At 37.9% G+C, this 230,686-nt stretch carries 209 protein-coding genes and 4 pseudogenes (2 of these 213 only partly in view); 120 read left to right on the top strand and 93 right to left on the bottom strand.

Features of this window, described 5'->3' with window-relative positions:
* The 8 genes from ACT53H_RS01645 to ACT53H_RS01610 all read right to left on the bottom strand — a co-directional run.
* Positions 1-330, bottom strand: the 5' end (the start) of a protein-coding gene (locus tag ACT53H_RS01645) for a methionine ABC transporter ATP-binding protein (RefSeq protein WP_151963149.1). It extends 696 nt beyond the left edge of the window; 330 of the gene's 1,026 nt are visible here — the first part of the coding sequence; its start codon is at positions 328-330; the stop codon falls past the left edge of the window.
* A 75-nt stretch (positions 331-405) separates the two neighbouring features.
* Positions 406-1,278 (bottom strand): MetQ/NlpA family ABC transporter substrate-binding protein, encoded by an 873-nt coding sequence (locus tag ACT53H_RS01640; protein WP_476008451.1) that lies wholly within the window; start codon positions 1,276-1,278, stop codon positions 406-408.
* 487 nt (positions 1,279-1,765) lie between these two features.
* The gene (purD, locus tag ACT53H_RS01635; protein WP_004791429.1) at positions 1,766-3,049 is read right to left on the bottom strand and encodes a phosphoribosylamine--glycine ligase; all 1,284 of its coding nucleotides are present in this window, start codon (positions 3,047-3,049) and stop codon (positions 1,766-1,768) included.
* Between the two features lie 124 nt (positions 3,050-3,173).
* On the bottom strand, positions 3,174-4,748 hold the full coding sequence (gene purH / locus ACT53H_RS01630; RefSeq protein WP_013197325.1) for a bifunctional phosphoribosylaminoimidazolecarboxamide formyltransferase/IMP cyclohydrolase: 1,575 nt from the start codon (positions 4,746-4,748) through the stop codon (positions 3,174-3,176).
* A gap of 85 nt (positions 4,749-4,833) precedes the next feature.
* Positions 4,834-5,103, bottom strand: coding sequence for a DNA-binding transcriptional regulator Fis (gene fis, locus ACT53H_RS01625; RefSeq protein ID WP_001086304.1), 270 nt, complete (start codon positions 5,101-5,103; stop codon positions 4,834-4,836).
* Between the two features lie 376 nt (positions 5,104-5,479).
* Positions 5,480-6,325 (bottom strand): DUF3426 domain-containing protein, encoded by an 846-nt coding sequence (locus ACT53H_RS01620; protein ID WP_476008450.1) that lies wholly within the window; start codon positions 6,323-6,325, stop codon positions 5,480-5,482.
* A gap of 12 nt (positions 6,326-6,337) precedes the next feature.
* Entirely contained in the window at positions 6,338-7,243 is a 906-nt protein-coding gene (gene prmA, locus ACT53H_RS01615; protein ID WP_005306779.1) for a 50S ribosomal protein L11 methyltransferase, read from the bottom strand.
* 153 nt (positions 7,244-7,396) lie between these two features.
* Positions 7,397-7,690 carry a hypothetical protein gene (locus ACT53H_RS01610; RefSeq protein WP_151963145.1) on the bottom strand — a complete coding sequence of 98 codons (294 nt, stop codon included), beginning with the start codon at positions 7,688-7,690 and terminating at the stop codon, positions 7,397-7,399.
* Positions 7,691-7,921: 231 nt separating this feature from the next.
* Between ACT53H_RS01610 and mnmG the strand changes: the two genes are divergently transcribed.
* Positions 7,922-9,802, top strand: a complete 1,881-nt coding sequence (gene mnmG / locus ACT53H_RS01605; RefSeq protein WP_004791439.1) for a tRNA uridine-5-carboxymethylaminomethyl(34) synthesis enzyme MnmG — start codon at positions 7,922-7,924, stop codon at positions 9,800-9,802.
* Positions 9,803-10,179: 377 nt separating this feature from the next.
* Here the strand turns inward: mnmG and ACT53H_RS01600 are convergent, their stop codons facing one another.
* A complete protein-coding gene (locus ACT53H_RS01600) occupies positions 10,180-11,187 on the bottom strand; it encodes a helix-turn-helix transcriptional regulator (protein WP_004791440.1) in 1,008 nt (335 codons plus the stop codon).
* Positions 11,188-11,414: 227 nt separating this feature from the next.
* Between ACT53H_RS01600 and ACT53H_RS01595 the strand changes: the two genes are divergently transcribed.
* The 4 genes from ACT53H_RS01595 to ACT53H_RS01580 are packed head-to-tail and all read left to right on the top strand — an operon-like array spanning position 11,415 to position 15,117.
* Positions 11,415-12,965, top strand: coding sequence for a circularly permuted type 2 ATP-grasp protein (locus ACT53H_RS01595; RefSeq protein WP_476008449.1), 1,551 nt, complete (start codon positions 11,415-11,417; stop codon positions 12,963-12,965).
* A 22-nt stretch (positions 12,966-12,987) separates the two neighbouring features.
* A complete protein-coding gene (locus ACT53H_RS01590; protein WP_476008448.1) occupies positions 12,988-13,584 on the top strand; it encodes an alpha-E domain-containing protein in 597 nt (198 codons plus the stop codon).
* A gap of 2 nt (positions 13,585-13,586) precedes the next feature.
* The gene (locus tag ACT53H_RS01585; RefSeq protein WP_476008447.1) at positions 13,587-14,366 is read left to right on the top strand and encodes a transglutaminase family protein; all 780 of its coding nucleotides are present in this window, start codon (positions 13,587-13,589) and stop codon (positions 14,364-14,366) included.
* 16 nt (positions 14,367-14,382) lie between these two features.
* On the top strand, positions 14,383-15,117 hold the full coding sequence (locus tag ACT53H_RS01580) for a proteasome-type protease (protein WP_004791447.1): 735 nt from the start codon (positions 14,383-14,385) through the stop codon (positions 15,115-15,117).
* A gap of 60 nt (positions 15,118-15,177) precedes the next feature.
* Here the strand turns inward: ACT53H_RS01580 and alr are convergent, their stop codons facing one another.
* The 12 genes from alr to ppsA all read right to left on the bottom strand — a co-directional run bounded on the left by alr (position 15,178) and on the right by ppsA (position 27,583).
* The gene (alr, locus tag ACT53H_RS01575) at positions 15,178-16,248 is read right to left on the bottom strand and encodes an alanine racemase (RefSeq protein WP_476008446.1); all 1,071 of its coding nucleotides are present in this window, start codon (positions 16,246-16,248) and stop codon (positions 15,178-15,180) included.
* A gap of 32 nt (positions 16,249-16,280) precedes the next feature.
* The gene (gene dnaB / locus ACT53H_RS01570) at positions 16,281-17,726 is read right to left on the bottom strand and encodes a replicative DNA helicase (protein ID WP_004791451.1); all 1,446 of its coding nucleotides are present in this window, start codon (positions 17,724-17,726) and stop codon (positions 16,281-16,283) included.
* Positions 17,727-17,924: 198 nt separating this feature from the next.
* Positions 17,925-18,371 carry a 50S ribosomal protein L9 gene (gene rplI / locus ACT53H_RS01565; RefSeq protein WP_004700828.1) on the bottom strand — a complete coding sequence of 149 codons (447 nt, stop codon included), beginning with the start codon at positions 18,369-18,371 and terminating at the stop codon, positions 17,925-17,927.
* 8 nt (positions 18,372-18,379) lie between these two features.
* The gene (rpsR, locus tag ACT53H_RS01560; protein ID WP_004791454.1) at positions 18,380-18,607 is read right to left on the bottom strand and encodes a 30S ribosomal protein S18; all 228 of its coding nucleotides are present in this window, start codon (positions 18,605-18,607) and stop codon (positions 18,380-18,382) included.
* A gap of 11 nt (positions 18,608-18,618) precedes the next feature.
* Positions 18,619-19,002, bottom strand: a complete 384-nt coding sequence (rpsF, locus tag ACT53H_RS01555) for a 30S ribosomal protein S6 (protein ID WP_004791455.1) — start codon at positions 19,000-19,002, stop codon at positions 18,619-18,621.
* Between the two features lie 184 nt (positions 19,003-19,186).
* Positions 19,187-20,065 carry a heme o synthase gene (gene cyoE, locus ACT53H_RS01550; RefSeq protein WP_107880963.1) on the bottom strand — a complete coding sequence of 293 codons (879 nt, stop codon included), beginning with the start codon at positions 20,063-20,065 and terminating at the stop codon, positions 19,187-19,189.
* Positions 20,066-20,075: 10 nt separating this feature from the next.
* The gene (locus tag ACT53H_RS01545; RefSeq protein WP_004643325.1) at positions 20,076-20,405 is read right to left on the bottom strand and encodes a cytochrome o ubiquinol oxidase subunit IV; all 330 of its coding nucleotides are present in this window, start codon (positions 20,403-20,405) and stop codon (positions 20,076-20,078) included.
* The gene (gene cyoC / locus ACT53H_RS01540) at positions 20,405-21,025 is read right to left on the bottom strand and encodes a cytochrome o ubiquinol oxidase subunit III (protein ID WP_005306751.1); all 621 of its coding nucleotides are present in this window, start codon (positions 21,023-21,025) and stop codon (positions 20,405-20,407) included. Before cyoC ends, ACT53H_RS01545 begins: the two co-directional genes overlap by 1 nt.
* Positions 21,026-21,029: 4 nt before the next feature.
* Entirely contained in the window at positions 21,030-23,021 is a 1,992-nt protein-coding gene (cyoB, locus tag ACT53H_RS01535; protein WP_004791462.1) for a cytochrome o ubiquinol oxidase subunit I, read from the bottom strand.
* Between the two features lie 3 nt (positions 23,022-23,024).
* Positions 23,025-24,059: a ubiquinol oxidase subunit II gene (cyoA, locus tag ACT53H_RS01530; RefSeq protein ID WP_004791463.1), complete on the bottom strand. Its 1,035-nt coding sequence runs from the start codon at positions 24,057-24,059 to the stop codon at positions 23,025-23,027.
* A 316-nt stretch (positions 24,060-24,375) separates the two neighbouring features.
* On the bottom strand, positions 24,376-25,131 hold the full coding sequence (locus ACT53H_RS01525; protein WP_004791466.1) for an RDD family protein: 756 nt from the start codon (positions 25,129-25,131) through the stop codon (positions 24,376-24,378).
* 64 nt (positions 25,132-25,195) lie between these two features.
* Positions 25,196-27,583 (bottom strand): phosphoenolpyruvate synthase, encoded by a 2,388-nt coding sequence (ppsA, locus tag ACT53H_RS01520; RefSeq protein ID WP_171065147.1) that lies wholly within the window; start codon positions 27,581-27,583, stop codon positions 25,196-25,198.
* A 147-nt stretch (positions 27,584-27,730) separates the two neighbouring features.
* Here ppsA and ppsR point away from each other — a divergent pair, with 147 nt between their 5' ends.
* The 5 genes from ppsR (at position 27,731) to pgaD (ending at position 34,919) form a co-directional block, all read left to right on the top strand.
* Entirely contained in the window at positions 27,731-28,567 is an 837-nt protein-coding gene (gene ppsR, locus ACT53H_RS01515) for a posphoenolpyruvate synthetase regulatory kinase/phosphorylase PpsR (RefSeq protein WP_004791471.1), read from the top strand.
* Between the two features lie 385 nt (positions 28,568-28,952).
* Positions 28,953-31,391 carry a poly-beta-1,6 N-acetyl-D-glucosamine export porin PgaA gene (gene pgaA, locus ACT53H_RS01510; RefSeq protein ID WP_476008445.1) on the top strand — a complete coding sequence of 813 codons (2,439 nt, stop codon included), beginning with the start codon at positions 28,953-28,955 and terminating at the stop codon, positions 31,389-31,391.
* On the top strand, positions 31,391-33,217 hold the full coding sequence (pgaB, locus tag ACT53H_RS01505) for a poly-beta-1,6-N-acetyl-D-glucosamine N-deacetylase PgaB (protein ID WP_476008444.1): 1,827 nt from the start codon (positions 31,391-31,393) through the stop codon (positions 33,215-33,217). Before pgaA ends, pgaB begins: the two co-directional genes overlap by 1 nt.
* Positions 33,217-34,464 (top strand): poly-beta-1,6-N-acetyl-D-glucosamine synthase, encoded by a 1,248-nt coding sequence (pgaC, locus tag ACT53H_RS01500; RefSeq protein ID WP_474770688.1) that lies wholly within the window; start codon positions 33,217-33,219, stop codon positions 34,462-34,464. Before pgaB ends, pgaC begins: the two co-directional genes overlap by 1 nt.
* Entirely contained in the window at positions 34,461-34,919 is a 459-nt protein-coding gene (gene pgaD, locus ACT53H_RS01495; protein ID WP_474770690.1) for a poly-beta-1,6-N-acetyl-D-glucosamine biosynthesis protein PgaD, read from the top strand. The genes pgaC and pgaD overlap by 4 nt, the downstream gene beginning before the upstream one ends.
* A 39-nt stretch (positions 34,920-34,958) precedes the next feature.
* On the opposite strand, the gene ACT53H_RS01490 is transcribed toward pgaD, so the two are convergent.
* The 5 genes from ACT53H_RS01490 to ACT53H_RS01470 all read right to left on the bottom strand — a co-directional run bounded on the left by ACT53H_RS01490 (position 34,959) and on the right by ACT53H_RS01470 (position 39,073).
* On the bottom strand, positions 34,959-35,522 hold the full coding sequence (locus ACT53H_RS01490; RefSeq protein ID WP_174739281.1) for an NAD(P)/FAD-dependent oxidoreductase: 564 nt from the start codon (positions 35,520-35,522) through the stop codon (positions 34,959-34,961).
* A 148-nt stretch (positions 35,523-35,670) separates the two neighbouring features.
* A complete protein-coding gene (locus ACT53H_RS01485; RefSeq protein ID WP_476008443.1) occupies positions 35,671-36,675 on the bottom strand; it encodes an LLM class flavin-dependent oxidoreductase in 1,005 nt (334 codons plus the stop codon).
* Positions 36,676-36,808: 133 nt separating this feature from the next.
* Positions 36,809-37,318: a glycine zipper domain-containing protein gene (locus tag ACT53H_RS01480; RefSeq protein ID WP_004791484.1), complete on the bottom strand. Its 510-nt coding sequence runs from the start codon at positions 37,316-37,318 to the stop codon at positions 36,809-36,811.
* Between the two features lie 236 nt (positions 37,319-37,554).
* Positions 37,555-37,974 (bottom strand): glycine zipper domain-containing protein, encoded by a 420-nt coding sequence (locus ACT53H_RS01475; protein WP_004791486.1) that lies wholly within the window; start codon positions 37,972-37,974, stop codon positions 37,555-37,557.
* A gap of 196 nt (positions 37,975-38,170) precedes the next feature.
* Entirely contained in the window at positions 38,171-39,073 is a 903-nt protein-coding gene (locus tag ACT53H_RS01470; RefSeq protein WP_476008442.1) for a LysR family transcriptional regulator, read from the bottom strand.
* 119 nt (positions 39,074-39,192) lie between these two features.
* On the opposite strand from ACT53H_RS01470, the gene ACT53H_RS01465 reads away from it, so the two are divergent.
* The 3 genes from ACT53H_RS01465 (at position 39,193) to prmC (ending at position 42,233) form a co-directional block, all read left to right on the top strand.
* Entirely contained in the window at positions 39,193-40,032 is an 840-nt protein-coding gene (locus tag ACT53H_RS01465; protein ID WP_476008441.1) for a type 1 glutamine amidotransferase domain-containing protein, read from the top strand.
* Positions 40,033-40,323: 291 nt separating this feature from the next.
* Positions 40,324-41,412 (top strand): peptide chain release factor 1, encoded by a 1,089-nt coding sequence (gene prfA / locus ACT53H_RS01460; RefSeq protein WP_005306718.1) that lies wholly within the window; start codon positions 40,324-40,326, stop codon positions 41,410-41,412.
* Entirely contained in the window at positions 41,412-42,233 is an 822-nt protein-coding gene (gene prmC, locus ACT53H_RS01455) for a peptide chain release factor N(5)-glutamine methyltransferase (RefSeq protein WP_004791491.1), read from the top strand. Before prfA ends, prmC begins: the two co-directional genes overlap by 1 nt.
* Positions 42,234-42,240: 7 nt before the next feature.
* Here the strand turns inward: prmC and ACT53H_RS01450 are convergent, their stop codons facing one another.
* Positions 42,241-43,269: an AraC family transcriptional regulator gene (locus ACT53H_RS01450; RefSeq protein WP_476008440.1), complete on the bottom strand. Its 1,029-nt coding sequence runs from the start codon at positions 43,267-43,269 to the stop codon at positions 42,241-42,243.
* A 169-nt stretch (positions 43,270-43,438) separates the two neighbouring features.
* Here ACT53H_RS01450 and ACT53H_RS01445 point away from each other — a divergent pair, with 169 nt between their 5' ends.
* Both ACT53H_RS01445 and ACT53H_RS01440 read left to right on the top strand, forming a co-directional pair.
* Positions 43,439-44,209, top strand: a complete 771-nt coding sequence (locus ACT53H_RS01445; protein WP_262445399.1) for a 3-hydroxyacyl-CoA dehydrogenase — start codon at positions 43,439-43,441, stop codon at positions 44,207-44,209.
* Between the two features lie 19 nt (positions 44,210-44,228).
* Complete coding sequence (locus ACT53H_RS01440; RefSeq protein WP_476008439.1) at positions 44,229-45,365, top strand: acyl-CoA dehydrogenase family protein; 1,137 nt, start codon at positions 44,229-44,231, stop codon at positions 45,363-45,365.
* 139 nt (positions 45,366-45,504) lie between these two features.
* Here the strand turns inward: ACT53H_RS01440 and ACT53H_RS01435 are convergent, their stop codons facing one another.
* Entirely contained in the window at positions 45,505-46,083 is a 579-nt protein-coding gene (locus ACT53H_RS01435; protein ID WP_191900061.1) for a flavin reductase family protein, read from the bottom strand.
* 173 nt (positions 46,084-46,256) lie between these two features.
* Between ACT53H_RS01435 and ACT53H_RS01430 the strand changes: the two genes are divergently transcribed.
* From ACT53H_RS01430 to ACT53H_RS01390, 9 genes are all read left to right on the top strand, one after another.
* Positions 46,257-47,033, top strand: a complete 777-nt coding sequence (locus ACT53H_RS01430; RefSeq protein ID WP_004791496.1) for a HesA/MoeB/ThiF family protein — start codon at positions 46,257-46,259, stop codon at positions 47,031-47,033.
* A 58-nt stretch (positions 47,034-47,091) separates the two neighbouring features.
* The gene (locus tag ACT53H_RS01425) at positions 47,092-48,390 is read left to right on the top strand and encodes an ABC1 kinase family protein (protein ID WP_005306693.1); all 1,299 of its coding nucleotides are present in this window, start codon (positions 47,092-47,094) and stop codon (positions 48,388-48,390) included.
* Positions 48,391-48,405: 15 nt separating this feature from the next.
* Positions 48,406-48,786 (top strand): dihydroneopterin aldolase, encoded by a 381-nt coding sequence (folB, locus tag ACT53H_RS01420; RefSeq protein WP_104078937.1) that lies wholly within the window; start codon positions 48,406-48,408, stop codon positions 48,784-48,786.
* Positions 48,743-49,180: a 2-amino-4-hydroxy-6-hydroxymethyldihydropteridine diphosphokinase gene (locus ACT53H_RS01415; RefSeq protein WP_476008438.1), complete on the top strand. Its 438-nt coding sequence runs from the start codon at positions 48,743-48,745 to the stop codon at positions 49,178-49,180. The genes folB and ACT53H_RS01415 overlap by 44 nt, the downstream gene beginning before the upstream one ends.
* Positions 49,181-49,438: 258 nt before the next feature.
* On the top strand, positions 49,439-51,148 hold the full coding sequence (gene kdpA / locus ACT53H_RS01410; RefSeq protein WP_476008437.1) for a potassium-transporting ATPase subunit KdpA: 1,710 nt from the start codon (positions 49,439-49,441) through the stop codon (positions 51,146-51,148).
* A gap of 8 nt (positions 51,149-51,156) precedes the next feature.
* The gene (gene kdpB / locus ACT53H_RS01405; RefSeq protein WP_476008436.1) at positions 51,157-53,196 is read left to right on the top strand and encodes a potassium-transporting ATPase subunit KdpB; all 2,040 of its coding nucleotides are present in this window, start codon (positions 51,157-51,159) and stop codon (positions 53,194-53,196) included.
* 13 nt (positions 53,197-53,209) lie between these two features.
* A complete protein-coding gene (kdpC, locus tag ACT53H_RS01400; RefSeq protein ID WP_174728394.1) occupies positions 53,210-53,815 on the top strand; it encodes a potassium-transporting ATPase subunit KdpC in 606 nt (201 codons plus the stop codon).
* A 38-nt stretch (positions 53,816-53,853) separates the two neighbouring features.
* Entirely contained in the window at positions 53,854-56,508 is a 2,655-nt protein-coding gene (locus ACT53H_RS01395; protein WP_476008435.1) for an ATP-binding protein, read from the top strand.
* Positions 56,509-56,519: 11 nt separating this feature from the next.
* A complete protein-coding gene (locus ACT53H_RS01390; protein ID WP_476008434.1) occupies positions 56,520-57,236 on the top strand; it encodes a response regulator in 717 nt (238 codons plus the stop codon).
* A gap of 72 nt (positions 57,237-57,308) precedes the next feature.
* Here the strand turns inward: ACT53H_RS01390 and ACT53H_RS01385 are convergent, their stop codons facing one another.
* The gene (locus ACT53H_RS01385) at positions 57,309-58,733 is read right to left on the bottom strand and encodes a glutamine synthetase family protein (protein WP_476008433.1); all 1,425 of its coding nucleotides are present in this window, start codon (positions 58,731-58,733) and stop codon (positions 57,309-57,311) included.
* Between the two features lie 406 nt (positions 58,734-59,139).
* Between ACT53H_RS01385 and ACT53H_RS01380 the strand changes: the two genes are divergently transcribed.
* Positions 59,140-59,688 carry a DUF2799 domain-containing protein gene (locus ACT53H_RS01380; RefSeq protein WP_004791516.1) on the top strand — a complete coding sequence of 183 codons (549 nt, stop codon included), beginning with the start codon at positions 59,140-59,142 and terminating at the stop codon, positions 59,686-59,688.
* Positions 59,689-59,733: 45 nt separating this feature from the next.
* On the opposite strand, the gene coq7 is transcribed toward ACT53H_RS01380, so the two are convergent.
* The gene (gene coq7, locus ACT53H_RS01375) at positions 59,734-60,369 is read right to left on the bottom strand and encodes a 2-polyprenyl-3-methyl-6-methoxy-1,4-benzoquinone monooxygenase (RefSeq protein WP_004791519.1); all 636 of its coding nucleotides are present in this window, start codon (positions 60,367-60,369) and stop codon (positions 59,734-59,736) included.
* Between the two features lie 3 nt (positions 60,370-60,372).
* On the bottom strand, positions 60,373-61,695 hold the full coding sequence (locus ACT53H_RS01370; RefSeq protein WP_476008432.1) for an MFS transporter: 1,323 nt from the start codon (positions 61,693-61,695) through the stop codon (positions 60,373-60,375).
* A gap of 165 nt (positions 61,696-61,860) precedes the next feature.
* Here ACT53H_RS01370 and ACT53H_RS01365 point away from each other — a divergent pair, with 165 nt between their 5' ends.
* From ACT53H_RS01365 to ACT53H_RS01340, 6 genes are all read left to right on the top strand, one after another.
* Positions 61,861-64,593 (top strand): autotransporter assembly complex protein TamA, encoded by a 2,733-nt coding sequence (locus tag ACT53H_RS01365; protein ID WP_476008431.1) that lies wholly within the window; start codon positions 61,861-61,863, stop codon positions 64,591-64,593.
* Between the two features lie 26 nt (positions 64,594-64,619).
* Positions 64,620-69,125 (top strand): translocation/assembly module TamB domain-containing protein, encoded by a 4,506-nt coding sequence (locus tag ACT53H_RS01360; RefSeq protein WP_476008430.1) that lies wholly within the window; start codon positions 64,620-64,622, stop codon positions 69,123-69,125.
* Between the two features lie 319 nt (positions 69,126-69,444).
* On the top strand, positions 69,445-70,680 hold the full coding sequence (locus ACT53H_RS01355) for a lactonase family protein (RefSeq protein WP_476008429.1): 1,236 nt from the start codon (positions 69,445-69,447) through the stop codon (positions 70,678-70,680).
* Positions 70,681-70,808: 128 nt separating this feature from the next.
* The gene (locus tag ACT53H_RS01350) at positions 70,809-71,171 is read left to right on the top strand and encodes a hypothetical protein (RefSeq protein ID WP_174739194.1); all 363 of its coding nucleotides are present in this window, start codon (positions 70,809-70,811) and stop codon (positions 71,169-71,171) included.
* A gap of 251 nt (positions 71,172-71,422) precedes the next feature.
* On the top strand, positions 71,423-74,062 hold the full coding sequence (locus tag ACT53H_RS01345; RefSeq protein ID WP_004791533.1) for a bifunctional aconitate hydratase 2/2-methylisocitrate dehydratase: 2,640 nt from the start codon (positions 71,423-71,425) through the stop codon (positions 74,060-74,062).
* A gap of 294 nt (positions 74,063-74,356) precedes the next feature.
* The gene (locus ACT53H_RS01340; protein ID WP_144731437.1) at positions 74,357-74,578 is read left to right on the top strand and encodes a hypothetical protein; all 222 of its coding nucleotides are present in this window, start codon (positions 74,357-74,359) and stop codon (positions 74,576-74,578) included.
* Between the two features lie 82 nt (positions 74,579-74,660).
* Here the strand turns inward: ACT53H_RS01340 and ACT53H_RS01335 are convergent.
* Positions 74,661-76,116: pseudogene (locus tag ACT53H_RS01335) on the bottom strand (DASS family sodium-coupled anion symporter).
* 660 nt (positions 76,117-76,776) lie between these two features.
* On the opposite strand from ACT53H_RS01335, the gene ACT53H_RS01330 reads away from it, so the two are divergent.
* Complete coding sequence (locus ACT53H_RS01330; protein WP_353156193.1) at positions 76,777-77,211, top strand: hypothetical protein; 435 nt, start codon at positions 76,777-76,779, stop codon at positions 77,209-77,211.
* 119 nt (positions 77,212-77,330) lie between these two features.
* Positions 77,331-78,314, top strand: coding sequence for an ion transporter (locus ACT53H_RS01325; protein WP_476008428.1), 984 nt, complete (start codon positions 77,331-77,333; stop codon positions 78,312-78,314).
* A gap of 26 nt (positions 78,315-78,340) precedes the next feature.
* On the opposite strand, the gene ACT53H_RS01320 is transcribed toward ACT53H_RS01325, so the two are convergent.
* Positions 78,341-79,540: an MFS transporter gene (locus ACT53H_RS01320; protein ID WP_476008427.1), complete on the bottom strand. Its 1,200-nt coding sequence runs from the start codon at positions 79,538-79,540 to the stop codon at positions 78,341-78,343.
* 226 nt (positions 79,541-79,766) lie between these two features.
* On the opposite strand from ACT53H_RS01320, the gene ACT53H_RS01315 reads away from it, so the two are divergent.
* From ACT53H_RS01315 to ACT53H_RS01305, 3 genes are all read left to right on the top strand, one after another.
* Entirely contained in the window at positions 79,767-80,195 is a 429-nt protein-coding gene (locus ACT53H_RS01315; RefSeq protein WP_476008426.1) for a hypothetical protein, read from the top strand.
* A 153-nt stretch (positions 80,196-80,348) separates the two neighbouring features.
* Positions 80,349-81,146 (top strand): DUF4198 domain-containing protein, encoded by a 798-nt coding sequence (locus ACT53H_RS01310; RefSeq protein ID WP_476008425.1) that lies wholly within the window; start codon positions 80,349-80,351, stop codon positions 81,144-81,146.
* Between the two features lie 289 nt (positions 81,147-81,435).
* Positions 81,436-82,356 (top strand): LysR family transcriptional regulator, encoded by a 921-nt coding sequence (locus ACT53H_RS01305; RefSeq protein ID WP_068929932.1) that lies wholly within the window; start codon positions 81,436-81,438, stop codon positions 82,354-82,356.
* A 65-nt stretch (positions 82,357-82,421) separates the two neighbouring features.
* On the opposite strand, the gene ACT53H_RS01300 is transcribed toward ACT53H_RS01305, so the two are convergent.
* Positions 82,422-82,874 (bottom strand): DUF441 domain-containing protein, encoded by a 453-nt coding sequence (locus ACT53H_RS01300; protein ID WP_004791554.1) that lies wholly within the window; start codon positions 82,872-82,874, stop codon positions 82,422-82,424.
* Between the two features lie 251 nt (positions 82,875-83,125).
* On the opposite strand from ACT53H_RS01300, the gene ACT53H_RS01295 reads away from it, so the two are divergent.
* Both ACT53H_RS01295 and ACT53H_RS01290 read left to right on the top strand, forming a co-directional pair.
* Positions 83,126-83,344, top strand: a complete 219-nt coding sequence (locus ACT53H_RS01295; RefSeq protein ID WP_004791556.1) for a hypothetical protein — start codon at positions 83,126-83,128, stop codon at positions 83,342-83,344.
* 102 nt (positions 83,345-83,446) lie between these two features.
* Positions 83,447-84,151, top strand: a complete 705-nt coding sequence (locus ACT53H_RS01290; RefSeq protein WP_104074332.1) for a pseudouridine synthase — start codon at positions 83,447-83,449, stop codon at positions 84,149-84,151.
* On the opposite strand, the gene ACT53H_RS01285 is transcribed toward ACT53H_RS01290, so the two are convergent.
* The 3 genes from ACT53H_RS01285 to ACT53H_RS01275 form a co-directional block, all read right to left on the bottom strand.
* On the bottom strand, positions 84,144-84,587 hold the full coding sequence (locus ACT53H_RS01285) for a GNAT family N-acetyltransferase (protein WP_002122286.1): 444 nt from the start codon (positions 84,585-84,587) through the stop codon (positions 84,144-84,146). The two genes, ACT53H_RS01290 and ACT53H_RS01285, sit on opposite strands and share 8 nt — an antisense overlap.
* 98 nt (positions 84,588-84,685) lie before the next feature.
* A complete protein-coding gene (locus tag ACT53H_RS01280) occupies positions 84,686-84,994 on the bottom strand; it encodes a type II toxin-antitoxin system RelB/DinJ family antitoxin (RefSeq protein WP_174745849.1) in 309 nt (102 codons plus the stop codon).
* Positions 84,995-85,105: 111 nt separating this feature from the next.
* A complete protein-coding gene (locus tag ACT53H_RS01275; RefSeq protein ID WP_476008424.1) occupies positions 85,106-86,014 on the bottom strand; it encodes a pseudouridine synthase in 909 nt (302 codons plus the stop codon).
* A gap of 120 nt (positions 86,015-86,134) precedes the next feature.
* On the opposite strand from ACT53H_RS01275, the gene tsaE reads away from it, so the two are divergent.
* From tsaE to ACT53H_RS01250, 5 genes are all read left to right on the top strand, one after another.
* Positions 86,135-86,608: a tRNA (adenosine(37)-N6)-threonylcarbamoyltransferase complex ATPase subunit type 1 TsaE gene (gene tsaE / locus ACT53H_RS01270; RefSeq protein WP_476008423.1), complete on the top strand. Its 474-nt coding sequence runs from the start codon at positions 86,135-86,137 to the stop codon at positions 86,606-86,608.
* Positions 86,601-88,556: a DNA mismatch repair endonuclease MutL gene (gene mutL / locus ACT53H_RS01265; protein ID WP_476008422.1), complete on the top strand. Its 1,956-nt coding sequence runs from the start codon at positions 86,601-86,603 to the stop codon at positions 88,554-88,556. The genes tsaE and mutL overlap by 8 nt, the downstream gene beginning before the upstream one ends.
* Positions 88,557-88,562: 6 nt before the next feature.
* On the top strand, positions 88,563-89,507 hold the full coding sequence (gene miaA, locus ACT53H_RS01260; RefSeq protein ID WP_049836982.1) for a tRNA (adenosine(37)-N6)-dimethylallyltransferase MiaA: 945 nt from the start codon (positions 88,563-88,565) through the stop codon (positions 89,505-89,507).
* Positions 89,508-89,601: 94 nt separating this feature from the next.
* Positions 89,602-90,123 (top strand): RNA chaperone Hfq, encoded by a 522-nt coding sequence (gene hfq, locus ACT53H_RS01255; RefSeq protein WP_004791573.1) that lies wholly within the window; start codon positions 89,602-89,604, stop codon positions 90,121-90,123.
* 141 nt (positions 90,124-90,264) lie between these two features.
* Entirely contained in the window at positions 90,265-91,125 is an 861-nt protein-coding gene (locus tag ACT53H_RS01250; RefSeq protein ID WP_476008421.1) for an EamA family transporter, read from the top strand.
* Between the two features lie 35 nt (positions 91,126-91,160).
* Here the strand turns inward: ACT53H_RS01250 and nfsB are convergent, their stop codons facing one another.
* Positions 91,161-91,814 (bottom strand): oxygen-insensitive NAD(P)H nitroreductase, encoded by a 654-nt coding sequence (nfsB, locus tag ACT53H_RS01245; RefSeq protein WP_476008420.1) that lies wholly within the window; start codon positions 91,812-91,814, stop codon positions 91,161-91,163.
* Positions 91,815-91,953: 139 nt separating this feature from the next.
* Here nfsB and ACT53H_RS01240 point away from each other — a divergent pair, with 139 nt between their 5' ends.
* Entirely contained in the window at positions 91,954-92,184 is a 231-nt protein-coding gene (locus tag ACT53H_RS01240; protein ID WP_476008419.1) for a hypothetical protein, read from the top strand.
* A gap of 7 nt (positions 92,185-92,191) precedes the next feature.
* Here the strand turns inward: ACT53H_RS01240 and ACT53H_RS01235 are convergent, their stop codons facing one another.
* Positions 92,192-92,911, bottom strand: a complete 720-nt coding sequence (locus ACT53H_RS01235; protein WP_476008418.1) for a UDP-2,3-diacylglucosamine diphosphatase — start codon at positions 92,909-92,911, stop codon at positions 92,192-92,194.
* Positions 92,912-92,926: 15 nt separating this feature from the next.
* Complete coding sequence (locus tag ACT53H_RS01230) at positions 92,927-93,436, bottom strand: peptidylprolyl isomerase (RefSeq protein WP_004791583.1); 510 nt, start codon at positions 93,434-93,436, stop codon at positions 92,927-92,929.
* A gap of 168 nt (positions 93,437-93,604) precedes the next feature.
* On the opposite strand from ACT53H_RS01230, the gene ACT53H_RS01225 reads away from it, so the two are divergent.
* Positions 93,605-95,332: a glutamine--tRNA ligase/YqeY domain fusion protein gene (locus ACT53H_RS01225; protein ID WP_476008417.1), complete on the top strand. Its 1,728-nt coding sequence runs from the start codon at positions 93,605-93,607 to the stop codon at positions 95,330-95,332.
* A gap of 114 nt (positions 95,333-95,446) precedes the next feature.
* On the opposite strand, the gene ACT53H_RS01220 is transcribed toward ACT53H_RS01225, so the two are convergent.
* From ACT53H_RS01220 to exaC, 6 genes are all read right to left on the bottom strand, one after another.
* A complete protein-coding gene (locus ACT53H_RS01220) occupies positions 95,447-95,560 on the bottom strand; it encodes a hypothetical protein (RefSeq protein WP_476008416.1) in 114 nt (37 codons plus the stop codon).
* A 159-nt stretch (positions 95,561-95,719) separates the two neighbouring features.
* On the bottom strand, positions 95,720-96,442 hold the full coding sequence (locus tag ACT53H_RS01215) for a glutamine amidotransferase (RefSeq protein WP_476008415.1): 723 nt from the start codon (positions 96,440-96,442) through the stop codon (positions 95,720-95,722).
* Positions 96,443-96,608: 166 nt separating this feature from the next.
* A complete protein-coding gene (eutC, locus tag ACT53H_RS01210; protein ID WP_476008414.1) occupies positions 96,609-97,424 on the bottom strand; it encodes an ethanolamine ammonia-lyase subunit EutC in 816 nt (271 codons plus the stop codon).
* Between the two features lie 10 nt (positions 97,425-97,434).
* Entirely contained in the window at positions 97,435-98,820 is a 1,386-nt protein-coding gene (locus tag ACT53H_RS01205; protein WP_476008413.1) for an ethanolamine ammonia-lyase subunit EutB, read from the bottom strand.
* Between the two features lie 14 nt (positions 98,821-98,834).
* The gene (gene eat / locus ACT53H_RS01200) at positions 98,835-100,271 is read right to left on the bottom strand and encodes an ethanolamine permease (protein ID WP_476008412.1); all 1,437 of its coding nucleotides are present in this window, start codon (positions 100,269-100,271) and stop codon (positions 98,835-98,837) included.
* 220 nt (positions 100,272-100,491) lie between these two features.
* Entirely contained in the window at positions 100,492-102,003 is a 1,512-nt protein-coding gene (gene exaC, locus ACT53H_RS01195; RefSeq protein ID WP_004791594.1) for an acetaldehyde dehydrogenase ExaC, read from the bottom strand.
* A gap of 142 nt (positions 102,004-102,145) precedes the next feature.
* Here exaC and ACT53H_RS01190 point away from each other — a divergent pair, with 142 nt between their 5' ends.
* The gene (locus tag ACT53H_RS01190) at positions 102,146-103,336 is read left to right on the top strand and encodes a transcriptional regulator (protein ID WP_476008411.1); all 1,191 of its coding nucleotides are present in this window, start codon (positions 102,146-102,148) and stop codon (positions 103,334-103,336) included.
* Here the strand turns inward: ACT53H_RS01190 and ACT53H_RS01185 are convergent.
* Together ACT53H_RS01185 and mdh are read right to left on the bottom strand one after the other, a co-directional pair.
* Positions 103,333-104,301 carry an alpha/beta hydrolase gene (locus tag ACT53H_RS01185; RefSeq protein ID WP_476008410.1) on the bottom strand — a complete coding sequence of 323 codons (969 nt, stop codon included), beginning with the start codon at positions 104,299-104,301 and terminating at the stop codon, positions 103,333-103,335. The genes ACT53H_RS01190 and ACT53H_RS01185 overlap by 4 nt on opposite strands.
* Positions 104,302-104,496: 195 nt before the next feature.
* A complete protein-coding gene (gene mdh / locus ACT53H_RS01180; RefSeq protein ID WP_004791599.1) occupies positions 104,497-105,669 on the bottom strand; it encodes an iron-dependent methanol dehydrogenase in 1,173 nt (390 codons plus the stop codon).
* Positions 105,670-105,899: 230 nt separating this feature from the next.
* Here mdh and ACT53H_RS01175 point away from each other — a divergent pair, with 230 nt between their 5' ends.
* From ACT53H_RS01175 to ACT53H_RS01165, 3 genes are all read left to right on the top strand, one after another.
* Positions 105,900-107,612 carry an AAA family ATPase gene (locus ACT53H_RS01175; protein ID WP_440202371.1) on the top strand — a complete coding sequence of 571 codons (1,713 nt, stop codon included), beginning with the start codon at positions 105,900-105,902 and terminating at the stop codon, positions 107,610-107,612.
* A gap of 43 nt (positions 107,613-107,655) precedes the next feature.
* Positions 107,656-108,015, top strand: coding sequence for a 5-carboxymethyl-2-hydroxymuconate Delta-isomerase (locus ACT53H_RS01170; protein ID WP_476008409.1), 360 nt, complete (start codon positions 107,656-107,658; stop codon positions 108,013-108,015).
* A gap of 81 nt (positions 108,016-108,096) precedes the next feature.
* Positions 108,097-108,948: an AraC family transcriptional regulator gene (locus tag ACT53H_RS01165; RefSeq protein ID WP_151963328.1), complete on the top strand. Its 852-nt coding sequence runs from the start codon at positions 108,097-108,099 to the stop codon at positions 108,946-108,948.
* Between the two features lie 29 nt (positions 108,949-108,977).
* Here ACT53H_RS01165 and thiM read toward each other — a convergent pair whose 3' ends face one another.
* The 3 genes from thiM to ACT53H_RS01150 all read right to left on the bottom strand — a co-directional run bounded on the left by thiM (position 108,978) and on the right by ACT53H_RS01150 (position 111,411).
* Positions 108,978-109,805 (bottom strand): hydroxyethylthiazole kinase, encoded by an 828-nt coding sequence (thiM, locus tag ACT53H_RS01160; protein ID WP_476008408.1) that lies wholly within the window; start codon positions 109,803-109,805, stop codon positions 108,978-108,980.
* Between the two features lie 39 nt (positions 109,806-109,844).
* Positions 109,845-111,002, bottom strand: coding sequence for a hypothetical protein (locus tag ACT53H_RS01155; RefSeq protein ID WP_476008407.1), 1,158 nt, complete (start codon positions 111,000-111,002; stop codon positions 109,845-109,847).
* Between the two features lie 151 nt (positions 111,003-111,153).
* Positions 111,154-111,411 carry a hypothetical protein gene (locus ACT53H_RS01150; protein ID WP_013197392.1) on the bottom strand — a complete coding sequence of 86 codons (258 nt, stop codon included), beginning with the start codon at positions 111,409-111,411 and terminating at the stop codon, positions 111,154-111,156.
* 318 nt (positions 111,412-111,729) lie between these two features.
* Here ACT53H_RS01150 and pepN point away from each other — a divergent pair, with 318 nt between their 5' ends.
* From pepN to ACT53H_RS01110, 8 genes and pseudogenes are all read left to right on the top strand, one after another.
* Positions 111,730-114,336 carry an aminopeptidase N gene (gene pepN / locus ACT53H_RS01145; protein ID WP_476008406.1) on the top strand — a complete coding sequence of 869 codons (2,607 nt, stop codon included), beginning with the start codon at positions 111,730-111,732 and terminating at the stop codon, positions 114,334-114,336.
* Between the two features lie 583 nt (positions 114,337-114,919).
* On the top strand, positions 114,920-115,450 hold the full coding sequence (locus ACT53H_RS01140) for a Csu type fimbrial protein (RefSeq protein ID WP_476008405.1): 531 nt from the start codon (positions 114,920-114,922) through the stop codon (positions 115,448-115,450).
* 72 nt (positions 115,451-115,522) lie between these two features.
* Positions 115,523-116,227 (top strand): fimbrial biogenesis chaperone, encoded by a 705-nt coding sequence (locus tag ACT53H_RS01135; RefSeq protein WP_476008404.1) that lies wholly within the window; start codon positions 115,523-115,525, stop codon positions 116,225-116,227.
* 9 nt (positions 116,228-116,236) lie between these two features.
* On the top strand, positions 116,237-118,696 hold the full coding sequence (locus ACT53H_RS01130; RefSeq protein WP_476008403.1) for a fimbria/pilus outer membrane usher protein: 2,460 nt from the start codon (positions 116,237-116,239) through the stop codon (positions 118,694-118,696).
* On the top strand, positions 118,687-119,706 hold the full coding sequence (locus tag ACT53H_RS01125; RefSeq protein ID WP_476008402.1) for a Csu type fimbrial protein: 1,020 nt from the start codon (positions 118,687-118,689) through the stop codon (positions 119,704-119,706). Before ACT53H_RS01130 ends, ACT53H_RS01125 begins: the two co-directional genes overlap by 10 nt.
* A gap of 256 nt (positions 119,707-119,962) precedes the next feature.
* A complete protein-coding gene (locus tag ACT53H_RS01120; protein ID WP_440202433.1) occupies positions 119,963-120,724 on the top strand; it encodes an SDR family NAD(P)-dependent oxidoreductase in 762 nt (253 codons plus the stop codon).
* 11 nt (positions 120,725-120,735) lie between these two features.
* Positions 120,736-121,419 (top strand): annotated as a pseudogene (locus tag ACT53H_RS01115) (SDR family NAD(P)-dependent oxidoreductase).
* A 77-nt stretch (positions 121,420-121,496) separates the two neighbouring features.
* Positions 121,497-122,054, top strand: coding sequence for a chorismate mutase (locus ACT53H_RS01110; protein WP_476008401.1), 558 nt, complete (start codon positions 121,497-121,499; stop codon positions 122,052-122,054).
* Between the two features lie 151 nt (positions 122,055-122,205).
* Here ACT53H_RS01110 and ACT53H_RS01105 read toward each other — a convergent pair whose 3' ends face one another.
* From ACT53H_RS01105 to ACT53H_RS01080, 6 genes are all read right to left on the bottom strand, one after another.
* Positions 122,206-122,823 carry a LysE family translocator gene (locus ACT53H_RS01105; RefSeq protein WP_474770790.1) on the bottom strand — a complete coding sequence of 206 codons (618 nt, stop codon included), beginning with the start codon at positions 122,821-122,823 and terminating at the stop codon, positions 122,206-122,208.
* 73 nt (positions 122,824-122,896) lie between these two features.
* Positions 122,897-123,727: a sugar phosphate isomerase/epimerase family protein gene (locus ACT53H_RS01100; RefSeq protein ID WP_476008400.1), complete on the bottom strand. Its 831-nt coding sequence runs from the start codon at positions 123,725-123,727 to the stop codon at positions 122,897-122,899.
* A 513-nt stretch (positions 123,728-124,240) separates the two neighbouring features.
* Positions 124,241-125,122, bottom strand: a complete 882-nt coding sequence (locus ACT53H_RS01095) for a copper resistance D family protein (protein ID WP_476008399.1) — start codon at positions 125,120-125,122, stop codon at positions 124,241-124,243.
* A gap of 72 nt (positions 125,123-125,194) precedes the next feature.
* Positions 125,195-125,566: a copper resistance CopC family protein gene (locus ACT53H_RS01090; RefSeq protein WP_476008398.1), complete on the bottom strand. Its 372-nt coding sequence runs from the start codon at positions 125,564-125,566 to the stop codon at positions 125,195-125,197.
* A gap of 266 nt (positions 125,567-125,832) precedes the next feature.
* Positions 125,833-127,209 (bottom strand): heavy metal sensor histidine kinase, encoded by a 1,377-nt coding sequence (locus ACT53H_RS01085; protein ID WP_476008397.1) that lies wholly within the window; start codon positions 127,207-127,209, stop codon positions 125,833-125,835.
* Positions 127,199-127,882 (bottom strand): heavy metal response regulator transcription factor, encoded by a 684-nt coding sequence (locus tag ACT53H_RS01080; RefSeq protein ID WP_199964340.1) that lies wholly within the window; start codon positions 127,880-127,882, stop codon positions 127,199-127,201. The genes ACT53H_RS01085 and ACT53H_RS01080 overlap by 11 nt, the downstream gene beginning before the upstream one ends.
* Positions 127,883-128,032: 150 nt before the next feature.
* Here ACT53H_RS01080 and ACT53H_RS01075 point away from each other — a divergent pair, with 150 nt between their 5' ends.
* The gene (locus tag ACT53H_RS01075; protein WP_476008396.1) at positions 128,033-128,353 is read left to right on the top strand and encodes a hypothetical protein; all 321 of its coding nucleotides are present in this window, start codon (positions 128,033-128,035) and stop codon (positions 128,351-128,353) included.
* A gap of 81 nt (positions 128,354-128,434) precedes the next feature.
* On the opposite strand, the gene ACT53H_RS01070 is transcribed toward ACT53H_RS01075, so the two are convergent.
* Positions 128,435-128,770, bottom strand: a complete 336-nt coding sequence (locus ACT53H_RS01070) for a hypothetical protein (RefSeq protein WP_312823915.1) — start codon at positions 128,768-128,770, stop codon at positions 128,435-128,437.
* Between the two features lie 688 nt (positions 128,771-129,458).
* On the opposite strand from ACT53H_RS01070, the gene ACT53H_RS01065 reads away from it, so the two are divergent.
* Positions 129,459-130,010 (top strand): TetR/AcrR family transcriptional regulator, encoded by a 552-nt coding sequence (locus tag ACT53H_RS01065; protein ID WP_476008395.1) that lies wholly within the window; start codon positions 129,459-129,461, stop codon positions 130,008-130,010.
* Positions 130,011-130,078: 68 nt separating this feature from the next.
* On the opposite strand, the gene ACT53H_RS01060 is transcribed toward ACT53H_RS01065, so the two are convergent.
* Both ACT53H_RS01060 and pdxR read right to left on the bottom strand, forming a co-directional pair.
* Positions 130,079-132,271 (bottom strand): TonB-dependent receptor family protein, encoded by a 2,193-nt coding sequence (locus ACT53H_RS01060; RefSeq protein WP_476008394.1) that lies wholly within the window; start codon positions 132,269-132,271, stop codon positions 130,079-130,081.
* A gap of 149 nt (positions 132,272-132,420) precedes the next feature.
* Positions 132,421-133,836 carry a MocR-like pyridoxine biosynthesis transcription factor PdxR gene (gene pdxR / locus ACT53H_RS01055; RefSeq protein ID WP_476008393.1) on the bottom strand — a complete coding sequence of 472 codons (1,416 nt, stop codon included), beginning with the start codon at positions 133,834-133,836 and terminating at the stop codon, positions 132,421-132,423.
* Positions 133,837-133,934: 98 nt separating this feature from the next.
* On the opposite strand from pdxR, the gene ACT53H_RS01050 reads away from it, so the two are divergent.
* Both ACT53H_RS01050 and ACT53H_RS01045 read left to right on the top strand, forming a co-directional pair.
* Entirely contained in the window at positions 133,935-134,351 is a 417-nt protein-coding gene (locus ACT53H_RS01050; protein ID WP_443273206.1) for a cupin domain-containing protein, read from the top strand.
* Positions 134,352-134,374: 23 nt separating this feature from the next.
* Complete coding sequence (locus ACT53H_RS01045) at positions 134,375-134,824, top strand: carboxymuconolactone decarboxylase family protein (RefSeq protein WP_476008392.1); 450 nt, start codon at positions 134,375-134,377, stop codon at positions 134,822-134,824.
* A gap of 32 nt (positions 134,825-134,856) precedes the next feature.
* On the opposite strand, the gene ACT53H_RS01040 is transcribed toward ACT53H_RS01045, so the two are convergent.
* Both ACT53H_RS01040 and ACT53H_RS01035 read right to left on the bottom strand, forming a co-directional pair.
* The gene (locus ACT53H_RS01040; protein WP_476008391.1) at positions 134,857-135,378 is read right to left on the bottom strand and encodes a hypothetical protein; all 522 of its coding nucleotides are present in this window, start codon (positions 135,376-135,378) and stop codon (positions 134,857-134,859) included.
* A 114-nt stretch (positions 135,379-135,492) separates the two neighbouring features.
* Positions 135,493-136,215, bottom strand: a pseudogene (locus ACT53H_RS01035) (type 1 glutamine amidotransferase).
* A gap of 267 nt (positions 136,216-136,482) precedes the next feature.
* On the opposite strand from ACT53H_RS01035, the gene ACT53H_RS01030 reads away from it, so the two are divergent.
* From ACT53H_RS01030 to ACT53H_RS01005, 6 genes are all read left to right on the top strand, one after another.
* A complete protein-coding gene (locus ACT53H_RS01030) occupies positions 136,483-136,707 on the top strand; it encodes a hypothetical protein (protein ID WP_238612969.1) in 225 nt (74 codons plus the stop codon).
* A 149-nt stretch (positions 136,708-136,856) separates the two neighbouring features.
* Positions 136,857-137,231, top strand: coding sequence for a TonB C-terminal domain-containing protein (locus ACT53H_RS01025; RefSeq protein WP_238612967.1), 375 nt, complete (start codon positions 136,857-136,859; stop codon positions 137,229-137,231).
* A gap of 290 nt (positions 137,232-137,521) precedes the next feature.
* On the top strand, positions 137,522-137,791 hold the full coding sequence (locus tag ACT53H_RS01020; protein ID WP_151963079.1) for a hypothetical protein: 270 nt from the start codon (positions 137,522-137,524) through the stop codon (positions 137,789-137,791).
* 107 nt (positions 137,792-137,898) lie between these two features.
* Complete coding sequence (locus ACT53H_RS01015) at positions 137,899-138,099, top strand: hypothetical protein (RefSeq protein ID WP_004791647.1); 201 nt, start codon at positions 137,899-137,901, stop codon at positions 138,097-138,099.
* Positions 138,100-138,283: 184 nt separating this feature from the next.
* A complete protein-coding gene (locus tag ACT53H_RS01010) occupies positions 138,284-138,793 on the top strand; it encodes a hotdog fold domain-containing protein (protein ID WP_476008390.1) in 510 nt (169 codons plus the stop codon).
* 15 nt (positions 138,794-138,808) lie between these two features.
* Positions 138,809-139,381 carry a lysozyme gene (locus tag ACT53H_RS01005; protein WP_476008389.1) on the top strand — a complete coding sequence of 191 codons (573 nt, stop codon included), beginning with the start codon at positions 138,809-138,811 and terminating at the stop codon, positions 139,379-139,381.
* Between the two features lie 83 nt (positions 139,382-139,464).
* On the opposite strand, the gene ACT53H_RS01000 is transcribed toward ACT53H_RS01005, so the two are convergent.
* Positions 139,465-139,881, bottom strand: coding sequence for a carboxymuconolactone decarboxylase family protein (locus ACT53H_RS01000; RefSeq protein WP_353156293.1), 417 nt, complete (start codon positions 139,879-139,881; stop codon positions 139,465-139,467).
* 110 nt (positions 139,882-139,991) lie between these two features.
* Here ACT53H_RS01000 and ACT53H_RS00995 point away from each other — a divergent pair, with 110 nt between their 5' ends.
* The 4 genes from ACT53H_RS00995 (at position 139,992) to ACT53H_RS00980 (ending at position 142,851) form a co-directional block, all read left to right on the top strand.
* Positions 139,992-140,306, top strand: coding sequence for a winged helix-turn-helix transcriptional regulator (locus tag ACT53H_RS00995; protein ID WP_004791654.1), 315 nt, complete (start codon positions 139,992-139,994; stop codon positions 140,304-140,306).
* Positions 140,307-140,917: 611 nt separating this feature from the next.
* A complete protein-coding gene (locus ACT53H_RS00990) occupies positions 140,918-141,160 on the top strand; it encodes a hypothetical protein (protein ID WP_476008388.1) in 243 nt (80 codons plus the stop codon).
* Positions 141,161-141,319: 159 nt separating this feature from the next.
* A complete protein-coding gene (locus ACT53H_RS00985; protein WP_476008387.1) occupies positions 141,320-142,426 on the top strand; it encodes a minor capsid protein in 1,107 nt (368 codons plus the stop codon).
* Positions 142,427-142,587: 161 nt separating this feature from the next.
* Entirely contained in the window at positions 142,588-142,851 is a 264-nt protein-coding gene (locus ACT53H_RS00980) for a hypothetical protein (RefSeq protein WP_004791659.1), read from the top strand.
* 53 nt (positions 142,852-142,904) lie between these two features.
* Here ACT53H_RS00980 and ACT53H_RS00975 read toward each other — a convergent pair whose 3' ends face one another.
* On the bottom strand, positions 142,905-143,759 hold the full coding sequence (locus tag ACT53H_RS00975; protein ID WP_476008386.1) for a DMT family transporter: 855 nt from the start codon (positions 143,757-143,759) through the stop codon (positions 142,905-142,907).
* Positions 143,760-143,984: 225 nt separating this feature from the next.
* Here ACT53H_RS00975 and ACT53H_RS00970 point away from each other — a divergent pair, with 225 nt between their 5' ends.
* The 5 genes from ACT53H_RS00970 to ACT53H_RS00950 all read left to right on the top strand — a co-directional run bounded on the left by ACT53H_RS00970 (position 143,985) and on the right by ACT53H_RS00950 (position 146,690).
* Complete coding sequence (locus ACT53H_RS00970) at positions 143,985-144,854, top strand: LysR family transcriptional regulator (RefSeq protein WP_004791662.1); 870 nt, start codon at positions 143,985-143,987, stop codon at positions 144,852-144,854.
* Between the two features lie 151 nt (positions 144,855-145,005).
* A complete protein-coding gene (locus ACT53H_RS00965) occupies positions 145,006-145,137 on the top strand; it encodes a hypothetical protein (RefSeq protein ID WP_004791664.1) in 132 nt (43 codons plus the stop codon).
* 273 nt (positions 145,138-145,410) lie between these two features.
* Positions 145,411-145,698 carry a hypothetical protein gene (locus tag ACT53H_RS00960; RefSeq protein ID WP_004791666.1) on the top strand — a complete coding sequence of 96 codons (288 nt, stop codon included), beginning with the start codon at positions 145,411-145,413 and terminating at the stop codon, positions 145,696-145,698.
* Between the two features lie 88 nt (positions 145,699-145,786).
* Complete coding sequence (alaE, locus tag ACT53H_RS00955; protein WP_004791668.1) at positions 145,787-146,227, top strand: L-alanine exporter AlaE; 441 nt, start codon at positions 145,787-145,789, stop codon at positions 146,225-146,227.
* Between the two features lie 100 nt (positions 146,228-146,327).
* Positions 146,328-146,690: a NirD/YgiW/YdeI family stress tolerance protein gene (locus ACT53H_RS00950; RefSeq protein WP_174742278.1), complete on the top strand. Its 363-nt coding sequence runs from the start codon at positions 146,328-146,330 to the stop codon at positions 146,688-146,690.
* Positions 146,691-146,774: 84 nt separating this feature from the next.
* Here ACT53H_RS00950 and ACT53H_RS00945 read toward each other — a convergent pair whose 3' ends face one another.
* Complete coding sequence (locus ACT53H_RS00945; RefSeq protein ID WP_476008385.1) at positions 146,775-147,281, bottom strand: GNAT family N-acetyltransferase; 507 nt, start codon at positions 147,279-147,281, stop codon at positions 146,775-146,777.
* A 382-nt stretch (positions 147,282-147,663) separates the two neighbouring features.
* Between ACT53H_RS00945 and ACT53H_RS00940 the strand changes: the two genes are divergently transcribed.
* From ACT53H_RS00940 to ACT53H_RS00930, 3 genes and pseudogenes are all read left to right on the top strand, one after another.
* A complete protein-coding gene (locus ACT53H_RS00940; protein ID WP_476008384.1) occupies positions 147,664-148,776 on the top strand; it encodes an OmpW/AlkL family protein in 1,113 nt (370 codons plus the stop codon).
* A gap of 56 nt (positions 148,777-148,832) precedes the next feature.
* A pseudogene (locus ACT53H_RS00935) lies at positions 148,833-148,922 on the top strand (hypothetical protein); the annotation flags it as partial.
* 22 nt (positions 148,923-148,944) lie between these two features.
* Positions 148,945-149,373, top strand: a complete 429-nt coding sequence (locus ACT53H_RS00930; protein WP_476008383.1) for a DNA breaking-rejoining protein — start codon at positions 148,945-148,947, stop codon at positions 149,371-149,373.
* A gap of 65 nt (positions 149,374-149,438) precedes the next feature.
* On the opposite strand, the gene ACT53H_RS00925 is transcribed toward ACT53H_RS00930, so the two are convergent.
* Together ACT53H_RS00925 and ACT53H_RS00920 are read right to left on the bottom strand one after the other, a co-directional pair.
* On the bottom strand, positions 149,439-151,025 hold the full coding sequence (locus ACT53H_RS00925) for an ATP-binding cassette domain-containing protein (RefSeq protein ID WP_476008382.1): 1,587 nt from the start codon (positions 151,023-151,025) through the stop codon (positions 149,439-149,441).
* A gap of 260 nt (positions 151,026-151,285) precedes the next feature.
* Positions 151,286-151,729 (bottom strand): universal stress protein, encoded by a 444-nt coding sequence (locus ACT53H_RS00920; RefSeq protein WP_005306472.1) that lies wholly within the window; start codon positions 151,727-151,729, stop codon positions 151,286-151,288.
* A 289-nt stretch (positions 151,730-152,018) separates the two neighbouring features.
* Between ACT53H_RS00920 and ACT53H_RS00915 the strand changes: the two genes are divergently transcribed.
* The 3 genes from ACT53H_RS00915 (at position 152,019) to ACT53H_RS00905 (ending at position 153,300) form a co-directional block, all read left to right on the top strand.
* Positions 152,019-152,246, top strand: a complete 228-nt coding sequence (locus ACT53H_RS00915) for a hypothetical protein (RefSeq protein ID WP_004791683.1) — start codon at positions 152,019-152,021, stop codon at positions 152,244-152,246.
* A gap of 175 nt (positions 152,247-152,421) precedes the next feature.
* Positions 152,422-152,595 carry a hypothetical protein gene (locus ACT53H_RS00910; protein ID WP_004791685.1) on the top strand — a complete coding sequence of 58 codons (174 nt, stop codon included), beginning with the start codon at positions 152,422-152,424 and terminating at the stop codon, positions 152,593-152,595.
* Positions 152,596-152,856: 261 nt separating this feature from the next.
* Complete coding sequence (locus ACT53H_RS00905) at positions 152,857-153,300, top strand: RDD family protein (protein ID WP_004791686.1); 444 nt, start codon at positions 152,857-152,859, stop codon at positions 153,298-153,300.
* A 56-nt stretch (positions 153,301-153,356) separates the two neighbouring features.
* On the opposite strand, the gene ACT53H_RS00900 is transcribed toward ACT53H_RS00905, so the two are convergent.
* Complete coding sequence (locus ACT53H_RS00900) at positions 153,357-154,532, bottom strand: benzoate/H(+) symporter BenE family transporter (RefSeq protein ID WP_174728206.1); 1,176 nt, start codon at positions 154,530-154,532, stop codon at positions 153,357-153,359.
* Positions 154,533-154,718: 186 nt separating this feature from the next.
* Here ACT53H_RS00900 and ACT53H_RS00895 point away from each other — a divergent pair, with 186 nt between their 5' ends.
* Positions 154,719-155,192, top strand: coding sequence for an Lrp/AsnC family transcriptional regulator (locus tag ACT53H_RS00895; RefSeq protein ID WP_004791690.1), 474 nt, complete (start codon positions 154,719-154,721; stop codon positions 155,190-155,192).
* A 51-nt stretch (positions 155,193-155,243) separates the two neighbouring features.
* On the opposite strand, the gene leuE is transcribed toward ACT53H_RS00895, so the two are convergent.
* From leuE to aceR, 3 genes are all read right to left on the bottom strand, one after another.
* Positions 155,244-155,894, bottom strand: a complete 651-nt coding sequence (gene leuE, locus ACT53H_RS00890) for a leucine efflux protein LeuE (RefSeq protein ID WP_034596589.1) — start codon at positions 155,892-155,894, stop codon at positions 155,244-155,246.
* Positions 155,895-155,967: 73 nt separating this feature from the next.
* Positions 155,968-156,957, bottom strand: coding sequence for a transaldolase (tal, locus tag ACT53H_RS00885; protein WP_004791694.1), 990 nt, complete (start codon positions 156,955-156,957; stop codon positions 155,968-155,970).
* Positions 156,958-157,088: 131 nt separating this feature from the next.
* Positions 157,089-157,982, bottom strand: a complete 894-nt coding sequence (gene aceR / locus ACT53H_RS00880) for an HTH-type transcriptional regulator AceR (RefSeq protein WP_004791696.1) — start codon at positions 157,980-157,982, stop codon at positions 157,089-157,091.
* 90 nt (positions 157,983-158,072) lie between these two features.
* Between aceR and aceI the strand changes: the two genes are divergently transcribed.
* Positions 158,073-158,507, top strand: a complete 435-nt coding sequence (gene aceI / locus ACT53H_RS00875; protein WP_005073799.1) for a chlorhexidine efflux PACE transporter AceI — start codon at positions 158,073-158,075, stop codon at positions 158,505-158,507.
* Between the two features lie 61 nt (positions 158,508-158,568).
* Here aceI and ACT53H_RS00870 read toward each other — a convergent pair whose 3' ends face one another.
* Entirely contained in the window at positions 158,569-160,140 is a 1,572-nt protein-coding gene (locus tag ACT53H_RS00870) for an acetyl-CoA C-acetyltransferase (protein ID WP_476008381.1), read from the bottom strand.
* A gap of 235 nt (positions 160,141-160,375) precedes the next feature.
* Here ACT53H_RS00870 and ACT53H_RS00865 point away from each other — a divergent pair, with 235 nt between their 5' ends.
* From ACT53H_RS00865 to ACT53H_RS00855, 3 genes are all read left to right on the top strand, one after another.
* Positions 160,376-161,767, top strand: coding sequence for a 3-oxoacyl-ACP reductase (locus ACT53H_RS00865; RefSeq protein WP_476008380.1), 1,392 nt, complete (start codon positions 160,376-160,378; stop codon positions 161,765-161,767).
* 74 nt (positions 161,768-161,841) lie between these two features.
* Complete coding sequence (locus tag ACT53H_RS00860; protein ID WP_440202394.1) at positions 161,842-162,696, top strand: MaoC family dehydratase; 855 nt, start codon at positions 161,842-161,844, stop codon at positions 162,694-162,696.
* Positions 162,697-162,767: 71 nt separating this feature from the next.
* Positions 162,768-164,027, top strand: coding sequence for a serine hydrolase domain-containing protein (locus ACT53H_RS00855; protein WP_440202395.1), 1,260 nt, complete (start codon positions 162,768-162,770; stop codon positions 164,025-164,027).
* A gap of 47 nt (positions 164,028-164,074) precedes the next feature.
* Here the strand turns inward: ACT53H_RS00855 and ACT53H_RS00850 are convergent, their stop codons facing one another.
* The gene (locus tag ACT53H_RS00850) at positions 164,075-164,653 is read right to left on the bottom strand and encodes a TetR family transcriptional regulator (protein ID WP_440202396.1); all 579 of its coding nucleotides are present in this window, start codon (positions 164,651-164,653) and stop codon (positions 164,075-164,077) included.
* Positions 164,654-164,778: 125 nt separating this feature from the next.
* On the opposite strand from ACT53H_RS00850, the gene amvA reads away from it, so the two are divergent.
* The 5 genes from amvA to ACT53H_RS00825 all read left to right on the top strand — a co-directional run bounded on the left by amvA (position 164,779) and on the right by ACT53H_RS00825 (position 173,721).
* Positions 164,779-166,257 (top strand): multidrug efflux MFS transporter AmvA, encoded by a 1,479-nt coding sequence (amvA, locus tag ACT53H_RS00845; RefSeq protein WP_312823970.1) that lies wholly within the window; start codon positions 164,779-164,781, stop codon positions 166,255-166,257.
* 267 nt (positions 166,258-166,524) lie between these two features.
* Positions 166,525-168,306 (top strand): metalloendopeptidase CpaA, encoded by a 1,782-nt coding sequence (gene cpaA, locus ACT53H_RS00840; protein WP_476008379.1) that lies wholly within the window; start codon positions 166,525-166,527, stop codon positions 168,304-168,306.
* A gap of 21 nt (positions 168,307-168,327) precedes the next feature.
* A complete protein-coding gene (gene cpaB, locus ACT53H_RS00835) occupies positions 168,328-168,960 on the top strand; it encodes a metalloprotease secretion chaperone CpaB (protein ID WP_476008378.1) in 633 nt (210 codons plus the stop codon).
* A 123-nt stretch (positions 168,961-169,083) separates the two neighbouring features.
* Entirely contained in the window at positions 169,084-171,168 is a 2,085-nt protein-coding gene (locus ACT53H_RS00830; protein ID WP_476008377.1) for a DNA polymerase III subunit gamma/tau, read from the top strand.
* Positions 171,169-171,492: 324 nt separating this feature from the next.
* Positions 171,493-173,721 (top strand): phosphocholine-specific phospholipase C, encoded by a 2,229-nt coding sequence (locus ACT53H_RS00825; RefSeq protein WP_476008376.1) that lies wholly within the window; start codon positions 171,493-171,495, stop codon positions 173,719-173,721.
* 48 nt (positions 173,722-173,769) lie between these two features.
* Here ACT53H_RS00825 and ACT53H_RS00820 read toward each other — a convergent pair whose 3' ends face one another.
* On the bottom strand, positions 173,770-174,204 hold the full coding sequence (locus ACT53H_RS00820; protein ID WP_476008375.1) for an acyl-CoA thioesterase: 435 nt from the start codon (positions 174,202-174,204) through the stop codon (positions 173,770-173,772).
* A complete protein-coding gene (locus ACT53H_RS00815) occupies positions 174,204-175,361 on the bottom strand; it encodes an iron-containing alcohol dehydrogenase (RefSeq protein ID WP_443273149.1) in 1,158 nt (385 codons plus the stop codon). Before ACT53H_RS00815 ends, ACT53H_RS00820 begins: the two co-directional genes overlap by 1 nt.
* Before the next feature lie 349 nt (positions 175,362-175,710).
* On the opposite strand from ACT53H_RS00815, the gene ACT53H_RS00810 reads away from it, so the two are divergent.
* Together ACT53H_RS00810 and ACT53H_RS00805 are read left to right on the top strand one after the other, a co-directional pair.
* Positions 175,711-176,022 (top strand): YcgJ family protein, encoded by a 312-nt coding sequence (locus ACT53H_RS00810; protein ID WP_034596169.1) that lies wholly within the window; start codon positions 175,711-175,713, stop codon positions 176,020-176,022.
* 420 nt (positions 176,023-176,442) lie between these two features.
* Positions 176,443-177,216 (top strand): DUF4882 family protein, encoded by a 774-nt coding sequence (locus ACT53H_RS00805; protein ID WP_476008374.1) that lies wholly within the window; start codon positions 176,443-176,445, stop codon positions 177,214-177,216.
* An 87-nt stretch (positions 177,217-177,303) separates the two neighbouring features.
* Here ACT53H_RS00805 and ACT53H_RS00800 read toward each other — a convergent pair whose 3' ends face one another.
* The gene (locus tag ACT53H_RS00800) at positions 177,304-177,774 is read right to left on the bottom strand and encodes a winged helix-turn-helix transcriptional regulator (RefSeq protein ID WP_476008373.1); all 471 of its coding nucleotides are present in this window, start codon (positions 177,772-177,774) and stop codon (positions 177,304-177,306) included.
* Positions 177,775-177,836: 62 nt separating this feature from the next.
* Between ACT53H_RS00800 and ACT53H_RS00795 the strand changes: the two genes are divergently transcribed.
* The 5 genes from ACT53H_RS00795 to ACT53H_RS00775 all read left to right on the top strand — a co-directional run bounded on the left by ACT53H_RS00795 (position 177,837) and on the right by ACT53H_RS00775 (position 182,102).
* Entirely contained in the window at positions 177,837-178,064 is a 228-nt protein-coding gene (locus ACT53H_RS00795) for a tautomerase family protein (protein ID WP_004791732.1), read from the top strand.
* A 326-nt stretch (positions 178,065-178,390) separates the two neighbouring features.
* Positions 178,391-178,894: a low molecular weight protein-tyrosine-phosphatase gene (locus ACT53H_RS00790; RefSeq protein WP_476008372.1), complete on the top strand. Its 504-nt coding sequence runs from the start codon at positions 178,391-178,393 to the stop codon at positions 178,892-178,894.
* Positions 178,895-178,913: 19 nt separating this feature from the next.
* On the top strand, positions 178,914-179,948 hold the full coding sequence (gene murB, locus ACT53H_RS00785) for a UDP-N-acetylmuramate dehydrogenase (RefSeq protein ID WP_476008371.1): 1,035 nt from the start codon (positions 178,914-178,916) through the stop codon (positions 179,946-179,948).
* A 4-nt stretch (positions 179,949-179,952) separates the two neighbouring features.
* Positions 179,953-181,074, top strand: a complete 1,122-nt coding sequence (locus ACT53H_RS00780; RefSeq protein ID WP_107880867.1) for a YdcF family protein — start codon at positions 179,953-179,955, stop codon at positions 181,072-181,074.
* A complete protein-coding gene (locus ACT53H_RS00775; protein WP_004791742.1) occupies positions 181,074-182,102 on the top strand; it encodes an alpha/beta hydrolase in 1,029 nt (342 codons plus the stop codon). The genes ACT53H_RS00780 and ACT53H_RS00775 overlap by 1 nt, the downstream gene beginning before the upstream one ends.
* 54 nt (positions 182,103-182,156) lie before the next feature.
* Here ACT53H_RS00775 and ACT53H_RS00770 read toward each other — a convergent pair whose 3' ends face one another.
* The 3 genes from ACT53H_RS00770 to ACT53H_RS00760 form a co-directional block, all read right to left on the bottom strand.
* Positions 182,157-182,651, bottom strand: coding sequence for a hypothetical protein (locus ACT53H_RS00770; RefSeq protein WP_174741055.1), 495 nt, complete (start codon positions 182,649-182,651; stop codon positions 182,157-182,159).
* A gap of 62 nt (positions 182,652-182,713) precedes the next feature.
* Positions 182,714-183,769: a linear amide C-N hydrolase gene (locus tag ACT53H_RS00765; RefSeq protein ID WP_440202400.1), complete on the bottom strand. Its 1,056-nt coding sequence runs from the start codon at positions 183,767-183,769 to the stop codon at positions 182,714-182,716.
* 211 nt (positions 183,770-183,980) lie between these two features.
* Entirely contained in the window at positions 183,981-185,654 is a 1,674-nt protein-coding gene (locus ACT53H_RS00760) for an FMN-binding glutamate synthase family protein (protein ID WP_004791750.1), read from the bottom strand.
* Positions 185,655-186,122: 468 nt separating this feature from the next.
* Between ACT53H_RS00760 and ACT53H_RS00755 the strand changes: the two genes are divergently transcribed.
* From ACT53H_RS00755 to ACT53H_RS00725, 7 genes are all read left to right on the top strand, one after another.
* On the top strand, positions 186,123-186,554 hold the full coding sequence (locus ACT53H_RS00755; protein WP_174732958.1) for a hypothetical protein: 432 nt from the start codon (positions 186,123-186,125) through the stop codon (positions 186,552-186,554).
* A 534-nt stretch (positions 186,555-187,088) separates the two neighbouring features.
* Entirely contained in the window at positions 187,089-187,616 is a 528-nt protein-coding gene (locus ACT53H_RS00750) for a Csu type fimbrial protein (RefSeq protein WP_004791753.1), read from the top strand.
* 83 nt (positions 187,617-187,699) lie between these two features.
* Complete coding sequence (locus tag ACT53H_RS00745; RefSeq protein ID WP_474770849.1) at positions 187,700-188,407, top strand: fimbrial biogenesis chaperone; 708 nt, start codon at positions 187,700-187,702, stop codon at positions 188,405-188,407.
* A gap of 40 nt (positions 188,408-188,447) precedes the next feature.
* The gene (locus tag ACT53H_RS00740) at positions 188,448-190,856 is read left to right on the top strand and encodes a fimbria/pilus outer membrane usher protein (protein WP_476008684.1); all 2,409 of its coding nucleotides are present in this window, start codon (positions 188,448-188,450) and stop codon (positions 190,854-190,856) included.
* On the top strand, positions 190,847-191,875 hold the full coding sequence (locus tag ACT53H_RS00735; RefSeq protein ID WP_004791759.1) for a Csu type fimbrial protein: 1,029 nt from the start codon (positions 190,847-190,849) through the stop codon (positions 191,873-191,875). Before ACT53H_RS00740 ends, ACT53H_RS00735 begins: the two co-directional genes overlap by 10 nt.
* 466 nt (positions 191,876-192,341) lie before the next feature.
* Complete coding sequence (locus tag ACT53H_RS00730; protein ID WP_353158218.1) at positions 192,342-193,508, top strand: MFS transporter; 1,167 nt, start codon at positions 192,342-192,344, stop codon at positions 193,506-193,508.
* Positions 193,509-193,663: 155 nt separating this feature from the next.
* The gene (locus ACT53H_RS00725; RefSeq protein WP_004791762.1) at positions 193,664-194,167 is read left to right on the top strand and encodes a hypothetical protein; all 504 of its coding nucleotides are present in this window, start codon (positions 193,664-193,666) and stop codon (positions 194,165-194,167) included.
* A 47-nt stretch (positions 194,168-194,214) separates the two neighbouring features.
* Here the strand turns inward: ACT53H_RS00725 and accC are convergent, their stop codons facing one another.
* From accC to sbnA, 11 genes are all read right to left on the bottom strand, one after another.
* Positions 194,215-195,585 carry an acetyl-CoA carboxylase biotin carboxylase subunit gene (gene accC, locus ACT53H_RS00720; protein WP_004791764.1) on the bottom strand — a complete coding sequence of 457 codons (1,371 nt, stop codon included), beginning with the start codon at positions 195,583-195,585 and terminating at the stop codon, positions 194,215-194,217.
* A gap of 17 nt (positions 195,586-195,602) precedes the next feature.
* Positions 195,603-196,022 carry an acetyl-CoA carboxylase biotin carboxyl carrier protein gene (locus tag ACT53H_RS00715; protein WP_004791766.1) on the bottom strand — a complete coding sequence of 140 codons (420 nt, stop codon included), beginning with the start codon at positions 196,020-196,022 and terminating at the stop codon, positions 195,603-195,605.
* Between the two features lie 17 nt (positions 196,023-196,039).
* Positions 196,040-196,495 (bottom strand): type II 3-dehydroquinate dehydratase, encoded by a 456-nt coding sequence (gene aroQ, locus ACT53H_RS00710; protein ID WP_004791768.1) that lies wholly within the window; start codon positions 196,493-196,495, stop codon positions 196,040-196,042.
* 235 nt (positions 196,496-196,730) lie between these two features.
* Positions 196,731-198,056, bottom strand: coding sequence for a Y-family DNA polymerase (locus tag ACT53H_RS00705; protein ID WP_476008370.1), 1,326 nt, complete (start codon positions 198,054-198,056; stop codon positions 196,731-196,733).
* Positions 198,057-198,324: 268 nt separating this feature from the next.
* Entirely contained in the window at positions 198,325-200,562 is a 2,238-nt protein-coding gene (locus tag ACT53H_RS00700; RefSeq protein ID WP_476008369.1) for a TonB-dependent receptor, read from the bottom strand.
* Between the two features lie 153 nt (positions 200,563-200,715).
* A complete protein-coding gene (locus ACT53H_RS00695) occupies positions 200,716-201,489 on the bottom strand; it encodes an HpcH/HpaI aldolase family protein (RefSeq protein ID WP_476008368.1) in 774 nt (257 codons plus the stop codon).
* The gene (locus ACT53H_RS00690; RefSeq protein WP_476008367.1) at positions 201,482-205,009 is read right to left on the bottom strand and encodes an IucA/IucC family protein; all 3,528 of its coding nucleotides are present in this window, start codon (positions 205,007-205,009) and stop codon (positions 201,482-201,484) included. The genes ACT53H_RS00695 and ACT53H_RS00690 overlap by 8 nt, the downstream gene beginning before the upstream one ends.
* A complete protein-coding gene (locus tag ACT53H_RS00685) occupies positions 205,006-206,211 on the bottom strand; it encodes an MFS transporter (protein ID WP_476008366.1) in 1,206 nt (401 codons plus the stop codon). The genes ACT53H_RS00690 and ACT53H_RS00685 overlap by 4 nt, the downstream gene beginning before the upstream one ends.
* A gap of 3 nt (positions 206,212-206,214) precedes the next feature.
* Positions 206,215-207,855: an IucA/IucC family protein gene (locus ACT53H_RS00680; protein WP_476008683.1), complete on the bottom strand. Its 1,641-nt coding sequence runs from the start codon at positions 207,853-207,855 to the stop codon at positions 206,215-206,217.
* 71 nt (positions 207,856-207,926) lie between these two features.
* A complete protein-coding gene (sbnB, locus tag ACT53H_RS00675; protein ID WP_003652251.1) occupies positions 207,927-208,940 on the bottom strand; it encodes a 2,3-diaminopropionate biosynthesis protein SbnB in 1,014 nt (337 codons plus the stop codon).
* A 21-nt stretch (positions 208,941-208,961) separates the two neighbouring features.
* Positions 208,962-209,966 carry a 2,3-diaminopropionate biosynthesis protein SbnA gene (gene sbnA / locus ACT53H_RS00670; protein ID WP_476008365.1) on the bottom strand — a complete coding sequence of 335 codons (1,005 nt, stop codon included), beginning with the start codon at positions 209,964-209,966 and terminating at the stop codon, positions 208,962-208,964.
* A 499-nt stretch (positions 209,967-210,465) separates the two neighbouring features.
* On the opposite strand from sbnA, the gene ACT53H_RS00665 reads away from it, so the two are divergent.
* Positions 210,466-210,585 carry a hypothetical protein gene (locus ACT53H_RS00665; RefSeq protein WP_081399497.1) on the top strand — a complete coding sequence of 40 codons (120 nt, stop codon included), beginning with the start codon at positions 210,466-210,468 and terminating at the stop codon, positions 210,583-210,585.
* 1 nt (position 210,586) lies between these two features.
* Here the strand turns inward: ACT53H_RS00665 and ACT53H_RS00660 are convergent, their stop codons facing one another.
* Together ACT53H_RS00660 and ACT53H_RS00655 are read right to left on the bottom strand one after the other, a co-directional pair.
* The gene (locus ACT53H_RS00660; RefSeq protein WP_476008364.1) at positions 210,587-211,609 is read right to left on the bottom strand and encodes an ABC transporter substrate-binding protein; all 1,023 of its coding nucleotides are present in this window, start codon (positions 211,607-211,609) and stop codon (positions 210,587-210,589) included.
* Positions 211,610-212,200: an ANTAR domain-containing response regulator gene (locus ACT53H_RS00655; RefSeq protein ID WP_016140698.1), complete on the bottom strand. Its 591-nt coding sequence runs from the start codon at positions 212,198-212,200 to the stop codon at positions 211,610-211,612.
* A gap of 456 nt (positions 212,201-212,656) precedes the next feature.
* On the opposite strand from ACT53H_RS00655, the gene ACT53H_RS00650 reads away from it, so the two are divergent.
* The 12 genes from ACT53H_RS00650 (at position 212,657) to ACT53H_RS00595 (ending at position 228,967) form a co-directional block, all read left to right on the top strand.
* The gene (locus tag ACT53H_RS00650; RefSeq protein WP_476008363.1) at positions 212,657-213,997 is read left to right on the top strand and encodes an MFS transporter; all 1,341 of its coding nucleotides are present in this window, start codon (positions 212,657-212,659) and stop codon (positions 213,995-213,997) included.
* Between the two features lie 27 nt (positions 213,998-214,024).
* The gene (nirB, locus tag ACT53H_RS00645) at positions 214,025-216,571 is read left to right on the top strand and encodes a nitrite reductase large subunit NirB (protein ID WP_476008362.1); all 2,547 of its coding nucleotides are present in this window, start codon (positions 214,025-214,027) and stop codon (positions 216,569-216,571) included.
* 14 nt (positions 216,572-216,585) lie between these two features.
* On the top strand, positions 216,586-218,208 hold the full coding sequence (gene nirD, locus ACT53H_RS00640; protein WP_476008361.1) for a nitrite reductase small subunit NirD: 1,623 nt from the start codon (positions 216,586-216,588) through the stop codon (positions 218,206-218,208).
* 18 nt (positions 218,209-218,226) lie between these two features.
* Entirely contained in the window at positions 218,227-221,010 is a 2,784-nt protein-coding gene (locus ACT53H_RS00635) for a molybdopterin-dependent oxidoreductase (RefSeq protein ID WP_476008360.1), read from the top strand.
* The gene (gene mobA / locus ACT53H_RS00630; protein WP_004791797.1) at positions 221,007-221,636 is read left to right on the top strand and encodes a molybdenum cofactor guanylyltransferase; all 630 of its coding nucleotides are present in this window, start codon (positions 221,007-221,009) and stop codon (positions 221,634-221,636) included. The genes ACT53H_RS00635 and mobA overlap by 4 nt, the downstream gene beginning before the upstream one ends.
* 149 nt (positions 221,637-221,785) lie before the next feature.
* Positions 221,786-224,059 (top strand): molybdopterin-dependent oxidoreductase, encoded by a 2,274-nt coding sequence (locus ACT53H_RS00625; protein WP_476008359.1) that lies wholly within the window; start codon positions 221,786-221,788, stop codon positions 224,057-224,059.
* Between the two features lie 242 nt (positions 224,060-224,301).
* Positions 224,302-225,342: a GTP 3',8-cyclase MoaA gene (gene moaA, locus ACT53H_RS00620; RefSeq protein ID WP_476008358.1), complete on the top strand. Its 1,041-nt coding sequence runs from the start codon at positions 224,302-224,304 to the stop codon at positions 225,340-225,342.
* Positions 225,343-225,597 carry a MoaD/ThiS family protein gene (locus tag ACT53H_RS00615; protein WP_476008357.1) on the top strand — a complete coding sequence of 85 codons (255 nt, stop codon included), beginning with the start codon at positions 225,343-225,345 and terminating at the stop codon, positions 225,595-225,597.
* 3 nt (positions 225,598-225,600) lie between these two features.
* Positions 225,601-226,086, top strand: coding sequence for a molybdenum cofactor biosynthesis protein MoaE (locus tag ACT53H_RS00610; RefSeq protein ID WP_013197471.1), 486 nt, complete (start codon positions 225,601-225,603; stop codon positions 226,084-226,086).
* 23 nt (positions 226,087-226,109) lie between these two features.
* Positions 226,110-227,033 carry a bifunctional molybdenum cofactor biosynthesis protein MoaC/MoaB gene (moaCB, locus tag ACT53H_RS00605; protein WP_476008356.1) on the top strand — a complete coding sequence of 308 codons (924 nt, stop codon included), beginning with the start codon at positions 226,110-226,112 and terminating at the stop codon, positions 227,031-227,033.
* Positions 227,033-228,268, top strand: a complete 1,236-nt coding sequence (locus ACT53H_RS00600; RefSeq protein WP_476008355.1) for a molybdopterin molybdotransferase MoeA — start codon at positions 227,033-227,035, stop codon at positions 228,266-228,268. The genes moaCB and ACT53H_RS00600 overlap by 1 nt, the downstream gene beginning before the upstream one ends.
* Before the next feature lie 216 nt (positions 228,269-228,484).
* Positions 228,485-228,967: a winged helix-turn-helix transcriptional regulator gene (locus tag ACT53H_RS00595; RefSeq protein WP_004791810.1), complete on the top strand. Its 483-nt coding sequence runs from the start codon at positions 228,485-228,487 to the stop codon at positions 228,965-228,967.
* Positions 228,968-228,983: 16 nt separating this feature from the next.
* On the opposite strand, the gene ACT53H_RS00590 is transcribed toward ACT53H_RS00595, so the two are convergent.
* Positions 228,984-230,375 carry an aminotransferase-like domain-containing protein gene (locus ACT53H_RS00590; RefSeq protein ID WP_476008354.1) on the bottom strand — a complete coding sequence of 464 codons (1,392 nt, stop codon included), beginning with the start codon at positions 230,373-230,375 and terminating at the stop codon, positions 228,984-228,986.
* 123 nt (positions 230,376-230,498) lie between these two features.
* Here ACT53H_RS00590 and ACT53H_RS00585 point away from each other — a divergent pair, with 123 nt between their 5' ends.
* On the top strand, positions 230,499-230,686 hold the 5' portion of the coding sequence (locus tag ACT53H_RS00585; protein ID WP_476008353.1) for a DMT family transporter. The gene runs 676 nt beyond the window's last position; only the first 188 of its 864 coding nucleotides appear in the window; the start codon lies at positions 230,499-230,501; its stop codon lies off the right edge, out of view.

The raw sequence follows: 230,686 nt of genomic DNA, 5'->3' as shown, positions 1-230,686 counted from the left end.
CAGTAGGCGCATTGGCATTTCAATATTTTCAGCAACTGTCTTGGTTTGTAGCAGATTGAAGTGCTGGAAAATCATTCCAATGTTTGCACGTTCCTGACGTAATGAGCGTGCATCCAAAGCAGTGAAATCTTTCTGATTAATAATGATTTGACCTTCAGTTGGTCGCTCAAGAAGGTTGATCAGGCGGATTAAGGTACTTTTACCTGCACCACTATAGCCAATGATGCCAAAAATACTGCCCTCTGGAATCTCTAAATTGATTTCGTCGAGTGCGCGTATGGTTTGATTTTTGAGCTGATAGTGCTTTGAAATGTTTTTAAATTGAATCATATCTTCAGAAGCTATGCTGGAAAGAAAAAACAGGCAAAGAGAATTTGCCTGTTTCACGTTTGGGCTATTATATTACTATTTAGCTTCTGAGAGATAGCTGATTGGTTTGTCTACGTCAACTTTTGTTCCACCAAAGTGTTCTTCAATGTATTTTTTAACAGCTGCATTGTGGTAAAGCTTACCAACTTTTTGCAAGACAGGATCATTTTTACGTGATTCAGTAGTTGCTAGAACGTTTACACTAATTTTTGAGATTTGATCAATAGGTTCATAGAACATAGAATCTTTGAGTACGTTTAAACCTCCCTCGAGTGCTATGGTATTATTTAATACAACTGCATCAAATTCATTTTTAAGACGTAATGCAGTTTCCATTTTGATTGGTTTGATGTTGATCTTTTTGGGATTTTCGATAACATCAATTGGACTGCCCTGAACAGGATTAAAGTCCGCTTTAAGCTTGATTAAGCCAGCAGTTTGTAACAAGAGTAGCGCACGAGATTCGCTGGCAGCATCATCCGGGATTGAAATAATTGCACCTTCAGGAAGTTCTTCAATTTTTTTGTATTTACTTGAATAAATCCCCATTGGCTCAATATAAGTGGTAGAAACCGCTGCAATCTTATCCGGGTTTGAATTATTAAATGCAGTAAGATAAGAATAAGCTTGGAATGCGTTCAAATCTACTTCTTTATTTGCAATTGCTGTATTCATTGAAACGGAGTCTGTGAAGTTTTTCACTTCTAACTTTAAGCCAGCAGCTTGGGTTTCAGGTAAAGTTGCGATATAACGCCAAATTTCAGCATCCGAACCTGTAGAGGCAATTACTACCTTCTGTACTTTGGAACTATCATTGTTTTGTTCGGCTTGTTGAGCATTTTCTTGTTTGCTACATGCTGTCAATAATACTACTGACATGCTTAAAAAAAGGCTGATCAGCTTTTTCATTTAAAAAAGTCCTGATTAAGATATAGAACAATAACGATTGATCTATATCAATATGAAAAGAGAGGAGTTGAAATTACAACTAGTCTAAACTCTGTGATCTTTTTCTGGGGTTCCATAATTTGCTTGCATATTTTGGCTATAACAGAGGGTAATTGTTTAATAAACAAAAACTGTTTCCCCAAACAGTTCATCCCCAACAGTAGCCAAACGAGCATTCATAAATTTAGAATATTAAAAAACTCTCTACAGGCATAATTTGTAGAGCAAGTCTTTATGGAAATTATTAAAACAGCAGTGTCTGATGACAGTTACAACTATGTGCTAATGATAGCAATAAAAATGTAGTTGATATAGAGGGCTTTTTTTCTATTTATTGATATCTTTAAGAATATGATAAAGATTTATACGATTCCCTTATATTGTAAGACATAATAAAAAAGCCTCTATATAGAGGCTTTTTTATTAGCATTTTAAACTTGTAGGGTTTTTAAGCTTTTTCACGTGCAATTGCGCGGTAGCCAATGTCATTACGATATTGCATACCAGTAAAGGTAACTTGACCACATACTTCTAGCGCATTAATTTGTGCTTCAAGAACGCTGTCGCCCAATGCTGTTACGCAAAGAACTCGACCACCAGAAGTCACGATGTGACCATCCTCACGAGTTGCAGTACCTGCATGGAAAATTTTAGTATCTTCAGGTGATTGTCCGATACCAGAAATTACATCGCCTTTGCGTACACTATCAGGATAGCCTTCAGCTGCGAGTACAATACCGATTGACTTACGCTCATCCCATTCAGCTTCTTTTGGTAAATTACCAGCAATACCAGCTTCTACCAATTCAACAAGAGATGATTTTAAACGCATCATGATCGGTTGAGTTTCAGGATCGCCAAAACGACAGTTAAACTCAATCACACGTGGTTGGCCTTGCTCATCAATCATTAGACCAGCATATAAGAAACCAGTGTAAACATGTCCATCAGCAGCCATACCGTCAACAGTCGGACGCATGATTTCAGACATAACGCGTTCGAAAATGTCAGAAGTTACAACCGGAGCAGGAGAGTATGCACCCATACCGCCGGTGTTAGGACCTTGATCGCCTTCAAAAATACGCTTGTGATCTTGTGAGGTCGCCATTGGTAAAATATTTTTACCATCAATCATACAAATGAAAGAAGCTTCTTCACCCGCAAGGAACTGTTCAATCACAACGCGTGAACCAGCATCACCAAATTTGTTGCCAGCAAGCATGTCATCAATCGCTGCAAAAGCTTCTTCATTGGTCATTGCAACGATTACGCCTTTACCAGCAGCAAGACCATCAGCTTTAATTACAATTGGCGCACCATTTTTTTCAACATACGCTTTAGCTGCATCTACTTCAGTGAAAACGTCATAGAAAGCAGTTGGAATGTTGTGACGCTTTAAAAAGTGCTTAGCAAATGCTTTTGAGCCTTCAAGCTGCGCTGCGTATTGAGTAGGTCCCCAAATTTTTAAACCTGCTTCACGTGCAGCATCTACCACGCCATTAACTAATGGTGCTTCTGGACCAACAATAATAAGATCAACATTATTTTCTTTAGCAAAAGCAATGATTGCTGAGTTGTCTAAAATATCAAGTTGAACATTAACACATTTGTCTTCTGTTGCAGTTCCAGCATTACCTGGTGCAACAAAAACTTGAGTAACATTGGTATCTTGCGCAATTTTCCATGCTAAAGCATGTTCACGACCACCACTACCTAAAACTAAAATATTCATTTTTAATTTGTTCCTTAACTTTAATCCTTTTCATCTCCCTCTATCCCTCAAGTTGGAGAGTTAGCTCCATTATTGTGGAAAACCCTCCTGAATAAAAGGAGGGTTAGGGAGGACTAAATTTAAATTAGTGGCGGAAATGGCGCATGCCAGTGAAGACCATTGCAATACCAGCTTCGTCAGCTGCTGCGATTACTTCTTCATCACGCATAGAACCACCTGGTTGAATAATGCATTTAATGCCAGCTTTAGCTGCATTATCAATCCCGTCACGGAACGGGAAGAATGCATCAGATGCCATCACAGCACCTTCAACAACCAAACCTGCATGTTCAGCTTTGATGGCAGCAATACGAGCTGAGTTAACACGGCTCATTTGACCTGCACCAACACCAATAGTCTGGCGATTTTTCGCATAAACAATTGCATTTGATTTTACATATTTCGCAACTTTCCAAGCAAAGATCAGGTCATCAATTTCTTGTTCAGTTGGTGCGCATTTAGTTACTACTTTAAGATCATCTTTAGTAATCATACCTAAGTCTTGATCTTGAACTAATAAACCGCCATTAACGCGTTTGTAGTCAAGTTGTGGTGCACGTGCATCAATCGCAGGTAATTCACCACAGACTAAAACACGTACGTTTTTCTTAGCACCAGTAACTTCAAGCACACCATCAGCAATACTTGGAGCAATAATAACTTCAACGAATTGACGGTCAACGATTGCTTGAGCAGTTGCAACATCTAACTCACGGTTAAATGCAATAATGCCACCGAAAGCAGATTCTGGATCTGTTGCATAAGCTAAATCGTAAGCAGCTTTAATGCCGTCTAAAGAAACAGCAACACCACAAGGGTTAGCATGTTTTACAATTACACAAGCAGGTTTTGCAAATGATTTAACACATTCAAGTGCAGCATCTGTGTCAGCAATGTTGTTATAAGACAATTCTTTGCCTTGTAACTGTTTTGCTGTAGAAACTGATGCTTCTTTTGCATTTGCTTCAACATAAAATGCAGCAGATTGATGTGGGTTTTCACCGTAACGTAGATCTTGCGCTTTGTTCAATTGAGTGTTGAACGTACGAGGGAATAAATCAGCTTCACCTTCGGTCTTACCAACGCGAGCGCCTAAGTAAGAAGCGATCATGCCATCATATTGAGCAGTATGTTCAAATGCTTTAACAGCTAAATCAAAACGTGTTTCATAAGAAAGTGAACCAGCAGTTTTTAATTCATTGATTACGGTGTCGTAATCTGAAGCATTTACTACAATACCTACAGAAGCATGGTTTTTAGCAGCTGCGCGAACCATTGTAGGACCACCGATGTCGATATTTTCGATTGCATCAGGAAGAGTACAGTCAGGTTTTGCAACTGTTGCAGCGAATGGATAAAGGTTTACAACAACTAGATCAATCGGATCAATGTTGTGTTCTTCCATTACTGCTTCGTCTAAGCCGCGACGAGCAAGAATACCGCCATGAATTTTTGGATGTAATGTCTTAACACGACCATCCATCATTTCAGGGAAGCCAGTATGTTCAGATACTTCAACAACTGCGATGTTATTATCTTTAAGCAACTTGTATGTGCCGCCTGTAGATAATAATTCTACCCCTAAAGCTGCAAGGTTTTGAGCAAATTCGACAATTCCTGTCTTATCAGATACAGAAATCAAAGCACGTTTAATAGTCATGATGTTTAATTCAACAATTTCAAGTCTACGGATTAAAACCAATAAGCATAAAAAAATGCCCACGAAGTCGTGAGCATTTTATCATTTATTCACTCATTAAACCGTGAGCTTTTAACTTTTTACGTAAAGTGCCACGGTTGAGTCCAAGAATCTCTGCAGCACGGGTTTGATTACCACGTGTATATTCAAGAACTACAGATAAAAGAGGTTTCTCCATTTCTGCTAGCACCATGTCATATACCTGAGATGGTTGCTCACCTTGCAATTGTGCAAAATAATGACGAACTGCGCGATCCACGTGGATGCGAAGAGCAACATCAGATTGTGCAGTAAAAATAGGAGATTTGCTATTCATGCGAGTTAATCCGAAAATCAAATACTAACTTGGATAAAGTAGTATATAAATGTGGTCTAAAAATACGGAGTCCTGTTTTAGATCCTAAAACAGTGACTCTAAAACATAAGAACAATTAGCTTGCCATATTTCTTCGTATTGAATAAAAAATAAGCGTAACAATAGTTAAATATTTGTTACAGCTCCCTCAAAAACAAAAAAAGTTAGGCTATGTGCTTAAAGTAGAAAAGCACACATGCTTAACAGTATTTTTTTTGGATTGAGAGCGAGGAGTATATGAGTCAAAGCTTTCGTGGCGCGTATCATACCATTGTCTAGGAAAAAGTGAGCAAATTAACTGCATTTTTTTTTATTTTTTTTTCACTTTTTTTACATTTTAGGGGTGGACAATTTCTAATCGATAATTTAATAGGCTTTTTTTGCTTTTGTTTAGCTCAAATTGGAATCGGAAAGGAGTATCAGAGGGAATGCGTTGAATACCTCGTAAGTTTTCAACAAGATATTGTTGGGGAGTCAATATAATTTCTTCTGTTTTGTTTGGCTCTGTTGTAAAACTCAACTTTAGGTTTGGAAGTTCAATACTTTTATCATTCTGATTAAGCAATATTCCTGAGAATTGAGTATGACTTGTGTCAACTTTGCGGAGTTTTAACTTTTCTATATAAATAAGTTGATATTGTTCGGCTGACTTATTGCAGTGCATTATTCCGCAAACATAATTAAAAGCATGGCTAACGGTCGGGCTTGCATGCATGAGCTTAGGATTAAACCAGAGAATTTGAAAACTAAAAACTAAAATTAAAATAAGGTTAGCAGAACTCCAGAGCGTGTAGTACAGCCAACTATGCTTTTTATTATTGTCTTGTTCTTGCGAGGAAGTTTGTTCAGCTAAATTAAGATTTGGCAGAGCATTAATAGGTTCGTTATGAAAATAATTTAAGTTGTTGAGATAAGTTAAAAGATCAATATTGGAATTTTCAACTTTTTGATCAAAGATATCTAACACATGTGAATGTGTCATATATCTCGTTTGCATTGAACCATTGGCTAATGTAGATGAGTTAACTATGACAGGATTTTCAATATTAATCAGATGGGTGAGTGCATTAAAGCTCGAATCACATTTAGGGCAACAAACCATACCCTGAGCAACAGTCAATTGAGTAAGAGATACTTTATAAACTGTTAAACACTTAGGGCAGCGGGTTTGTTTTTCATTCATGAGTTAAAAGTCTCAATTTATTGTTTTACGTTTTCCTGAAATGCGACACCAGTTCTCTTCGCGCTTTTCGACATCTAATATATCAAAAAATTCAGAATAAACACCTGAAACATCAGCAACTTGCTCTTCAATTACACCTGCGAGTGCGAACTCACCCTCAGATTTAATTAAATTTGCAAACTCTGGCGCAAGTGCCATTAATGGACCAGCCAAAATATTTGCAACTAGAACATCTGCTTGCTGAGGTTTGAACTCTTGATCGAATTCTTCAGGAAGGCCTACATATAGTCCATCTAATACCCCATTAAGTTCAGCATTTTGTTTTGTTGCTAAAACAGCCTGAGGGTCAATATCAGTGGCATATACTTTTTTAGCACCTAATAATAAAGCGGCTACCCCTAAAATTCCTGAACCACAGCCATAATCAATCACGATCTTATCTTTAACATCAGTTTTACCTAGCCATTGTAAGCATAAGAAAGTACTTGCATGGTTACCGGTACCAAACGCAAGACCTGGATCTAACTTAATGTTGGTTGCATCAGCTTCTGGTGGCTCTAGCCATTCAGGTACGATCCAGAACTTTTCCCCAATTTGGATTGGTTCGTAATAATCCATCCATGCACGTTCCCATACTTGGTCTTCAAGTTCTTCGTGACGTATAGGAGCATCTGGAAGTTGTGCTTTTAAGAAAGCTTCTAAAGTGTCGACATCAATTGGGTCTTGTTCGTCTTGTTGATAGATGCCTGTCACGATTACTTTGTTCCATAAAGGTGTTTCACCTGGTAATGGTTCAAGTAAAGCCTGATCTTCAGCATCATCCAGAGTTACGCTTACCGCACCTAGAGACATTAAAAGTGTTTCTGTGAACTCAACTTGTTCTTGATCAACGGTAATGTGTATTTGTAACCACTTCACGAAAAGGACCTAAAAATTTTATTTAAAGGCGTATTGTAGCGGACTAGACCATTTTAAAAAAGAAAGCGGCTCATCTTTAATGAGCCGCCTTTGAAAATACTGATGAGATGTGGCGGAAAATAAATGACTTCTTCTACCTTATGTCAAAACAGATTAAGGGGCAGGGGCTTTAAATTGTAGTTTACCGTTTTCATTTGGTTCGCAAGTACCATTAAAGGTTACACCATTATGGCTATAAGATACCCATTCACCTTGCTGTTTTTTCATACAAGCTCTAAGTTCTTTTTGCATCACTGATTTGCTTGAATCTGCAGTATGACTAGCTGTTTTGCTTGATTTAGCCATATGAGTCGATTTAGCAGTATGATTCGTCGCAGCGTGGGTAAACGTTACGCCTGAAAAACAAAGGAGAGATGCGGTTAAGATTTTTAACATAGTCGTTTTCATTTTGTGTTCCTTCTCGTTGCGTTAATTTTAAAGTCGTAGAAGTGCTGTACATTTTTTATTCTAGGATGAAAAATTCTTAAAAACATTCACTTTGTATTGAATTCATGCAACAAAATGTCAAAACATGTGGAGTACCGTAAATCATGTAAAGACAATTTTGTAATTATGTACATCAATAAGCAGATAATTTTGCTATAATGTTCCGTCTTTTTTTTCTGGTGTTTTGTACTCATGCACTACCCTAAAGTTTATGATGTTATTGTTATCGGCGGCGGTCACGCAGGTACGGAAGCGGCCCTTGCTGCTGCGCGTATGGGACGACAGACTTTGCTTTTGACCCATAACATTGAGACTTTGGGCCAAATGAGTTGTAACCCAGCAATCGGTGGTATTGGTAAGTCGCATTTAGTACGTGAAATTGATGCACTTGGTGGCGCAATGGCTTTAGCTGCCGATAAAGGTGGTATTCAGTTCCGTATTTTAAATTCGCGTAAAGGTGCCGCAGTGCGTGCAACACGTGCTCAAGCTGACCGCGTGCGCTATAAAGCTGCCATCCGCGATACTTTGGAAAATCAAGCAAATCTTGATATTTTCCAGCAAGCAGCTGATGACCTGATTGTTGAAGGTGATACAGTTAAAGGTGTAGTTACCCAAATGGGTATTCGCTTTGATGCTAAAACTGTTGTGTTGACTACAGGTACATTCTTAGGCGGTGTAATCCACGTTGGTTTAGAAAAATCAAGCGGTGGTCGTGCGGGTGATCCACCTTCTATTGCACTTGCTCAACGTTTACGTGAATTAAAACTACCTGTTGGTCGTTTAAAAACAGGTACTCCACCACGTATTGATGCACGTTCGGTTGATTTTTCAGTCATGATTCCGCAGCCGGGTGATTTCCCGTCTCCAGTCATGTCATTCATGGGTGATGCTTCTATGCACCCAGAACAAGTAAATTGTTATATCACGCATACGAATGAAAAAACCCACGACATTATTCGTGGTGGTTTAGATCGTTCACCAATGTATACAGGTGTTATTGAAGGTGTTGGGCCACGTTACTGCCCATCAATCGAAGATAAAATTCACCGTTTCGCTGATAAAGACTCACATCAAGTATTTTTGGAACCCGAAGGTTTAGATACACACGAACTTTATCCAAATGGTATTTCGACTTCACTTCCATTTGATGTGCAGTTTGAACTTGTTCGCTCTATTCGTGGTATGGAAAATGCGCATATTTTGCGTCCAGGCTATGCGATTGAATACGATTATTTCAATCCGCAAGCTTTGAAATTCACTCTCGAAACTAAAGCGATTAATGGTCTATATTTTGCTGGCCAAATTAATGGTACGACAGGTTATGAAGAAGCAGGTGCTCAAGGTTTACTTGCTGGTTTAAATGCTGCGCGCCGTGCGTGGGAGCAAGAAGAGTGGACACCTAAGCGTGACCAAGCTTATATGGGTGTATTGGTTGATGACCTCATCACTTTAGGTACTAAAGAACCGTACCGTATGTTTACATCACGTGCGGAATACCGTTTGATGCTACGTGAAGACAATGCAGATCAGCGTTTAACGACTGTTGGTCGTGAACTTGGTTTGGTTGATGATATTCGTTGGGCTGCTTATTGTGAAAAAATGGAAGCGGTTGAGCGTGAAACCTCTCGTTTACAACATTTGTGGGCAGCACCAAATAACCCTATGGGTAAAAAATTCGTCGAGATGACGGGTGCTGACTTAAGTAAAGAATGTAGCGCAATTGATTTGCTTAAACGCCCTAATATTAGCTTTGGTCAAATTGCAGAACTTACGGGTTCTGAAGTTTCTGAGCAGGTTGGTGAGCAAATCGAGATTGCTGTGAAATACGAAGGTTATATTAACCGTCAGCATGAAGATGTGGCACAGTTAAAGCGTCTTGAAGAAACTAAAATTCCTACCGATTTTGACTATGACGTAGTGTCTGGTTTATCTCGCGAAATTACCCAGAAATTAAAAACAGTTCTTCCGGAAACATTAGCTCAAGCAAGCCGTATTCCTGGTGTTACACCAGCAGCTGTTCAGCTTGTAATGATCACAATTCGTAAAAACAATATGATTAAGAAAACAGCTTAATCATTTAAGTGTACAAAAAGCCCAGTTAAGACTGGGCTTTTTTATTTTCTGTTCAAAAAATATATGGAAACTTCCTAAGGAAGAAAATAGATTTCGCTTCCTTTTTTTCTTATTTCACATATTTCAGGTAGCCACTTATATTAAATTCACGTTCAAACAAGAGGGCTTTAACCATGACAATGAAATCAATTCGCTACAATGGATATGAAATGGCATGCCAATGTTCATGTTCAAAATAGCGCAAAAGAAAGAGCAGATCAGTTTTGTGGGGGGAGAACAGATTGATCTGAAACAACTATAAATATAAGAGCCAATATAAAATTAAGAAAATTATAATTCAAAATCTAAAGAGAACCTTATGGTTCTCTTTTTTATATCTATTTATTCTCAGATTCAATTTCTCGAACAGCGTTGTGTACTTGAATTGGTTCGATATGCAGTAATTTTTTGCCAAAACTACGTAGCCACCACACAAGTTGAGATGTAAAAGGTACTGTTGCGGTAACTTCTACAATATTTTCTTCAAGTGGAATGATAGTTTGGTCTTTACTTAACTGGCTTTCATAGAAAGTTCGAGCAGTTTGCTCTGTCATCGTTAATGTGAGCTGGATTGATTCAGTTGGCTGTTTATAGTCCACTCTGAAGCCTAAAGCACCTGAATCAATATAATGATCAATATCAAAATTGACAGGATGCAGTGCTCGACTATCTAAGACTTTTGCTGATTTAAAACGGTGCAAGGCAAACGTTTGAACTTCAGTTTTGTCATGCCGTGTGCAAATCAAATAAATTACTGCACCTTTTTGTACCAAAGCCAAAGGGTTTAAAACATAAGTTTTATCTTCACCTTGATTTACTCGAGCCTGATAAACACATTCAATTTGTTTGTCTTGCAGCAATCCTTCATAAATTGCTTGTTGAGCAGCACGGTCGACTACAGGAGGAATAAGTGGTTGGCTTGCTGGGACAATGCGTACTCGGTTAATCCACTGTCTCACATTATTTTGTGTAGAGAGGCTGCGTTTAGCTAAATCAAACCAAGGCCCCATCTCATCAAGAAGACTAGGTGGAAGCAAGTGTTTAAGATGCTCCTCAACCATCATAAAGGTTACTGCCTGAGAGCTCGTCATGTGCGGTAAGCTCTGAATAGGCGCATCGGATTGCCACCGCCAGCCCTGAGGTACGGCCTTATTGCTTTCAATCGGAAAGCGCTGAGCAATTTGATTTAAATCACGCTGAATAGTCCTTAAACTGATATCAATACCTTCACGTTCAAGCATTTCTTGTAATTCCCGTGTTCCGATCCATTTACCGGTTGGAAGGCGAGACAAGATCTGCCATTGGCGATATAAACTATTCGAAGTTTCTTTTTCTATTACAGACATAAGCGTAATACATCTATATCCAATTGCTTTGGTGTCAACACAATAAAAAATCTTTACAGATTTAGCAAGTTTGTCAGATTCGGTTTACTGAACCTTTTACAATCGATGTTAAGATTTAGAAGAAGAAAGTTATAACAAAACACCGTAAAAATATTAAACATATATAAGTGGCACTGAAATTGCTTATTTAAAAATGAAATATAGATAAATGATAAGACGAGGTGGTTATGTCAGAACAAGAGCATGAATTACATATAGATAATGATTTTTTTATACAAGAGCAGACAACTACGGCACTCATTAACCAAACCTCTTTTTTAGAACATATTTCCGTACAAACCAATTTATTTGAACAGCTAAAATCAGAGTTTTTTAATGAGATGCTGGATGATGTGACATCAAATGGAGCGGCTTCTAAAAAAATTGAACAATGGTTGAGTATTCGTACTTTAGATGATTTAAAAGAATTAAATGCTCAAGCGAAGCAGCATTTTCTTTATCATGGAATTACTTTTAACGTATACGGTGATAAAGAAGGTACAGAGCGAACGATTCCTTTTGATTTAATTCCACGGGTAATTGAAAAAAAACAGTGGGAGAAAATAGCTTCGGGCTGTGCGCAGCGTGTTAAAGCATTAAATTATTTCCTAGATGATATTTATCATGGACAACATATTTTAAAAGAACAGCTTATTCCCGAAGATCAAATTATGGGGAATGAGGCTTTCCAACCCCACATGCTCAAACATGCTTTGAAAGGTAAAATTTATTCACAAATTAGTGGAATTGATATTATCCGTGATGGTGAAGGAGAGTTTTTTGTATTGGAGGATAATTTAAGAACACCTTCAGGTGTGTCTTACATGATCGAAAGCCGAAACATTAGCCAACAATTGATGCCGGAGCTATGTGCAGCCAATAATTTGCAGGGAATTGAGCATTATCCAAAACTTTTAAAAGAAATCTTGCAGGAGAATTCACCTGCGGACCAGCCTTTTGTGGTGGTACTAACACCGGGACGTTTTAACAGTGCTTTTTATGAGCATGCTTTTCTGGCACGTGAAATGGATGTCCCACTAGTTACAAATCGGGATTTATTTGTAGAAAATGATCAAGTTTTTGTCAAAACTATTCGCGGGCGTCAAAAAGTAGATGTGATTTACCGCCGTTTAGATGACGATTTTCTAGATCCTTTGGCATTTAGACCAGACAGTGCATTAGGTGTGGCAGGTCTTATGTCTGCTTATTTGCAAAAAAATGTGGTGATTGCAAATGCGCCTGGAACAGGGGTAGCTGATGATAAATCTATTTATCCTTACGTAGACCAAATGATTCAATACTATTTAGGCGAAACACCAATTCTAAAAAATGTACCTACTTATCAGTGCCGTAAAGATGAACATTTAGATTATGTGTTGTCTAATTTAGATCAATTGGTTGTTAAAGAAGCACAGGGTTCAGGTGGTTATGGCATGTTAATTGGGCCTAAAGCAAGCTTATGTGAAATTGATGACTTTAGAAAAAAATTGATCGCTACGCCTCATATGTACATTGCACAACCTACCTTAGCTTTATCTGTTGCTCCCACTTTAACGATAGGAGGGGTAGCTGAACGTCACATTGATTTGCGTCCATTTGTATTGAGCTCACCTTATCGTACAGAAATAGTACCGGGTGGCTTAACACGTGTGGCGATGCAGGCTGGCTCTCTAGTTGTAAATTCGTCCCAAGGTGGCGGTATAAAAGATACATGGGTTGTCGAAACATTACATTCCTGATTGTGGGTTAAAGAGGAACTTTATGGTTTTACTCAATTCGAGTGCGCATCAAATATATTGGTTGGGTCGATATTTAATGCGAGTTAAATTCGCAGCCTCTCATTTACCCTTTACACAAGATGAGAAAGCAACAAAATTTGCAGCAGCATTTGGTTTGGTTATAGAAAATGCTGAATTACTAAATCACTATATGTTAGACAAGAAGCAAACATTTTCATTACTGAACCAGTTCATTATTGCTAAAGATAATATTCAGGGACTAAGAGGTATATTGTCATCAAAGGCTTATGCAGAATTAAATCATGTTATTAACACGCTTGAAGCTCAACCTGAAATCTTGAGAAAAGCTGTTGAACAATGTACTCAAATACTAGAAGCGGAAAATGAAGATGTTTGTTTATTTCTGCATTTAGGTCAAAAAATAGAGCAATTTGATATAGAACTGCGTTTTGGGCAAGATTTATCAGCTCTGGTGTTGGAGCTAGATATTTTGGTGAAACGGCTTGCGGATTTAGGGTGGGAGACTATAGATCAAAATTGGCAAGTACTGAAGCAGCAACTTACGTGGGACGCTTATTATACTTTTACGCAGCAGTTGGAAAATATGTTTGAGGTCTAATTATGAAATTGATGGTTAATCATCAAACGCATTATAGCTATACGGAAACTGCTCAAAACAGTATTCAGTATATTAAAATGATGCCTCAAACATCGCCGCATCAACATGTTATGAATTGGGCAATTAGCGTGCCGGGTGACAAAATGATCAAAAGGGACATATTTAACAATGTCTGGATGACGGCTAGTCAGCGCTATCAATATCAACATCTTACATTTATGGCTCAAGGGATTGTTGAGCTTCAAGATGTAGAGCTGGGTTGTGTAAATTTATCTACACCTACAAATTTGTTTTTGCAGATGACAGGTGCAACCCGATGTGATTCAGAAATGTTGGATTTTGCTAGAAATATTGTAGTAGTCAAAGATCGACAGCATATTGCATTATTAAGTGAATATATTTTGCAGAAAATACTTTATCAGCCTGAAAGTACTTCAGTTCAGACAACTGCAACTGAAGCCTTTCATGCTGGAGAAGGTGTATGCCAAGATCATGCTCATGTTTTAATTGCAATGTGTCGTGCGCTACAATTACCAGCACGTTATGTCTCTGGTTATCTATTTGATCAAAACTATCCGCACCTTGCCAGTCACGCTTGGGCGGAAGTATTTGTAGAAAATCAGTGGTATTGTTTTGATGTAAGCAATCAGTTGTTTACACCCAAACATCATATCTACCTTGCAGTTGGCCGTGACTATCTCGATGTTGCACCTATTCGTGGTGTAAGAGAGCAAGGTGGAGTTGAGAACATGATGTCTGTGGTTCAAGTGTTGGCATGTTGAATGTAAAGAGAATGAAATGACTTATTGTTGTGCGCTAAGATTGGAACAAGGTTTAGTGTTTATTAGTGACACGAGGACTAATGCAGGAGTTGACCATATTTCTGTGTTCCGAAAATTGCATACTTTCGGCGTTACCGGAGAGCGTTTTATTGCTTTGCAAACAGCCGGTAATTTAGCCACAACGCAAGCTGTTATAGGTCATTTGCAAAATGCGCTTACTTTACAGCAAGAGCCTAATTTATATAGTGTTAATACGATGTTCGAGGCAGCAGAACTCATTGGTAAAACTTTAAAAGCTGTTTTAGAGGATATTAGTTCGGACACCCAAGAACAAATGAATTATGCCTGTAGTATTTTGGTGGGTGGACAGATTAAAGGTGGTGACATGCAACTTTATAATGTCTATCCACAAGGCAATTTTATTTGTGCAACGACGGATACGCCTTATTTTCAAATTGGTGAAAGTAAATATGGCAAACCGATTCTGGACCGAGCTTTATATTATGCAATGCCATTAGATGATGCATTACGTTGTAGCTTAATTTCTTTTGATTCAACTTTACGTTCAAATGTTTCTGTTGGTTTACCACTGGATGCATTGATTTATATGAAAGATAGCTTTGTAATTCCGATGGGAAAACGAATTACAGAAGATGATCCTTATTTTTCACAAATCAGTCGGCAATGGTCGGATACTCTACGCCGTGGCTTACAGGAAATGCCAAAACCGACTGATGACTACTGGCGATAAAATTTTGAGTACATATATAAAAAAATCCAAGCATGCTTGGATTTTTTTTAATTTTATTATTTAACTGCTTTTACGAGTGGGGCGATTGCTTAGGCGACAGAGTAATTCATATCCTATCGTTCCGTTTGCATCCGCAACATCATCCACTAGACGGTGTGCACCCCAGAGTTCGACTGGCGTACCTAATTTTACTTGCAGACCTGTCACATCGATTGCAAGCATATCCATACTCACTCGGCCTACAACTGCACAGAGCTGTTTATCAATAGCGACATAGTTCTGTTTAATATAAGCTCGTGGATAACCATCACCATAACCTATAGAAACAATCGCAATATCCATAGCTTGCTTTGCACAAAAAGTGGAGCCATAACCAACATGCTCATTAGTCTGAATATGGTTGAGTGCAATGACTTCTGCTGAAAAAGTCATGACTGGTTTTAAGTCAAGAACATGGATTGTCTTATCAGCAAAAGGTGAGGCGCCGTAAAGCATAATACCCGGACGAACATAATCAAAATGTAATTCTGGCCATTTATAAATAGCAGCAGAGTTACAGCAAGATGCTAAAACTGGATCACAAGCTTGTTTAACTTGTAAAAATTGTTGCTTTTGTTGTTCGTTAAGCGGGTGGTCTACATCTGCATTTGCGAAATGCATCGCCAGCACACAGGTAAATCCTTCGGCTTTTAAGTTTTTAATAACTTTAATAATTTCAGTAACTTTAAAGCCTAAACGGTTCATGCCGCTATTAAGCTTAACCCAGACTTTTAAATCTTGAGCGATGTATTTTTGCTTATATTTAATTAACCATTCAAATTGTTGTTGATGGTGAATCACACATTCAAATTTTTGTTCAATTGCAATTGGCATTTCATCTTCAGAAAATACCCCTTCAATTAAAGTAACAGGTTGTTGAAATCCGAGTTCACGAATTTCTAAACCTTCTTGTAGGCAGGCGACACCAAAGGCATCTGAGGCATTTAAGGCTGCTAAACAGTCTTTGATTCCATGTCCATAAGCATTAGCTTTCACCATACTTACAATTTTTGAATTTGCTGCGAGTTGTTTGACACGGTTTAAATTATATTGAAGCGCATTGCGATCAATATAAACTGTTGCTTGGCGCACCCTCATTTACTCCTTTGGGCTAGAGATAGAGTTTATTCTTCATCATCATATTGGCTGTAATACTCAGGAGAGAGATTACTAAATCGAGTATATTGACCTTCAAAGGCAAGACGGACTGAACCAATCGGACCGTTACGCTGCTTACCAATAATAATTTCTGCGGTACCAGCTTCTTTCGACTCTTTGTTATAAACCTCATCACGGTAAATAAACATAATTAAGTCGGCATCCTGCTCGATCGCACCAGATTCACGTAAGTCGGACATTACTGGGCGTTTATTTGGACGGTTTTCCAGACTTCGGTTGAGCTGGGAAAGTGCGATAACTGGGCATTGCATTTCTTTTGCTAATGCTTTCAAGCTACGTGAAATTTCGGAAATCTCACCTACACGGTTATCACCCATGCCTGGAACTTTCATGAGCTGCAAGTAATCGACCATGATACATCCAATTTTGCCATCATGCATTTTTGCAACGCGTCGAGCGCGGGCACGAAGTTCCGTTGGAGGTAGGGCAGATGAGTCATCAATATACAAATGCATTTGTTGAAGTTGTAAAATGGTACCAGTCACCTTGGTCCATTCATCTGCATCTAAGTTACCCGAACGTAAATGCCCTTGGTGAACTTTACCCATTGCAGAAATAAGACGCATCGCAATCGAGTCTGCTGGCATCTCCATAGAGAATACCAGAGCGGGTAGCTTGTTATATTGCAAAACACTTTCAACCAAATTCATGGCAAAAGTAGTTTTCCCCATCGATGGACGTGCAGCAACAATAATTAAGTCACCTGGCTGCATACCTGATGTTTTGTTATCAAGTTCTAAGAAGCCTGTGGTTAAACCTGTAATATTGCCATCTAGTTTTGAGAGTTCATCAAGTTTACTAATTACATCGGCAGTAACAGAGCTAATAGATTTGGGACCTGCATCCTTTTTATTGTTATTGTGCTGTTCTGCTAAAGAGAAAATACTCGTTTCGGCCAAGTCTAGAATTTCACTAACGCCACGACCTTTTGTGTCATAAGCATTTTGTAAAATTTCAGTACTGACTTTAATCATGCTGCGAAGTGTAGAGAACTCTTTAATTTTACTGGCATACGTTTCTAAGTTATAGAAACTTGATGGCGAATCAGCCATAAGCTGCATTAAATACTCTTCGCCACCAATTGCATCGAGTAAATTTTGTTTTAATAGCCAGTCACTTACTAATACAGCATCATAAGGAGAGTTTTCTTGTGCTAGTTTCTCAATGGCACGATAGATATATTTGTGACGTGTTGCATAAAAATCATTTTCTTTTAATAAGTCGCTGACTTGCTCAAAAGATTCGGCAACTGTCATTAAGGCCGCAAGAACAGCCTGCTCAATGGCTAAATTGTGTGGGGGAGTGCGAAACTCTTTAAGTTGGCCTGATTCACTCGTCTTATTTTCTGTTGGAGATGAAAGAGTTAAAGAAGTGGCATTCGCCTGAGACATAATTAGACCTGATGATAAAGAAAGATGTACGCAAATAGCCTGTGAGGCCGAGAACTATCTTAAAACAAAATGAAATAAACTACCTAATTAAAAAACCAATTAAACTAAAGAACTGATCAGGAATTAATATATCTTATTTTAAAAATAGGGCACATAAAAAAAGAGCATGCAGAAGCATGCTCTTTTTTTGATGAGAAATTACTCAGATACGATAGTAACGAGAACTTCTGCAACAACATCATGGTGCAATTGGATTGCGATGTTGAATTCACCAGTGTGACGAAGCGCGCCATTCGGTAAACGAACTTCTGCACGGTCAACTGTAAGACCAGCATTCGTTAAAGCGTCAGCGATGTCACGAGTACCGATAGAACCGAAGAGTTTACCTTCGTCACCAGCTTTAGCAGTGATAACGATGTTAACTTCATTCAATTGTTCAGCACGTGCTTGAGCAGCAGCTAAAATTTCAGCTTCTTGCTTTTCAAGTTCAGCGCGACGAGCTTCGAAAGCAGCAGTGTTAGCTTCAGTAGCTGCAACTGCTTTACCTTGAGGGATAAGGAAGTTACGGCCGTAACCAGCTTTAACTGATACTTTATCGCCTAATTTACCAAGGTTCTTAATGCGTTGTAATAAGATAACGTCCACAGATCACCTCACTTATGGTTGTCAGTGTACGGAATCAAAGACAAGTAGCGAGCTTGCTTGATAGCAAGAGCTAATTGACGTTGATAACGAGCTTTAGTACCAGTGATACGGCTAGGAACAATCTTGCCGTTTTCAGTGATGTACTGTTTTAAAGTATCGATATCTTTGTAGTCGATGTACACAACATTCTCAGCTGTAAAGCGGCAGAACTTGCGACGACGGTAAAAACGTGCCATTGATGTTCTCCTTATTCAGCGTCTTGAGCAACTTGCTGTGCTTCTTCACGTTGAGCTTTACGCGCACGCTTTTCTTCAGCACTTTTAGCAAGCAATGACTCTTCAGTGATTGCGTGTTCACGACGAATGATAAGGTTACGAATGATCGCGTCATTATAACGGAACAATTCTTCTAACTCATCAAGTGTAGTTTGACCACACTCAACATTCATAAGAATGTAGTGCGCTTTGTGAATTTTGTTAATTGGGTAAGCCAATTGACGACGGCCCCAATCTTCTAAACGGTGAATTTGACCTTCAGCTTCTTTGATCTGAGAGATATAGCGTTCAACCATACCTACAACTTGATCGCTTTGATCTGGGTGTACTAAAAGTACGATTTCGTAATGACGCATTGTCAGCTCCTTACGGTTTAAACAGCCCCTAATAAATAAAAAATTAGAAGCAAGGAGTCATAACTTGAAAGTTATGTCGCAAAATTTGCGAAGGCTGAATTATAAGTAAAAGTTCGACTAAAAACAAATCTTTTGATGAGAAAAGTAAAACTTCTTTACTATCGAGGAGGAAATCCTCCCTTATTTAAAAGAGAGGAAGATTTGGAGCAGGGGATTGATAGGTAAAGCTAAAGCTCAAACTTAACAGGGTAATTAATATGACCGAGTAAAGGAAAAAACGTTTAGCCCAAAGTTGGTCATTTTCAGCTTTAAAGCCAATAATTGATAAATAGAACCAATATGCTGTTAATGCATTAAAGGTTACTAGAAAAAATATATTGGTATAGCCAAAACAATATAAACCATTCAATACGGCTGCAAACAACACAATATAAATGACACACTCTACTTTCGTGCGATAAATAGAACGTGCAACAGGCAGAATGGGGATTCCCGCATTTTTGTAATCGTCAAAACGATAAATAGCAATTGCCCATGAATGTGGCATTTGCCATAGCGCGTAAGCTAAAAACAAAAGTAAAGCGGCTACATCAAAATGATGAGTTACTGCTGTATAACCAATAACAGGAGGGCTCGCTCCGGAAATACTACCAATGACGGTTTGATGAATTGAGGTACGTTTTGTCCACAAACTATAAAAACCGACATAGACAATAAAACCAATCATTGCAAACAAGAAAGCGTAAGCATTTACACCAAACCACAAAATACTAAAACCGATAAGTCCAAGAACAAATGCATATATAAGTGCAACAGTAGGAGAGATGGTTTTTTTGACTAATGCACGGTTTTGCGTGCGCTGCATTTTTGTGTCGATGTCTTGGTCTATCACATTATTTACAACACAACCAGAAGCGACAACTAAAGTTGTTCCAAGTAAGGTGAGTAGTAATAATAAGATGTCTATAGAGCCTTGGGCGGCTAAGAAAAAGCCGCCCAAGGTGGTAATGAAATTACCGAAGAGAATTCCTGGTTTAGTCAGGAATAGATATTTTTTCAACATGACAATCAGTTTAGATCATCATATTGTAGTGAAGGTAATTCATAATCCACACAGAACCGATTAAAAGCACAGCGATACATAAGATTGTGTAGATGAATGCAATCATATTCCAGCGTTGTTCAGATGATGTATTCATGTGTAGGAAGTACACAAGTTGTACAAGAACCTGAGCAACAGCAGCGATAGCAATTACTGTAACTAAGATGCCACGACTGAAACCACCCGCCATCACCATCCCGAACGGGATGATGGTGAGGATAACAGAAAGGATAAATCCAACAGTGTATTGCTTAAAGTTACCGTGTGACGCACCTGCAGCATTATGGTCATGACTACTCATTAGAGAACTCCCAGTAAGTAAACGACGCTGAATACACAGATCCAAACGATGTCAAGGAAGTGCCAGAACAAGCTTAAGCAAGCTAGACGACGTGTATTCGGTAATGTCAAACCTTTAGTTTTGATTTGATACATCAATACCAACATCCACACTAAACCAGAAGTTACGTGGATACCGTGTGTACCAACCAAAGTAAAGAACGATGATAAGAATGCACTGTGAGTTGGACCATGACCTTCTTCTACAAGGTGATGGAACTCATAAAGCTCCATTCCAATGAACGTTGCACCAAAAAGGAATGTAATAAATAACCAAGTAATAACTTGATTTACATTCTTTTTATAAGATGCAAGTACAGCAAAACCGAAAGTTACCGATGAAATCAATAAGGCAAATGTTTCAGTTAAAACGTAGCCTAATGAATCATGGAACAGGTCATATGCACTTGGAGTTCCTGGTGGAATATGACTGCTTAATACAGCGAACGCAATGAAGAGTGATCCGAAAAGAATCAAGTCACTCATCAAGTATGTCCAGAAACCAAAGACCGTTAAGTCAGTATCATCATGTTCATGATGACCATCGTGGCCGTGGTTGTCGTGATGAAGTACTTCAGCCATTTCCTTAGTCCTTCTTCAAGTGTTTTTCAAGTAAAGCATAGCGTTCGTTTTCAATACGCTCAACTTCAGCAGCAGGAACGTAGTAATCAACATTCTTAGTGAATGAGCTTACGATCAAGCTAACAACAGCTGAAACGAATGAAACAACAACGAGCCACCAAATATGCCAGATGAGTGCAAAGCCAAGAAGAGTAATGAACATTGCAATGACAAAACCAGCAGCACGATCAGTCGGCATGTGGATGTCTTCATATTTAGTGTTACGTGCGTATGCTACACCATTTTCTTTGTCAGTCCAGAAACGGTCAATACCGCTTGCATCTGGTTCATGCGCAAAGTTATAGAACGGAGCAGGGGAAGAAGTCGCCCATTCAAGCGTACGTGCATCCCATGGATCGCCTGTAAGGTCCATGTTGTCTTTGCGTTGTAAGAAACCAACAATGATTTGCATTAAGAAACATGCAATACCAATCGCAACGAGAACAGCACCAAATAATGCAATTGCAAGGTAAGGATCCCATTCTGGGTTGTCATATGTATTCAAACGACGAGTCATACCCATGAAACCAAGGATATAAAGTGGCATGAATGCAAAATAGAAACCGAAGAACCAGAACCAGAACGCAGCTTTACCCCATGCTTCATTGAGCTTCCAACCAAACATTTTTGGCCAGTAGTAAATGATGCCGGCAAACATACCAAACACCACACCACCGATAATTACGTTATGGAAGTGAGCGATCAAGAATAATGAGTTGTGTACAAGGAAGTCCGCAGGTGGAACAGCCATAAGTACACCAGTTAAACCACCGATACCAAATGTAATAAGGAAGCCAAGCGTCCACAACATTGGAGTAGTAAAGGTGATGCGACCTTTATACATGGTGAATAACCAAGAGAAGATTTTCACACCAGTAGGAATCGCAATAACCATGGTCATGATACCGAAGAACGCGTTAACGTTCGCACCAGCACCCATGGTAAAGAAGTGGTGAAGCCATACAACGAACGCAAGAACTGTAATCGCGATAGTTGCATACACCATAGACTTGTAACCGAACAACGCTTTACGAGAGAAGGTTGCAACGATTTCTGAGTATAGACCAAATGCTGGTAATACTAAGATATATACTTCAGGGTGACCCCATGTCCAGATCAAGTTCACATAAAGCATTGGGCTACCGCCAAGCTCATTTGTGAAGAAATGGAAACCGAAGTAACGGTCTAGAGTTAACATTGCAAGTGTACCTGTTAATACAGGGAACGATGCAATGATTAATACAGCCGTACAAAGTGAAGTCCACGTAAAAATAGGCATGTCCATTAATTTCATGCCAGGTGCACGCATTTTTATGATGGTAACGAAGAAGTTAACACCAGATAAAAGCGTACCTAGACCAGAAACCTGAAGTGCCCAGATATAGTAGTCAACACCTACACCAGGAGAATATTGAATGCCAGACAGAGGAGGGTAAGCCATCCAACCAGTCGCAGCAAATTCACCTAATACAAGTGAAAGCATCATCAAACCAGCAGCACCAGCGAATAACCAGAAGCTTAAAGAGTTCAATAATGGGAATGCAACGTCACGAGCACCAATCTGTAATGGTACAGAGATGTTCATCATACCAACAACAAGACCCATTGCTACGAAGAAGATCATGATTACACCGTGTGCGGTGAAGATCTGGTCGTAATGGTCTGGATGTAGATAACCTTCGCCGCCGCCTTTAGCGAGGAAAAGTTGTAGACGCATCATAATTGCATCGGCGAAACCACGCAAAAGCATGACCACAGATACAAGAATGTACATGATACCAATTTTTTTATGGTCTACCGTAATAAACCACTCATTCCACAAGTATCCCCATTTTTTGAAATAGGTGATACCGCCAAGCACAACAATTGCACCAAGTGCCATAAGGACCATGGTGACAAGCACGATTGGCTCTGTCGGGATAGAGTCCCAACCCAGTTTACCAAAAATCATATCCATGTCTTATTCCCCTTGAGCAGCGTGTTCAGCTGTTGCATGCGCAGCAGAGTGGTCAACACCATGATAGTTACTCATATAATGGTTGATAATTGTTTCAAACAATTGTGGTTCAACTGAAGAGTAATAAGTCACAGGGTGTGGCTTAGTCGGGAACGGTTTCATAGCTTCAGCTTTAGCAAGCGCTTCTTGATCACCAGCAGCTTTAGCACGATTTACTAAATGCTCGATCTGGTGCTTAGAACGGTCACCATCACGTAAGGTTGCTAATTCAGCTTGGTCAAGCGTAGTTTTTTGAACTGCTTCTGGATTAATAGTAGAACCATTACCCGCTTTTACAGCTGCTACCCATTCGTTGAACTGTTGCTCTGTAACACTATGCGCCTTGAAACGCATTTGAGAGAAACCGTAACCTGAGTAGTTAGAAGAGAAACCACGATATACGCCAGTTTCATTTGCTAACAAATGAAGGTGAGTTTGCATACCTGCCATTGCATAAATCTGGCCGCCTAACTGTGGAATGAAGAATGAGTTCATTGTAAAGTTAGAGGTGATTTTAAAGCTTAACGGAGTTTTTTCAGGGAAACGTACTTCGTTAACAGTTGCAATGTTTTGTTCAGGATAAATGAAGATCCACTTAAACTGTTCTGCAACAACTTGAATAGTTAAAGGAGCTTTATCTGATTCTAAAGGACGGTATGGGTCATACTTGTGGGAACCCCACCAAGTTAACCAAGCTAGAATACCAATAATAATGACAGGGATACCCCATACTACAACTTCAATTGTAGTTGAGTGTGCCCATGTAGGTTTATAGTCTGCATCTTTATTTGACGCGCGATATTTCCAACCAAACCATAATGCCATGATGATTGAAGGAATCACCACAAGTAACATTAAATAGATCGCAGTCATCATAAGGTCACTTTGACCTTGACCAACTGGACCTTTAGAGTTTAGAAGTACCATATCACCACCACACCCAGTCAAAAGTGCGGCAAGCGTTGATAAAGACAATACAGCTAAAATCGTTTGTCTCATTTTACAACCTCGGTGAAGAGTCCCATTCCCTAATTAAATATGGGATAGCGATTAAAGTGTCGCATGATTGAGAACGCTAATCCTTAAATTTAGACTTCTCAATTATATGACACCGCTACGTTGTAGGGCATTATGCCTCATATCGACAAACTAAGCTATACATAAAGTAGTCTGAAATAATTGTTTTAAAACCCGATTTTTTTTGTAGGGTATCCAATCTATATGGAGCTTTTATTTAAATATCAACTCTCTATAGAAAAAAGGAGGCGAGGTGCCTCCTTTTTTTTTAGACCTTAAATGAATGAGTCATTCACTATCATTTGATCACTTTTGTTCTTGCAATTTTGTCATGTAGTGCCTGTCTCTTTTGCCCTAATGCAAAAGCGTAGTCAATAATTGTACTAATAGGCATAAACAACAAGTTGAGTATGATGAAAACAATACTTCTTAATAAGAAGATGCGAGTTAAATTAACTTTACCATTGCTCTCGGCATCTACAATTTTAATTCCAACAATTTTCTTACCTATACTTTGCCCATATTTTGTTAAAAGAAAGGCTTGAATTGCAAGCATGATTACGACGTAAACAAGCATAGAATGCCAAGCTTCAATAGGAATTAAAGTAAAAAGTTGATGTTGTAGCTCTGCTGCTTTAGTTGAAGCAACTTCAGCTGATTGCATTTGTTTTTGCAATTCAAATAATTGCTTATACTGAGATTCATTAAAGAAAAAAGACGGAATTGCGGCTATTGGTAACCAAAGCAATAAGTCAATAATTTTTGCCAAAGCTCGAGATGGAATAGAGGCAAGTTCGTGAATTTTAGGTTCTACACGAATTTGACGAATAGTTTCGTTAGGTGAGCTGTTTGTGTTTATGACAGGTGCAGAATAACCGATAGGTTGATATACAAGTTTACCTTGGGTTAATTCTCCTAAAGCTTTCCATTCTGTCATGCCTTCATGCCAAGCTAAATCAGTTAACAAAATTTGTTGGCTAGCCAACATTTGATTTACTTGTTCTAAGGTGTAAGGCCCAGCTTGTTGATTATTACGTGCCAAGTAAATTTGCATAAATAAAAATTCTCTATTCTAAAGATGAAAAAAGACCCACGGATGGGCCTTTTTTTATAACATATTAGATTTGCTTGATTTTTTCTTCAGCAAGGAAGAACCATGTATCTAAAACTGAGTCTGGATTAAGAGAAACAGACTCAATACCTTGTTCCATTAACCATTTTGCAAGATCTGGATGGTCTGAAGGACCTTGACCACAGATGCCTACATATTTGCCCGCTTTACGGCAGGCATGAATTGCCATTGAAAGAAGTGCTTTAACTGCTGCATCACGCTCGTCAAATAGGTGTGAAACAATACCTGAGTCACGGTCAAGACCTAGGGTTAACTGAGTTAAGTCATTCGAACCAATAGAGAAGCCATCAAAATGCTCTAGGAACTGTTCAGCTAACAAAGCGTTAGTTGGTAATTCACACATCATGATTACTTTTAAGCCATTCTCACCGCGTCTCAAACCATTTTGTGCAAGTAACTCAATAACGCGTTTTGCTTCAGATACAGTACGTACAAAAGGAATCATGATTTGAATATTGGTTAAACCCATTTCATCACGAGCTTTTTTAAGTGCACGGCATTCTAATTCGAAACAGTCACGGAAGTTATCAGATACATAACGGCTTGCACCACGGAAACCGAGCATCGGGTTTTCTTCTTCAGGCTCGTATAACTTACCGCCAATCAAGTTTGCATATTCATTTGATTTGAAGTCAGACATACGAACGATAACAGGCTTGTCACCGAATGCAGCAGCAAGAGTCGCAATACCTTCAACCAATTTTTCAACATAGAAATCTACTGGTGAAGCATAACCCGCAGTACGAGTTAGAACCGCAGCACGAGTTTCACGCGGTAGGCTATCAATGTTGAGTAGGGCTTTAGGATGCACGCCGATCATACGGTTAATAATGAACTCAAGACGAGCAAGACCAATACCTTCATTTGGAATTTGAGCAAAGTCAAACGCGCGGTCAGGGTTACCTACGTTCATCATAATTTTGAACGATAGCTTAGGCATAGATTCAATTGAGTTACGTTGAACTTCAAAATCTAAAGCACCTTCGTAAATGAAGCCAGTGTCACCCTCAGCACAAGAAACAGTTACTTCTTGACCATCAGTCAATACTTCTGTTGCGTTACCACAGCCTACAATAGCAGGTACACCAAGTTCACGTGCAATAATTGCCGCGTGACATGTACGACCACCGCGGTTAGTAATAATTGCCGCCGCACGCTTCATTACCGGTTCCCAATCAGGATCGGTCATATCTGATACAAGAACGTCGCCTTCTTGAACTTTGTCCATTTCTTTAATTGAATTAATGATACGGACTTTACCAGAACCAATACGTTGACCAATTGAACGGCCTTCACAAAGAACAGTACCTCTTTGTTTAAGAAGGTAGCGCTCCATTGTGCCTACATTTTGACGGCTTTTTACTGTTTCAGGGCGAGCTTGAACAATGTAAATTTGACCATCATCGCCATCTTTTGCCCATTCGATATCCATTGGCGCACCGTAATGCTGCTCAATAATAAGCGCTTGTTTAGCTAGCTCTTGTAACTCATGATCATTTAAAGCAAATTGTTGGCGCTCTTGTTTTTCAACATCAACAACAACAACTGATTTACCAGCAGAACCTTCTTCACCATAAATCATTTTCTGGTGTTTTGAACCAAGGTTACGGCGTAAAACTGAATGTCTACCAGCATTTAATAATGGTTTAGATAAGTAAAATTCGTCTGGGTTAACTGCACCCTGTACAACCATTTCACCTAAACCATAAGATGCTGTAATAAATACAACTTCGCGGAAACCAGACTCAGTATCAAGTGTAAACATTACACCCGCAGCGCCAGTTTCTGAGCGAACCATACGCTGAACACCTGCAGAAAGTGCAACAACGTCATGGTCAAAACCTTGGTGTACACGGTAAGAAATCGCGCGGTCATTATATAAAGAAGCAAATACTTCTTTAATCGCAATAAGAACGTTATCAATACCGCGAATATTCAAGAAAGTTTCTTGCTGACCTGCGAATGAAGCATCTGGTAAATCTTCAGCAGTTGCAGATGAACGAACGGCAACCGCGATTTCTGGGTTGCCGTTAGAAAGAGTTGTAAAAGCGGCGCGAATTTCTTGTTCTAGGGCTGCAGTGAGTGGAGTCTCTACAATCCATTGACGAATTTTAGCGCCTGTTTCTGCAAGAGCATTTACGTCATCGACGTTGAGTTGAGCAAGTTCTGCTTGAATTCGAGCGTTAAGACCGCTTTGATCTAAGAACTCACGATAGGCATCAGCAGTAGTTGCAAAACCGCCAGGTACCGATACACCAGCATTTGATAAATGGCTGATCATTTCACCCAAAGATGAGTTTTTCCCACCTACGAGTTCGACATCGTGTTTCCCTAATTTTTCTAGACCGATTACGCGCGCTTCCAAAGTTTTCACTCCACTTTTGCAGTATTAATGTCTATCTTGGCATGAAATTATAAAAATAAAGTGCTTAGTTGAGAATTATACTAAGCGACAGTCATGTAAGATCAGTTTACTATAAAGATTATATAGCACTAAGACAAATGTTTAAGGAGAATTTTAATGTCAGAAAGTAAACAGTTTAGACGGAGCGTTTTTTTTATTTCTGATGGAACTGCAATTACTGCCGAGACTCTTGGACATTCGTTATTAGCACAATTTCCCAATGTTGATTTTGATATTCATATCATGCCGTATATTACAACTGAAGAGGCGGCAATGGATGTTGTGATTGAAATTAATAGATGTCAAACCAAAGATGGTTGCCTACCTTTAGTCTTTGATACTTTAGTTGATCCACACGTACGAGAAATCATTAATACCGCTAAAGCAGTTAATCTTGATGTGTTTGAAGGTTTAATCAGCAAATTGGAACAAGAGTTAGGTACGCCTCCTACGACATTAGTTGGGCAGACACATGCCGTAACCGATTCTGAATCTTATAAAGCTCGTATTGATGCTGTTCATTTTGCGCTTGATAATGATGATGGAGCGCGTACTCGTCATTATGATAAAGCGGATTTAATCTTAATTGGCGTTTCTCGTTCGGGTAAAACTCCAACTTCTATTTACTTATCTCTTCAATTCGGTATCCGTGTTGCAAACTATCCTTTAACAGAAGAAGATTTGGATGATAACCGTTTGCCAGCAGTACTAAGACCGCATCGCAGTAAATTGTTTGGTTTAATGATTGATGCTGAGCGATTAGTTGCGATTCGTAGTGAACGTAAAGCGAATAGTCGTTATGCAAGTTTTAGTCAATGCCAAATGGAACTTAGAGCAATTGAAGGAATCTATATTTCAGAAGGGATTAAATATTTAAACGTGACTGAAATGTCGATTGAAGAAATTTCAACACGTGTTTTACAAATGACAGGATTAAAACGTCGTATTGGTTAATTTAATCAACTCTTTATTTTAACCATTCAATTTATACATATTTATTTGTAATTAAATTGAATGGTTTTAAATATAAAACATCAGAAAAATAAAAGTTTTAAATATAAAACAAAAAGTTATTAAAACGTTTTTATTGGTTATCGGCCTGTAAGGTTTTTATAATCCAATTGTGAAATAAAATAAGAGTATTGAAAAGAAATGTATATATTTGAGTAAGTTTAAAAATTCTAATTATTTAATTTTGCTAAATATTTTAAAAAAGCATCCATAAAAAATCCATAATTCATGAAATGTTAAGTAGATCACACTTTTTTGGTATTATGTGATTAGTTTCTGATTTTAATTATACTTTCCCACCTCGATATGGGACTATCCGATTATCAAAATGCTAAAAAAATGTGTTTTTTCATTGGTATATATCTTGCCACTTAATTTATATGCCGCTCAAGTGGATGAATTGCGAGAGCAAGCTATTCACACTTACAAAACTGGACAAACTCACCAAGCAATATTGCAACTGGATCAATTGCTAAAAACCTATCCGCATGATCAAAAATTGCTAGCTGATTATTTAGTTGTAATGTCAAATGAAAAAAAAGATCTAGTAACTTTTTCTCAGCATTTAGCGAATATTAATTTAGTTACTTTTCCAGAATATGGACAGTTACCTTTAATACGTAATTTTCGTGATTTTAAACACTTTAAAGATGCGATTGCTTGGTCAAATAAATTTAATATTCAAAAAACGCCTGATGGACAGATTTTGCTGGCAGTTTTATATGCTGAAGCTAAAGATGTTGTAAATGGCAAAGCACAGTTAGCAAAGATTAATACTAAAAATCTGAAGACTGATCAACTTGTACAAATCGCCTATGCATATCGACTTATCAATTCGCCTGTAGATGCTTTATCTGTAATTGAACAAGCATATAAGCAGCAGCCGAAGTCTTTTGCCGTTTTACAAGAATACAGTTATGACTTAGCGGCTGTAGGAGCCTATAACAAGGCTCAGCAGTTAGTGCTTGCCAGCGATAAAAATCCACAAACTGAATCGTTACAACACTGGCTACAAGTGAGTGAATTTTCTCAACGTGTAAATAACGCAATTACTCGTTATAAATATTTGAATCGGGAAGGCATGGCAGATAGTGAAGCTTTTGCTGAGCTTGATGCTGTGTTGAAGCAAGGCGAGCAAATGCAGCCTTTGATTCAACCGTCAGATCCTAATTATTTAAGATTCCATTATGACTATATTTATGCCTTAGATTTCCGCGGGCGTAGCCGTACGGTATTAGATCAATTTACTAAATTAAATGTACTTCTAGAAAAACTACCTGCCTATATTCGTCATGCGATCGCTGATAGTTATTTGGCTGAAAGGCAGCCGCAACAAGCTGAGCTTGCTTTTAAAACCTTGCTTGCTGAAAAAAACTATTCAGATATGACGGTATATACTGGACTGTACTATTCATATATTGAACAAGAAAAATATAAACAAGCTGAACAACTTTTAAGTGATGTTGATCGGTTAATCCCTACGTATAAATATAGTCAAGCGAAAGGAGTAGATAAATCAAGCCATCCTGATCGTGATGATTATATTGCTTTACAAGGTATGCATTTAGCTTATGCAAATCATTTGGATCAATCAGAAAAACACTTCAACAAACAAGTAGATCTTGCACCTGCCAACGAAGGTTTAATTAATAATTTGGCTCGTGTTGAGCGTTGGAGAGATAAACCTTTACAGTCCAAACAAACAATTGCTCGTTTAAATGGTTTAACACCAGTTGCCAAAGACACTCGAATTAACCAGATGCAAAATGCTCAGGCTTTAGGGGATATTCCTGAGTGGCGCAAAAGCACAGAAACTCTTTTGCAATATTATCCTGAAGATAGCGGTGTAATTAAAAGTCGAAAGGAGTTGGATGATCGTGATAGAGCAACCATCTCGCACTCAACGACTTGGGGCCAGAGTAAAGCAGAGAATAGCGATACTGTGAGTGGGCAAAATGGTTTAAAAGACCGCGAAATGGAAACTCGTCTTAATAGCCCGTGGATTAAAGATAATTATCGTCTATTTGCTTGGCATCAAGATCGTTTCGGAGAATATCGTTTTGGTGATGTGCATGACCAACGTTATGGCGTCGGTGCTGAGTGGCAAGCGAACCGTAAGGCATTATCGGCAATTTTTTCGCAAAGTACGGATGGTGGACAAGCAGGAGTTCGTCTTGATTGGTCGCAATGGTTAAACGATCACTGGCAATATCAATTGCAATATGACAGTCAAGCTAATATTCCATTGCAGGCAATTGACGCTGGTGAGGATGGGCAAGCTTACCGTGCCGCTTTGACATGGCAAAAAGATGAGTCACGTCAAATTGGGGCAAGTTATGGTTTAACGGATATAAGCGACGGTAATAAACAACAAGAATTTTCTACTTTTTGGCGCGAGCGATTATTTGATGCGCCTCACCATATTACCTACGGAACTGTTCGTGGATTTTATGGCAGTAATAGCCAAGATCAGACAGCTTACTTTAGCCCAAGCAATCACTACAGTGCTGAGTTGAATTTAAGTCATGACTGGGTCACTTGGCGAGAATACGAACGCTCATTTAAGCAGCATTTTGAAGCTGGAGTCGGGCTTTATAAACAAGCAGATTACTCAGCTCGACCAACATATTCTTTGCAATATCAACATCAATGGCAGCTCTCACGGACCTGGCAACTTAATTATGGAATTGGTTGGCAATACCATCCATACGATGGTCATGATGAACAACATACCTACGGTATTTTCGGATTTGAAGGGCGTTTTTAATGAATAATATGAAGTCAAAAATGTTGAGCTGTGTGTTTGCTTCAACATTATTACCCGTACAATTTTCTCATGCCCGCATTGAAACTGAACTACCAAAAAATCATACAGTTTCTTTAACTTTTCATGATGTACGAGATGACGTATTAAAGGAAGGTGACCGCGATGTTTATGCGATTCAGACCAATAATCTGGCGCAGTTTCTCGATTGGCTCAGTCAGTCTGATTGGAAACCGATTCGCTTAAAAGATATTGAAGAGGCGCGTAAGCAAGGTAAAGAATTGCCTCATAACTCTATTCTACTTACCTTCGATGATGGTGCATTGAGTAGTTATAGCCGAGTATTTCCTTTACTTAAGCAATATAAAATTCCAGCAGTTTTTGCTCTTCCAACCAGTTGGTTAAATGGCAATACTCAGGCAGGTTATGAAGCTTATGGGCAGGGTAACTTGGTGAACTGGGCTCAAGTTCGTGAAATGCAAGCATCGGGCTTAGCCGAGTTTGCAAGCCATAGTGACGATTTGCATCATGGCGTATTGGCCAATCCTCAAGGCAATGAGCAACCAACTGCAACTTCTTATGCCTATTTAAAATCGCAATCACGTTATGAAACAGATGCAGAATATCAACAACGTATTTTGCAGGATTTGAAAAAATCCTACGCCGTTTTGAAAAAAGAAGTCGGTGTTAATCCGAAAGCAATTATTTGGCCTTATGGTGCTGTGAATGAGCAACTGGAAAAACTAGCGCAGCAAGCAGGCTTTGAGTTTTCTTTCAGTTTGGGTCGTGATGGTATGAATCGGGTGAGTGATTCAACATTTAAACGAAGCTTGGTTATAGGTAACCCTACAGCTGAACAGCTCACCGAAGGCATGTTAAATATTTTGAACTTTGAAGAGTCAGATTTATTTAAGCAACCTCGTCATTTTGTGAGTATGGATTTAAAGCAGTTAGCAGCGCCACAAAATGCTCTGACCGATGAAAAACTAGGGCAGTTGTTATCAAAACTATATAGCCTAAAAAACAATGCTCTAATCTTAAAGCCTTTGGAAGATAAAAACGGAGATGGGCAATACGATGTTGCTTATTTCCCTACAAATAAAATGCCTGTTCAACAAGATATTTTAAACCGTAGTTTATGGCAGGCTCAAACTCGTGCGGGTCAATCGGTAATATTAGAATTACCAGCTTATCCGCAAAAAGATAAACCATTTTTAACTGTAGATTTGGCTAAAGATATCGCACGCTTTAACAGTAATTTAAGTGGTGTTCAACTTAATGCGGGAACATCTTTAAATTGCGCAATGCAAAAAATAACAGTGCAAGAAAACAGTTGTATTGAGCAATCAAAACAGCTCGCACAACTGAGTCAAATGACTAAAAAAGCGGTCAAACCTTATTTAAATATGAGTAATCAGGCGCAGTTTAGTTTATTACTTACACCTGATTTAGATCATGTGGAAAAGCTACCTGAGCTTATCAAAACGCTTTTATTACAACATGATTTAGTCAATTTGAAGTTCGATGTGATTGGTAAGAAAAAGCAATTTAATGAGTTGCTAATGCTTTTAAATACACTTAATGAAAATGATAAGCAAAGAATAATGCTGACTTTAGAATTACCAGAAAACTCGCAAAAAACTGCTTGGGAAGAAGTACAGCAAGGACTTTTTTCGATTCAGCGAGTAGGAATCCAGAAATTTGGTATCGATGGCTATGACTTTGAAAAATCAAAAGATGTTCATCAATATTTGTATAATCCAATTAGTCTGAATGCTAGTCCTGTGATGTATCAGCCTTTTGCTGAATTGGTAGAGGGGAAAAAGTAATGAGAGTATTACTTGATATTCTATTTGCTTTTGCCTTTTTATATCCCTTACTGATGGCTTGGACATGGATGGTAGGGGGACTTTGGTTCTTCTTTAAAAGAGAATACCGCGAACAAGCACTTCCTGAACCGACCAGCGAAGGATGCAGTATCATCATTCCGTGTTTTAACGAAGAAGCCCAAGTACGCCAAACAATTCGTTATGCACTGCAAACCAAATATCCTAATTTTGAAGTGATCGCCGTTAATGATGGAAGTAGTGACAGGACAGTTGAAATTCTAGATGAATTGTCAGCACAAGATTCACGACTTCGGGTTGTGCACTTAGCAGAAAATCAGGGTAAGGCCGTAGCTTTAAGATCGGGAGTATTGGTGAGTAAATACGAATATCTTGTTTGTATTGATGGCGATGCATTGTTACATCCGCACGCCGTACTTTGGTTAATGCAGCCATTTATTAACTTCCCGCGAATTGGTGCTGTAACGGGCAACCCACGAATTTTAAACCGATCTAGTATTTTAGGAAAATTACAGGTTGGTGAGTTTTCTTCGATTATTGGTTTGATTAAACGTGCGCAGCGTACATATGGTCGTATTTTTACAGTATCGGGTGTGATTGCGGCATTTCGTAAAACAGCACTCGTTCGAGTCGGTTTTTGGTCAGATGATAAAATTACCGAAGATATTGATATTTCATGGAAGCTACAGCTCGACCATTGGGATATTCAGTATATTCCACAAGCGCTTTGTTATATCTATATGCCTGAGACATTTAAAGGGTTATGGAAGCAACGCCTTCGTTGGGCTCAAGGTGGGGTAGAGGTTCTTATAGAATATATTCCACAAATGTTCAAACTTCGTGTTCGCAGAATGTGGCCAGTCATGATTGAGGCACTAGTCAGTATTATCTGGTCTTATGTCATGATTCTGATCTTTACGCTATTTTTTGTGGGATTGTTTATTGAGTTGCCTCAGCAATGGCAGATCAAAACGCTTATGCCACAGTGGTACGGTGTAATACTCGGTGGCACATGTTTAATCCAGTTTTTGGTGAGTCTGTGGATTGATCAACGCTATGACCGTAGCCGCTTCTTTAGAAATTATTTTTGGGTCATTTGGTATCCGTTATTTTTCTGGCTACTGACTTTGTTCACAAGTGTTGTTGCGGTACCAAAGACTTTATTTAACACTAAAAAACGTGCCCGCTGGGTAAGCCCAGACCGAGGCTTCCGTGGAGATAACCCATGAAACTTGAGGAAAATAAGGATATCGAAACGTTAGATATTCCTGAATATATTGACCAGCCAGAATACGTCAAAAATAAAACGGCAAACTATACATTACAAACCATCGGTTGGTTTTGTTTGATGTGGTTGTTGTTTCCATTGGTTTCACTGTTTTTGTGGGTTTTTGAAGGACACTTAATTTATGATTATGTCTGGGTTGACCATATATCAGAAGTTAAGACTTTATTACATTTAGCTTTGCTCATCGGAATTAGTGCGCTCATTTTAATTTTATGGGCGAGTTATAACTGGATTAGGTTTAGTGGCGAGGACCGAAGAGCTAAGGCTCCTAATAGTTCTGTTGAACTGTTAGCCGCCCAATTTTCGGTTAGCTCCGAGATGTTAAGTGAATTGCAAAAGAAACAACGGGTCATTTTGCATTACGATGATCATGGCAATTTGCAAAAATATGAGTAAATAAAAAAGCATGGCTTAAAAACCATGCTTTTTTTATTTTTATACGGTTGCTCTAATAATGATATCAACAGGTTGTTCTATGCCGTCCATACTATGAATTGATTTATGGTTAACTTTAACAATCGGCCAAGTTTGTAATTTACAGTTGGATTTTTGGAGTGCCGCATAATAGCTATCAGATTTAAAAAATACCTTTTTAGCCGTTGCCATATTGGGTGTTAAAAGGCGCTTAAGCCATGTTTCACTCACTTGAGTATCAAGAAAACGTAAAGCCAAAAGACTTTTTACTCGATTGTTAAATAATCTCCGGTTTTTGATAATGAGAGGATGGGTAATTAACTTATTTGTGCCCATTTGACTGTGGGGCAAAATAAAGTGAGGTGTGATTTGAAATACGGTCACAAATTTTGCTTGTTGACAGATTTTTTCAAGATGGGTCACGGTATCTTGATTTGTACCAATAATCGCGACAGATGAATGTGAAAAATCAAATTCTTTAATTGAGGTTGATGAAATCACTTGACCAGTAAAGTCTTCAAAATCTTGAGAGGTATTTTGAAAAATTACTGATTTTGAAGTGTTATTTTTAATATTAATACTCATTTTTCCAAAAGTCCTTTTGGTTTTTAAATCATGATGTTTTTATCGTTTTAATATAAATAACCAAGCAGGAAGTTGGGGTAAAGTCTTTTCAGATAGATGGTCATCCCATACTCGAAATCAATTCAAGTATGGGCATGCGAAGCGGAGTTTAATGTCCTGTTTTTACGTTCATTAGTTGTGTAAAGCTTTCTAAACGTTTAGCTGTATCGTATACATCGCATGTGAAAATAAATTCATCAACATCGTATGTCGCTAAAAGTTTTTGTAAACCAGAGCGAACTGTATCTACAGAACCAATTTGAGCCATTGCATAGAAATTTTCAACAGAAAGCTGTTCTGCTGTATTCCATAATCCCTGCATTGATTCAACTGGTGGTTTAAGCTTTAAACTTTCGCCACGAATTAAACCTAATACACGTTGGTACGCACTCGTTGCTAAGAACTGAGCTTCCTCATCTGTATCTGCCACAACAACAGGTACACCCATAGAAACATAAGGCTTATCTAAGTACTCAGAAGGCTCAAAGTTCTCTCGATAGAGCTGAATCGCTTGACCTAACATACGTGGTGCAAAATGAGATGCAAATGAGTAGGGTAGACCAAGTTTCGCTGCGAGTTGTGCACTAAATAGGCTAGACCCAAGTAACCAAACAGGAACATGGGTATTTTGCCCTGGCGTTGCAATAATCTTTTGCCCTGCTTGAGGTACATCGAAATATTTTAAGATTTCGACAACATCTCTTGGAAACTGGTCTTCTGTTTCTTGATGTCCACGACGTAGAGCTCGCATGGTAAGTTGATCTGTACCAGGAGCACGGCCTAAGCCAAGTTCAATACGGTTTGGATATAACGTAGCAAGTGTTCCAAATTGTTCTGCGACAACTAAAGGAGCATGGTTAGGAAGCATAATGCCGCCGGAACCTAAACGAATATGCTGTGTATGTGCTGCAATAAAACCGAGTAAGACCGCTGTAGCAGAGCTCGCAATTCCATCCATGTTGTGATGTTCTGCAAGCCAGAAACGTTCAAAACCTAGTTTCTCTGCATGTTGTGCTAACTCTAATGCGTGACGTAACGAAAATTCGATGGTTTTATCATTACGAATGGGAGCAAGTTCTAAAATTGAAAACTTGGTATCTTGAAGTGATCGCATGCGATATTCTCGAATAGGGATATATCGAAATACTACGATATATAATGGGTAATGTATATCGTTTTTTTTCGATATTAAATTTTACCTCTTAATAAAAAAGCACCCGAAGGTGCTCTTTTGTTTCATATGTGAATTAGCGGTTTTTATACCAGCCACGATGTAAGCCATTGTCGTGGCGGTGACGACCACCTTTATAATAACGACGGTCGCCATCATCATATCTACGATCATCTCGATCGTAACGGCTACCACGATCATAGCGATCATCGTAGTTACGATCTTCAGAAACTTTACGACCTAGGGCTGAACCACCCGCAGCACCTACTGCTGCACCGATATAGCCACCGTTGGTACCGCCCATATTTTTACCGACGGTATAACCAGCACCACCACCTAAAGCACCACCAATCGCAGCTTCGGTACGATTGCGACGGTCACTCGCTGCGGCTGCACCACCAGCACCACCTAAAGCAGCACCAATGGTTGCGCCTGTTGTGCCACCCATGCTTTTACCAATTGCTGTACCAACTACACTACCTAAAGCAGATGTTGCAGCAACACGCGTACCATTATCTGCATGTGCAACTGTCACCATAGACGATGTTGCAAGTACTGCACTAGCTAACCAAATATTCATTTTCATCTTGGAACTCCATGTCCTTTTTACTGAAAGGACAGTATTTTTATCTTGAGGTAAATGTAATAAAAAATTTCGTGATAATTATGGAGAAGCCAAACGGAGATACGAGTGTTTTGTGTCGGTTTGTATTGTTTCTATTAATTTATGAATAAATCCTGAGCAAGGGAGAGGTAATGAATATTTGTTGATGCTAATAAAAAAGCACCCGAAGGTGCTTAGAGTCGTTTCATCAAATTTAATTAATGATGACGACGGTGTTTTTTCTTCCAGTGTTTAGAAGATCGGTCATAATCGCGGTCTTTAGAAATTTTATTACCTAAAGCACCACCACCTGCCGCACCTAAAGCAGCACCGATGTATCCACCGTTTGTACCACCCATACTTTTACCAACGGTATAACCAGCACCACCGCCTAAACCGCCGCCAATTGCGGATTCTGTACGGTGACGACGATCACTTGCAACAGCTGCACCACCAGCACCACCTAAAGCAGCACCAATTGTTGCGCCAGAAGTACCGCCCATGCTTTTACCAATTGCAGTACCAGCGACACTACCTAGAGCAGAAGCAGCTGCTACATGTGTTGTGTTGTCAGCATGAGCTACAGTAACCATAGAAGTTGCTAAAACAGCACTACATAACCAAGCATTTAATTTCATTTTCTACTCCGTGTCCTTAGCAGCAGGACGCTATATCTTTTGTTATGGCAAATGTAACAAAACACGTTTCTCAAAATATGGAGAACCATCAATTCATTATTGTAGTTTAGTGTCTGGTTTGTATGTTTTCTATTAAAATAGAATATTTAATACCCATATAAATAAATATGAATCTCATTTAATTTTAATGAGTTGATTACTCACGATCTGAACAGAGAAAATTGATCAAAGCTCTTGTCGCAGAAGACATATGTTTATGTTGTGCATATAGTAAAGAGAAAGGGCGTGTGTGACCTGCATATCGTTCAAGTAAAGGCTGTAGCGTTCCTTGTTGAATTTTTTCATTAACAATAAAGTCGTAACTCTGGCATATCCCTAGTCCATTTTCAGCAAGAGACACGACTCCTAAAATATCTTCTTTTACTAAAATCCGATTTGTTGGTATCCACTGAATTTCCTGATCTATATCTTTAAGGAACCACGGAGTGACCTTGCCATTACTGGGTAACTCAAAGGCTATACACTGATGATGATTTAATTCTTCTAGCGTTTTTGGAATACCCATACGCTTTAAATAAGTGGGTGAGGCAACAAGTTTTAAAGGTGCTTGTTCTAAAGGTCGAGCCACAAAAGAGCTATTTGGAAGATGTCCTTGACGAATAGCTAAATCAAATCCCTCAGCAATTAAATCAATGTTTCGATTAGAAATACTGATTTCAATTTGAATGTCCGGATATTGCAAAAGAAATTTTTCTAGTAAGGGTGGTAAACGATAGTGACCATACGTTGTAGGAACACTTAATTTGATTTTCCCAGAAATTTGCAGTTGTTCGCCTTGAATTACACGTTCTGCATGGTCAATTAACTGAAAAGCATGCTGCATTTTTTCGTAATAAAGTTGGCCTGCTTCCGTCAAGCTCAGATGGCGAGTCGTTCTTCTAAAAAACTGGATACCCAATTTTTTCTCCAGCCGTGTAATTGTTCTACTAATAACGGAGGGTGTGGTGGACAAATAAATCGCCGCTGCGCTAATAGAAAGCTTCTCAGCTACAATTAAAAACACTTCAACATCGGCAAGGTAGTCAAATTGACGAGACATTTTGTCCTCAAACGCAAAAAAGATTTGTAAACGGAGTTGTTTTTCTACCTCTGGGGTAAAAATAGAATATAGCCATCCCAGTTATAAATCCAGCAAATGCTTGGAATGAAGGTCGAATAATGAAGATGTTAAATAAAATAATGTTTGCAATGATTACCGCTTCAGCAGCGTTAAGTGCAAATGCAGCTCATGTATTGGTTGTGTTGTCTGATGAAGCCCAATTAGAGCTAAAGAATAATCAGGTTTTTAAAACAGGTTTTTACCTTAATGAATTGATGCAGCCTACAAAAATGCTTTTGGATGCAGGCCACACAGTAACTTTTGCGACCCCTCATGGTAAAGCTCCGACTTTAGATGAGTCATCAAATAGTGCAATGTATTTTAACCAAGATGAAAAAGCGTTAAAGCAATATGCAGGTTTATTGCATAATCTAAAGTTAACCTCTCCTCAAGATTCTCCAGTTTTGAGTTTGTCTCGTATCGAGCAAATTGGGTTTGATAAGTTTGATGCGATTTATATTCCGGGTGGACATGCGCCCATGCAAGACTTATTAAAAGATAAACAGCTCGGCAAAGTTCTCACGGCTTTTCATAAAGCTGGAAAACCTACCGCATTGGTTTGCCATGGTCCTATCGCTTTAATGTCAACTTTACCTAATGCTTCGGAAGTAGTTAGCCAACTAGAACAAGGTAAAACAGTCAAAACTGGTGAATGGATTTATAAAAATTATCGAATGACGGTGATTAGCAATCAAGAAGAAGAGCAAGCAAAAGCTTTGTTAAAAGGTGGTGAAATGAAGTTCTATCCGCAAACGGCTCTACAGTCTATAGGAGGTAAATATCAAAGTAGTACAACTGCCTGGACTCCAAACGTGGTGGTAGATCGTGAGCTTATTACTGGACAAAATCCAGCCTCGGCTGTTCTTGTCGGTAAAACATTATTAGAAAAATTAAAATAAATAGACCAGATAATAGAGGTTTTATAAATAAAGCCTCTATTATCAGTTGAGTGAAAAATGTGGCTTATTATTTTTTTATAGAGAAAGCTAAATTATAGGCGAGTAAATAAACCTCATCTGAAATCATTATATCGTTCAGCCGTTACTTACGGTGAAAGTTGATGAATTGGCTGATTATATATGTCATTTAAGCGCCATAATCTGTAAACTATGCGCTATTTTACGATTTTGCTTATCTTCTATTTATATAGCATTCGATAAGCTTTTTGGACTTTTGAGATATTTCCTCTTATGAAAGCGTCACTCCGTTTACGACTTGATCAACTCTGTGATCGACATGAAGAACTTACCGCGTTGCTTGCAGATGTGGAAGTCATCTCCGATAACAAACGTTTCCGTAAATTGTCTCGCGAACATAGTGATTTATCTGAAATTACCGAAGTTTGGGGCAAATACCGTCAAGCAGAAGAAGATATTGAAACTGCTGAAATGATGAAGTCTGATCCTGACTTTAAAGATATGGCAGAAGAAGAAATTCAAGCGAATAAAGATTTGCTTGTAGAGTTAGAAAGCCAGCTCAATATTTTGATGATTCCAAAAGATCCAAATGACTCTAATGCAGCTTATTTAGAAATTCGCGCTGGAACGGGTGGTGACGAAGCTGCAATTTTCTCTGGTGACTTATTTCGCATGTATAGTAAATATGCCGAGACACAAAATTGGCGTATAGAAGTACTTTCTGAAAATGAAGGTGAGCATGGTGGCTTTAAAGAGGTCATTTGCCGTGTAGATGGCGATGGCGTTTACGGTCGCTTAAAATTTGAAAGTGGTGCGCATCGTGTGCAACGTGTTCCAGCGACTGAGTCACAAGGTCGTGTTCATACTTCAGCTTGTACAGTTGCGATTTTGCCTGAAATTGATGTTGATACCAATGTTGAAATTAATCCGGCAGATTTACGTATTGATACTTACCGTGCATCTGGTGCAGGTGGTCAGCACATTAACAAAACCGACTCGGCGGTACGTATTACCCACATTCCAACAGGTACAGTAGTTGAGTGCCAAGAAGAACGTTCACAGCATAAAAACAAAGCTAAAGCGATGGCCCTTTTGGTATCGCGTTTAGAAAATGCCAAACGTGCAGCGGCTGATGCTGCAACTTCTGAAATGCGTCGTGATTTAGTCGGTTCTGGTGACCGTTCTGAACGTATCCGTACGTATAACTATCCACAAGGTCGTATGACTGACCACCGTATTAACCTAACTTTATATAAGTTAGATGCGATTATGGAAGGTGATTTAACTGAATTGCTTGACAGCTTACATCGTGAATATCAGGCAGATCAGCTTGCGATGCTTGCACAGGAAAATGGCGGCTAATGAATATTGCTCAAGCGCTTGCAATTCGTGGTGAGCCTGACAGTTATGAACGACAAGAAAATGCTTGGTTACTTGAGCATTTTCTAAAAATCAATTCGCTTGAATTAAAGTTTAGACTTGAGCAAGAGTTAACCGCCCAACAAGAGCAAGACTATGTAGCTGGTCTTGAACGTATTCAAAAAGGTGAACCTTTAGCTTATGTGACGGGTTCACAGCCATTTTGGACGCTCGATTTAAAAGTAACATCTGATACTTTGGTGCCACGTCCGGATACTGAAATTTTAGTTGAAACCGTTTTAAATCTAAATTTGCCAAATACTGCAAATATTGTTGATTTGGGAACGGGGACAGGTGCAATTGCGCTTGCGTTAGCGAGTGAACGTCCAACTTGGACCGTCACAGCAACTGATATTTATGCGCCTACTTTAGAAGTCGCAAAAGAAAATGCACTAGCTCATAATTTGCAACGTGTAAAATTCGCTTGTGGCGCTTGGTTTGAAGCACTTGAGCCACAAAAATTTGATTTAATTGTTTCTAATCCGCCGTACATTGACCCTGAAGATGAACACATGCAAGCTTTGGCAACAGAACCACGCCGTGCATTGGTTGCAGATCATCAGGGACTGGCTGATATTGAAATTATTATCGCTGAAGGGAAAAACTGGTTAAAACCACAAGGCTGGATTGCACTAGAGCATGGTTATGATCAGGGGCAAGCTGTTCGAAATATATTTGCTGAGCATGGTTTTAGTGAAATTAAAACCATTCAAGACTATGGCCAAAATGATCGGGTTACGTTGGCTTCATTATCAATAAAATAAGAACGATTTAATCTATAGAGTTAAAGGTCGCTTCCCGATACGCACCTGGACTGACGCCAGTCCATTTTTTAAAGGCACGGTGAAAGGCGCTTGGATCTTGGAAACTTAAATCTTCACTAATATCTTGAATTGAATCATTCGTTTTACTTAAACGTTCAACGGCAATATCACATCGGATTTCATTTTTAATTTGTTGATAACTGCCCCCTTCATGTTTCAGTCGGCGCTGAATGGTGGCTTCTGAAATATTGAGTTGTTTTGCAACATCTTTGAGTTCGGGCCATTGCGCGGGATGGAGTTTCAATAGATGGCGACGAATAAGAACGCTCAAGGCATTTTCATTTTTAAAGCGAACTAAAAGATTTTGCGGTGTTTTTTCTAAAAAATCATAAAGCGCTTTTTTATCTTTTTTAATTTTAATATCTAAGTAATGAGCATCGAATTCAACTCGATTTATCTCGGCATTAAATTGAATATCTTCACCGAAACGTACGAGATAATCCTGAATATCGTTCGGTTTAAGACAACGTATTCTAATATTATTTAAACCAATTCGTTGGTCTACTAACCAGCACATAAGTCCGTGTACCAGCATTAAAAAGGTTGCATAGGTAAACATGCGTTTAGGTTGTTTTTGATCATGAATCACCAAATAAGCTTTTTCTTGCTCTCTAATGAGTTCTCCATGCATGTCATCTAAAACAAAGTTAAAAAACTTTAAAATATCGTGGAGTGCCTTTTCTAAAGTTTCGGCCGTACTGACAAGTTTAGTCAATAACTTATAGCTGCCACGACGCATAGGGTGGCTATCCATGCCAAAAAATTCATCGTTCATGGCGTTTGCAAGCTCTATCCATAATTGGGCATATGTTGTAACAGGTACACGAGCCTTGGGAGACATCAGTAATTCAGTGGGAATGCCTGCTTTATTGAGAATTATTTGTGTATTTAGGCCTTTGGCATAAGCCGCACTTATTGCTTCATGTACTAGTGCAATCGAAATTGTGCCTTTACTTAAAGAAGATTGGACAACCATGTCAAAGACTCATATTTTCTTCATATATTTCAAGTGAAATATTTCATATTTAAAATTTGGATTGATCAAAAGCTGCAAGCATTTTGAGGCTTTTTGAAATTGTATCGGAAAACAACAACTTTTACTCTCACTACTAAGTTTAAAGAACATTTCTATAGGATCGTAAATAATGAAAATTCAAGGGAAACATTTCGTGATTACAGGTGGTGGCTCTGGTTTAGGTGCTGCTACAGCTGAGTATTTAGTCCAGCAAGGTGCTTCAGTCACATTGGTCGACATGAATGTAGAAGCAGGCGAGCAGCAAGTAAAACAATTAGGGTCAAAAGCTGACTTCGTAAAACTTGATGTAACAGATGAAGTTACTGCTGAACAGTTCTTTAAAGATATTTTAGTAAAACATGGCAGCTTGCATGGTTTAGTGAACTGTGCGGGTATTGGCCCTTCTGCAAAAGTAGTTGGCCGTGAAGGTGTTCATGACTTGGGGTTATTTGCAAAAACTTTAAATATTAATGTCACAGGTACATTTAACATGCTGCGTTTTGCAGCAGATGCAATGAGTAAAAATACGGTCGAAGCAGGCGAAGAGGACCGTGGCGTCATTGTTAACACTGCTTCTGTTGCGGCATTTGACGGTCAAATTGGTCAGGCTGCGTATTCAGCCTCTAAAGGCGCTATTGTGGCGATGACTTTACCGATTGCTCGTGAGTTAGCGCGTCATGCCATTCGTATTATGACCATTGCACCGGGAATTATGGAAACTCCAATGCTTAAAGGTATGCCACAAAATGTACAAGATGCTTTGGGGCAAATGGTGCCTTACCCATCTCGTTTAGGAAAACCAGAAGAGTTTGCTCGTTTGGTGGCACATATTGCTGAAAACTCATATTTAAATGGTGAAGTTATTCGTTTGGATGGTGCAATTCGTATGGCAGCAAAATAATAAAAATAAGGGGATTTGAATGATTTTAAATGCTGAACAAAGTATGGTTCAGGAGATGATGCGTAATTACTCGCAAAATCAGCTAAAACCAACAGCTGCACATCGCGATAAAACCCATGAATTTCCTGCTCAGGAATTAAAAGATTTAGGGGCACTAGGTGCTATGGGCATGACTGTTCCAAATGAATGGGGCGGTGCGGGAATGGACTATGTATCTTTGGTGCTTGCAATTGAAGAAATTGCCGCAGGTGATGGTACTATTTCGACAATCGTAAGTGTACAAAACTCATTGGTTTGCGGTATTACGCTCGCGTACGGTTCAGAACAGCAAAAGCAAACCTATTTGCCAAAATTTGCATCTGGTGAATGGCTAGGATGTTTTTGTTTAACTGAGCCTCATGTTGGTTCCGATGCGAGCGCAATTCTATGTAAAGCTGAGCGAGATGGCGATCATTGGGTACTCAATGGTGTAAAACAATTTATTACCAGCGGGAAAAACGCCCAAGTGGCTTTAGTGTTTGCGGTTACAGATAAACAAGCTGGCAAAAAAGGCATTTCGTGCTTTCTTGTGCCGACCAATACACAAGGTTATTTGGTGACTCGTATTGAAGATAAAATGGGCCAACATGCTTCGGACACCGCAACCATTACTTTTGAGGACTGTCGAATTCCGTTAGAAAATTTGGTAGGGCAACAAGGTGAAGGTTATAAAATTGCACTTTCTAATTTAGCAGCTGGACGTATTGGGGTTGCTGCTCAATCTGTTGGAATGGCAAGAGCGGCTTTTGATGCAGCCGTGCAATATGCAAATGAACGTAAGGCCTTTGGTGTGGAGCTAGTTCAGCATCAGGCGGTTGGTTTTCGCTTAGCCGATATGGCAACTCAGATTGAAGCTGCACATCAGCTAGTTTTGCATGCTGCAACTTTAAAAGATGCCGGACTACCTTGTTTAAAAGAGGCCTCAATGGCGAAACTCTTTGCATCAACTATGGCTGAGCGAGTATGTTCGGATGCAATCCAGATTCATGGTGGTTATGGCTACGTTAGTGATTTCCCTGTTGAGAGAATTTATCGGGATGTTCGTGTAAGCCAGATTTATGAAGGCGCTTCTGATATTCAACGTTTGGTGATTGCTCGTGAAGTTGCTCAAGTTTAAATACGAAATTTTAAAAAATAGTTACTGACTGCAAAAGACCGCAATTGTTATGCGGTCTTTTGCCATTGAGCAGAAATTTTCTAGGTTGAATTCGATTCGATGAAATTCAGAAATTTAAGTAAAGCCAGTTTTTTTTTGATTAAAGCTGAGCTTTGACTTCTTCACCAATTAAATAAAAGGTTCCTCCAGCAATATAATGCAGGCTTCGAAGTTCCTTCGGTGCATCTTGAAAATGCCAGTGCCCATCTCTAAAAACGCGGCTATCTGCCCATGCACCCACAACAGAACCAATAAATAAATCATGAGCTGACTGATTATGGGGTTCTGGAATAAGTTTACACACAAGCCATGCAATGCAACCTGATACAAGCGGGCTAGTGAGACCTTCTTGATAAAATAGTTCAACACCACAATGCTCAAGTTTTTGTGGATCATCCAACTTACTAATGGTTCCAAGTTGATGAGTCAGATCGAGCTGTGCATAGCAGGGAACTTGTAGTGTGAAATAGCCGCTTTGCTCAACGAGCTGTCGGGTTTTAGTACTTTTATCAAGAACCACGGACACTTTGGCTGGTTTGAACTCTAAGGCACATGCCCAAGCAGCAGCCATTACATTGCGGTCATCACCATGTTGTGCAGAAACAAGCACAGTTGGGCCATGATTTAATAAACGATAAGCTTTTTCTAACTCTACAGGTGCAATATATGATTGCGTCATATTTAGCCTAAGTAATAAAGAAAATAGATATTTCTATTGTTGCAGAAAGCTTGATAGATGCAATGTTGGTAAATAAGCTTTATTAGAATAAAAAAGTTGTTTCTATTTTATAGCTTTCATAATGACGAACTTAGTCATAAAATCATTTCGCTTCTAAGTGAAAGGATTAACGCGTGACCGAGCTTCAAGATATCGATTTTGTAGAGTTAAGTGATGAAGAAATGCATCTCTATAGCCGTCAGATTTTACTTGATGGATGGGATATTGAAGCTCAGGAAAAACTCAAACTTGCTAATGTGCTGATTGTAGGTGCAGGTGGAATAGGCTGTAGCAGTGCAGAGCTACTTGCGCGAGCAGGGGTTGGGAAAATTACACTGATTGATGCAGATACGATCGAGATAAGTAATTTACAGCGTCAAATTGCATTTGGTCATGAAGATATCGGACGTTATAAAGCAGAAATTTTGGCTAAACGTTTACAGAAAATTAACCCTTATATCTGTGTTGAATACTATAACGAACGGTTAGACGAACATAACATTGATAGACTGGTTGAACACCAAGATGTGGTTTTAGATGGATGTGATAATTTTACAACCCGCTATTTGGTAAATGCAGCTTGTAAGAAACATCAGGTCGCATTAATTAGTGCTTCAGCAATTGGTTTTCAGGCACAAATGTTTATGGTTGAAGGAGATTCAGCTTGCTATGAATGCCTTTTTCCAAAAGAACAACATAGTAATGAAGGCCTTCGCTGTGCAGAGTCAGGGGTACTTGCAACTACTCCTGTAATGATAGCGTCATTACAAGCACATCACACATTGCTGTATTTAGGGTTAAATCGTACACCTTTAAAGCAGAAACTATTATTGTGGGATGGTTTAAATATGACACAACGTATTGTTAGTTTTGATAAAGATGTAAATTGCCCACTTTGTCAGGCAAGCTAATCAGTAAATGAAACAAAATTTGCTACACTCAACCTGAATGATTTGGTTTTGAAGAAATATGAAAAAAAATATTTTGTTTGATGGGTTACGTTCCGTCGCCCGCATTGGTGAAACAGCAGTGGTTGCGGCCAAAGCTGGAATTAAATACGCAACTGAAAAACCAAGTAATGCCAAACTCATGCGAGAGACTTTTGAGTCACTTGGTTCAACTTATATTAAGCTTGGTCAGTTTATTGCGAGTACTCCATCGCTTTTCCCGCGAGAATATGTAGAAGAATTTCAAGGTTGTTTAGACCAGACACCAACACTCCCATTTAGTTATATTCAAGGTGTGCTTGCGTCTGAATTTGAAGGGCGTGATTTAAGCCAAATTTTTAGCTACATCGATGAAAAGCCATTAGCTTCTGCTTCAATTGCTCAGGTTCATGCAGCTAAGCTGACCACAGGTGAAGATGTTGTTATTAAAGTACAAAAGCCTGGCGTTGAAACCATTTTATATACAGACTTAAGTGTGGTGCATTGGGCTGCCAAGCTGCTTGAACGGGCAGTACCAAAAATCAAATTTGCTGCTCTTTCCGAAATTGTTGATGAAATTAAAAGCCGTATGGTTCGTGAAGTCGATTTCATTGAAGAAGCACAAAACTTAGATGACTTTATTGAATATCTGAATATTTCTCAAAACAAAGCTGCGACTGCACCTAAAGTTTATCATCAGTTTTCTACACGTCGTGTTTTAACCATGCAACGCCTATACGGTGTGTCTTTGACGGACTTTAGTGTCGTAAAACAATATGCTAAAGATCCATCACAAGTACTAATTACTGCCATGAATACATGGTTCGGTAGCCTCATGCTATGCAAGAGTTTTCATGCGGATTTACATGCTGGAAACCTAATGTTGCTTGAAGATGGTCGAATTGGTTTTATTGATTTCGGTATTGTGGGTCAGTTAAAGCCAGAAGTTTGGACAGCATGCATGGCCTTTATGGATGCATTGCAAAAAACTGATTATCAGGCAATGGCTGAAAATATGCTGAAAATGGGTATGACTCATAACAAAGTTGATGTTGATGTATTGGCACAAGATTTAGAGCGCTTATTTAATGGCGTATTAATGTCCGACCCACAACAAATTCTCGCTTCAAATCCAGCTGATTTAAACGATATCATGATGGATATGGTAGGGGTTGGTGAGCGCCACGGTATTAAATTCCCTCGAGATTTTGCCTTATTATTTAAGCAAATGCTTTATTTCGATCGTTTTATGCGCGTACTCGCACCATATACTGATATTTATGCAGACCAACGTTTGAAAATGGTTCAAAATATGGAACCTGCTTCGTTGTTAAAGCACTAAGGTCAGTTTAAATTTATGGATGCCATTATTATTGAAGGCTTGAAGGTTGAGACAGTGATTGGCTGTTTCAACTGGGAAAGACAAATTATTCAACCTTTAATGTTGGATTTAACCATCCATAATGATTTGAGCCGAGCAGCGCAGTCTGACAAACTTGAGGACACACTCAACTATGCCCAGATTTGTGAGTTATCGGCTCAAACCATTCAACAAGCCAAACCTGAATTAATTGAACATGCAGCACATCTTGTTTTGAAATGTTTGTTTGAAACCTTTCCAACAATTGAAAAAATTACCATAACCATCCGTAAGCCCGCCATCATTGCAGAAGCTAATGCTGTAGGAATTCGTCTTGAACGCACCAGAAACAATTTTTGCGCTCGCCCTAGCGAGTAATTTAGACGCAGATCAGCACTTTACTTTTGCGTATACACAATTAGCAACTTTGGGGAAAGTGCAGTTTTCATCTGTTTATCAAATTCCATGCCGAGATGGTATTGGAGATGATTATTGGAATTCAGCATGTCTATTAAAAAGTACTTTATCGTGTGACCAAATAGAATCTTTTTTAAAGAAACTTGAGTTAGATTCGGGGCGTGTTCGTCCATCGCATCATATTTCTTTAGATGTAGATTTGATTGCATGGGGAAGTGATCTGGACCATATGCAATTTAACTCTAAAAAATTACCTTTAGCGCTTGATGTAAAAATTCCTTTATATGAACTTTGGCCTTGTGAAACCTTAAAGGCTGATAGCACGCTTTATCCAGTCGTTAATTTTAAAGTTTAAAGGCCTTCAAACTAGATTTTACGCAAACTTTACGCGGTCTTTAATTTCCTCAATAGAGAATTTACGGGCATTTTATCCATACTGAAATTCACTAAATTAGTGTTATTTCAGGACAATAAAGATGCTTATAAATTCTCAAATGCGCATCTTGCATCAGTCTGGCATTGTTTTATGCGGACTTAAAACAAATGATATTTCTTCATATCTCCTTATTTCCAGTTTGGCAAATCAAGCCAAGGGGTATAGAGGAGAATAGCCATGTTAGAACTTATACTTGTTTTATTTATTGCTATTTTTTTAGCATGGTGTCTCAGTAAATATCTATCCAAAGTGATGACAAATCAGCCGATGGTGGGCGATGGATTATTTCACTGGATTGAAAATCCTGTTTATCGCTTGTTAGGTATATCTCCACAACAACAAATGAACTGGAAACAATATTCTCTAGCATTTGTTGTTAGCTGTGTTTTTCTAGCTGTAGCCGTTTTTGCTATTTTTATGACGCAAGCATGGCTACCATTAAACCCCAATCATGTACCAAATATGAGTTGGGATTTAGCATTACACACGGTTATTTCATTTTTAACTAATACCAATCAACAGCATTATTCTGGCCAAGCTCAATTGTCTTATTTGTCGCAAATGACAGGTATTGTGGGTTTGCAAGTCATTACTCCAATGATGGGGCTGGCTTTGGTGGTCGCGACCTTAAGAGCTTTCTTTTATCAGCGCCCAAGCCATATTGCAGCCGATGTTGCCGAGCAGACAGACCAAATTTTAATTGGTAACTATTGGGCAGATGTAATTCGCCCTACAGTCCGATTCTTGCTTCCTCTCTGTTTTGTCTGGTCATTGTTGCTCAATAGCCAAGGCGTGCCAGCAACTTTTCAGGGCGGACCCGAAGTACAGCTTATTGATAAAGCCAATACGGTAGAAACCCAAAAAATTCCTTTAGGGCCAGTTGCGCCAATGGTAGCAATTAAGCAATTGGGGAGTAATGGTGGTGGTTGGTACGGACCAAATAGTAGTGTGCCTTTAGAAAATCCTACACCACTTTCTAATTTACTAGAAATGATTGCGATCTTACTCATTCCACTTACTGTGATTTTTATGGTTGGGCATTTTACCCAGCGTAAAAAGTTTGCTTACTTTGTGTTTGGTAGCATGCTTTTCATGTCGATTATTTCAGGTGCAGCGGCTGTCTGGTCTGAGAGTATGTCATCGACAGCATCTCAACTTGCCGTAATGGAAGGTAAAGAACAACGTTTTGGACCAGCCGCATCAGCAGTTTGGGCAGCGATCACTACGCAGGTGAATAACGGTTCGGTCAATATGATGCATGATTCTTCTGCGCCGCTTACTGGTTTAGTCGAACTCATCAATATGTTGATTAACGCGATTTGGGGTGGTGTGGGCTGTGGTCTGCAACAGTTTATGATTTATCTGTTACTTGCAGTATTTATTGCAGGTTTAATGACAGGCCGTACTCCTGAATTGTTTGGACGTAAGATTGAAGCGGCAGAAATTAAATTGCTCGCGATTATTATCTTGATTCAACCTTTAATCATTCTTGCATTTACCGCATTAAGCCTCAGCGTTCCAGGCATATCTGGAATTAGTAATCCGGGACCACATGGTATTAGCCAAGTGTTCTACGAATATGTTTCTGCATTTGCCAACAATGGTTCAGGTTTCGAAGGTCTTGGAGACAACACTGTATGGTGGAATGTCACTTGTAGTATCGCTCTACTGTTAGGACGTTTTCCGACCTTAATTTTGCCATTAATGATTGCAACACGTTTAGCAGCAAAAAGAAAAGCACCCGAAACAGCAGGTAGTCTTCAGGTTGAAACTCCAACCTTTGCTTTAACGCTGATTACGATTGTTGTGTTGCTTACCTTATTACAATTTATGCCAGTTCTTGTCCTTGGACCTATTGCCGATCAACTTTTGTTGGTTAAAGGCTAAGGAGGCGAGTGAAAATGAATACACAAACTCATGTAAATAGCCATAAACAAACCATGGCAGTGCCAAATTTTGAAGTTTGGAAAAATGCATTTGTGAAACTGCTACCGCAGCATGCAATTAAAAATCCTGTGATGGCAATCGTATGGCTTGGAACAGTAGTTACAGGCATTAGTACAATCTTGGGTTACACCACGCTGTTATTTGGCTTCGCGGTTACAGCAATTCTATTTATTACCATTTTATTTGCTAACTATGCTGAAGCAGTTGCAGAGGCCAGAGGTCGTGGACAGGCATCTTCATTACGCGCAGCAAGAGAAAATTTAACGGCTCGAAGACTCAACTCTTTGACAGACCGTCAAGCGACTCAAGTTGCAGCGACTGAACTTCATTTAAATGATTTTATTGAAGTACATGCAGGTGAGCTTGTTCCAGCCGACGGTGAGATTGTAGAAGGCTTTGCCACTATTAATGAATCGGCTGTTACAGGTGAGTCAGCACCTGTGTTACGTGAAGCTGGAACAGACCGTTCAGGTGTTATTGGCGGAACCAAAGTTCTGACAGATCGTATTGTTGTGCAAGTGACTGCTGAATCTGGCCAAAGTTTCTTGGACCGTATGATTGCTTTGGTTGAAGGCTCAAATCGTCAAAAAACACCGAATGAGATTGCGCTTGGCTTCTTATTAATGGTGATGACAATCACGTTTTTAATTGTTGTGATTAGCTTGCCATTTATTGCCAAGTATTTGCATATTGAACTTGATCCAGTTGTGCTCGTAGCATTATTGGTCTGCTTGATTCCCACAACCATTGGTGGCTTGTTACCTGCGATTGGTATTGCGGGGATGAACCGTGCACTCAAAGCCAATGTTTTGGCAAAATCAGGTAAAGCGGTAGAAGTTGCGGGTGACATTGATGTGCTTTTACTCGATAAAACAGGAACCATTACTTATGGTGACCGTCAAGCGACTTCTTTTTATCCTTTAACTTCGGTAACCGAGTCTGAGTTGAGAGTTGCTGCTTGGGTAAGTTCACTTGCGGACCCAACACCAGAAGGAAAGTCGATTGTTAAGTTAGCAAAAGAGCAAGGTTTAAAACAGCAAGAACCTGAACAAGCCGAATTTATCTCTTTTAGTGCTTCGACTCGAATTTCCGGTGTGAATTTACCGAATAGTGACCAAATTCGTAAAGGTGCTTTAGATGCAATCTTGAAGTTTGTAGATGAAGATTATTCTCAAGATTTAGAGTTAAAAGCACGTGTTGAACAAGTTGCCAAAAAGGGTGCAACACCATTGGTTGTCGCAAATCAACATCATGTACTGGGTGTGATTGAACTCTCTGATGTGATTAAACACGGCATTAAAGAACGTTTTGCACGGTTAAGAGAAATGGGCATCAAAACCGTCATGGTCACAGGTGATAACCCATTAACTGCGGCCGCGATTGCTGCTGAAGCTGGTGTAGATGATTATATTGCCGAAGCAAAACCAGAAGACAAATTGGCTTGTATTCGCACTGAACAACAACAAGGTCGTTTAGTTGCAATGGTCGGTGACGGAACCAACGATGCACCAGCATTAGCACAAGCCGATATCGGTTTAGCCATGAACTCGGGTACACAAGCTGCAAAAGAAGCCGGCAATATGGTTGATTTAGATTCTGACCCGACCAAACTACTTGCTGTGGTTGAGATTGGGAAACAGCAGCTGATTACCCGTGGTGCTTTAACAACATTTTCGTTAGCAAACGACGTCTCTAAATACTTTGCCATCTTGCCTGCATTGTTCGCTGCTGCGATTCCACAAATGCAAGTATTGAATGTAATGCACTTAGCAAGTCCAAGCAGTGCGATTTTATCTGCATTAATTTTTAACGCGATTATTATCCCGTTATTAATTCCAATTGCACTCCGAGGCGTGAAATTTAAACCTTCAACTGCAACTCAGTTACTACGTCGAAATATGTTGATTTATGGGGTGGGCGGTGTGGTTCTACCATTCATTGCCATTAAAGCGATTGATGTAGTGATTGTTCAATTATTTGGTTTGTAATCTGGAGTTTGAAATGAAAACTTATGTACAAAATTCAGAAGCAAATTTGGGTCAGACCTTAAGAGCATCTTTGGGTTTATTAATTTTTGCTCTGGTGGGTTGCGGTGCAGTTTATAGTGCTATCGCTACAGGCGCGGGACAGGTTTTATTTAATAATCAGGCCAATGGTAGTTTGATTGAAATAGACCATAAAACTTTAGGGTCAAAGTTAGTTGCTCAGCCATTTGTTGGAGAGGCTTATTTTCACCCACGTCCTTCAGCAGTCGCTTATGACCCGATGGCTATGGCAGGTACAAACTTAGCGCGTACTAATCCTGAGCTACAGCAACAAATTGATGCTCAGATTCTTGCGGTGAAAAAACAAGATCACACAGGTAATACACCAATTCCAAGTGATTTGGTGACTAAATCTGGTAGTGGTATTGATCCGCATATTAGTCCTGAATCTGCTCAGTTACAGGTTGCTCGAGTGGCTCAAGCTCGTCATTTAGACCCTAAGGTTGTGGAAGAGCTTTTGCAAAAGCATATTGAACCTATGCAGTTTGGGGTTTTGGGGCAAGCTCGTGTTAATGTATTACAGCTCAATATTGCTTTAGATCAATTACAATCTACACATTAACTTAAAAATAAAGTTGTTAGTTTACTGGATGATATCAAGTGCAAAGCAATCGCGAAAATCAGGCTGAGGCCTTATTAAATCATGTCAACAGATATCAAGCCGGGCGACTAACGGTCTTTCTCGGTGCGGCACCTGGTGTGGGAAAAACCTATGCCATGCTCGCCCGCGCCAAAGAGTTATTTCAACAGGGCACAGATGTTGTTGTGGGTATTGTTGAAACTCATGGACGAATAGAAACTCTAAAAATCTTGGAAGGATTGCCTGAAATTGCTCGAAAGGAAATGCAATATCAGGGGCATACTTTAGACGAAATGGACCTCGATGCTATTTTGCTTCGGCATCCAGAAATTGTGTTGGTTGATGAGTTGGCTCATCGTAACGTCCCAAATAGTCGTCATGAGCGACGGTGGCAAGATATCAATGAATTGCTAGACGCAGGTATAGATGTATTTACGACTATTAATATTCAGCATTTAGAAAGCTTAAATGATGTGGTGTACCAGATTACGGGCGTTCGAGTAAATGAAACGGTACCAGATCGGGTATTTGATCGTATTCGAGACATTCGCTTAATTGATTTACCCGTCAGTGAACTCATTGAAAGGCTCCATCAAGGAAAAGTCTATGTGCCAGAGCAAGCAAATCTGGCATTACAAGGCTTTTTTAGCATTTCAAATTTAACAGCATTACGTGAACTCGCAATGCAATGCGTTGCTGAGCATGTCGATTCAGACTTAAAAGAGAGTTATGCCTCAAAGGGTTTGAAATCTATATCTTTACAAAATGAATTGATGATTGCGATAGATGGGCAAGGCTCTTCTGAATATTTAGTGCGAGCAGGCTGTCGTTTAGCAGAACGTAATGGTGCTACATGGACTGTAGTGAATGTTGCTAAAAGTCTGGACTTTGGACAGAGTTCAGTTAGTTCTTATAAAAAAGAATACATTGAGATTGACCGCGCCTTTGAGTTGGCTCGACAACTCGGTGGTCGAACCGAGGTTTTATATGGGCATCGAGTTGCGTCAGTGTTAATGGATGCCGCCGTTGACCGAGGAATTTCGAATCTAGTCATTGGTAAAAGTATTTCACCATGGTGGTTAAAGTTATTTAAGAAAAATTTAGCTCAGCAATTATTAAATCAAGAAAACTCGATTGCTTTAACCATTTTGCACCCAGAACAGGGTACTAAAAAGATTAATCAGCTCGAAAAACCTTCATTTTTATCATTAAAAGAAAGCATTTTTGTTTTAGCTGTGACGTGCGGTAGCATTTTTCTAGCTCACTTCGCCGAAGTTCTATTTGGTATTGAAGACTTCTCTGTCATTTTTATTATTTCTGTTTTAATTGTTGCAACTAAGACTCGAATGTTAGCTGCCGTAGTGGCAGCCTTAATATGTTTCTTGGCCTATAATTTTTTCTTTATTGCACCACGTTATACCTTTCAGATTTCAGCACACCAAGGGGTAGTCACCGTTGTGGCTTTTTTTGCAGCAGCTTTAATTGCCGGGCGTTTGGCTTCTCAGTTACGCCAGCAAGTTTTATCCTTAAAAGCTGCGAATGCCTACACTACGGTAATGCAAGACTTGGCACGTAAGCTTTCTAGTGCAGTAAACCTTGAAGAAGTCATGCAAACAGGACGTATGACTTTAGAAACACAACTACAAACTAAAGTGTGGATTTCTATTCGAGATAAGGTAATTTCATCTGATATTGAGCTAAATGATAAAGAAAAAGTAGCCGCAGAATGGTGTTTGAAACACAAGCAGCCATGTGGGCGTTTTACCGATACTCTGAGTCAGTCAAACTGGTGGTTTTTACCTCTTTTAGAACAAAAAAATAGCCTAGGTATTGTGGGAATTTATTTTAAGGATGATGTGGCTTCTCTAAATTTTGAGCAAAAGAAACTGACGGAAAGTGTAATTGAATATATTGCACAGGCAGCACTTCGAACCCAATTGGTCAATGAGCTAGAACAAGCAAAAGTCACCAGTGAAACAGAGCGATTACGTTCTGCTTTATTATCTTCGGTATCGCATGATTTACGTTCACCGCTTGCTTCTATTATTGGTGCAGCAGATACACTTGCCCATTTTAAAGCTGATATGTCAGAACGAGACCAACAAGATTTACTTGAAACGATTCATCTAGAAGGTGAGCGTTTAGATCGTTATATTCAGAACCTGCTGGATATGACACGTTTAGGACATGAGGGTCTATCTTTAAAAAGAGATTGGATTGGTGTGGATGAATTAATTGGTTCTGCAACTCGCCGTTTAAAGCGCTATAAACCAGATACTCAAGTGTCGGTTGAATTACCTGAACAAGCGATTAGTTTATATGTACACCCAGCACTGGTAGAGCAAGCCATTTTTAATGTTTTAGAAAATGCGGCAAACTTTTCACCTCCAGATGAACCAGTCATGATTCGTGCTCATCTTTCATCAGAAGATGAAGTAAAAATAGAAATTGAAGATAAAGGTGCAGGAATTCCTGAAGACGAAAGAAACCGCATTTTTGATATGTTTTACACCATGGAGCGCGGAGACCGTGGAAAATTTGGTACAGGTTTAGGGCTAACAATTGTTAAGGCAATTATTGGTGCTCATATGGGTACAATAGAAGCATTTTCAGGACGCCAAAATAAAGGTACTTTAATTCAAATCAGATTACCCATTCATCCAGTAAAAGAATAAGTTGTAAAGTCATGATAAGTTCAGAAACATCACCTGTAGAAACACGTATTTTGATTATTGATGATGAGCCTCAAATCCGTAAATTTTTAGACATCGCTTTAAGAACACAAAAATACAAAACTACGCTCTGTGAGACAGGTTACAAAGGCCTAGAAACTTTGGCGACCCAAGGTGCTGATTTGGTTATTCTTGACCTAGGCTTACCCGATTTAGACGGGAAAGAAGTGCTCCAAGAATTACGTAGCTGGTCGAATGTGCCTGTTATTGTGTTATCTGTACGTGCCGATGAATATGAAAAAGTTGCTCTGCTCGATGCTGGCGCAAATGATTACATGACCAAGCCTTTTAGTGTGCAAGAGCTTTTGGCGCGCATACGTGTCATTTTAAGAAACCAACCGATTCAGCACGAAGCACATGTGTATGACGATGGCTACCTTAAAGTCGATGTCACACAACGTTTGGTGTGGGTTGAGCAACAGCCAATTACGTTAACTCGAAAAGAATTTCAACTTTTGACGTTATTAATGCGCTATCAAGGACAGCTTTTAACTCAGCCACAGCTCTTAAAAGAACTATGGGGGCCAACCCATCAGGAAGATACTCACTATTTACGTATTTTGGTGGGGAAGTTACGTAGTAAGTTGGGGGATAACGCGATTCAACCACGCTATATTGCTACTGAACCTGGTGTTGGATTACGTTTTTTAGCTCAACAGAAAAATCATTAGATATAAAAAAACCTTAGGGTATTTCTCCCTAAGGGTTTGCAAAGTGATTTATAGTTTTTTTGCTTTTTTTATTTATATATCCCAATGTTGTTCTGCTTCAGTCATTTGGCTGTAAATATTTTGATATTCAGCCTGTTTCACTGTGTACCAATGCTCGACAAAGTCAGCGCCTAAATAACCTTTTAAAATAAGACTTCCTTTAAATATTTTTAAGGCTTCTGGTTGGTTATTAGATAATAAAATGTGCTCGTCTTGAAATTTTAAAAGATGTGCAGGTTTTGGCAGTGGTAACTTATGAGATAAGCCATAAGACACGCCAGCTAAAATAGTCGCTGCAACAAGATAGGGGTTACAGTCGGCTCCAGCAACCCGATATTCTAAACGTTGATTTTGTACATCTGAGCATGGAATACGGATTGCGACATTACGATTATTGGTATCCCAATTGGCTTCTAATGGCACATGATGACCAATTTTAAAACGTCTATAAGAATTAATATTAGGTGCTAAAATCGCCATAGATGCAGGCATTAACTCAATGAGTCCACTAATCGCGTTTAGTAATTTGACGGAAAGCTCATCTTTTTCTTCTTCTGAGCTAAATATATTTTCATGGTATTGATTGAGTAGACTCATATGAAAATGCATGCCACTACCAGCTTTTGCCAAGTTTGGTTTCGCCATGAAACAAGCGGTTAAGTCATGCTTTCTTGCGACTTGCTTTACAATTCTTTTTAAAGCATTAATTTGATCGCAGAGCTTTAAAATATCATGACTATGTTGGAGGTTTAACTCGTATTGTCCAGGTGATGACTCCGCAACAATAGCGGTAATTTCAATAGATTGAAGTAGGGCTGCTTTCTCAACTTCATCTAGGACTTGCTGATAGTTATTCGGTGCATCAATATCGAAACATTGGTTTTCTATGCAGGTTTCAGACTGATGCTGAGGTGAGAAAAGATAAAACTCTAGTTCAGCAGCCATAACAGGAAAGTAATTGATAGCCTGTAACTGATTTAATAATTTTTTTAATATATTACGTGGTTCATAGGGACAATCTGAACCATCTTCTTCTTGCATGGATAGGTAAAGCTGAGCATTTAATTCTGGGGATAATGCGCTGGGTTGTAAGCTGCCTAAAATGGGTAGGCAAAGCCTGTCTGGTTCACCAATATATTTTCCTAAACCTGTCTCTTCAATCACTTTTCCATCAAGGCTCATGGCGTAAACAGAAAGTGGAAAATAGCATCCATTAGAGAGATTCTTTAAACTTTTAACATCAATCCGTTTCCCTCGAATATGTCCGTTCAAGTCGTGCAGACAAATATCAATGTGCTGAGTCTGAGGATATAAATTTAAATATTCATCAACCTCTTTTAAAAAAAGCTCGGAATTGAAAATGTGAGTTTGTATTGGAGGAATAAAATCATCTGATATTTTAAATGCCTTAAAGTAAGGATTTTGTAAGTTTAAAGTTGGGTAAATATGCGTACTCATTATAAAAAACCTTGGTGGTTATTTAGCTAAAATCCTACCGTAGCGTGTGAATTTAATCGCGTAAAAAAAGAGTAAAATGATTAAACGGTAATTTATGAGTTATTTTGTTTTTTTGTTTTAATAATCAAAATCTTGTAATTAATTTTTAAGGTAATTATTTTAAGTAAAATTAGTGTATAAAGGTCGTTTAAGAGCGAGTAAATTTCTGCGAATTTGCTTTTTTAAAATTAAACAATATTAAGAATTATGACCTTTCAATTTGGTGAGATAGTCAAACTGATTTAAACTTAAGACTTATCCAGTGAATCACTTATTTTTGAAGTCTTGAATAGAGCAGGACCTTTTAGGGTGTTTACAGGAATTTTATTTTTTGCGTTTTTTTAATTTATTTTTGAGTTCTCTTAATATGAAAAATATCGGTTTAGCCATTCTAGCAATCAGCCTTTCAGGTTGTGCTGCAATGAGCGTAGAAGAATGTAAGACTGCGAATTGGTCATTAGTGGGTGAGAAAGATGGTTCAAAAGGTTCGTCACCACGTTTAGATCAATATTACAAAGCATGTGGAAAAGCCAATATTGTTCCAGATCAAAAGTCATATGAACGCGGGTATAAGGAAGGTCTAGGGTATTATTGCCAGCCAACAAATATTTTTTATAGTGCTTTAGAAGGTAGTGGCAATATCAATGTGTGCCCAGTTGAGCAGCGTAATCGTTTAAGACCTTATTATCAGGCAGCTTCCGACTACTATAATGCAAAAAATGAATATGATCGTTATGACGAAAAGTTTAAGCAATATTCTGACAGTGCTTATAACGAAAAATTAAAGCCAGAAGAGCGTGAACGTTATCGTAAGCTTTTAAGAGAATTACAAAATGATCGTGACCGTATTAATCGAAACTATTGGAACTCAATTCGAGATATTGAACGTTTCAAATATGATCACGGCTTAAAATAATATTTAAAAAAGGATTGATCCGAATTAGATCAATCCTTTGTTTTTTTAAAGATAATAACTAGTTTTTGTCATTAGCTTTGAAATAGCAGTCATCGTAATTTTTACTGCATATGGTAATTCAACACCACCTGCCTCAAGTGCTGTATGGCGATGATGTAATTCATCTTCATTCATTTGCTCTAAAATTTTACGAGAACGATCATCTTGAGCAGGTAACTGGTTTAAATGATCTTGTAAATGAAGGCTGACTTGACGTTCAGTTTCGGCCACAAAACCTAAGCTATATTTGTCACCCGCAATACCCGCAAGTGCGCCCATGCCATACGAAAGCCCATACCAAATTGGGTTTAATAAACTAGTATGACTATTTAGCTCTTTTAAACGAACTTCACACCACGCTAAATGATCTTGTTCTTCAATTGCTGCTTGTTGCATTTCTTTGCGTACATTTGGCAATTTCGCCGTTAATGCTTGTCCGTGATAAAGGGCTTGTGCACACACTTCACCACTATGGTTAACACGCATTAAACCTGCGACATGGCGAGCATCTTCTACTCCTAGTTTTGCTTCAACCGATTCGGCCGGATTTTGGCGCTGTGCTGCGGTTGCACCCGGAACAAGACTACGTAATGCTTGATCAAAAGAGTTAATGAGCTGATCAATTCCAGTATAGTGGCGCATAAATTAGTCCTCCAAAGAAAGATGTGCTGTGGCAAGCATTGGTTTTAGACGTGCTAGAAGCCAAATACTAAAGATAGCACTAAGTACAGCTGTAATAATAAATAGTATTTTAATATCAATTTTTAAAACACTTAAGATTAAGATTGAAAAAATTGCAGATGAAACCATAAAAACGGCATTTAAAATGTTATTTGCTGCTACAACACGAGCACGATGTGAACGTGGTGAATAAGCCTGCATCATGGCATATAAAGGAACAATATAAAAACCGCCGCTAATCCCAAGTAAAGTCACCGCAATCATGACGTGATAGTAAACCCAACCTTGGGTAAAAATATCTTTTAATGTAAGTAATGTGCCAGTTCTTTCGGGTACAAAAGCTAAACTCGCAGCAAGGTAGAGTGCAAAAACGGTAAGACCAATCGCACCAATTGGTACCATTTTAATATTAATTTCTGAGCCACCAATTTTACGGCAAAGAAGAGACCCGACGCCAATACCGACTGAAAAGAAAGTCAGCAAAAGGCTGACCACATTTTCTGATGCATGCAGATTTTGTTGGGTGAGCTGTGGAATTTGCGTTAAATAAGTAGCGCCATAAAACCAATACCATGAGTTACCTAACAAAATGGTGAACACTAAAGGTAAGCTTTTAGCATATTTAATTGTTTGAAAACTTGTGCGAAGAAAATTCCAATCAATCTTTAAATCGGGAGCAGCAACTTTCTGTGGCAAGATGAAGCGACTACATAAATAGCCAATGCAAGCAATAATCACAACAGTAAGACTAATCCACAATAAGTTCCCATGCGATGATGCAATTACAGCACCACCTAAAATCATCCCGAATAAAATTGCCATTGAAGTGCCCGACTGAAACAGAGCATTACCAGACATTAATTCTTGCGGTTTTAAAATTTCAGGCAAAATTGCGTACTTGATAGGACCAAAGAATGTTGAATGTGTCCCCATCAAAAATAAGGCAAAAAGAAGCAACCATAAGTGCCCCAACAGGAAACCCGCAGTACCGATGAGCATAATAATAATTTCTAAAATTTTTATGCCACGGACGAGCTGTGAGCGCTCATATTTATCTGCAATTTGTCCAGCAGTGGCCGAAAAAAAGAAATAGGGCAAAATAAACAAGAGAGCTGCTAAATTATTGAGAGTACTTACAGGGGCAGATTGCTGTTGAATCAAGCCATAAGTAATCACTAATAATAAAGCTTGCTTAAAAACGTTATCATTTAATGCGCCAAAAAACTGGGTAAAAAACATCGGTACGAACCGACGTGATGTCATCAGGTGCTCATCTTGTTTCATCATGTGCAAACTTCATTGTGTTTTATAAAAAAATGTGACCGATTGTTAATTTGCATCGAAAACCATGTATGATATTTTTAACGCTTGATTAAATGAAAAATCAATGGTTTTGAGTGAGTTTTACACTTACCTTGGTGCGTTTTATTAAAAATAAGTCTAGAGTTTTCTATGCCTTCTAAAATTAAGTTTAAACAGTCAACTCTCTCTCATTCTATGCATTTAATTTTAAAAATGCAGGGGATTCCTAAACTTATTTGTAGCAGCTTGTTGTTCACGGTTTGTGTAACACAAAGTTTTGCTCAAACTTCAGTTGATAGTGACACTTCAACTTTAAATCAAACAGTGCCTGATGCTTCAACTGAACAATCAGTTCCAGTGAGTCAGCAAACAACTGCTCCAATAACAGATATTGCTACACTTGTGACCCAAGCTCAGCAACAACAAGATAGCTTGGCTATATTGCAACAACAAGAACAATTTCCAAATCAAATTGATGAATTCAAGCCAATTACGCTTGATAATCTTGATGATTTACCGGACATGCCTGTTGATCAAAACATGGCAAACGAAATTTATAAAGTCGCTGAAGAAGCTAAAAGTGAGGCGCAAAACTTCCAAAATGGTACTCAGAAGCTACCCGAAGTTACAGTCAGTGATGCAACTCAGTCTGAATTAAATGAGATTAATCAAGCGCCTGTAAATATTGATCAGCTTATGCAAGAGATTAAATCTGACAGCCAGATTGTAGTCGAAGCCAATGAAACTGGAAAAACTTTACCTGAGTTAACTCCGGAGGCTGAGCAGCCACCTGAGCAAGCTGGTTTCTTTAAACGTATTTTAAATAAAGTGCGCCCACCACGTGCAATTCCGATGGAGCAAGTGCCGCGTATTAGTGCAGATGTGGAGGGTGCTTCAGATGCACTGGCTAAAAATATTAAAGGGAAATTATCAACCTTCACCCAAGAATCATTCGAAGATTTTAATGCGGCTTTACCTCAGCTCAGAACATTAAGTAATCAGGCTGCTCAAGCAGTGGGTTATTATAATGCTGAGTTTAAATTTGAAAAATTAAGTCCGAGCCGAGTTCGCGTTAAGGTTACCCCAAATGAACCAGTGCGAATTAATGAGCAAAATATCGAATTTACTGGTGCTGGTGAAAAACGCCCTCAGTTTCAGGTTATTCGCTTAATTCCTGATCAGGATGTTGGGGATATCTTTAACCATGGTTTATATGAAACCACTAAAACCAGAATTGTTAACGCAGCCACTGATAACGGTTATTTTGATGCTTATTGGCGACTGCACGATGTGAAAGTGAGTCAGCCAGAAAACAAGGCTGATATCAATTTGCGCTACGAAACAGGTGAGCGCTATAAATTAGATAAGGTTGAGTTTCGTATGAGCGATCCATCGAAACCCTTACCTTTGAACCAAAATATTTTAGAAAGTATGGCCCCTTGGAAAGAGGGTGATGACTATGCATTTTGGCGTGTAAATACTTTAGCAAATAACCTAACCAACTCTCGTTATTTTAACTACACCTTAGTTGATAGCATCAAACCCGATCCAATTGAAAAGCCACTTGAACTACCACCAGATTTGCAAGCTTTAGTCGATGAGCAAAATATCGATGTGGATGAATCTAATTTACTTTCACCTGAAGAAAGACAACTTGCTAAAGCACGTCAATTAGCTACATCTAATAAAGAAGTTACACAAAATGTAGTAGATGAAAAACAGTTTGCTGGAACACAAAAAGTAAAAGAGGGAGAACCTCAAACAGCAATGTTGCAAAGTGCTCCAAGTCAGCAGGATGACAAAGAAGCTGAACAAGATCGTTTACAAGCTCAAGCACGTGAAACGAAAAGAATTCCAGTCATTGTGACTTTAAATGCAGATAAGCTAAATAGTTTAGAAACGGGTATTGGTTATGGGACCGATACCGGTGCACGTTTACGTAGTCAGTATCGCCGCTCTATTGTCAATAAATACGGTCATTCTTTTGATGCTAACTTAGAAGTCTCACAAATTCGTCAATCTATTGATGGCCGATATAGTATTCCCTATAAGCATCCGTTAAATGACTATTTTAACATCGTGGGTGGATATGAGCGTGAAACTCGTGATGATATTGGTCCAGATGTAAGTCTGTTAACCGAATCTGCTGTTGTAGGTGGTGAACGGGTAATCAAACGTCCACTAGGGAACTGGCAACATACTATTGGTGTTCGCTATCGTTTAGACCGTTTAACTCAACAAGGGGATGTTGATATTTCTGAGTTACCAGATGCGTTTAAAACAGCTGCATCTGAGCAAGAAGCATTATTATTTAGTTATGAAACCTCTAAAACTTCGAGTAATACACGTTTAAATCCAACGAAAGCTTTTAAACAAACCTATAAACTAGAATTAGGTAGCGAGAGCTTACTGTCCGATGCCAATATGGCTATTGCAAGTGCAGGTTGGAGATTTATTTATTCTCTTGGTGAAAATGATGATCATCAATTCGTTGGAAGATCTGACCTTAGCTACATTTTTACCGACGATTTTGACAAAGTTCCGTACAATCTTCGATTCTTTACTGGTGGTGACCAGACAATTCGTGGTTTTGACTATAAGAGTCTTTCCCCAGAAGTAGATGGATATAAAATTGGGGGGCAAGCTTTGGCTGTAGGTTCTTTAGAATATAACTATCAGTTTAAGGACGGTTGGCGAGCCGCTGTTTTCTCAGACTTTGGTAATGCCTATGATAAAGACTTTAATAATCCAGCAGCTTATAGCGTTGGAGTTGGAATTCGCTGGAAGTCTCCAATCGGACCAATCCGTTTAGATGTCGCATCGGGTATTTCAGATGAAAATCATCCGATTCGTTTACATTTCTTTATAGGCCCACAACTTTAAAAATAAAATTTTATTAGGTTTATTTTATGGCGGATGTAGAACAGCAGCCAACTTCGGCACCTCGCTCACCTAAGAAGCGGCGCATTTTGCGTAGTTTCCTGCTGACGATATTGATCATATTTTTATTATTAGCGTCTTCGTTAGTCATCATGATGTCAACAGATCGCGGAAGTCGTTTTTTATTAGATCGGGTTTTAGAAGCTCAGAAAATAATTAAATATGAATACGAAGGCGGAAACTTACTGCGCGGAATTATTCTTAAGAATGTTTTGGTGCAATTAACGGAAGTTGATGTTTCATTAGACAGAGCTGACGTAGGCTTAGGTTGGCGCTCTTTATTATTAGAAAAAGAAGTGCATTTAAGTCATGCGGATGTTCGTAATTTACGTATTATTAATAAAACACCGCCGTCTGGTAAGGCATTCGAATTTAAGCCAATTAAATTACCATTTGTTCTACGTGTTGATGAAGCTGATGTTGATCATTTAGAAATTAAGCTAGCAACCTCAGATGTAAATTTTCATGATGTACATTTGCAAGATGCACTTTGGTCAGAGACTAAACTGGAATTTGAAAAATCCAGTATGGATATGGGGTATCTTTCAGTCCACAATGCCACAGGAAAAATGGATTTCAGTGGTAAATATCCATTAGATGCTACAGCAGATTTAAGAATCCCATCTTTAAAAAGTTTAAATATTCAAAATATTAAAGTCGTTGCACGCGGAAGTTTAGATACTTTAAAAGCTGGGGTTGCAACAACAACTCCCGATTTGTTAACGGGTTGGGTGGTATTGCATCCTGTTCGTGATGAAGTTCCAATGCAAGGTGAGTTACTACTAAAAAATTATCACTTACCTTTATTGGTTGAACAAAAATTATTTGCAAAAAATGGTGCAATCAAGTTTCAAGGTGATATCAAACAACTTAATTTAGCCGTTGATACAGATTTAAAAGGTGAGAACTTACCTGAAGGTCAATACAACGCTTTAATGAATACTGATTTGGTTCATCAGTTGAATATCACTGATTTTAATGGCCAAGTCATGAAAGGCGCTGTTAACCTAAAAGGATTAGTCAGCTGGAAAGATCATGTTACTTGGGATATTAAAGGCCGTTTAGACCATATTAACCCTAAAGACAAAGCCATTCCTCAGGTTGTACAAGACTTTTTACCACCAAGTTTAGATGCCGCTGTTGCCTCAACCGGTTCTTTAGAAAAAGGTACTGAATTATTTGCTAACGTTGATTTTGACCGTTATGAATCTTGGAAGCTTAAGTTTAATCAGGCTCCTGAAAAAAATAATAAACCTCAGCCAATGCTCATGAATGTAGCTTGGACGAAAATAGATCGTGCAATGCCTTATATTGGGTGGTTAAGTAGTGATAGTGGTCAGGTCGATTTAACGTTACGTGATGGTCAGCAAGATATTAAAGTTGCGACAAAAGTATATCAGCATGAAAAAACTTTATTGCCAGCAGGACAATATCTAGCCAATCTGAATGTTAAAGATAACGTTTTAAATGTTCCCAATTTTAGTTTTGCTGCTGAAAAAGGTAGCTTAACTGGTCAAGCTAAAGTATTTCTTCCGACTGAAAAACGTCAGTTGGTTTGGAATGCATTATTAAATGCAAAAGATTTTAATCCACAAAGTATTCATGCGGCAGCACCTGTTAATCTTTTAAACGGTTCGATTAAAGCGAATGGTTTTGCTAAACCAAATCAGCAAATCATTCAATTTGAGAAAATTGATTTAACTGGTCGACTAGCTCAAGCTGGTCAAGAGACTGTAAGTTTGGGTGGGAAAAGTACCGCAGCATTATTATTCCATGATGTAAAAGCTGGTGGTGGCTTTAAAGGTTTTGCAGTTAATTATGATGGATCTTTAAAAGCCCTAAAACAGGCAAATGGTTTATTGAAGTTTTCTATAGCGGGTACACCAGATTTTATTCGAATTAACCAGTTACAGCATGATGGTGTCGCTGGGAAAATCTATGCAACGGGTTCTGTAAATTTGAAAGATCGCATTGCATGGGATATTAATAGTTCATTGGTGCGCTTTAAACCTCAATATTTTACCTCAGCTGTAAAAGGTGAACTTTCAGGTAATCTGAAAACCCAAGGGGTTTGGTCAGATCATTTAAAACGAATTAATATTCAACAATTGAATCTTGCTGGTTTTATAAATAATAAACCTGTTCGAGGTAAGGGGAATCTATCTTTATTGATGGACTCTAACCAAAACGGCTTTTTACCTCAGCAATTTGAAGCAAATAATTTATTTTTAGTCTATGGGCAGAATCAGCTACAGGCGACAGGTAATGCTCAAAATCTAAAAATTAAGCTCAATGCACCAGCACTTTACGAGTTATACCCAGGATTACGCGGTCGAGCTTATGGGGATCTGAATGTACAATCACAGCCACGTTTAAAAGCAACAGCAAATATCGCAGTAGATGATTTTGCTTTTAATACTTTAGTGAGTGTGAAGAGATTAAGTATTCAGGGTGAACTTCCGACATCGGAAACAACGCCAACTCAATTAACCGCAAAATTAGATAATTTGCGTAGTGGAAATAGACAAATTCAATCTGCGGAAGTGAATTTGACAGGAACGAGAAAAGCGCATTTATTGAAAGTACTTGGCAATAATAGTATTTCAAAGTTCTATGTTCAGTTGGCAGGTGGGTTTAACCAGAACAATGATTGGTTAGGTCAAATCCAAAAAGGAAGTTTTGATTCAAGACGTATTCGTCTGGCACAAAATCAAAATGCTCCAGTGATTTATTCTTCTGCAAGATCTGAGCTATATGTAGGTCAACATTGTTGGCAAAGTGCGAATAGCCAGCTCTGTTTTGATCAGCCAGTACGAGTAAGTAAGGCTCGCGGTAATATTTCGTTTGTAACTCAAAACATGGATTTAAGTGACTTCGCGGCATTTATGCCCGAAGGCTTGGCAATGACTGGGCAGCTAAATGGTTATGCCAAGGCAGCGTGGGTAAATGGTGGACATCCAAAACTTGATGCACGTTTAATTACGCGTAAAGGTGAAATTGGTTTAGCTGCTGAAGATCCTCAAGACCCTGCAACGACTCTGGCTTATGATGAGCTGGGTGTGATTGCAAAAAGTGTATCTGAAGGACTGTTATTCCGTGTTGATGTGAAAACACCTGATATTGGTACGGGTTATGCGAACGTCATTATCAATCCATTCCAGCCATCAATGCCAATGCATGGTGAAGTCGCTTTTAATGATGTTCAATTAAAAGTATTAAAACCATTTATTCAAGATGTCCGTAAACTGAGCGGGACCTTAGCCTTGGCTGGTAAAGTCAACGGTACATTAACTCAGCCACAATTTACTGGTGAAATGCGTTTGAAAAATGGCGCAATCAGTATGATTTCACTTCCAGTTAATTTAACGAATGTTCAGGTTTACTCATCAATTCGTCAGGACATGGCAACAATTGATGGTGCGTTTAACAGTGGTCAAGGTGTAGGGCTTTTAAAAGGTAGTTTTGAATGGAAAGATTCGCCGCGTCTTCAATTAAACCTCAAAGGTGATAATTTACTTGTACGTCAGGCTCCATTAATTACTGCGATTGCTAATCCAAACCTTACACTTGATATGTATCCTTTCGATAAGCGTTTAAGCTTAAAAGGATCGGTAGATGTTCCTCGTGCACGTATTTCAATGCCAGAAACAACTGCTCCAGTCATTAACACCTCATCAGATGTCCGCATAGTTCGACAAGGCCAAGATCCGCTTGCAATTTTACGGGCTGCTAAACCTTGGGATATTCGAGCTGATATTGCTGTTAATATTGGAAATCAAGTGATATTCCAAGGCTTCAACAGTAATATTCCTTTAGTTGGTCGTTTAAACTTAAGTCAACGTGGCTACGAGACTGCAATGCGAGCTAACGGAGCAATTGGTGTCAGTCAAAAAGTGAAAATCGAAGCCTATGGACAAAGTCTAGATTTGAATCGAGCAATTGCGCGTTTTAATGGTCCATTGGCAAATCCTACTTTAGATATCGATGCCAACAAAAATGTTCAGGGCAGTATGGTTGGGGTACGTGTTACAGGTACTGCAACATCGCCAAACATTCAGGTTTACAATGATGCCGGACTATCTGAGCAAGAAGCATTGAACGCACTCGTTACCGGACGTATTAACGAAGGTTCAAGTGGTTTAAGTAATGCAGAAGGATTTAAGTCCGATGTAAATAACACCATTGCTGCCGCAGGGATTAGTATGGGGTTGGGTGGTACACGTGCTTTAACGAATCAGATTGGACGTACTTTCGGTTTGAGTGGCTTGGCTTTAGATGCACAAGGTACGGGAGAAGATACGCAGGTGAGCTTAACGGGCTATATCACACCTGATCTATTTATTCGTTATGGTGTTGGCGTATTCACCCCAGTGAACAAACTGACTTTACGTTATCAAATGAATCGACGTTTATACTTAGAAGCAAGTCAGTCTTTAGAAAGAGCGATCGATCTTTTCTATAACTGGCGTTTCTAGTAGATGGAAATTAAACATTAGAAAGTACCTTTGTAACTATAATGATTTGATTAGTCTCAAGTAATAACGAAATAAAAGCTCACTTCTTAGTGGGCTTTTATTTTAAGTATTTCTATATGAATTAAAAAATTGAATATTTATCGATATAGAGTCTTAATTCTCTTAAAAAGAACCAAAGCTTGAACAGGCTTTTAATTAAAGAAAACTCACTTGAAAATTACTATTTTATAAATTAGTTTTCAGAATCATTAAATGAAACTAAATTGATAATACCTTGTTGATAAGTGCAAATAAGGTGGTTTTTTCCAAGGATATAGCAGTGAAAATAGATACTTCTGTTGAAATTAAATATGACAAGGAAAACGATACAAATACTAAATATCGTGGGCTAATTCAAAAACTAACAGCAACATTGTCGATGACACTTTTGTCATTTGGATGGGGCTCTACCGTAAATGCTGCACAACAACAAATTGCTTTAGTAGGAACATGGACATCGATCCCTAACGCACCACTTGCGCAAAAACCAAAGCAAGCCAGTGAAGGTTTGTACCAGCTTAAAGTCAACAGTGATGGAACATTAACTCCTGTTAATGTCTTGAAAATGAAAAGCCCTTCTTGGATTGTGAAATCGAAAGATGGCCGTTTTGCCTATACTACTAATGAAGAAAATGAAGGAGCGGTGACTGCATTATCCATTCAAAATGGAAAGGTGAATGTATTGAACACAGTGGATAGCCATGGTGGACATCCAACACATGCATCAATCAGTTTAGATGGTAAATTCCTATTTGTGTCGAACTATTCCGCATTTGATAAAGGTCGTGGTGGGGTAGCTGTTTTCCCAATTTTGTCAAACGGCCATTTAGGTGAAAAAGTACAAAATATTGTTTTTAGCGAGGGTTCTGGTCACGTCAAAGGTCGTCAGGACAGTGGTCATGCACATTCGACCACATTTAGCCCAGACGGTAAGTATCTATATGCAAGCGATCTGGGAAATGACAAAGTCTATACTTTTCACTATAACCCGAATAAATCACAACCACTCGAAGCGGATAATAGCCGAGATGTGACTTTTACGCATGGTTCTGGCCCGCGTCATATGGTCTTTTCACCAAATGGCAAACATGCATACGTTACCGCAGAAATGCGAAGCGAAATTGTGACATTTAATGTACAAGATGGTCATTTGAAAAAAGTGGCTGAGTTAAAACTAATTCACGAAGACAAAACACCTGAATTTAAGAGCGCGAGTGGAATTATCCTCAGTCCAAATGGCAAATATGTGATTGCTGCTAACAGAGGGGCAGACAATAAACTTTTGGTATTTAAAATTCAGCAGAATGGATTACTAGCTAAACCAGTAGTTTATAAGGCCAATGGTATTGAACCACGTGCTTTTTCATTCGATGCATCGGGTAAATATCTATATGTAACCAATGTTTATAGTAATAACATTAGCTTGTTCCGTTTTGATGCCAACAAAGGTACCTTAAAACCCGCTGGTAATGCAGCAAAAATATCAACACCGACTGATATCAAATTTTTTAATTAACTCAAACTAGCATTTCTAATGCTTGATATAAAAAAAGACCGAGGGCAAATCATCTCGGTTTTTTTGACTGTTTTTGCAAAAATGATGATTTTCCGTATGATATGGGCAGCAATAATTAGTGTAGTGAAATGATGAAAAAGATTTTATTGATTGCAGTAAGTTTATTTTTTGCTGGTTGTTCAGAAAAGAAGCCATTAACACCTGAAGAGCAATGGCATGGCTTTTGTACTAGCGTAGGAAATGCGGCTAGAAGTATTGTTTTTGATCGTCAGCAAGCAATTGAAAAAACTCAGGCTGTTGAGCATGCAAATAAAATTGAAGATGACATTACCAAAAAGTTCATTCTTAATATTATTGACAAAGTCTATGCAATTCCAAAAGAAGAACTAACTCAAGATTCTCAAGCACTCCAAGAAAAAGTTAGAAAGCAAGCGATGGATGAATGTTTGATAACGCCTCATGACAAAATGCCAAAATATAAATCGTTCTAATTGTGTAAGGTTATTGAATTTCCTCTCTTAAGGGGTGTTTTTGCTCAAAAATAATCCAAATTTGGCTAATTTGTTCGTTATTTATACATGGGTATTTAGATACAAAATAATGGGCATCACGGAGAAACACCCCGTTTTCATTAACTTTTACCTTGAACTCTAGTAAACTTTTGTAGTCCATATTACTTGTGAAGCTTTTTAAGAAAGCTGGAATTTGCAAGTAATTTTTCAAAAAAAGAGGAATGAACACCGTGCTAGAAGCTTACCGCCAACACGTTGAAGAACGTGCCGCACTCGGAGTCCCACCGAAGCCACTTGATGATGCTCAAACAGCTCAGCTTGTTGAACTATTAAAAAATCCACCAGCAGGCGAAGAAGCGTTCTTGGTTGATTTGCTTGAAAACCGTGTTCCTGCAGGTGTTGACCAAGCAGCTTACGTAAAGGCAGCGTTCTTGGCAGCGATTGCAAAAGGCGAAGCAACTTCACCACTCGTTTCTAAAGAACGTGCAGTTTACTTACTTGGCACAATGCTTGGTGGTTATAACGTAGCACCACTTGTTGAGCTTCTTGACGATGCTGAACTTGCAAACCTAGCTGCTGAAGCATTAAAGAAAACACTTCTTGTATTTGATGCATTCCATGACGTAGCAGATAAAGCAAAAGCTGGTAACGCTGCGGCTAAAGCTGTTTTACAATCTTGGGCAGAAGCGGAATGGTTCACTAGCCGTCCTGATGTTCCAGAAGAAATCAAAATCACTGTGTTCAAAGTAACTGGTGAAACAAATACTGATGACTTGTCTCCAGCTCAAGATGCTTGGAGCCGTCCAGATATCCCATTACATGCAAATGCAATGTTGAAAAATGAGCGTGATGGTATCAACCCTGAAAAACCAGGTGAAGTTGGTCCATTAAGCCAAATCAAAGAACTCATCGCGAAAGGCAACCAAGTTGCTTATGTTGGTGACGTTGTTGGTACAGGTTCTTCTCGTAAATCTGCAACTAACTCTGTACTTTGGTTCTTCGGTGACGAACTTCCACACATTCCAAACAAAAAAGATGGTGGTGTGTGTTTAGGTTCTAAAATCGCTCCAATTTTCTTTAATACAATGGAAGACGCAGGTGCATTACCTGTAGAAATCGACGTTGCTAACATGAACATGGGCGACGAAGTTGTATTGAAAATTGACCACGCTGCTGCAAAAGTTACTGCTTTTAAAGATGGCGTACAAATTTCAGAAGCAGAACTTAAAACTCCAGTACTTTTAGACGAAGTACGTGCTGGTGGTCGTATTAACTTGATCATTGGTCGTGGTTTGACAACTAAAGCACGTGAAGAATTAGGTCTTGCACCTTCTACATTGTTCCGTACACCTGTACAACCTGCTGACACTGGCAAAGGCTTCACGCAAGCTCAGAAAATGGTTGGTCGTGCATGTGGTTTAGCTGAAGGTCAAGGTATCCGTCCGGGTACTTATTGTGAACCTAAAATGACAACTGTTGGTTCTCAAGATACAACAGGTCCAATGACTCGTGATGAGTTAAAAGACTTAGCGTGTTTGGGCTTCTCAGCTGACTTAGTGATGCAGTCTTTCTGTCACACTGCTGCGTATCCAAAACCAGTTGACGTAACAACTCACCATACATTACCTGACTTCATCATGAACCGTGGTGGTGTATCTTTACGTCCAGGTGACGGTATTATCCACTCTTGGTTAAACCGTATGTTACTTCCAGATACAGTAGGTACTGGTGGTGACTCACATACTCGTTTCCCAATCGGTATTTCATTCCCAGCGGGTTCTGGTCTTGTTGCGTTCGCAGCTGCAACTGGTGTTATGCCACTTGATATGCCAGAGTCTGTACTTGTTAAGTTCAAAGGTAAAATGCAACCTGGTATCACTTTACGTGACCTTGTACATGCAATTCCTTACTACGCAATTCAAGCGGGTGACTTAACTGTAGAGAAGAAAGGTAAGAAAAACATCTTCTCTGGTCGTATCCTTGAGATCGATTTGTCAGAAATGGAAAATGACTTGACTGTTGAGCAAGCATTTGAACTTTCTGATGCTTCTGCTGAACGTTCTGCAGCTGGCTGTTCAATCACACTTTCTGAAGAGAAAGTTGCTGAATACTTACGTTCTAACATCACCATGTTAAAGTGGATGATCGCAGAAGGTTATGGCGATGCTCGTACAATGGCGCGCCGTGCTGAAAACATGCAGAAGTGGTTAGACAACCCAAGCTTGTTAAAAGCTGATGCTGATGCAGAATACTTAAAAGTTTACGAAATCGATCTTGCTGACATCAAAGAACCAATTCTTTGCTGCCCGAACGATCCAGACGACGCGAAACTTCTTTCTGATGTTCAAGGCGACAAAATTGATGAAGTATTCATCGGTTCTTGTATGACGAACATCGGTCACTTCCGTGCAGCTGGTCAGTTACTAGATAAAGTACCTGGTGGTTCGTTATCTACTCGTTTATGGTTGGCTCCACCAACTCGTATGGACGAGCACCAATTAATGGAAGAAGGCTTATATAACATCTATGGTCGTGCTGGTGCGCGTACAGAGATGCCAGGCTGTTCATTATGTATGGGTAACCAAGCACGTGTAGCGCCGAACACAACATGTGTATCGACTTCTACTCGTAACTTCCCGAACCGTTTAGGTCAAGGTGCAAACGTTTACTTAGCATCTGCTGAGCTTGCATCTGTAGCTGCGGTTCTTGGTAAATTACCAAGCCCAGAAGAATATCAACAGTACGCGTCGCAAATCGACAGCGCTTCTGCTGACATCTACAAATACTTAAACTTCGACAAGATGAGCGAATATACTAAAGAAGCTGATCAAGTTGATACTAAGAAAATCCAAGCTGCTCAATTGACTTAATGAGCTAGGATCAAGAAAAGCCGAAAGGCTTTTCCTAGCGCAAGAGCGAATCTATGATTTGCTTGAGCAAAAAGCTAAAAATAAGGGCTGATTAATCAGCCCTTATTTTTTGAAATAATTTCTATTTAATCTAAAATTTAATACCAATCTTTAAATCAAAAAATTGTAGTGATTTCTGTACTATCCATATCTAATAATTTTAATGGGTGTAGTCCAGTAATTTTGTCTTTACAATTTAATCAATCCATCATTTAATTATTGAAAATGAGTGACTTAAAAAGTTGATTCAACTAAATGGCTAAACAATCGCGTTTCTTATGTATTGGTGGATTCCTTAACGGCTCGGCTGTTAAAGATCAAGGTGATAGTTTTATCTGTGTCGAAAATAATAAACACGTAACCTATTACAAAAAGGAAATTTTCCACCCAGACTCGTGGGATCAAGATTACTACGTCTGTGAAACTACAACAGACCAACAAGCACGAAATTGGGTTTATGATATCAAGCCCGATTAATTCAGCAGATGTAATTTAGTACTTTTTAAATTCAATATATGAAAAGCCCCATCATACGGGGCTTTTTAAAATTAAAATAATTCTACCAATAACCCAACACTTTCCACCAAAGTCCGCCAATCACTACAAAAATAATGATATTAACCACGCTCATGACAAAACCAGCTTTCCACCATTCACCAAGTGTGGTGTAGCCTGAGCCAAACACAACAGGGGAAGTGCCAGTCGCATAATGGGTTAAGGTCATCATAATACTTGAAGCTGCTGCCATCATTAAAGCAAAGAGCATTGGCGGTGCACCAAGTGCAAGTCCTGCCGTATAAAAGGCTGCAAACATAGCGGTAATATGCGCCGTGGTGCTAGCAAACATATAATGTGCGTACAAATAGGCGAGCATTAATAATAGACAAGCAGGCATCCAGCTTAACCCTAAATGACCAATACTGGTTTCTAAAACACTCGAGAACCACGTGATTAAACCAAGCTTATTTAAATAAGTTGCCATCATCACCAATGCAGCGAACCAAGTAATCGTATCCCAGGCGTTCTTTTGCGTAAGAATATCATCCCAAGTGAGCACACCTGTAAGTAGCAATAATCCTAAACCAATAAAGGCAGTCGTTGTTGGGTCAACAGCCCAAGCGGAGCCCAAAATCATGGCAGGAATACCTGCCCATAGCATCAATAAAATACCGAATACACCAAGCATGATGATTTCATTTTTACTGACTGGGCCCATTTCTTTTAATTTACTTTTAGCAAACTGAGCTGCATTAGATGTTTCTTTGACTTCGGGTGGGTACATCAAATACATAATCAAAGGCATAATAATTAAAGCAATCAAACCAGGCAGTAACATTGCCAGTGCCCAAGTACTCCAACTCAATGAAATTTCACTATTGGTCGCCTTTGCCACTAAATCAACGACTAATGGGTTTGGGGCAGTTGCCGTAATGAACATGGCAGAGGTAATCGGGTTGACTTGGTAATTAACCAATGACAGATATTTTCCCATCCGACCTTCGGTACCTTTAGCAGGATCAGAATCATAACTAGTAGAAATTGCCAGTACAATCGGATGAATTATTCCGCCACCACGAGCCGTATTACTTGGCGTTACAGGGGCGAGAATGAGTTCTGAAAGTACCATTATAGCCAATCCCAATGGTTTTCTTGCCCCAAACTGCGATAAATAAATACCCTAACCGTGCACCCAATCCGGTTTTTTGCAAACCTTTAGAGATCATAATGGAAATACCAATCAACCAGATGAGTGGGTTAGCAAAGCTACTAAGCGCATCTTGAATTGCACCGCTTGGGCTTGTGTTAGTCACCCCAGTGATAGCGACTAAAGTTATTGCAATTACGGCAATGGCACCAATTGGCATCGCTTTACCGATGATTGCGGCAATTACACCGACAAACATCGCTAACAAATGCCATGCATCAGGATCAACACCATTTGGTACAGGAATTACGAACCAGATTAACAATGTAATAAATAAAGAAATAAGTGTAGGGAGGGCTTTAAATCCCATGTAATTTCCCCTTGTTTTCATATGATTAAAAATTAAAGCTCTTTATGAGTAAATCGCTAAAGACATAAGTATTAAAGTTCTATTATCGATTAAATGATTCAAGAATTCAAAAAATCACAAGCAATAAGTACTAACTTTCATTTCTATGAAAAAGTCATTCTTTTAAGTTAAATATTTCTTAATTTAAATCTAATTTGTTAAGTTTTTCTGAAATTTTAACTCTAAAATTGATGCCAGATTGATAAATTCTCTGTATAGATATCAGTCTAATAAATAGTACTTAGTATGGTTAATTTAAAAAAAAGCGATAAAGACTTCTAATTGAATTAATATATTCTAATACTAATTTTTAGAAAATGTTAATGATCAAAAAATAAATTATATATTTAGATTAATGTGTAAAAGGTGTAAAAAATTATTAAATAAAATAACTTAGATATAATATTGGATAAAAATTGGTCTTTCTGAATTATTAATTTTATTGAAAGCGTGAAATGAGTCATGAGTTTATTTAAAAATGTTAAATATATCATTTTAAAATTTTATGTATATAAAATTGAATATAATAGTAGTAATTAACTGGTTTTTTGTTTTAAAATAATTAAACGAACTTAAAAATAATTAAAAAAAATATGGGTATTTTATATAGGGAATTTGAGAATGCTAAAGACAATAGTTGAATTTAAATTTGATGATTATCAACTATGTGAACAAAAAATGCACTCTAACGAAGGAGGGATTTTAGTTCAAAAAACTGAAGACATCGCGCAATATATTTTTAGTATATTGAGAAATAGATATCATTTAAATGTAGAACTATATAGTGAAAATTGGGGATGGCAAATTGAAATTCCATTGCCTGAAATAACGATGTATCTGGGAATAAGTGTCTATGAAGAATATAGAAATGGATTCGCAATTTTTATTTCACCGAATACACCTATTTTAAGAAAGTTTTTATTTCGAAAAATTGATATTACCCATCATATTATGGTGCTGCAAAATTATATAAATATTATCTTAAAATCACATCCAGGAATCTATGATGTGATGTGGTGGAAAGAAAATGAATTCCGATGTGTAGCGGCGAGCTGAAGTAGAAAAATATAAAATTTTAATTACCGAAGCGAGTTAAGGAAAATTTATTAAAGACCGTATTGGTGAATAGGCAGTGAGAGCTTACTATATCTTCAATATCAAGTGGTCAGATCAATATGCAAAATTCAGCGTTGAAGAGATTGCGTAAGTTTTTCTATAATAATCTTCATAATCATGACTATGAAACTACGGTAAGTAGATGTATTAATTATTTTTTAGTTGTTTTAATTGTTGGTAATGTCGCTGCCGTTTTATTAGAAACAGTAAATGATTTGTACACAAGCTATCGTGTTTGGTTCGACTATTTTGAAGTTATTTCAATTGCAATTTTTAGTATTGAATATTTATTAAGATTGTGGAGTATTGCAGATCGAGATACGACACAATCCGCATGGAAAACCCGCTTGAATTGGATGAAAAGTGGGGAAGCAATTATTGATTTGATGGCAATTTTACCTGCCTATCTCAATTTCTTTGTACGAATTGATCTTCGTATGCTAAGAATCTTACGTTTACTTCGCCTATTAAAATTAACACGGTATTTTATCTCACTACAGATATTGTTATGCGTGATCAAACGGGAGAAAGGTTCTTTTCAAGCAGTTATCTTTATTTTAATTATCATGATTATTATGACTGCTTCTGGAATTTATGTGGTTGAAAACAAGGCTCAACCAGAAGCTTTTAGTTCAATACCTAAATCTATGTGGTGGGCTGTAGTGACTTTAACCACAGTGGGTTATGGCGATGTAACACCAGTGACCAGTTTAGGAAAGTTACTGGGGGCACTCATTACAATTTTGGGTGTTGGTATTGCGGCTTTACCAGCTGGTATTTTGGCGTCTGGACTTGCAAATGAGCTTAATCAACGTAATCAGAGACTAGAGCAAGAGTTTCGTGAGTTACTTCAAGCACAAGGCATTGATATTTTACATGATGAAATTGAAATAGAGCGGGTCCGTCAAAAAGTAGGATTACCAAAAGAGCAAGCGCATAATTTAATTATTCAAATTATGCGTGAAAAAGTATTAGAGGAAGAGGAGTCGGCTCGAGAGAAAAAATGTTATTGCCCACACTGTGGTGGAAAGCTAACTGATTAGAAAAAATAAGTTAGCCTTTTCTTTAATTAAGCTTTTCTGCTGGCTTTTTCTACTGCAAATGCAATAAGTAAAATGATAAGACCGCCCAGGCTTAAAACAAAACCTACCCAGATTGGTGCGATCCAGCCCATTTGGTGGCTGAGTACCCATCCCCCTAAAAATGCACCTAATGCATTGGCCATATTAAAGGCAGAGTGGTTGAGTGATGCTGCTAATGTTTGGGCATCGCCTGCAACATCCATTAGACGGGTTTGCAAAGCTCCGCCTAATCCCATTACAGTGAGACCAATCAAAAATAATGAAGCAATAGCACTATAGATATTACTCATTAAGAAACTGGCAACAACAAAAGCGATAGCTGAACTAATTAATACACCTACAATCGTTTTGTTTAGGTTTTTATCTGCAAGCCATCCTGCTGCTAAGCCACCAATAACCATACCGATACCCCAGATAGCTAAAGCGATAGGGACAATTTGGATATTAACTTTTGTATATTCAGTTAAAATTGGTGAAACATAACTATAAACAGAAAACATGCCTCCAAAACCGATAGCGCCTACTGCTAGTGTTAGCCACATGTTGATATTTTTAAGACCAGCTAATTCTGTTTTTATACTCGCAGTAGCTTGGACTGGAATATTGGGTACAAAGAAACCGACAGCAATTAAAGTAACGAATGCAATGGTGGCTGAAAACTCAAAACCAGCTCTCCAACCAAAATTTTGACCTAACCACGTTGCGAGAGGAACACCAATTACAGTTGCCACTGTAAGACCCATCATCATTTGGGCAACGGCAGAAGCTCTTCTTGATGGACCAGCGAGTTCAGCTGCAACTAACGCACCGACTCCAAAATATGCTCCGTGTGGTAAACCAGCGATAAAACGTGAGATTAAGACAGTTTCAGGAGTATGAGCCAAAGCGGTACAAGCATTAGCAATTCCATAAAAAAGCATTAAGCCAAGTAATAAAGTTTTTCTAGGTACTTTGGCTCCAAGAATAGCGATAATAGGAGCACCAATAACTACCCCTAATGCATAGGCACTAATAAAGTGGCCAGCTTCAGGTACTGTAATATGTAAATTATTTGCAATTTCCTGAATGAGTCCCATTGCGACAAATTCAGTGGTTCCAATACAAAAACCACCCACAGCGAGTGAGAAAATTGCTAAAAAGAGAGAATAATGTTGATGTGTAGAAAGAGGGGATTGCGGGGACGCCATAATAAGTTAAGGGAAGACACAAAAAAGAGAAGTATAAGGGCAAAGTGAACAGAATAATAAAAAACTAAAATATTGAGAGAATGATTACATATTCTAATAAAGTAAATTTAAATTTTATATGGAATAATTCATCGAAAAACTTTTAAAAATTATATATGATTAGCGCGTAATACTTTAGGCATTACAACAAGTTGTATAAATATCCAAAAAATAGAGATGCTAAAACGTGAGAAAATTATTTATTACCTGCCTTATAGGTATGGCTATGTTATCTATGCCTGGTTGCGCAGTATTTATGGCAGGTAATCAACCAAGTAAAAAAAATTTAAATGTTTTAAATCCAGGCAGCTCTCGTAATTATGTGATTGCCGAGTTTGGTGCGCCTGTACTTTCAGAATACCGTGATGGAACACGTGTTGAGATCTATACTTTTCAGCAAGGGTATTCAAAGTGGGTGAAAGTTGGCAGAGCGTTTGGTCATGGTGTAGCAGATGTGGCTTCAATCGGCCTTTGGGAGGTTTTTGGGACTCCAACAGAAGCATATTTTAATGGTAAAGAAACCTCATACGAAGTATCTTACGGACCAGATGATTTAGTGAAAAGCTATAAGCTAATTGATTTCGAACAGACATTTCCTAAAGTGAAGCAGCAATAAAATCAAATTAAATAAGAAAAGACCTACGGGTCTTTTTTTGTATAAAATTAAACTGGTTAATGATAATAAGAATTATTTTTATTTGTGTATACTGTATGCGCTTATACTTTGTCTGAAATTATTTAACTTTGTGTATAACAGGATATTGTAATAATGAATAGATTTCTAATAACGTCACTTGCATTGATATGTACAACAGGCTTCGCTCACGAACCTTATGTAGCACCTATAGCTTATAAAACCGATCAAACCCAAGTGCCCGTAATTGCTGGTTATGCTGAAGAAGCATTAAATAGTGAATATGCTTTAAAGGACGCGAAACTTACCGTAATCACACCTAAAAATGAGCTTAAAACTGTCAACTCAGAAGCTTTGCATAAGTCTGTAAGTGTGTTTGATGTAGAGCTACCTGAAGAAGGTACATATATTGTTCAAACTCAGGCGAGTTATCCTTTAAAATATGTATATGACCAAAAAGAATGGCATCTATTTGTTGATATGCCAGCTGATAAAGCTCCACCGAAAGCAGAACGTGAATATTTGATTCCGACTGACCTTGAAACAAAAACAATTAAACCAGAGCAAGTAACACGTGAGTGGATATTGCAGAGTTATCTTTCTAAGGGAAAAGTTTCAGATATTCAGCTTCCTAATACACCGATTAAAGTTAGTTTCTCCGTACATCCAAACCAAATTAAAGCTGCTCAATCAGTTAAATTAGCTATAACTGAAAAGGGCCAGCCTTTAGCTTATGCTGAAGTTAATTTAAGAGAAAAGGGTGCAACTGACAAACAAGTGCAGCAGTTTAAGGCAGAAAAGAATGGTCAGGTCGAGCTTAGCTTTCCAAAAGCTGGAGAGTACCTAGTAGAAGTAACAGCCCCTCTAAATTTGAAATTAAAACCTAAAGATCAGAGCTATACGATTATTAGCTTAAATGTATTAGCACAGTAATTTTTAATGTTTTAAAAAATAGACCTTTATGAGGTCTATTTTTGTTTTTCATACTTTTTTAATCACTTTAAAAACTTTATGAGATCGTTTTAATTTCCCTTCATTTTTAAAGATACCTAAATTCATCCCAAGCAAAAATAGTGAAATAAAATTCATGTTGAGACAAACTAACTAATTTTGTGTTAAAGTGAATAAAATTCATTAATGCAGATTTATCGAAAGTTTTATGGAAAAGCAAACATGAGCTTTTTGCATTTATAGATAAATCTCTTTTTGTAGGCTTGTGCCCATGTTAGAAATTCGTCACCTTAAAACTTTAGTTGCTTTACGCGAGCATGGTTCATTAGTTTCGGCAGCAAATGACCTTTGTTTAACGCCATCTGCCATTTCCCATCAATTAAAAGAATTAGATCATTGGTATGGGGTAGAGGTTGTTAATCGTCGAAGTAGACCTGTTAGTTTTTCTAATGTTGGACAGCGCTTATTAAAGTTAGCTGATGATGTTTTGCCACAAATTCAGATTACCCACAGTGATATCACGCGTATTGTGCATGGACAGACCGGCAGAATTATTTTTTCATCGGAATGCCATAGTTGTTTTGACTGGTTAATGCCTTTATTAAATCAGTATCGCCAGCAATACCCAGATGTAGATTTAGACTTCGCTTCAGGTTTTGAAGCCAATCCGCATGAACTCTTACAAAATGCTGAATTTGATTTGCTGATTACAGCAGACCCAATTGCATTAAAAGGAATTGAGTATTTTCCGATTTTTGAATACGAATCACGGTTAGTCTTATCAAATACTCATTCTTTGGTGCGGGCTGAGAATATTACAGTTCAAGAGTTGGCCGAAGAGGTTTTAATTACTTATCCAGTTGATAAGCACCGTTTAGATATCATGTCTAAACTTTTCATTCCTGCGAATATTCAGCCTAAGCAAATACGAACAACAGATTTAACCCAAATGCTTATTCAACTTGTTGCAAGTGGACGAGGTATTGCTGCTTTACCTGATTGGGTGGTAAATGAATATGAACAAAAGGGCTGGGTCACAAGCCGCCGTTTAGATTGTGTTTCTCCTACAGGTTTAAGACGTACTTTATATGCGGGTTATCGAACTGAAGAAAAAGAGAAAAGTTATTTTGAAGGATTTTTAAAGCAGTTAGAAAAGTTCTCTTTAAAACGAAACGCTTATTATTCTGGCTAAAAATAAAAATTTAGCCTAAGTATAAGAAAGGTGCTTAATTGCACCTTTTTTATATCGACTTCTTATTATTTACCAATAAATAAAGAGAGTAAGCCTGCTGCAATCAGGGGGCCGACTGGTACACCACGGAGTAAAGCAACACCAGCAACTGTACCAATCAGTAAGCCTGCAACCACGTCAGGTTGGCTTGACATTAGTTTTACTCCACGACCACCCAACCAAGCGACTAATAAGCCAATTGCAATAGCCAAAAGTGATTTAAAACTAACAAATGACTTTAAAATACTCTCCCCACTGAGCTTCCCACTGGCAATTGGAGTAAGTACACCAATCGTTAAAATAAGAATTCCTAAATTAAGACCGTGAGCTTGAATATAGGGGAAAAACTCATTTAATGGCGTAATTTTAACGACAATGAGCACACCAGCTGCAATCGTTACAGCTGCATTTTGACTTAATAAGCCGCAGATCAACAGAACGAGTAGAACAACTAAATTAACATCAAATTGGGCAAGCATGGGGAGTGCGGAGGAAGTAAATAAATGGAATTGTATAATATTTAAGACACGTAATGTGAACGCTTTAAAAGATATAGCCGATTTTAAATCTTATTTTTAAGAATAAATGATTGTATATCTCTCAATCCTAAAGAGTTTTAATTTCTGGTTACGCTTGGAAACAATGTTATATAAATTAACAAGTTAAAAATTTTAACTTTTAAAAATTGTGATATAAAAATAGTCATTACTCATGAGTACAGGGCAGATTTATGGACATTATAGATATCAAAATCAAAGATCAGTTTGACCAGATTCATGATGCAAAAGCGCAACTAAAGAAAAATTTAGTTGAACATGAGAATGAATCGTTAAAGCTAAGCCAACGTATTGAACATATTATTGTTGATAATGAAATTATTTTGCCTACTACTGAATTATTATTTGAAAGTGAACAGAACGAAAATATTTATCGAGTAGTCGAAGAATAAAGTGTGAGTTGAATGAAGTAAGTGTAAAGAGCTGCTCGTAGCGTTTAGTAAAAAAGTGGAAACTACGTTAAAATAACAGCTTAGTTCTAAAGAGAAAACTTCATGCTGCTGGAAAAAATTTTACAATCACAAGGGTTTGGTTCACGTAAATATTGTCAGCAGTTAATAAAAAACGGATCTGTAAGTATTGATGGAGAGGTTGCAGATGATCTCAAAAAGCAATTCTCTCCAGAAAATTTAGAGTTTTCTCTTTTTGGGGAAACTTATCAATATCGAGAAAAAGTTTACCTTGCTCTAAAAAAGCCAAAAGGTTTTGAGTGTTCACATCAGCCTCATCATCATCAAAGCGTATTTAGTCTTTTACCGGAAATATTGATTCAACGGGGTGTGCAAGCCATTGGTCGTTTAGATCAAGATACAACAGGCTTACTTTTACTTACTGATGACGGTAAATACCTTCAAGCTTTAACTCATCCTCGTAAACATGTGCCAAAGGTTTATCATGTTACGACTATAGATCCGGTTACACCTGAGCAAATTGAGATGTTGAGCCAAGGTGTGAGTTTGCATCAAGAAAAGGGTGTTTTTGCTGCAACAGATGTGGAGATATTAGAAACGCATCAATTAACTATGACGATTCATCAAGGTGTTTATCATCAAGTAAAAAGAATGATTGCGGCTGTAGGAAATAAGGTAGAAGCATTACATCGCCATCAAGTAGGGCAATTGGTTTTACCTGAACTTGAAGATGGTGAGTGGGTTTATTTATCTGAACAACAAAAACAGCTCGCTCAAAATATCATTTAAGAAAACAATGGAAGGTTTGGAACTCACTATCTCGAATGAATCCCATTTGTTCATATAAACGATGAGATTCATGGTTGTTACTTTGAGTTTCCAAACTAATCCGCAAAGCATTTTCTTGTTTTGCAAATAAGATTGCTGTATCGATTAGCTGTTTAGCGGAACCTTGACGACGAAAAACGGGCGTAACATATACATCATCTAAAATATAATAAGTTGAACAAGCAACTGAAGAAAAACCTAAATAGAGTAAAATAAAACCCGTGATTTTATCGTCTTTAATATGAATGAAGAACACACTTTCTCTATTTTCAAAACGTTGTTTAAGGAAGTGAAGTGATTCATTAAAATTAGAAGAGGCCCCATAAAATTGGCGATATTCATCAAATAAAACGGCGAGTTGCTCTAAATCTTCAAAAGTCGCTCGTCTAACGATCATTTGGCACTCCTTGTAACTTATCATTATGTTTTTACAAAGAGAGCATAACGAAAAAAACAGCTTTTTGACGTTAAAACTTGTTTATAAATGCAACAGTGTTAAGTTTTGTCGCTTTCACCAAGAAGTGCATTAAGTTCTTCAAATAAATCTTCATGGTCATCATCTTCAGCTAAAGTTGATGGATTTTGGTTTAACGAAGATGCTTTTGCTTTTCTCAGCTTTAATAATTGTTCCATATTAATATTCTGATTTTCGATAGCAAAAGGAATAGATTTAGTTAATACGACCTGTTTAAAAAAAAGTCGTACTGCTTGGGCAGGGGTAATTCCCAGTTGTTTAAAAACAGCAAAAGCCTGCTTTTTTTCTTGGGAGTCAAGTCGAACCTGATAAACTTCTGTTTTTCGCATGAATAACAAAACCAAATGATTTTTAATTTTTAGGAATTTATTTTAAACCATCGCAATGTAATTTCAATGCTTTTTGGCATAAAAAATAATCTTTTTGTCATTACGGTTACATTACAATGTCAATTCAAACTTAGAATTAAAAGACATTCCCTCTTTTGTGAGGGGATCTATAAATGAAATGTGCTTAGCTAGGAGCTGTAATGGTTCCGAGAAATCATCTTCTGCCTTGTGTTGAACTATTGGATAAAATGGATCATTTTTAATCGGAATTTCTAAGTAATTAAGATGCACCCGGAGTTGGTGCTGTTTGCCTGTTGTCGGTGTTAAGCGATATTTTGCCCAAATCTGGTTATGCTCGATAAGCTCAATATAAGTCTCGGTATTTGTTTTTGCATTTTCTATAACCTGCATAGTATAAAAAGGATGACCTTTATCTAAATGCAAATGTAATGTCTGAGGAAAATTTAAATCTTTTCTATAAGGTGCAACAGCGTGATAAATTTTATTGACTTGGCGCTCTGCAAATAATTGTTGGTAAATACCACGCGACTCAACCCGTTTGCAAAATAAAACAACACCAGCAGTTTCACGGTCTAGACGATGAATAGGGGTTAAAAATTCATTGCCTGTTTGTTTTTTTAGACGAACTAAAAGCGTTTCTTGAACATATTGTCCAGTCGGGCTAATCGTTAAAAAATGGGGTTTATCGACCACCACTAAATCATCATTCTCAAATAAAATCCGATGTTCAAATGGAACATGTGGTTCATATGCAAGAAAGCGATAATAAAAAATATGCGTGTTGCTTTGATATGGACTGTCTAATGTTAGTTTTTGTCCATTTGCCCCATAAATAAGTCCATCTTGAAATCGTTGTTGCCACTCTTGCACTTTAATATGTTGGAAATGTTGGCATAGATACTCATAAATAGTTTGAGTATTTGTGTGTGCAGGAAGATAGACTTGGCTTGCGCTTACACCATCAATCATAGGTGGCAAAAAATCATTCGGACTAGACATAAAAAAGTGTAAATATGTAAGAAAATTGATATAAAAAAAGCCAACTTCTAGGGCTTAAGTAGGCTTTTAAGGCAGGGCAATGTTATCATATCGATTATTTCGAATCATGTTATGTGTGCTATGTCGTATTCATTGAAATTGGTCTTAAATCATGAAGAAGATACTGAGCGTTTAGCTCAAGCTTTGGCGCAGCATGTTCAGTCGGGTGTAATTTATTTAATTGGGGATCTAGGTGCGGGTAAAACCACACTTACGCGCTATTTCTTACAGGCATTGGGCCACAAGGGCTCTGTTAAAAGTCCAACTTATACACTCGTTGAACCCTATAAAATTAATAATAAAGAAATTTTTCATTTTGACTTATATCGTTTGAATGATCCGTACGAACTTGAATTAATGGGAATCCGTGATTATTTAGATATCACAGACGCATTATTTTTATTTGAATGGCCATCAAGAGGTGGCGATGAAATTCCAGAGGCCGATATCATTATTGATATTCAAAAGTCAGATGATGAGTTGAGCCGTTTAGTAACCCTAACTTTACCTACAGAACATTTGTATCAGACTTTGCAGGAACAGCTTCATGACTGATGAAAAGCTAGCACAACGTCGTATTCATACATTAGACGCCGCGTTAGCCAACCAGATTGCTGCCGGTGAGGTAATTGAGCGTCCTTCATCGGTTGTAAAAGAATTATTAGAAAACTCAATTGATGCGGGTGCAACTGAACTGATTGTACGGATTGCACAAGGCGGATCAACACTAATCGAGATCATTGACAATGGGCATGGAATACATTCTGATGATTTACCATTGGCAGTAATGCGTCATGCAACAAGTAAAATTAAAACAGCAGAAGATTTACACGCAATCGTCAGTTTAGGTTTCCGTGGTGAAGCGCTTGCTTCTATTGCTGCGGTTTCACGATTAACTTTAACCAGTAGCCAAGATGAAAGCGGAATTGGTCATCAGGTTGAAGTGAATGGTACAGCCTTTGACCACCAACAAGTACAAGCTGTGGCTGCACAAAAGGGCACTCATATTCGAGTTCAGGATTTATTTTTTAACGTTCCTGCCCGCCGTAAATTTTTAAAAAAGCCCACAACTGAATTTGGTCATATTGAAGAAATTGTACGTCGTCTGGCTTTAACACATTTTGATATACGTTTTGTACTCGAGCATAACGATAATATTCGGATTAATTTACCAATAGCCGATAGCGGTGAATTAAGATTTCAGCGTGTACAGCAATTATTGGGTCAACAGTTTGTTCAAAATGCATATTGGATGGATGCTGACAGTATCAACATGCGTTTGTCGGGTTGGTTAGGACATCCTTCAGATGCACGTGCTCAAGCAGACTTACAATATGTCTATGTAAATGGCCGAATTGTGAAAGATAAAACCATTTCACATGCTTTACGAATGGCTTATGACGGTATTTTACATGGTCATCAGCATTCATCTTATTTACTTTTCTTAGAAGTTGATCCTGAAAATATTGATGTTAACGTTCATCCAACCAAACATGAGATTCGTTTTCTAAATCAACGCGAAGTACATGAGTTTGTAAGACATTACGCTAAAGAAACCCTAGCACAATTTCAGACAGCGAGTGCTGATTTAGCCCAAGCTATGAAGGTGGACGATACTCAGGCCTCATGGGTACAACCTCAGCCTAAATATCAAGAACAATTCACATTGCATCGTACAGAGCAAGCTGTTGATACAACACTAGACAAGCCGAGTAGTTATCAGCCGTCTACTGAACTTTTAACTGATTTTAACGACAGTCGTCCACAAGCTGTTCACTATGCAGAACAAACCCCAAAATATAATGGTTCTGCGCAGTTAAATAATGCCTTAAAGACTTACTTGGCTCCATTACATGATCAACCTGCTGCCAATTTTTCAGTTGATGAAAATATTGAGCCTGTTGCTAAAGTCGATGAATTTCCATTAGGTATTGCCATTGCTCAGCTTCATGGAATTTATATTCTGGCGCAAAATACGGAAGGGTTGATTATTGTTGATATGCATGCAGCACATGAACGTATTTTGCTGCAGCAAATGAAAAATGCTTGGGATAAACCTGAGTTTTGGACGTCTCAACAGTTGCTTATACCTAAAGTGATCTCAATTAGTCGTATGCAAGCTGTGCGGGTCGAAGATTTAAAACCTCAGCTTGAGCGTTTAGGGTTGGAAATTGATTTGTATGGCGACGAGCAAGTGATTGTGCGTGGTGTGCCAGCTATCTTGCAAAAAGCGGATTTTGAAAATCTTATTCCAGAACTTCTAAATGATTTAGATCCAAATGATGAAGCACAAGGGTTATTACAAAAGCGTGATGAACTGTTAGCAGGTATGGCGTGTCATGGGGCAGTGAGAGCGCACAGACAACTCAGCCTTTCTGAGATGAATGCTTTGCTGCGCCAAATGGAACAAACTGAATTTGCGAGCCAATGTAACCATGGGCGGCCGACTTGGCGTGCATTTCCATTATCTCAATTAGATAAATTATTTGCTCGAGGAGAGTAGTTTTACATGTCAAATCAATTGCCCGTCATCAATTTAATGGGACCAACTGCAAGCGGAAAAACCGCTTTGGCATGTGAATTATACGAGCGTGGAAATTTTGAGCTAATTTCTGTTGATTCTGCACTCGTTTATAAAGATATGGATATCGGCACGGCTAAACCAACGCGTGAAGAGCAAGCGCTCTATCCTCATCATCTGATTGATATTATTACGCCTCTTGAAGTTTATTCAGCTGCTCAGTTTGTTGAAGATGCATGTAAGTTAATTGATGATATGCATTCACGCGGTAAGACTCCTATTCTGGTAGGAGGCACCATGTTGTACTTTAAGGCATTATTAGAAGGGTTGTCTGGTAATTTGCCGAGTGCTGATGCTCAAGTTCGCGCAGCAATTGAAGAAAAAGGTTTAAATGAAGGCTGGCAAGCCGTTTATGATGAGTTGGTTTCTGTAGATCCTGCTGCAGCTATAAAATTTAATGTGACTGATAAGCAAAGGATTATTCGAGCATTAGAAGTTTATAAGATTACGGGTGAACCAATTACTAAATTGCAGGCAGAACAACCAAAAAACGTACCATATCGATACATATTTCATAATTATGCTTTACTTCCAGATCGGGTAGAATTACATCAACGCATTGAGCAAAGATTAAGCAAAATGTGGGATATCGGTTTTTTGAGTGAAGTTGAAGCTCTAATTGAAAAATACGATTTAGATGAAAATTTACCCTCAATGCGTTCAGTGGGTTATCGACAAGCACTAGAATTTCTATTAAAAAGTGACTTAAGTCTCAAAAGTAAACGTGAAATGGAGGATAAAGCTTTATTTGCAACACGACAACTTGCCAAACGTCAATATACGTGGTTACGTTCTTTGCAAGAAATACACGATTTTAAAACTTACTTGACGATAAAGCAGGCGAAAGAAGACTTGCGAAACTCTTATGGATAAAGCAAAATTTGCACACTGTCTTTTTATAATTTTTAGTTGAAAAATAAAGATAGTTTTTTTGCGCTGATTTAAAAATTTTTTTTTGGAGTTAAAAATGTCTAAAGGTCAAACTTTACAAGATCCGTTCTTAAATTCTCTCCGTAAAGAACGTATCCCTGTTTCTATTTTCCTTGTGAACGGTATTAAATTACAGGGTCATATTGAATCTTTTGACCAATATGTTGTTTTATTAAAAAATACAGTAAGTCAAATGGTTTACAAACACGCTATTTCAACTGTTGTTCCAGCTCGTAACCCACGCCCAGCAGGCGCGCAAGGTACAGGCTTCCCAGCACAAGGTGGTACACAAGGCGGCTTCGGTGGTCAACCTACTGGTGGTTTCGGTGGCGGTCAAGGCGGTGGCTTTGGTGGCGGTCAAGGCGGTGGCTTTGGTGGTAGTCAAGGCGGCTTCGGCGGTCAAGGCGGCTTCGGTGGTCAAGGCGGCGGCTTCGGTGGTCAAGGTGGCTTCGGTGGTCAAGGCGGTTTCGGTGGTCAAGGCGGTTTCGGTGGTCATCAAGGTGGTTTTGACAACGATACTAAATTTGAAGATGGTCAAGAAGACGAAAATAATCGTTAATTGAAATCTAAAAAGAAGCCAGTCAGATAATGACTGGCTTTTTTTATGTTTATTTATAAATTAATTTAAAATATTTAATTCAACATCAGTCGTAATTTGATCATTATGGCTGATATATCTAAATAAATAGAGTTTTAATCGATGCTATTAATATTAGCTGCTGCTTTAAGTAGTGTTTTGGTGTCCATCCTATTAAAAAATTTAAAGAAAAAAGGTTACCAGCCGCTACAAATGATTGCATGGAATTATGCGAGTGCAAGTCTTCTTTGCTTTTGGTGGTTTCAGCCAGATATTCAACATATTTCAATTCAAAAGACACCTTGGTGGTTAATTGTTGCATTAGGAATGATTTTGCCCAGTATTTTTCTATGTTTAGCTAAATCATTAGAATATGCAGGAATTGTTAAAACTGAGGTTGCACAACGACTTTCCGTGGTACTTTCTTTACTCGCAGCTTATTTCATTTTTAATGAGCAATTTAATGCATTAAAGCTGTGGGGAATAGGTCTAGGAGTTTTTGCAGTCTTACTCGTCTTATTTGGACAAATGAATACTTCTTCGAATCATCAATCTCGAAAAGCAGTTGTTGCTCTATTAAGTGTTTGGTGTGGATATGCCGCGGTAGACATTCTCTTAAAATATACGAGTAGTTTAGGTCTTCAATTTACCCTCACGTTGAATCTTATTTTTATTACATCTTTTATATTATCAATTTCATATTTATTGGTGCAGAAAACCCAAAAATGGCAGCTTAAAAGTGCTATCGCTGGATTAGTATTAGGTGTGCTTAATTTTTCAAATATTGCTTTATATGTGAAGGCTCATATCCTTTTAAAGAATTCACCTGCAATTGTTTTTGCAAGTATGAATATTCTCGTTGTGTTATTAGGAATTGCAAGTGGCGTTCTTTTATATAAAGAAAAATTAAAATGGTCTACCACTTTGAGTATTTTATTGGGGATCAGTGGCGTACTTTGTTTAGCTCGGGCAATGAGTTTATAGTTCAAGAGAGTTGAATCTCTTGAACCATTTTCATTTTATAAATAGGTAAAAATAACTTCATCTGGTAGGCGTGATTTAGGTAATTTGGCATTGAAATCGTTTTCACTGCGATAACCTAGAGAAACAATGACTGAACTACGCAGGCCTTTTTCAGTTAACCCAAGCTCAGTATTTAAAATATCTTCATCAAAGCCGCCCATTGGCGTTGCATCAATTCCTTCTAAACCCGCAGCAAAAAGTAGTTGCCCTAAAGCAATAAATGTTTGATTTTCCATCCACCCAAATAAATTTTTCTGCTCATTTCGATAGAATTCAACATAGCCATGGCGAGTATCTTTTTGACCGAGCTTTGCTTTTTCATCTTTAAAACGACCACTCAAATCATCTTGCTCAAGCAATTGATTTAAGTATTCAGCTGAAATATCTGTTCTTGTACAAAATATAAGTGTGTGTGATGATTCGAGTACTTTTGGAGCGTTGTAGGCATATTTACCTGTTAAGGCTTTTGCAATTCGTTCTTTAGCTGCCTGATTATCTGCAACTACGAAATGCCAAGGCTGAATATTTACTGAAGAAGGGGTAAAACGTAAAATTTCTAATAATTTATTAATTTTTTCTTGAGGAATTTTCTTGTCAGAATCATACGCTTTTGTTGTATAGCGACTTTTAACAGAATTCAATAGGTCCATAGGTGTGCTCCATATCAATCTTATGGCAATTGAGAGAATTTAATCTTTGCCATCATACGCTATTTTATTCAAAAACATTTCCTATGTAATTTGATAAAGAAATATAATGTTTATATAAAAGTTTAGTAATTTATTGAAAATGATTGATTTAATGCCAACAAATGCAAAGAGTAAGTTACGAGAAATTAGAATTGTTAAAGCCTTTCTAATTTTTGCATTTGTATTGTGTCTTTTAATTTTATACATCGAATATCAAAAATATGGTCATATAAACTGGAAATTTATATTTATTGCCAGCATGTGTGTGATTTACGATTCTGATTTAAATAAAAAAATGAAAGAATTGAAAGTTGAAATAAAAAGTGACTAATTTCTAGTTAATAATTCCAGACAATCAATTCGAGCTGTTGCGTATTTGAGGATGGATTAATTTCCAAAATATAAGCCTGATCTTCACGCCAATCGCCAAGAACAATTCGTTGTTTCGCTTTTACCTGATGAATTGAAGGGCGGTGAGTATGCCCATGAATCAGTATATCTACATCTTCTAAAGCAGAAATAACAGCTTGTTCATTTACATCCATAATTTCATAGCTTTTTTGCTGTTTATCAGCGGAGCTTCTTTTGCGAAAGCCATTCACTAGTTTAGTGCGAAAACTGAGAGGAGTCCGGCGTAAAAGAGCAACTAAGAGCGGATTTCGAATAATCTTTTTAAATCTTTGATAAGAAATATCATCTGTACATAATGCATCGCCGTGTTCTAGACGATATTGATGTCCTGCGATATTGAGGGAATAAATGTCAGGGAGTAAGACGCCATTAAATTTATTGAGAAAAACCTGATTAAGCGCAAAATCACGATTACCGACTTGAAAGTAAACCCGATTCCCTTTTTGATTAAAGTCTTTTAAGGCCTCAACAATTTCATCAAGCCATGGTGCTGAATAGTCATCTCCAATCCAGGCATTAAACCAATCGCCTAAGATGTAGAGTTGAGTATTTTTATGTTGGTAATGCACCAATAAGTCTAAAAACCCTCGAACGAGTCGAGGGTGTTCAGGTGACAAATGTAAATCTGAGATAAACAGATAAGTCACAGCTTTATCCTAAAATTATTCAGAAATAATTTTAGCAGATTCGATTACTACATTTTCTAAAGGAACGTCAGCGTGATAACCGCGGTTGCCAGTGCGAACACCTTTGATCGCTTCAACAACATCTAAACCTTCAACAACTTTACCAAATACAGCATAACCCCAACCTTGAGCAGTTTTAGAAGTATGGTTCAAGAAAGAGTTATTTTTTACATTGATGAAGAATTGAGCAGACGCTGAGTGAGGAGCTTGAGTACGCGCCATTGCAATCGTACCTTCGTCGTTGCTTAAACCGTTATCAGCTTCGTTTTCAATTGAATCGCGTGTCGCTTTTTCTTTGAAGTTTTCATCCATACCGCCACCTTGGATCATGAAACCATCAATGACGCGGTGGAAAATAACGCCGTCATAAAAACCGTCACGTACATATTCTAAAAAGTTTGCTACTGTTTTAGGTGCTTTTTCAGCATTCAGTTCAAGAACAATACGACCTTTATTGGTGTTTAATTCGACTTGAGGAAAACTCATTACATTAATCTCCTAAACATGGGCTTATGACCATGGGTTTTTGGTTGAGAGAAGCATAAGCAAACTGTAAACTACAAGGCAAGTAAAAAACGTTAAAATCTTTGTGAAAAATGAAGATAGCGTTTAAATTTTTCGAAATTTTATCTACAAAGAAGTGATTGATACACTATGAAGCCTAATGATGTTGTCTCGAGCCTGCCAAATAACCCGACACCGAATACTCATGCCTCTGTCGATTCTGCGCAGCAAGAACAACAGGCTGGCTTAGATTTCGTTCGCCAAGTCATTACAGAAGACTTGGCTGCTGGGCGTGCAAAGCAGATCGTAACGCGTTTTCCACCAGAACCAAATGGCTATTTACATATTGGTCATGTAAAAGCAATTTGCCTAAACTTTGGTGTGGCTGAAGAATTTGATGGGTTATGTAATTTACGTTTTGACGATACAAACCCTGATGCTGAAGAACAAGAGTATGTTGACGGTATTGCTAATGATGTGAAATGGCTTGGTTTTAACTGGAATGGTGAACCGCGCTATGCATCGGGTTATTTTGATCAATTATATGCATGGGCTGTTCAACTTATTGAACAAGGCGATGCTTATGTTGATTTACAATCACCAGAAGAAATTAAGTTAAACCGCGGTAGTTTTGTTGAACCGGGTAAAAACTCACCATACCGTGATGCATCTGTTGAAGAGAACCTTGCGCGTTTTGAAAAAATGCGTAGTGGCGAATTTAAAGAGGGTGAAGCTGTTTTACGTGCCAAAATTGATATGGCAAGTCCAAACGTACACATGCGTGATCCAATTTTATACCGTGTATTGCATTCAGAACATCACCAAACAGGTGATAAATGGAAAATCTATCCAATGTATGACTATGCTCATCCATTGTCTGATGCGATCGAGGGGATTACTCATTCCCTTTGTACATTAGAGTTCCAAGATCACCGTCCGTTTTATGACTGGATTGTAGAAAAGGTAAAATCCCAAGCGGTTCCACATCAGTATGAATCTTCACGTTTAAATGTGGATTACACCATTACATCAAAACGTAAATTACGTAAATTGGTGGAAGGTGGTCATGTGAATGGTTGGGATGACCCGCGTATGCCGACTGTAGTGGGTATGCGTCGTCGTGGTTTCACACCAGAAGGCTTACGTGAGTTTTGTAAGCGTGTAGGCGTGTCTAAAACTGACGGTATTGTAGATGTTGCAATGCTTGAGTTCTGTATTCGTCAATCTTTGGAAAATACAGCTGCGCGTGGAATGGCTGTTTTAAGTCCACTTAAAGTGACTTTAACTAATTTACCAGAAGATATGGATCTTACACATGCTCGCCATCCAAACGTGGATATGGGTGACCGTGTGATTCCTTTAACTAAGGAAATCTATATTGACCGTAAAGACTTTGAAGAAGTACCACCAAAAGGTTTCAAGCGTTTAGTTCCTGACGGTGAAGTGCGTTTACGCCATGCTTATGTCATTAAATGTGATGAAGTTATTAAGGATGCTAATGGTGAAGTGATTGAACTTAAATGTTCAATTGACCCAGAAACCTTAGGTAAAAACCCTGAAGGCCGTAAAGTGAAAGGCGTAATTCACTGGGTATCTGCAACAAAAGGTATTCCTGCTGAAGTACGTATTTATGATCGTTTGTTCACGGAAGCAGATCCTGAAACAGGTGATGATTTCTTGGCGAACTTAAATCCGGATTCATTACAAGTGTTAGAAGCTGTAATTGAACCTGCTTTGGCACAAGCGAATCCAGAAGATCGTTTCCAATTTGAACGCGAAGGTTATTTTGTTGCTGATCAACAAGATCATTCACCTGAAAAACCAGTGTTTAACCGTATTCTCGATTTAAAAGATAGCTTTAAGCCTGAGAAAAAGTAAGACGCGTAAAATGTTTTTGAGCAAATAGCAGATATAAAAAAGCCCAACTCAGTTGGGCTTTTTTATATCTATTTTCTTACATATATTATGCTTTATGGTGCTTTGGCAAATAAGCTAAGTCGGATTAACCACGTAGAAATAAAGAACAATGATTATAAGAAGAATAGATGCTAGCAATAAATAAGTGTTCACTGTATTAAAGCTTTTAATAAATTTCAGGATTTCCATAGTAAATCAGCGTTTATTTTATGTTACAAAGTTAATAAATTAATAATACACGGAAATTAATTATAAAGGTTCCCAAAGACGGATTAATAATCCATCTCTGGGTGAAAAATGAGCATTTGGCTTTCTAAGTATAATTTAACTAATATATTGAATTAAAGATTAACCACTATATCCAATTCGTTTAAGAAATTTTTGAATAACATCAAAAGCAGCATGTTCGAGATTTTGAGCATATTGCTGATTTTCTTCGCGAAGTTTTGAAATTGAAATATTTGCATGGCGAAGTTCACATGTATGACCAATGAGCCATTTTTCAAAATGTTCTTCAGTCGTTTCAATGTGAAACTGTAAGGCAAGAATATTATTACCGACTTCAAATGCCTGATTGGTATAAACATCGGAACTTGCTAATAGCACCGCATTTTCAGGAAGATCAAAAGTGTCGCCATGCCAATGTAGAACATGAACATTGTTAAGCAAACCAGATAAAACCTGATTAGCGCGTAAGCTTAAGCTCAGTGGTCCCCAGCCAATTTCTTTTTGATGTCCTGCATATACTTTTGCGCCAAGTGCATGAGCAATAAGCTGTGCGCCTAGGCAAATACCAAGTGTAGGCTTGTCAGCTGCTAAACGTTGTTTGAGTAAAGCGATTTCATCTTTTAAGAATGGATAATCGTCAGTTTCATAAACTCCGATTGGACCGCCTAAAATAATAGTTAAACCTTCATGTGAAAAAGCAGGGGTTAAATCATCAACACCTGCCTCAAAATAACGGACGCGAAATCCGAGTTGATAAAAGACATCTTCTAATGAACCTAAGTCTTCGAAAGCAAGATGCTGAATGGCATAAATAGTTTTTGGGAAGGCGTTTGTTGTGCTCATACAAATGATTCATAGAAGATCAATAGGTGGAGTATAGCGATAAATATAAAGAAGAAAATATCTGTATAAATCGTCAATACCTGAAAATTGATATTTTTCGTTAAAATGATGTTGTTATGCAAAGGATTATCTATTTATGAATAAATCCCTAAACATATTCTACTGTTTAAAATAATAGCTTTTGAGTTTCCTCAAGACCTATATCTGAAAGTTGATGTTCATCTTTTAAATTAACTCCTGAAAAGCCGAGCTGTTTTGATTTTTTCATTAATGTCATTAAACGTTGTACCGCAACTGGAATACTTAAGCCTGCAGACCGGACATTAGAAATACAATTACGTTTAGCATCAAGACAGCCTGAATATGCATTCCACGTGTAGTAAATTCCCATACTGTCAGGAGAGCTTAAACCAGGGCGCTCACCGATGAGCATCACAAGCATGGGTGCCTTAAAGATCTCAGCAACCTCATCACCTAAAGCAACCCGACTGCCTGTTGCCAGTGCAATCGGCGCAAGAGTCCAGTTTTCTTGCTGAACTTGCTCACTTAGCACGGTAATGAAGGGAATAGCATTCGCTTCAATTGCTCTTGCAGAGAGTCCATCACCGACCACAATACAAACATCGTATTGTTGAGGGCCTTCTGCATATTTCTTAATTAAGCCATCTTTTGATTGATCTGAAAGCTGACGTCCTAAATCAGGACGTTTAAGATAGATTTCCTTATTAGGAGCGTTGCTTTGGACATGAATGCTTTGCAGCTGTCTTTGTGCTAATTGTTCAGATAAATAGCAAACATCCATCTCTTGATAAACCGCATCTTTTGCTTGCGCATGCGACAACTGGAACTCAAGTAAGGCTCGTGTTGGAATACTACAACCAGCACGTCCTAATGCAATGCGGGCATCAGTAAACTGTTTAAGTTTTTCCCACTGATCTTGATGGGTAGAAGATGGATATTGAATATCACGGTTCAGTTTCATGGCGTTCTCCCTAGTTCATGAGCAGACGAGAGAATTGGTCAGGCATGTGGTCTGCCCAACAAATTTGAGAGTTTTGCTGTTTAAAAATACCTTGTTGTTCAAGCCAAGCTGAAAACTCAGGAGCGGGTTTTAAACCGAGGAGTTGTCTTAAATAGAGGGCATCATGGAACGAGGTCGTTTGATAGTTGAGCATGACATCGTCTGAACCCGGAATTCCCATAATAAAGTTAATACCTGCGGCGCCAAATAAGGTAAGTAGAACATCCATATCATTCTGGTCAGCATCGGCATGGTTGGTGTAACAAATGTCGCAACCCATTGGCACACTAAGCAACTTACCGCAAAAGTGATCTTCTAAACCTGCACGTATAATTTGTTTACCGTTAAAGAGGTACTCAGGGCCAATAAAACCAACGACTGTATTTACTAAAAGCGGGTTATATTTGCGGGCTACAGCATAGGCACGAGTTTCTAATGTTTGTTGGTCCACGCCGTGATGAGCATTGCTTGATAGGGCGCTGCCTTGACCCGTTTCAAAATACATGACATTTTGACCAATGGTTCCGCGCTTGAGTGCGAGGGTGGCTTCATATCCCTCTTGTAGTAAATCGAGTGAAATTCCAAAGCCTTCATTGGCTAGCTGCGTACCAGCGATTGATTGAAACATTAAATCAATGGGCACATTTTTTTCAGCCAGTTGAATACCTGAGCTGATATGGGTAAGTACACAAGATTGCGTCGGAATTTGATATTCCTGAATCACATGATCAAGTAATTTCAGTAGTTCTGACAAATTATGCAGGTTATCTGTTGCAGGGTTAATCCCAATCACGGCATCACCATTGCCATACATCAAACCATCTAAAATACTGGCGGAAATACCGAGCACATCATCAGTAGGGTGGTTCGGTTGTAAGCGGGTAGAAAGATGGCCTTTTAAACCAATCGTGTTGCGAAACTGGGTGACCACTTCACATTTGCTGGCGACATAAATCAAATCTTGATTGCGCATAATTTTGCTAACCGCAGCTACCATTTCCGGAGTTAAACCTGATGCTAATGCTTTTAAGCTCTGTGCAGTGGCATCTTCTCCAAGTAACCAATTTCGAAAATCACCTACCGTAAAGTGTGAAATAGGGGCAAAGGCTGCCAGATCATGTTCATCAATAATCAGTCGTGTAATCTCATCAGTTTCGTAATCGACCACAACTTCATTTAAAAAGGTTTTAAGCGGTACATCGGCCAAAGTCATTTGTGCCGCAACATGTTCGGTTGCATCTCTGGCTGCTACACCTGCTAATTCATCGCCAGAACGTAACGGCGTTGCTTTTGCCATTAAGGTCTTCAAGTCAGCAAAGTGATACTGTTGATTGGCGATAATATTGCGATAACTCATAGCTTAATCCTTTTTTATAGTTCTTGTTCTGCCGCTTTAATATTTGCAAACTCTTCTTCTGGCGTACCTTTAACTAAATGATAACGGCTATAGAGTAAAAAGTAAGCAATAAATGCGACATAAATAGCGGCAGCAATAAACCAAACTTTTGGATTAACAACAAAGCCTGCAACTACAGCAGCGACTGCTAGGATTAAGGCAATACTTGAAGTAACGATTCCTCCGGGAGTTTTATAAGGACGAGGCATGTCGGGTTTAGATAGGCGTAGTTTGATGTGGGATAAGAGAATCAACACATAAGAAATGGTTGCACCAAAAACCGCGATTAAAATCAGTGAATCGCCTTCTTTGGTCAGTGAAAGTAAGAACCCAATAATGCCCGGAATAATAATTGCCAAATAAGGCGCTTTATTTTTATTGGTTAAAGAGAGTGAAGTGGGTAAATAGCCTGCGCGAGATAGTGCAAAGATTTGACGCGAATAAGCATAGATAATTGAAAAGAAACTTGCGATTAAACCTGCTAAACCCACAAAGTTTACAAAGGTCGCAAGCCAAGTATTGGTGCCATAAACTTTAACCAGAGCATCGACAAGGGGAGCACCTGAGTGTTGCAAAGTACTTGCACCTGCTGCGCCTGCACCCAAGAATAAAATGAGCATGGCAAACGCCGTTAAGATGAGCATTGCACCGATCAAACCGCGTGGGAGAGATTTAGCTGGATCTTTTGCTTCTTCGGCTGCTAATGGCACACCTTCAACTGCAAGAAAAAACCAGATTGCAAAAGGAACAGCGGCCCAAATGCCTAAATAGCCATGAGGTAGAAAACTGCTTGCGCCTACACCTGTACCAACTGGAATATCTAATAAATTTTGTGCATTAAAATGCGGAATCATTGCGACAATAAACACAACCAGAGCAACAGCTGCGACAAGTGTAATTGCGAACATGATTTTTAAGGCTTCACCAGCACCTTTGAGATGTATACCCATAAAAATGGCGTAGCAGGCGAGATAAATCATCCAGCCATTAATACCAAATAGAGATTCGCAATAACCACCAATAAATACGGCAATCGCCGCAGGAGCAATTGCGTATTCAATTAAAATGGCTGTTCCTGTTAAATAGCCCCCAAAAGGGCCAAAGGCAGCACGTGCAAAACTATAACCACCACCTGCTGTCGGCATCATGGTGGACATTTCTGACATAGAAAGACATAGGCATAGATACATGATTGCAGCGAGGGCAGTAGCAATAAACATACCACCCCAGCCACCTTGAGCAATACCAAAGTTCCAGCCAGCAAAATCACCCGATATCACATAAGCTACGCCTAAACCAATCAGGAGTAACCAACCAACCGTACCTTGTTTGAGTTGACGCTGAGCAAAATATTCTGCTGATGAGACTTCTGTGCTTGAAGAAATGACGGAAGCTGTTTCTGGTTGATTCATACAATGCTCCTGCGAGTGGGTTTGTATTTATCAATGCAAAAGCAATGCCTAAATGAAGAACTTCAGTGAGTGGATGATGTTTTTTTATTCCAAATGATAAAAATGCAAGCTTATTGGCACCATACAAAGAAGCCAGCAATCTAAATTACTGGCTTCTTATATAATTAGTCATCTTACTTCTTTCTAGTGTTGATAGTTTGGTATCAACTTGGTGCGAAACTTAGAAGAAGCCCATTGGTTTAGTTGAATAACTCACCAACAAGTTTTTAGTTTGTTGATAATGATCTAGCATCATCTTATGGTTTTCGCGGCCAATACCAGACTTCTTGTAACCACCAAATGCAGCATGTGCAGGGTAAATGTTATAGCAGTTTGTCCAGACACGGCCAGCTTCAATAGCACGACCAGCACGATAAGAAATGTGAGCTGAACGTGACCATACACCTGCACCTAAACCATACATGGTGTCATTGGCAATTTTAATTGCATCGTCAAAGTCTTTGAACGTTGTCACAGCAAGTACAGGTCCAAAAATTTCTTCTTGGAAAACTTGCATGCCATTGTGACCTTTAAAAATAGTTGGATCGACATAGTAACCATCACCTACTTCTTTACGGCCACTACCACCAAGTAAAAGTTCTGCACCTTCTTCACGGCCTGTGTTAATACAACGTAAGATTTTCTCTTGTTGTTGTAGAGATGCTTGAGCACCAATCATTGTTTCAGTATCAAGTGGGTGACCCGTTTTGATACGTTTTACGCGCTCGACAGCCATCTCCAAGAACTGATCAGCAATACTTTCTTGTACTAAAGCACGAGAAGGGCAAGTACATACTTCACCTTGGTTTAAGGCAAACATGGCAAAACCTTCAAGCGTTTTCTCTAGGAAGTCATCTTCTTTATCCATGATGTCTTCAAAGAAAAGGTTCGGTGACTTACCGCCAAGTTCTAAGGTAACTGGAATAATATTTTCAGTTGCATATTGCATTACCATTTGTCCAGTTTGAGTTGAACCTGTGAACGCGATTTTGGCAATACGTGGGTTTGTCGCTAAAGGTCGGCCGACTTCTGAACCGAAACCATTAACAATATTAAGTACACCTGGTGGTAAAATATCTTGGATGAGTTCAGCCACCAACAAAATGCCCACTGGAGTTTGCTCAGCTGGCTTAATCACAACGCAGTTACCAGCAGCTAAAGCAGGTGCAAGTTTCCATGCTGCCATCAAAATTGGGAAGTTCCATGGAATGATTTGACCAACTACGCCGAGTGGTTCATGGAAGTGATACGCAATGGTATCTTCATCAATTTCAGAGATGCCACCTTCTTGAGCACGAATACATCCAGCGAAATAACGGAAATGGTCAATCGCAAGTGGAAGGTCAGCTGCTAACGTTTCACGTACAGCTTTACCGTTATCCCAAGTTTCTGCAACAGCAAGCATTTCAAGATTTGCTTCTAAACGATCAGCAATTTTTAAAAGGATGTTCGAGCGTACAGTTGGTGAGGCTTTATTCCATGTTGCTTTTGCTTTGTGCGCTGCATCTAGAGCGAGCTCAATATCTTCGGCACTAGAGCGTGGAATACGTGTAAAAGCTTTTCCGTCAACAGGAGATACATTGTCAAAATACGCACCTTTTACAGGTGCTACCCATTCACCGCCAATAAAATTTTCGTATTGTGATTTAAATTGAACTTTTGAGCCTGGTTGATTTGGATCGATATAGCGCATATAAATATTCCTTTGCTTTTTAGGACTAAAGACTAACAAGAACCCTGTCAGTAGGTACTTTCGTACTTTGTATAATTAGGATATAAAGAAGAAGGTTGGAGAAAGGTTGGAATAGAAATGTGGATATATAAGGAATTTACAAATGTTCACAAAAAAGGATTTATTGCAGCAACGGACGTTGATTGATCAACTGCGCACGCAAAATAGTCTCTCTCCTCAGAATGCTGCCAAACTCGGCCAAAGTATTGCAAGCTCATGGGAACGATCAGCTTCTGCCGCGATTCCTAAAGAGCGTTTTGCGGCTCCTTTAGTCGAAAAAAAATCTGCTTCACAAAATGCTTTAGATATGGCTTTAAGCCAATGTGCCAACGATTTACGTCATATTGCAGAGCAATCTTCAATGGTGATTGCTGTCGGTGACATTGGCAGTACGATCATTTGGACGGCACCAAGTGCTCAAATGCAAAGTGCTGCTGAACGTGTACATTTTGTGCAGGGTGGTCAGTGGCGTGAAGAATTTGTAGGCACAAATGCCTTGGCTTTATCTTTAAAAACTCAACAATCAAGCTGTGTTTTTTCAAATGAACACTATATGGAATCGATTCATGAGTGGGTGTGTTATGCCGCACCGATTATTGATCCATACTCAAAACAAACCCTAGGTGTCGTTGATTTATCAACCACTTGGAAGAACCATAATAGTTTAGGAATATTGGCTGCTGAACGTTGTGCATCCATTATTCAGTCTGCTTTGCTAGAGCAGCAACGCCAACAATTACATATTCGTGCATTTTCGACGCCACAAGTTAAATTTAATGGCAAAAGTTTGTTATTAACACCGCGTCAAATTGAAATTTTAACCATATTGGCGTTATGTCCTCATGGCTTAACTTTAGAGCATCTTTATCAGGCGCTCTATGGCGAACGTAAAGTCAGTATGGGTACGCTTAAAGCTGAAATGTCTCAACTACGAGATATTTTGGGTGGTTTACTTGGTTCACGTCCATATCGTTTGCTGGTGCATGTTGAAGCTGATTTTTTACAAGCTGAACAAGCACTCGATGCAGGATATGCAGCCTCGGCTTTGCAGCTTTACACAGGTGTATTTCTGGCAAAAACTGAAAGTCCGTTTTTGTGCGCATGGCGTGACTGCCTTGAATCACGTTTAAGTGATGCGATTTTTAAAACTCAAGAAACAGATTTATTACTCAAGCATTTAGCTCATTTCCCTGAAGCAATCGATGCGGTAGAACGTCTTATGGAGTTAGTTCCGAGCGAACATCCTGCGCATCAATTGCTGATGAAATACCTTGACTCACCTAAGCACAGTTAAGTGATTTTTTGATCCAGCCATTGAAACAATTGTTGATAGACTTGTTCTCGTACTGGCTGGGCCGAAAGGACTAAATCATGCAACCCATTGTGAATAGAGACAACAGAGACATCACCTTTGATTTGTTTACCAAATTTTTCAATGTCTTTAACGTTTAAAATTACATCGCTTTGAGTCGCATCTGCTCCCCATTTTTTAGGGTTTTTAGTTTGGTGTGAATGCATGATGAGTGCGGGAACATTGAGTTTAACCCCGCGATGTATTTCTTTTTGTGCTGTATGAATCGCATGTAGAAAGCTAAGTTGAACAGTAGGAGCAGAGGTCGGTTTCCAGTCCAGATTAAAGTCCCATTCGCCCTTGAGCTGTTTGTGAAGGCTCGCGGTATACCATTTGTTTAATTGACTTGGAAATTTAACTTTTGGCAGATATTTTCCTACTCGACTGAGTACAGGGATACCAAATTTTTTCTCGACCAAACTTAAATTAAAATCGTAAAACGGGCTGTTTGCCCAAAGTGCTTTAATCAGAGGATGGTTTGGGTTATGGGCAGCATAAAGTGTTGCTGTCAAACCGCCAGTTGAATGACCTGCGAGCAAGACTTGGGTGTGCTGTTCTTTGCCAATAATATCTAATGCTTGTGTAATTTCGGCATCGTATTCATTTAAATCAAGCACATTATAAAAAATTTGATGAGGCAGCTTTGAGCGACCATATTTTCTTAAGTCGAGTGCGTAGAAGTCATAACCATGTGCATTGAATTGCTCAGCCATTTCGGTTTGAAAGAAATAATCTAAAAAACCATGAATATATAGCACGGCTTTTTGAGTCGATTGAGCGGCCTTTTTACGCACTAAGGTAGCTACAACTTTTCCTTCGTAATCATTAGGAAAGTTGAGTGTTACCTGTTCGTAGCCAGTACCTAAAATATCTGGAACATAAGTTTGATTAGCTGAAGATGTATTCATTTTTATCGAGCTATTGTAATTAAGACATGCAGAGTATCCTTCAATGAAATGGGCGAATTGTCAATCAGGTTTAGAGAAGGTTGGAATATAGGTTTTAAAAAAAGGGAATACCGCTGGAGCTAAGTATTCCCTAAAAAAGTAAGTCACCGGTCGGAGGGATTTGACTTACTAGAGGGACAAGCTATTACATCAGGATTAAAGTGCTGCTTTAAAAATCTCCACAACTTGAGCATGGTTTGCTTTACGAGGGTTGGTCAACATACACGCATCTTTTTGAGCATTATCTGCCATCACTGCAAGGTCTTCGGTTTTCACACCAAGCTCTGTTAAACCAGATGGAATACCAATCGATGAAGATAGTTTACGAATGGCATCAATTGCAGCATATGCAGCTTCCATTACTGTTAATCCGTGAGTTCTTACACCCATTAACTCCGCGATTTTTGCGTAACGATCTGGGCAAGCAATTAAGTTAAATTCACACACGTGTGGTAACAAGATTGCATTACATACGCCGTGAGGTAGGTTGTAAAAACCGCCCAACTGGTGAGCCATTGCGTGAACATAACCTAAAGATGCGTTGTTAAATGCCATACCAGCCAAGTACTGTGCATAGCTCATTGCATCACGCGCTTCAATGTTTTCACCATTTGCGACAGCAGGTTGGAGCCACTGGCTAATCATCGTAATCGCTTTTTCTGCACACGCATCGGTAATTGGGTTAGCCGCCGTAGAAACATACGCTTCAACTGCATGAGTTAACGCATCCATACCCGTTGCCGCTGTTAAACCAGCTGGTTTTGCAATCATGAGTTTCGGGTCATCAATGGCAATAAGAGGGGTACAACGCCAGTCAACAATCGCCATTTTTACGTGAGTGTCTGTATTGGTAATAATACAGAAACGGGTCATTTCAGATGCAGTACCAGCCGTTGTGTTGACTGCAATCAGCGGCGTCATTGGAACTTTGCTTTTATCGATGCCTTCATAGTCACGAATATGGCCACCACCAGCAGTGACTAATCCAATCCCTTTTGCACAGTCATGAGATGAACCGCCACCTAGAGAGACAATAAAGTCACAGCCATTTTCGTTATAGGCATTTACACCGTTATGAACATTAATATCGGTTGGGTTAGGTTCTGCACCCGGGAAAATATGGCTCGCAACGCCTGCTTCAGTTAAATAGTTTGCGATAAGATCTGCGACACCAAATTTAAACAAGCCTTCATCGGTCACAATTAATGCTTTTTTTGCGCCGAGGTTTTGTGCCTTTGTACCAATTTCTTTAGCACATCCTGGTCCAAAGAGTGATACGCATGGAATATAAAAACCGTTTGTTTGATCTGCAATATTTTTAAAAGCCATGGAGTGATTCCTTCTTCCATAAATCCATTGTTTGTTATTACAGGTGAGCCTCACCATGGCCTTAGTATTGTGATGTGAAGATTATTTTCCTACCTACCAAAAACCTACCAAATATTATTTTATTGTTAGCTATTGATTTATAAGGATTTTACAGAAATTCTGGCGCATTCATTTAATTTTTTCGGGAAAGTCGTTAAGCTATGGGCTGTTGAAGATGTACTTATGAGATTATGAAACAGGAAACTGCGCTTAAACTGCTTAAAGCAGGTGAAAATGTCTTTTTAACCGGTTCGGCTGGTGCAGGGAAAACCTATACACTTAATCAGTACATCCAATACCTAAAAGCACGTAAAGTGCCTGTGGCAATTACGGCATCTACAGGTATTGCTGCAACACATATGAACGGCATGACCATTCATACATGGGCGGGCATTGGCATTAAAGATCAGTTAACTGACGATGACCTAAAACGTATGAAAGAGCGTAAATATCTCAAGGAACATCTTGAAAATGCGCAAGTTCTCGTCATCGATGAAATTTCGATGCTGCATGCTAAGCAGCTTAATCTGGTCAATCAGGTTTTAAAATATTTTAAAGAAAGTGATGAAGCTTTTGGCGGTATTCAAGTCATTGTGGCTGGAGATTTCTTTCAGTTGCCACCCGTTGGACGTAATAGTGAAGCCAACCGTGACAAGTTCTGTTTTATGTCTGATGCATGGGTCGAAGCCAAATTTCGCGTATGTTATTTAACGGAACAACACCGTCAAGATGATGAAATTCTTAATCAGATTTTAAATGCCATTCGTGCGCAGAATATTAAATCAGATCATTTACAAGCACTGCGTCAATCACGCTCGCATGATATTGGTGAGACCTTTACTCGTCTTTATACGCACAATATGGATGTCGACAATATCAATTATCAGCACTTAAATGAAATTGATAATGACGGACATCAATTCAATGCCGTTTTAGATGGTAATGAAAAATTATTAGAAACTTTGAAATCTTCAGTTCGTGCTCCAGAAGAACTCACCTTGAAGAAACATGCAAAAGTTATGTTTGTTAAAAACAACTTTGATATGGGTTATATCAACGGGAGTTTAGGCGAAGTTATTGGCTTTGAGGAAGATGATGAAAACGGGTTACTGCCAAAGGTAAAACTAACTGATGGCACGACTTTGCTGGTTGCTCCTGAAACATGGTCAGTTGAAAACGAAGCTGGTAAAGTGATTGCAAGTTTTCAGCAAATTCCACTTCGTTTAGCGTGGGCAATTACCATTCATAAAAGCCAAGGCATGACTTTAGAAGCTGCTGAAATTAACCTCACGAATACCTTCGAAAAAGGTCAGGGTTATGTAGCATTGTCGCGTTTAAAATCTTTAACAGGTCTTAAGTTATTAGGAATTAACGAGCAAGCTTTAGAGTTAGACAGTCTGGCTGTAAAAGCTGATCGTCGTTTCCAAGAACTTTCTAAAGAAGCTGAAGACAACTTTGCAGATGTAGATTTAACTGCTCAGCACAAAGCCTTTATTCGTCACTGTGGTGGCACCTTAAATGAAACTGAGATTTCTCGTAATGAGAAGAAACTCGCAAAAGGTGGAAAGCAAAATTACGCTACGGCAACGTTAGACGAGACACGTGCGTTGTTTGAAGAAGGCTATGAAATTGAAGACATCGCGCATGAGCGTGGTCTGACACCAGCAACCATCATTAATCATTTGGCTCGACTTCATAAAGAACAAAAGCTAGATATTTCGGTTGCCCATCCGGGTGAAGAAGTGGTCGAAGAAATTCGTAAAATTTATAAGAAGCTGAAAAAACGTCAAAATCCAGATCATTTTTCTGATGACGGTTCGATCAAACTAAGACCAATCGTTGAAGCAACTAGTCCACGAATGGGATATGATCAGGTTCGATTAGCTTTATTATTTATTGAGTAAAGTTTAATTAGCTTAATGACTTATTACATAAATTGAGGTGGCTATGCCGCACGTTGTAGTTGATTATTCAGAAAATTTAACTGGATTAAACGCAAAACAATTACTTGAAGAAATTAATACCACGCTTATTGAGACAGAGCTATTCAGCCCAGAAGATATTAAAAGCCGTGCGCGTAAAGATGACGTTTTCCTCATTGGCTTAGGGGCTGATCAAGCCTATATTCATGTAAAAGCCTACATTTTGTCAGGAAGAACAGCCGAACAAAAACAGCTAATGGGTGATCAGCTATTAATGGCACTCAGCAATAAAAATTATTTACAACAAGAGTTTAATAAAGAAATTCAATTGTGCGTTGAGCTTGTTGATATGCCAAGAGAAGATTATTTCAAGCAAGTTGTATAACACTAAAAAGCGCAATTTCGATCAAGAATAGAGATCAGCACTATGTCAAAGTAGTGCTATCGAATGAACAGACATGAATGTATGGCTGTATATATCCAAAAGCTGCAACTGGTTTGCGATTATATTCAAAGACATTTAGATGAAGATTTAGATGTTGACCGATTGAGCCAGATTGCGGCCTTATCTAAGTTTCATTTTCATCGAATTTTTGCCATTCATATTGGCCTAAATGTGATGAAGTTTATTCAACTATCTCGTTTAAAGCGGGCCTCTTTTCAATTGGCTTTTGAACCTGACCTCAAAATTATTGAGATAGCATTGCAAGCAGGGTTTGATAGTCCAGAGGCATTTACTCGTGCATTTAAGCGTTCATTTGATCAAACTCCTCGGGCTTTTAGAGATAAACCAGACTGGGAATCTTGGCACCAGAAGTTTGTTTTTACACTTCCAAAAAGTGAGCTAAAAATGAATGTAAATATTGTTGAGCGTCCTGCTGAAAAGATTGCCTATCTGTCTCATTTAGGCAGTCCAGATAAAGTCTTTGAAACCGCTGCGCGTTTTATTGCTTGGCGCAAAGAAACAGGTTTGTCGCCTGTGACCAAGTCTAGAACTTATGGTATTCCATTTGCTGACCCTGAGCAGACTCCATCTGACGAATTTAGATTTGACATTGCTGGTTCAATTGAAAAGGCTGTACCTGAAAATAATTACGGCGTACAAACAGGTGAAATTCCTGCGGGTCGTTATGCGACCGTAAGACATTTGGGTAGCCACGACCAGATTAAAGATAGTGTTTATTACATCTTTAGAAACTGGTTACCTGAGCAAACCGAAGAAGCAGGGGAATATCCAGTTTTCTTTCACTATCATAACTTTGTGCATGATGTGAAAGAGTGTGATCTTATTACAGATATCTACTTACTTTTAAAATAAGAGTAGTGGGACACAGGCATAACTTGCGGTTATGCCTTTAAACCTAATAGTTTTATATTTGCATATTGCTCAATCAGGTTATCATCTAACATATGGATATAGTCCATAAAAATGGTACTAAAACTTCCCATGGTTTGTGCCTGATTGGCAGCAAGTTTACCCGCAATTGCAAAATGTACATGGGCTGAAAGCGCTGCAATGGTTGGAGTCGTTACCGCACTATATGCAGCGATTAATGCACCTAAAGCACAACCAGTTGCTGTAATTTTAGGTTGTAAGGGACTTCCACCGTTAACTTGGATAACAACATCTAGTTCTTTAGATAAAATGTAATCTGATTCACCTGAAATTGCGATACAGTCGGTATGTACTAATAGCGCGTAAGCTTGTCGATAGGCATCATCACTGCTTAGGGTACTATCAACACCTTTAGATTGAACTTGATTACCTGCAAGTGTACTGATTTCTGAAGCATTACCACGAATAACGCTCGGCTTAAACTGTAAAAGTTCATCTGTCATTTGACTGCGCCAAGCTAAAACTGGCCCATAGCCCACAGGATCAAGCACCCAGGGAATATTACTCATTTGCGCCGTTTTTGCAGAAATTTGCATAGCTTGCATTTGCTCTGAGGTGGGAGTACCTAAATTAATGCTTAAAGCTGATGAAATTTTAGTAAAACTTTCTGCTTCATAAGGATTATCAATCATGGCAGGTGAAGCACCAGAAGCGAGTAATACATTGGCTGTATAGTTAGCTGCAACGCTATTGGTCATACATTGCACAAGAGGCGTTTTTGCCTGCATGTTCTGCCAAGCTTCAATGACCTGTTCAATCAAACTAGATGTCGATGTCATCTTATTATCTATCCTTATTAAGCCAGAGTGATTAAAGTTTTAGTGGGTAAAATAGTGGTCTTGATGCTTACATTTTTGGCAAATCAAAGACACATAATCTGCGGCATCATAGTCAACGCTTAAATCATTTGAGCCACAATACATACAACGTTTCACAGAATAAAAATTTAAACGTGGTTCAATTTTTCGCCATGCTTTCCATACAGGCTGCACAAATATCTGTTCGTCATAACCTAAGAAACGGTTCAATAGAATGTAGCTCATTTTACTATAAGGAATATTGTGGGGACGAGGTAGCATAGAAGTTTCCCACTTCTCAGTTAACGCTCTCTCGCGATATTGTTCTAAAGTTTTCTTTAACAAATTGGTGTTAATAAATTTATCATTACGAGGCTGCAAAGCTTTTTGTTTATAAAGATATTCGAGTGCGGTCTGAATCAGATAATAGATCTGTCCAATTGCGAGTGAATCCATTAAACGATAACAAAAGCTTTGAAAATTTGTATTGCCCGCAATTTGGATCCCCCAAGTTCGACAATAGAACTGCATGAACTGGATAATTTCTTGATAGAGCACTTGAAAAAGTACGTCTTTCACTTCGTCTGCACTGCGAAAAGGAATTCCTGCACTTAAATTTTCATAAAACCAATTACGTAGTTGTTGAGCCACACTAAATAAACTTGGATCGCTATAACCATCTAAACGAATATTTAAGTGAAAACACTGTGGATCATCAGTTTGATCATTTGCATTCAAAATTCCATCTTTATGCAACTGTTTAATTAAATAGCTCTGAAACATCCAGTTAGGGGTAATGGGATGGTATTTAACTTTGTCCCAATGAATATATTCATCATGAGTAATCTCTTCACGCGCATATTCATCTAAAAGGCTCAGCAAGAAAAGTTTATGTAAGAAGCTAAGCTGTTCCAGACTGCGTTGTGGCTGCTCTTTTGACTTAAATTGGCGTTGTTCTTGTAGGCGTGTTTGTTGTAAAAGCTTTTTACGTTGTTTTGTACACTGATCACAGTGGCAAGTCATTCTTTCATCTTTAAATACGCGATGCTGACAATGACTGCATTCATGAAATTGAACGTCTTGTTCAAATTGCTCGGCATCTACCCAGTACATTGAAGCTTGGCAGAGAGGACAATGGCTACTTTCATCCAGTTGTTTCTGTAGAATTTGTAAGGCCATTTTGCTCCGAACATAAAATGAAAAATGATGGGGCTATTATACACAGCCGTACTGTGTATGGCTGAGATTGCGAGTTCCGTTTGTTGTTAAAATAAAAAGACCTAAAATCTATGTGAGAATTTTAGGTCTTCATCTCGAGTTAAATTGTTGATTAAACAGGGCACGGCAAATTCTCATCATTCTGTCCAAGTTTTTTGGCATTAATAAGTGCCTGTACTTTTTTACTTGGTAATTTTACTTTGCCTAGTGCATCGTAAGTATTCACAATGGAGCTAACCTCCTGAGTCGTCATAGAGATACCTTCCGCAGTTAAGAACACTGCAATCACATGGTGATCGAGTCCTGCTGCGTGTAAATCATGAATCGCTTTAATATTTTCTAAACGATGAAAATGTGCTTTTAATTCCATATTGACACCTCTTGCTCTTATTGAAATACCCATATTGGTCTATTTAAATAGCAAGAACCATGCCCAAAATGTAAGCTGACTCTAAAAAATGTTAAAAGCTAAAGGTGTTTTATTTTTATTGTATAGATTGCTTATATAAACAACGATTATCGTAAATTTGGTCTAATCTGTGCTAATAAAACCAGATTCTAATTTGAAATGTATCAATGAAGTCCCATTAATTTTATAAAGGTAAGCAAATACAGTATGTATGACTTGGCGTATGATATTTCATGGCGACTCATACTGCCGTTTTAGACGAGTATATAAGGAATAAAGATGAATATTGCGGCGCAGCCTCCAGTTCAGGCAGATCAAACAGTTTATTTAAAAGATTATCAAAAACCTGCGTTTTTAGTTGAATCAATTAATCTTGATATTCAAGTATATGACGATAAAACAATTGTTGATTCAACATTGGTGATGAAGCGCCAAACTGAAGGCGATCTGGTTTTACTTGGTCGTGATCTTGAGTTGCAATCTGTTCAGTTAAATGGACAAATTCTTACTTCTGCACAATATTCACTCGATAGTGAGCAATTGGTGATCACTAACGCACCAGCTGAAGTCATTTTACAAACACAAGTCATTATTCATCCTGAAACCAATACTCAATTAGAAGGTTTATATAAAGCCGATGAGTTGTTTGTAACCCAAAACGAACCAGAAGGTTTCCGCAAAATTACGTTCTATCCAGACCGTCCAGACGTACTTTCAGTCTTTACTACACGTGTAGAAGCAGACAAAAAATATCCAGTGTTACTTGCCAATGGTAATTTGCTAGAAACAGGTGAAGTTGGCGAAAACCGTCACTTTGCGATCTGGCAAGACCCGACTAAAAAACCAAGCTATTTATTTGCTTGTGTCATTGGTGATTTAGCTGTTCTTAAAGATCGTTATACGACGTCTGAAGGGCGTGATGTTGCTTTAGAAATCTATGCGATTGAGAAAGACATTCCAAAATGCCATATCGCAATGGAAGCATTAAAGCATTCTATGCGTTGGGATGAAGAACACTATGGCCGTGCCTATGACCTCGACAATTATATGATTGTTGCGGTAAGCCAATTCAACATGGGTGCAATGGAAAATAAAGGTTTAAATATCTTTAATACGTCATGTGTACTTGCTGATGAAGAATACACAACTGACGCAGCAATTATGCGTGTTCAGTCTGTGATTGCCCATGAATATTTCCATAACTGGACAGGGAACCGTATTACTTGCCGTGACTGGTTCCAACTTTGCTTAAAAGAAGGTTTAACGGTATTCCGTGATCAATCTTTCTCAGAAGATTTACAATCTGCTGCGGTTCAACGTATTGATGATGTCGCTGTGCTTAAATCTCATCAGTTCCCCGAAGATGCAGGTCCATTGTCGCATCCGCCACGTCCAGACCACTTTGTAGAAATTAATAACTTCTATACAGCGACAGTCTATGAAAAAGGTGCGGAAATTAACCGCATGATGTCGACTTTGTTGGGTAAAGAAAAATACCGTCAAGGAACCGACGAATATTTCCGCCGTCATGATGGCCAAGCCGTGACTGTAGAAGACTGGGTTGCTGCTTTAACAGCGGGTTCTGGCGTAGATTTATCTGCATTCTTAACTTGGTATAACCAACCAGGTACACCAAAGCTTGAAGCAAAAGGTGAATATGATGCAGCAGCACAAACTTACCGTTTAAGCTTTAAACAAAGCCTGAAAGCACATCCTAAATACCCAAATTTAAAAGCTGTTCCAATTCCTGTGGCTTTAGCTTTATTTAATGCGAAAACAGGTGAGCAATATACATTGCACAGTGAGAGCCTATTCGTAAACGATGTTAAAGATGGCGTTTACTTGTTCGATCAAGATGAGGCAAGCATTGAATTTACTGGCGTGACTGAGCAACCAGTGGTGTCTCTACTTCGTAATTTCTCTGCGCCTGTAAATCTTGTGTTTGATTATACCGATGAAGAATTAGCATTCTTAATTCAGCATGAAACGAATGGTTTTAACCAGTGGCAAGCCACCCAAACCTTGCTTGAACGTATCTTGCTAGAAGACCATTCAGCAGATGCTTACATTCAAGCGATTCAAAGCACTTTACCTGAGTTAGTGGGTCGTGACCCGCTTTTAGCATCGCGTTTGTTTGATGTACCAAGTGAAGGTTATTTGGGTAGTCGTATTGATCAGAACTATGCACCATCTGATATTCATGTCAAACGTGAAGCCTTGCTGAATCGTTTGGCACAAGAGTTAGGTTCATTCTGGAAAGATACTTACCTTACACTTGACCCAGATCTGCAAAAAGAATTTTCTTTGGCAATGGGGGTGCGTGCATTAAAGAACATTATGCTGATGATGATGGCTCGACAGGGCGATCAAACTGCATTTGAACTTGCACACGTGCAATATCAAAACACTGGTAATATGTCTGAACGCTTAGGGGCGTTACGTGTATTGGTTTGGCAAAATGCACCTCAAGCTCAAGATGTACTTGCTGATTTCTATGACCGTTTTAAAGATGAAGCTTTATCTTTAGATCAATGGTTCATGATTCAGGCAGCAAACCCAAATGCGACAGCAGAAACAATCGAGTACCTGACTCAACATCCTGACTATGATTTAACAACTCCAAACCGTATTCGCGCGGTAAGTGGAGGGTTATCAAATAACCCTGAAAACACTTGGGGCTTTGGTGTAGCTCACTTTATTAACCTTGCACAATATCTTGATGAAAAGAACCCAATTTTAGGTTCACGTCTGTTACAGGTATTGTCACGTTGGTACACACTTGTGGAACCGCAACGTACTCACGTGCAACAGGCTTTACAAGCATTGCAACCTAAAGTGAAATCGAAAAACGTTTCTGAAACTTTAAATAGTATGTTAAGCGTTTAATTATTTAAATTTACTAAATAAAGGCTTCTTAAGAGGCCTTTGTTTTTTATATATTTAATAGCTATTTAACGCTTAAAATAAACAAAACTATCGTTGTTGTAGTTCATGTGTAGCTCTAAATTTTATCATTTTGTTGTTGTATAAATTATAATATTTAATAGTTTTTGAAGATGTACCTTTAAGAAATAATATAAAATGAAAATTAAAGAGATAAATAATATAAAAATAAATAAATTAAGAAATAGTATCTAATTTTTTAAGATGAGCTGAATCCTGTAATATTTATTTAAATTTAACTTAATATTTTTTCTAATAATTTTATTAAAATAAGTTTAATCATATATTTAGGTTTTGTAAATATTGTTTTTTTGTATCCATAGGGGAAGTTTAGGTAACTTTGTTTTATCGATTGGAAATAAAAATAATAACGTGAACATGCATTTTATTTATTTTTATGTATTATGATGAAAAGTAGATAAAAAAATAAGCTTTAAAAAAGCAGTCAAATAAAAATGATTGTAAGAATAAGGGTTAAATTTTTTATATCTATTAATTCGACAATTTAGTTTAAAAGGTTTTGGCCATGAAAAAGACTTTTTTTTATTTATCAGCAGTTGTTGCGGGAGTATTTTCTCTCAATGCAGCACATGCAGCTACAGCAACAGGTACATTAACTGTTAAGGCAACCGTAACGAATAGTTGTGTCTTAAATACCTCTGCAACCGGAACGACAACAAATGCAGTTTTAGACTTTGGTACTTTAAGTTCACTGGCTAGTAATGTCGATGCTGATACCACCACGACAGGTGGTACCTCAATTAAAGTCCTTTGTAATAATACTGTGCCATGGACTTTGTCATTTGATGGTGGTCAAAATATTTTATCAACCCAACGACGTATGATCGGTGGAGCCACTAGCGATGAATATATTCCTTACAACCTTTTCTCAGACACAGGACGTGCCACTGCAATAGGTATTGCAACGACTGCCTACAGTGGGACTGCGACTGGTAATGTTCAGACAGTGAACGTCTATGGCCGTATTCCTGCTGGTACAACTTTGCCAAGCGCAGGTAGTTATGTTGATAGTGTAACTGTAACAGTAACTTATTAATTTGTATGAATTAAAAATACATTAGCCCTTTTAAAAGGGCTAATACATTAAAAAGTCATATTTGAGCAAATTATGAAAAAAAATATTTTTATTATTACGGGATTATTCTTATCTTTATCTAGCTCTATTAACGCCGCGACAATCCGTCTTTCGCCTGTGAATGTAGAAATATTAAGTAATCAAAATACAGCTTCAATTAGTTTATATAACCAGTCAAATGAAAGTACTGATTTGCAGATTCGCGTATTTGAATGGACTCAAAAAAATGGACAAGATCAGTTAACACCTACAGATGAGATTGCCATTAGTCCACCATTTTTAAAATTACAGTCTAATGATTCTTATAACTTACGTGTAGTCAGAATTAATCCAGCACCTGTTTCTGGTGAAAAAACTTATCGTATTATTATCGATGAGCTACCAAAACCAGTTGATAGCCGTAAAGCCGCTCAGGGCGTAAATGTATTACTGCGCTCATCCTTACCCGTATTTGTAGTCAATAAAGATGCCATTACCAAATTGAATTGGAAAATTGATACAAATCAGGAAGCACCTTCCTTAAATATTAGTAATATTGGAAACCGGCATGCACTTTTAAATAATTTAATGCTTGTTGATACAACAGCGAATAAAAGTTACCCCATTAAAGTAAATACCGTAAATGGTTATATCCTTGCGGAGCAATCGCGAAGTTACTCGATTAGTAACTTTACCTATCAACCAAATCATAAATACAGCGTATCTCTAACAGTTAATGGTAAGAAAACCACACTTTAAGAGGCTTATATGAAATACATTATAGGTGTCTTATGTGTTACGTATTTTCCTGCATATTCTTTTGCCGAACAGTTACAAGATCATACGAATACTGCAGTTCCCAGTGTTCCTAAATCTGTTGGTAGTAATAATAAATATACACAATTAGAGACGAATGAGCAGGATCAAGATGTTAATTTCATTAAATTATTTTTAAATGTTTCTATTAATTCTAATGCCTCTGAAGACTTAGTTGCTGCGAAGCAATCTAAGGATGGAAAACTATATATTCGTTCAGGTGCCTTAAAAACTTTAAGAGTGAAAATGGATGAGTACATTCCTGATAGCGAATGGGTGTGTATTGATGAGCTAAAAGGAATCCAGTTTAAATATTTAGAGAATGAACAGGCTCTAAATTTACAAGTTCCATCGAACATGTTGACGGGTTACTCAGTCGATTTAAGCGGCCAGCAGGCTACTAGCCAACATTTGCTGAAAATGAAGCCCTTAAACGCGGCTATTCTGAACTACAGTCTGTATAACACCGTAACCAATGATGAGAATGTTTTTTCAGGTTCGGCAGAAGGGATCTTTAACAGCGCAATCGGTAACTTTTCTTCGGGTGTTTTATACAACGGTAGTAATGAAACGAGTTATAGCCATGAAAAATGGGTGCGCTTGGAGAGTAAGTGGCAGTACGTAGACCCAGAAAAGATCAGGATATATACCTTAGGGGATTTTATTTCCAATAGTTCTGACTGGGGTAGCAGTGTACGTTTGGCGGGTTTTCAATGGTCGAGTGCTTATACTCAACGAGGTGATATTGTCACTTCAGCACTGCCACAATTTTCTGGCTCAGCCGCACTTCCTTCAACTTTAGATTTATACGTTAACCAACAAAAGATTTATTCAGGCCTTGTGCCATCAGGTCCATTTGACATTAAACAGCTCCCGTTTATTTCAGGTAATGAAGTCACACTTGTGACCACTGATGCAACGGGTCAGCAGAGCATTACCAAACAGGCTTACTATTTTTCATCAAAAATTCTGGCAAAAGGCATTAATGAATTTTCAGTAGATGTCGGCGTTCCACGCTATAACTACGGACTGTATTCAAACGATTATGATGATGCCACTTTTGCTTCGGGTGCGATTCGATATGGTTACAGCAACTCACTGACCTTAAGTGGTGGTGCAGAGGCTTCAACAGATGGTTTATCAAATCTAGGCACTGGTTTTGCCAAGAACCTGTTTGGTTTTGGGGTAATTAATGCTGATATTGCAGCGAGTCAGTATAAAGATGAAAACGGTTATTCTGCTTTGCTTGGATTAGAAGGACGCATTAGTAAGAATATTTCGTTTAATACCAGCTACCGCAAAGTGTTTGATAATTACTTTGACCTTGCCCGTGTGTCTCAAGTTCGATATTTAAAAGATAATCAATCCGATGATGAACCAAAAAATTATTTAAGCTACAGTGCGCTGGCAGATGAGATTTTTAGGGCAGGCATTAACTATAATTTTTACGCAGGCTATGGTGCTTATCTGGGCTATAACCAGATCAAATATAGCGACAACTCTAATAAATTAGTGTCTGCCAATTTAAGCGGAAGCCTGAACAAAAACTGGGGCTTTTATGCGTCAGCGTATAAAGATTATAAACACCAAAAAGACTATGGCATTTACTTTGCGCTGCGTTATACACCCTCTACCCGAATCAATGCGATTACAAGTGTATCTAATGATGGTGGCAGGCTGAGTTACCGTCAAGAAATATTCGGCTTATCAGAACCACAAATCGGTTCATTTGGATGGGGTGGTTATGTTGAGCGCGATCAGGATGCGAATCAAAATAATGCATCGGTCTATGCTTCTTACCGTGCTCGTGCAGCTTACCTAACTGGTCGATACAACCGAATTGGGGATAACGACCAAGTTGCACTTTCAGCCACAGGATCATTGGTTGCGGCAGCAGGGCGAATTTTTGCGGCTAATGAAATTGGTGATGGCTATGCAGTTGTGACCAATGCTGGGCCGAAGAGTCAGATTATAAATGGCGGGGTAAATTTAGGCGTAACCGATAATTCTGGAAGATTTCTGATTCCAAGCCTCATGCCATATAAGGAAAACCATATTTATTTAGATCCATCGTATCTACCTTTGAATTGGAGCGTGAAGTCTACAGATCAGAAAACAGTGGTGGGTTATCGCCAAGGTGGTCTTATTGACTTTGGTGCTCATCAGGTCATTTCTGGATTAGTCAAACTTGTTGATGCGAACAATTCACCGTTATTACCAGGTTATACGGTTCGCATTAATGGTCAGCAAGATGGTGTAGTTGGCTATGACGGTGAAGTATTTATTCCAAACCTCTTAAAGCAAAATAAACTTGAAGTCGATCTTTTGGATCATGGCTCATGCCAAGTTGACTTCACATATAACAGTAATCAGTACTCAACTAAGAAATTGGGACCTTATATATGTCATTAAATATTATGAATAAGGCTCAAATAGAGAGCTATAAGAAATTTTCATTGTCTTTAAAATACTTTATAGGCATTTGCTTATTTTATCTCGTTTATGCTTTTTTTAGCCCAGCACATGCTGCTTGTACAGTAAGCGGAACTACTAATAGTACTTTTACCTACACTGCAGCAAATATTAATAGTGATGCAACTGTAAACCTTTCAGGCACAATTACTTGCACGAATTTAGGACTTCCCCAGATTTCTAATTTCATGTGTATGAAAACCGTATTTACGGGAACCACAAATGCAATTAACAATGTTTCATTACCTTATACGGTAACCGGAATTGTAGGTGGAGCGGGGTCTTCTACCAATAATCTAACCTCTAATGTGTGGTATGGACCAGTAGCAACAATCGCATCAAATAATATTGTGAGTTACTCAGTAAATGTGAAAGTACCAGCTCGAACGGGATCACTCATTGCCTATCCTAAAGGAACATATACGGCTTCGGTTCGGTTGTATTGGGATATGGATCTTTTGGGTTTGTCATGTGGTGATTTACTTGGTGGCTGGGATTCAGGCGATACACTGCTAACAGCAAATTTTGTGGTTCCAAGTCTGTGCCAATTAAACTCGACCTCAACTGTGGATTTCGGCAATATAAATGATATTAGTCTAACCAAGCGTGATTACACAGCACAAGGAGCTGTAAATTCGACTTGTAATTATGGAACGCCATATAGCATTTATTTAGGAGATGGAAACAATCGTATAGCGGGTGGATTTAGACGTATGATTAATAGCAATAATGAATTTATTCCCTACCAGTTATATAAAGACTCCAACTATAGTACGGTTTGGGATGCTACAGGAGGCGTGACTAATGTTGGAGGGGCGGGTGGAGTGTCTGGCACAGGAACAGGTAGCGCTCAAACTACACCAGTTTATGGAAAAATACCGCAAGGTACTTCCATCGCAAGTACACCAGGAGGCTATACAGATAGTGTTGTTGTTACAGTGACTTATTAAGTTTTAGAGTTTATAGCGGCTCTATTTTATTTATTAAAAGTGGCTGAGATAAAATGATATAAATTAAATGTTTTTAGTTTATTGAAAGTTATTCTTCATGGAAAACAGTTTGACTTAAAAATACATATTGTATATTTATTGATTGGTTCTAAAAAAGAACTAAAAAGTAAAACAGGCAATTAAAATAAAGATGAATAAATGCCAAATCGCCCTTTGATTGCATTATGGTATAAAAAACAAACAGGATGAAATGACCATGACATTAGCAACACCAGATAAAAAATTAGATTGTGCAGTTGTCATTGGCGTTGGGGCATTACAAGGTATTGGCGCAGCAGTCTGCCATCGCTTTGCAAAAGAAGGTTTAAAAGTTTATGTCGCTGGGCGTACTTTCCAGAAAATTGAAGCAGTGGCTGCCGAAATTCATTCGAAAGGTGGGGACGCTGTCGCATTTCGCTTAGATGCAGAAGATATAAAGCAAGTACAAGCTTTATTTGACACCATCACCAGTCAAAATGAGCGCATTATCGCTGTCATTCATAATGTGGGAGGAAATATTCCCTCAATCTTTTTACGCAGTCCGTTGTCGTTTTTTACTCAAATGTGGCAATCCACTTTTTTATCGGCTTATTTAGTTTCTCAAAGCTCTCTAAAAATCTTTAAAGATCAAAATCAAGGTACGCTTATTTTTACTGGGGCGAGTGCTTCTTTGCGTGGAAAACCTTTTTTCGCAGCTTTTACCATGGGTAAATCTGCCTTGCGGGCTTATGCACTCAATCTAGCTCAAATTTATAAATCACAGGGTATACATATTGCTCATGTAATTATTGATGGCATGGTCGATGGCGATAGAGTAAATAAAGCATTATTTGGTCTGGGGCGGTTAGCCCGTCTTACACGTGGCACGGGTGGTCTCAATATTGATGCAATTGCAGAAAACTATTGGATGCTTTACCAACAAACGCCACAGCTTTGGACACATGAACTTGATTTACGCCCTTACCAAGAAAAATTTTGAGAGAGACTAAAATGCTAAAAAAAATATGTCAGAGATTTCAAAAAAAGCAGGGCTGTGTTGTCGTTGCTAGTCATGACTTACACTTAATCGAGCGTGATTTTGTAATTCTAGAGAAAACGGCACAATTTCCACTACATCTTTATCAAGTTGTGCATGATTCGGCTGTGAAAAATATCCAAGTTCACTCAATCAACGATGGTGTGACAGCAGTTCATTTGAACTTAGTAAATGCAGATCATTTGAAAAGCTTGGTGCGTTATATCTCTAGCCAAAGACACACAATTGAACTCTGTGTGTTTCAGCCGAATTTTTCATCTTCGCCAAATATTGAGGCTTTATCTTTAGAAGAGATTGAGCACAATTGGCAGACCACAGGTTTAAGTGCGGTGAGTGTGGCGCAAGCAGTGATTAAGCCGATGTTAAAGCAGCAGCGGGGCACAGTTATTTTTCTTGGTGCGCCATTTAACAACTCGACTCACTACGATGTCTTAAGCCAAAGCATGTTTGCTGGCGTTCGCGCTTTAGCGCAGTCATTAGCAAGAGAGTTTCAACCTAAAGGCATTCATGTCGCTTATTGAATGGTTGAAAAATGGGATGGACAGAACCAGCATTTTATTTCATCTGTTAAGCAAGTGTGCCAGCACATCTATCAGCAGGCTGATTCGGCATGGAGTCAAGAACTTAGCCTATCTTGAAATTTTACTTTCGCATGTTGTTAACATACAGTACTGATCTGGAATGACGAAAGAACAATAATTTCGATAGGTATTACATGGCAAAAATTAAGAGTGCTCAGTCAGCGGTTAAAGTGGTTTGTACGTTGGCAGCTTTCATGTGTGTTTCTTCATTAGCGCAAGCATATCAATATGATCAACCTGCTCGTTTAATTAACGAGCGTTTATCTTATATGAAAGATGTTGCGGGTTATAAAGCAGAACACCATTTACCGATTGAAGATTTAACTCAAGAAAAGAAAGTTCTTGATCAATCACTTTCTGAAGCCGATTCTTTTGGCCTAAATAGTGAAACAGTAAAGCCATTTATTGTGTCTCAAATGAATGTTGCCAAGGCAATTCAGTACCGATATCGAGCAGACTGGTTGTCGAGTCCAGAAACAAATTGGAAACCGCAAGATTTAGCAGAAGTACGTTTAAAAATTAGTACGCTAAACACTGAGCTTTTAAAAAATATTGCCTATGAGCTTAAGAAAAATAATAACAAAGTGCCTCATGGCTGTAGCTACATGTGGTCTGTACAGCATCCTCAACTTAAAGAGGCTGACAAAAAAGCTTTATGTGTAGCATTAAATCAAATTAAGTTAAAACAATAAGTTTCTTAAGGAGTGGAATATAAATTATTTATTCGATCCAAATTAAATCTGCAGTCTCTTTAAGCTTAAATTTGTAGAACAGAAGTCGGATGAGTGGGGAAGTACTTTAAGGGATAAACGCTTTTAGCTTAAAAGCGTTTATAACTGTTTTTTATTGAGTAATTAGCAAAACAGCGAGAATAAAAAAGATACAGCCACTGATTTTATTTAATCTGGCAAAGTTATTTCCCGACAGCATTTTTTCTTTAAAAATTGAAGAAAAATTAGCGTATACCAAATGAATTAAGAAACCAATTAAACAAAAAGTTAAAGAAAGTATTAAAAATTGGTTTATTATTTTTTCTTTTATATCAATAAACTGTGGGAATAGGGCAATAAAGAAAACTATGGTTTTTGGGTTGAGAAGTGATGCAAATAATCCTTGATAGAATAATTTAGATTTACTTACCGCTTTTTCACTTTTTTCAGTGTCTAATAAATCTTGAGAAGGTGATGTTTTTACAAAGTTTTTATAGCCTAGATACATTAAATAAAATGCACCAACAAATTTTAATACAGTAAAAATAGTGGGATTACTGGTAATGATTAAACCCACTCCACTCGCCGAAATGACCGCAATGACAAACATGCCAATAATTAACCCAATAATTCCAAATAGGGCTGTACGAACTCCGTAATTGATTGAGTTTGTAACTGTAAATAAAACGCCAGGGCCTGGGCTAGATAGCGTAAGAAAGGCAATTGTTATGAAAACTAGTAAACCACTCACTTAATATATCCTTTTAAAAATGAATTATTTAAATTAAAAAAGCCTTCTGATGTCCCTCAGAAGGCTTTTAGTTTTATGCGCTTGCCAATTCTTTAACTGAATCTAAAGTAGTTTTGTCTCTCACCTCAAAGGCAACAAGACCTTTCCAATTGTGGCGGTTAATTGTTTCGATAAAGTCAGAATAATTTACAGTACCTCGACCAATACTAAAGTGTTGATCTTGTTCACCATTATTATTGCTAAAAGAAATACCTTTAATTTTGTCATGGTATTTGTCTACCACAGCAACTGGGTCACCTTCACCCACATTTGCGTGTCCTGCATCTAAGAAGAAATAGACATTTTTGTGGTCAATTTTATTAAAAACATAATCGTATTCTTCCATATGGGTAAACACATAATGGAAAGGACGATAGTTTTTATAATTTGATAAATTCTCTAAATAAATATCAACTGATTTTTCAGCCGCATATTCAGCTAATTCTTTAACAGATAAAATATAGTTATCGAGAGCTTTTTGTTTAGCCAATACAATTTTCTTTGGTTCTACAATACCACCACCGTGAATAACTAAAGGTGCCCCAATTTTTGCGGCAATATCAATTTCTTTTTTAACATATACAACGGCTGCTTCTCGTAAATAATCAACATCGCTACCTAATGGTGCTTTGAAGTTACCATGGAAAATCGGTTGAATATTATATTTTTTGATTAAGTTATTTAGATTTTCGATTCGTTCAGAAGACCAGTCTGGAACCATTTCCCCATGCAAACTTCCATCCACATACCAATGGGTGCAACCATCGTTAAATGCTCTAAGAATACCTTCTTCAGCTGGCAAATACTGCTGATGGGCAATCCCAGAAGCAAAGTTAAGGTAATTATTCATTAAAGGCGAAGTCATTGTTATGTTCCTGATTTATTAATGATATTTTGGGTGTAATTATTTATTCACTCGTTACCCAGCCGACATATTATTTTTATTTTGCCACAAAAACATTAGACTAAAGTATAATATATTTAAGAAGGGTATATGTTTATACAGACAGATCTGTATATTGCATAATTTATCAAAATATTTAGGCTCGGCCTTTAAAATATTCTTTTTGGATTCGTTAGATATACTCAAAAATAACTGGTTTTTAATATATATAGTTACTAATTATTATTATTTAAATTTTACCGATTTTTTCTTATTAGCATTATATTACAGATTTCACTCTGTATGTTTAATAGGCTAATGAAAAATTTAATTGTTTAATGGTTCGAATTACATACATTATATAAATAATAATATTATCTAATAAAGTTGAATTACTAAATTGTAGTTTGAATTTTAATCATTATTGATTTCACTCTATAATGATTAAATTTAAAACTATCCTAAATAGAGGCTGATCTTTTATAGATTTTCTCTTTATTCAATACCAACGACAGTTGTGATGTAGCTGGTGGTTAAAAGAATAGCTAGGCCTAAAGACATTTCAAATAAAATGGCATAACCCAACTGATTTGCAAATTTTGAATATTGTAAGCGAGGGGTGAAATACCATTTGTTAAAGGCAGCTAGCAGCAAAATACCTAAAACAAAAAGTAGTTTTATAATGAATCCGTGACCATAAGAAGTATTGAGCAACGTATTGAAATCTTTAAGCAAAAGCAGGGCAATACTGGCACCGCAGGCAAGTAAGATTCCGACAATAACGGCTGCAATCTTTCCAAAAAGATGCATACGCTCTTTTAAAGGTAAGCCCTTAATTATTTTGCTTGTTTTCCATAGCGGGTAGAGCGACCCCATCCATAAAGACATTGCCAATACATGTGTAGACAGTAAAATTTGGGCAAATAAGGGTAAATTTGTGACATGACCTAATTGAGAAAAACTGAAAACAATGGGCGTTAATAGTAGCGCGAAAATTGTTCCTTCAATTTTAGAAATCTGGCTAGTTCCACTGCTTAATTTTATGAGCATCAAGAACAATAAAAGCAGAAAACCGATTGATCGAATGATATGGGCATGCCCTGTAGGGGTATTTATCAATATGTTTATGTAGTTACTATCCCACATACCTGAAAGGCCAGTATTGGCAAAACTTCCTATGAGAATGAAGAAACCGAGTGTACTTGAGACAAATCCTAACCCTGCACCAATAGTGATGTATTTGATAATAATTCTTTTAATTTCTACATAGTGCCCAAGTAAGAAATAGCAAAAAGCACCTCCAATAACAAAAGAAACCCCTAGATATAAAAAGAGTTTAATCAACCATGTGGCATATATCCAAGTTTCAGAAATCATATTTTTTCTCTCGTTAGGTCAACATGCTATAAAGCAAATAGCATGTTGATCATTCATTTTTATTTTTCTGGTTTATTTAATCGTGAAGTTGTATTCGCCACTCATGTTATGACCATCGGCTCCCATTGTGGTCCAGACTACGGTATATTTTCCTTTCTTCAGGTTAGGTACAGCGAATTTAAATGATTTCTTTAAATCATGACTGACTTGGTAATTTAAAGGGATATCTGTACGTTGAGCATCAAGTAACTTGACGTTCATTAACATAACTTCGCCACCAAAATTAAGCGTTATATTTTTAGGTTGGCTTACGACTACAGCATTAATGCCGGGGCTTGCGCTTTCAAGGCTGACATGTGCGAATACATTTGAAGCAGCAACAACTAGAGTCGCTCCTACTAAAACGTTTCGTAGAGCAGTCATCTTATTGTGAAAAAACTTCATGTTGTTATCCTCGTAAAACGAATATTTGATTCAGTCATGACTAAATTAAAATAAAGGACGTGCTTTAATGGTCACACGCTTTGTAGACCTATTATTCAAGATTGAGAGAAACGCGTTGATGACTTCAAAATTACATTTTTGTCATTTTTAAAATTTCAGCATGCAGCAGCCATGAAAGCTTTTTCTGTTTTGGCAATATTTTCTAGCTAGACCATTTGTACACATCAATTCAATAGTTGAAGGAATACGTGAAATCAGAAATAGAGTTATTTTTTAAATATAATTTTAAAAATAATTTGTCCCTCATCATAGCTAGCCTGAATTGTAGCGCCATGTACATCAAGAATAGATTTGGTAATTGCTAGGCCCAATCCTGTACCTTCTTCAACTCGCTGTCTGGACGCATCGGTACGATAAAAACGATCAAACAACCGAGAGAGTTGTTCTTGTGATAGGGGCGAGCTTTCATTTTGAATTGTGAGTACAGTCGTATCAATGTTCTGTTGGCATTTAATTTTGATGACCGAATCTGATTTTCCATATTTGATTGCATTTGATAAAAGATTGCTAAGTGCTCGGCGTAACATCGAAGGATCACCCTCGACGTAACCTAGACCAGTTTGTTGTAGTGACATTCCTTTTTCAGCAGCAATAGCATCATAAAAATCAAATAATGCAGAGACTTCTTCGACTAAATTCACTTGCTGTAAGTTTGCTATACGTAAGCCGTGTTCAGCCTTCGCAAGAAATAGCATGTCGGAGACCATTCGGGCTAAACGTTCAAACTCTTCCAAGTTCGAAAATAAAATTTCTTGATAGGTCGTGATATCTCGGCTACGCGATAAACAAACTTGAGTTTGAGTCATCAAGTTATTAATCGGTGTTCTAATTTCGTGAGCAAGATCAGATGAAAAATCCGAGAGTTTTCCTACCGCTGTTTCTAGTCGATCTAACATATCGTTAAATGCGATAGCGAGTGATCTTAGTTCAGTTGGTGTGTTGTCGACTTCTAATCGCTCGGAAAGATGTTGGGCTGAAATACCTTCGGCAACCTTTGCCATTTTTTGAACTGGACGGAGCCCTCGCCAAGCAGCAAACCAACCCAACAGCATCAAACAAATTGTACCGATAACGCCGATATATAAGAGCTGACGTCTAAAATCATTTAAAAAATGTAGGTGTTCCGATGTATCAATACCCACAATAATTTGAGCTGATGGAATAGCAGTGTTTTGATCAAAAGACTTTTTATAAACTAAGCCATGATATATTTTATTTTGAACTTTCCACTCAAGCCACGGGCCATGCTTAGATTTTACTAATGTTTTACTGTTAAGCATGGTAGGCGATGAGCTAAAAATAATTTGACCAGTTGGCCGCTCTATTTGCACGATTAAATCATGATGTCCCACTAAGGCATCTTTTAAATATACGTTCAATTCAGATGGATTTTGATAATTCTGTTCAAGCAAGTTTTCTACAAGTTGAATTTTTCCTTCTAATTGAGTTCTATCTTGAGTTTCAAAATGATGCATGACGAGTTGGTGAATGACCAATCCCATAATCATTAAAATAAGAACTGTAGAGAAAGAGAAAATAATTGCAATACGAAAACTGATCGCATTAAACAGTTTATTCGGCATCTTCAACCTCTAAAACATAGCCCATTCCACGTATGTTCTGGATCAGCTTAGGAGTGAAATTACTATCAATTTTATTTCTTAAGCGTTTAATAGCGACTTCTACAACATTGGTATCACTATCAAAATTCATATCCCATATTTGAGAGGCAATGAGCGTTCGAGGCAAAATTTCTCCACGCCTACGCATGAATAGTTCCATCAAAGCAAACTCTTTGGCGGTTAAGTCAATACGTTGACCAGCTCGAGTGACACGGCGCTTACGTAAATCAAGTTCAAGATCGGCAATCGTAATAAGATTACTATCTTCTTTTTGTTGCCCACGACGGAGTAGGCTTTTTATTCTGGCAAGCAGCTCCGCAAAAGCAAAAGGTTTGACCAGATAATCATCTGCTCCGAGTTCTAAACCTTTAACCCTGTCTTCAATTTGATCACGAGCTGAAAGGAAAAGAATAGGCATGGTTTTGCCGCTTTTCCTTATATCGTTAATGATATTCCAACCATCTAACTTCGGTAACATTACATCCAGAATAATTAAGTCATATTCTTCTAAAAGAGCTTGATGTTTACCCGATAATCCATCAGTGACCCAGTCGGTAATATATCCAGCTTCAGATAGACCTTGTTTAAGGTAATCACCTGTTTTTATTTCATCTTCAACCAATAAGATTCTCATTTATAAAAAATCTCATATCATTCATTTAGAACATAATAACGTTATAAATACATGATTCGACGTAGATTACAAAAATGTCATTTTCAGGTCACCTAGATGTCCGCCCGAAGCCTATATGGTATTTATATAAAGTTAATTTTGGACTAGAAAATGAAAATCTTATTTCGTCGTAGTTTAACAACGCTTATGTGTGTTGGAGCATTAATCACTGGAACCCAGTCTTGGGCAGCAGATGCTAAGCAAACAGTGGCTACCAATGCGGAAATCAAGGCAAACGCTAAAGCGCAAGAAAAATGTACTAAACCGTGTAGCATGAACAATGATGAAAAAGGGCAACAAGACCAGATGCATCATGAGCATAGCAACATGGCAGATATGTCTCAAATGGATCACTCAAAAATGGGCGAAATGGACCATTCACAGATGATGAATATGGATCATTCTAAAATGATGAATATGTCTAATAAGTAAAAGAGTAAATATATAAGAGAATAAAGAGCACTGTTTTAGTAAGTATGCTTAAACAGTGTTCTTTGCGGAACCAATAAGAGATTAAGTTAAGAAAGCAGTAAAACTCTTGCATTTGAAACTTAAGTCTTCATCTTCCACTTGTCTGATTTCATAATTAACATTATCCCACTGATTTTTATGCTTTTCGATAATTAAAGAAGGGAATTGTTGAGAATTATTTCTAAAACTATCATTGAGACTTAAATCTGAAATATGGTTAAAGCATACAGTGAATTTTGGGGCTGAAAGATCATGTAGATCCTTAGATAGAATCAAAACAAGGTTGTAGCAATTCATTATAGGATCATGTTCTAGCTTGAATGTATCTACATGATCAAAATTAAAAAAATTCCCATTCATTTCGTCTAGGTCTAACATAATTATCCTTATTTTAAAGTAGTTGATGAAATATATTATTAAGTAGTGGTTCATATTAATTAAAGATGAGCTAATAATGAGTTTTTTACTAAATAATTAAATACTCTAATCTAATGAAAAACAATAATTATTTAACCGTTTTCTAGCCAATATCACATTGACACCCAAAATCTCTCCGATTATCCTTTGCCTGCTGGCCACATTGCCAGTCGGCTTTGACAGGCTGTATACCCAAAGCACACGAAAAAGTCTTTCTTTTTTGTGGGCATCCCTGCGTGCCCCCTCTGCGGCGGAACGGGAGGGGGACACCCTCGGGTGTGCTGATCTTTTGGGTATCAGTCTGTCAACCCTCTCTCGTTTCGTCACCATTATTTGACAGTAATGTGGTGAAGCTTCTTTATTACCCAAAGGAGTCCGCTCATGCGTACTGATTCTTCTTATTTCTTGGCCTTTGCCAAAGTCTTTACTTCCATACCATTCAACTGGTCTTTAAAACGGTTTAATCGACTATAGGTTTTAACCTCTAGATCAATTACGACTAAAAAACATAGCAACAATAAACCTGAGATAGGCGAGCACACCTTTTTTGTGCTGCTTTTGCATGCCTGTTTTTAGCACTCAATTTAAGAGTGACGGCATTTTTATCTCTTTTTATAAACAACAAAAAATTATTTTAAACGGTATATCTATGCCAAATTTAGAATCTTCATTTAGAGCATTACGCGTGCTCCACGCGGTAAAAGATTTATTTAATCAACATGGGTTTTACATCGGAGTTGACCGAATTGTTGAGGAAGCCAAAATTCCCAAAGCCACTTTTTATAATTACTTTCACTCCAAAGAAAGGCTCATTCAGATGAGCTTAACTTTTCAAACAGATGCATTAAAACATGAGGTATTTTCGATTATTCATTCGTACCAAGAACTTATGGTGTTCGATAAACTAAAGAAAATCTATTTCTTACATACGAACTTAGATGGCTTTTATCGATTGCCATTTAAAGCCATTTTTGAAATTGAAAAGCTTTATCCAACGGCCTATAAACTCGTGATTGACTATCGAAATTGGTTCATTAAAGAAACTTATAAGCTGATTTTAACCGTAAAAGTTACCGCTACACTTGAAGATGCCTACATGTTTTTGTTTGTGATTGATGGGGCAATGGTTCAACTTTTAAGTGCAGATAAGATCGATGAAAGAGATAAGTTATTAGAATATTTTATGTCGATGCTCTCTTAGGCTGAGTAGGAGTTTAATACTTATAAAAAAGCCCTCCGAAGAGGGCTTTTCTTTAATTTGATTGAGCTTTAAAAGTCAAAAGAGGTTTGTAGATAGAAAGTACGTGGTAGTCCAACATACTTACCGCCCGTAGAGTCTGTTGAGCGCGTAAAATACTGCTTATCAAAGACGTTTTTGATTCCACCAGCGATTTTTAAACCTTTAACTTGTGAACTTAAGTCATAAGAGGTACGTAGCGCAAAAGTGGTATAACCCGGAATATCGCCATATTTACCATCAGCAGTTTCTTCTGTTTGATAGACATTACTATCAGGAAGATCTGGTGAATGCTGCTTAGACTGCGCAAACATGTCAGCATTTAACGACCACTTGTCCATGGTATAACCTAAGCCAACATTACCGACATGGCGCGAGTAAAACGGTAGGTCTTTATCTTTAAATTGACCCGCTTCAGCAACTGCTTTGGTGAAAGTATAGTTTCCATATACTTTTAAGCCTTCTAATGCATCTGTTAATTGACCAAAATCATAACTAATACCCGTTTCGATACCTTTATGGCTGGTTGCCCCTAAGTCTGTCCAGATTCCGTTATTACCGGCATCACGTACCAGAGAAAGCTCTTTATCAAAGTCTAGATAGAACACAGTAAATTCGGCATTTAAACCATTACCTAGATATTTGGTCCCGATTTCATAGTTATTCGATTTTTCGGGGTGTAAACCTTCGGTTGTAGCCGTTGCGGTTGTTCCTTCAAGACGTGCTAATTGGCTGTATTGCTGTGGACCAAAAGATACACCAGCGTTTGCAAATATATTCCAATTTTCATTTGCCGAGTACATCACAGATAAACTTGGCAAAAATTCGTCTGAATCAATTTTTGGATGAACTGTATTCGCTATCCCATTTTTGTCATAGCCAGTAAAGCTATTATGGGTTTCAATTGATTCGAAACGAACACCCGGTGTGATTGTCCAGCGGCCGAGTTCCATACGGTTGTCGACATATACTGCATGTGCTTTAGTACCGCCTTCGCTGCTACTACGTGGAGCAAAATCTGGAGCTGATGAATCTGCTGCATAAGATGCAGTACGGCCAGCAAACTCAGAACTTTCTTCTTTTAAGTAGCGATAGCCTACCGTTACTTCATTTTGAGTATTACCAAGTTCATAAATACGAGAGTAACGCGGTTCAATCGCATAGACTTTGTAATCGCGTGGAGCAGAGTCGAGGCGCTTGTCACCACTCGCTAACACGGTCTCAAGATTACTTGTGCGGAAAGAGTCGATGTAGTAACTCAGAACTTCGAAGTTATTTTTTTCATCTTTATGGTTGTAACGTAAAGAGACATCAGTACGTCGACCTGCAAAATAGTTTTTTTCACCAGAAGATTGATACGGGTTTTCAGCATATTGGGCTTGAGTTAAACCCTCTGGCATTTCGCCTCGACCTTCATAATGATGAAGATTTAAAGCGACCGAGTCTTTATCATTAAATTGATAAGCAGACTTTAACATTACATCATCGATATCAATCTTATTATTTGCTTCTCGATAATTGTTTCCTTTAGTCCCTGAATATAACAGGGCAAGGCCTAATCCGTTGTCTAAAGTTCCCCCTACAAATAGATTAGGGCTCAGTTTTACTTGGTCCGTGCCAGATGCATATTCTGAAGTTAGGCTAACAGTTCCACTAAAATCTTGAGGAATTGATCGGGTCGCAAAGTTAATAATTCCGCCGACGTTTTGAGGCCCAAAACGAACAGATCCAGCACCACGCACTACGTCGACTGACTCAATATTACCAATTGAAACAGGTGCTAAAGATAACTGTGGTTGACCATAAGGTGCAAATGAAAGTGGAACACCATCAACAAGAACAGTTGAGCGAGGTGATAGGCGAGATGCTAAACCACGAACCCCAATATTGAGAGACACATCACTACCACCTGTTCCACTACTATCTTGAGCTTGAACTCCAGGAATTTGTTTTAGAGCTTCTCGAATTGAGGTTGCAGCAGTTTCATCTAAACGTTTGCGGTCAACAATAGTTCGAGCGCCAGCATGCTTGTGAACAGTTTCAGCATTTGCTTCTTCTAACCAGTTACCTTGTGCCTTAATGGTAATGGTCGGTAATGCACTAGTAGCTGTATCTTCAGCATGTGCAGGAAGTGCTAAATAAGTACAAGCCAGTCCGATTGCATAGCTCAGTGTAGAAACTTTGAACTTAAAATTTGGGAGTGAAAGAGAAGATGAGCGTTCCATGTTGATGTATCGAAATCCTAAACGATAATTATAATCATTATAGCGAAAAAGTAACAAAATTTTATAAATTGGTTTATGTTTTTTTCTCAGAATTTTAAACAATTTCTAAAATAAATTGGTGTTAAGAGCAGAAGTATAGAATAAAGCTCCTAAACCTGAACTTTATGTTGTTCGATGATTTCAACTAACTTTTCACAGGACTGATTTACCTTTGATATGGGCGATGTTGCAACCCCTAGCATTAAACCTGAAACAGCATTTTGAGGGTCTTGATACCAAAGCGATAATGGAGAGGGAGCCAGATTGAAAGCTAATGCTTCATTAGCAATTTTTTGATCAGATAACGAGGACGGTAAATTAATAAGAACTGATAAGCCCGCCGTATATGTTTGAAGATTAAAGCTTTTTAAGCACTTTATTAATTCATCACGCTGAGCGTTATAAGTTCTCTTTGTTCGTCTTAAATGTCTTAAAAAATGTCCCTCATGCATAAACTCTTGAATTGAATGTTGTAATGATGGAGACGGAGCTGGTGCTAATGTTGCTGTCGTTTCTGCAAAATGATTAATCATGTGAAAAGGCACTACTGCAAATCCGATTCGCAATTTGGGGCTGATCGTTTTGCTAAAGCTTCCCAAATGAATCACTCTTCCAGCAGTATCTAATGAAAATAGGGCAGGTGCTGCTCGACCATCTAATTGTAATTCTCCTAAATAATCATCTTCAATAATCCAGCTTTCATTCTGGTTAGCCCAATCAAGTAACTTTAATCGTTTAGCCAAAGAAAGAGACATTCCTAAAGGTGCTTGCTGTCCTGGCGTGACTAATGCAAGGGAAGCATCGGGTACATTTTTCATTGCAAACTCTACATCTATCCCATCTTTATCAACAGGGATTGGACATATTTGCATTCTTCCAACTTCAAGCGCATGTTTAGAAAAAGGGAAACCCGGATCTTCAACCCATGCCTTTTTCCCACCTAATCCTAAAACATGTAGTGTAAGACCCAGCCCACCAGAGAAACCAGAAGTAATAAATACTTGGTCAGGAGTACATTGAATTCCTCTTGATAAGGCTAAATAAGCAGCAATTTCTCGGCGAAGACTATATTCACCCCGAGGGTCAGGGTAACTTGGCCACCCACTTGACTCATTACGTACAGAACTTGATCTAATTTTTGAAAATAACTTTGCAGGAAAGATTTCTTTTGAGGGAACACCTAATTGGAAAATGCCATGTATAGATGTCATATCTAAATACATCTGTGTAAACGAACTATTTTTATGACCTTCTTGAGTAGAGATTGGTTTAACTGCTTGGTAGGCAACCCGTGTACCTTGCGATCTAGACGCAATGATAAATTGAGCATCGGCAAGCCTTTCATATGCAACTTTTACAGTACCTCTAGAAACACCGAGTTGACTGGCTAAAACGATCCATGAGGGTAAACGATCACCGAGTTGTAGCGTTCCAGAAATAATGGCTTGTTCAATTTCAAGGCGTATTTGTTCTGCTAATGGTATTTTTAATTTGCGATCTAAATTAATTTTGAGCTGCTGGTACATTCGTGGTACAGCCTTTTAATGCATTTTTGGTTCATGAATTTATACTACGGATCTATAAAATAAAAACAACTCCCTATCTTTATGTAGGTTTAATTTGAATGGAAATGATCAAAAAAAGATTCTTTTTAGGTTTAGGTCTAATGTTTGCATGTATTGCACCCTCTATGGCACATGAGCCAGTGGAAAAAGTTAAACCTAATTTTGAACACGCAATTCCGAATATACCGGGTAAGTCGCTTATTGCATTAGAAGTCGATTATCCACCTGGTGGTGCTTCTATTCCTCATACCCATGCGAAATCATCTTTTATATATGCCTATGTAGTTGAGGGAAGTATTGAGTCTAAAGTGAATAATGAGAAGTCAAAAATTTATCAGGTAGGTCAAAGCTGGTTTGAAGAGCCAGGAGCAGTTCATTCTATTAGTCGTAATGTGAGTAAGACCAAACCAGCAAAGTTATTGGCAGTATTTGTTGTAGATACTGATGATAAAGAATTAGTTACCCCAGTAAAATAATTGAAAGTAAATAGGTGTTTATTATGGCCCAACGTATTGATTATAATCAGGTCGCTCCAGCAGGCGTTAAAGCTCTAGGTGGTGTCTATAGCTATGTAGTGCAAAGCGGTTTACCAACAGAGTTAGTAGAATTGGTTTATCTACGTATATCGCAAATTAATAATTGCGCATATTGTTTGGACATGCATACGAGAGACTTAATCAAGAAAGGTGTTGCCATCGAGAAACTAGCTTTAGTTCAGGCTTGGCAAGAAGGTGGTCATCTATTTGATGAACGGGAGCGAGCAGCTTTAGCTTGGGCTGAGTCAGTAACCAAAGTCTCTACTACAGGAGTACCTGATGATGTTTACCAACTTGCTCATTCTGTATTTGATGAAAAAGAACTAGTTGATTTGACGATAGCCATTAGCTTGATGAACGCATATAACCGTATGGCAATTAGTTTTAGAAATACTCCACAAGCTGCTAAGTAATATTCAAAAGCCCTCTCGCGAGGGCTTTTAACTTATCTAATAGAAGGCTGACTTAAGATTTTGTAGACTTTTTCTTTATATACATCATTTGAAATCACGCCTTTATCGCGCTGTTGTTTTAGCGATTTAAACTGCTGACCATTAATTTCTCTTTGAATGCCAACATTATCATGGTTTCTAATGTAGTAAAGACTACGCTCATGATCACTCATATTGACTGTTTCTTCAGCAGAGTAAGACGGCTTAGTCTCCTTTTCTTGATATTGTTTTGCAATTTCAAAAAAATCTACATTTTGATGATTAGTGCCAGAATTAGAAAACTCTTTTGGTTGCCCATTAAATTTATGTTCTTGAGAATTTGCGTTTACTGCAAGCATGCTCTTATGCTGATTAAAGTTAGGTGGGGTATATTCTTGTTTCATTTGAAATGTGTTTGTTTCAGAAAAAGCTACGGGAGAAAAAAGACTAATATTTAAAGATAAAAAAATTAATAACAATCTATTCATTTCTTTTGAAGTCCAATTGAAATTGAGTAAATCACTGTATTGTAACATTAAAGTTGATTTTTTTGGAGATTAAATTTTGAGTGAATTTGATCATCTAGTAAATAATAAGATCTATAGGCGAGTGTAAAAGCCAAATTGAAAAGGCTTTTTACACTCATTTTTTTAATGTTGTTTTGAGTATTCTTCTTTCAGTTTATCCAGAAAAATAAAGAGGTTTTGATTCATCTCTTGGTAATTGTGATTCCGTAATTCTTCACGACTATTCACGAATTTATAATGGTGAGCCTGATTTAATTCGGTTTCTGAATGTTGAATCAGCAATTCAACAACTTCTGAAGTTAATTCCATGTGACATTGCAATCCATACACTAATTTTGAATATTCAATAATTTGTCTTGGACAACCTGCACTAAAAGCAATGATTTTTGCGTCGGGAGTTAACCCCGGCATATCATTATGCTAATGACCAACTTCGGTCATTTTTCCTAAGTGTGAAAACTTGGAGTTTGTTATGCCATATTCTGTAAGCATAATTGGAAATTTGCCAATTTCTCTTTCAGGGCTATGCTCAAAGTTGGCCCCTAAAGCTTGGCCAATCAATTGAGATCCTAAACATACCCCAATAACTACTTTATTTGCCTCAATCGCTTTTTTAATGATTGATTGTTCAGCTAATGAATTAAAGTGAGGGCACATCTCTGGGCGCGTATCTGGATCTTGTGGACCACCCATCACAATAAGGAAATCTATATCTTCAACAGAAGATGGCAAAGCTTCATTTAAATATACTCTTGAATATGTAATTTTGAAGTCATTATTTTGAGCCCATATTTCATATGCACCGGGTGCTTCAAAATCTTCATGAACAATAAAATGTAGGCGCATGTTCGTCCTCAAAATCTAAGCGTTAATTAATAGATCATTCGTTATAAGTCGAGGGTAGATTAAGAGCTGTAGGCTTTATTTAATACATCCAGTTTTTAAAAGTTATATGGTCCAGGTGTATGGATTTTATATGATTTAAAAAGAGTTACTCATTTTATTAATGCGAGTTTTATAAAATTATTGTTAAGTATTGCTAAATAGTTTCGGTGTGACAATAGCTGTTCAATTTGTTAAGTTGTGTGGCTTTTATAACGGTAGTCAAAATTTATGAAGACATTTCTACTTATATCTTTATTGGGTTTTGGGCTGATTGGCTGTGCTTCATCTCCATATAATTCTCAAGAAAACTATTTAAATAACGCTCCAAATGTTCCAGTCAATAAGGCATTTAATAGTTTTAAAACACCTGAACATGGAATTTTTACTGATCAAGATGTCTATAATGTGCCAGAAAATTCAAATATGAATTTTCGTTACGAAGTCCCTTTTTAAAGAAAAATAAAAAATTAATTTAAACAAAGGTAGATCGGGATGACCTACTACCTTTGCTGGCTAGGGATAATCAGTGATTAATACCGCCTTCGGGTGGTTTTTTTAAATTTAAACTGTTAAATTTTAATTATTGAAAAAAGGTATTTTAAATGAAAAAATTCACTATTATTGCTTCTTTATTTTTATTAGTTGGGTGTGCGACTGGCCATAAACAGGTTGCACCTGTTCAAGTTACAGATAATAAAATTACTTCAGAAGCTGAAAAATATAAAAAGCAATATCAAAAGAAAATTTATAAAATATGGGATATTCCAGCGTCTTCAGCTGGTATGAGTGCAAGCGTTAAAGTATTTTTAACTGACAGTGGAGAAATTGAGCAAATCATCTTTTTAGATAAAGAAGAACAAAAATTTAAAACAAGTATTGAAAAGGCAATCTGGCGTGCAAGCCCATTTGCTTTGCCTTCAAACCCTGAAGTAAGAAAGCAAGCAAGAAAATTCAATATGAAATTTCAGGTTAAATAAGTAAGTTCTTCTTCAGCATGGGGAGCAAATTTAAAAATATTAATGTATATAAATTTGCTCTTTTATTTTATAAAACAGCGGAGGTAGTTAGTTAAAATTGTATATAGATTTCTTTCAAAATTAAAAGCAACATATTATCTTAAATTGAAAATAAGACAGTTGATGGAGAGGTAAACAAAATATAAAGATTACTTACATTGCTATCAAAACATAACATAAACAAAACTTTAAATAGGCCTTAAATTAATATAAAAAATTGATATAAGTCCTAAAATGTGACATGAAAAAGTATGAGTCAAGTAAGCAAACCCCATAGTGAAAGTAAGGCTACCTCAATTGTCGCATGGGGCATAATTTTATTTGGAATTGTTTTGGGAATAGCCTTTATTTTGTCATATGGGCAAGTTGAAACAAGAAATGATAATTTAGACATTATTCAAGTCTGGTCTAAAGAAATGGTTACAGTCGGTCTTTTCATTATATTTAATGGGCTACTTTTTGGTTACTTGCTTTTAAAAATTAGTAGTATTTTGAACCATCTTGAAAATACCAAAAACTAAAACGTATCCTAAAGTGTCAGTTACACAAATGATGATTGTTTAGGGTTGAATGTAGCCATTAATTATTTAAGCATGGAAAGACACAAGTTAAGTAGAGGATGAATCTCATGATAGATGAAGAAAAACCCTTAAATTTTGACGATGATGAAGAGCCTCTCGATTTTGCCGATGAAGAATTTATCGATGATAAAAAAGAGGATGAGTTATATAACAGCATCACCAAAGATGGCTCGAGTGTAGATCCGGCCGATGATGGTGAGCGTCACATTCGCCCTGAAGATGGTGATCCCATCGAAATTGAAGAATAATTTAAAGCCCAATTCAATATTGGGCATTTTTAATATTTGGGATTTCTAGTCAAACAGTACGCTACGTTCGAGGTTATTTAATCATTATCATTAATGACTCAAAAAATTGAGAACTAAGCAATGAGTGTAGAAGTAGGTACATATATATTTATTGAATGATTAATTCTCGAATTGAAGTAAAACTATGAGTATTTATATTTCTACATTTACCAACAAAATCAAAAATAAAGCAGTTCCACCGGTCAATGATATTCTGCTCGCATTTAAGACTTTGAAAAATGTACCGGGCGGATTAAAACTATTATCAAAAGTTGTTAGTCGAGTGGCTCCATATTTTCAGACTGTAAATCCAATGATTCAAAAATTAGATTTAAATGTGTGTGAAGCCTCAATCAAAAAAAATAAATCAATCGAAAATCATATAGGGACTGTACACGTTATTGCTATATGTAATGGATTGGAATTTGTGATGGGCGTGTTAGCTGAAGCATCAGTACCTCAACATTTAAGATGGTTACCTAAAGGCATGAGCGTAAATTATGTAGCTAAGGCAGATTCTGATATTAAAGTAGTAGCAACAATTGATGACGAGTGGAAAATTGGAGATATGCAAATAAAAGTTAACGCTTATAGAGCGGATGGGCAGCCAGTAGTTCAAGGGTATATTACGCTTTGGGTTACTGAGAAAAAGTAAATAACAGGGCATTAAATGCAAAAAATATTGGATTATCTCCGCAAATTTTTTACTGCAAAGTCTCAGCAAGATGCAGCAGTGGATCAGATTGCTACAGCAACTGATTATGGCGATGAATTGATAGGCATCGCTGTTGATGAGGGGGCTCTTAGCTTAGAAGGTGTAAACCTAATTTGTAATTTTGAAGGGTTAAAACTCAGTGCTTATGACGATGGTACTGGTGTCTGGACAATTGGATATGGCACGACGCGATATCCTCATGGTCAGCGTGTAAGTGAAGGAGATCGATGCACACTTGAACAAGCTAAAGCTTATATGCAGCATGATCTAAAGATATTTGAGCGCGCAGTAAATAGTGCCGTAAAAGTATCTTTAAAACAAAATCAATTCGATGCATTAGTCTCTTTAGCTTATAACATTGGAGTAGGGGCTTTTAAAAACTCGACCTTACTCAAAAAGTTAAATTTAGGTGATTACAAAGAGGCTGCAAACCAGTTTGATGTCTGGGTCAATGCTGGCGGTAAGCGTTTACAAGGGCTGGTGAATCGCCGTGCAATCGAAAAGAAATTATTTTTATCGTCAAAATAGTGTTTTCATTTTTTATTAAACTTTGTCAAAAATCATTAAAAGCCCCAAATAATTAGGGCTTTTTCATATAGGAGGTGAATAGATTAACTTTTATCACCTAAAGTGATTCTGAGTCGGTTTAAAGCCCCCATGAGCGAAATGCTAGCTGTTAATTCTACAATCTCTCTTTCACTAAAATATTCAGCTAAATGAGCTTTTACAGTTTCAATTTTGTCAGATAGAAAAGTGACTGCCTCCGCAAGTTCAAGAGCAAGAAGCTGCTTTTTTGAAAAGGCATTCGAATGTTTATAGCCCGGAATTTTATCAATGACTTCTTGGCTTACTCCCATATCTCTCAATTCCTGAGCATGAAACGCGCAGCAGTAAGCACAGCCATTGATTTGTGACACATACAACTCAGCTAAAGCAATGATTTGAGGGTCGATGCCTGAGGTACGAATAGATGCATGTGCTGAGTACAAATGATTAATCGTTTTTTTAGCAACTTCTTTATATTCCATAATATTGGTCAGTCTTTTCGTGATAAAAAACTATTATTTACCACTAGGTATAGATTGTAAATTAGGCACTATTTTGTTATATAGGTATATTTTTTATACCTAATTAAACAATGAAAGATAATATTTCTGGCTGTTCTGTAGAAGAGGCAATGACAGTATTGGGTGGCCGCTGGAGAATGTTAATTATTTCATTTCTCATCGAAAGACCTATGCGCTTTAATGAGCTCAGACGTGCAATACCTAATATTTCTCAAAGAATGTTAACTTTAGAATTGCGTTTTCTTGAAGAAGAGGGGTTTATTAACAGAGAAGTTTTTGCGGAAGTTCCTGTTAAGGTTGAATACTCACTAACCGAAGATGGCAAGAAATTAAACGGTTTAGTTGATGTGCTAAAAGAAGTAGGCACTTGGCTAAAAGTAAGATAAGGCTGGTTTATTTTATAGTTTGATTTACGTTGTTTCGGATCGTACCGAGATCACATGTCATCATTTGGGCAGGATCATTTATACAAATTTTAGGCATTAAAAAAGCCTGATGCTACGAATCAGGCTTCAGTATTCATCGACAATAGGAGTTGATGAACAAGACCAATCTAACAGACCTGATCTATAAAGGCAAACCGATGGCCGACCAGACAGTTCATATAAGTATAAGTTTTCTCAAATTTTAGGCATTAAAAAAGCCCTTGCTCGAAAGCGAAGGGCTTAGTCGTTCATTGATCTAGCAATGAACTATATAAGGCTCATCTCATACTAAGTTCAGTATATCTGAAATTGAAGCAACAAAGAAGAAAACATTCTAAATATCTTCATCACTCTATTTAAACTCAATTTATTCATTCCTATAGCAACTTACATGTTTGATAAATCAATACACAAAATTTGCACTTTGCATTTTTGAAGGCATGTTATTTGTGTGTAGCCCTAATTGGATCGGTTTAGGGAATAAACAATAGCCGTCTATAGATTATTCAAAATAAAGCTTTGTATGAATCAATTGAAGAGTGAGGACGCTAGAGGGAAGTAAGGAAGTAGAGATGAATTTGATTAGATTAGAAGAGCTTTCATTGGTAAGTAATGCTGTGTTGACACCCCAATTAAACAATTGGCCGTGTGTACGATCTGAAAATATGCGTGATGCTTCCTATAACAAGCCTAAAGACAACTTTTCGGAACAATCTGATAAAAAACTTTATAAAGAATGGCTGAAACAACAAAAGAAAATACTTAAAAGTATTCCGAGTAATGCTGTTTTACTCAGCAAGAAAGATCCTATTTAGATGAGGTTTAAGGTACGTTTATAAAAAACGCATTACAAGGATGAGCATTTAGCTAAATAACTTTACGTAGGTGTGCTTGTTAGTCATAACTTAATCTAGTGATACTGGAAATATAAATAGCAAAACAATAAAAAAGCACTTCTGTAGAGGTAAATTTTTATGGCTAATCTTCATCAAAAAACACTTTTTGATATTTTGACTCAACATCAGGCCTATCTATATCGAGCATCATCAAGATCGGTCAACGAACTTATTAATTTATTTAATTCTGAAACGGTTACCATGCTTGCTAAATTGGCTAACTTATTAGATGGGCTAAATGAAAAGGAAAAAGCAGCATTGGCTGGTGGAATTTATTCAACAGCTAATTTAAGAGAGATACGTGCGTTAATTTCTCAGTGGTTTAATTTGATTAATGAAGCTCTCATTGACACTTTTACAATATCTGCTGTGGCATTGGCTTTCTATGAAGCCAGATATATGTCAAAAATTTTTGGTGGTCAACATAAAGAGTTAAAAGGCGAGCAACTCTATAAAGCTGCTAAACGCGTTCCTTTAGCGGGCGGAGCATTAGTAGATGAATTACTCTCTAAAATCGCTGAGCTAGCTCGTCAAAGAGTTGAATATGCGATTCGAGATGGGCTTAATATTGGCGCTACAACCCTACAAATTATTCAGCGTATTCATGGAACTAAACGTCTTAAATATGAAGATGGGCTACTCAATAGTACTAAAACAGATATTGAACGAACTGTACGTACAATTCGAAGTCATATATCCAATCAGGCATATTTAAATAGCTATAAACAATTAAAGTTTGAATATGTCCGATTTGTAAGCGTTCTTGATGGAAGGACATCGAAAACATGTGCTTCACTTGATGGTTCAGTATGGCAGCTTAACGATCCGGCAAAAAAAGTTCCTCCTTTACATCCTCATTGCCGCAGCATTTTAGTTCCAACCCTTGAGGATGGTCAGCTAGTGGGTAGTCGAGCTTTCATTATGGATGAAAGAAAATTTAAAGATATTCCTAAAGATGAGCGCGAACAATTAACTGGTCAGCTAGATGCAAATACTTCTTTTAAAGAGTTTTTTAAACTGACAGATGATTTCTTTCAAAAAGAATGGTTAGGACCTAAACGATATAAATTATATAAAGAAGGGCAATTCGATTTTGATAAGTTTTTTGATCCAGAGGGGCGGTTATATACCCTTGAGGAACTTAAAGAACTTGATGAGCGGGCTTTAAAATTTTTAGATTTGTGAGTGAGAGCAGAAGCATTTGAAATAGGATTTTTATCTTAAATAACATTTTTAGTTTTAACCAAAGATACACACTTAAACAATTAGTTAAAAAAGTTTCAATAATCTAGCCAGATAGCATGTTAAGTTTTTCTCAATCATAAAAATTTAGAAAGGATTAACACATGAAATTTTCCTACCAAGATCTTGCCGGAAATAATGTTGAAGTAGAGTGTGAAAGTTATACTCATATACCCTCAGGAACAGCAACAAAATCAATAGAAGGGGGGAATTATCATCTTAATGAAAACTTCAGTTTCTTTAAGAAAACTGAAGCTGATTCTATGCCCATTTATCGATTTGCTATTGACCGTAATTCTAATGTTTTTAATAGTGATGAGCTTCCAGCATTAGCCCAAATTGGTACAGACTGGAAAAATTTAGATTAATTTTTTACTCAGAATAAGACCCTCAGTTGAGGGTTCTATATTATTTGTATGAGTTATTTCTTTTTAAATACAAGCAATAAGCCTAGTAAAATTGCAATCATTCCAATTAAACCTGCCAGAGGTAATGTATTTTTTAAAATTAGAAAATCTAAGAGCGCAGTAACAATGGGAACTAAATAGAACAGGCTTGTCACGTTGACAATATTGCCCTGACTTAAAAGTCGATAAAGTAAAAGCTGCGCAACTACAGAAATTAAAATTCCAAGAAATAAGACTGAAATAATCAGTTGTGAATTCCATGTTATTTCAAAATGTTCAAAGGGAACTATCAATAAGCAAACTACAAGGCTAACTACATATTGTAGTGGTAAGACATCTGTCGGGGCCTGCTGAATGTTCTTTTGCATGATAGCCCCAAAGGTTATACAGATGAGGGCAGCCAAGGCAAAGAATATGCCGATTGGCGCAATAAACGACATCGTCAGGCTTTTCCAGACTAAAAGAATGAGTCCAGCTAAAGCAATGACTAAACCGAAAAGCCTTTCTTTTTGTAAACTCTTTTCTAAAAGGCAGAGCATTAAAATGGGTTGTATTCCCATAATTGTGGCCATCAAACCAGGCGTAACCCCATGAGCCATAGCTTTAAAATAGCAGATTGAATAACCTGCGATCATGAGTAATCCAGTCAGTAAAACTTGCTTTCGGGTTCCCTGCTTGGGTAAGAGCCGTTTTCTAAAAATAGCCAATAGCGACAGAGCAATTAAAGCAGTAGAAAACCGTAAAATTAGTAAGGCTATGGGTGAGGCATTATCGAGTCCCCAACGAGTAAAAATTGCGGCACTTCCCCAAAGTAAAACGAAAATAGATGTCGCACTTTGTGATGCAAGCATCTGTTTATTTAGGCGCATAAAACCTCCTCCTAGTGCGTAATACCTAAGAAATACGTAGTGATGAAATTGTGAGTAGGTGTCGCTATTAACGTGTTATTCAGACATTAACCAATTCATGGATAGCTTCTTTTAGAAAAATGAATTGTTTTAACTTCTTCTAATTTCAGTATGGGAGAGAGAAGAGATAAAGAAAAGCGCATAATTCTTTTATATACTATTTGAAAATCGAATAGATAAATCGTAATGAATATAAAAAACTTACAGATTGATTGGTTAAAGTGTTTTGTCACAGTCGTTGATACTGGCTCATTGTCGAATGCAGCACCTGAGTTATATCGCTCGCAGTCTGCGGTTAGCATGCAACTGAAAAAACTAGAAGAAGCGCTACATTGCCAACTTTTAATACGAACACATCGACAAATTGAATTAACGTCGCAAGGACAGCTACTCTTAGGTTATGCACGCCGTATTTTAGATTTGCATGCTGAAGCTCAAATGGCATTTCATGGAGATGAATTAAAGGGTCGTATACGTCTTGGGGTACCTGATGACTATGCTGCTAAATATTTAACGCCCGTACTTAAACGTTTTGCACCACGTTACGGAGGTGTTGAAATTGAATTGATCTGCGAGCAGTCGACTTCTTTAATTCCACGAGTAGAAAGTGGTGATATAGACTTGGCATTAATTTCAAGAGATAACGCTCGTCAAGGAACACTGTTATTTCATGAACCAATGGTATGGGTTGGTTCTCCACAATTTGAACTCTGGCGAGAAGATCCGCTTCCAATTGCAGTTTACGAAAGTACCAGCCAAGCTAAAAAGAGTGCTATTCATTCTTTGGCATTACAAGGGCGCCGTTACCGTGTGGTATACAACAGTTCAAGTTTGGCTGGTCAAATTGCAGCAGTTGAAAGTGGTTTAGCAATCGCCGTATTCACACAATGCAGTGCACCTGAGCATTTAACTATATTAGGTGCAGATCATGGACTTGGACCATTAGAGCCAATGGAGGCTGCTGTTTATCGGAGTAGGTCTTCTTTAGAGTCAAAAGCTGTAGACCACCTATATGAATTACTCATTAAAACGCTCAGACACTCAGTTAATGTTTAATAGTCAATTTTAAGTCAATATTGAAAGGTGAAAGTAAAGCGCTTTACATTTTTGCGTTAAATCTACAAAAAAGCCTAGAAACCTATGCTGATCGTAAAACTAATAAAAAGTATTTATTAACTCACTATCTGAATAATTCATGAGGTGAAACATGACAAAAATTATGGCTACCTTAGGTTTAGCTACCATTATTTCTTTAAGTGTGAGTGCTTGCCAAGGTGAAAATGACACAAAGCAGCAAGATAAAACGACTACTCCTCATTCAATGGACAAAGATTCATAATCCAAGTGAATTTCGAAACCCATCGTAAGATGGGTTTTTTTATATCTTTTTATTTTAATCTTAAAGTGTGATTTGCAACTCGAAATATTTATTTTTAATGGCACTGTTCAAAAATATGTTGACTAATATACTTGGTTTTAAATATATTTAATTCAATACGAATCACTTTAAATATAACTCTATATTTAAAGTGTGTTGGTTTAAACACCATCAGATCAGAAATTTAACCTTTAAATTTGATTATAAAAATATTAATTAATCAAGGAGGTAGGTATGGACGCTAAATTTCATTCTGAAAATGAATATGGTTTTATTCTAAATATTTTGAACACTTATATGGTCATAAAGAAGACATTAAAAGATGATCATTATCCTTATGATTCATTTGGTTATCTTCTTGCTCTTTATCAACCGCTCAAAGTTTATATCCCTCAACTTCCTCATCCAAAAATTTATATTGAGATTGGTGGAATTTCATATGACAGAATGATTGCTGGGCAAACAGAGGATGAGACAGAAGCCATAAATATTTTATTGAATTTAGGCCAACTTGTTGCTTAACGATTAAGTGTTATTTTAATGCTGAGTTTAATTTACTTAAGAAACACGCTTTCTTAAGTAAATTCATGACAAAACTATAGGCTATAAAATGGTTGTCGGAAGTGAAAGCTTAAAAAAATTCCTTGCAGACACATTCGCAATGGTTTTGTTCTCACTTATTGTTGGTGGTTTCGTTGAGTTAGTTATTACGGGCTTAACCCTTGAACAAACGATCAAAATACGGGTCACTGCAATACCTATTTCTCTTATTATTGGTCGGCCATATGGGCTTTACCGCGACTGGATTTTTAAAACAATAACTTCAAAGAATAAAACAGCATTACAAACTTTTTTGCTCGATACCTTTGCTAATTTAACGTTTCAAATTCCCTTATATATTTTGATACTGCTTTTGAATGGAGCAACTTTAGTACAAGTATTTACGGCTGCGAGCTCTATCTTAATCATTGTAAGTATTTCTGGAAGACCTTACGGAATTTTTCTGAATTTTTGCCGTAAATTATTTGGTGTTTCTATTCATTCTCATTAAACAAAGGCTCGAATAAGATACAAAAAACCACAAAAGCTAAATCTATAACTTTAAAAGAATTTGTTTATATAGCTAAGAACATTAAAAGTAGGTCATCGTAATGAAAAAAATATACTTAGCAACTTTCGCTGGGTTGGCTTTATTGGGTAGTAATGCGGTATTTGCTAAACCAGATGCAGCCTTATTAAAAGAAGCGACAAAAAATGTAGTCACTGTGTCTAAAGCAAAAACTTTGGCTGATGAATCTGGAGTAACTTTAACTGGTACGATCGTAAAGCATATTGCTGGTGATCATTTTGAGTTTAAAGATGCTACGGGTTCGATTGTAATTGATATTGATGATGACTTGTGGAAGCCTTTAAAATTAAAAGCAGGCGATAAAGTACGTGTTGTAGGAGAGGTGGATACACATCGAGTTAAGCCTACCGATATTGAAGTTTTTAAGATTGAACGTGTTAAATAAAATAGATTATTTATATTGTTCAAAGTAAACAAAAAGAAAACTCCTATTTTTAGGAGTTTTCTTTTAAAAGGCGAGAACTTTTTGTTAATGCGTTGCATTAAATGCTTCATGATAGCTTACATATCCTGTAGCAAAATGACCTGAGAAGCTTAAGGCTTGGAAATACTCACTCGGTACATCAGGTAAAATTAACTCAGGACAGTTTTTAAAACCAAAGCGGCTGTAATAGTTGGGATCACCTAATAAAACACATCCTTTTGCACCTAAGTTTTTTAATTTTTCTAGTGATTTATTCATCAGAAGGGAACCAATACCCAGCCCTTGTTTATCTGGATGAACTGAAATAGGGCCTAAACCATACCATCCTATTTCCCCTGAACTTATTTGAACTGGAGAAATAGCAACATGCCCGATAATAGAACCGTCTTCAACTGCCACCAGAGAAATAGTGAGTTGACCGTGGTTTCTTAAACTATTAACAATAAAATGTTCGGTATGACTCGTGTGCTCAGCATTTTGAAAAGCTGCTTTAGTTAGGTTTTCGATCGCTTCGATATCCTCATTTTGTTCATCACGAATAATAATATTCATTAAAAATTCTTCCAGATTTATTGATTAGCTATACGAGGTAACTTCTTTAGATAAGCTCTCTTCGTAGGTTTTTATTGAAATGTCTATAAACGAAAATTAAAAGTCTAGTTAGATTCTAATTTAAATAACTCAAGCATAACAGCTAGTCAAATAAGACTAATTCTATTTAGTTATTTTACCGTTCGTTAAATTGTTTTTAATTTTAATTATGTCATTCGTCAGAAAAATTTGATGACTATTTCATGTAATTAAAGAGATAAATTGATAGATTTATCTAAATCAATTTTGTTTAAAAATTATACTGATTGATAAAAAAGGCAACTTGGCTATATTCCATATCTATATTGCAAAATCAGCAATATATTTCTAGGATGGAATAAAAATGAAAAAAAGAGTAATAAAAATAGCAATATTGAGTTCATTATCTGTAATCACAAGCATGAGTTATGCGCAGGAATTTAAAAGATTCTCTGTCTCTGCTGGTTGGCTACATGTAATGCCACAGGGTAAAGCTAATCCATTTAATATTAATACCGCAGTTAAAAATGGAACAGAAGCTAAAGTCGGCACTATTTCAACAACAAGTTTTTTAAACTCTATTGATCCCAATGCCACTATGACTGATATGGGTGGAGAGGTTTGGAATTTAAAAGAAACCCTTACAGAGTTTCTAGCCCAACCCGAAATCCAAGAGCAACTTACCGATGGTAAGGGTAATATTCTAGCTGAAGTTGCTGGTACAGCACGAATTGAGGGATTGGAAAACTGGCAACAGCAAGATGCGGGACTAGAAGTCGATAATGTAGACACATTAGGTTTAACATTTAACTATTATCTGAATGACAATGTGTCTTTACAATTTATTGGCGGAATTCCACCTAAAGTTGATGTTAAAGGAAAAGGAGAGATCCTAGCACCGTTAAGTGGAATCGCAATGTCTCCTAATGACTTAGTGAAATACCTTTTCCCTGATGGCTTTACTTTAGGTCAGGCGATTCCTATTACCAACCTAGGCAATAAATCTAAAGCTGCAACTATTCGAGCATGGACGCCAACCATAGAAGCACAATATCAGTTTGGTAAAAGTGGGGTAAATAAGTTTAGACCGTATGTTGGAGTGGGTTTAATGTATGCTCATTTTAATGATATTAAACTCAACGATGGAATTCGTTCTGATTTAGTGTCTGCAGGCCATATGATCCAAAATGTGTTGGATGGCAAAGCTGGAGCGGCTTTAGACCGAAAAGAATCGAGTGGAAAAATGGTCGTTAATGTCGATGCAGATGATTCGATAGCGCCTATTTTTACCGCTGGTTTTACCTATGACTTTAACGATTCGTGGTATACGGTAGCTTCTGTGTCCTATGCAAAGTTAAGTAACAATGCCCAAATTGATGTCGTCAATCAAAATACGGGGACTCGTTTAATACATGCCACAACAAAAGTTGATATTGACCCACTGATTACCTATTTAGGGGTAGGTTATCGATTCTAATATTTCCTAAAAAGGGTATCTCGGAGCCAATCATATTTAAACTTTGAGATACCTGATTTGTTACTAATTATAAAAAATAACTATTAATTGTTAAACTCATACATAAAGTAAAATTCTATAAAAAATATTTTAATATAATAGTTTAAAATATTTTTTGAGGATTAGAAATTGAAAAAAATCATTAAAAATTTATTATTATCTACGCTAATTTCAACTGCATCATTCACAGTTTTAGCTAAAAATGTTGAGCAAAAAGTTAATTTTTTACAAGGTTCTACTCATACCACATTAACTGGAAAATTTCATAGTTATGATGATGTGAGATATAGAGTTTATGCAAAGAATGGTCAAATATTGAAATTCAATATTAATAGTCTTGGTAATTTAGCCTATGTTAATATTTTTGCCCCAGGTAAAAAGCCCGGCAAGGATAAGGCATTATTAATTGGTTCAACTGTAGGATCTAAAGGTGAACTTACTTTACCAGTTGATGGAGATTATATTGTTCAAGTTTATCAAATGCGAAATAGTGCTCGTAAAAATAAAACTGTGACATATAATTTAGAAATTGAAATATTAAATAAAGTAAAAAAATAATGGTTGCTAGAATTTACTAGTTCTCAAAAGAGAACTAGTAAATTTGAAAAAGACATCAATAAAGATTAATCGGCTAAAGAAAAAGACTCATGAATAGCACAACTTTCAACAAAAGTTTGATCATGTGAAATGAGTAATACAGCGCCTTCATAGCTTTGAATAGCGGTAGCTAATAGTTCTCTAGATTCAATATCTAAATGATTTTCTGGTTCATCTAATAACAAGAGTTCAGGGGTAGGATGTATCTGGCTAAGCGCCAATAAGGCTACTTTGAGTTTTTCACCACCACTGAGCTGAGATAAAAGTTGTGTACCTTTATCACCTCGAATTCGAAGTTGACCTAATAGATTTCGCCATTCTAGTTCTGAAAGCTCACTATTCATGTGGGTTAGATTTTCAATCACTGTCATTTCATCACATAAAAAGCTAAAGTTTTGGTCCAGATAAAAGCACTCTACAAATAAGTGAATGCTGTCACATGGCTGTTTGTTTTGAGCTTGAATTGCTTTGAGTAGTGTCGATTTACCAATACCATTTTGACCGGTTACGTGAATTTTTTCGGCTGCCTGAACCGCTAAATCTATGGGTTTTTGCGTTCCATATTTCAGTTTAAGTTTTTTAATTCGAAGAATTTCTCCAGATTTCTTATGAAAAGTAGGGAAGACAAACTGTTGTGGCTTGACGGTTTCAAGACGCATTTTTTTGTCTGTTAAATCATTTTGACTGTTCGAAATTTGTCGTTGGTGCTGGGACTGTATAGCAGCAATACTTTGGCCTGCTTGTTCCTTTTTAAAATCGAGCAAAATTTTGGCTTGAGAATTCGACTCTCGTAATTTATTTCCAGCACGTTCACGTTTGTGAGCTTTCATTAATACTTCATGCTGCTTTTGCTTCATGTGTTTAACGTCGCGTTGGCCTTGTTGAACAGATTGCTCTAAAGCTGCAACATGAGTTTGATATTGGTCATAAAATTTTTCATAGTTTCCCGTTGTGTGATGTAAACCATGTTCATTTAAATGATAAATATGGTCTACTTCATTCAGTAAACTACGATCATGACTAATGATCAGCGCACCTGCTGGGTGTTTCCTCAAATGATCAATTAACCATTTTCTAGATTGCTGATCTAGATGATTACTAGGTTCATCAAGTAGCAAGTAGTGATCTGATTTTAGAAATAAACAGCTTAATGCCAATTTGGTTTTTTGACCTTCGCTTAGATTTTTCACTGGAAAGTCTAAATCTGTTGGTAAACCCGCAGACTCCAATAAATTATTCCATAAGGTTGGCAGATCCCATTTACCGTCTAACAAATCATAATCATCGAAGTTAGCGACACCTTGTTCAACTCTTTTAAAAGCATGATAAACATCTAAGATATCTAATGCTTCGGCAAAGGTCAGTGCTGTCAAACGATGCAACTGAGGTAAATATGCATGCTTTACATGCCAAGATATTTGCCCAGATGTCAGAACTAAATCTGATTTAAGCGTCTGATTTAACATTTGCATAAGCAAAGATTTGCCTTGACCATTACGGCCAATTAAAGCAGATACTTGATGCGATTCAAGATTAAAATTTAGTTGTTGAAACATGACTTTAGATGGGAATTCTAAAGAGAGTTGTGATATTACACATGCCTGCTGAGTCATAAAAAAACCTCATAAATACAGGATGTACAAAATAGGAAAAGTAGTTTTAAGCAGAGATTTTAAATCACAAAAAAATAGTCTATTTTGCACATCAAAAAAAGAAAAATTGATGAGAAAAAAGACTTACTTCATTGGCGTGACTCACGAAATTGGAAGAATAAGAAACTATTCTAGCTGGATTTTTGATTAGTGTAAAATTTATGCAATTTATTTTATTAAAAAACCCAATCGTTGGATCGGGTTTTTTGCATCTAAAAAATTTATTCTTTTACAACCAATACCTGAATTTTGGTACTGTTTAAAACATCTTGAGCAAAGCTACCCAAAATAAGTTTTTGGAAGCCTTTGCGACCATGAGAACCAATCACAATCAAATCGGAACCTAAGTCTTCTACAGCTTTTAAAATACCATCTGAAGAAATTTCACCTTGGATGATTTGAGTTTCGGCATCAATACCTTCTTCGGCACATAAAGCTTTTACAGTTGCGAGTGTTTTTTCTGCATTTGCTCGTGCTTCAACAAAATAATCTTTTACAACAGGTGAGATGTAATAAAAATCTACACCGCTAAAAGGATCTACCGCAACTAAGCTAATAGCGGTCAATTTGCTCCCAAAAGCTTTTGCAATATGAGCTGCTTGTCTTGCTGCCGCTAAAGAAATTTCCGAACCATCGACTGGTACAATAATATGTTGGTAATTCATAATGTTATTCCTCTTATTTACAGTTGTTATATGTATGAAGCATTTATTAATTAAAGATTAACATATTTCATTCACGGTAAACATCTATTCAGTCATTGGAAAGAGAAATTAAATAAATTTATTTCAAATCATATATTTGTGTTTATTTTTTATTGGTTGAGATGGTGTTTAGGTGGCATTGCTAAAGAATCGATAATATTTACATGAAAATTACAAAAAATTACTGTTCATCTTTCTGTCATATAGAAAACGTATAACAAAATAGTGAATTAAGGGGAGAGTGAGGAAGATGGCTGATTTAACAGCAAAGAAAGTTAATAAACTTATTGAAGAGTTCCGTCAAACAGGCAAAGAACCCGAAAAGTTAGTTATCGGTTATAAAACTTATGCCAGATTGATGACCGAAGATAAATTTGCAGAAAAAGTTGTTCCTTCACTTGAAGATTCAAAAGAACGCTTATATAAAAATCTAAAAATTAAACTTGTCACTGAAAAACACTATTTTGAAATTAAATAAAAATTATGTGAACTTCATCACTTGTTATTAAAGCAAAGTAACACTAAATATATTTAATAATATGATTATTGTATGATGATACAAATTAATAGTGTAGCCAACATTTGAAAACAGCAATCGTTTATAAACTCGATAGAATAAATTGCTTTTATTTTAAGTAGTGGAATAAATTGAAATGCCGACATTCAGTGTAATTATATTTTATGTTTTAGCTATATTAGGCAGTGTAGCTATTGTTTATGGAATAGTCACTTTAAGTGTTTTTTTAATTGTTATTGGTTTAGCTCTATTATTTGCAGCATTATTATTAAAAAAAGAGTTTAAATTAGATATTTTATTTTGGAAATAAATATAATATGATTTTATATTTTAATTTCCTGTAATATTGTTCCAATAGAACTGAAATGAAAAAATTCAGTTCTAAAAATATTAGTTTTTTGATGAATATTGATGCAATAACGTTTTTTTGATCAGCATTATTACAATAAAATATAAAAGTAGAATATTTTAAATTTATTTAAGTATTTAAAAATAAAAAAGTTTCATTTAGGATAAAAGTAAAATTGTAAAAGCGTTTTTAGCTATTAAACAATAACAAAGCGAGGTGAGCATGACTTATAAGTATGAGTATGCAGGGTTCTGGTTAAGATTTGGTGCAATGATCATTGATACTCTTATTCTTTTTTTGGCTATTATTCCTGCAGCATGGATTTTTTATCAAGGGGATTACGATTTAGTCTTTGCAACAGGTTTAAGTGCTAAGCCACAAAATTATTGGTTCGATTTGATTGTGAACTATGCATTTCCTTTATTGTATTCAGTTTTATGTTGGCTGTATTTTGCAGGTACTCCAGGTAAGCGTTTGATGCGATTAAAAGTTTTAGATGAAAAAACAGGTAATAAGCTAACAGTTACGCAGAGTATTATTCGATATGTTGGCTATATTCCGTCAATTTTAGTGTTTGGTATTGGTCTTTTTTGGGTGGCATTTGATGCTAAAAAACAAGGCTGGCATGACAAAATGGCAAAATCAGTGGTAGTAAGAGAGTTATAAAAATAAGATTCAAAAGCGTTCATGGCATTGAAAAAGGAGCTATGAACGCTTTTTTATTAACTTTTTTTGACCTTAAATTTAAGTACTAAAAACACAATAAGACCGACAATAAGTCCCCAAAAGGCTGAGCCAATACCAAAAAATTGAATGCCCGAAGCACTGCATAAGAAGGTAAATAATGCAGCTTCACGGTCTTCAACAGGGCCAAATGCAAGTGCAATGTTATGGCTAATGGTGCCAAGTAATGCGATACCAGCTAAAGCTACAATAAAGATATGGGGAAAAGACATGAGTAAGCTTGTGAGTGTTGCTGCAAATAGTCCCATCAATGCATAGAAAAAACCAGAACTCATGCCAGCAATATAACGTTTACTTGGGTCAGGATGAACTTGATCGTCAAGGCATACAGCTGCACTAATCGCAGCAATATTAACGCTGTAACAACCAAAAGGTGCAAGCAAAACTTGGGTTAAACCTGTCCAGCCAATGAGTTGGTTAACATGTGGTTTATAGCCATAACTTTTAATCATGGCAATACCGGGTAAATACTGCGAAGCCATACTAATCACAAAAAGAGGTAATGCTAATCCTAAAAGAGCCGACCAGCTAAAGACAGGACTAATCCAAACAGGTTTAGCCAAAGACCAGTGAAGTGTAGGCATATGAAAGTCTAAAAACACAGGGCAGAGCACAACACCAGCAAGAGCTGTGAACACGATGCTATAACGCGGCCATAATCTTTTTGTAATAATATAAATGACGAGTAAAGATAAAACGAATGCCCAATCATTTTGCAAGCTTGCGAAAAGTGAAATACCAAATTTAAGTAAAACGCCTGCAAGCATGGCACTGGTTAAGCTTTGCGGAATATAGGAAAGCGCTTTTTGGAAAATTCCTGAAAAACCTAAAATCGCAGTCAGTAAACCAACCACTAAAAAAGCACCAATTGCTTCATTTATGCTATATCCACCGCCAGTTGCAATAATTAAAGCGAGACCAGCGGTTGACCATGCAGTTGCTACAGGGTATTTAAATTTCCATGAAAGAATAAGTCCTGATAAACCAAGACCCAAACCTAAAGCCCAAAACCATGAGGTAATTTGTTCAGGTGAAGCACCTAAAGCTTGGGCAGCCTGTATCACTAAAATAGCCGAAACACTAATACCAATAAGAAAGGTAATGAAACCCGCGAATACGGCTGGAATAGAAAAATCTTGAAGAATCTTTTGCATGGCTAAATGTTCTAAGTTCCTGAAAAATTAATATGTTTCTGCCTTTACTTTCAGCTCGCTAAATCTAACAATTTTTTTAAAGAAGGTGCTTTCTATTTTTAACCTAAAATGGAAATAATATTTTTAAAATTTCGAATAATGATATTATTCCTTCCATAAATAACACTAAATTTGGAATATTGTTTTATGGAAGAGCAGGCTGAGAATTTATCACCACTCGAATTGAAAATTATGCGTGCATTACAAGAAAATGGACGCTTAAGTAATGCCGAATTGGCTAAGCTCGTAGGCATAAGTACTTCATCTTGTTGGAATCATACTCAGCGTCTTTTTAAGATTGGAGCAATTCTAGATGTGCGTGCTCGGATTAATCCGAGCATGGTGCAACGTGATACGGTAGTACTCGTTGGTGTAGTTTTAGACCGTTCAACACCTGATAGCTTTCAGGCATTTGAACAAGCATCAGGTGATTTGGAAAATGTTTTAGAGTGTTATCTGGTGGCGGGAGAGGTCGATTATTTTCTAAAAATTCGTGTTAAAGATTTAGCTGCGTTTAACCGATTCCATAGTGAAAAGATTATTGCCTTACCTGGAGTAAGACAAGTCAGAACATTTTTTGTGCTCAATGAAGTTAAAACAGATGGCATGCTGGCATTTTAACAGCTCATCATGTTTTAACTTTATAGTGCATAAACGGATAGGTAACGATGATTAGATTGTTGAGGTTGCTAGTTTTAGACCAAATCCGAAGAATAGAATTCCGACTAAAAAAATACTACTCGCAGCAATTTTATGGTTTTGTTTAAAAAATGCTGAAAGTTTAATTCCAGAGAAGATTAATGCCGTTAAATAGCTAAAACTAATCACCTGTAAAATAACCGCTAAAATTAAAAAGCTTAGAGCAGGATAGGCATAGTCGGGTTCAACAAATTGAACAAAGAAAGATAGGAAAAATAAAATTGCTTTAGGGTTAAGTAAACTAATACTTAAGGCGGTTTTATAAGGGTGAACTTTATCTAAAGCAGGTAAATCAGCCATTTCTGGTTGTGGGTGATTACGTTGTTTCCAGCGTTGAATACTACCTTGTAAGAGTTTAAAGCCTAAATAAGATAGGTAAAGAGCACCTGTTAATTTAAGAATAACAAATACCCATGGAAATGCTTTAAGTAGGGAGGCTGCTCCTAGTACAGTACACAGCATTAAAATGAGATCGCCAGTAAAAATACCAAGTGCACCCATATATCCGGTTTTAATCCCGTAGCGTGAAGCAATTGACATCACATAAAGAGAATTGGGTCCGGGTAATAACACAATTAGGAATGTACCAATAATATATGTTGTTATATCTGTTATGCCGAACACAAGAAACCCAATAAAAAACCGATTTTTGTCATAATAACAAAAATCGGCAATTTTGTATGAAAAGTGCAGTTTTTTAAGGTTTAATTTCTGCATCAATTCCAAAAGATTGACGTAATAAAAAACTTAATTGGTCACGAGCTTTAATAAAGCCATCAACACCACCTTGTAAAAGTTGGAATGCCATTAAGTCATGATTAAGTTCGTCTTTAAAGCTTTGTTCATCTTGAGCAGGTCTAACAATAGCCTCTGCTTGTTTTGATTTAGTCGCATCAAGAGCTGCATCAACTGTACGTGTATCTTGCTCAAGCTGGGTAAGTAGCCCCGGTGAAATCGTTAGCAAATCACATCCTGCAAGGCCAAGCACTTGATCAATGCTACGGAAGCTCGCACCCATCACTTGAGTTGGAATATTTTGCTGCTTGTAGTAAGTGTAGATTTTCTTAACTGAAACTACACCTGGGTCTTTTTCGATTGGGTAGGCATCTACACCTTCAGCTTTTTTGTACCAGTCTAAGATACGGCCGACAAATGGTGAAATTAAAGTTACTTTAGCATCTGCACATGCTTGAGCTTGATGCAAACCGAAAAGGAGAGTCAGGTTACAAGCGATCCCTTCAGCTTCAAGTACCTTAGCAGCTTGAATACCTTCCCAAGTCGACGCGATTTTAATCAAAATACGTGACTGATCAATACCATAACCTTTGTAAAGTTCACATAATTCATGCGCTTTTTTAATGGTTGCTTCGGTGTCATATGAAAGGGCAGCATCAACTTCTGTCGAAACACGGCCTTCAATGAGTTTTAAAATTTCTACGCCAAATTTTACAGTCAAAATATCAATCGTTCTTTCGATTAACTCATCGTTGCTATAGCCTTCTTCTTTGGCTTGATAATAAGCATCTTCAATCAGCTCTTTACTTTCAGGTTGTTCTGCTGCTGCCGTAATCAACGAAGGGTTTGTCGTCGCGTCTAATGGACGAAATTTACGAATTGCATCAAGGTCACTACTATCGGCAACAACGGTCGTTAATGTTTTTAATTGGTCAAGTGCTGTATGAGTCATTGATATTCAACATCTTCAGTAATAAATCTTATGTTTTCTTTTATAGCACAAAGTCTATTCATGCTGTCGATATATCAATTGTTATATTTCAAAGAAAAACGTTTAGGTTCTGCATCTCAATTGAAATAATTTTAAGGTGTCTGTTGCATTCGTTGCTTACGGATATATTCAATTAGGAATCTGGCAGCCGCACCAAGTTCACTTTCACGGCTCCATACTAAGTCGACATAATATTCAAATCTTGGCGTGAAATCTAATAAATCCAATACTTTAAGCTTGTTTTTTAATTCTGGGTTTTCTTTAAACATTTCTTGAGGAAGAACACCCCAACCTAGATTGCGTAAAATCATTAAACAAGCAGAGTGGTGGTTGTCTGTACGCCAATAATGTTTCGAAAATAGCAATTCCGGCTTTAAAGTTTCATCTCGGCTTGCAACTACAATTTGTCGTGTAGTAAGGATTTGTTCATAAGAAACCTGATTTTGGCTTGCGAGAGGATGGCTATTTGAAATAACCGGAATTAAAGCCTCACGTTTAAGTTCTACAAATTGTTCTCTGTTATCTAGGTGTTCACGTTCAAACATCAGTGCAAGTTGGGCAGAGCCATCTAATAACATTTGAAGTGCATCTTCTTGGGGAGCAGACACAATATTAATTTGTAAGTCTGGAAAACGACTTTCTAAAAGACAAATATAGTCGGTCCAATTGGTGTGTAAAAGTTCAGAGACAATCACAAGAGTTAAATTGGCTTCTAACCCTGTACTTAACGCGTGTGCATGCTGTTTCCATTGATTCATCTCAATTAAAAGCTGAGATGTCTTTTCGTATAAGACCCGTGCTTCGTCAGTTGGGACGGGTTCACGGCCTTTACGGTCAAATAAAGTCAGGTTCAGATCAATTTCTAAGTTGGCAATAGACATGCTTACAGCCGAAGGAACTTTTCCAAGTTTACGTGCTGCTGCTGAAAAGGATCCTGTTTCAATTACGGCCTGAAACATGAGTAGTTGTTCTTGATTAATATTCATCTGTCAAAAAAACTGAAAGAACCTGATTGGATTAATCAATATTATAAAAATAAAATGCACATTATCCAAGTTATTATTGAGTATTTAAAAATGTTGATTTCCAAGAGAAGGCTCATTCATGCAATCAGTTATGAAGGAATTTTATTGGTCATCATTGCGATTGCATTAAGTTTTATTTTTGATATGCCAATGGATGTAACCGGAACACTCGGTGTGTTTATGGCAGTTGTTTCAGTTTTCTGGAATATGATTTTTAACCACTATTTCGAAAAAGTAGAGCATAAATATAATTGGGAAAGAACGATCCCTGTTCGGATTTTACATGCCATTGGTTTTGAAGGCGGCTTGTTGATTGCAACAGTACCGATGATTGCATATATGCTTCAGATGAGTGTCATTGATGCACTTATTTTAGATATTGGTTTAACCTTATGTATTTTGGTTTATACCTTTATTTTCCAGTGGTGTTATGACCATATCGAAGATAAGTTTTTCCCAGATGCTAAAGCTGCATCACTTCATTAAAATTAACTAGTTAAAGTAAAAAAGCACCCATCAGGGTGCTTTTTTTAGGTGAATCGTAGAATTATTTCTCTACGATTGCTACAACGCCTTCACCACCTGCTGTACAGATCGAGATTAATGCACGGCCTGAACCTTTTTGATTAATCAATTTAGCAGCAGTTGCTAAAATACGGCCACCAGTTGCAGCAAATGGATGGCCTGCACCTAAAGATGAACCATTTACGTTCAGTTTAGAGCGATCAATTGAACCTAAAGGTGCATCTAAACCAAGACGTTCTTTACAGAATTTTTCATCTTCCCAAGCTTTCAATGTAGACAACACTTGAGATGCGAATGCTTCATGAATTTCGTAGAAATCAAAATCTTGAAGTTTAAGGTTTGCACGCTTAAGCATACGAGGTACTGCATAAGCAGGAGCCATCAATAAGCCTTCTTTAGGACCATTTTTACCAATGAAGTCAACAGCTGCTGTTTCAGAGAAAGAAAGGTAAGCTAAAACTTCATGGCCATTTTCTTTTGCCCATTCTTCAGAAGCAAGCAAGACAACAGAAGCACCATCAGTTAACGGAGTTGAGTTACCTGCTGTCATTGTCGCAGTTTCGCCTTTACCGAAAACTGGTTTCAATTTAGCAAGTTTTTCAATTGTGCTGTCTGCACGTAAGTTGTTGTCACGGTTAAGACCTAAGAATGGAGTGATTAAGTCATCAAAGAAACCACGTTCATAAGCAGCAGCAAGTTTTTGATGGCTGCTTGCAGCTAATTCGTCTTGCGCTTCGCGAGTAATACCCCATTCTAATGCAGTGATTGCTTGATGCTCACCCATTGAAAGGCCAGTACGTGGTTCACCATTGCTTGGTGCATCAAGTAGTTTTTTAAAATCAATTTTTGTTAATGCTTTAAGACGATCTTTACCAGTCTTAGCAACATTGAGCTCAAGTAAAACTTTACGTAAACCATCACCTACAGCAATCGGCGCGTCAGAAGTTGTGTCTACACCACCTGCAATACCTACATCGATTTGACCAAGTGCAATTTTGTTTGCAACAACAAAAGCAGCTTGTAAACCTGTACCACAAGCAATTTGAATGTCATAAGCAGGAGTTTCAGGAGCAAGATCTGTGCTCAATACAACTTCACGAGTCATATTGAAGTCACGGCTATGTTTTAAAACAGCACCCGCAACGACTTCACCAATACGCTTACCTTGTAAGTTAAAGCGCTCAACCAAACCATTCAATGCTGCTGTCAGCATGTCAGAATTAGACGCTTTAAAATAAGCAGTATTTGAACGTGCAAATGGAATACGGTTGCCACCAATAATTGCAACGCGGCGAACAGTGTTTTGGCTCATGGTTTTATCCTGTTGAACAGAAGTTTTGGTTTTTGTTGCTTTTGGTGCTGCAACTACATTATTAGAAGATGTAGATGGGGTTGCTGTAGCAGCGCTCTTATTACGAGGGCTACGTGCAGGTGCAGTCGTTGAACGAGTACGTGTCGTTTTTGGAGTATTAGTTGCTGCTTTAGGAGTTGTGCTGTTACGCTTAGCCGTGTTAGAAGCCGGCTTTGATGTATTTGACACTTTTTCCTCAGCAGAATTCTCGACTGCTGGATTTTCTTGAGTTGTCTTGCTCATAAGGCTTTTCCAAGCATATTAACGATATTCTTATTAGCTACATTAACACAATTCAAATAGACCTGTATTGACTAGAATGACATTGTAGATAGCATTCAGGTCAAGACATCCAAAGATGAACTCAAGTATGATTTGGAGTAACTCTAATGAACGACTGATTTCATATTGTTGCTATTCATCTCATAACATAATGAAGCCTGTCGTAGAAAATTCATTTCTTTGAGAGATAATAATCATGACTGATCAATACCAAGCATTTACACAATCTCCTATTGGTAAATTTGTTGTTAAAAATCTGGGTTTACCATCACCAGTTGCATTAGAGCGTTTTGAAAGTGCTCAGCCAGTAGTGAATGGTGCAGTATTGGTTGGCGCAGCGCCGTCAAGTGTATTGTCTGGTGCGATTGCACAAGTACTTAGCAATATTCATGCTGACAGCTATGTAGGCAATAATGTTGCATTACAACAAGAAGCTGCAAAAGTTGGTTTAAATTTACGCCCATTCAATGCAGGCGACAAAGAATCAAAATTCAAAGCAGTTGTATTTGATGCTTCTGGTATTCAAAACTCAGAACAGTTAAACGAACTTTATAAATTCTTTAACCCGATTGCACGTCAAGTTGCAACTTCTGGTCGTGTGATTGTCATTGGTACAACGCCTGAAACTGCAAAAACAGTAAAACAGGCGATTGCTCAGCGTGCACTTGAAGGATTTATCAAATCTGTAGGTAAAGAATTTAAAAAGGGTATTACTGCTCAAGTTGTCTATGTTGACGAAGGTGCTGCTGCAAACCTTGAATCAACTTTACGTTTCTTGCTTTCTCCACGTTCAGCTTATGTGTCTGGTCAAGTTGTTCGTGTGTCTAAAGCAGATGTGGTTGATGTTGATTGGGCAAAACCGCTTGCTGGTAAAACTGCACTAGTAACTGGTGCGAGCCGTGGCATTGGTGAGGCAATTGCACATGTGCTTGCACGTGATGGCGCTCATGTTATTTGTTTAGATGTACCACAACAACAAGCTGACCTTGACCGTGTGGCTGCTGACATTGGCGGTTCTACATTGGCAATTGACATTACTGCTGCTGATGCGGGCGAAAAAATTAAAACTGCTGCGGCAAAACAAGGCGGTTTAGATATTATCGTTCATAACGCAGGTATTACTCGTGACAAAACTTTGGCAAACATGAAGCCAGAGCTTTGGGACTTAGTAATTAACATTAACTTGTCTGCTGCTGAACGTGTAAATGACTACTTGTTAGAAAACGATGGTCTAAATGCAAATGGTCGCATTGTTTGTGTATCATCAATTAGTGGTATTGCTGGTAACCTTGGTCAAACCAACTACGCTGCATCTAAAGCTGGTGTGATTGGTCTGGTGAAATTTACTGCACCTATATTAAAAGATGGTATTACCATTAACGCAGTAGCACCTGGCTTTATTGAAACTCAAATGACTGCTGCGATTCCATTTGCAATTCGTGAAGCTGGTCGCCGTATGAACTCAATGCAACAAGGTGGTTTACCTGTTGATGTAGCAGAAACGATTGCATGGTTTGCATCAACTGCTTCTACAGGCGTAAATGGCAACGTTATACGTGTGTGTGGTCAAAGCTTGTTGGGCGCTTAAGCACTTTTAGCTAAAAAGGGGTGCTTGTGCATCCCTTTTTTATTCAAAAATCTATAAATTATAAAAGGTTAGGTATGAATACTCGTCATTTTAGCCAGCTACCAAAAGCGGCATTGGCTTATCCAAAAGTGGTACAAGGTTTAATTTTTAAAAAGCCTAAAGGGCCAAAAATCTTACCGCAAGTTGAATATGTGGTTGATAGTCTAGAAATTGATCAGAGTCATCTCAAAGCTTATAACGAAGTATGTGGCTTTAAAAACAATGGCTTTGTACCCGCAATTTATTTGGCTGTGCTTTCTCAAAGCTTGCAAATGCACATGATGACAGCAGAAGCATTCCCATTTCCAATTTTAGGTTTAGTTCATATCCGTAACCAGATTAAACAAACTAGACCGATTGGTGTGACTGAAAAACTAACCTTGTCATGCAAATTTGGGGAACTAAAACCGCATGATAAAGGTGTTCAGTTTGACTTTATTACCAGGGCTAAAGTTGGCAATGAAGTGGTAATGGAAGGCTTAACGACTTATTTATCTCGCCAAAAAGTTGAGAAAAGAGTGGGTGAGAAAGCCAAAGAAGAACAAGCACCAGCTTATGTTCCAAAGGCTGAGTGGAATATTTTAGAAAACACAGGCCGCCGTTATGCGAAAGTGTCTGGTGATTTTAACTTAATTCATATTCATGCTATTACAGCAAAAGCATTTGGCTTTAAGCAAGCAATTGCACATGGCATGTGGAGCAAAGCTAAAGCACTAGCGAACCTTGAATTACCAAATGCTTATGAAGCAGATGTATGGTTTAAGCTACCAATGTTCTTACCGTCAAAAGTTGAGTTCTTAACTGCAAATGCAGATAAAAAGACTGATTTCTTGATTCGTAGTGCCAAATCACAAAAACCGCATGTTGCAGGAACTGTAAAAGCATTATAAAAATATCAGCAGCCTGAACAGATGTTTGGGCTGCTTTTGAGCAAAATAACAAAAAATGCAAGGAACTTCATGTGATTAAACAAATTTTACTGGCCGATACCCATAACTATCATGGTATTTTAGATGAACGTTTTATTGATTTAGCTCACCAGTTCAGCCGTCTTCAAGATGCTAGAACAGGTCAAGGTGGAGCTGCATTAGCGGTTTATTTTAGAGGCCAGAAAGTTGTAGATATCTACACCGGTCTAAAATCACAAAATGAAGCTTGGCAACCTGAAACTTTGGCAGTTTGCTACTCTACAGGTAAAGGTGTACTTGCAACTTTAGCGCATATTTTAGTAAGTGAAGGTTTTTTAGAATACGACAAACCGATTGCGACCTATTGGCCTGAGTTTGCTCAAAATGGTAAAGAGCAAATGACTTTACGTCATGTGCTCAGTCATCAAAGCGGCATGTTTGATGTTCGAAATATCATCGAAAGTGCAAGAGAAATGCTCGACTGGTCTCATATGTTAAATGTGATTGCAGCGACTAAGCCTAGATTCCTTGCCGGAGAAGGTAATGCTTATCAAGCTTTAACATTTGGTTGGCTTGTCGGTGGAGTACTTGAAAAAGCAACTGGTCAATCTTTAGATCAGCTCATGCAAAAATATCTCGTTGAACCTTTGCAGTTAGATGGTGCTTACTTTGGAACGCCTATAAGCGAGTTAGATCGTGTAGCACGTTTAATTATTCAACCCAAACCTGAAAAAACAGCGGCGTCCCAAGTTGAAAAACCTAAAAAGCCTCAAGCACGCAAGAGTTCACTCTCTGAAAGAATGATTACGTGGACTGGACAAGACCCACAAGATTTTCAGGATGCCATGATTCCAAAAGGAATGAAGCATTTTAGTTTCTTTAGTGATGAGGGATTACAAGCCGTCATTCCGGCAGCAAACGGTACATTTACTGCCAATAGTCTTGCTAAAATTTATGCAATGTTGGCAAATCACGGTGAATGGGATGGACAGCAACTTATTCGCCCAGAAGTATTTAAAGAGCTCAGTACCATTCAAAGTTATGCACGTGATCGTGTCATGCCAATTCCAATGAATTGGCGCTTAGGATATCACCGCATTATTACTATGGGTAAACGTGCCAAAAATGGCTTTGGGCATATTGGTTACAATGGTTCAGGGGCGTGGTGCGATCCTGAGCGCGACCTGAGTTTTGCCTATACTCATAACTTTCAAATTGGTTCAATCACGGGTGATTACCGTTTGTGGGGCCTTACTCAAGAAGCCTTACGTTGCACCGACCAAATTTTAAAAGGCCGTAAAGGCTGGTTCTAATTTTAGTGTTATAAAGCTGGTATTTTAATTAATGCCAGCTTCTATATTTATAATAATTCTAAGCGAATAATCGTTTCAGTATGGCGCTTAAAGTCTTCTTCAGCTAAACCTTGTAAACCAAGTTGATAAATACCTTCTAATCCACATACAAAGGCAATGAGCCGCCAAGCTATGTCTGTTGAATTAGATATATTTTTAAATTCACCTTCTTTTTTGCCACATTCAATGGCCTGCACAATCGTTTCATGCCAACTCTGCATAGCAAGGTTATAAGCCTTTCGTATTTCAATATCTTGTTCAATTAAGAGCTCAGCTTCATTCCATAAGCGTAAGTAGGGCTGAAGTCTATCTATGTTTTCTGCGCCTAATAAGATGAATAGCCTTTGAAATTGGCTAGTCGTTTTTAGGGTTTGTTCAATTTCATCCAGCTGTTCCATTAGCTTTAAAAAAGCTTCAGCTTTTAAATGAGATGCCGAAGAAAAATGATGGTGAACTTGTCCAGTAGAGGTTTGTGCTTCTGTTGCGATTCGGCGTACCGTCATGGCTGTAAAACCTTCAGCCAAAGCAACTTGCATGGCAGCTTGCAGAATCATTTCTCTGCGTTGATCGCGATTAAGATAGGCCATGTTTCTTTCACCTGACTGAATTCGACACAAATTACATTAAAACTAAAAGTTGGACAAGTGTCCAATTGTGTATATAATAACCATGATTTGAACACATGTCCAAGTTTTGGATATTGAAGAGCGTTATGCAAAAAAAATGGTTAATCCTGACAATTATCGTCCTTATATATTTACCAGTTACGATTGATGCAACGGTGATGCATGTTGCTACACCATCTTTAAGTGCAGCATTGAATTTAACTGCCAATCAGCTTTTATGGGTCATTGATATTTATTCACTGATTATGGCGGGTTTGATTTTGCCAATGGGTGCACTGGGTGATCGTATTGGCTTTAAAAAATTATTATTTATTGGAACTGCAATTTTTGGAGTCGGTTCCTTAGCTGCGGCTTTTTCTCCAACAGCTTACGCCTTAATTGCTTCCCGTGCTGTTTTAGGTCTAGGGGCAGCGATGCTTATTCCTGCCACTTTATCAGGCATCCGTAATGCTTTTACCGAAGAGAAGCAGAGAAATTTTGCACTTGGTCTTTGGTCTACAGTGGGTGGTGGTGGAGCAGCTTTTGGTCCATTGGTTGGTGGTTTTGTACTAGAACATTTCCATTGGGGAGCAGTATTCCTCATTAACATTCCGATTATTTTAGTAGTTCTTGTCATGATCGCGATGATCATTCCTAAACAACAAGAGAAAACTGATCAGCCAATTAACTTAGGGCAAGCTTTAATTTTGGTTGTAGCCATTTTAAGCCTGATCTATTCAATCAAATCGGCAATGTATAACTTTTCGGTGCTCACGGTTGTGATGTTTGTGGTTGGTATAAGTACTTTAATCCACTTCATTCGAAGTCAAAAAAGAACGACCACGCCAATGATTGATCTGGAGTTATTCAAACATCCAGTCATTTCTACCAGCATTGTTATGGCGGTGGTTTCCATGGTTGCCTTGGTTGGGTTTGAATTACTCTTGTCTCAAGAGTTGCAGTTTGTGCATGGGTTTTCACCATTACAGGCAGCCATGTTTATTATTCCATTCATGATCGCGATTAGTTTAGGTGGCCCATTAGCTGGAATCTGTTTAAATAAATGGGGGCTTAGACTTGTATCTACTGTTGGTATTTTAATAAGTGGATTTAGTCTATGGGGGCTTGCCCAGCTTAACTTCTCGACCGATCACTTCTTAGCGTGGACGTGCATGATCTTTTTAGGCTTCAGCATTGAAATTGCCTTACTGGCTTCAACTGCTGCGATTATGTCATCCGTCCCACCTCAAAAGGCAAGTGCAGCAGGTGCGATTGAAGGTATGGCCTATGAACTTGGCGCTGGTTTAGGTGTCGCTATTTTCGGGTTAATGTTGTCTTGGTTTTATAGCCGCTCAATTATTTTGCCAGCAGAGCTTCCGTCGAACTTAATTGAAAAAGCGAGTATCTCGATTGGTGAAACCATGCAATTAGCTTCTAACCTTGAGAGCCCTTTGGGAGGGCAATTAATTGCAGTTGCTCAGCAAGCGTTTAGCTATGCGCACAGTTGGGTGCTTACAATCTCCGCCATTTGTTTCTTCCTTTTAACTGTATTTGTCTGGTTTAGCTTTCCAAAGAAAGTAAATTAAGAAACTCAAAATAAAGGATAAAAAGAGAGACTATTTTTCTTTTTATCCTTAAATATCTTTTTCAATATTTTCTTCATATCGAAAATTGGTTATTTAATTCTCATAAAAAAACTATTTTTTAATAGGTTTCATGTTTTTATTTCAAAATGATTCAGTGTTCATGTAATTGAAATTTAATAAAAAATGAATTGATCAAAAATTGACTGTAAAAAAATGGTTTGTTAATCTGCTACACGAAAAATCTAAAAACAAATAAAAGAGGCCGCTGTGAATTTTAAATTAAAAACATCACTCATTATTGGAGCAATTGTTGCATCTTCGCTTGTATATGCCGCAACTGTACTTTCACCAAATCAGAATAATAATAGTGGATCGATTCCATCTGGTTATTCAGATTTAGAATTTTCTTTAGCAAATGGGAATTGGGTCAAAAATCTCTCTTTACCGGCAAGCGCTAATAATTCGGACAAGATTACAATTCGTTCTAGTGCCGCCTATAGTAGTTATTTAGATACTTCTAATACGAATATTCCGTTAGAAGTATTAAAAATAAATAGCGGAGATGTTTATCAATTCATCTTTAATAGCAGTCAAAATAAATGGATCGCTCAGTTAGCGACCGTAAGTCCTACCAATGGTGCGACTTATGAAGTCGTTCCATTAACAACTGCATCGATACAAAAAGTACTCATTCAAAATGACAAATGGGCACAAACCATTGCATTACCGAGTGACGTACGTGATGGAACAACCGTACAAGTTGTTTCTACAGCAAGTGCAAGTTCGGAGATTGATAAAACAAATTTACTATTCCCGAGCAGTTTTACATTAAAAAATGGCTCTGAATATTGGTTTAAATATTATTCTGCTTTAGGAAAATGGGTGCCAGAATATATAAAGCCTCATAAGCTAAATGTTCAGCAAATTGGAACATCTTTAGCCACGGTAAGTAGTCCGCTAACGGAAGTTTCATTTGGAGATGGAAACTGGGTTTCGAATTTCACTCTACCTACCACTGCAAGTGATCGAGATAGAATTATTATCAAGTCTACAGCGACTTGGTCTGCAAAAATTAATAATACAAATATTAATAGCCAAGCGACCTTAACGCTTAAAACAGGCGATCAATATGAGTTTATGTATGTAAGTGATAAAGGATATTGGCAGCTGATCTCTTCACCAACAAAGGTGATTGATTCATCGGCAACAATCCCTGCAACTTTACCGAATATGACTCAGCCCACTTTAAAGGTGAAGCTGTCTACATCAAATTGGCAGCCGACCTTGCAACTACCCGCTAAAGCTCAAGTTGGGGATAAGGTGGTTATTGTGTCTAATGCATCGGCAGACACTTATATTAATGCTGCTAATGGCTTGTCTACTGCAATTAAAAATGGTGAAAATCGCCGTTTTATTTACACCGCTCAAGGCTGGACAGTAGATAGTTATACAATTGATATGTTGTTGGTTTCTAGTCCAGAGGTAAATTCAATTTTAGGAGAAAGTGCTGCAAAACTTAGAATGATTGAAGGCGTAAATCTAACAAATTTAACCGCTGAAAATTCAAATGCACGTTTTTACTTAAGAGATGTGGGCTATTTAACTTATAAAATACCTGCTACCACTTTAAAGGAAGCGATCTCGACTGGACGAGATGACACGATGGTACAAAATGAGCGTAAACGTGTATTGGCAGACGGTGTTTATTATCAAGGTAATGAACCTGGTGATGGCGGTTGTGGCTGGGCTTGGATTAATGCTTCTGCATATAACATGATTGGCGCAAATGATATTGCAGGTTGTTCTTTTGCAGCCATGCGCCATGAAGTCGGGCACAATCTTGGCTTGTACCATAATGGTTCAACCAATATTGGCTCAGGTTTCGCTCATCCGTTAGGAAGTACAGCAATGGGTGGTAATAATATTAATTTCTATTCTAGCCCGTATCTGTATAACCCTAAATATGGTGTACGTTTAGGTGAAGAAGGGAAGATTGATGCTGTCAGTGTCATTAACCTGAATGCGCAGAAAATTTCTCTATATAACTAATCTCTATTTTAGCTGTAAATAATGAAGAAAAATAAATTGTTAATAGGAACTGCTATCGCTTGTGTGGCGTTAGCAGTTTTAATCTGGTTTGCTTTTTCACAGCAAAGCTCTTCTGCTTTAACGTCGCCTTCAGAAAGTCGGCAAGAGTCTGTGACAAAAGTGGCAGATAGCCAGAATGAATTTACTCGTCAAAATATGCTGAATTTGAGTTCATCAGAAAAGGAAAAGTTGTCTAGGCAACAAATTGTTTTTAATGAAATAGAAAAAGATCAGCTTCCTTCTAATATTAATTTTCCGCTGCTTAAAAATGCTAAAGGTATGATCATTAAATATGATCCAAATGTGATTGAACTTAAAAAAGTGGGCGACACTGTTAAGTTTCAAATGTTGGAATATGGCATTAATCGCACAGGAAAAATTGTAGAGATTGAACCTGTTGACCAAGATATTGTTCGGTGGATCGGTAGATTTGACCAAGGCGATCCGAACCAGAATTTCTTTACCATTACTCAAAGTCAAAAAGATCACTATACGATCATGCAGATTTTTACCGAGAAAGGAAATTATTCGGCTGAAATTAAAGATGGTGTAGGGCTGGTCCAAACCATGGATGAAGGTGTAACTGATCAAGAGCTACATCATGACCATCCTTAGACAAATAAATGGTTCTGGTAGAGAAAAGAAGTCAGTTCGCAGTTTATCTGTACGGATATGAGCTTTATGCGTTCACACTCTTTTAAAAACAAAGTATGCTTATGCCTGTAACAAGGAGCATACATGTATCAAGTACTTGCTAGAAAATACCGTCCACGTAATTTCAATGAGTTAGTGGGGCAAAACCATGTTTCTCGTGCATTAAGTAGTGCATTGGAACGCGGTCGTCTACACCATGCTTATTTATTTACAGGAACGCGTGGTGTAGGTAAAACTACAATTGCACGTATTTTAGCCAAGTGTTTGAACTGCGAAACGGGTGTGACTTCTACACCATGTGAAGTCTGTGCAACCTGTAAAGCAGTTAACGAAGGGCGTTTTATTGACCTGATCGAAATCGATGCTGCTTCAAGAACAAAAGTAGAAGATACGCGTGAACTTTTAGACAACGTCCCTTATGCGCCAACGCAAGGTCGTTTTAAAGTTTACCTGATTGACGAAGTACATATGCTATCGACGCATTCTTTTAATGCGTTATTAAAAACACTAGAAGAACCACCAGAACACGTTAAGTTTCTGTTTGCTACGACTGATCCACAAAAGCTACCGATTACGGTCATTTCACGTTGTTTGCAATTTACTCTACGTCCTTTGGCTGTCGATGAAATTACCAAACACCTTGGTGCTATTCTTGAAAAAGAGCAAATTAATGCCGATCAAGATGCAATTTGGCAAATTGCTGAATCTGCTCAAGGTTCATTACGTGATGCATTATCTTTAACTGACCAAGCGATTGCTTATGGTCAAGGTTCTGTACATCATCAAGATGTTAAAGAAATGCTTGGCTTGATTGACCGTACGATTATTTATGATTTGATTCTAGCGATTCATCAGAATCAACGTGAGAAAGTTAGTCAGCTTTTATTACAATTTAGACATCAAGCGCTAGATGTTTCACTTGTGCTTGATCAGTTGATTTCGACATTGCATGAATTGGCAATTTTGCAATATCTACCTGATTTGAGTTTGAAATATAGCGATGAAATCAATCGCAAAATCATGCAACTGTCTAAGCTGATTTCTGCTCAAGATTTGCAGCTTTATTACCAAATTGCCTGTAAAGGTCGTTCAGACTTGCAACTTGCCGTAACGCAAGAGCAAGGTTTTGAAATGTGCGTTTTACGCTTATTGGCATTCCGTCCTTTAGCGCCAAATGAAATTTTAGTATCAGAGCCTATTCAGCAAAATGGACAAGCGGTGGTGAATCGCCAAGTCCAAGAAAAAGTTCAAGATATTGCTCCTGTGAGTGCTGTTCAGCCTGTTGAAGTTATTAGTCAACCCGCTATGGTTGAACCTGAACCTGAACCTGAACCTGAACCTGAACCTGAACCTGAACCTGAACCTGAACCTGAACCTGAACCTGAACCTCAGTCTAATCAGGATTTAATGGTATTTGACCCAAATCATCATGAGTTGATTGGACTTGAGTCAGCAGTTGTTCAAGAGACTGTTAGTGTTCTGGAAGAAGATTTCATTCCGGTACCAGAACAAAAGTTAGTACAAGTTCAGGCAGAAGTCCAAACCAAACAAATTGAACCTGAACCAGCTTTCACTGCTGAACCTATGGGTTTATTTGAAACGCCTAACGCTGAATTTTCGCTGGCCCAAGATACATCTGATCTTGTTTCTGAACCTGTTATTGAACAACAGTCATTTGTGCAAGCCGAAGTAATGGTTGAAACAGTTGCAGTTGTGAAAGAGTCTAGCGGAACTGATAACGGGCAGCTGATGCCTCAAGATATCTTGAAGCTTTCTCCTCAAGTTTTAGAAGGTGAATGGACACTTGAAAAGTGGGAGTATTGGTTTAGAAATAGTCAGCTTTCACCCGCTGTTCAAGAACTTGCACAGCATGGTGTGATGACTGGTGAAATTGGCGGCAATACTATTTTCCATATTCCTCAAGAATATGAAAATATGCTGACCCAGTTACAGCAAGGCCTCATTGATGCATTAAATGAGCAATGGCCGATTACTCAATTTACAGTTGAATATGGTGCTTTGAATACATCTACTCCCTATACCATTCAAAGTGCACGTAAAGAAAAAGCCTTTCACCGAGCAGCTGAGCTATTACAGCAACAGCCAGTTATTAAGAGTCTCATAGAAACTTTTGATGGCGAACTACAAAATATTCAATTAAAGCCTTAAATTCATCTGATTTTTGATCTGGTGCAGAATATGAAAATAATAGAGTTTTCATATTCTTCATTGGATTGAAATATTTGGGTCATGTCACTGTCATTGTACTTTTCTATGTTAGCCATTTTAGATTTTAAATGGACTATATATCGTCATGAAAAGGCAATGCACTGGAATAAATTGTTTTAAATATTCATATTTTTTATTAATCGGCGCGATTCTGCTGAGTGGTTGTAACGACTCCGCAAATGATAGTTCAAATACACCAGAAACAGGTAAAAAGCCTGTAATGCGCTGTGCTCCATAAACTTAAATAATAAAAAGAACCTGATCATGATTACACGTCGTAAATTTTTAAATTACTCTTTAAATATGGGTTTTGGTGCTGCGGCATTGGCAGCTTTTCCATCTAGTATTCAAAAGGCTTTAGCAATTCCTGCAAATAATAAAACGGGTACCATTCAAGATATTGAGCACGTTATTATTTTAATGCAGGAAAACCGATCTTTTGATCATTACTTTGGTACGTTAAAAGGCGTTCGAGGTTTTGCTGACCGCTTTACAATTCCTTTGCCAAATGGTCGTAAGGTTTGGGAACAGCTTAGACGCAATGGGCAAGTTTTAACGCCCTTTCATTTAGACGGTACAGCCAACAATGCGCAGCGTGCAGATGGTACTCCGCATACGTGGAACGATAGTCAGTTGGCTTGGGACAATGGGCGTATGGCGAATTGGCCAACCCATAAAACTGATATATCCATGGGTTATTTTAAAGAAAAAGAAATTCCATATCAGTTTGCACTTGCGAATGCCTTTACGATTTGTGATGCCTACCATTGCTCTATGCACACTGGAACAGATGCAAACCGCTCTTATCATTTAACAGGTACAAATGGGGCGACACCGACCAAGCGTTCATTTGTAAACAATGAGTGGGACTGGATTGATGGTAACCCAGCGACGGCAGATCGCGGTTATACGTGGAAGACCTATGCCGAACGTTTAGAAGAAGCAGGTGTAAACTGGATTTGTTATCAAAATATGCCAGATGAATGGGGTGATAACATGCTTGGTGCATTTCGTACGTTTAGAAAGGCGAACATTGCATCTGGTTATCCAGTTTCAAGTGGTGGTGAGCCGAATAAACCATATGCCGATACAGGTCAAAAGCTACCGTATAAAGCTTATGATGCTGCGACCGATAATGCCAAAAACCCATTGTACAAAGGCATTGCAAATACGTTGCCGGGTAATAAACCAGAAGAATATCTTGACGCTTTTAAACGCGACATCCGTGAAGGGAAATTACCGCAAGTGTCTTGGATTAATGCGCCATCGATTTACTGCGAACATCCAGACCCTTCAAGCCCAGTTCAAGGGGCTTGGTTTATTCAAGAAATTATTGATGCATTAACTGCTGTGCCAGAGGTTTGGAGTAAAACAGCACTCATTATCAATTTCGATGAAAATGATGGTTACTTTGACCACGTACCGTCACCATCAGCGCCATCTCGTTTCAAAAATGGCCAGTATGCAGGTAAATCGACATTAAGTAGTGCCGATATGCAGGATGAATATTTTGACCATGCTGCGCCTGAAGGAAGCCATTCTCAGCCTACACCTGATGGACGAGTTTATGGTCCGGGTCCTCGTGTTCCGTTATATGTGATTTCCCCATGGAGCCGTGGTGGTTGGGTCAACTCGCAAGTTTTTGACCATACTTCCGTGCTCATGTTTTTAGAAAAACGTTTTGGTGTAAAAGAGCCGAATATCAGTCCATATCGCCGTGCAGTGTGTGGTGATTTAACCAGTGCATTTAACTTTAAAACACCAAATGCAGATATTTTACCGCAGCTGAATGGTAAGCAAACACGTTTGCAGGCAGATGAGCTAAGAGAAAATCAAGAAGCCTTACCAGCTGTGCCTGTACCAACGGATATTAAGTTACCGATTCAGCAAAGTGGCATACGCCTGTCACGTGCGCTACCTTACGAGTTGCATACCAGCGCGCGCTGTAAAGCCGATGGTAAAGTGCAATTGATTTTCTCTAATACGGGGAAACAGGCAGCGGTTTTCCATGTATATGACAAGCTCAACTTGGACCGTATTCCAAAGCGTTATATTGTCGAGCCGAATAAAACTCTAGATGATGAATGGGACGCTTTAAAAGATAATTTAGGTCGTTACGACCTATGGGTACTTGGTCCAAATGGTTATCATCGTCATTTTAAAGGCGATACTCAACGTATTATCGATAGTGGCATTAAACCTGAAATTCGAGTGTGCTATGACATTGCCAACGGTGATGTATACGTAGAGCTCATGAATGATGGTACCAAGGATGCAATATTGACGGTAAAACCTTGTGCATATCGACAAGATGCGCCTTTACAACTTACCGTAAAAGCGGGACAGGTTGTTAAGCAACATTGGGCTTTGGCTGACGTGGGACATTGGTATGATTTTGAAATCACCAGTCAAAGTGATCCGTATTATTACCGACGTTTTGCTGGTCGAGTTGAGACGGGTGAAGACTCCTTTAGTGATCCTGCAATGATATAAGTAGAGAGGGGGCAAAAAGAGTAGTTTATTTTCTTTTTGCCCCGTTTTTTATAATAAATAACTCTTTAAAACCTTACGAACTGTCTCAGAAATAGGTACAGTTTTACGCGTTTCGCGATCAACAAACACATGAACAAAATGTCCCTGAGCTGAGGCTTGGTCTTGACCTTGTTTAAAGATTGCCAATTCATAGCGTAAAGATGTGGTGCCGATTTTCCCAATCGCAACACCCACTTGAATAATTTCTGGAAATGACAATTCCTGATTAAAGCTACAAGCTGAATCAACCACTAACCCAATTGATTTTGCTTCATGAATATCAAAACCTGTTTTTTGAATCAGTAACGCATTGGCTGCTGTATCAAAATAGCTATAGTAAGTCACATTATTCACATGACCATAAATATCGTTATCTGCCCAACGTGTTTGAATATCTAAAAAGAACTTAAATTGATCTCGGGTTTTTAAAACTGGTTTAGTCATTAATGAATCGCCTGATAAATTGCCAAAGCAGCTGCTTCTGTCATGTCACGTGGGTTATTTTGTAGTAAGCGGGTTTGCAACATGGCATCTTGAGCAAGTCTAGGTAAGCTAGACTCATCAATACCCAAATCTCTAAGTTTTAAAGTCAAACCACTACGGTCTAAGTGGTTCTGCATATGGTCAATAAACAGATCACACAAACCATCAGTGCTGCCATTGCTGTATGGATCGAGCCATTGCATAAGTTCTGCATAGTATTTTTTTGCATTGGGCGCATTAAATTTTAATACTTCAACCAACACTAAGGCATTGGTGTGACCATGCGAAAGATGAAAATGCCCGCCAAGTGGATAAGCTAAAGCATGTACAGCAGCAACAGGTGAGTTAGCAAATGCTTGACCTGCAAGCATTGAACCGAAAAGCATATTTTGACGTGCTTCTAAATCTTTACCATCTTTAAGAACTTTCGGTAAGTTATGATTTAGTAGCTTGAGTGCATGTTTGGCTAAAATATCGGTATATATATTTTTTTTGTGCTTAGAAGTATATGCCTCAATGGCATGCACCATCGCATCAATACCTGTCGCAGCAGTAATATGGACTGGAAGGTTTTGAGTAAAGGTGGCATCAAGAATTGCTGTGTCGGCATACAGTACTGGAGAGACAATCCCCATTTTTGTCGTTTCACCCGTAGTCACAATTGAGATTGGCGTTACTTCTGAGCCAGTACCAGCCGTAGTAGGAATCAAAATAAGCGGAAGGCGAGTTGTAGTGACCTGATTTACACCATACATCTCTTGCAAACTTTGTGTTTGGTTGGGGTGGGCGAGTAAAGCGATTACTTTTGCAACATCTAAAGAACTGCCCCCACCAAAACCAATAATGGCATCTACATTTTGCTGTTTTGCATAATTGGCTGCATCTAAGACCACTTGTTCTGGTGGGTCAGCCTGAACATCTGCATAAATAACATATTCAATATTGAGCGTATTTAAAATTTGAAGAATGGGCAGGTGTAATTGATTTTTGACCATGCCTGCATCTGTGACTAGCAATAGCTTACGGTAAGCTTTTGAAGACAAAACATTTTGTAATTCTTGTATAGAGCCTAAGCCAGAGATGATATTTGGAACGGTTTGAAATTGAAAATGGCTCATATACATTATTTCCTTATTTTTGAAAATTATTGTCGAATGGTTCTATAAGATTCAATCTTCAAATAACTTAGCATAAGACACCTTAAAATAAAGTAGTTCTGAGGCGATTATGTTGAGTGTTATATGAGATAAGCACTACTTTCATGTGGTCAGATTCAGACAATAGACGGAGATCATGCAAGTAATTTAAAAGATCATCGAAAGGTGGGCTTTTTGTTATTTATACTGTTCAGTAGATTTTCCTGAAGGCTGCTAATTCATATAATGTCTTAACAATTTATAATTTTATTCGGTTCAAAAAGTGAAAATTTCTAAAACTTTACTTAGTGTTATTGGATGCACTTGCTTCATGCTGAGCTCCGTAGCAATGGCGAAAACAAGCTCTAGCGTCTATTCACCTAAAAAAGGTGTAATTTGTGATAAATATATTTGTGCTGACAAGAAGGGTGTATCTAAAAAACTTACAGCCAAATACTTAGGAACTCCCAAAGCCAACAGAGCATTCTCTCAAGGCGATTTTGATACATCAGCATTTACACTCTCAAATGGTGTGTTCTGTGATACCAAAACGAAACTATGCCATGTCGATCGATATTTCGAGAATGGTCATCGTAGCAAAATTGATAGGAATATGACTGATAAATTATTTAAAAATAAATGATTTTTGTCTTCATGTTGCTTGAAAGCCCATAATACTTGGGCTTTTCTCTAGATAGTATAAGATAAATAGATTACTAATTAAAAACTATCCAAGCTCAGAAAAATCAGTTTTTTACTTAGGTTTTTTGAATATATCAATAAGAACTAGTTTGAAAATTTGTATTACTGATATTTAAAAATTTTATGGGCTTTCAATTATGATGAAGGTAGTATTTGTTTTAATTAATGCAGACTTTTAACTCATTAAATTCTTAATTATCATAGATGAATAGTAAGGAAAAATAATTATCGAATTAATTAGAAAATCAGAGATGTTATTCAAAATAGTTAACTACGCTTATGTTTGTCACTTATCGGATTTAATAAAAAAATTTACCTACTTGTTTATACTAAGTGTTCAAAATAAAAACAGGATAATGATGTGAAAAAGATAATTCTAGCGACAATAATGAGCTTTGGTGGAGTAGGGAGTACTTTTGCAGAATGTACTTATAACTTTGATGCGACACTAACTCAATTACAATCTTTAGGTAATACTTCTATTCAGAAGTTTCCAAATATTACAGGCAATAAGTTTTCTTATAAGACATCTCAGCAAAGTCCCATTTACTCGGCTTACAGTCAAGATTACCTTTCACGATTTCTAGCAGCAAATGATTCATCTGCTATGTTATACACTAGAGGGGATAAAGTAATACCAACTTCTGGAATTGTAGCGTTTGAATATAAAATTAAAGTTCCTACGTTAGGTAATACAGGGTATGTAAATATTTTCCCAGCTCTAGCAGCAGGTATTATGCAGAATGGTAAAGCTGTGAATTTTATAGTTGCATACCAACATGGGCCTACAACTAATAATTTTTATATTCAAACGACTTCAAATGATAGTGCATTAGTTTCTAATGGATTTAATTTAGCTCCTGAAGTTACTTCTGATGGTTATCAAAAGATTGGTATCTATATTAATCAGAATTCTAATCAAGTTGGTTTAGTTTTTAATGGGGTTAACAAAGGATATTTTGCTACTTTCCCATCCAAACTAGATAACTTGTATTTTTCATTAACCTCTAATTTTTATGATTTAGCAGTAACTGATGTAAATAAAGATGTCTCGATTGAGTTTCTACTTGATCAATCAAAAATTACACAAACTTATCCGACTGGTACCAAAGATATTTGTGGAGTAGCTTTGTAAAAAGTCTGTTAAATTTAAAAAAATTCTCATCAGCCACTTTCGAGTGGCTTTTTTACAGTTAAACGAAAGTGAGACGAACAGAACAAATTATTCCTTATTTCTGTGAGGAGTGAGTTTCAGTTCCAGATTATTAAGATCTATGACTTGATTAGATGAATCAACAAGTTTTAATTTGAGTTGATCATCTGAATTCTTCTTAAAAACTTTCACGACATCTTTATCTGCTTCAATAAAATTAGTACCAGATTCAAGCATAGCAAGCAAAACAATATTTAGACTTTTACCTTTTTTGGTGAGTAAGTATTCTTTACGCTCTCGTACACCCACTTCCTTATAAATTGATAGTTCAAATATTTCTAATTGGATGAGGTGTTTTAGACGATTAGATAAAATTTGCTTCGATATACCTGTATTTTCCAGAAAATCATTGAATTTTGTTACGCCGTAAAAAGCTTCTCTTAACAATAGGATTGTCCAGCTATCGTTCAATATCTCAGCAATTTTGAAGATTCCACATACATCTACTGAAAATCTATGATCTGGAATAATATTTGACATTCTAGGGAGCTCCAATTAACATGAGTCTATAATTTAGACCTAGACTTAATTCAGGTAGCATTATGCCATTTATAAATATACAAACTATAGAGGGTTTACTAGATAAAGATAGTAAAGCCGAGCTTTTCAAACGAATAACAGATTTATTTGTAGAGATAGAAGGAAAGGGAAATCCAGCTTTTCAAGAGCATGTCTGGATACGAATTGATGAATATCCGCCTGAACAGTGGCAATTAGGTAGCTTAAGGCCAACGAAGGAAATGATTGAGTTGATTAGCAACGTTAAATGATTATTTTAGATCTTTTACTAAAGCTGTATTAGAAAATCATAAGTTGTACATTAAGTAGTTGCTAACCTATTTTAAGATGTAAAAGCTCTCTTCGGAGGGCTTTATTATTTTATTCAAAATTAGAAGGTCAGCTACTTTGTCGACTGATTTATCAACTTTTAATCTATTGATAAACATTATTTTCCTTTTCAAGCCATGTGAGTTTTGACAAAATGCAACACGTCACAATGGTCAATTCGATTCTGACAATCATTGATAGTTTTGTCAGGGTTTTACATGCTCCATATTAATTTCTATTTAATTCAAATGTTTGGAAGTAGTTTCTAATGGAAACACAATATAAGGTGTTATGCGTCTGTTTAGGAAACATTTGCCGTTCTCCCACGGCTGAAGTGGTTTTCAGACATTATTGTGATGCACATCAACTTAATGTCATTGTCGATTCAGCTGGAACGAGTAATTATCATCCAAATAAAGCACCTGATCAGCGTAGCCAGTTGCACGCTAAAAAAAGAGGTTATGACTTGTCGTCTTTACGTGCAAGGCAGCTTTCAGCACAGGACTTTTTAGAGTTTGATTTGATTTTGGCAATGGATCACCAAAACTTTGATGATATTCATGACATGCTACAAAGCGCGGTTTCTCAGTTTGGTACTCATCAAATTCGTGCAAAAGTAGCTTTAATGAGTGAGCATGATCCTCAATATCTACAACAAGCCTTACCTGATCCTTATTATGGTGGCGCTGATGGCTTCGAGCGCGTACTTGACCAATGCGAGTCTAGTAGTTTGGCGTGGATTAATATTTTAAAAAAACAATTGAATGTTTAAGAATAGGTTTTTCAACACAATGCAAATTCAGAATCAGGTACAGCTTAAGCCATTCAATACATTAAGTTTAGATGCAACAGCTTCACATTACACAAAAGTCGGTAATATTCAGGAGATTGAAGAAGCTTTGGATTTTGCTAAGCAGCATCATTTAAATGTACTTGTGTTATCGGGCGGTAGTAACATGTTATTGCCGCAACAGATCACTGCATTAGTGATTCATCTTGATATTCAAGGAATTGAAGTATTATCTGAAGATCATGATTTCGTTCGGGTTAAAGTAGGTGCAGGTCAAGTCTGGCACGATTTTGTTTTATATAGTACGAAGCAGAATTGGTTTGGCTTACAGAATTTAGCACTTATTCCAGGCTTAGTAGGTGCGTCACCTGTACAAAACATTGGTGCTTATGGGGTAGAGGTTGGTGAGTTTATTGAGTCGGTACAAGTGTATGACCGTAAATTAAAAGAAACTCAGTCAATTTTAGCGGCTGACTGCCATTTCGCTTACCGCCATAGTATTTTTAAAGATGATCCGAACCGTTACATCATCACGCATGTCACTTTTAAACTACTTAAACAGCCACATTTAAAACTTAACTATGGTGATTTGAAGCAAGCAGTTGGAGACAATCAGACTGCTGAGAACTTACAAAATCAAGTGATCCATATTCGCCGAAGTAAACTCCCTGATCCAAAAGAATATCCAAATGTAGGTAGTTTCTTTAAAAATCCGATTGTTAATCCTCAAGAATTTGAACGTCTAATCACACAATTCTCAACAATTCCACATTATCCTCAAGCCAGTGGAAACGTTAAAATTGCAGCAGGATGGTTAATTGATCAGGCGGGTTGGAAAGGGAAGCAACTCGATATGGTAGGGATGTTTCATAAACAGGCATTAGTTTTGGTGAATTATGCCAATGCATCTCTTACTGATGTAAAGAAAACTTATCAGGCTGTACAACATGATGTTGATCAGCGTTTCCATATTATGTTAGAACCAGAGCCTGTGCTTTATAACAGTTTAGGTTTAATTGAAAATCATACGGAATAGTTTTATGCCAAAAGTACACTTAATGGTACGTTTAGTACAAGTAGTCACCGTGCTATTTGTACTATTAGGCTGTTTCGTGGTTTTTTTATATTCGCCGTTTTATTCAAAATTAATTGTAGCTGGGCTTAATTATTTTGTACCGGTCGATGTGAATCAAGTTGCCGCTGAAAGTCAGAGACAGGCTGCATTAAGTGAACATGATAATTTAGAGCCGGGTTCAAATCTATGGATTGCTCGTCAAGCGTATTTAAAGCTGACTGAAAAAGCTTTACGTGAGAAAAAGACAACAGATCTGACCTATCTTCAAGAAAACTATAAGGCTTTGCAGCAAATTATTCTTTTAGAAGAAAAAGAACAAGATTCAGAGGCAGCCGCTTCTGTAACGGTTCCTTTAGTCGTGAAAAACTCAGAAATTGATGCTGCTGATGAAGCAAGTAGCCCTATTGATGAGGCACTCTTTATTAATAGTTCAGAAAATAAGGCCCTTACAGAGCAATATACCGAGTTTTTAGCAAGAAAACCTGTAGTGCCAGAACACCAGAAAGCTGTTAGCGAACCTGAACAGAAAATCGAGTATGTTCGTAAAAATCCATTACCAGCTCCATCTAAAAAGTTATCACAACCTTATGCAATTGTTGTTTTAGGTGGTGGTTTGACGCTTGATAAAAATGGAAAAGATATTGTAGTTAATGGTTATACACGCTTGAGACTAGAAAAAACCTTAGAAGTTGAAAAACAAAATCAGCTTCCTATTGTACTTAGCGGTGTTGAAGCACCTTATATGCAAGCTTGGTTAAAAGAGCGCGGCGTTGATGCAAAGTTACTAGAAAAACGTAGTATGAATACTTGTGAAAATACAAGATTTAGTTCTCTATTACTTCAGAAAAAGGGTGGAGCACCGACGGTCATGTTGGTTACAGATGAATACCATATGCCGCGTACTCGTAGACTATTTGCTTTAAATGGTATTGAAACCATTCCTGTTGTGGCTCCAATGCCAACACCACTGACACGCTGGCAACCAAGTGTGCAAAATTACGATCATAGCCGTCGTGCAAATTATGAATTACTTGCGACAATTCGCGACATGTTGTTTGGCTCAAGCGATTGTCGAGAGGTACCTTAATGTCAGATATCCCATTTCTCAATCCTGCCGTATTAAAACAATTAGATTTGCCGGTTCCTAACCGTGATCTTACGCCACAAGTTTTAAGTCCACTTAATTTAAATACATTAGAAGAACCGTCTCGAGATTTACTAGCTTATCGTAAGTTATATGGTTTGCATTTACTTGAATGTGATCATTGGCAGGGCTATGTTCAAATGCCTTTGTTTCGATTACATGTGCAAGTTTTCAAGCCTAAAGTAGAAAAAATACAAGGTACTGTCTGCTTATTACATGGCTATCTTGAGCATAGTGGTATTTATCAACCCATTATTCGTGAAATTCTTGAACAAGGCTTTAGTGTCATTACCTATGACTTACCAGGGCATGGTTTAAGCAATGGCTCACCAGCAAGTATTCAAAATTTTGATCACTATCAACAAGTTTTAATGGCTGTTTATCAATATGTAAAACATGCAGATCAGTTACCAAAACCTTGGGTAGGAATTGGTCAAAGTACGGGTGGCGCAATCTGGATGCATCACTTATTAGAATATGCTGAAAAACGTCAAGATCCGATTGTAGATAGAGTCTTGCTACTTTCTCCTTTGATTCGCCCTGCAAAAACAGCATGGTGGCATAACCCAGTTGGATTGGGCATTATTCGCCGTATTAAGCGCCAAGTACCAAGACACTTTAGACGTAATAATCATAATCCTGAATTTTTACGTTTCATTCGTTTAAAAGATCCTTTGCAGCCTCGAATGATGGGCATGGATTGGATTTTGGCAATGTCTAAATGGATGCAAGAAATGGAAGAGCGGCCAGCTTGTCGTATTCCCGTCTGGCTTGCACAAGGTGCTCTCGATCAGACAGTTGATTGGCGTTACAACATTGAATTTATTCGTCGTAAATTTAGGCTGCAAACGTTATTAATGCTAGAAGAAGGGTCTCATCAATTAATTAATGAACGTGCGGATATACGTGCAGCTTTAACGGGATTGATTCCAGCATTTTTACATGCGAAGCCAAAACATTTTTATTATTAAAAAATAATGCATCTATCCAAAAAATGGATAGATGCATGACTTAATCTTTGTACTTTATTTTGAGTTTTGATAAAGCTGCATAAAGTTTGTATACACGGAAGATTGTTTTTGTGGACTATACATATTGCGTTCAATCGTTCCTTTATCAGTTTTTATCAACACATTTACATTTTGAGCATTTTTAAACTCTTGCAAGAATTTACTTGGAATGACAAAGTAAGTTGTTGAGTGTTTAGGAACTAATCGGCTCACATTTGTTTTTTCAGTGGCTTGAGCTGGTTCATAATTAAATTTTTTGCCATCAATATCAAATGTTAATGAGTTAATATCATAAAAGTTATAACTACTACTTAAATGAACATCTACACGAAGCTGATTTTTTTGATTCTCGTTCCATTTCACGAGTAAGCTTGGGCATAGTTCAGTTGGTGAGCAGTTTAGCTGACCCGCTGTCTTTACCTCTTTAGGAGCTGTTGTACTAACCTGTGTGGTGCTACAAGCTGCTGTAAGTAGACATGAACCCAATAAGAGTAGAGATTTCTTCATCATATAAATTCCAAGAGAGTATGCTTAATATTATTTATGTTAAGTGTAGTAAATTTTGACATAAATTAACGCATAGATGGACTTAAAAATACAAATGGTTTTGCAATTTTAAAAGAAGAAGTGGCATCACCTGCATATATATGGCTTTGATCGGGGCCTAAATCTAGTCTACGTGTTTTACCATCTTTAAAATTAATCTTTTTCAAATCAACCCAAAATACATTTGGTGATAGTGCTGACTCGAAAAAGTAAAGCATCTGTTTATGATCGGCCACAGTTCGCCAGCGAGTTGAAGAGATATTCGGTTCTTCTTGAGTATTTAGTCCATAGGGAACAGACGCATTTCGAATGACACTAAATACAGAGGCTTGAGCCTGTTTACTATCATCATTTTTAGGAATTGCATTAATGTAAAAAGACGCGCGCGCAAAGCGATCAGATGCTCGATTTGTACCGGGGAGCATGATTGTTCCACCAATTTGTTTCCAATATTCGGCAAGGGCGAGTTGCTTATCGAAAGTAGGCGAGTTAGTCATGACCTGATAGCTGCGGCTATGGTGAATAACCTGCTTTCCGTCAATATATTCAATAATTGCACTATCACCTGTTTTATCAGAAATAGATAAATGTAGGGTGGTGAGTCTTGATTCACCAGGAACGCTATCTGTAACTATTGTGTACGGTTCTTTCTCAAGAACTCTAACAGCCTCATCAACAGTTGCGAAGTTATCGAGTACATATTGTGCCCAAGCAGCAATGCTGAGTAGCGGTTTATTAGATTTTTTTACATCGGGATACTCAGATTCAACTAACCATAAGACATTAGCAACTAATCCAGCTTCATTCATACCATCTGTTGTGGAAACCTCATAGCCTGTGGCAATTACACTTCCATATTTAGACGTCCATTTTATTGAATTGGAACCTGCACTACCGTCACGACTAACCCCGCTTGGCATAATCCACAAATTTGTACCCGTATCAACTTTCCAGTCCATTGAGCGAGCAGTAATAACATGTTGGTTATTGCCTAAATATACGGCACGTGTACAAGCAACAGCATAGCTACTTAAACCTACTGCTAGCGCGACAAAAGAAGAAATGAATGTTTTTTTCAACATGATGAGATACCTTTTTGTTATAAGCATTAAAAAAATTTTTATTAAATAAAATTAAATTGTGTACGTTATTTATACTTTTATATTAGGTGAAAAATCTATTAAAGACAAATTAAAAGGGTAATGAAATTTAAGAAAAACTCACATATTCATTTCAAATATAGAAGAGCATCACACTATAAATGTAATGCTCAACATATCAAGTTAATATAAATTAAAAGTGATTAGCATCCGCCATATTCCACATACGATAATAAAAATTATCATCGTCATTATTAAGTTCAGACTGTAAAAGTTCGCCTTCTTTTAAGAAAAAATGCAATTGAGCATAGTTCTTAATTTCACGGTCATTTACACGCTGAGCCAAATGATGAGCTTTAATATCAGAAGGGTGACGTAAACCAGCGGCAGCAATCATTTCTGATAATGCATGCAATGTATTTTTATGAAAATTAAATACACGTTCTGATTTAGTGGGTACATCAATTGCTTTTTGACGGTCTTTATCTTGGGTTGCAACACCTACAGGACACTGGTTAGTGTGACAGCTTTGTGCCTGAATACATCCAACAGCAAACATGAAACCACGTGCTGAATTAACCCAATCTGCACCTAGCGCAAAAGTACTGGCAATATCGAAGGCACTAATGATTTTACCACTCGCACCAATCTTAACTTGATCTCGGAGTCCTGCACCCACAAGGGTGTTATGAACAAAACGTAGGCCTTCACGTAATGGAGTACCAATATTGTCGCTAAACTCGATTGGCGCTGCCCCTGTACCACCTTCAGAACCATCAACCACAATAAAATCAGGAACAATTTTTGTTTCTAGCATTGCTTTAACAATACTCATGAATTGCCAAGGTTGACCAATACAAAGTTTAAAACCAACTGGTTTACCACCAGATAATGTGCGCAATTTCTGCAAGAAATGCATCATTTCAATAGGGGTAGAAAAACTAGAATGCTTTGCAGGAGAAATACAGTCATGATCGCGAGAAACCCCACGGATTTGTGCAATTTCTGCGGTAATTTTATGTTTAGGTAAAATACCACCATGGCCTGGTTTTGCGCCTTGGGAAAGCTTCAGCTCAATCATCTTGATCTGTGGTAATTGAGATTGCTTGGCAAACTTTTGCTCGTCAAATTTCCCATCTAAAGTACGACAGCCAAAATAACCGCTGGCAATTTGCCAAACAATATCACCGCCATTTTCCAGATGATAAGGGCTTAAACTACCTTCGCCAGTATCATGATAGAAACCACCTAACTGCGCACCTTTATTTAACGCACGAATTGCGTTGGCACTTAAACTACCAAAGCTCATGGCAGAGATGTTCATAATTGATGCACTATACGGTTGAAGGCATTGTGCATTACCCACCTGAATACGAAAGCTCTTTGGATCTGCTGGTGGACAAGGGCTTATTGAATGGACAATGAATCGATAATTCTCTTGATAAACGTCAATGATTGAACCAAATGGTTTATCTGCATTTTCATTTTTAGCACGCTGATAAACTAGACTTCTTTGCATACGAGAAAAAGGTAGAGCATCTTGGTCCGCTTCAATAAAGTATTGGCGAATTTCTGGGCGTATATCTTCAAATAAAAAACGGAAATGCCCCATAATTGGGTAGTTTCTTAGAATTGAATGTTTATTCTGCAAAACATCATAAAGGCCTAATAAACTTAGCGCACCCGTAAGCACCCATAACCCGTTAAGGAGAGTATCTGAAATAAAATAATAGATACTATGAGGGGTGTATACGGTTCGAAACCATGTAATGCTCAGTGCAGTAAAAATACATAAGAACCAGAGAGAATGGCGCGAAAAGAATGTATTGAGAAATTTATGTCGAATGATTTGTGCTGGACTCGCCATATTGGAACAAATTCCTAATGTTTTACTGGTACATACCTTGCCAAGAAGCAAGTGAAACTACAAGTGTGGAATTGTTAGTCTCAAGATAAAGCGAACAGTACAGCCGTGGTTCACTCAATTTAGAAATAGATTTTTAAAGAAAATATTTAAGCGATTAATAATATCTATTTGGGAGGTTTAGGGGATTAAATAAATTATCAAATACTTAATTATTAAGTTGATATATTTTATAAATTTTTAGTTGTAGTTGTAATAAGAACTATTTCTATTAAATGTTTTTATTAAAAGGGGTAATTAAATTTAACTTTAGATTTAATTAATAATAACTTTTTTTGTTTGTATATTTTTTGATTTAATTAATGTTGTGCTATTTAATTATTTTTTGCTAGTATAAATAAATTGAAATAATTTTTTTAATAGACATTACTACAACTATATAAGATTCTAAAAAATCATTTAAGGACTGAAATGAATTGGAAGCTATTAATCTGCTCTGTTTTTCTCACAGAGGTTATTCTCTTAACTTTAATGTTTTATCTCGGTTTTGATCTAGATACTTTCAAAATAGTTGCTTTAGTACAAAGTATATTAGTTGCTGCAACTATAATATTTGACTCGATGGAAAGAAAGAATAATCCTATCTTTCCTGGATCTATCGTTTATCCATTACTTGGTATTTTATTTGTTTTTGGGTTTACACCTATTCTAGATTTTTTTGCAGAAAGACCTAAAGGATTCCATAGCTGGGACATTAAAAATATTTTAGTCATTGGGTCGCAAAGTGCAGATTATCAATTTAGGGAATTAGCTTGGTATGGTAAAGCCTATATACAGTTAGGTTTTGCTATGGTCGGTGGATTTCTTGGTTTGATTTTTCATTTAATTTTTAGAAATAGTTAAGCTAACACGCCCTCCTTCTCGTAGAAGGAAATAGTGTGCAATTGCTGAAAATTATTGAAAAATCCTAAAAATATCTATAAGTTACTTAGACTTCTTATTCATAAAATATTCTTTTGTTATTCATTTAAAATATATAGAACAATCAGTAGCTTACTTTTTGTCCATAATTTTTTTACCAAAAATTAAAAAAATATAAAATACTAAAAGTGATGGTAAACTTTAACTAATGAAAATCTATAATTTTTTTAGTAAAACTAACAAAAGCTAGATGAAATTATCGAAAATCGACATAAAAAGCGCGCTAAACCCTAAAAATTTTTATAATTGAGAAATTCATCAGAAGTTGAATTGTTAATTGATATTTAGAATGAAACTTATATTAGTGTTTTTGTTGTTTTTTTGTATTATGCGCCGTAAGTAGAGTAAAAAAATAACGCTTTGAAAAAACAATCAGAAAAGCTAGTGATTGTGATGGGGAAGGCTAGTTTTTACATCTATTAATTTTATTGGCGTAATGTAAAAAGGTTTTTAACCATGAAAAATTCTCTCATTTTATCAGTAATTACTTTGGGTTTAATGTCTATCAATGCCGCAAATGCTGCAACTGCAACAGGTACTTTGACCGTTAAAGCAACAATTACAAATAGCTGTGTATTGAATACTTCAGCTACAGGTACAACAGCTAACGCAGTTTTAGATTTTGGTACTTTAAGTTCTCTTGCAAGCAATGTAGACGCAGACACCACAACGACAGGTGGTACTGCAATTAAAGTTTTATGTAACAACACTGTGCCATGGACTTTGGCTTTCGATGCTGGCAAAAATGCTCAAACGACTCAACGTCGTATGATTGGTGGTGCAACTAGCAACGAATATATTCCTTACAACCTTTTCTCTGACACTAACCGTGCAACAGCGATTGGTATTGCAACTACTGCTTATAGCGGTACTGGTACTGGTGCACCACAAACAGTTAACGTCTATGGTCGTATTCCAGCTGGCTCAACTTTACCAAGTGCTGGTAGCTATGTTGATACTGTGACTGTAACAGTAACTTATTAATTTTTAATAAGTTTTATTGTGTCATTGCTAGCTCTTGATTTAGAGAGCTAGCCTAATTTGAGAAAAGTCGTTCTGGGCAAATCATGAGAAAAAATATCTTTGTTACTACAAGTTTATTATTATTTTTGCCTAGTATGCTGAATGCTGCATCAATTCGTCTTTCGCCTGTAAGTGTTGAAATATTAAGTGATCAAGCTGCGTCCTCAATTAGTTTGTATAATCAGTCAAATGAAAGTAGTGATTTGCAGGTACGTGTATTTGAATGGCGCCAAAATGCTGGACAAGATCAATTAATACCTACAGATGAGATCGCGATTAGTCCACCATTTTTAAAATTACAACCTAATGATTCTTATAACTTACGTGTAGTTAGAATTAATCCAGTACCAGTTTCTGGTGAACAAACCTATCGTATAATTATTGATGAGTTACCAAAACCGATTGATAACCGTAAAGTAGATCAGGGGGTTAACGTACTACTACGTTCTTCATTGCCCCTATTTGTAGTCAATAAGGACGCAATGACTAAACTTACTTGGTCAATTCAGCAAGAGCAAAATAATTCCTCTCTTATAATTAATAATGTTGGAAATCGACATGCACTTTTAAGCAATTTAACGCTTGTTGATACAACAGCAAATAAAAGTTATGCAATTAAAGTAAATACAGTGAATGGTTATATTCTTGCTGGAAAAGCAAGAAATTTTAATATCAGTCCTGATTTTAAATTTCAAACGGATCATAAATATAATATTTCATTGAATATTAACGGTAAGCAAACATCTCTTTAAAGAGGCACACATGAAATATCTCGTAAGTGCCTTATGTGTTATGTACTTGCCGATCCATGCTTTTGCTGAATCATTGCAAGATAACACCAATGCTACTTTACCAAGTATTCCGGAAGTTACAAGTTCTTCTCATCAGGTATTCATTTCTGATAAGGCGTATACACAGCTTTTCTTAAAGATTTCTATTAATTCGAGTATTTCAACAGATTTGATTTCGGTACGCCAAGATCAAGATAGAAAGCTGTATATCCGTACTCGTGATTTGAAAGTTTTAAGAATAAAAATGGATGAACATATCCCGGATAATCAATGGGTGTGTATTAATGAACTAAAAGGAATTCAGTTTAAGTATCTAGAGAACGAACAGGCTCTAAATTTACAAGTTTCGTCGAACATGCTGACGGATTATTCAGTTGATTTAAATGGTCAGCAGAGTACCAACCCACATTTGCTGAAAATGAAGCCCTTAAATGCGGCTATTCTGAACTATAGTCTGTATAACACCATAACCAATGACGAGAATGTTTTCTCAGGTTCGGCAGAAGGGATCTTTAACAGCGCAATTGGTAACTTTTCTTCAGGTGTTTTATACAACGGTAGTAATGAAAATAGTTATAGCCATGAAAAATGGGTGCGCTTAGAAAGTAAGTGGCAATATGTAGATCCTGAAAAAGTTAGGATATATACCTTAGGGGATTTTATTTCCAATAGTTCTGACTGGGGTAGCAGTGTACGTTTGGCCGGTTTCCAATGGTCGAGTGCTTATACTCAACGAGGTGATCTTGTCACCTCGGCACTGCCACAATTTTCCGGTTCGGCTGCATTGCCTTCGACTTTAGATTTATACGTTAACCAGCAAAAGATTTATTCAGGGCTTGTGCCATCAGGTCCATTTGACATTAAACAGCTCCCGTTTATTTCAGGCAATGAAGTCACTCTTGTGACCACCGATGCAACGGGTCAGCAGAGCATTACCAAACAGGCTTACTATTTTTCATCCAAAATTTTGGCAAAAGGCATTAACGAATTCTCAGTAGATGTCGGTGTTCCACGCTATAACTACGGACTTTATTCAAACGATTATGATGATGCCACTTTTGCTTCGGCTGCGATTCGATATGGCTACAGCAATTCGCTGACCTTAAGTGGTGGGGTAGAGGCTTCAACAGATGGCCTATCAAATCTAGGCACTGGTTTTGCCAAGAATCTTTTTGGTTTTGGGGTGATTAATGCTGATATTGCAGCGAGTCAGTATAAAGATGAAAACGGTTATTCTGCTCTAGTGGGTTTAGAAGGACGCATTAGTAAGAATATTTCGTTTAATACCAGCTACCGCAAAGTGTTTGATAATTACTTTGACCTTGCCCGTGTGTCTCAAGTTCGATATTTAAAAGATAATCAATCCGATGATGAACCAAAAAATTATTTAAGCTACAGTGCGCTGGCAGATGAGATTTTTAGGGCAGGCATTAACTATAATTTTTACGCAGGCTATGGTGCTTATCTGGGCTATAACCAGATCAAATATAGCGACAACTCTAATAAATTAGTGTCTGCCAATTTAAGCGGAAGCCTGAACAAAAACTGGGGCTTTTATGCATCAGCGTATAAAGATTATGAACACCAAAAAGACTATGGCATTTACTTTGCGCTGCGTTATACACCATCTAGCCGAGTCAATGCGATTACAAGTATTTCTAATGAAAGTGGTAAAACAACGTATAGACAAGAAATAAATGGATTTAGCGATCCACAAATCGGTGCATTTGGATGGGGAGCTTATGTTGAGCGTGATCAGGATGCGAATCAAAACAATGCATCGTTCTATGCCTCTTACCGTGCTCGCGCAGCTTACCTAACTGGTCGATACAACCGAATTGGGGATAACGACCAAGTTGCACTTTCAGCCACAGGATCATTGGTTGCGGCAGCAGGGCGAATTTTTGCAGCCAATGAAATTGGTGAGGGCTATGCAGTTGTGACCAATGCTGGGCCACAAAGCCAAATTTTAAATGGCGGGGTAAATTTAGGAGCAACTGATGGAACTGGTCGATTCTTAATTGCAAATTTAAGACCCTATCAGCTTCATCATATCTATCTAGATCCATCATATTTACCTTTAGAGTGGGATGTTAAATCCACTAACCAAACAGCATTCGTAGGTTACCGCCAAGGAGCTTTGATTGACTTTGGTGCTCATCGGGTCATTTCTGGATTAGTGAAGCTTGTTGACCAAAATAATTCACCTTTATTACCGGGATATACAGTTCGCATTAATGGGCAACAAAATGGTGTAGTTGGCTATGACGGTGAAGTATTTATTCCAAACCTCTTAAAGCAAAACAAGCTTGAAGTCGATCTACTGGATCATGGCTCATGCCAAGTTAATTTTGCGTATGAAAATAAGCAATACAGTGCTAAAAAATTGGGGCCTTATGTATGTCGATAACTACTGCGAGTCATAGTTTTTGGATGAAGAGTGAAAAGTTTTCATTGGCCATAAAGTATATTTTAGCACCTGTTTTGTTTTTTATATTATATGCATTTTTTAGCTCTGCACATGCTGCTTGTGCGGTAACTGGAACCACTAATGGTACGTATACCTATACGGCTGCCACTATTAATAGTGATGCTACTATTACCTATACGGGAACCATTCGCTGTACGAATGTGGGAAGTACTGCTCAAATATCACAATACATGTGTATGAAGACTGTATTTACAGGGGCAACCACTGCGAATAATAGTGTGACCTTACCTTATACGGTTACGGCAACTGTAGGTGGGGCTGGCTCTTCTACTACGAATCAAACTTCAAATGTTTGGTACGGTCCAGTTACAACGGTTGCACCAAGTAATATTATTAGTTACTCAGTAAGTATTAAAGTTCCAGCGAGATCGGGTTCCTTAACCACCTATCCAATAGGAACTTATACAGGCTCCATTCAACTATTCTGGGACATGCAAGCAAATTCGAGCAGTGTTTGTGAGGGAAATAGTGGGGGGGGCTGGGATTCAGGTAATACCACTATCACTGCTAATTATATTGTACCGAGTTTGTGCCAATTAGATTCCACATCAAATGTGGATTTTGGCAATATTAATGATATTGGTACGACGAGTCGTGATTACACAGCTCAAGGAGTAGTGAACACGACTTGTAATAATAGTACGCCATACAGTATTTATTTGGGCGATGGAAATAACCGTATTGTTGGTGGTTTTAGACGTATGACAAATGGCAGTAGTGAGTATATTCCTTATCAATTATATAAAGATTCTAACTATAGTACGGTATGGGACACTACTGGTGGTGTAAACACGGTGGGAGGTTCTGGAGGTGTTTCTAAAACAGGCTCAGGCAGTGCCCAAAGTACAAACGTTTATGGGAAAATTCCGCAGGGTACAACTATTTCAACGACACCTGGTAAGTACTCAGATACGATAGTTGTTACAGTAACTTATTAATAATCTGTTAGAATTTGATGTTGAGTCTGTTTTTATATTGAGTTGCTCATGCGAATAGTCATGAGGTTTAGATTTGATTTTTTAATTGTTCTAATTTGAAGATGGTGTAAAAGCTTTTAAAGAAAAGATAGATGTAAAAAGGTAATCAACGGTAATGTTGTTTTAGAATAAGTAAAAATAGAAAAAGGCAAATTAAAAAAATAAGAAAAAACATCTGATGAATAAATACCTTATGAATATTAAATGTATTTTTACACAAGTTAACAGATTGTACAAATTAAATTACAGTTGTCTTATATTCATTTAGTCTTTCTTATCAATAAAAAAAGCTTTTAAAGGCGAAGTAAGCTATTAATAATTTAGTTATTTGTATTGGAAAACAAAGTGTTAAAATTGTGGGGTTGGGATGCTTTGAATATACAATTATCTCTAATTTTAACCTATTGAAACTACTAAGGTTTACAACTTGTTCCAACCACTTACAATCCAAACCAGACTCGGCGGATTCTACTTTTTTTACTATTCCATTGTTGGTACGTTCATGCCTTATTGGAATTTATATCTTCAAGATCAAGGGTTTAATTATCAAGAAATAGGTGTCTTATCATCAATTGCGATTGTAACTCGTTTTTTTGCGCCTTTAGTATGGGGATGGGTTGCCGACAAATCTGGTAAGCGAATGCTGTTAGTGCGGCTAGCAACTTGGATGGAATCATGTATATGGTTGGCTATTTTTATAGTGCCAAATACGTTTCAATCCATAGCTTTACTCATGCTTATTTTTAGCTTCTTCCAAAATGCTATTTTAGCTCAATTTGAAGGGGTTACTTTATTTTGGTTGGGTGATCAAAAAGCTAAACTTTATGGCAAAATTCGTAAGTGGGGATCTATTGGATTTATTGTCGGTGTTTTTGTTATTGGTGCGCTTCTGGAAATAGTACCTATTTCGATGCTTCCAATTTTATTATTAATTATTGCTTCATTGGCATTTATTTGGTCTTTTACCATTCGAGAACCAGATGGTGCACCTACCTCACAGAAAAAGTTAGAGTCTTTACTTCCTGTACTAAAGCGCCCGACAGTAGCTGCATTTTTCACAATTGAATTTATTTTACTTTTTTCACATGCACCTTTTTATAGTTTTTATAGTAACTTTCTAAAATCTTTGAATTTCAGTACGACTGAAATTGGATTTTTATGGGCAATGGGGGTTTTTGCTGAAATTTTTATGTTTTCAATTGCCTCAAAGATTTTTCAACGTTTTTCGTGGCGCAGTTTAGTCGTTGTGTGTTTGCTAGTGACGAGCATACGTTGGATGCTTGTTGCACTATTTTCACATTACTTTGTTGGTCAGCTTTTTGCACAATGTTTGCACGCTTTTAGTTTTGGTTTATTTCACTTAATTGCAATGAGAGTTATTTTTCAAAACTTCTCTGCTGGACAGCAAGGGCGTGGACAAGCTCTTTACAGTACCATGTGGGGACTCGGTGTAGCTTTTGGTAGTGTGCTGGCTGGGCATTTCTGGAAAATTCTTTCTGGTGAACTCATTTTTATGTGTGCCAGCGTGGTTGTACTGTTAGGTTTGTGCTTTGTAATGTGGCTTCCGAAACAAGTCGATTCTTCAGCTGCTTAAGCTTGAGATAATTTAAAACAAAGAGTTTATATTGAAAAAAGCAAGTAAATATTAAATTGTTTGATGACTTGTTGTGGCACGTTACAGTTGAAAAATATTGTTTTTATATGGTTATGGAACAGTGATTTTGTCAAAAAATATGCTAACTTAACTTCATGCGTTTAATGATTAATAAATCTATGAAAAATATTTATATTATTGGATTATTGTGGGCTTGTTCTGGTTTAGCTGTGGCAGAAACGGCTACTCAACAGCCAGCCGAACAACCCGTTCGGACTGCAAGTAATCCTAATGCTATACGTATTGTTACGCGTCCTGAAATTATGGGATTATGGGGAATGGAAATTCCAAATAATAAAAAATGTGTGGAATATTATAACTTCCGTAGTAGTAATGATGTAGTGATCAAAAGTGGTCAAGAGTGGTCATACGGTTTATATGAATATCAACCATCTGATGACCCTAAAGAGCAGTTAGCTGCTTTAGTGATGCAAATTAAATTTGATAATAATAAAGTAGATTGTTCGGGTCAGAAACAAGATCAAACAGGTGATGTTTCTCAGTATTTTGTACAGTGGAAAAATGACCATACTATCAACTTCTGTTCAACCGCTAAGGGTGAGCAGTGTTTTGCGACTTTACGTAGAGTCCTACCATAAACTAATGGATATAAAAAAAGCCTCTTACGTATAAGAGGCTTTTTTTATTATGCAGTTTCAGCTTTCTTCTTTTCTTCCAATTGCTTTAACAAGTGCTTTTCAAGGTAATGGATGTCCATTGCTTGAGAACAGAAGCTCTTATCTTGCAAAATGAGATCTTTATGCAGAGGAATGTTAGTTTTAATTCCTGTAAGGATCATTTCATCTAACGCTTGACGCATACGAGCAAGTGAAGTTTCACGGTCTTTACCATGAGAAATCAATTTAGCAATCATAGAGTCATAGTAAGGTGGAATGCTATATTCTGGGTAGATATGAGAATCTAAACGAATACCAGCACCGCCTGGCGCATAGAAACTTTCAATTTTACCTGGTGAAGGTAAGAAAGTTGTTGGATCTTCAGCATTGATACGACATTCGATTGCATGACCATTAACTTTGATATCTTCTTGTTGAAGCTCTAGTCCTAGGCCGCCTGCAATACGCAACTGTTGTTCAATAATATCAACACCAGTAACCATTTCAGTAACAGGGTGCTCTACCTGAACACGAGTGTTCATTTCGATAAAGAAGAATTCACCATCTTCAAATAGAAATTCAAACGTACCAGCGCCACGATATTGCATTAACTGACATGCATGAACACATGCTTCTAAGATATCAGCTCGAGCTTGCTCTGGTAGATTTGGAGCAGGTGCTTCTTCTAACACTTTTTGGTGACGACGTTGTAATGAACAGTCGCGGTCATATAAATGAATCGCATGACCATTACCATCACCAAGAACTTGCACTTCAACATGGCGAGGTTTTTGTAAGAAGCGTTCCATGTAAACGGTATCGTCACCAAACCACATTTCTGCATCGCGCTGAGCTGCTTGAACTGATTCAAGTAGTGTATCTACACGCTCAACAATACGCATACCACGTCCACCGCCACCAGATGCCGCTTTAACAATAAGCGGGAAACCGATTTCTTTAGCTTCTGCAAGGGCATTGTGGATGGTTACAGCATGGTCACAACCAGGTACAGTAGGTACACCAGCTTTTTTCATGGCAACAATCGCAGAAACTTTGTTCCCCATAAGGCGAATGTGTTCTGGACGTGGACCAATAAAAGTAAAACCTGAACTTTCTACAATTTCAGCAAATTCAGCATTTTCTGAAAGAAAACCGTAGCCGGGATGAATAGCATCGGCACCGGTAATTTCTGCAGCAGTAATAATTGCCGGGATATTTAAATAGCTATCACTACTTGCACCGGGACCAATACATACTGCTTCATCAACAAAACGTAAATGCATCAAATCTTTATCAGCATCTGAATAGATACCAACAGTCTTGATTCCTAATGTTTTGCAAGCCCGGGTAATTCGTAAAGCGATTTCACCACGGTTTGCAATTAAAACTTTTTGCAACATAGACGTCCCCGAGGTAATTACGCGCGATAACGGAATAAAGGTTGACCGAATTGGATTACATCGCCATTTTTCACTAAAATTTCTTCAACCACGCCACTTTGAGTTGCTTCAATTGGGTTCATGATTTTCATTGCTTCAATAATACCCAAAGTTTCACCAGCAGATACAGTTTGACCTACTTTAACAAATGGTGCTTCGCCTGGGCTTGGAGCAGCGTAGAACACACCAACCATTGGAGAAGTTTCAACTGCTCCGCGTGGTGTTTTTGCAACTGGTGCTGCTGCAACAGGAGCTGCCGGAAGTGCTACACCAGCCGCAGCAACGACTGGACTACGGCGAGTTAAAGCGATTGATTGATCACCTTCTTTAACTTCAATCGCTTGCAAGTCAGACTCAATCATTAAATCGATGAGTTTCTTAATTTTGCGGATATCCATGGGCGACTATTCCTAAACTAGTTTGGGTTAGATGGTTGAATTTTTTCAATAGCGTAATCGAGTGCAAAACTATAACCTTTTGCACCAAGACCACAGATCACGCCAATTGCTTTATCGGATAAATATGAATGATGTCTAAATGCTTCTCTTGCATGGACATTCGACAAATGTACTTCAATAAATGGAATGGCAACGCCGAGTAGGGCATCGCGTAGAGCAACGGAAGTATGGGTGAGGGCCGCAGGATTAATAATAATAAGTTTTACGCCTTCGGTTTGTGCCTGATGAATGCGGTCAACAATCGCACCTTCCCAATTGCTTTGAAAAGTATCTAATGTTATTGATGCGTTTTGAGCTTGGATAACGAGTTGTTGGTTAATATCACCTAAGGTAAGATGACCATATACTTCTGGTTCGCGTTTTCCCAGCAAATTCAAATTCGGTCCATGAATCACCAAAATGGTCGAACTCATTCAGATTGCTCCAGCTCTAAAGTTGCAAATATTCTTTGCAAGATGTCTGCAAAGTTTGCTTATTATGGCATATGTTTCTACAATTTTTTTATAATTTGTTTTAATTGTCGCAGAAAGGGTATACCAAATTCGGCTTATATATTGTAAATTTTGCGATGATTTAGCAATGTTAAAAAATGACAAAATTTCAAGTAATTTAATGAAGCTCATTTTAAACTGAATTGACAAAAACAGTTCATGTATTTTGTGTAACGGCTGTAGAATTCTCTCCAATTACAAGTAGCTCATTCCATCGGGTTAGATAGTTTTTTGAACGGTGACATTGTTTCATATGCCAAGATGAACTACGGGAATGATAACCGACTTGTAGATAATGACTGCCGAATCGATTACGAACTGTACTTAGGGTTTTCATGAGTTGTTGTCTTTGCTGAATTAACTCAAGAGGTTGCCATAAATCATCAATGTGATGTTGACGGGCGTGCAAACCACAAAATAATACTCCAATCTTAATGTACTTTTTATTTTCTTTATATAAAACATCAATTTGTTGCATGGCTGCTTTAGTTAATATGCATAGGTCATCTGTTGCATACGTTAAACCTATCGCTTGAGATGATGCTTTTTTATAAGGTGGTTTATCTGTTTTTTCATAAAGCATGACCTGAATACAGGCACACAGCTGTTCTTGTTTCATTAAGCGCCGATGAGCGCGATTGAGATGAAAGATGAGCGCTTGTTTAATAATCTCAATGCTGGATAAAGCTTGAGCAAAACTACGTGAAGCTAAAATTCGTTTTGTGACGATGGCAGGATCATCGAGTTGGATACAGGATTGGCCTTTTAGCTCACGAATAGTACGTGCCATAACTACAGAAAAAGCTTTTGCGAGATGGTGTTCATTGGCAAAAGTTAAGTCTAGGCATGAATAAATTTCATAGCTTCGTAATTGTTTGACCAATTGGTAGCCAATTCCCCACACTTCTTTGACGGAAGTTTGTTGCATGAGGTCTTCAAGCAGTAGGGGATCTAATGTAGTGAAATTACAAATCCCATTAAAGCTTTTAATTTTTTTAGCGTAGTAATTGGCTAACTTGGCCTGAGTTTTTGAATATCCGATGCCAATACAGCAAGGTAAGCTTAACCATTTTTCTAGGGTTTCTACCGCTTTGGCACAATGAGAATGAATATCTAGAGTTTGAAGATAAGGGGTTAAACGGATAAAGCATTCATCAATAGAATAGGCTTCTAAATCATCGGGTGAGAAGAATTCACCTAAAACCGAAAAAAAGCGACGAGACATCTCAGCATATAAAGTGTAGTTACTTGAATAGACATGTACGCCTGCTTGGAGAGCTTCTTCTTCGATTTGGTACCATGGGATTGCCATCTTTATCCCCATGTTTTTTGCTTCTTCACTGCGTGATACAACACATCCATCGTTATTAGAAAGCACGACAACGGGCACGCCAATAAGTTTGGGGTCAAATAGTCGCTCACAACTGACATAACAGTTATTAATGTCTACAAGCGCGTAAATTTCGCGGTGTGAGATGTCCATTCTGACTTGCCCCATTAAAAATATTGGTAAAACTACATATTGATATTATTTTCATAAACACGTTGATGAGGAGTGTTAGGTGAAAAAAGTTGCATTTTGAATATGTAACAAAATCAAGTTAACAAAAATTTTGTCAGAATACTAGGTAAATTCTGTGGGTTTCTCTCAAGTTAACAATTGAAAAAATAAATAAGGCTTTAATATTTTTAATAAAAAAAAGGAGATCGTATAGATCTCCTTTTGATGAAACAGTCTAAGTTAGTTTTGATTACCACTTATGGCTATAAGAAACCTTCAGAGTTGCGCCATTTGCCACCAAATGGCTAGTGTTATCACCCGATCTTAATAATTGGCTATAAAGAGGATAGTATTTACGGTTAAACATGTTCTCTAAACCAATCGTCACAGTGTCTTTTTTGTTAAGCGCAAAGCTACTGATTAAATCAGCTGTTGTATATGTTTTTACATCGTAGCGACCAAAACCATTTACACCATTTAAGCGGTAATCTTCTGAACCGAAGTAAGTTGCTTGTAGGCGGTTCGTCCAAGTTTCTGTTGGACTATAAGAAACGTAAGCTGTGAGTTTTAATGGTGGAATACGGAAACCTGTCATGTCTTGTTCAGAACCGTTTTGAGGTTTTTCACGGCCTTTCATCCACGTAACGCTACCACCAGTTCCCCAAACATTTGCATCGTCAAGATAGTCAAAAGTTGCCTCTACACCAGTTACTTTTTCTTTGGTTCTAGCCAGTACTAAACCGTTGTTAAAAGACTGCACAGCACCAAGGTCAGAAGTTGAGTGGAATACAGCTAAACTTGATGAGATGTTATTGAAGTTTCCTTTCCAGCCGAGTTCATAGTTATCTACTTTTACTGGCTCTAAGAATGATGAACCAAGGTTAAAACCTTCACCAGCATTACGGATAATCAAACCAACATCAGGTAATTGGAAACCTTGGTTAAACGATGCATAAATCGAGTGTTGGTCATTTGGAGAGAAAGTTACATTAGCATTGTATAACCATGCATCAGCTTTCACTTTTCCGCCCGGAACAGTGTAAGGGTTAGTCTTGCCTAATTGTGATAATGGAACAAAACTATCAATTTGCGCATAGCTGTCTTCATAGCGTGTACCTGCTTCTGCTGACCATTGGTCATTAAAGCGGTGTTTTAACTGTACAAAACCACCAACACTTTGCGTGGTAAGTTCTGGTAAATAAATGAGCTTGCCAGTTTTTACAAATTCTAGACCACCAGATTGGTCATAAATGTTTTGGTCGAAAATATCTAAAGGCATTTCGCTTTTTTCACGGCTGAAGTCACCACCCCAAACCAATGATGTATCGCCTAAAAACTCAAGCGGTGTGGTCACAGTTAAGCGGCTACCGAGTACATTATTTTCTTGATAAATCTGGTCGACTTGTTTGCCGCGGTTTGCATTTCCACGAGCATCAAATGGTGAAAAACGGGTAAAGAAGTCGCGGTAATAAATTTGAGCATCAACCTTATTACCTAATAAGTCTTTATTGGTATAGGTCAAATTGTAGATCTGGTTTTCATTTTTATTTTGGTCTTTAAGCTTTAAGCCTTTAATTGCTTTTGCTGGCACTGTACCAGCTGGAGCTTTTTTAACACTTGGGTCAGATGCATAATCTGAGTCTTGCTCTGCATTATAGTAGTTTGCAGCAAACTGTAGATATTGATTGTCATCAATATGATAACCCAGCTTACCGCCTACGCTATAGCCATCGGAATCATAAAGGTCGCCCTGACTTGGTTCAGGTGCAACACGGTCACCACTTGCATCGTATGGGCTACCAATACGTTGATAACCAAAATCAAATGCATAATCAAATGCATTAAAGCTGCCTGTGAAATATTGGTGAATATCTCCACCTAAAGCATCAGAGCGGAAATTCGTTAAAGGTGTTTGTAGTCCAATAACGGTTTTTGCTGTAGGTTCACCACCCGCAGCTTTTGTGGTAATTGAAATAATACCACCCGCAGCACCACCGCCATAAATTGCGTTACTGCCGCGAATCACTTCAATGTTCGCAATACTTTCAGGGTCAATGGCTGAAAGTCCACGTGATGTATCGCGTGTAAGGTTCATCGGCACGCCATCGACCAAGATCAGGGTATTACGACCACGTAAGGTTTGACCATAATCGGTAATGGTTCGGCTTGAGTCCGATAGGCCTGGTACAGCTTTCGCTAAAACAGTCGCAATACTTCCAGATGAACCATTTCTTAAAAGTTCAATTTGTTTTTCATCTAACTTGGTGACTTGTTTGGCAGAGGTAGAGAGTTCATCTGCCCGTGAAGCAGTGATTGTAATTGTAGGAAGTGCTTCAGGTTTCTTTTCTGTTTCTGTGGTTTCAGCAGGTGAAGCTGCAAATGCTGAGTTTGAAAGGAAAATAGCTCCACCAAGTGAAAGAAGTGGAATGATATTTTTAACTTCAGACTTTCTTGTAAAAAGTTTATTACGTTTTATCTTATTTTCCATTATCTCGCCCTGAGAGTGATTTTAAATTGAGCGAATTATAAATGAGAATCATTGTAATTAACAATATTATTAATTGCTTTAAAATAATATATTTGAAAATTATTCAATGAATTAGGGGAATGGGAATTTATTCCCCTAAAAAGGTGTGAACAGTTATGAGTTGTCCTTAAAGGTATTTAGATGGTTTTGATGGGCACGGCGAATAATGCTGCGGTCATCACCGAGTACAAAAAGCTGAACGGATTGTTGTTTCCATGCAGCAATATCTTCAGGTTGTCGGGGAATAGCACAGAAATGCTTTTGACTATTTTTAGTCTTTATATACATCTCTTGAACCTTTTCTTTCAGTTTTGGATGGCTGGTTTGCCAAGGTATTCCCATCGATTGAGAGAAGTCGGCAGCACCTTCAAGAATAATATCGATGCCTTCAACTTTTAAAATTTCATCAAGTTGTTCTAGTCCTTCTAAGCTTTCAATCATAGCAATGACAACAGTCTCGTTTGCTGCCTGTTGAACAAAACTCGCTAAATCATCAATACCGTATCGATTTAGCCTTGTCGAATTCAATCCTCTTTGCCCAAGCGGCATATAGTGGCAATAGTTCACAGCTTCTTGTGCTTGCTGAGCATTTTCAATACGCGGAAACACAATACCTGTTACACCTGCATCGAGCAGAGGGAGTACGAGGTGGTTAGCGTTTAATGGTACTCTCACGAAGATATCAAGACTCATGGCTCTAGCAGCTAAAATCATAGTCTCGACTTGAGACGTACTAAATAAAGTATGTTCTAAGTCGATAATGATGAAGTCATAGCCGGCAAGTGCCAGTTGCTCGACATTAATGGGAGAGGCTACGGAACAAAATATTCCGTAGAGCATCTCGCCGTGTGCTATTCGTTTCTTAAAAGAAATCGAATATTTATTCATATTCAATTTCCTTAATAAGACTGAGCGGATTTGGTGTGGTTTGTACTCTTAGGCGAATTTCCGGAAGGAAACGACGGCTTGCGAGCTGTTCAATGTCGATGGTGTCATCTGTAAAGTTAAATAATTCATATCGTTCGCTAAATTCTGGGTGAGCTTCTTTATGCTGATTGATGATGGTTCTTAACATAGTCCAGAATTTGATTTCATCGAAGTCATAATGTTCATTTAAGAAAATTGCTAACTCTGCCAAATTTACAAACCACAGCGCATCTTGAGTAAAATCTCTTAACTCATTTGGAGAATGGGTTTCCAAGAAAGAGTTCGGGTTAATTTTGGCATGTTCTTTCGGCGCATCTTGCAAGTTAGGTAAAAGGTCGGGCTCGCGCAACAGATGACGGCTAAAACGAATGCCATCATGGAAATCTTTCAAAGCAGCTTTAACGGGTAAGCCATTTTTATGAATGAGCACCATGTTTTGTGCATGTGACTCTAAAGCGAGGCCGTGGCACCATAAAATATGCATGATCGGTAAATAAGCATTGGTGAGTAACTTTTCTAACCAGAACTCGATCCCGTACTCTTGAATCCACTCATCAATGAGAGGTTTTTGGTCCGTATCTACTTGCATCAACCCTGTTACTGGTGTTGCCGATTCACCTTCTTTTAAATAGCTGTAAATACTTTCGCGCCAAATGCAGGCGAGAGCGCCGTATTGAACAGGTAGCGCAATCTGCTGATTAAATGAAAGGCCGCCAATCTCTCTTAAAATAACAGGCTTGCGCTGTTTTTCTAAAATATGATCTTGCTCAACAATGTTATAAAGCCAGTCACTCATTTTTGCAGCATTTTGAACGGTATGCGGTGCCAATACACGAGAGGTAGAAGTATTGACCAAGTTCATTGCCAATTTGAGAGAAAGCGCCGAGATATCACTAATATTTGATAAGGTTCGAATTGACTGCTGTGGTAAATAAGTCGGACCTTCAATATCTAACGGAATGATCAGTTGGTTGCTGATTGCATCTTGATAATATAATTCAATAATTTTATCCCACTGCCACGGGTGAATTGGGGTAAGAATATAATCTTTAAAATCTAAATTGTTATCTTTTAATTGGTCACTAATTGCCTGTAGATCTTTTTCTGAAAAATGCTGTTTATAAAGCTGCTCTAAGTTAATGGTTTTACTTAAAACCAGTTTGCATAAACTGTTATGAGTCGCGACCCATTGAACCGTAAAACCTTCAGAAAGCTCTGGAGCATATTTCTGGTTTTCTTTTAAATCGAAGCCAATACGAGACTTAAAACTTGGGTGATATAAATGCGCATTGGTAATCCGTGCTTCTTGTTCTAAATAAGGCAAGGTTCTTAAAGGTTGGGCAGGAACTTGGCTCAAAGTCTGAGCATGTTTAACGTAAGTCAAATTCAGCTCATCATTAAAGTTTTGCCATTTAACTGGGTCAGCTTCAATAATATTTTTGAGATCGGCAAGTAGTGTTTTTAAACTAGGGCGAGTTTCAGTACCTAAAGTAATATCAGAACGGACTAAGCTTGAAGGATCTAACTTAATTCGTTTAAAACTGAAATGTCTCTTGGCTGCGCAAGTATAAAAAACGGTATCGGAAATATAAAACTTGATTTGACCTTTAGAAAACTCATATTTAAAAGTATTTTCAAAAATGAGTGCTTCTAATAACTGGCCCATCACGCGATTTTCTGCGAGGGTTTTATAATTGGTTTGTTGTGTTGGTTGAAGAGGGCAAAGCGCTTCTGCGCCGCGATATTTATAAATAGGATTTTCAACTTCAATCCAGATTGGATTACCACCACTATGGTAGAGCGTATTTAACATATTTGCCTTGATTGGTAATGTGAGTGAATTAATTAATAAATTGCGGTATTGCTGGCCTTTGGTGCTAAAGTTCTCTTGTGTGAGTGTAAGACGGGTGGCTTGCCAAAGTTCAGATTCTTCAATGGCCGTAACTCGTGCAATTGCACTGATGAGATGAGCAATGTGATTGATCACGAGGTAATATTTTAAAAACGTCCATGCATCTTTTTGAGAGAACCAAACAGTACTATCTTCAGAAATAGATGAGTCGTCTTCTATCATTTCTGCAACAATGCTAATGCCTTCCATATCTCGAAGAATAAGACGATGTGGATAGCCATTTTTAAATTCCATTAAGCTGTTTTGCATGTGCGCTTCTACGCTAATGCCTTTGTTTGCAAACAACTCAACTAATGGAATAAGTGAAACTTTAATGTACTGTTTCCACCAAAAAGTAATGAAGTCTTTGGCATCTTTCGATTGTAAGTTTTGGTTGGGTGCCGCTTGCTGAATAAAGCTTAATAGCGGAATTTCATGGTTTTCGTTTTCTTCAACTAAGCCGCCGAGCATTCTGGTATTTTCTAATACCTCTGGCGTGAGTCCTGCCCGATAAATAATGCCAAATGAACTTTCAAGCTCTGGGATTTTGACTGTTTTCGCCTCTAACTCTGGCAGAATCACAAGGTCTGGATATTGCTCATTAATCTTATGATTGATAATAATTTTGCTTGCATCAATGGCACGTTCCATTTCATCCATTGGGTTATTACGAATGAAACTGGTAATTCGCACATCAATGGAAAGCTTTAAGAACAGGTTCGATTGAGGTAACCACACGGTACGAACAGATGAGGTTGGCCACACGGTTTGACCTAAAGCTCCAAAATAAATAACGTCTTGGCTATCTAAATGTTTCTTTAAAGATGGATGTTGAAGTAAGAAGTTGGCTTGCCAAGGGTGAGTTGGCATCAGCTCATAGTTCGCGAAGTTTTCTTGCAAACGTTCTTTTGCGGTCTCTAAAACTTCATCTTCAATATGGTAAGAAGGCTGTTCTTCACTTACCAGCTTTTGGATTAAAGAGGAATGAATTGCAAAGTAGTGGAGTTGGAAACTGGCGCCTAGCTCAGGGCTATATTTTTTCATGTCTTCTTTAGAAAAACCTAAATTGGCTTTAGAAGTCACATGAAAAGGGTGCCCATATAACATGCCTTGTTCGGTTGCCTGAAAACCACTCAGTGCTTTAAGTGCTGATTGAGATGGCTTATTTTCTAAAAAGAATTTTGTGTTCTCGATACTATTGGCAATATCGGAGTACAGGTTTTTATTTTGGTTCTTGTCTTTAAATAGACTATTCAACTCATTTGTAATCAGCTTCACTAATTTTTTAGGATCGGTGAGCGAGTCAAATGTATTGTCGTTTAAGTTTTGCAGTACAAAACCACGTTGATATCTGTGATAGCCAGTGGTCGATAAGTGCTGAACTGTGCCATAAACAATCGTGTTAGATGCATTAAACGTATAAGCAAAATACAGGGTGTCTAGTTGCTCCGCATACAGTGTAAATAAAGGAGAGTCTTGAGAGGGAATAATGCATTCTTCAAGATTCACTTTGAGTTCACGAAAGAAAGTATTCAGGTACTGTTCGAAAAGTTTATAAGACCATGCATCTGTTGTAATAATTGAGTTCATTCTTGTGCCTCTTCTAAAATTGTATCCATTAAGAATCTGTTCAAAATCACCACTAATCCCGCACCGATAAAAAATAGTGAGGTGCAGATTAATGCCGCGGTAATATTGAAAAATGAGTAGGTGAGCGTGATGGTGATTGGGCCAATAAGTTGCCCTAAAACAAAGGCACTGTTAGAAATACCAATCACTTTTCCTTGGCTTTGAGCGCCAGCTTTTAGAGAAATGGTGTGTAAGATCGAAGGAATAAGGGCTGCAAAGCAAAAGCCTTGTATGAGTCGTAATACAAGAATCAGCCAGAGATTAGAAACCCAGATCAATGCGAAAATCGTGATGCCGCAAATCAAAGATGCGTAAATGAAGTTATTAAAAGAATCTCCTTTATCATCATTTCTTTTTCCCCAATAGGTCGCAGCAATAAAGGCTGCTCCCCATGAAAGCGCATGAATTGTTCCAGTTAAGCTTGCAGCAGATAATGATGAATGAGTGCTTTGGCTTATTTCACTAATGTATAAAACAAAGCAAGACACTAAGCCAAAGCCACCGGCTTGAACCAAAATGCCAGCGCTTAACCATGAAAAAATTGTTCTATCAAAGAAAGCTGGAAGCTTGGATTTCTCTTTAGGTTTTGAAGCCTCGGTTTTAACGGGAGTGGTTAGTACAAATGACGCAATTACAATGAGTGTCATCACAACAAATGCTGTCGCGTTGAGTAATACTTCAACCCGCCATTGATCCATAAATATTCCGCCGAGCACGGGACCACATAGGCAAGCGAGCGCAACACTACTTTGCAGTTGCCCGAAGGCAGCGCCTCGTTGTTGCTCATTGGAAAGATATGAAACATAAGCATTCAAAATGACTGAGAGACCGCAAAAACCGAGTAAAATTCGCGCGAGAATAAATAGGTATAAATGCTGGGCACTGGCCATGAGCAGTATTGAAATACAGAAACCAACCAGAGACAGTAACAAGGCTTTTTTATGGCCGAATGTGTCGGATAGATGACCCACAATCGGTGCTGTAAATAAACTGCCAATAGCCGGAGCCGCGAGTGCCAAACCTGCCCAGATAGTGGGAGCACTCATATGCGCCGTCAGTTTTTCCATATAGAGTGGCATGATCGGAATCAGTACCATAAGCCCAAAAGTGGAAAAAAACTGACAGAGCAAAATAATGAAATGATCTAGGCGAGATGAGCGCATGATTTAGATGTCCATGGTCTCATAGCTAGAAACAGACAAGCTCTGATAAGGGTTTGGTGTGGTTCCGATTTTACTTGGCATACCTGTTGAGTCACTTTCTTGCGCGAGTAAAGGTGTAAGTAGCTGTTTGAATGGCCAAGTCTTATTGTCAAAAAGATAAGTTTGAATTTGCGATTTTGTTTGTTCTGAAATCGGTTGGGTTTCTACAAAATCTTGAATAATGTCTTGAACCATTTCCCAAAAATCGTTTTCTGTACGATCTGTATATTTCAAAGTCGATAAAGCAATTGGATAAATGTTAATTTGAATCCCTAAGGTAATGAAGTAATTAAATAAGTCTTCATTTTTACTAAAGATAAGATTGTTCGGCGTGCTGGTATCGATGGTATAAATCGGAGGAGTAAAACCACTTTCTTCAATGGCTGTTGTACATATTCTTAAGGTATCGTGGTCACGTAAAATAAAGCATTTAAACTTATTATTTTCATAACACACCATGGTGTTTTGCCCGTGGCATTCAGGCATGATGCCTTTTGCCCAAAGCGTTAAGAATGTTTGAATAAAATGAACACTTAAGTCTTTTAATAATATCCATTTGTCGCCTTCAATGCCCAATGTTTCCCAAGGGTCAACATAAGTACAGCTTAAAGCTGACATGGTAATAGGTGTAACATTTTGATCTTGGCAAAAATCGGGTAAATGTCTGACTTGGCAACCGATTACACCTAAATTTTTTACAATCGGCTGTTGTTTACCGAGTACCCACCAATGCGTTTCATTACTCAAAAAGAGACGATTTTTTATTAGAGCAGTTTCATTAATGACTTCATTTAAAAAATCATAAGCCGTATGACCATTCATTAAATAACGGCCTGGCATAGAACGGATTGCACCTAATGTTTTGGCATTGGTTGAGAGTTTTAAATGCAGAGTAGGGTTTGTGTTGTGAATAAGGGTTCTTAAAGAAGAAGTCGGTGAGCCAATTGTGGTGACATGGTTCAGGTCAATAGCGTCGTACTTATTTTCATCAAACTTTAAATAGCGATGTTGAGTCTCTAACAAAGGCAGGGCTAAGTAATCATCTGAAAGCTTCGCTATTTTTTCAGTAATATGCTTGTCCTCAGCTTCGGATAACAGAAGCTCTTTATGAGGAATCGACTCCATATTGTTGATCACATCATCTTTCTTAAAAGCCCACCAATACACCTCAATTTCTTTTTGAGTTGTGAGTGGTGCAAGTTCACCTTTTGAGTGAGCGAACGGATGAAATGGACGATCAGCTACCAGAGATAACAATTCACTCGTAATTAAAGGTGAAGAAAATGAAAGGGCTGACTGTAAAATTTGAGGGATTTTTTCAGCCGTTACTAAGTTGTCGAGCCAATAATCAATCGCTTTTTGATGGTGTGGTGACGGCCACCAATTTGCTTGGGTTAAATAGCTAAAAACTTCAGAAATCGAAATTTTAGATGTGGTATTGCTCAACAGGTTATGAAGCAAAACTTCGGGTTGGGTAACATAGAAAGGATTTACACCATCTACTTTTAAACAGTTGAAATAGAGTTCCAACTCATCATTGAGAGTAATTGCCAGATAAGGCTTTTTATAGGAAATATGATCTTTAAAATCTCCATAATTCTCCATGTAGAGTGCATCTATCGTTTTTTGTAGTTGTGCTGTGTAAATCCGATCTAACATTTTATTTATTCCTATTCTTATAAAAGCGGTAGAACCGTACCAACGTTTTGTTCTTGTGCGGCATTGAAGAACCACTTAGCGCAGACAATGTCATCAATCGCCATGCCCATTGGGTTGAGCAAAATAATTTCATCTTCGTGTTCGCGACCGTTTTTATGACCAATAATGATGTCACCAAGTTCAGCATGTAGTTTTTCACGGCTGAATAAGCCATCTTCAACGAGTACGTTGATGACTTTCTTTTCGCGGTTTGATTGGTCCCAGTCATCTACAATCACTTTGTCCACTTTTAAGAAGACTTCAGGCTCGATGTCCATAATTGAAATATTTGAAACAAAGCAGCCTTTTTTAAGCCACTCAAACGGAATGTAAGGTTTATCTGAAACTGTGCAGGTAATGAGGACATCAGCTTGCTGAATCGCAGACTTGGCGCTGTCATGAATTTCAATTTCTAAATGTGGATATTCGGAAAGGAACAATGCTTTGAGTTTTTCAGCTGCTTCTGGATTTACATCAAATAAATGGATTTTTTTCACTTGAGCATATTGTTCAAGCACAGTTTTAATCTGCATTTGAGCAATTGGCCCGCAGCCAATCACGGTAATGTCTGAAAAGTCTTTTTTCGCTAGATATTTAATCGAAACACCGGTAATTGCAGCAGTTCGCATGGCACTAATTAAGCTGCCTTCCATCACTGCAACTGGATAATTTGTTTCTGAGTCATTTAAAACAATCAGTGCGCTAGCACGTGGAATATTGAATTTTTTAGGGTTATGTTGTCTTGAGCCAATCCATTTAATTCCGGCAATCGGGTCATTGCCACCTAAATAGCAAGGCATAGCAATAATGCGGTCAGCAATATGATCTGCACCTTGCCAGCGAAGATAAGGTTTTAAGGGTTGTACAAATTGTTTATTTGCATGCAGGGTTAGACCTTCAGTAATCGCTTCAATAAATGAATTACTATGATTTGCGCCAAGATTTAATAAATCTGATTGACTTAAGTAGCGAAGGGTAGCCAAATTGCTCATGAATATGTCCTAAGGAGAAGATTAAACAACATTTTGTAAAGTAAGGTTTTCTTGGCGTCGTAACTTCCGATTGAAGTGACGTTTCTTGATCATCTCGAACCATTCATCTTCATAAACCAGATCGAGATAACGGTCGCCGCGATCGGGTAACAGCGTTAAGACACATGACCCAGCAGGGATGGTTGGGATCAGTTTTTTGATGGCTGAAATAGATGATCCGCTCGAACCACCTGCAAAAATTCCTTCATGTTCAAGAAGTTCTCTGCAACCGAGTGCTGACTCATAGTCATCTACATAAATGACATCATCAATTTCATCGGGGGAGAGTAGTGGTGGGACAGTACTTGCACCAATGCCAGGAATTTCGCGCGGACCAGATGTACCACCGAACAACACAGAGCCGAGGATATCGACTGCGATCACTTTTAATTCTGGAAATCTTTCTTTAAGGCGACGAGATACGCCCATAATCGTGCCTGAGGTACTTGCTCCAATCACGAGGTAATCAATCTTGCGATCAATTTGATTTAGGATTTCTTCTGCTTCACCAAAATAGTGGCTTTTCCAGTTGTTTGGGTTTGCATACTGATTAATCCAAACAGCATTCGGTAGTTGTTGGCAGAGACGTTTTACAGTGTCAATTCTGGTTTTTAAGTAACCGCCGTTTTGGTCTTTTTCAGAGACCATTTCGATATTGGCTTTATAAAGCTTCAGCATTTGTAAATTTGCTGAAGCAATTTTTGGGTCAATCACGGCAGTAAATTTTAATCCATAGATTTTGCATGCCATTGCAAGCGCAATAGCTAAGTTCCCTGATGAGCTTTCAACAATATGACTATCTTTATTGATGACTCCAGATTTCAAGCCTTCCTGTAGCATGAATAATGCTGGACGGTCTTTAATACTTCCTCCTGGGTTTAACAATTCCATTTTCGCAATCACTGAGACTGATTGATGCGTGAATAGCCTTGATAGTTGTAATAGTGGCGTTTTACCTATGCAGTCGAGAATATTTTCATGGATCATGGTAGATCTTCTCAGGTTTTTATGTGTTGTGAATGATAATGATTATTAATTTAATTATTATTACCATTTGTGCCATGATTGTTGCGGTTTGTAACTCAAAATAGGGGGCACTTATAGGATTTTTCACTAATTTTTTTTGTGTAATTATTTGAATCGTAATATTTATATTTTATAAAGAGAAAAATTAATAAATGTTTTAAATATAACTAGATAGGCAATAAATTACTTTTTAGCTAAAAAAAATAATCTAATTAAGACGGATGTTTGAAATTACTTTGAAGCAATAAAATTTATGACCTGACCCACATAATTTGTGTATTACTATTTTGTAGAGATCATAGATAAGTTTTATGCATAAAAAGAGAGGACTATTTGAGTACTCTCTTAAAAGGTTGAGAATGATTAACGAAATTGATGATGTGGCAGTTATTGATATGAAAATGTCTGAAAATGATATGTTTAGATAGATATGATCATTTGCATAAGCGCTATATTTTCAATGGATCAGTTGAGTCCAAAAAATATAGTAATGCGTGTTTCGCATTTTGTCTTATGGGTCTTTCAAGCTGTCTTTTTTATAAAAGACAGCTTTTTTTATGCTGATTTGATTCTTAGATGACTTATGAAGAATATCGCTGTTTGGCTTGTTCATAAGCCTCAAGATTAATGCATTGAGCTCCCAAACTTGTGATTTGTGCTTGCTCGATTTGAAGTTCATCCCATTTTTGCATTTGTTCGAGCAGCCAATAAAAGTCTTCTACTTTTGGAAGTGCACTTTCTTTTACTAAATGACGGACAATATCTTGAATCATGAAATATTTATCGACATGTACTTCTTCAGAACAATGAAAACGAACGATTCCAGACTCAACCAATAATTTTAAAATTGGCGCAAAGTCTTGTAACTCACTCAACTCTTGTTGGGCTTTCATGATTGCGGCGGTGAGCGCGACGAGCGTTTGTGGATGCTGCTCCGCCCATTCTTGCGTTACGGCTAAAACCTTATCAGCGACAGGAGGAATAACGTTTTGGCTTGAGCAAATCATTTTACTTAAACCAAGAAGCTCACCTTGGGTATTCCAAGGTTCACCTACACAGAAACCATCAATCACATGTTTGTCGAGTGCTTCGACCATATAAGGTGGTGGTAATGTTTTGAGCTGAATAGACTGCGCAAGTTTTGGGTTTGATAAAGCCAGCCATTCTCTTAAACAGTAATGGTGAATAGAATGCTTAAACACATGCGCTAAAGAAAGAGGATGACCTTGTTCAAGATAGCTCGCCACTTTTTGTGCCGTTACTTTTGCGATGTCATTTTCTTGAATTGCGAGTTGATGAGTAAGCTTTTGACTTAAGCTAATATAAGCACGGTTTTCACTTAAAACCAGTGACGTTTGTAAAGGTGTACCAATTTGATCTGCGCCTACAGCCGCCGCAGGTAACATTGCCGATAAGCAATGGGCCGCGTCTAATAATCCAAAAGCAAGACGGTCGCGCAGACTCGCCCACGATGCTTCTTTAACTAAAGTAACATCTAAACCTACTTCTTCAAAGAAACCTCTTTGTTTTGCCCAAAGCAATGCAAGACAATCAAGCAAAGGAATATAGCCGAGTTGTAATTGAGTCTTTTCTAATCTGCTCATTTATTCATCCTTTAGTTGATTGCCAAGTAATTTTTGAGCGTCAAGTAAACGCCGTGCCATTTCTCCAATTGTAATGCGATGGCTCATCGCATTTTTTCTAAGAAGCTGAAATGCAGTTTCTTCAGGTAAGCCATGCAGTTGCATCAGTAACACTTTGGCTTTTTCGACATCCTTGCGGTCAGCAAGTTTGGTTTGAGCTTCTTTTAAATCACCTTCGAGTTTTTTGTGCTTTTTATATTGCTCAATTGAGATTTCTAAAATGGTATGTAAGCGGGAAGGGTCGATGCCATCGACAATATACGCAGTTACTCCCGCATCGATGGCTTGTTTAATGGTGTCTTTATCGGAATTTTTGGTGAATAGAACTGTAGGTAGGTCATAACTACTGACACAACTTTCAATAATGTCACGATGGGGATGATCCATATCAAGCAAGATCACATCAGCTTGCAAATGTTCCAGACGAAAGATATTCAAATGATCCAAAGTAAGGCATGCGACTACTTCAAAATCATTTTCAAGCAAACTTTTTCTTATATAGTCGGCTCGCGCATGATCATCATCAATAAGGGCTATTTTGAGTTTTGGCATAAGTTCAGAAAATCAGGCTAAGAAAATGCGCCAATTCGACGCGTTTTTGTTATCAATTATTTAAGCAAGATTAATGCCATAGCAAACTAAAGAAAAAAACGAGCTTTAAGGCTAAATTAGCATGCTTAATGGCACTATTGATCAATTTTGGTGCAAAAGTACGATTCATTTTGTAGCAGAGCGTATTTTTACCTGAACACTATAACTGTGCAAGGTTAGAGCAGTCCAAAATATAAAAATATTCATTTTTATAATTTTTAAAACTTTATCTATATGAAAAATAATAATAAAAAATAATTAATTTAATTTTTTAAAAAGCTGGCATGCAAAATGCTTACTTAATAACAGGTCGAAGACGACCATGAGTTTTAAAGACGGCCAATGATGTCCGTTCTGATCGAGTTTGTGAATACCTAGGTGTGCACAAAGAAGTTACGTTCAGTCGGAGTGAAGGCAATGTCTTTGAATTTGTCAGCCACAAAAGCAACATCTATTAAGCTGTTTAATTTTACAGTTCCAGCGATGCGGGCCTTCCACATGAGTTGGCTCGCTTTTTTTGCTTGCTTTTTTGCGTGGTTTGCCTGTGCACCTCTCATGCCTGTCATTGCAGGTGAGTTCCATTTAACAAAAGACCAAATTGCTAACATTAGCATTGCGGCCGTTGCTGTCACGATTGTGGTTCGTTTGGTTGTCGGGCCTTTGTGTGACAAATATGGCCCACGTAAAGCATACATCACGCTTTTACTTGTTGGCAGTATCCCGGTCATTGGGATCACTGTTGTTAGAAGTTACGAATCCTTTCTCTTTTTCCGCTTTTTGATTGGTGCCATTGGCGCAAGCTTTGTCATCACTCAATATCACACCAGCGTCATGTTTGCTCCAAATGTAGTGGGCACAGCCAATGCAACTGCCGTAGGTTGGGGTAATGCCGGCGGTGGTACCACACAAGCAGTCATGCCTTTGATTCTCTCTGCAATTGTGATGTTTGGCGTTGAGCAATCTATGGGCTGGCGTATTGCACTTTTAATGCCCGGCATAATGATGCTTGTAGTGGCATTCATGTATTGGAAATTTACCCAAGACTGTCCACAAGGCAACTTCGATGAGCTGCGCGCTCAAGGCATTGTAACCGATAGCGGTAAAAAAGGTGGCTGGGCTGTAATGAAACAAGCAGCTGGCAATTACCGTGTCTGGATTTTATTTGGTACATACGGCGCATGTTTTGGTGTTGAGATTTTTATGCACAACATCTTGGCCATGTACTACGTCGAAAAATTTCACTTTGGCTTAAAAGAGGCAGGCTTAACTGCCGGAATTTTAGGACTACTTGCCATCTTTGCTCGCTCTTTGGGAGGTTTTTTCTCTGACAAAGTAGCAATCAAAAAAGGCTTGGATGGCCGTACAAAACTACTCTTTGTCATGATTTTGGGCGAAGGGCTATTCCTGATTTTATTTTCACAAATGAATGTCGCGCACTTGGCCATCATGAGCATGGTGGTCTTTGCACTCTTCATCAACATGGCATGCGGTGCGACCTATGCCATGGTTCCATTTATCGACCGTGAAGCACTGGGTGGTGTGTCTGGCATTATCGGTGCCGGAGGCAATGCAGGCGCGGTCGTTGCAGGTTTTTTATTAAAAGGTATGACAGATATTCAATCTTGCCTGATGGCATTAGGTGGATTTGTCATTGTCGCTGGATGCTTCGTGATGTTGATTCGCTTCTCGGTAGAGCACAAGGCAAAAGAACAACGTCTATTTGAGCAAGCTATTTTAGATCGCAATAACGCAGCTTAAAAGCAACGTGATTTGAGGAGAAACACTATGAAATTGGTAATGATTGGTCATGGTATGGTGGGCCACAAATTCATCGAAGCCATTTTAGAAAAAGCAGATGATGAACTGGAAATCACGATTCTCGCGGAAGAGCCTCGTATAGCGTATGACCGCGTACATTTGACAGAATATTTTTCGGGGAAATCGGCAAAAGATTTATCTTTAGCTCGTTTTGACTTTGCCGATGCTCATGGCATTGACTTACGACTTAATACAAAAGCAACTGCAATTGATACAGCTGAGCAAACAGTCACAACCAACCATGGTGATGTGATTAGCTATGACAAATTAGTGTTGGCAACTGGTTCGTATGCATTCGTTCCACCAATTCCAGGTAATGACCGAGAAAACTGTTTTGTCTACCGTACGATTGAAGACTTAGACGCGATTCGTGCAGCGAGTCTAAATGCAAAAACAGGTGTTGTGATTGGTGGTGGTTTACTTGGTCTTGAAGCAGCGAAAGCCTTACGTGACCTAGAGTTGGAAACACATGTTGTTGAATTTGCACCGCGTTTAATGGCAGTTCAAATTGATGACTTGGGTGGTAAAGTTTTACGCCGCAAAATTGAAGATCTTGGCGTAAAAGTTCATACACAAAAAGCGACGCAATCTATTGAATGCGGTGACAGCACAACGCATGTAATGAAATTTGCAGATGGTAGCGAGCTTGAAGCAGATGTGATTTTATTCTCTGCGGGGATTCGTCCGCGTGATGAGCTTGCACGTAATAGTGGACTCGCGATTGGTGAGCGTGGCGGTATCGTCATTAATGATTACTGCCAAACTTCAGATCAAAACATTTATGCCATTGGTGAATGTGCGCTTTGGCAAAACAAGATTTATGGTTTGGTTGCACCAGGTTATGACATGGCGCGTATTGCAGCAAAACATATTTCCGATGAGGAATGTAACTGCTTTGCTGGCGCGGACATGAGCACCAAGTTGAAATTGATGGGTGTGGATGTTGCTTCTGTAGGCGATGCACATGCCATGACTCCAGGTGCATTAAGCTATTTCTATGCAGATGAGCATGCGCTGGTTTATAAAAAGATTGTTGTAAATGCAGATAAAACCAAATTGCTGGGCGCGGTTTTGGTGGGCGATGCGAAAGAGTACAACGACCTTTTACAAATGATGTTAAACGGTCTGGCTTTACCGGAAGTTCCTGAAAGCTTGATTATGCCAGGCTTTGAGCAATCAGCAGGTAAGTCGGGTGGCAGCGGTGTAGATTTGCTGCCTGACAGCGCAACAATCTGTTCATGTAACAACGTCTCAAAAGCGGACATCTGCCAAGCAATTAGCGATGGTTCGACCTCTTTAGGTGCATTAAAGAAATGCACCAAAGCAGCAACAGCATGTGGTGGTTGTGCGCCATTAGTGACTCAAGTATTGAAATCTGAGTTACAACGTCAAGGTGTGACTGTAAATAACCATATTTGCGAACACTTCCCATACTCGCGCCAAGAGTTGTATCACTTGGTTCGTGTTAATGAAATCAAAACTTTCGATGATTTGATTCATCAACATGGTCATGGTTTAGGGTGTGACATTTGTAAACCAGCTGCGGCAAACATTTTGGCCTCTTGCTGGAATGATTTCGTACTTGAGCCAAGTCACGCAGGCTTACAAGACAGTAACGACTATTACTTGGGTAACATCCAAAAAGATGGTTCTTACTCGGTTGTGCCGCGTATGGCAGGCGGTGAAGTGACTCCAGATGGTTTAATTGCCATTGGTCAAATCGCGAAAAAATATAACCTGTACACCAAAATTACTGGCGGTCAACGTGTTGACATGTTCGGTGCGCAAGTTCACGAGCTTCCATTCATTTGGGAAGAGTTAAATGCTGCTGGTTTCGAGTCTGGTCATGCTTACGGTAAATCATTGCGTACCGTGAAATCTTGTGTGGGTAGCACATGGTGCCGTTACGGGGTAGATAACTCGGTTGGTTTAGCGATTGAGCTTGAAAACCGCTACAAAGGTTTACGTTCACCACATAAATTAAAAATGGCTGTGTCTGGATGTACACGTGAATGTGCGGAAGCACAAGGTAAAGACGTGGGTATTATCGCGACTGAAAAAGGTTGGAACCTTTATGTTTGTGGTAACGGTGGTATGAAACCACGTCATGCTGAATTAATCGCCTCTGACCTCGATAAAGCAACGCTCATCCGTTATATCGACCGTTTCTATATGTTCTACATCCAAACCGCAGACCGTTTACAACGTACCAGCGTATGGCGCGACAACATGGAAGGTGGCTTAGATTACCTTAAATCTGTAGTTGTTGATGATTCTCTTGGTTTGGCTGCCGAGCTTGAGCGTCGTATGGAACACATTATTGGCACATATCAAGACGAATGGCGTACTGCGGTAGAAAATCCTGAAGTACGTAAACGCTTCCAGACCTATATCAATGCAGATGCAAGTGAACAGGCCGATCCACACATTCAATTTACGACTGAACGTGGTCAGATCCGTCCATTAACTGATGCTGAACGTTCAGAAGACCGCATTCCAATGGTTGAAGCATAACAAGGAGAATCTCTATGAATATTGTACAAGACAAAAATATGCTTCCTGATGATCAGTGGATTGATGTATGTGCGCTCGATGATTTAACTCCCAATACTGGCGCAGGTGCGCTAGTGGGCGGTCAAGCGGTTGCAATCTTTCGCGTGGGGCATGAAAAACGTGTTTACGTGTTAAGCAATAAAGATCCGTTTAGCCAAGCCAACGTCATGAGCCGCGGCATTATTGGCGATTTGCAAGGTGAGCGGGTCATTGCATCGCCAATCTATAAACAACACTTTAGTTTGGCAACGGGTCGTTGTTTAGAAGATAAAGACCAAAAACTCTCAGTTTATCCGAGCAAAATTGTTGATGGTCGTGTTTTGATCAACCCTGTGCCGCAAAAAACCTATATTACCAATACAGGTGTGTCTCAAGACAAACTTAAACTGGTGTTGATTGGTAATGGTTTAGCAGGAATGCGTTGCCTAGAAGATTTACTAGATATGGCACCAGACCGTTATGAGGTCACGGTAATTGGTGAAGAACCATGGGGAAACTATAACCGCATTATGCTATCTCCGGTTTTATCAGGTGAAAAAACTATTGAAGACATCATGCTCCATCCACCAAAGTGGTATAGCGATAAAGGCATCAAATTTATTGCAGGTGACAAGGCCGTAAAAATTGATCGCCCTCGTAAAGTGGTTTACACCGAAAAAGGGCAAACCGTTGATTATGACCGTTTGATCTTGGCGACAGGTTCGGCTCCGTTTATTCCGCCAGTTCAAGGTGTCGACTTAAAGGGCGTGTTAACTTTCCGTGATATTTATGACGTTAACACCATGATTGAATACTGCGGTTCAAAAACCAATGCAGTGGTGATTGGCGGTGGTTTACTTGGTTTAGAAGCAGCGTACGGTTTAAAACAACGTGGCATGAATGTGACGGTGCTGCATTTAATGGACCGCATTATGGAACGTCAACTCGACAGCCGTGCGAGTCAGTTATTGCGTCATAGCATTGAGCAAAAAGGCATTCACATTATTACTGAAGCGAATACTGAAGCGTTAATTGGTGATGAAGATGGTCATGTGAAACAAATCCGTTTGAAAGATGGCACGGTTTTAGAAGCCGATCTTGTGGTATTTGCAGTGGGTATTCGTCCAAATATTAGCTTGGCGCAAAGTGCCGGTTTACGTTGTAACCGCGGTGTGTTGGTCAATGACACCATGCAAACGTTTGACCCAAGTATTTATGCGGTGGGTGAGTGTATTGAACACCGCGGACAAACTTTTGGTTTGGTTGAACCATTATGGGGTCAAGCATTTATCTGCGCGACACATTTAGCAGAGCACGGCAGCTTAACTTTTAAAGCACCAACCGTACCGACTCAGTTAAAGGTGAGCGGTGTCGATGTATTCTCGGCGGGTAACTTTGAGCCGAAAGATGATTATGAAGACATTATTTTGAATGATGAAAAACGTCACATCTACAAACGCATTATTATTCAAAGTGATAGAGTAATTGGTGCAGTTTTATTTGGCGATACTGAAGATGGCATGTGGTATGCAGAGTTAATTGCAGATCAAACCCCAGTCTCATCATTTAGAAATAAACTGCTATTTGGTCGAGATTTTGCATTAAAAAATGCAGGCTAAATAGGGAAAGGAGCAGTTATGAATAGTATTCCAAGCGTTGAAATCGATAGCTCCGACCATGTTGCAACAACTATAACCAAAACAACATGTCCATATTGTGGGGTGGGTTGCGGTGTTAGCGTAAACGTCCAGCAAAAACCTCAAGGACCTCTGGTACAAGTTGAGGGGGATGCTGAGCATCCTTCCAACTTTGGACGCTTATGTATTAAGGGTAGCCGCTTGGCGGATACTTTGGGGTTAGAAACACGTGTTTTACAACCGATGATGGGACGAAAAGCAGATCGGGTAGTAACGACATGGGATGTGGCAATCAATAAAATTGCCGATAAATTCCAATCTTGTATCGACCAATATGGCCGTGACAGCATTGCATTTTATGTTTCAGGTCAGCTTTTGACTGAAGACTATTATGTAGTAAATAAGTTTGTAAAAGGCTATTTGGGTACTGCAAATATCGACACCAACTCGCGCCTTTGCATGTCATCTGCGGTTGCTGGGCATAAACGCAGCTTTGGTGAAGATATTGTCCCTGCAAGCTATGAAGATTTTGAACATGCCGACATGGTGGTTTTAGTCGGTTCCAATACTGCATGGTGTCATCCTGTGCTGTATCAGCGGATCATGCAGGCTAAGAACCAAAATCCAGATATGTTCGTGGTCGTGATTGACCCACGTTTTACCAGTACTTGTGAACAAGCGGATTTACATTTACCGATTTTGCCGGGTCAAGATGTCGCATTGTTTAATGGCTTATTTCAATATTTATATAGAAATGGTCATGCCGATCAGGCCTTTGTAGATGCTTATACCGAAGGTCTGCAAGATGTTTTGGCAAGCAGTCAGCCAGAAACTGATATCGAATATGTGGCAAAACGTAGTGGTATTTCTTTAGACAAATTGCAGCATTTCTTTGAGAAATTCGCTCAAACTGAAAAAGTCATTACCTTATTTTCAATGGGTGTGAATCAATCAAGTCAGGGTGTAAATAAAGCCAATAGCATTATTAACTGTCATTTATTGACTGGAAAAATTGGTAAGCTCGGCGCTGCACCATTTTCGATGACAGGTCAGCCCAATGCGATGGGTGGGCGTGAAGTTGGTGGCTTAGCCAATATGCTGGCTGCGCACATGGACTTAGATAATCCACTACATCAGAAAGTAGTGCAAACCTTTTGGGACAGTCCATTCATTGCAACTCAAGCGGGTTTAAAAGCAGTTGATTTATTCCGCGCCGTTGAAGCTGAAAAAATTAAAGCCATCTGGATTATGGCAACCAATCCAGTCGTGAGCCTGCCAGATGCCGATCAAGTTAAACGTGCTTTAGAGAAGTGCGAGTTAGTCGTCGTGTCAGATATCTGTGCAGATACGGATACTACGGCTTATGCCGATGTTTTGCTTCCAGCTTTAGGTTGGGGTGAGAAAGATGGAACTGTGACGAACTCTGAGCGTCGTATTTCACGTCAACGTGCTTTTTTACCTGCGCCAGGTGAAGCAAAAGCGGATTGGTGGTCTGTTAGCCAAGTCGCGAAAAAATTAGGCTTTAAAGGTTTTGACTTTGCGAGTGCCAGTGACATCTTTAATGAGCATGCAGCGTTATCTGCACAAGATAATGCAGACATAGATGCTCGTGGACAAAGTAATAATTTTCGTTATTTCAACTTAAAAGGCTTAATGAATCTGAGTAGTGCTGAGTACAATGCGCTGCAACCCATTCAATGGCCAGTGTGGAATAAAAACCAAGATGGTAATGCCGTTCAACAGCTATTTGGCAAGGGTCAGTTTAGTCATAAAAATGCCAAGGCGAAATTGATTCCGACCGTTGCAATTGACCCAGTTCATGCGGTTTCAGAAGACTATCCACTTATTTTGAATACTGGACGTATTCGAGACCAATGGCACACCATGACGCGTACAGGTTTGTCACCAAATTTGACCAGTCACCGTGCCGAACCATTTTGCGAGATTCATCCGAGTGATGCCTTGAAGTTTGGTGTGCGTGATCAAGGCTTGGTCGAAGTCCGTTCAAAATGGGGCAGTTGTGTACTACGTGTAACATTCTCGTCGGGAGTACGTCGTGGCCAAATTTTTGCCCCAATTCACTGGACTGAACAAGTTGCTTCCGATGCCCGTATTGGTAAAGTCGTTAACCCCGAAGTCGATGCTATTTCAGGCGAGCCTGAGTTCAAACATACACCTGTCACGATTCAACCGTTTTATACCACATGGCAAGGTGTACTGTATGTGCGTGAAGGATATGATTCACATATTCAAGAATCGCTACATCACTGTGCATGGTGGACCAAGGTCAAAATGGTGAAAACTAATCGTTACGAACTTGCAGACCGTCAAACTTTTCATGACACTCAAAAGAACCTAAAAAGCTTCTTGCCGTTTGCAGATGAAACTTTTGAATGGTTGAGTATCGAAGATATTTCTTCACAACTCAGTCATAGCATTATTTTGAAAGATGGCGTGGTGATCGCAAGCTTATACATCGCCCCACCAGATTTATTACCGGATCGTGATTGGGTCGCAAGTCTGTTTAAACGTGAACGTTTAAGTGCGTTACATCGAAAAGCGTTACTGGCTGGCATGCCAATGTCTGCTACAAATAATGACGGACCTTTAGTCTGTAGTTGTTTTAAAGTAGGTAAGAACAAAATTATAGACGCAATCAAAACTCAAAATATTACTCATGAAAAACAAGTGACAGCTTGTTTAAAAGCAGGTGGTAACTGTGGTTCATGTTTACCTGAAATCCGAGGCTTGATTAAAGCTTGCCAACAGGAGGTGGAAGTGTGAATAAGGGGTATCCCGTAACTGATTTAGTCATTCTGGCGGGTGGACAAGCTCGCCGTATGAATGGTTTAAACAAATTGTTGCAGCAATTTGATGGTGAAACTCAACTGATTAAAATTCATCAGAAACTAAGATCATCAGTGTCTGAAATTTGGGTGAATAGCCATCGCGATTATTCAATTTATCAAAGTATTGTGCCGGACATTCAATGTTATCAAGATGATGCAGCAGGTTTTTTCGGGCCACTGATGGGAATGAAAAGTGCATGGTCAAATGTAAGCGCAGACTATGTTTTGTTTATTCCTTGTGATGTGACCTATATACCTACGCAAGTCGTTGCCAAATTACATGGCGCACTTCGGAAAAATAAACAGGCTCAGGCAGCCTATGTTTCAATTAATGGAGATGCCTTATATCCATTTTGCTTATTAAAACGTGAAAGTCTAAATACCATAACAGAGCAAATTGAAAAGCAGCGGTTAAGTTTGAAAGAGTGTTTTAAGCTTTTACATGCTCAAGTGGCTATATTTCAAAAACAGAATCTTTTTTTTCATAGCATCAACTCATTGGATGAGCTTCAGCAATACAAACAAATCAAAGCATTTAAAGAAATTTTTACAGCAAATTAACTTCGTATATGAGTGCTTTAAAACTTACATTGGTCGAGTGAAACACGTTTTTAATCTTTGTACTGTTGACTATTTATTGTTTAAGTTCTATTTTGGAACTTGTTGTTTTCATTCTAGCCAGATGTATAAAAATAAATGGAGCCAGAAAAATGATCGATGCAGTTCAGCAAAATAAAACAGATGTGACCGCATGTATTTTGTGTTCTAGAAACTGTGGTTTAACTGTTGAAGTTAAAGATAATCAGTTTGTCAAAATAAAAGGTGATCCTGACCATCCATTTTCTCAAGGTTATATTTGTCAAAAAGCTGCTAGATTACAGCACTATCAGCAACATGCAGACCGTTTGACTGCACCTTTAAAGCGCCAACCAGATGGCTCATTTCAAGAAGTGAGTTGGGATGCTGCTATACAAGAAATTGCTGATCGATTAGTTCAGATTAAAGATAAGTTTGGTGGAACTGCTTTTGCTTCGGTTGGGGGCGGTGGTCAAGGCAATCATCTCGGTGCAGCATATGGTCGCCAACTTTTGCTGGCCATGAAAAGTTATTATGCTTACAACTCTCTTGCTCAAGAGATAACAGGTGATTTCTGGCTCAATGGACGCTTGTTCGGGAGTCAGGCTTGCCATACCACAGAAGATGTTGAGTATGCCGACTATGTTCTTTTTATTGGGACAAATCCTTTTCAAGCCCATGGCATTCCCAACGCCCGAGATACGCTAAAACATATTAAAAAAGATCCCAACCGAACCATGGTGGTATTTGATCCGCGTGTTACCGAAACAGCCAAACAAGCAGATATCCACGTGCAGCTAAAACCGGGAACAGATGCTTTTTTAATGTCAGCCATGATTGCGATCATTATTAAAGAAAAACTTTATGATGCAGCGTTTATTGGGCAGCATACGCACGGTTTTGAAGATATAAAAACAGCATTTAGTCGAGTTCCAATTGAAGACTATATTGCCAAAGCAGATGTTCCGGTCGATTTAATTTACCAAGTGGTTCGAGATTTTGCTAAAGCAAAAAGAGGGTGTGTACGGATTGATTTAGGTATTCAACATACTTTAAATACGACATTAAATGGCTATTTAGAAAAGCTTTTATATTTATTAACAGGGAATTTTGGAAAACAAGGTACTAATAATTTGCATACTATGTTTATTCCAATCTTAAGCGATACGGATGAAAGAAAGCCAAAATATCGACGTAGCGTTTACCATAAAATGTTCCCAATATCAGGGTTTTTTCCACCTAACATTTTACCCGATGAAATCTTGAAAGCAGGGGAAAAGCGAATTCGCGCAGTTTTTGTAGATAGCTGTAACCCGTTATTAACTTATCCCGATACACCTGCTTTTGAGGAAGCCTTTAAAGCATTAGATTTGTTGGTTGTAGTCGATGTGGCCATGACAGAAACTGCTAGACTCGCTGACTATATTTTGCCTGCACACACTCAGTTTGAGAAATGGGAATTTACGGGCTTTAATCTTGAGTTTCCTAAGAATGGCTTTCACTTAAGACATCCTGTATTAGCTGCTCAAGCGAATACTTTGCCAGAGGCAGAAATTTATACACGATTACTTGAAGCCATGCAGGTGATTCCAAAACGCTTTCCGCTTTTAGAAAAAATTGCTGCGGTTGACTCGAAAAAAACAGCCTATTTATCTTATCTATCCGCTTTAGGTTTAACTTTTGCCCGACATAAAAAATATATCCCTTTTGCCGCTTCAATTCTCTATCGCACTTTAGGTAAACAGTTAGAAAAATCAGCTGGTTCAGTTGCTTTTTTATTGCCGCTATCAATTCAATATGCTGTCTTACACACCAAAGCGGTACGCCGTGCAGGTTACAAAGGAAACCCTTTAACTTTAGGCGTTCGTTTATTTGAACAAATTTTAAAGCAACGCTCAGGCGTAGTGTTATCGCAACATGAATATGACGAAATCTGGAAACTGGTAGCTTATAAAGATAAGAAAATACGTATTGCTATTCCAGAGATGTTAAACGAGCTTGCAAATTTAAAAAATCATCAGGTTAATGTAGAAGAATTTCCCTTCATACTTTTATCGGGTGAGCGACGTAGCTATAACGCCAATCAAATTTACCGTGATCCTGCTTGGCGAAAAGTAGATGCTGAAGGGGCTTTACGAATTCATCCTGAAGATGCAAAGCACCTAAATGTAGATGAAGGAGGTCAGCTTAAATGTATTTCACAACATGGAGAAATTCAGGTTACTGTAGATTTTGATGAAGGAATGCGAAAAGGGGTAGTTTCACTTCCACATGGCTATGGCATGCGCTTTCAGGGTAGTGAACCAATTGGACCACAATTAAATCGACTGATTTCCGCTGAACATTGTGATCCATTATCTAGAACGCCGTACCATAAATATGTACCCATTCGCTTAGAAAAGTGCTAGAAATAAAGTGCTAGAAATAAAGTAGGGCAATATAACAAGTTGAGGCCGCGCTGATTGTGCAAGACTTTTTAAATCTGAGCTAAAACAGTAGGCCAATATTTTAATTAAAACCCAAAGAGTTATGGATGATAAATAGAATTGGAACAAATTTTGCATAAACATCAGAGCACTATAGAAGCGCAATTTTCTATTTTAATTGCCCATAAAAAGTGCCAGCAATATTTGGACTGTTCTCGACATGAGTGCAAAAGATGAAACAATATCACTCTGAAAATACGCCATCTGTTCTACAAGACCAATATGGGCGTATCAAGCGAAAATTACGAATTTCGGTAACCGATCGCTGTAATTTTAAGTGTGTATATTGCATGCCTGAACATCCTGAATGGTTAAACAAACAAGACTTGCTTGGTTTTGAGGCACTCTTTGAGTTTTGTCGTTTTATGGTGCAGCAAGGTATTGAAAGCATCCGTATTACAGGCGGTGAACCATTAATGCGTCAAGGCATTGTTCATTTCGTTCGTGATTTACAAGCCTTAAAAGTGATAGGTTTAAAACGTATTTCAATGACAACCAATGGACATTATCTTGCTAAATACGCTCAGCAGTTAAAAGATGCTGGTTTAGATGACTTAAATATTAGTTTAGATAGCCTTGATCCAATACAATTTAAAGAACTCACCAAGAAAAAATTAGAACCAGTTCTTGAGGGTATTCAAGCTGCAAAAGATGCAGGTCTACCTTTTAAAATTAACTGTGTATTGATGAAAAATAAAAATGATGATCAGATCTTACCTATGGTGAGATGGTCGATTGCCAATCATATTCCACTACGTTTTATTGAGTTTATGCCACTCGATGGTGATGCACTTTGGTCAAATAAAGATGTGGTCAGTGAAGCTGAAATTTTACAGACTTTACAACCGCATTATTCAGTACAGGTTGTCGAGCAGCAGCATGAACCAGCACGTCAATATCTAATTAACAATAGCTACGCTCTAGGCATCATTTCTACCATTACTCATTCATTTTGCCACCAATGTGACCGCATACGACTAACGGCGCAAGGTGAGCTATATAACTGTCTCTTTGCTCAGCAGGGTTTAAATATTAAGCCGCAGCTTCAAGCACTATTACGTGCACAGAACTCAACTGATCATGTGCTGCATAGTCAGCAGTTAAAAGATCAAGTTATGCCGTATATCTGGAATAAAGCCAAAGGCTTTCATGCCTTACAACATCAACAAACCCGTAAAATCAGTATGCATATGCTTGGGGGATAAATGCAGCAATCTATCCAAATTAAAATCGAATCATTTGGTGCAATTGAAAAATTGCTTCCACAAAATCTTTCGTTAGTTTTCCCCACCGATATTTTAGTTAAAGATGTCTTAGATGAAATTGTTTTATTGCATCCGGAATGCACACAGGCCATGGAAAAATGTGCATGTGCGGTAGAGGATAACGTTATAACCAGACAATCTGCCTTAAGTCAGCCATGTACTTTGGTTTTATTATCACCAGTTGCAGGAGGGTGAGCCATGCGAGATTTTGCACGTATACAAGAGCAGGCTTTAAGCCTTGATACCTTTGATCCTATTGAATCATTTCCTGAATGCGGTGGAATTGATATTTTTATGGGTACGGTTCGTAATCATCATGAAGGTAAAGCTGTTAAAGCCCTGAAATATACCTCTTATAAACCGCTTTCTGAAAAAATGATACGTGAAATTGAACTGGAAATTGAGAAAAAGTATCAGGTATCTTATGTGCGAGTGGTTCATCGGATAGGATATCTAGATGTGGGTGAAACAGCAATTATTGCAATTGCTTATGCAGCCCATCGCCGTGAAGCTTTTCAAGCATGCGAAGAAGCGGTTGAGCGGGTAAAACATGAAGTGCCTGTGTTCAAAGAGGAGTTCTTTACAGATGGTACAAGCCACTATGTAGAAGGCTGCTGTATTCGTAAGGATGCACCGCACGAACACAAACATCACCATCATGCCGGCCATGAACACTCACACTGAAATAAGCAAGACTAGGATAAATAATGAAAAACGTAGGAATGAAGCCGGAAAGTTATCGTGTTGCTGAAGCACAAGCAATTTTATATGCACCACCGCACTGTATTGAGTTATTAAGACAAGGAAATACTGAAAAAGGGGATGCATTAAAAACTGCACGTGTTGCAGGAATCTTGGCAGCAAAACGAACTGATGAGCTGATTCCTTTGTGTCATCCACTGCCGATTTATCGTGCAGATGTTGAATATGAATTAGAACATGATTTTGTAAAGATTATTGCTGTGGTCGAAACCATTGGTCCAACTGGCGTAGAAATGGAAGCCTTAACGGCTGCAAGTCTTGCAGGGTTAACTATTTACGACATGTTAAAACCGCATTGTGAGCCAGAAGAACTCTGGATGGATCAATGTAAATTGCTTAAGAAAAAAGGTGGCAAATCACACTTTAAGCGAGTTCTTCGTCAGCCTGTTTCGGCTGCGGTTATTGTATTGTCAGACACCGTAGCAGCAGGTAGAAAACCCGATACTGCCGGGAAATCTGTGGTTGAAACTTTAACTGAGGCAGGATTTGATTCAATTCATTACCAAATTTTGCCAGATGAAGCAGATACTTTAAAAAACTTAGTGCTTGAGTTGAGCAAATCATATGCTTGCATTATGACCGTTGGTGGCACTGGAATTGGTAAGCGTGATATTACGGTTGATACGTTAGAACCCCTTTTAGAGCGTAAGCTAGATGGCTTAATGGAAGCTGCGCGTTCATTTGGACAAAAACGCACGCCATATGCTGCAATGTCACGTGGAGTAGCCGGTTTTATTGACCGTTCATTGGTGGTGACTTTACCGGGAAGCCGTGGTGGAGCAAGCGAATCAATGGCTGCTATCCTGCCCGCATTAGTTCATATTTTTGATGTTTGCCGTGATTTACCCCATCCGGGAGGCTATGAATAATGTCAGGTTGTGGTACAGAGCGTGGGTTGATTAGCGTAGATGAAGCAATTGAGCTAATGAGTAATCGTCCTAAAAAATTAGGCTCAATTCAGCAAGCACTTCAAAATAGCCTAAGTAGGTATCTTGCTAAAGAAATCTACTCAGAAATTAATTTGCCAAGCTTTTCTCAAAGTGCTGTAGATGGTTATGCGCTTTGTAGCCATGTAGAAGATTTAAATAATCAAAAGTTTCAGGTTACGGGTGAGATTCGTGCTGGAAGCGAAAGTCATGACATCCTAAGCGAAGGTCAAGCAATTCGTATATTTACAGGTGGCAAAATTCCTGAAGGCACAACACATGTTGCGAGGCAAGAAATAGTAGAGGTCATTTCAGCACAAGAAATTTCTTTAACTGAACATATTCGCCCTCAAGCTGACATTCGTTTTACTGGCGAAGAAATCCAGAAAGGACAGTTACTTGCACAAGTTGGACAGTTTCTAAATATTGGAAGCTTGGCTGCCTTAAGTATGGCTGGTGTACAAACGGTTGAGATTTACCGTGCACCGAAAGTTGCTGTTTTAATCACTGGTGATGAAGTTGCCGAAAAAGCAGAAGATCTTGCAGAAGGCAAAATCTTTGATGCGAATGGTCCCTTACTAAAAGCGTGGTTTGAAGATTATGGGTTAGATGTTGAAATTATTCATGTGGCAGATGAGGCAGCACAGGTCACACAATATTTCGACCGATTAAAAGATAGTCATGATGTCATCATAACCACAGGCGGAGTGTCAGTAGGTGATTATGACTTCGTTCGACCCTGCGCTTTTGAGACTGGCTTTGAACAGATCTTCTGGAAAGTAAAACAAAAGCCGGGTAAGCCACTCTTTTTTGCTGAATATTCTCAACCTGAAAAAGATCACCGTTGTTATTTGCTGGGATTACCGGGTAATCCGGCTGCGGTCTATGTATCAATGCAAATTTACGGTAAAGCATTGTTTGATACTTTACAGGGAAATCAAACAGGGCCGGAGTGGTTTAGTGCAATTTTAGATCATGATTTAAAAGAAGATGCGCGTGAACGTTTTCTAAGAATGCATGCTTATTTTGACAATGGACAACTTAAAGTTAAAAGTCTGGCAAAACAGCAATCACACATGCTCAGTAATTTAATGCAGGCCAATTGTCTGGTGCGAATTCCAGCAAGTGTGAAACTAGAAGCAGGTTATATTTTGAAGGGTGTATTCATCTCAAATTAATGATGAGTAATAATAGATATAACTCACTATACAATTGTGTGAGTTATATTTATTAAGCGAATTTATATAATAGCTTTCTATTTTTTATAATAAAAATTCTTTTATAAAGTTGATAAGAAGTTATTTTTATAATGAATCTTGCATAACTCGTGGTAAGTGGTTTAGGGTATAAACAATAGGGCCGTTAGGCTAGGAAATATCGAGGAACGCATAAAGATGAAATGGGATGACATCGGTGATCAACCTTGTTCGGTTGCTCGTATGCTATCAGTGATTGGCGATCGATGGACGATGCTAATATTACGTAATGCTTTTATGGGAATACGCCGTTTTGACGATTTTCAAAAATCATTAGGTGTAACTCGTCATGTCCTTTCAGATCGTTTAAAGCGTTTGGTTGAATATGAAATTTTAGCCAAAGCTCCTTATTTTGATCGTCAAGAACGCTTTGAATATCGCCTCACTGATAAGGGTTTTGAACTTTATCCAATTATTTTATCGATGGCGAATTGGGCAGATAAATGGATGGATCAAGGTTTAGGTAAACCTTTAGAGTATCGTCATAAAACTTGTGGCCATAAGTTCGAACCAGTTATGGTGTGTTCAGTCTGCCATGAACCTTTACATGCAAAACAAGTGCAAGTTTCAGCTGGGCCAGGTTATTTTGCATATATTGAACAAAAACAGAAACAAGCTTAATTTTCTTGTCTATAAATTATGAAGGCTCTTGTTGAATCGCATCAGCTAGAGTCTTATAAATGTGATCATGATTTGACTGTGTTACATTAAAACGTATGAATTGACCGGCATTAGGAGCTTGGCTAAACGCATTTCCTGGTGCAAGAATAACTTGATGGTTAATACAATATTTTGCAATTTTTGAAGCTTCAACACCCTCTGGCAAATGACACCAAACAAAAATTCCCGCTTGAGGCTTAATCCATGGCTTTATGCCCAAAGGTTCGAGTTTAGTAATGGTATCGTGCATCGCTTTTGCTAAACGAACTTTTAATAATTCTATATGCTTACGGTAAGATCCATCAGTTAAAGCACTTAATAAAACTTCAGCCGACACACCATTGTGAGAAAAGCTTGTGGCAATTTTCAGATCAGTGAGCTGATCAATCCATTCTGGTTTTGCAATGATATAACCACAGCGAATAGATGCTGATAAAGTTTTAGAAAAACTTCCAATAAAGATTACACGTGAAAGATTATCCAAAGCTGCAAGCCGAGGAGCCGCGTTATATTCAAAATCTGAAAAAATATCGTCTTCAACCACAATCAAATTGGATTGTTCAATCAGTTTTAAGAGTTGGTGGGCTTTAGAAAGAGACAGTGTCGCCCCAGTTGGATTGTGAATTCCGGAGTTAGTAATATAAATACGTGGATTATAAGTCTCAATTGCTTCTTTAAATGCCTCTAAGTCAGGACCTGTTGGTGTGTAGGGAATACCAAAAACTTTGACTTGATGAACTTTAAGTAATGCATGAAAGTTGAAATAACAAGGATCATCAATCAAAACCACATCATCGGGCTTTAGTAAAAATCGGCAAACCAAATCAATCGCTTGAGTTCCTGAATCTGTTAAAAGCACTTGGTTTAGATTCGCCTCTATACCTTTTGTTTGAGCACGCCTTGCCAGTAAATCACGTAGCGCTGGTAATCCCAATGGTGTTGAATAACCCATTAAACAATCATCTGGTTTTTTTGCAGCCGTCCTTAAAGCTTTACGAATACTGTCTAATGGCATCCAGTCATCGGGTAGCCAACCGCAACCGGGCTTAAAAACATCTGCTTTCGCTTCCAAAGATTGACGTGAAATCCATAATGGATCAACTGAACGATCTAATTTAGGGCCTAATTCACTTAAAGAAAGAGGCGCGAGCGGACCAACAATATAAAAACCAGATCCAGTTCTTGATTCGATTTTGCCTAAAGCAATTAATCTTTCATACGCTTCTACAACTGTTGATACTGAGAATCCCAGATCATTCGCTAACTTACGAACAGAAGGTAAGCGTGCTCCCGGCAATAAAGATCGATTTTTTATTTGTCGCTCAATCTCTGAAATGACAATTTCAATTTTTGTTTTGCTCTGGCTCACGCGCTTAAAACCCCAACTGTACTGGTTGTTAATACATAACAGTTCTTTTAAATTGTACTGCTTTGTATCTGGTTTTATCACCTTAGCACAGCTTAAATTCTTCGTATAGTGACGGAGAAAATTATGAATAGGTTTATGAATGGCTGGGTGAATGGTTTTATTGGCGTGGCTATTTTTGCAGGGTCACTACCAGCAACACGTGTAGCGGTAATGGGGTTTGAACCGGGCTTTCTAACCGCAGCACGAGCTGCGATAGCTGGTATTTTAGGGCTTATTCTTTTATTGGTTTTAAAACAAAAGAAACCAGCCAA

It is taken from the genome of Acinetobacter sp. DMC2 (assembly GCF_056314305.1).
Note: the sequence above shows the minus strand (reverse complement) of the source record. Positions and strands in the feature narration are given on the sequence as shown.

Excerpts from the sequence above, each read along its gene's own strand:
- ACT53H_RS01640 (WP_476008451.1), bottom strand. The coding sequence starts at position 1,278 with ATGAAAAAGCTGATCAGCCTTTTTTTAAGCATGTCAGTAGTATTATTG.
- purD (WP_004791429.1), bottom strand. The coding sequence starts at position 3,049 with ATGAATATTTTAGTTTTAGGTAGTGGTGGTCGTGAACATGCTTTAGCA.
- purH (WP_013197325.1), bottom strand. The coding sequence starts at position 4,748 with ATGACTATTAAACGTGCTTTGATTTCTGTATCTGATAAGACAGGAATT.
- fis (WP_001086304.1), bottom strand. The coding sequence starts at position 5,103 with ATGAATAGCAAATCTCCTATTTTTACTGCACAATCTGATGTTGCTCTT.
- ACT53H_RS01620 (WP_476008450.1), bottom strand. The coding sequence starts at position 6,325 with ATGAATGAAAAACAAACCCGCTGCCCTAAGTGTTTAACAGTTTATAAA.
- ACT53H_RS01610 (WP_151963145.1), bottom strand. The coding sequence starts at position 7,690 with ATGAAAACGACTATGTTAAAAATCTTAACCGCATCTCTCCTTTGTTTT.
- mnmG (WP_004791439.1), top strand. The coding sequence starts at position 7,922 with ATGCACTACCCTAAAGTTTATGATGTTATTGTTATCGGCGGCGGTCAC.
- ACT53H_RS01600 (WP_004791440.1), bottom strand. The coding sequence starts at position 11,187 with ATGTCTGTAATAGAAAAAGAAACTTCGAATAGTTTATATCGCCAATGG.
- ACT53H_RS01595 (WP_476008449.1), top strand. The coding sequence starts at position 11,415 with ATGTCAGAACAAGAGCATGAATTACATATAGATAATGATTTTTTTATA.
- ACT53H_RS01590 (WP_476008448.1), top strand. The coding sequence starts at position 12,988 with ATGGTTTTACTCAATTCGAGTGCGCATCAAATATATTGGTTGGGTCGA.
- ACT53H_RS01585 (WP_476008447.1), top strand. The coding sequence starts at position 13,587 with ATGAAATTGATGGTTAATCATCAAACGCATTATAGCTATACGGAAACT.
- ACT53H_RS01580 (WP_004791447.1), top strand. The coding sequence starts at position 14,383 with ATGACTTATTGTTGTGCGCTAAGATTGGAACAAGGTTTAGTGTTTATT.
- dnaB (WP_004791451.1), bottom strand. The coding sequence starts at position 17,726 with ATGTCTCAGGCGAATGCCACTTCTTTAACTCTTTCATCTCCAACAGAA.
- rpsR (WP_004791454.1), bottom strand. The coding sequence starts at position 18,607 with ATGGCACGTTTTTACCGTCGTCGCAAGTTCTGCCGCTTTACAGCTGAG.
- rpsF (WP_004791455.1), bottom strand. The coding sequence starts at position 19,002 with ATGCGTCATTACGAAATCGTACTTTTAGTACACCCAGATCAAAGCGAT.
- cyoE (WP_107880963.1), bottom strand. The coding sequence starts at position 20,065 with ATGTTGAAAAAATATCTATTCCTGACTAAACCAGGAATTCTCTTCGGT.
- ACT53H_RS01545 (WP_004643325.1), bottom strand. The coding sequence starts at position 20,405 with ATGAGTAGTCATGACCATAATGCTGCAGGTGCGTCACACGGTAACTTT.
- cyoC (WP_005306751.1), bottom strand. The coding sequence starts at position 21,025 with ATGGCTGAAGTACTTCATCACGACAACCACGGCCACGATGGTCATCAT.
- cyoB (WP_004791462.1), bottom strand. The coding sequence starts at position 23,021 with ATGGATATGATTTTTGGTAAACTGGGTTGGGACTCTATCCCGACAGAG.
- cyoA (WP_004791463.1), bottom strand. The coding sequence starts at position 24,059 with ATGAGACAAACGATTTTAGCTGTATTGTCTTTATCAACGCTTGCCGCA.
- ACT53H_RS01525 (WP_004791466.1), bottom strand. The coding sequence starts at position 25,131 with ATGCAAATTTACTTGGCACGTAATAATCAACAAGCTGGGCCTTACACC.
- ppsR (WP_004791471.1), top strand. The coding sequence starts at position 27,731 with ATGTCAGAAAGTAAACAGTTTAGACGGAGCGTTTTTTTTATTTCTGAT.
- pgaA (WP_476008445.1), top strand. The coding sequence starts at position 28,953 with ATGCTAAAAAAATGTGTTTTTTCATTGGTATATATCTTGCCACTTAAT.
- pgaB (WP_476008444.1), top strand. The coding sequence starts at position 31,391 with ATGAATAATATGAAGTCAAAAATGTTGAGCTGTGTGTTTGCTTCAACA.
- pgaC (WP_474770688.1), top strand. The coding sequence starts at position 33,217 with ATGAGAGTATTACTTGATATTCTATTTGCTTTTGCCTTTTTATATCCC.
- pgaD (WP_474770690.1), top strand. The coding sequence starts at position 34,461 with ATGAAACTTGAGGAAAATAAGGATATCGAAACGTTAGATATTCCTGAA.
- ACT53H_RS01490 (WP_174739281.1), bottom strand. The coding sequence starts at position 35,522 with ATGAGTATTAATATTAAAAATAACACTTCAAAATCAGTAATTTTTCAA.
- ACT53H_RS01485 (WP_476008443.1), bottom strand. The coding sequence starts at position 36,675 with ATGCGATCACTTCAAGATACCAAGTTTTCAATTTTAGAACTTGCTCCC.
- ACT53H_RS01480 (WP_004791484.1), bottom strand. The coding sequence starts at position 37,318 with ATGAAAATGAATATTTGGTTAGCTAGTGCAGTACTTGCAACATCGTCT.
- ACT53H_RS01475 (WP_004791486.1), bottom strand. The coding sequence starts at position 37,974 with ATGAAATTAAATGCTTGGTTATGTAGTGCTGTTTTAGCAACTTCTATG.
- ACT53H_RS01470 (WP_476008442.1), bottom strand. The coding sequence starts at position 39,073 with ATGTCTCGTCAATTTGACTACCTTGCCGATGTTGAAGTGTTTTTAATT.
- ACT53H_RS01465 (WP_476008441.1), top strand. The coding sequence starts at position 39,193 with ATGAAGATGTTAAATAAAATAATGTTTGCAATGATTACCGCTTCAGCA.
- prfA (WP_005306718.1), top strand. The coding sequence starts at position 40,324 with ATGAAAGCGTCACTCCGTTTACGACTTGATCAACTCTGTGATCGACAT.
- prmC (WP_004791491.1), top strand. The coding sequence starts at position 41,412 with ATGAATATTGCTCAAGCGCTTGCAATTCGTGGTGAGCCTGACAGTTAT.
- ACT53H_RS01450 (WP_476008440.1), bottom strand. The coding sequence starts at position 43,269 with ATGGTTGTCCAATCTTCTTTAAGTAAAGGCACAATTTCGATTGCACTA.
- ACT53H_RS01445 (WP_262445399.1), top strand. The coding sequence starts at position 43,439 with ATGAAAATTCAAGGGAAACATTTCGTGATTACAGGTGGTGGCTCTGGT.
- ACT53H_RS01440 (WP_476008439.1), top strand. The coding sequence starts at position 44,229 with ATGATTTTAAATGCTGAACAAAGTATGGTTCAGGAGATGATGCGTAAT.
- ACT53H_RS01435 (WP_191900061.1), bottom strand. The coding sequence starts at position 46,083 with ATGACGCAATCATATATTGCACCTGTAGAGTTAGAAAAAGCTTATCGT.
- ACT53H_RS01425 (WP_005306693.1), top strand. The coding sequence starts at position 47,092 with ATGAAAAAAAATATTTTGTTTGATGGGTTACGTTCCGTCGCCCGCATT.
- folB (WP_104078937.1), top strand. The coding sequence starts at position 48,406 with ATGGATGCCATTATTATTGAAGGCTTGAAGGTTGAGACAGTGATTGGC.
- kdpA (WP_476008437.1), top strand. The coding sequence starts at position 49,439 with ATGTTAGAACTTATACTTGTTTTATTTATTGCTATTTTTTTAGCATGG.
- kdpC (WP_174728394.1), top strand. The coding sequence starts at position 53,210 with ATGAAAACTTATGTACAAAATTCAGAAGCAAATTTGGGTCAGACCTTA.
- ACT53H_RS01390 (WP_476008434.1), top strand. The coding sequence starts at position 56,520 with ATGATAAGTTCAGAAACATCACCTGTAGAAACACGTATTTTGATTATT.
- ACT53H_RS01385 (WP_476008433.1), bottom strand. The coding sequence starts at position 58,733 with ATGAGTACGCATATTTACCCAACTTTAAACTTACAAAATCCTTACTTT.
- ACT53H_RS01380 (WP_004791516.1), top strand. The coding sequence starts at position 59,140 with ATGAAAAATATCGGTTTAGCCATTCTAGCAATCAGCCTTTCAGGTTGT.
- coq7 (WP_004791519.1), bottom strand. The coding sequence starts at position 60,369 with ATGCGCCACTATACTGGAATTGATCAGCTCATTAACTCTTTTGATCAA.
- ACT53H_RS01370 (WP_476008432.1), bottom strand. The coding sequence starts at position 61,695 with ATGATGAAACAAGATGAGCACCTGATGACATCACGTCGGTTCGTACCG.
- ACT53H_RS01365 (WP_476008431.1), top strand. The coding sequence starts at position 61,861 with ATGCCTTCTAAAATTAAGTTTAAACAGTCAACTCTCTCTCATTCTATG.
- ACT53H_RS01360 (WP_476008430.1), top strand. The coding sequence starts at position 64,620 with ATGGCGGATGTAGAACAGCAGCCAACTTCGGCACCTCGCTCACCTAAG.
- ACT53H_RS01350 (WP_174739194.1), top strand. The coding sequence starts at position 70,809 with ATGATGAAAAAGATTTTATTGATTGCAGTAAGTTTATTTTTTGCTGGT.
- ACT53H_RS01340 (WP_144731437.1), top strand. The coding sequence starts at position 74,357 with ATGGCTAAACAATCGCGTTTCTTATGTATTGGTGGATTCCTTAACGGC.
- ACT53H_RS01330 (WP_353156193.1), top strand. The coding sequence starts at position 76,777 with ATGCTAAAGACAATAGTTGAATTTAAATTTGATGATTATCAACTATGT.
- ACT53H_RS01325 (WP_476008428.1), top strand. The coding sequence starts at position 77,331 with ATGCAAAATTCAGCGTTGAAGAGATTGCGTAAGTTTTTCTATAATAAT.
- ACT53H_RS01320 (WP_476008427.1), bottom strand. The coding sequence starts at position 79,540 with ATGGCGTCCCCGCAATCCCCTCTTTCTACACATCAACATTATTCTCTC.
- ACT53H_RS01310 (WP_476008425.1), top strand. The coding sequence starts at position 80,349 with ATGAATAGATTTCTAATAACGTCACTTGCATTGATATGTACAACAGGC.
- ACT53H_RS01305 (WP_068929932.1), top strand. The coding sequence starts at position 81,436 with ATGTTAGAAATTCGTCACCTTAAAACTTTAGTTGCTTTACGCGAGCAT.
- ACT53H_RS01300 (WP_004791554.1), bottom strand. The coding sequence starts at position 82,874 with ATGCTTGCCCAATTTGATGTTAATTTAGTTGTTCTACTCGTTCTGTTG.
- ACT53H_RS01295 (WP_004791556.1), top strand. The coding sequence starts at position 83,126 with ATGGACATTATAGATATCAAAATCAAAGATCAGTTTGACCAGATTCAT.
- ACT53H_RS01290 (WP_104074332.1), top strand. The coding sequence starts at position 83,447 with ATGCTGCTGGAAAAAATTTTACAATCACAAGGGTTTGGTTCACGTAAA.
- ACT53H_RS01285 (WP_002122286.1), bottom strand. The coding sequence starts at position 84,587 with ATGATCGTTAGACGAGCGACTTTTGAAGATTTAGAGCAACTCGCCGTT.
- ACT53H_RS01280 (WP_174745849.1), bottom strand. The coding sequence starts at position 84,994 with ATGCGAAAAACAGAAGTTTATCAGGTTCGACTTGACTCCCAAGAAAAA.
- ACT53H_RS01275 (WP_476008424.1), bottom strand. The coding sequence starts at position 86,014 with ATGTCTAGTCCGAATGATTTTTTGCCACCTATGATTGATGGTGTAAGC.
- tsaE (WP_476008423.1), top strand. The coding sequence starts at position 86,135 with ATGTCGTATTCATTGAAATTGGTCTTAAATCATGAAGAAGATACTGAG.
- mutL (WP_476008422.1), top strand. The coding sequence starts at position 86,601 with ATGACTGATGAAAAGCTAGCACAACGTCGTATTCATACATTAGACGCC.
- miaA (WP_049836982.1), top strand. The coding sequence starts at position 88,563 with ATGTCAAATCAATTGCCCGTCATCAATTTAATGGGACCAACTGCAAGC.
- hfq (WP_004791573.1), top strand. The coding sequence starts at position 89,602 with ATGTCTAAAGGTCAAACTTTACAAGATCCGTTCTTAAATTCTCTCCGT.
- ACT53H_RS01250 (WP_476008421.1), top strand. The coding sequence starts at position 90,265 with ATGCTATTAATATTAGCTGCTGCTTTAAGTAGTGTTTTGGTGTCCATC.
- nfsB (WP_476008420.1), bottom strand. The coding sequence starts at position 91,814 with ATGGACCTATTGAATTCTGTTAAAAGTCGCTATACAACAAAAGCGTAT.
- ACT53H_RS01240 (WP_476008419.1), top strand. The coding sequence starts at position 91,954 with ATGATTGATTTAATGCCAACAAATGCAAAGAGTAAGTTACGAGAAATT.
- ACT53H_RS01230 (WP_004791583.1), bottom strand. The coding sequence starts at position 93,436 with ATGAGTTTTCCTCAAGTCGAATTAAACACCAATAAAGGTCGTATTGTT.
- ACT53H_RS01225 (WP_476008417.1), top strand. The coding sequence starts at position 93,605 with ATGAAGCCTAATGATGTTGTCTCGAGCCTGCCAAATAACCCGACACCG.
- ACT53H_RS01220 (WP_476008416.1), bottom strand. The coding sequence starts at position 95,560 with ATGGAAATCCTGAAATTTATTAAAAGCTTTAATACAGTGAACACTTAT.
- ACT53H_RS01215 (WP_476008415.1), bottom strand. The coding sequence starts at position 96,442 with ATGAGCACAACAAACGCCTTCCCAAAAACTATTTATGCCATTCAGCAT.
- eutC (WP_476008414.1), bottom strand. The coding sequence starts at position 97,424 with ATGAAACTGAACCGTGATATTCAATATCCATCTTCTACCCATCAAGAT.
- ACT53H_RS01205 (WP_476008413.1), bottom strand. The coding sequence starts at position 98,820 with ATGAGTTATCGCAATATTATCGCCAATCAACAGTATCACTTTGCTGAC.
- eat (WP_476008412.1), bottom strand. The coding sequence starts at position 100,271 with ATGAATCAACCAGAAACAGCTTCCGTCATTTCTTCAAGCACAGAAGTC.
- exaC (WP_004791594.1), bottom strand. The coding sequence starts at position 102,003 with ATGCGCTATATCGATCCAAATCAACCAGGCTCAAAAGTTCAATTTAAA.
- ACT53H_RS01190 (WP_476008411.1), top strand. The coding sequence starts at position 102,146 with ATGTTCACAAAAAAGGATTTATTGCAGCAACGGACGTTGATTGATCAA.
- ACT53H_RS01185 (WP_476008410.1), bottom strand. The coding sequence starts at position 104,301 with ATGAATACATCTTCAGCTAATCAAACTTATGTTCCAGATATTTTAGGT.
- mdh (WP_004791599.1), bottom strand. The coding sequence starts at position 105,669 with ATGGCTTTTAAAAATATTGCAGATCAAACAAACGGTTTTTATATTCCA.
- ACT53H_RS01175 (WP_440202371.1), top strand. The coding sequence starts at position 105,900 with ATGAAACAGGAAACTGCGCTTAAACTGCTTAAAGCAGGTGAAAATGTC.
- ACT53H_RS01170 (WP_476008409.1), top strand. The coding sequence starts at position 107,656 with ATGCCGCACGTTGTAGTTGATTATTCAGAAAATTTAACTGGATTAAAC.
- ACT53H_RS01165 (WP_151963328.1), top strand. The coding sequence starts at position 108,097 with ATGGCTGTATATATCCAAAAGCTGCAACTGGTTTGCGATTATATTCAA.
- thiM (WP_476008408.1), bottom strand. The coding sequence starts at position 109,805 with ATGACATCGACATCTAGTTTGATTGAACAGGTCATTGAAGCTTGGCAG.
- ACT53H_RS01155 (WP_476008407.1), bottom strand. The coding sequence starts at position 111,002 with ATGGCCTTACAAATTCTACAGAAACAACTGGATGAAAGTAGCCATTGT.
- ACT53H_RS01150 (WP_013197392.1), bottom strand. The coding sequence starts at position 111,411 with ATGGAATTAAAAGCACATTTTCATCGTTTAGAAAATATTAAAGCGATT.
- pepN (WP_476008406.1), top strand. The coding sequence starts at position 111,730 with ATGAATATTGCGGCGCAGCCTCCAGTTCAGGCAGATCAAACAGTTTAT.
- ACT53H_RS01140 (WP_476008405.1), top strand. The coding sequence starts at position 114,920 with ATGAAAAAGACTTTTTTTTATTTATCAGCAGTTGTTGCGGGAGTATTT.
- ACT53H_RS01135 (WP_476008404.1), top strand. The coding sequence starts at position 115,523 with ATGAAAAAAAATATTTTTATTATTACGGGATTATTCTTATCTTTATCT.
- ACT53H_RS01130 (WP_476008403.1), top strand. The coding sequence starts at position 116,237 with ATGAAATACATTATAGGTGTCTTATGTGTTACGTATTTTCCTGCATAT.
- ACT53H_RS01125 (WP_476008402.1), top strand. The coding sequence starts at position 118,687 with ATGTCATTAAATATTATGAATAAGGCTCAAATAGAGAGCTATAAGAAA.
- ACT53H_RS01120 (WP_440202433.1), top strand. The coding sequence starts at position 119,963 with ATGACATTAGCAACACCAGATAAAAAATTAGATTGTGCAGTTGTCATT.
- ACT53H_RS01110 (WP_476008401.1), top strand. The coding sequence starts at position 121,497 with ATGGCAAAAATTAAGAGTGCTCAGTCAGCGGTTAAAGTGGTTTGTACG.
- ACT53H_RS01100 (WP_476008400.1), bottom strand. The coding sequence starts at position 123,727 with ATGACTTCGCCTTTAATGAATAATTACCTTAACTTTGCTTCTGGGATT.
- ACT53H_RS01095 (WP_476008399.1), bottom strand. The coding sequence starts at position 125,122 with ATGATTTCTGAAACTTGGATATATGCCACATGGTTGATTAAACTCTTT.
- ACT53H_RS01090 (WP_476008398.1), bottom strand. The coding sequence starts at position 125,566 with ATGAAGTTTTTTCACAATAAGATGACTGCTCTACGAAACGTTTTAGTA.
- ACT53H_RS01085 (WP_476008397.1), bottom strand. The coding sequence starts at position 127,209 with ATGCCGAATAAACTGTTTAATGCGATCAGTTTTCGTATTGCAATTATT.
- ACT53H_RS01080 (WP_199964340.1), bottom strand. The coding sequence starts at position 127,882 with ATGAGAATCTTATTGGTTGAAGATGAAATAAAAACAGGTGATTACCTT.
- ACT53H_RS01075 (WP_476008396.1), top strand. The coding sequence starts at position 128,033 with ATGAAAATCTTATTTCGTCGTAGTTTAACAACGCTTATGTGTGTTGGA.
- ACT53H_RS01070 (WP_312823915.1), bottom strand. The coding sequence starts at position 128,770 with ATGTTAGACCTAGACGAAATGAATGGGAATTTTTTTAATTTTGATCAT.
- ACT53H_RS01065 (WP_476008395.1), top strand. The coding sequence starts at position 129,459 with ATGCCAAATTTAGAATCTTCATTTAGAGCATTACGCGTGCTCCACGCG.
- ACT53H_RS01060 (WP_476008394.1), bottom strand. The coding sequence starts at position 132,271 with ATGGAACGCTCATCTTCTCTTTCACTCCCAAATTTTAAGTTCAAAGTT.
- pdxR (WP_476008393.1), bottom strand. The coding sequence starts at position 133,836 with ATGTACCAGCAGCTCAAAATTAATTTAGATCGCAAATTAAAAATACCA.
- ACT53H_RS01050 (WP_443273206.1), top strand. The coding sequence starts at position 133,935 with ATGGAAATGATCAAAAAAAGATTCTTTTTAGGTTTAGGTCTAATGTTT.
- ACT53H_RS01045 (WP_476008392.1), top strand. The coding sequence starts at position 134,375 with ATGGCCCAACGTATTGATTATAATCAGGTCGCTCCAGCAGGCGTTAAA.
- ACT53H_RS01040 (WP_476008391.1), bottom strand. The coding sequence starts at position 135,378 with ATGTTACAATACAGTGATTTACTCAATTTCAATTGGACTTCAAAAGAA.
- ACT53H_RS01030 (WP_238612969.1), top strand. The coding sequence starts at position 136,483 with ATGAAGACATTTCTACTTATATCTTTATTGGGTTTTGGGCTGATTGGC.
- ACT53H_RS01025 (WP_238612967.1), top strand. The coding sequence starts at position 136,857 with ATGAAAAAATTCACTATTATTGCTTCTTTATTTTTATTAGTTGGGTGT.
- ACT53H_RS01020 (WP_151963079.1), top strand. The coding sequence starts at position 137,522 with ATGAGTCAAGTAAGCAAACCCCATAGTGAAAGTAAGGCTACCTCAATT.
- ACT53H_RS01015 (WP_004791647.1), top strand. The coding sequence starts at position 137,899 with ATGATAGATGAAGAAAAACCCTTAAATTTTGACGATGATGAAGAGCCT.
- ACT53H_RS01010 (WP_476008390.1), top strand. The coding sequence starts at position 138,284 with ATGAGTATTTATATTTCTACATTTACCAACAAAATCAAAAATAAAGCA.
- ACT53H_RS01005 (WP_476008389.1), top strand. The coding sequence starts at position 138,809 with ATGCAAAAAATATTGGATTATCTCCGCAAATTTTTTACTGCAAAGTCT.
- ACT53H_RS01000 (WP_353156293.1), bottom strand. The coding sequence starts at position 139,881 with ATGGAATATAAAGAAGTTGCTAAAAAAACGATTAATCATTTGTACTCA.
- ACT53H_RS00995 (WP_004791654.1), top strand. The coding sequence starts at position 139,992 with ATGAAAGATAATATTTCTGGCTGTTCTGTAGAAGAGGCAATGACAGTA.
- ACT53H_RS00990 (WP_476008388.1), top strand. The coding sequence starts at position 140,918 with ATGAATTTGATTAGATTAGAAGAGCTTTCATTGGTAAGTAATGCTGTG.
- ACT53H_RS00985 (WP_476008387.1), top strand. The coding sequence starts at position 141,320 with ATGGCTAATCTTCATCAAAAAACACTTTTTGATATTTTGACTCAACAT.
- ACT53H_RS00980 (WP_004791659.1), top strand. The coding sequence starts at position 142,588 with ATGAAATTTTCCTACCAAGATCTTGCCGGAAATAATGTTGAAGTAGAG.
- ACT53H_RS00975 (WP_476008386.1), bottom strand. The coding sequence starts at position 143,759 with ATGCGCCTAAATAAACAGATGCTTGCATCACAAAGTGCGACATCTATT.
- ACT53H_RS00970 (WP_004791662.1), top strand. The coding sequence starts at position 143,985 with ATGAATATAAAAAACTTACAGATTGATTGGTTAAAGTGTTTTGTCACA.
- ACT53H_RS00965 (WP_004791664.1), top strand. The coding sequence starts at position 145,006 with ATGACAAAAATTATGGCTACCTTAGGTTTAGCTACCATTATTTCTTTA.
- ACT53H_RS00960 (WP_004791666.1), top strand. The coding sequence starts at position 145,411 with ATGGACGCTAAATTTCATTCTGAAAATGAATATGGTTTTATTCTAAAT.
- alaE (WP_004791668.1), top strand. The coding sequence starts at position 145,787 with ATGGTTGTCGGAAGTGAAAGCTTAAAAAAATTCCTTGCAGACACATTC.
- ACT53H_RS00950 (WP_174742278.1), top strand. The coding sequence starts at position 146,328 with ATGAAAAAAATATACTTAGCAACTTTCGCTGGGTTGGCTTTATTGGGT.
- ACT53H_RS00945 (WP_476008385.1), bottom strand. The coding sequence starts at position 147,281 with ATGAATATTATTATTCGTGATGAACAAAATGAGGATATCGAAGCGATC.
- ACT53H_RS00940 (WP_476008384.1), top strand. The coding sequence starts at position 147,664 with ATGAAAAAAAGAGTAATAAAAATAGCAATATTGAGTTCATTATCTGTA.
- ACT53H_RS00925 (WP_476008382.1), bottom strand. The coding sequence starts at position 151,025 with ATGACTCAGCAGGCATGTGTAATATCACAACTCTCTTTAGAATTCCCA.
- ACT53H_RS00920 (WP_005306472.1), bottom strand. The coding sequence starts at position 151,729 with ATGAATTACCAACATATTATTGTACCAGTCGATGGTTCGGAAATTTCT.
- ACT53H_RS00915 (WP_004791683.1), top strand. The coding sequence starts at position 152,019 with ATGGCTGATTTAACAGCAAAGAAAGTTAATAAACTTATTGAAGAGTTC.
- ACT53H_RS00910 (WP_004791685.1), top strand. The coding sequence starts at position 152,422 with ATGCCGACATTCAGTGTAATTATATTTTATGTTTTAGCTATATTAGGC.
- ACT53H_RS00905 (WP_004791686.1), top strand. The coding sequence starts at position 152,857 with ATGACTTATAAGTATGAGTATGCAGGGTTCTGGTTAAGATTTGGTGCA.
- ACT53H_RS00900 (WP_174728206.1), bottom strand. The coding sequence starts at position 154,532 with ATGCAAAAGATTCTTCAAGATTTTTCTATTCCAGCCGTATTCGCGGGT.
- ACT53H_RS00895 (WP_004791690.1), top strand. The coding sequence starts at position 154,719 with ATGGAAGAGCAGGCTGAGAATTTATCACCACTCGAATTGAAAATTATG.
- tal (WP_004791694.1), bottom strand. The coding sequence starts at position 156,957 with ATGACTCATACAGCACTTGACCAATTAAAAACATTAACGACCGTTGTT.
- aceR (WP_004791696.1), bottom strand. The coding sequence starts at position 157,982 with ATGAATATTAATCAAGAACAACTACTCATGTTTCAGGCCGTAATTGAA.
- aceI (WP_005073799.1), top strand. The coding sequence starts at position 158,073 with ATGTTGATTTCCAAGAGAAGGCTCATTCATGCAATCAGTTATGAAGGA.
- ACT53H_RS00870 (WP_476008381.1), bottom strand. The coding sequence starts at position 160,140 with ATGAGCAAGACAACTCAAGAAAATCCAGCAGTCGAGAATTCTGCTGAG.
- ACT53H_RS00865 (WP_476008380.1), top strand. The coding sequence starts at position 160,376 with ATGACTGATCAATACCAAGCATTTACACAATCTCCTATTGGTAAATTT.
- ACT53H_RS00860 (WP_440202394.1), top strand. The coding sequence starts at position 161,842 with ATGAATACTCGTCATTTTAGCCAGCTACCAAAAGCGGCATTGGCTTAT.
- ACT53H_RS00850 (WP_440202396.1), bottom strand. The coding sequence starts at position 164,653 with ATGGCCTATCTTAATCGCGATCAACGCAGAGAAATGATTCTGCAAGCT.
- amvA (WP_312823970.1), top strand. The coding sequence starts at position 164,779 with ATGCAAAAAAAATGGTTAATCCTGACAATTATCGTCCTTATATATTTA.
- cpaB (WP_476008378.1), top strand. The coding sequence starts at position 168,328 with ATGAAGAAAAATAAATTGTTAATAGGAACTGCTATCGCTTGTGTGGCG.
- ACT53H_RS00830 (WP_476008377.1), top strand. The coding sequence starts at position 169,084 with ATGTATCAAGTACTTGCTAGAAAATACCGTCCACGTAATTTCAATGAG.
- ACT53H_RS00825 (WP_476008376.1), top strand. The coding sequence starts at position 171,493 with ATGATTACACGTCGTAAATTTTTAAATTACTCTTTAAATATGGGTTTT.
- ACT53H_RS00820 (WP_476008375.1), bottom strand. The coding sequence starts at position 174,204 with ATGACTAAACCAGTTTTAAAAACCCGAGATCAATTTAAGTTCTTTTTA.
- ACT53H_RS00815 (WP_443273149.1), bottom strand. The coding sequence starts at position 175,361 with ATGAGCCATTTTCAATTTCAAACCGTTCCAAATATCATCTCTGGCTTA.
- ACT53H_RS00810 (WP_034596169.1), top strand. The coding sequence starts at position 175,711 with ATGCTGAGCTCCGTAGCAATGGCGAAAACAAGCTCTAGCGTCTATTCA.
- ACT53H_RS00800 (WP_476008373.1), bottom strand. The coding sequence starts at position 177,774 with ATGTCAAATATTATTCCAGATCATAGATTTTCAGTAGATGTATGTGGA.
- ACT53H_RS00795 (WP_004791732.1), top strand. The coding sequence starts at position 177,837 with ATGCCATTTATAAATATACAAACTATAGAGGGTTTACTAGATAAAGAT.
- ACT53H_RS00790 (WP_476008372.1), top strand. The coding sequence starts at position 178,391 with ATGGAAACACAATATAAGGTGTTATGCGTCTGTTTAGGAAACATTTGC.
- murB (WP_476008371.1), top strand. The coding sequence starts at position 178,914 with ATGCAAATTCAGAATCAGGTACAGCTTAAGCCATTCAATACATTAAGT.
- ACT53H_RS00780 (WP_107880867.1), top strand. The coding sequence starts at position 179,953 with ATGCCAAAAGTACACTTAATGGTACGTTTAGTACAAGTAGTCACCGTG.
- ACT53H_RS00775 (WP_004791742.1), top strand. The coding sequence starts at position 181,074 with ATGTCAGATATCCCATTTCTCAATCCTGCCGTATTAAAACAATTAGAT.
- ACT53H_RS00770 (WP_174741055.1), bottom strand. The coding sequence starts at position 182,651 with ATGATGAAGAAATCTCTACTCTTATTGGGTTCATGTCTACTTACAGCA.
- ACT53H_RS00765 (WP_440202400.1), bottom strand. The coding sequence starts at position 183,769 with ATGTTGAAAAAAACATTCATTTCTTCTTTTGTCGCGCTAGCAGTAGGT.
- ACT53H_RS00760 (WP_004791750.1), bottom strand. The coding sequence starts at position 185,654 with ATGGCGAGTCCAGCACAAATCATTCGACATAAATTTCTCAATACATTC.
- ACT53H_RS00755 (WP_174732958.1), top strand. The coding sequence starts at position 186,123 with ATGAATTGGAAGCTATTAATCTGCTCTGTTTTTCTCACAGAGGTTATT.
- ACT53H_RS00750 (WP_004791753.1), top strand. The coding sequence starts at position 187,089 with ATGAAAAATTCTCTCATTTTATCAGTAATTACTTTGGGTTTAATGTCT.
- ACT53H_RS00745 (WP_474770849.1), top strand. The coding sequence starts at position 187,700 with ATGAGAAAAAATATCTTTGTTACTACAAGTTTATTATTATTTTTGCCT.
- ACT53H_RS00740 (WP_476008684.1), top strand. The coding sequence starts at position 188,448 with ATGTACTTGCCGATCCATGCTTTTGCTGAATCATTGCAAGATAACACC.
- ACT53H_RS00735 (WP_004791759.1), top strand. The coding sequence starts at position 190,847 with ATGTCGATAACTACTGCGAGTCATAGTTTTTGGATGAAGAGTGAAAAG.
- ACT53H_RS00725 (WP_004791762.1), top strand. The coding sequence starts at position 193,664 with ATGCGTTTAATGATTAATAAATCTATGAAAAATATTTATATTATTGGA.
- accC (WP_004791764.1), bottom strand. The coding sequence starts at position 195,585 with ATGTTGCAAAAAGTTTTAATTGCAAACCGTGGTGAAATCGCTTTACGA.
- ACT53H_RS00715 (WP_004791766.1), bottom strand. The coding sequence starts at position 196,022 with ATGGATATCCGCAAAATTAAGAAACTCATCGATTTAATGATTGAGTCT.
- aroQ (WP_004791768.1), bottom strand. The coding sequence starts at position 196,495 with ATGAGTTCGACCATTTTGGTGATTCATGGACCGAATTTGAATTTGCTG.
- ACT53H_RS00705 (WP_476008370.1), bottom strand. The coding sequence starts at position 198,056 with ATGGACATCTCACACCGCGAAATTTACGCGCTTGTAGACATTAATAAC.
- ACT53H_RS00700 (WP_476008369.1), bottom strand. The coding sequence starts at position 200,562 with ATGGAAAATAAGATAAAACGTAATAAACTTTTTACAAGAAAGTCTGAA.
- ACT53H_RS00695 (WP_476008368.1), bottom strand. The coding sequence starts at position 201,489 with ATGAATAAATATTCGATTTCTTTTAAGAAACGAATAGCACACGGCGAG.
- ACT53H_RS00690 (WP_476008367.1), bottom strand. The coding sequence starts at position 205,009 with ATGAACTCAATTATTACAACAGATGCATGGTCTTATAAACTTTTCGAA.
- ACT53H_RS00685 (WP_476008366.1), bottom strand. The coding sequence starts at position 206,211 with ATGCGCTCATCTCGCCTAGATCATTTCATTATTTTGCTCTGTCAGTTT.
- ACT53H_RS00680 (WP_476008683.1), bottom strand. The coding sequence starts at position 207,855 with ATGGAGAATTATGGAGATTTTAAAGATCATATTTCCTATAAAAAGCCT.
- sbnB (WP_003652251.1), bottom strand. The coding sequence starts at position 208,940 with ATGAGCAATTTGGCTACCCTTCGCTACTTAAGTCAATCAGATTTATTA.
- sbnA (WP_476008365.1), bottom strand. The coding sequence starts at position 209,966 with ATGATCCATGAAAATATTCTCGACTGCATAGGTAAAACGCCACTATTA.
- ACT53H_RS00665 (WP_081399497.1), top strand. The coding sequence starts at position 210,466 with ATGGATCAGTTGAGTCCAAAAAATATAGTAATGCGTGTTTCGCATTTT.
- ACT53H_RS00660 (WP_476008364.1), bottom strand. The coding sequence starts at position 211,609 with ATGAGCAGATTAGAAAAGACTCAATTACAACTCGGCTATATTCCTTTG.
- ACT53H_RS00655 (WP_016140698.1), bottom strand. The coding sequence starts at position 212,200 with ATGCCAAAACTCAAAATAGCCCTTATTGATGATGATCATGCGCGAGCC.
- ACT53H_RS00650 (WP_476008363.1), top strand. The coding sequence starts at position 212,657 with ATGTCTTTGAATTTGTCAGCCACAAAAGCAACATCTATTAAGCTGTTT.
- nirB (WP_476008362.1), top strand. The coding sequence starts at position 214,025 with ATGAAATTGGTAATGATTGGTCATGGTATGGTGGGCCACAAATTCATC.
- nirD (WP_476008361.1), top strand. The coding sequence starts at position 216,586 with ATGAATATTGTACAAGACAAAAATATGCTTCCTGATGATCAGTGGATT.
- ACT53H_RS00635 (WP_476008360.1), top strand. The coding sequence starts at position 218,227 with ATGAATAGTATTCCAAGCGTTGAAATCGATAGCTCCGACCATGTTGCA.
- ACT53H_RS00625 (WP_476008359.1), top strand. The coding sequence starts at position 221,786 with ATGATCGATGCAGTTCAGCAAAATAAAACAGATGTGACCGCATGTATT.
- ACT53H_RS00615 (WP_476008357.1), top strand. The coding sequence starts at position 225,343 with ATGCAGCAATCTATCCAAATTAAAATCGAATCATTTGGTGCAATTGAA.
- ACT53H_RS00610 (WP_013197471.1), top strand. The coding sequence starts at position 225,601 with ATGCGAGATTTTGCACGTATACAAGAGCAGGCTTTAAGCCTTGATACC.
- moaCB (WP_476008356.1), top strand. The coding sequence starts at position 226,110 with ATGAAAAACGTAGGAATGAAGCCGGAAAGTTATCGTGTTGCTGAAGCA.
- ACT53H_RS00600 (WP_476008355.1), top strand. The coding sequence starts at position 227,033 with ATGTCAGGTTGTGGTACAGAGCGTGGGTTGATTAGCGTAGATGAAGCA.
- ACT53H_RS00595 (WP_004791810.1), top strand. The coding sequence starts at position 228,485 with ATGAAATGGGATGACATCGGTGATCAACCTTGTTCGGTTGCTCGTATG.